Source organism: Rhodococcus sp. 66b (genome assembly GCF_002076325.1).
Classification (GTDB): domain Bacteria; phylum Actinomycetota; class Actinomycetes; order Mycobacteriales; family Mycobacteriaceae; genus Rhodococcus_F; species Rhodococcus_F erythropolis.
Map to the genome: position 1 here is coordinate 1 of NZ_MUZB01000007.1, position 230686 is coordinate 230686.

The following is a 230686-nucleotide window of genomic DNA, read 5'->3' on the forward strand; positions in this document are numbered from 1 at the left end:
CGAAACCAAATACCTGGCAAAACGATTCACCCGAGCATCGAACTCCGCATACGACAGAGACTGCCCCTCGAACGAGAGCGCTACCGCACCCGGAGACGCCGCCACCTGCGCATCGAACCCATCCAACACCGACACGCCCGCAACCTCACGAGCCGTGTCATTCCACCCCTCGAGCACCAACGAACGCTCAACAGAATCCAAAATGTCTATGTCACCAACGCGCACCGAAGGATCGGTGGCTACGGAGGAGAGCAGTCGAAGAACTCTGTCCAGCAACGCAGTTGCGTAGTCGGCATCGAAGAAGTCCGGTAGGTACCGCAGCGTCAAGTGCAACTGCTCGTCGAGTGCGATCAGCAGGGTCAACGGGTAGTTCGTGGAATCGTCCGAGGCGATGTCGTCGATCATCATTCCGTCGAGAACATCCGCCTGTGCGGCGAGGCCCTCACGGTCGACCGGGTACGACTCGAATACAACCAACGTGTCGAACAGTGTTCCGACGTCCGCTGCTTTCTGGACATCGGTCAAACCGAGATAGTGATGATCGAGCATTCTCGCCTGCTCGATCTGAACCCTGGCAACCAATTCTTCGACGGACTCCGCGGCGTCGAGGCGCACCCGCACGGGGAGGGTGTTGATGAACAACCCGACCATCGATTCGACCCCGGTGAGTGCCGGTGGCCGGCCGGACACTGTTGCACCGAAGACAACGTCGTCGGTTCCGGTCAACGCACCGAGCAGGACCGCCCACGCGCTCTGCACGATCGTGTTAGCGGTGACGCCGAGTCGTGCGGCCAGAGCGGTGAGCGCCGCGGTTGTCTCCGACGACATCGACACGTTCAGCTTCTGTGACAGCGCGGTGAATTCCTGTCCGCCTGTGACCTGAGCAAGCAGCGTCGGCTCTTCGACGCCGGAAAGCGCATCCGCCCAGGCTGTGAGTGATCGATCACGATCCTGATCGACAAGCCACGCCAGGTAATTGCGATAGCTACGCACGCGCGGAAGAACCGAGTCGTCACCACGAGTCGCGTACAGCGCCAACAGGTTCTGCAAGAGCAGTGGCACCGACCAACCGTCGAGAATAATGTGGTGATTCGCCACCACCAAGCGATAGTCCCCCTCCGCCATGGTGACGAAGGTGAACCGAATCAACGGCGGTGACGCCATGTCGAAGTGTGTCGCCTGGTCAGCCGTCAAAACTTCGTTCAGAGCTGCCTCACGGTCGACGGCCGCAATATCGCTGAGATCGATGTTCCGCCACGGGACTGCAACGTCTTCGAGGACTATCTGGACCGGCGTTCCGCCGTCGTCGGCCGTGAATGCCGTTCGCAGGTTCGCATAACGGTCGATGATTCCCTGTGCTGCAGTGCGCAATCGGTCGGCATCCACCTTCCCGGACAGAGTGAGAATCATCTGCACCGAGTAGAGGTCGACGCTGGATTCCGCCAACATCGCGTGGAAGAGCAAACCGGACTGCAGCGGTGCCAGGGGCCAGATGTCGGTCACCGTACCGAATCGATTCTCGAACCCGTCGATATCTCGTTGGCTCACGGAGACAAGCGGCACGTCGGACGGTGTGAGTCCTCCGGCTCCGACGGAGCGAGAATGCTCTGCCAGGGCGCTCAGTGCTTCGACCCAAATCTGTGCAAATGCCTCGACACTCTCGCCGTCGATGGCACCGACGGGGTATGCGAAAGAGGCCTCCAGAACAGCACCGTCTGCGCCGTCGTTGACGATCGCATTGATGTCGACGACCTTGTTTGCGGGCATGTCGATGTCTTCGGGTGCGGACACGTTGGTGAAATCGCCGGCCGGCAGCCACCCGAGTCCCTCGACACCTGCCGGAAGATCCTCGGCGACAACTCGTCCCAGGTAGTTGAAGCTGACCTGTCCCCCGGCGAAGCGAGAAAGCACTGCGCGCGTGTCTTCGTTCAGGTAGCGCAGCAGTCCGTACCCGACGCCCTTGTCCGGGATCGCCAGCAGCTGTTCCTTCACTGCTTTGATCGCGCGTCCCGCCGAATCACCTCCGGCGAAAGCGTCACCCAGATCTACCTCGGAAAGATCGAGACTGATCGGGAAGGCAGCGGTGAACCAGCCAACGGTCCTTGACAGATCCGCGCCAGGAATCACGGCTTCTTCGCGACCGTGGCCCTCGAGTTGCAGCAAGGCAGACGTCGAGTCGATTCCGGCTCGGCGACGCCACTCGATCAGCGCGAGTGCCAGTCCAGCGAGCAGGCCGTCGTTGGCGCCGCCGTTGAAAACCTCCGGCAGCGTGGTCAACAGAGTCTCCGTCACCTGAGTGGGGACCGTCACGCTTATCCGCTGAACCGTTGCCGCAACGTCGACGGCAGAGTCGTACGCCCTCTTACCCAGCACCGGGTCCGGTGTCTGCAACACCTTCCGCCACGTATCCAGCTCGGCCACACGCGAATCCCGATGGGCCTCTTCGGACAAAGCATGAGCCCAGCGTCGCATCGACGTACCCGTAGGTTCGAGAGCCACATCCCCCGTCGCTCCGCTCGCCCCGGCCATCTGAGCCGCAGCCGACACCAGATCCGGAACAATGATTCGCCAGGAAACCCCGTCGACGATCAAGTGATGCGCAGCAATGATCAAGCGCCCGGTGCGAGTGGGACCGAAGTCGACCCACACGAACTGAACCATCACGCCGCCTGCCGGATTCAACCGGCCGAGAGCCTCGTCGAGGCCCTTGGAAGCCGTGAGAACAATTGTCGACTCGTCCGAGGACGCATCAACATCCACCCGACTGAGTAGATCCTCGACGTCCACGGTTCCCGGCTCGGAGACCGACATTCCCCAGCCGCGACCGTCGGAGATCAACCGCGATCGGAACATGTCATGGTGGTCGACGACGGCGGCGAGGGTTCGCACGATGTCGGTTCGCTGCGCTCCGAGTGGAAGCTCGAGAGTCATCGTCTGTGTGAATCGGTTGTAGCTGCCACCGCGCTCGACCATGAATCGTTCGATCGGCGTCAACGGCATCCAGCCGACTCCACCGCCCGGCAACTCCTCGAGCACCACCGCGGCCTCGACGTCGGCGGCATACTTCGCCACTTCGGCCAATGCCGCGACAGTCTTGCTCTCGAAGACGTCACGGGGTGCGAATACGACCCCACGTGCCTTCGCCCGCGAGACGAGCTGGATCGACATGATCGAGTCGCCGCCCTGCGCGAAGAACGAGTCGTCCGTTCCGATTCGATCCAGACCGAGAACGTCCGCGAAGATCTCGCTCAGGACTTGTTCCATCTCGGTAACCGGGGCGCGGAATTCCTTGGTCTCGAAGACCGGCGCTGGGAGCGCTTTTCGGTCCAGCTTGCCGGCCGGGCTCAGTGGCATGTCCGAGGAGACCATGATCGAAGCCGGAACCATGTGAGCCGGAAGGGTTCTGGAGACGAATTCGATCAATTCCGCCGAAGTGACCGAAGCGTTCTTTCCGGTGAACACGTACGACACCAGTGCCGGAGCACCCGACGGCAGGGTCGTACCCATCGTCGCAGCGAACTCGACCTCGGGGTGTGCGGTCAATGACGCATCGATCTCACCGAGTTCGATACGGAAACCGCGAATCTTGACCTGGAAATCGTTGCGGCCCACGTATTCCACGGCGTAGGTGGAGGGTGCGGTTCCAGCGACCCAGCGCACCACGTCACCGGTTCGGTACATTCGCTCGCCCGGATTACCGTGCGGGTTTGCCACGAATCGATCGGCGCTCAAGCCCGGGCGACGATGATAGCCGCGGGTCACCTGAGGACCGGACAGATACAGCTCGCCCGAGACTCCGAGTGGTACTGGATTGAGTCGTGTGTCCAGAACGAAAGCGGCCATGTCACCGATCGTGGCGCCGATGTCCATTCGGTCACCCGGCAGAAGCGGAACGCTGACGTTCGTCACGATCGTCGTCTCGGTCGGGCCGTAGACATTCAAGAACGTCCTGGGAGCCGAAGCCGATGCGGTCGAGCCGTCACCTGTCGTCCACTTGCTGATCAGTTCCGGCGAATACGCTTCGCCACCCACGCCTACGACCGTCAGGTCGTCCAGGCCGCTCGGGTCCATCGACGCCAGAGCCGCCGGCGTGATGAACGCATGGGTGACTCGTTCGCTACGGAACACCTCAGCCAGTTCGTCGCCGCCGTACACGCCAGGCGGGACGATGACCATCGTCGCGCCGGTCGCCACCGCGAGGAACAACTCGAGCATCGACGCGTCGAAACTCGGTGACGCGAAGTGCAATGTCCGCGAGGTGGGCTTCACGAGGTAATGCGCGGCCTGAGTGACACTGAAGCTCGCCAGACCAGCGTTGGTGGCGACAACGCCCTTGGGTAGACCGGTCGTGCCGGAGGTGTAGATGACCCAGGCCGGATGAGCAGTCGTCAGTGGACGGACACGTTCCTCGGCATCGATTGGCACTGCGGACACTCCGGCGGTCATCTGTTCGCCGAGCGGTCCGTCCACGACCAACCACTCGACGTCGTCGGTGAGATTCGGACGTTCGACGTCGAGGGTCAGGCCTACCTTCGCACCCGAGTCGCTGAGCATGTGCGCGATACGGTCTGCCGGATAGTGCGGATCGATCGGAACGACCGCTGCCCCGGTCTTCGACACTGCCCAGACCGCGAGTACCGATTCGACGGATCTCGGAATCGACACCGCCACAAGATCTTCAGCCCCGAGACCACGGTTGATCAAGACGCGGGCCAGCTTCGACGACCACTCGTCGACCTCGCGATACGTCATGGACCGACCGGCAGCGGCCTGCGCCGTGCCGGGGTAGCGCAATGCGACGTTGTCCGGGTAGCGCGCTGCAGCGTCGGCAAGAATCTCGGCCAACGGCGCCTGCGCTACTCCTGAAGATGCCCTCTGGCTCGTCAGAACCTCACGCTCGGACTCGTCGAGGATTTCGATGTCACCCACTGAAGTCGCGGGGTCCGTCGCAATTCCGTTCAGGATGCGCATCAATCGTGCGGCGAATTCGCGGACAGTCGATTCGTCGAACAGATCCGTCGCGTACGTGAACGTCGCCGACAGCCCTTCTGATACCTCACTGATCGTGAGCTGCAGATCGAACTTGGCCACGGTCTCGTCGATTGCGAACTCGGCGGCCGTCAGACCCGGCAGAGCCAACGAATTCTGCCCCAGGTTCTGGAATGCCAATGCCACCTGGAACAGCGGGTGGTGTGCCCTCGACCGAACGGGATCCAGCACTTCCACGAGCCGCTCGAAGGGAAGGTCCGAGTGCGCGAACGCCTGAAGATCGGTCTCTCGAGCCGACGACAGAAGTGTGGTAAACGGGGCCGAAGGATCAACCTCGGTACGTAGCACCAAGGTGTTGACGAACATTCCGATCAGATCGTCGAGTTCGGATTCACCTCGTCCTGCCATCGGCGCGCCGATGGTGATGTCCGTTGTTCCCGACAGACGTGCGAGAAGTGATGCCAGCGCCGAATGGACCACCATGAACATCGACGCATTGTGCTCACGACCGACACCGATCAGCCGCTCATGCAGTTCCTGACCGATCGAGAATTCGAATGTTGCTCCCTGACCGGAGAATACCGCCGGCCGGGCCCGATCCCCGGGAAGATTCAACTGTTCGGGCACGCCGTCCAATGCTTGCGCCCAGTAAGTGATCTGCTGCGCGATGATTGACTGCGGATCGTCCTCGGACCCGAGAACCTCACGCTGCCAAAGTGCGTAGTCGGCATACTGCACCGGCAACGGCGTCCAGGTCGGAGCCTGGCCGTTGGTTCTGGCGTAGTAGGCGGTCATGATGTCGCGGGTCAGCGGGCCCATCGAGAAACCGTCGGTCGAGATGTGATGCACCACGAATACGAGAACGTGCTCGTCGGCCTTGGTCTGGAAAAGCCTGGCGCGCAACGGAACCTCGGTTGTCACGTCGAAACCCGTCGCCACGAAGTTCGTTACCTCGGAAACAATCTCTGAATCCGAGACCAAGGTTGCAGCGAGGTTCACGCCGACATCAGCCGGTGCAACGATCTTCTGGTAGCCGATTCCGTCGACCTCGGGGTAGACCGTGCGGAGAACCTCGTGGCGACCGATAACATCGTGAACTGCCGAATTCAGGGCGGCCAGATCGAGCGCACCCGTGAGCCGAACGGCAACAGGGACATTGTTGACAGCCGATGCCGTGTCGAATCGGTTGAGGAACCACATGCGCTGCTGCGCCAACGACAACGGAACCTGCGCCGGACGCACCTGCGCAGTCAACGCCGCACGCGAACCGCCACCAACACGAGAACCGAGTCGGGCAGCAAGCCCTTCAACGGTCGACGCCTCGAACAACTCCCGCACCGACACCGAAGCATCCAACGCCTGACCCAACCGAGACGTCACCTGCGTCGCAATCAGCGAATTACCACCGAGCGCGAAGAAATCATCATCCAAACCAACACGCTCAACGCCCAGAACATCCGCAAACGTCTGCGCCACAACCTCTTCCACCACCGACGTCGGAGCCCGGAACACCGCAACCTGCAACGACGGAACCGGCAACGCCCGACGATCCAACTTCCCGTTCACCGTCAACGGAATCGAATCCAACACCACAAACGCCGACGGCACCATGTACTCCGGCAACAACGAACCCACCGACACCCGAAGATCGTCGACCGAAACGCTCACACCCGCAGCCGAAACCACATACGCCACCAACCGCTGATCACCCGGAGAATCCTCACGAACAACCACCGCCGTCTGCGCCACCGACACATCCGCCAACACCGCAGACTCGATCTCACCGATCTCGATCCGGAACCCACGGATCTTCACCTGATCATCCGCGCGACCCAGATACTCCAAATCACCAGCACTGTTCCACGACGCCACGTCACCCGTGCGGTACAACACCTCACCAGCAGCAAAAGGACTCGCCACAAACCGCGTCGACGTCAACCCCGCCTGACCCAGATAACCCCGAGCCAACTGCACACCCGAGACATACATCTCACCCGCAACACCAACAGGCACCGGAGCCAAACGCGTATCGAGCACAAACACCTGCAGACCCGAAATAGCCTGACCCACAACACTCGCCGACGCATCCGCCGCCAACGCAGCATCCAACACACGATGGCTCACATGCACCGTCGTCTCCGTGATGCCGTACATGTTCACCAACGTCGGCGCAGAGTCACCGCGGCGGCCATACCAGTCCGACAAGCGACGCAGCTCGAGCGCCTCCCCACCGAAAACAACCCACCGCAACGACAACTCGGCAGCCAGACCGGATTCCGACGCCAACCGATCAGCCTCGGCCAACTGATAGAACGCCGACGGCGTCTGATTGAGCACCGTCACCCGCTCAGCAGCAAGCAACTCCAGGAACTGCTCCGGCGACCGCGACGTCACATAATCCACAACCACCAACGTGCCGCCGTACAACAGCGGACCCCACAACTCCCACACCGAGAAGTCGAACGCATAACTGTGGAACATCGTCCACACATCCGACTCGCCGAACCCGTACACACTCTCGGTATTCGCAAACAACTTCGCCACCGTGATGTGCGGAACCTGCACACCCTTCGGGCGACCCGTCGAACCCGACGTGTAAATCACATACGCAACATTCGACGACCGCAACGGCGACACACGATCAGCATCCGAAACCACCGAACCATCGAACTCCGACACATCCACCGCGTCGATATCAACCACCGGCAAACCAGCGGGCAACACCAACTCACGCCCGGACCACGAAATCGCAGCCACCGGAGCAGCATCAGCCAACATGAACTCGACACGATCAGCCGGATACGACGGATCCACCGGCAAATACCCCGCACCGGACTTCACCACCGCCAACAACGCCACCACAAGATCCGCCGACCGCGGCAACGCCACCGCCACCAACGACTCCGGACCACAACCCTGAGCAATCAACCTGCGCGCCAAACGATTCGACCGAACCGACAACTCCGCATACGACAACGACTCGCCACCGAACCGCACCGCGATCCGATCACCAAACCGCGCAGCAGCATCATCGAACCACGCCGACAACGTCGACTCCACACCACTGTCGACACCCGTGTCACTCCACGCCAGAACACGATCCAACTCACCTGAAGTCAGAACATCCACGTCGCCAACGGCAGCAGTCGGATTCGCGACAACGCCACGGAGGACGGACACGAACCGATCAGCGAACTCGGCCGCTGTCGACGCGTCGAACAGATCCGTCGCGTAGGTCAGGGTGCCGGACATACCGGCGTCAGCGGCGTCTTCAAGAGTGAATTGCAGATCGAACTTGGCCAGTGCTGCGTCGAATTCCACAGCAGCGGCGGTGAGTCCGGGCAGTTCGAGAGCACTCTGTCCAAGGTTCTGGAAGGTCAATGCCACCTGGAACAACGGATGACGAGCCTGCGAACGAACCGGATCGAGCGCTTCAACGATCCGCTCGAACGGAACGTCAGCGTGGGCAAACGCCCGCAGATCCGCTTCACGCGCAGAAGCCAACAGATCCGCGAACGACATCGACGGATCAACCTCGGTGCGCAGCACCAAAGTGTTGACGAACATGCCGATCAGATCGTCGAGCTGCGCTTCACCGCGACCGGCGACAGGAGCGCCGATTGCGATGTCGGTTGTCGCGGACAACCGTGCCAGCAGCACGGCCAGCGCGGAGTGGACGACCATGAACGGGGTTGCGCCCGTCGCCTGACCCGTTGCTTCCACATCGGCCCACAGTTGCGGGTCGATGGTGAAGGTGTGGTTCGCTCCTTGTCCCGTTGCGATCTCGGGGCGGGTGCGATCACTGGGAAGGTCCAGCTGCTCGGGCAGGTCGGCCAGGGCGTCAGACCAGTAGTTGATCTGCTGCGCGATGATTGACTGCGGATCGTCCTCGGACCCGAGAACCTCACGCTGCCAAAGTGCGTAGTCGGCATACTGCACCGGCAACGGCGTCCAGGTCGGAGCCTGGCCGTGGGTTCTGGCGTAGTAGGCGGTCATGATGTCGCGGGTCAGCGGGCTCATCGAGAAGCCGTCGGTCGAGATGTGATGCACCACGAATACGAGAACGTGCTCGTCGGCCTTGGTCTGGAAAAGCCTGGCGCGCAACGGAACCTCGGTTGTCACGTCGAAACCCGTCGCCACGAAGTTCGTTACCTCGGAAACAATCTCTGAATCCGAGACCAAGGTTGCAGCGAGGTTCACGCCGACATCAGCCGGTGCAACGATCTTCTGGTAGCCGATTCCGTCGACCTCGGGGTAGACCGTGCGGAGAACCTCGTGGCGACCGATAACATCGTGAACTGCCGAATTCAGGGCGGCCAGATCGAGCGCACCCGTGAGCCGAACGGCAACAGGGACATTGTTGACAGCCGATGCCGTGTCGAATCGGTTGAGGAACCACATGCGCTGCTGCGCCAACGACAACGGAACCTGCGCCGGACGCACCTGCGCAGTCAACGCCGCACGCGAACCGCCACCAACACGAGAACCGAGTCGGGCAGCAAGCCCTTCAACGGTCGACGCCTCGAACAACTCCCGCACCGACACCGAAGCATCCAACGCCTGACCCAACCGAGACGTCACCTGCGTCGCAATCAGCGAATTACCACCGAGCGCGAAGAAATCATCATCCAAACCAACACGCTCAACGCCCAGAACATCCGCAAACGTCTGCGCCACAACCTCTTCCACCACCGACGTCGGAGCCCGGAACACCGCAACCTGCAACGACGGAACCGGCAACGCCCGACGATCCAACTTCCCGTTCACCGTCAACGGAATCGAATCCAACACCACAAACGCCGACGGCACCATGTACTCCGGCAACAACGAACCCACCGACACCCGAAGATCGTCGACCGAAACGCTCACACCCGCAGCCGAAACCACATACGCCACCAACCGCTGATCACCCGGAGAATCCTCACGAACAACCACCGCCGTCTGCGCCACCGACACATCCGCCAACACCGCAGACTCGATCTCACCGATCTCGATCCGGAACCCACGGATCTTCACCTGATCATCCGCGCGACCCAGATACTCCAAATCACCAGCACTGTTCCACGACGCCACGTCACCCGTGCGGTACAACACCTCACCAGCAGCAAAAGGACTCGCCACAAACCGCGTCGACGTCAACCCCGCCTGACCCAGATAACCCCGAGCCAACTGCACACCCGAGACATACATCTCACCCGCAACACCAACAGGCACCGGAGCCAAACGCGTATCGAGCACAAACACCTGCAGACCCGAAATAGCCTGACCCACAACACTCGCCGACGCATCCGCCGCCAACGCAGCATCCAACACACGATGGCTCACATGCACCGTCGTCTCCGTGATGCCGTACATGTTCACCAACGTCGGCGCAGAGTCACCGCGGCGGCCATACCAGTCCGACAAGCGACGCAGCTCGAGCGCCTCCCCACCGAAAACAACCCACCGCAACGACAACTCGGCAGCCAGACCGGATTCCGACGCCAACCGATCAGCCTCGGCCAACTGATAGAACGCCGACGGCGTCTGATTGAGCACCGTCACCCGCTCAGCAGCAAGCAACTCCAGGAACTGCTCCGGCGACCGCGACGTCACATAATCCACAACCACCAACGTGCCGCCGTACAACAGCGGACCCCACAACTCCCACACCGAGAAGTCGAACGCATAACTGTGGAACATCGTCCACACATCCGACTCGCCGAACCCGTACACACTCTCGGTATTCGCAAACAACTTCGCCACCGTGATGTGCGGAACCTGCACACCCTTCGGGCGACCCGTCGAACCCGACGTGTAAATCACATACGCAACATTCGACGACCGCAACGGCGACACACGATCAGCATCCGTCACCACCGAACCATCGAACTCCGACACATCCACCGCGTCGATATCAACCACCGGCAAACCAGCGGGCAACACCAACTCACGCCCGGACCACGAAATCGCAGCCACCGGAGCAGCATCAGCCAACATGAACTCGACACGATCAGCCGGATACGACGGATCCACCGGCAAATACCCCGCACCGGACTTCACCACCGCCAACAACGCCACCACAAGATCCGCCGACCGCGGCAACGCCACCGCCACCAACGACTCCGGACCACAACCCTGAGCAATCAACCTGCGCGCCAAACGATTCGACCGAACCGACAACTCCGCATACGTCAACGACTCGCCACCGAACCGCACCGCGATCCGATCACCAAACCGCGCAGCAGCATCATCGAACCACGCCGACAATGTCGAATCCACACCACGATCGATCTGGCCAGCACTGAAGCGGGAGAGCAGGTTTCGTTCACCATCGACCAAGATGTCAACGTCACCCACCGCTACGGTGGGATCAGCAGTCACCGCACGGAAGGTCCGTACCAGCCGATCACCAAATTCCACAACGGTCGACTCGTCGAACAGATCCGTCGCATACGTCAAGGAGGCGGACATTCCGGCGGGTGCGCCGGCCTCGTCGGTCCGTTCGGTCAGGGTCAACTGGAGGTCGAATTTCGCCAGTGCAAGATCAGCACTTTCGATCGACACTTCGAGGTCGCCCAGTTCGAGCGTTGTCTGTTCGTGGTTCTGGAACGTCAATGCCACCTGGAACAGCGGATGACGAGCCTGCGAACGAACCGGATCGAGAACCTCCACCACACGCTCGAACGGAACATCCGCATGCGCGAACGCCTGTAGATCCACTTCACGCGCCGAAGCCAACAGATCCGTGAACGACATCGACGGATCAACCTCGGTACGCAACACCAAAGTGTTGACGAACATACCGATCAGATCGTCGAGCTGCGCCTCACCGCGACCCGCGATCGGTGTACCGATCGCGATGTCGGTCGTTGCGGACAAACGAGAAAGTACGACGGCGAGCGCTGCGTGAACAACCATGAACGGTGTCGAGTTACTGCTGTGCGCAATCGAATTGACAGCTTCGTGCAGGGTGGCGTCGATATCGAACTCGACCTCGGCTCCGCGCCCTGAAGCGACCTCGGGACGCGGACGATCGGCAGGCAGATCCAACTGCTCCGGAAGATCAGCCAACGCATCCGACCAGAACGCAATCTGCTTCGCGATCACGGACCGCGGATCGTCCTCGGACCCGAGAACCTCACGCTGCCACAACGAGTAATCGGCGTACTGCACCGGCAACGGCGTCCAAGCCGGCACCGACGCTCGTGTACGTGCTTCGTAGGCAACCATCACGTCACGGGTCAACGGACCCATCGAGAAACCGTCGGTCGAGATGTGATGCACGACGAACACCAGAACGTATTCGCTGTCGCCGACTTTGAAGAGCTTGGCGCGCAACGGGACTTCGGAAGTCACGTCGAAGCCGACTGTCGCCAGCTCGGCGACGCCCGCAGCCAGGCGATCTTCCGTGATCGACACTGGGCTGAGATCGACAGCAACGTCTCGAACGTCACGGATTTCCTGATACCCGACGCCGTCGACGTCCGGATACAGCGTCCGCAGTGATTCGTGTCGACCCACGACATCGATCACGGCAGCGTTGAGAGCTGCCACATCGAGGGCGCCCGAAATCCTGATCGCCGCCGGAACGTTGTTCACTGCCGACTCGGGTTCGAACCTGTTCAGGAACCACATGCGCTGCTGCGCCAACGAAAGTGGGATCCGAGCGGGCCGGGACTGCGGGACCAGTGGGGCCGTGGCACCCGAACCGGCGTGCAGCTCGAGCCGGAGGGCGAGTGACTGCACGGTCGACGCTTCGAAGAGCGCACGAACCGGAACGCTTGTGTCAAGCGCCTCCCCCAGCCGTGCGGCGACACGGGTCGCGATCAGCGAGTTGCCTCCGAGCTCGAAGAAGTCGTCGTCGCGGCCAACCTGTGCGACTCCGAGAACTTCGGAGAACACCTGCGCGACAGTCTCTTCGACGGTCGTGATCGGCGCCTGATACACCTTCGACTCGAACACGGGCGATGGCAGAGCTTTGATGTCCGTCTTGCCCGCGGTGGTCAACGGAATCGAATCGAGCACCAGGACCGAGTCGGGAACCATGTAGCCGGTGAGGAACGTCGACACCGACTCGATGACCTGTGCGGGATCCACCTCGGCGCCGGCCTGTGGCACCACGTATGCAACGAGGCGATCGCCGAAGTGATCGTCGGAGCGTACAAGAGCAACAGCTTGCGCAACGCCCGCGCATCGGGTCAGTGCGGCCTCGATTTCGCCGAGTTCGATACGGAACCCACGGATCTTGACCTGGAAGTCGCTGCGGCCCACGTACTCCACCGCGCCACCGTCGATCCACCGGACCACGTCACCCGTGCGGTACAACCGCTCTCCCGGCGCCCCGAACGGGTCTGCGACAAAACGACCCGCCGTCAATGCCGGCTGTCCCAGGTATCCACGAGCGACCTGAACACCCGACACGTACAACTCACCTGCGACACCAACCGGAACGGGCTGCAAGCGGCCGTCCAAGATCCGCGCGGCCATACCTCGAATCGGGCCGCCGATGTTCATACGATCAAACGCGGTCAGCGTATCGCTGATGTTCGAGGCGACTGTCGACTCCGTCGGACCGTACGCATTGAAGAATCCACGCACACCGCCATCCGGAAGCGGCACCGCCCACTTGGCAACGAGAGACCGCGAACTGGCTTCGCCACCGACGACAACCACCCGCAACGCGTCAAGCCCGCTCGGATCCACTGATGCCAGCGCAGCGGGCGTCACGAACGCATGCGTCACGCCCTCCGAGCACAAGATCTCGGCCAGTTCCGCGCCGCCGTACACCGTCGTCGGCGCAATCACCATCGTCGACGCGGAGCCGAATGCCATCAGCAACTCGAGGACAGACGCATCGAAACTCGGCGAGGCGAAATGCAGCGTCCGAGCATCCGCGGTCAGCGCATAGCGCTCGACCTGCTCGGCACAGAAATTCGCCACACCGGCGTTGGTGACCACAACGCCCTTGGGCAGACCTGTGGTGCCGGACGTGTAGATGACGTACGCAGGCTGCCGCTCGTCGATCGCACTACGTCGATCCGAATCACTCACCGGCGCGCAGGATTCTGCCGCGCACGCCGCCACTGTCTTCTCGTCGTCGAGAACAACCCACGTCAACGCCGACGGCAATCCTGCCTCGACGTCACTGAGCGCAAGACCCAGCACCGCACCGGAATCGGAGATCATGTGGGCGATACGGTCAACCGGATACGTCGGGTCGACGGGCACGAACGCAGCACCCGTTTTCGCCACTGCCCACAGAGCGAGAACCGAATCGGCCGAACGCGGAATCGCGATCGCGACCCGATCCTCCGGCCCGACGCCCTTCGCAATCAGAACACGAGCGAGTCGCGACGACCGCTCGTCGAGTTCGCGGTAGCTGATCGACTCACCGTCGAAGCGAATCGCATCCGCCGACGGATCTACAGCGGCCGCCGCTGTGAGAATCTCGACCAGGGTTCCCGAGACCGACTGACCTCCATGAACATCGGCCAGCACACCCCGCTCGGTCGCACCGAGAATATCGATGTCACCGACGACAATCGAAGGAACCGACACGACAGTCTCGAGGATACGAACCAGACGCCGAGCAAACCCCTCGACCGTCGAAACGTCGAACAGATCTGCAGCAAACGTGAATTCGGCCGAGAGCCCTTGCTGGATCCCGTCTTCGCCGATCGACTCGGTTACTGCGAGTTCGAGGTCGAACTTGGCAGTGGTCGTGTCGATTTCGGCGGCCTTGATCGCCAGTCCCGGCAGTTCCAATGCCGTTTGCGCGAGATTCTGCAAGGACAGCACGACCTGGAACAGCGGATGTCTGGCCTGCGACCGGGCGGGAGCCAAGACGTCCACCAACCGCTCGAAGGGCACGTCCGAGTGAGCGAACGCTCCGAGCGCAGAATCACTCGCCGCAGCCAGCAGATCCGTGAATGCCTGGGCCGGGTCGACCTCGGTCCGCAGAACAAGCGTGTTGACGAACATGCCGACGAGATCGTCGAGCGCCTCGTCGCCACGACCGGCAACGGGAGTGCCCACGGCGATGTCCGAGGTTCCGCTCAGTCGGGCCATCAGAACGGCAAGCGCCGAGTGCAACGCCATGAAGAGCGTCGCGTTGTTCTCCCGTGCCAGCGCGTCCAATCGACGGTGCACATCCCCGGAGATCTCGAACGCGAATCGCTCGCCGCGCATCGACGCCACATCAGGCCGAGACCGGTCCGACGGAAGCTCGATCACATCCGGTAGGTCTGCCAGAGTCTCGGTCCAGTACGAGATCTGCTGCGAGATCAGTGATTCCGAGTCGTCTTCCGACCCCAGAACCTCACGCTGCCACAACGAATAGTCGGCGTACTGCACAGTCAACGGCTGCCACGCCGGCGCGGTCCCATCCTTGCGTGCCGAGTAGGCAATCATGACATCGCGTGCCAGGGGCGCCATCGACCAACCGTCAGCGGCGATGTGATGAACCACGATCGCGAGGGTGTGCTCGGTGTCGCTGACCGTCAACAGGCGGACACGGATCGGCACGTCGACGGTGACGTCGATCGCTGAGGATCCGATTGCAGCGACTCGACTTTCGAGCTCATCCTGATCCGAAACCGACTCCACGGTCAGTCCGCCGAACGCCTCCGAAAGCGACAGAATCGACTGCTTCGGTCCGGAAGCCCCGTCCGGATATACCGTTCGGAGCACTTCATGCCGGGCCAGTACGTCCTCGAGCGCAGTTTCCATCGCGGCAGTATCGAGATGGCCAGTCAGGTGCAGAGCAAAAGTGATGTTGTAAGCAGCTGAGTCGGTGTCGAAGCGGTTCAGGAACCACATGCGCTGCTGCGCCAGCGACAACGGAATTTCCGCGGGACGCACCTGTGCGACGAGCGCCTTCTGCCCGCCGCTACCTACGTGCGACTCGATGTGTGCGGCGAGCGCCTCGACGGTGGAAACGTCGAATAGCGTTCGCACCGGCACCGTAGTGTCGAGCGCCCGCCCCAATCGGGAGGTGACCTGAGTAGCCACCAGGGAGTTGCCACCGAGTTCAAAGAAGTCGTCGTCGAGGCCGACTCGTTCCACTCCGAGAACATCCGCAATCACCTGCGCGACAATCTCTTCCACCGGCGTGGTGGGTGCACGAAACTCGCGGACCTCGAAAACAGGCTCCGGCAAAGCCCGGCGATCCAATTTGCCCACCGGGGTCAACGGAACCTCAGCGAGTTCCATGATGACGGACGGAACCATGTAGCTCGGCAGAGCCTCCGCCACGAACGAGGCGAGCACGTCCCGATCGAAACTCGACCCGTCAGCCAGTTCGACGTAGGAAACGAGGGTTGTGACACCCGCCGCGCCTTCGCTTCCGACTGTCACCGCGAAGCGCACAGACTCGTGCGAGGACAGAACTGCGTCGATCTCACCGAGTTCGATACGGAATCCGCGAACCTTGACCTGGAAGTCACTGCGGCCGACGTATTCGAGGACCCCCGCGTCACCGCGCGCGTCTCCGCCGGTCCAGCGCACGACATCGCCGGTCCGGTACATTCGCTCGCCGTCCGGCGAATACGGGTTGGCAACAAACCGTTCCGCAGAAAGACCTCGCCGCTCGTGGTAGCCGCGAGCCAATGCAGCGCCCGCAAAGTAGAGCTCTCCCCTGGTACCGACTGGAACAGGATGCAGACGCTCGTCGAGTACCAGTGCCGACATGCCCTCGACGGGACGCCCGATGTCGATCGATCGGCCGATCGCGAGATCGCCGAACGACGAGATGATCGTGGTCTCAGTCGGACCGTACCCATTGAAGTAGGCGCGCCCTGGGGCCCATTTCGCCAGCAACTCGGGAGTGGTCACGTCACCGCCGACGGAGACGACTCGCAATTCAGGCAGCTCTGCCGGCTCCATGGTCCCGAGTACTGCGGGAGTGATGATCGCGTGTGTGACCTTCTCGGAATGAAGAAGATCCGACAACTCGTGTCCACCGATAATTGTCGAGGGAACGATCACCAAAGTTGCACCCGCAGAGAAGGCGACCATCCATTCCAGTACCGACGGGTCGAAGCTCGGTGAACAGATATGGAGGAAGCGTGAGGACTGTTCTACCTCGTAGCGACGCTGTGCTGCGTCTCTGACCCCACGGAGACCACCGTGAGTGACGCTGACACCCTTCGGTTTTCCCGTGGAACCGGATGTGTAAATGACATATGCAACGTGAGAACTGTGAATCGGAGCGATTCGGTCCTCGTCCGTGACCGGCGCTGAAGATTGCGTCGACAGTTCTCCGTTCAGCGCCTGGCCGTCAAGGACCAACCATTCTGTGACCGCAGGAAGCTGATCTACGAACTGTCCCGACGTGAGTCCGATCGCGGCCGAAGAATCGGCCAGCATGTGCCGGACACGATCTTCCGGATAGCTCGGGTCGACTGGGACGTATGCCGCCCCTGACTTCGCCACCGCCCATACTGCACAGACCATCTCGTACGAGCGAGGAAAGGCGAGAGCAACAATGGTCTCGGGGCCGGCGCCCCGTCCGATCAGAACCCGTGCGAGCTTCGACGACTGCTCATCGAGCTCGCGGTAGGTGATCGATCGACCCTCGAAGCGCACAGCAACCGAATCCGCCTCAGCCGTGCCGGACAGGAAGATGTCGACGAGACTCTGCCGGGGCATCGTGTCATCCGCGGCTACGACCGTCAGATCGGTGCGCTCGGAGCGTGAGAGCAGGTCGATATCGCCGACGATCGTTTCAGGTCGGGTAGCCACGGCATCGAGAATGCGCACGAACCGAGTAGCGAAAGTGTTCACCGTGGCCGGATCGAACAAGTCCGTGGCGTAGGTGAAGGTGGCACTCAAGACATCCGCGTCTTCGGTTCCTTCGGGATTCTCGGACACCATGAGTTCGAGATCGAATTTGGCGACCGGTACTTCCAATTCAGCTGCAACTGCTTTGACACCTGAGAATTCCAGTTCGCGTCGTCCACTGATCTCCGCAGTGAGCGCAACCTGGAACAGCGGGTGACGAGCCTGCGAACGCGCCGGACTCAGGACTTCGACCAACCGCTCGAACGGCACATCGGCATGCCCGTAGGCAGACAAGCCCGATTCCCTTACCCGAGCGAGCAACTCTTCGAATCGTTCGTTCGGATCGACCTCGGTGCGAAGCACCAGGGTGTTCACGAACATGCCGATCACGTCATTGAGCGCTTGATCGCCTCGCCCGCCGATCGGGGCACCGATCGCGATGTCGGAGGTACCACTGAGCCGGCTCAACAGCGTTGCATATGCCGCCTGCAACACCATGAACAGCGAGACGCTCCTCGAGCGCGCCAACTCGTTCAACTTGCGCGTCGTGCGTTCGCTGATCTGAAAATGGTGCTTGGCACCGTGATTGGACGCGATGGCAGGACGAGGTCGGTCGGTCGGCAGATCCAACTGATCCGGCAAATCGGCAAGTGCCCGGCGCCAGAAGTTGATCTGGCGAGACGACTCCGAGCGCGGGTCTTCGTCGGATCCCAGTGCTTCGCGCTGCCACAGGGCGTAGTCGGCGTACTGGATCGGCAGCGGCGTCCACGCCGGCGCAGACTTCTCACTTCGCGCCGAGTATGCGACGAGAAGGTCACGTGCGAGCGGACGGAACGACAGTCCGTCTGCAGCGATGTGATGGAGAACCATCACCAGGACGTAGTCCGTCGGAGACACCTCGAAGAGGGCAACCCGTACCGGGATTTCGAGCGTCACGTCGAAGCCGCGAGACGCCACGTCGAACAGCGCCGCGTCGAGATGCGAATTCCGAATCTTGACCGGATTCAACTCCACCGCGGCCCGGTCGACCGGCAGAACCAGCTGTTGCGCGGTTCCGTCGACATCAGGGTAGATCGTCCGCAAGGACTCGTGTCGCTCGAGAAGATCCATCACCGCGGCATGCAGGGCGGACGGGTCCACCGAACCGGTGAGCCGGACCGTGAACGGAAGGTTGTACGCGGGCGTCGACGGATCGAGACGGTTGATGAACCACATGCGCTGCTGTGCAAGCGAGAGCGGGACAACCTGGGGACGAGGCTTGGCGATCAGCGGGGTGAGCTGCCTGGCGTTACCCGCCACAGACTCGGCGCGGGCCGCCAAGGTAGCGACCGTGGTGGACTCGAAAAGCTCTCGAACGCCGAGTTGCACTCCCAAGGCGGAACCCACGCGGGTCACCAACTGTGTTGCAACCAGCGAGTTTCCACCGAGTTCGAAGAAGTCGTCGTCGATACCGACGCGCTCGACACCGAGAACGTCGGCAAAGACGTCAGCGACAACCCGCTCGATTTCGGTGCGGGGCTCGCGGTACTGCTTCGCACTCGCGAACACCGGCTCGGGCAACCCGGCACGATCCAATTTGCCACTCGTGTTGAGCGGCAACGCATCGAGCACCATCAACGCGGCCGGAACCATGTACGAAGGGAGGCTTCGACCGGCGAACTCACTGAGCACAGCAGCATCGATGTTTCGGCCCGGGCCCGGCACGACGTAGCCGACCAATTGATCACCGGTCGGGGTGACGGTCACCAAGACAACAGCCTGGGAAACGTCGGGGTGTGCCAGAAGGACGGTCTCGATTTCGCCGAGCTCGATGCGCTGTCCACGGAACTTCACCTGGAAGTCGGTACGCCCGATGTAGTCGAGGTTTCCGTCCTCACGGCGGCGGACGAGGTCGCCGGTCCGGTACATACGCTCACCGGCCGTGCCGTACGGATTGGCTACGAACCGATCCGAGCTCAGGTCCGGTCGACCAACGTATCCGCGCGCGAGTTGAACGCCGGCGAGATAGAGCTCACCCGGCTGCCCGATGGGGGTCGGGCGAAGTTGTCCGTCCAGTACGTGCGCCTGAGTGTTCCACTGCGGCATACCGATCGGCACGGAAGTAGTATCCGTGGCCACGGCCTCGTAGTACGTGACCGACACCGCGGCTTCGGTCGGACCGTACAGGTTGTGCAGTCCGGCTCCACAGAGTTCGCGGAAGGCGGAAGACGTCTCGGGCGGGAGCGCCTCGCCGATGACGAACACGTGGCGCAACGAATCACAAGATCCGGCAGGTGCATTCGCAGTGAACAGCGTGAGCATGGATGGCACGAAGTCGGTGATCGTGACGCCGAGCTCCGCGATCTTGTTCGCCACGTAGATCGGGTCTCGATGACCGTCCGGAGTCGCGACGACGAGCGTGGCGCCGACCTGCAACGGCATGAAGAAACCCCACAGCGACACGTCGAACGTCGTAGCGGTCTTCTGCAGGTAGATGTCCGACGCCGAAAGCTCGTACTCGGCGTTCATCCACTGAAGCTGATTGTTGATCGCCGCGTGAGTGACCGCGACACCCTTGGGTCGACCGGTCGAACCTGAGGTGTAGATCACGTACGCAGTGTTCGAGAAATGCAAGGGAGACAGGCGATCTGCGTTGACGATCGGCCTGCTGTCGAGCTGCCCATAGTCCAGTGTGTCGATCTCGATGACCCGTGTGCCCGAGGGCAGATCCACGTCGTCGCGCGCAGTGGTCACAACACACGTGGGCTGCGCCGACTCGAGAATGTAGGCGGTGCGTTCCGCTGGGTGGTCGGGATCCACCGGCACCCAGGCTCCGCCGGCCTTGGCAATCGCGTACAGACCGACCATCAAGTCCAAAGACCTGCGGATCGACAGTCCTACAAGCGATTCGGGCCCAACACCCATGGCGATGAGTTGACGAGCCAAACCATTTGCGCGAGAGTCAAATTCGGCGTATGTGAGGCTGGCGCCTTCGAAAACGACAGCGGTGGCATCGGGAGTTCTCTCGACCTGACGCTCGAATGCTTCGGTGATGGTCTGCGAGGCAACGTGGAAGCCGGTGCGGTTCCACAAGGCAACCTTGTTTCGCTCCTCGTCGGTTGCGACAGGAAGATCCCAGACCTTGCGGCTCGTTTCGGCCGAGACGAACTTCTCGAGAAACTCTACGAACCGCGAGTGATTTCGCTGGGCGTCCGCGGGCGCGTACAGATTGGGATTCGACTCGAAGTCGATGTGTGTGCGGGTATCGCCGACGCTCTGGTACAGGTTGACACCGAGGTCTTCGATCAAACCCGTGGACAGGATGTGAAGCTCGCCGACAAGGGGCCCGAACGCCAACTCGGTGGAAAACATCATGATGTTGATCCACGGGCCGAAGAATCCGCCCCGGCCCGGCCCGTCACCGCCGCGAACCATGTCCTCGTGTCGGTATCGCTGGTGGCGCAGTGCGCCGGACATTTCGTTCCTGACGTCGTCCAGAAGCTCCTGGACAGTGGTGTCCGCAGTGACGGTCAGTCGCAGCGGCACGACGTTGGAGACCATGCCTCCGGATCGACGCAGCACGGCTGTCGTTCGACCGGAAACGGGCAGACTCAGCGACACGTCCTCTCGCCCGGTCATCTGAGCGAGGTACGCCGCAAACGCCGCGACGACAGTGCCGGCAACAGTGGTCTTCTCTACGCGCTCGAGGAACCGCCCGAGCAGCGCCTCGACGTGGTTGGACAGCGCTGCACTGTCGATCCGACTGACTGGAGCAGGCGCGGCACTTCGACCCGCGAGGCTCGAGATCTCGTCGAGATTCTCGATCTTGTCTGCCCAGTACTTGCGATCGGTTTCGAAACGACTCGACTGGCGGTACTTGTTGTCTACCTCGTAGACGTTCCGGAGATCGGAGGCCTCACTCGGCTCCGGATCCCGGCCCTCCACGCGCGCCGAGTACAGCTCCGCCACACGAGTGACGAACGTCGACGCACCGAAACCGTCGAGAATTGTGTGGTGGACCCGCGTGTACCAGTAGTAGCGGTTCTCGCCGAGGCGCAGGATCGTGGCAGAGATCAGTCGGTCCGTAAGCATGTCGATCGGCCGACTGCGATCTGCTCGCATCCACCGCATGGCGGCGTCGTGCGAGTCGTCTTCACTACGAAGATCGACGTAGCCGACTGAATCATCGAGTGTGGGGTCGATGATCTGGTACGGCTGGGCATCGATCTCGAAGATCCGCACGAAGGCCGACCCGATTTCGCGACCGGCATCTGCACAGGCCTGGCGAAGGGCGTCAAGCTCCAGAGCACCACGGAGTTCGACGTACTGGGCGATGTTGACCGGTACTGCGGGATCAAGGTGCTGCGCGAACCACATACCGAGCTGGGCCGCCGAAAGTGGGAATGCGTCTGATCGCTGAACGTCTTCCGGCGAGCTGCCGACCTCCGGCTTGCCGCTCCCCAGTTCTCCGTTACCCAGCGAATTCACGCCCACAGCCTCTCTTCCACACCATTGCGCACCCGTGCGAGCCGAACGTCCGATTCGCAGCAGCTACCGACCTCATCCAACCTCGACGAGCCAGAACCACCCATTGTCTCCGATACATAGGCGACAAGAGAAATCCATACCCCGGTGTATCGACGGTTTTGCTGCAATTCGTTACAAATCGCCCAGCTCATCTACCCCCCGATCGCATTGCCGAAACGCACGGTTCAGACACTGTGCGCGACATCTCCACCCCTGGAACAATCAATTTGCTGCCGACGATCTGCACCCCCATCCACATCAGTCACCTCGGACAATTTACAGGCCCCTCAGCTACTTGGTGCCCGAGCTCGAACCAGATTCGACAGTCGCTGATCGAGACTATCGGTACACGCCGACAGACCGACGAAAGAACGCGCCGACCAGGGTCGGCGCGTTCTTTCGATTGAAGGTACGAAGCTTCAGGAAAAACCCACACCAGTCACACTCTTCAGGTGTTCACTGGTGACGCCTGGAGCGAGCTCCACAAGCTCCAGCCCGTCCGCGGTGACGTCCAGCACTGCCAGGTCGGTGATGATCCGGTGGACGACGCCCTGCCCGGTAAGCGGCAGGGTGCACGCCTCGACGATCTTGGGGTTTCCGTCGCGATCGGTGTGCTCCATCACGACGATGACGCGGCGGGCACCGTGGACCAGGTCCATCGCCCCGCCCATGCCCTTGACCATCTTGCCGGGGACCATCCAGTTGGCGAGGTCACCGGTCTTCGACACCTGCATCCCGCCGAGCACCGCGGTGTCGATGTGGCCGCCGCGGATCATCCCGAACGAGAGGGCCGAGTCGAAGAACGCAGCACCAGGATTGACAGTGACGGTTTCTTTACCTGCATTGATGAGGTCGGCATCGACCTGATCATCGGTCGGATACGGTCCGGTACCGAGGATGCCGTTCTCGCTGTGCAGGACCACCTTGACACCCTCGGGCAAGTAACTGGGGATCAGCGTCGGCAGGCCGATACCGAGGTTGACGTACTCACCCGGCCGCATCTCGGCAGCAGCGCGAGCGGCCATCTCGTGGCGGGTCCAACCGATACGAGTTTCCTCTGCGCTGCTCACTTGGTACCTCCTGAGACGGTCCGCTTCTCGATCCGCTTCTCCTGTGGGCCTGTGTGCACGACCCGCGCGACGAACACACCAGGTAGGTGCACGTGTGCGGGGTCGATGTCGCCCGGCTCGACGAGGTTCTCCACCTGCGCGATGGTGATCCGGCCGGCCATGGCAGCAAGCGGGTTGAAGTTCATCGCCGTCTTGTTGAAGACGAGATTTCCTTCGGTGTCGCCGTAGTCCGCGTGCACGAGCGCGAAGTCAGCGGTGATCGCCTCTTCCAATACATACGTGCGGCCACCGAACACTGCCGTCGCCTTCGGTGGCGACGCCACGGCGATCGAACCGTCCGGGTTGTATCGCCACGGCAAGCCGCCCTCGGCGATCGGTGTGCCGACGCCGGCCGGAGTGTAGAACGCCGGAATGCCCGTACCGCCTGCTCGCAGCCGTTCGGCCAGCGTCCCCTGCGGCGTCAACTCCACTTCGAGCTCACCAGCAAGATACTGGCGGGCGAACTCCTTGTTCTCCCCCACGTACGACGCCGTCACCCTGGCGATCCGGTGCGCGCGGAGCAGAATGCCGAGACCGTAGTCGTCGACACCGCAGTTGTTGGAGAACACCTCGAGATCGGTGGCGTCGCCGTCGGCGATCGCCGCGATCAGTGCGTCGGGAATACCGCACAGCCCGAAGCCGCCCACTGCGAGCCTGGATCCGCTCGCGATGTCGGCAACTGCCTCAGCTGCCGTATTCACGACTTTGCTCATCCGTTAGTTCTCCTTCTGCTGAAAGATTCCGGCTCGGTGAAGAAGCTTCTCGGCGTGACGAAGAACGGGAGCGTCGACCATCTTGCCCTCGAACGCGAACACACCACGTTCAGTAGACACCGCGGCAAGCACTCGTGTGGCCCAGTCGATCTCTTTTTCCGAAGGTGCGAAGGCACCACGGATGACCTCGACCTGACTCGGGTGGATCGCAACCTTCACGTCGAAGCCGACTGCGACAGCATCAGCGGACTCGACGCCCAGGCCGACGAGGTCCTTGATGTCGAGATACACGGAATCGACAGCCAACCGGCCGTAGCTCTTCGCAGCCAGGAGAGACGTCGATCGGACGTGCTTGGCAACGTCGCGGTACGAACCGTTCGGGTGCCTGCTCGAATTACCGCCGAGACCGGCCACAAGATCCTCGGCTCCCCACATGACACCGATGGCGTTCGCAGCAAGCGCGATGTCGGCCACGGCGAGGGCTCCTCGCGGAGACTCGACGAGTGCAACCACGTCCGCCGGTGCGAGCGAGAGGACGTCCTCGGCCGATTCGCACTTGGACAGCATGAGACGCGAATAGTGTGTGCCGTCCAGCGCGATCAGATCGAGTTCGTGATCAGGCGTACCGACCGGATTGACACGCACAATCGTCCGGTCCGGATCGAGAGGAGTGTCGATCAGGGCTGCACGTGCGGCTTCTTTGTCGGCCGGAGCCACCCCGTCTTCGAGATCGAGGATCACGACGTCGGCAACGGCGGCCGCCTTCGCGTAGCGCTCGGGACGATCCGCCGGGCAGAACAACCAGGCCGGCCCCGGTGGCGTCCACGTCATGAGGACACCTCGGCCGGGCGGAGCTGCACCAACGTCTTGCGCGTGGCAAGTGCGACGACATCGCCGTGCTGATTGCGCCCGGTGTGCACGAGCGTCACGATGCCTTCGCCCGGACGGCTCTTCGACTCACGCTTGTCCGCGATGAGCGTCTCGGCGTACAGGGTGTCCCCGTGAAAGAGCGGCTTCGGGAAGCTGATCTCGGAGAAACCGAGGTTCGCGACGATGGTGCCCTGCGTCAACTGCGCGACCGAGAGGCCGACGATGGTCGACAGGGTGAACATCGAATTGACCAGCCGCACACCGAATTGAGTGCCTTCGCTGTACGCAGCATCAAGATGCAGCGCCTGCGTGTTCATCGTCAGAGTCGTGAACAGTACGTTGTCAGCCTCGGTCACCGTTCGGCCTGGGCGATGCTCGTAGATCGCGCCGACCTCGAACTCCTCGAACCAGAGTCCGCGCTGAGTGATCTTCTTGGGGTTCGTCACAACCCTGCCTCACGGGCGATGAGCATCAACTGCACCTCGGTGGTTCCCTCACCGATTTCGAGGATCTTGCTGTCACGGTAGTGGCGCGCGACGGCGTACTCGTTCATGAAGCCGTATCCGCCGTGGATCTGGGTGGCGTCGCGGGCGTTGTCCATGGCAGCTTCGGAGGAGATGAGCTTGGCGATGGACGCCTGCTTCTTGAACGGCTTGCCCGACAACATGAGTGCGGCCGCGTCGTAGTACGCGGTACGTGCGACGTGGGCGCGGGCCTCCATACGCGCGATCTTGAACGCGATGGCCTGGTTGTGTCCGATGGGCCGACCGAACGCCTCGCGCTCCTTCGCGTACTTGATCGACTCGTCGACGCAGCCCTGGGCGGCACCGACGCTCAACGCGGAAATGGCGATGCGGCCTTCGTCGAGGATGCGCAGGAAGTTCGCGTAGCCGCGGCCACGCTCACCGAGCAGATTCTCTTCGGGGACGCGAACATCGGCGAACGTGAGGGGATGGGTGTCGGATGCGTTCCAGCCGACCTTGTTGTACGCGGGCTCGGCCGTGAAGCCGGGGGTCGTTGTCGGTACCAGGATGGTCGAGATCTCCTTCTTGCCACCGTCCTTGACACCCGTGACCGCGGTGACCGTCACGAGCTTGGTGATGTCGGTGCCCGAGTTGGTGATGAACTGCTTGTTGCCGTTGATGATCCACTCACCGCTGTCGAACTTCGCGGTGGTCTTGGTGCCGCCGGCGTCGCTACCCGCCCCCGGCTCGGTCAGGCCGAAAGCAGCCAACGACTTTCCGCTGGTGAGCTGCGGGAGCCACTCTTCCTTCTGTGCCTCGTTGCCGAAACGGTAGATCGGCATGGCGCCGAGGGACACACCAGCTTCGAGAGTGATCGCGACGCTCTGGTCGACCTTGCCCAGCTCTTCGAGCGCCAGGCAGAGTGCGAAGTAGTCGCCGCCCATTCCGCCGTACTCCTCGGGGAACGGCAGGCCGAACAGTCCCATGTCGGCCATCCCGGCCACTACCTCGTACGGGAAGGTGTGGTTGGCGTCGTGCTCGGCAGCAACCGGTGCCACGACGGTCTTCGCGAAATCCGCAACAGTCTTGGCGAGCTGCTGGTATTCGTCCGGAAGCGCTCCGGTGGCAAGGTAATCGGACATCAGGCGTCTTCCTTCTGCGTCGTGTTCTCGGTCTTTTCTTCTGCAGTCTCTTCGTCCGCGACAGGTACCACGCGGGCCAGAACCTGATCCACCATCACCTGATCGCCCTGACGGACAAGCACTTCCACGATCCCGTCGATCGGGGACGTCAAGGAGTGCTCCATCTTCATGGCCTCGACAACGACGAGTGGTTGTCCCGCGCTCACTGCCGCGCCGTTCTCGACGTTGACTGCGATGACGGCACCGGGCATGGGGCTGGCGATTTCGGCGTCACCGGCATGCTTGTCCTCACCGCGAACGCTGACTTCGGCAACCTCGCGCACGTGCCAGGTTCCGCCGCCTGCCAGCCACAGACCACCATCGGTCTCGGCGACGACAAACGTGCGTCGGCGTCCGTCGATCACTACCGCCAGTTCGGATCCTGTCAGGGTCGCGCTGAATGCGCGCGGCTGTGAACCTTCGACCTCGACCTTTGCATCGGCGGGAACGCCGATGATCGCAACGTGCGACGTTCGGGTGCCGGCGGCGAGCCTGATGCTGGTCGGAGCGGGAGTTCCGACGCGCCATCCACTCGGGACGTCCCAGGGATCAACGGATTCCGAAGTCGTCCATCGCGAGAGCCAGCGATACGCCGCGGCAGCAATGAGAACCTCGTCGGAGGCGTCGGCTGCGACAAAGTCTTCGACGCGACGATCGAGCAGACCGGTGTCGAGGTTGCCCGCGATCACATCCGGATCAGCGAGGAGGAATCGTGCGAACTCGATGTTGGTCACGACTCCGAGCACTGCGGTGTCACCGAGTGCGCGATCGAGCTTGCGCAGTGCGCCTGCGCGGTCGGGAGCATGGGCGATGACTTTGCTGAGCATCGGGTCGTAGTCACTGCCGACGACGGTGCCTGCGAGCAGTCCCGAATCGACGCGCACGCCGGAACCTGACGGCTCGACCAGATCGACGACGCGGCCGCCGGTCGGCAGGAACCCACGGCCCGGATCCTCCGCGTAAACACGAGCTTCGATAGCGTGCCCGGTCAGTGTGATGTCGCTCTGGGAGAAGGCCAACTTCTCCCCTGCTGCCACACGAACCTGCCATTCGACCAGATCCAGTCCGGTCACCATTTCGGTGACGGGGTGCTCGACCTGCAGGCGGGTGTTCATCTCCATGAAGAAGAACTCGTCCGGCTTGTCGGCGGAGACGATGAACTCGACAGTGCCGGCGCCGGTGTAATCGACGCTTCGAGCGGTGTTGCAGGCTGCCGCGCCGATCCGGTCGCGGGTCACCTGATCGAGCAGCGGCGACGGAGCCTCTTCGATGACCTTCTGGTGACGCCGCTGCAGGCTGCATTCGCGCTCACCGAGGTGAACGACGTTGCCGTGCTGGTCGGCGAGAACCTGGACCTCGATGTGCCGGGGCCGCAGGACGAATCGCTCGAGGAACAGGGTGTCGTCGCCGAACGACGACGCGGCCTCACGGCGGGCACTGCGAAGAGCCTCGGCCAGATTGGCCGGATCCTCGACCAGACGCATTCCCTTGCCGCCTCCGCCGGCCGAAGGCTTGACCAACACCGGGTAGCCGATGTCCTCGGCCGCTGCGATCAGTTCTTCGTCGGTCAGATTGGGGCGAGCGATACCCGGGACCACCGGTACGTCGAACGCGGCAACGGCGTTCTTCGCAGTGATCTTGTCACCCATCACCTCGATGGCGTGCTCGGAGGGGCCGAGGAAGGCGATTCCGGCAGCCGCACAGGCAGCCGAGAACGCCGAGTTCTCCGACAGGAAGCCGTAACCGGGGTGAATACCCTGAGCACCGGTGGACTTGGCAGCGTCGATGACCTTGTCGATGACGAGGTAGCTTTCACGCGCCGCGGCCGGTCCGATGTTGACGGCAGTGTCGGCCTCGCGGACGTGGCGAGCATTCGCGTCGGCGTCGCTGTAGACGGCGACGCTGCGAATTCCCAACTCACGCAACGTGCGGATCACGCGAACCGCGATCTCACCGCGGTTGGCCACGAGAACAGTATCGATAGTGCGCAACTCAGTCATTTCGCTCACATCCGGAAGACGCCGTAGGAGACCGGCTCGATCGGCGCGTTTGCGCACACCGAAAGGGCCAGGCCGAGAACAGTTCTGGTATCTGCGGGATCGATGACACCGTCATCCCACAGCCGCGCAGTGGAGTAGTACGGATTGCCCTGAGCCTCGTACTGCTCACGGATCGGCGCCTTGAAGGACTCTTCGTCCTCGGCCGACCACGGATTGCCCGCGCTGTCGAGCTGCTCGCTACGAACCGTCGAGAGCACCGAAGCTGCCTGCTCGCCGCCCATGACCGAGATGCGCGCGTTCGGCCACATCCACAGGAAGCGAGGCGAATACGCGCGTCCACACATGGAATAGTTGCCGGCGCCGTACGAGCCGCCGATGACAACTGTCAGCTTGGGGACCCGTGCACACGCAACTGCCGTGACCATCTTGGCGCCGTGCTTGGCGATGCCGCCGGCCTCGTAGTCGCGTCCCACCATGAAGCCCGCGATGTTCTGCAGGAACAGCAGCGGCACACTGCGCTTGTCGCACAGTTCGATGAAATGTGCTCCCTTCATGGCGGATTCGCCGAAGAGCACGCCGTTGTTGGCGATGATGCCGACCGGGTGGCCCTCGATGTGCGCGAAACCGGTGACGAGCGTCTTGCCGTATTCAGCCTTGAACTCCTGGAACGCGCCACCGTCGACGAGCTTGGTGATCACCTCGTGCACGTCGTACGGAGTACGGGGATCGGTCGGGACGACGTCGTACAGCTCGCTCTGATCGGCGACGGACGGAACCGTGGAGATGACGTCCCACGGGCGCTCGGAGCGGGGGCCGAGCGTGGCAATGATGTTGCGCACGATCCGAAGTGCGTCGCGGTCATCCTCGGCCAGGTGATCGGTGACGCCGGAAACCTTGGAGTGCAGGTCGCCGCCGCCGAGCTCTTCGGCCGTCACGATCTCACCGGTGGCAGCCTTCACGAGCGGCGGTCCGCCGAGGAAGATGGTGCCCTGGTTGCGGACGATCACTGCTTCGTCGCTCATCGCGGGCACGTAGGCGCCGCCCGCGGTGCACGAACCGAGAACCGCGGCGATCTGGGGAATCCCCTTGGCGCTCATGGTCGCCTGGTTGAAGAAGATCCGGCCAAAGTGCTCGCGGTCCGGGAAGACCTCGTCCTGGCGCGGCAGGAAGGCGCCACCAGAATCGACGAGGTAGATGCAGGGAAGGTTGTTCTGCAGCGCAACTTCCTGCGCGCGCAGGTGCTTCTTCACCGTCATCGGGTAGTACGTGCCGCCCTTGACCGTTGCGTCGTTGGCAACGATGACGCACTCGCGACCCGACACACGGCCGATACCGGTGATGACGCCGGCGCCCGGGCACTCGTCGTCGTACAGGCCGTTGGCCGCCAGTGGGGACAGCTCGAGGAACGGGCTGCCCTGGTCGAGCAGCGAGTCGACGCGATCTCGCGGCAGCAGTTTCCCTCTGCTCACGTGGCGCTCGCGAGAGCGCTCGTTGCCACCCAGCGCTGCTTGCGCCAGTTTCTTCTTCAGTTCGTCCACCAGAACGGTGTGATCGGACCGGTAGCCCGATCCTTGCGTGATTCCACTGGGAGTCATCCCGCCGCCTTCGCCATGAGTTAATGCTCGATAACTGAAACTAGATTAACTATGATTAACTGAGTTGTCCAGAACACAAGCGAAGAAAGATCGAGAGAATGACCTCTGAGCAGGTAGCAGCTCCGACGCGACGCGATCAGATGAAGGCCGACCGTCGTCGTCAGCTCTTGGATGCCGCCGCACGGTTGATCGCCGAACGCGGATTCGTGAGTGTGCGACTCGAAGACCTCGGCGCGGCCGTCGGTATCAGCGGCCCGGCCGTGTACCGGCATTTCCCCAACAAGGATGCCGTCCTCGTGGAACTTCTCGTCGGCATCAGCACGCGCCTGCACGAAGGCGGTTCTGCGGCAGCGGAGGCAGCGGTCTCACCGAGCGCCGCTCTCGACGCACTGGTGGAGTTCCACCTCGACTTCGCGCTCGGCGAGCCGGACCTGATCCGCATCCAGGACCGCGACCTCGAAAGCCTGCCGGCCGACGCGCGTCGACAGGTACGCCAAACGCAGCGCAAGTACGTCGAGGTGTGGGTCGGGGTCCTCGAGCAACTCGATCCCCAGCTCGATCAGGCGGATGCCCGCATCAAAGCGCATGCCACTTTCGGTCTGATCAACTCGACCCCTCACAGCGCCAACCCAGCTTCGCCGGCACGCGCACGTCGCGTCCTGCGGGATATGACGCTCGCCGCACTGCGCACCCACTGAAACCGGACACGGCACAATCGGTGGCAGACTGGTTACACCAGCTAACAGATGAGGGTGCCGAACGTGGAAGACAGCAGTGGGGTCAGCAGAGCCGATTTCGCCGAACTGCGGACCGAGTTCTCCCGCTTCATGATGTTGTACCAATTCGGAATCTCCGAACTGATGACCAAGGTGAACATCCTCAAGGACGAGTTCACTCACATCAATCAGTACAGCCCCATCGAACACGTGACGTCACGGGTCAAGTCGCCGGACAGCATCCTGCGTAAGGCTCAACGCCTGAACATCCCGCTCACGATCGACGACATCTCGAAGAACATCTTCGACATCGCCGGCGTGCGCATCACCTGCAGCTTCATTTCCGACACGTACCGGATCGCCGAGATGCTCACCAGCCAGACGGACCTTCGGGTGATCGAGCGAGAGGACTACATCGCCGATCCGAAACCCAACGGCTACAAGAGCTTGCACCTGATCGTCGAGGTCCCGGTTTTCATGAGCGATCGCGTCAGGCACGTACCGATCGAACTTCAGATCCGCACCATCGCGATGGATTTCTGGGCGAGCCTCGAGCACAAGATCTATTACAAGTACAACCGCGAGGTTCCCGTCGAGCTTCTCGACGAACTCACCGAGGCTGCTGCCGCGGCACACCGCCTCGACGTCAAGATGGAACGCCTCAACGACGAGTTCGCGAAAATCAAAGCGCTACCGCATCCCGACGACGAAATCCTCGAGCAGGATCTGCCGGCGCAGTTCCTCGAGGCGCTGCATCTTCAGCGACGGGCGCTCTGAATTTACGGCGACCCTCCCCTGAGCGAACGCGCCTTTCGGCGCATCTGAGGCGACGAAAGTGCCGTTCGCTCACAACTGGGGTCGGACAACTAGGGCAAGCCAAAAGTGCGCCCTCCCGAACTTCGGGAGGGCGCACTTCGCGAATTGCGTTGGCTTGCTATTTCTTGCCAGTGACGGCGCTGTAGCCGATCGAGAGCACGGCCGCCGCGGCGATGCTGATGATCCAGCGGATCCAGTCGATTCCACCGGTGTCGCCCTTGTCCGAGATCGCTCCCCAGACCCAGTACCCGATAAGCGCTCCGGCGATACCCAGCACGACGGTCACGATCATGCCGTACTGCTGCTTACCTGGCAGCACGAGACGAGCCAGGATTCCGATGACTGCGCCGAAAATGATGGTTCCGATAATTTGCCCCATGACAGCCCCTCTCACACGTCGTGCATGCACGCGGACGGAAGATCACCGCTCAGGGAAACAATAACCACAGTCACACACAACTGTCGCTTGTTGACCGAATTATTGTCCGAGATGCAACCTCGACGCGTTACATCCACGACATTCGCGAGTTATTTTTTCGCAATCAAGCAGACCTACCGTTCTGATCCATGCCAACTTCCGTAAGACTGCCGAACAGCGAGCTCGCGCGACTCGCCAACAAGCCGCCCTGGTACCGATCACTGTTCGTGCAATTGATCGCCGCTATCGTCATCGGGGTTCTCATCGGCTGGTTGTGGCCGGAATTCGGCGCGAATCTCAAGCCCCTCGCCGACGGCTTCATCAAGCTGATCAAAATGCTGATCGCGCCGATCATCTTCTGCACCGTCGTGATCGGGATTGCTCACGTCGGGGACCTGAAGGCCGTGGGGCGTATCGGCGTCAAAGCACTCATCTACTTCGAGGTCGTGACCACCTTCGCCCTGTTGTTCGGGCTGCTCATCGGAAATCTGATGAAGCCGGGTGCGGGATTCAACATCGATCCGGAGACGCTGGCGAACGGTGCGGACGCCGTGGCCGCCAAGACCGGAAGTGGCGAACTTCCCCACACCGTGGAATTCCTGCTCAATATCATTCCGGTGTCGATAGTTTCGGCCTTCGCCGAGAACGCACTCCTCCAAGTCCTCTTCTTCGCCGTACTGTTCGGGCTCGCCTTGGCCAAGGCAGGTGAGAGTGGACCACCAATCGTGTTCGAACTCGTCGATCGTCTGAGCCATCTGTTCTTCACGATCATCGGCTGGATCATGAGACTGGCGCCGTTGGGCGCTTTGGGCGCGATGGCGTACATCGTCGGCCAGTACGGGATCGCTTCGCTCGGAAGTTACGGAAAGCTGATCGCCGCATGCTATCTTGCGGCCGTCCTGTTCATCCTCATCCTGGCGGCGATAGTCAGGTACTTCACGGGCGTGAATTTGTGGAAGTTCGTCAAGTACATCAAGGACGAACTCTTCCTCGCGTTGGGAACGGCGTCGACCGAAGTAGTTCTGCCCCGAATCATGGTCAAGCTCACCAACGCCGGATGCTCGCGCACTACAACAGGATTGGTGGTGCCTACCGGCTACTCGTTCAATCTCGACGGCGCCACGCTGTACCTGTCGATCTGCATGCTGTTTCTGGCTCAGGCGCTCGGCGTGGACCTGACACTCGGTGAACAGATCACTGCCGTCCTGGTACTGATGCTCACGTCCAAGGGAATGGCCGGCGTGCCGGGATCGTCATTCCTGGCACTGTCCGCCACCGTGGCCGCAATCGGTCACGGCGCAATTCCGGTTGCCGCAGTCGCCCTCCTACTGGGCGCCGATCGAATCATGGATTCGATGCGGGTGTCGGTGAACCTGCTCGGGAACTGTGTCGCAACCTTCGTGGTCGCCAATTGGGAGGGGCAGCTCGACAAGGAGCGCATGCGCCGAGTGCTCGACGGAGAAGACGTTCCACCGCTCGAGGAAGTCGATCCGATCACCGGGAAAACTGTTCCGGCACCGGAGGCCGAAGCACTCAAGACAGTTTCAACGCCGTGATGCGGTCTTCACTGGAACGCAACAGCACCTTGTCCCCCACCCACAGCTCCCGCGGCATCGCCCAGGGGGTGAACTTGTCGTCCCCGTCCTGATCCACCCGAACCTCCCAACTACGTTGGCCTGTACGGACATCCGTTCCGTAGACGTTTCCCTCGTCGATAACGACATCGCCGTGCCAGACAACCGCCCCGGCGCGCTCGGCGTTTGATCGCCACAAGACCTCACCGGTGAAGAGGTCCACGAACTGGACCTCGGGCTCGGAACCGGAACGGGTCACGGCAACCACGTTGCCGATCACCGCCAACGACTGTGCGGTGTCGAAGAGTTCACTGTTGGACCACAATTTCTCGCCGGAAGTCCGGTCGAAACCGCTGTGTCCCAGAATGATCGGAGTCGATCCTCCTGCGGGATTATCTCGGCTGTATCGCCCGCCGTAGTACGAGGACTCCGAGGGCAGTTCGTCCGTCCTGGCGAACTCGCGCCCGTTCTGATCGAGCGCGTACTCACTTGTCGGACGGCCATCGCCTTCGCAACCGCCATCCGACACCAATGTCACGCCGTCCGACGATGTATGCGCGGTCGAACAGGTGGAGTAACCGTGTACCCACCGCTGTTCGCCCGTCTTCAGATCGAATCCCAGAGACTCGTCGAGAGCGATCACACCAAGATCGCCGTGCACCGACATCACCGGATCGACGTATCCGGCTTCCCACGATCCACCGACGTCGAACGCTTTGGACCAGTTCGCTTCCGGATCGTCGACGGTTCCGCTGTGCACGCGAACGTCGTTGCTCTCGATATCACCCTCGAGCGCGAGGACCGTGTCACCCGAGACAACCGCGATGATCGGTGCCCACGGCGTCTTGATGTCTCGACGCTCTCCTGTCTCGATATCGAAAAGTGAGTACGAACCACCGGATACGTACGGCCCGGAGAAACACAGCACCGAACTGCCGAGCAGAGTCTCGGAGCAACCACCGATGTCGACCGCCGACGTGCGCCAACGAACTGTGCCATCTTCGGCGTCCAATCCGACCAATTCTGCGTCGTCCAACGAATACGCCTGACGATCCGGCATACCGATCATCGTGACCACGAGTGATCCGGCGTCGATGAATCCGCCCATGTCCATGTTGAATTCGGTGCCGACAAGTGGGCTCCGAAATATCGCGAACTCGCGCCCGAGAATCTCGGAGGCCTCGACGCTCCATAGCGGCGACGAGATCGCTGTCGGTTCGGAACTCGTCGACGTGACCACCGTGGCGATGGCGGCAGTGACGGTGACTACGGCTGCGGCGGCCGCGATCCGAAGGCGCGATTTCGGGGAGAATCTGGTGGTCATCGAATCTCCAAGCCTTCGGTCGTCGCGAGAAACTCCAACTGCTCGAACGTCATCGGCACGTTCGGGATCGCAGCCGACGACGAAACCGAGACTTGGGTCCCATTCGGGCGGGTGACGACCACCGACCTGCTCGTTTCCTGCGTCGATTCTGCTTTCGAGCCGTCATTTGTCATGGGCACGGTCGCGTAGTTCCGTTCGTCTCGCTCGATCACGGATCCATCCGGTCGCGTCACGACCTCCAAGGGGTGCCCGTCGTAGGAAGGGTCGTATTTGTTGGGCTCCTCGGGGAGTGGTTGTCCGCCGGTAATTGTCATGTTGAGCGTCGACTCGCTGTCTCCCGTCCGGGTGAGAAGTCTCTGACATGCAGTGGACTTGTCATTCTCCGCCACCGTCAGAGTGCCCGGTCCGGTATCAAGAATCGGAAAACCCGGAGGTACAGCGCGCCATCTGACTTCGAGTACCGCGTTGAGACGTTCGATCGTCGCGCGATCGAGTTCGGCCACGTCGCCAGAGTCTCGGGGGATCCCGTGGCACCCGGGCGAAAGCGGTGCCGTACCCGGCGGAGCAGGCGTCGTGATTCGCAGTTGCGGCAGGCTGACCAGAGAAACCAGTTCGTCGATGGTCAGTGGAAGCGCGCCGCTTGCCTGAACCTCGGCGCCGACTCGATCGGTAGTGTCATCGAGATAGGCGTGAACTCGTGTGCCATCGATACCGTAAAGGAACGCCGAACGAGAAAGAGTGCGTTGTCCGTTGATTTCACTCCACGAGTCCTGCACGTCCACTACTGAACCATCCGCGAGTGAGCGACGTTCGACGAGAGAACCGGCAACGCACGGAGGAACCGGCGCCTTACTGCTGTTGACCGAGACCGACAGTCCACCACTGGCCTCGCCTCGAAGTATTGTCGCCGACGCATCAGTGGACGCCAGATCCTCGATCGTCCATCCCTCGGGCAACTCGTCCGAGGTCGACGGTGCCGAGATCGGACCGAACTGGAGTGATCGGCTCGGACTGGCGAACTTGATCTCGACGCCGTCCGGAATCGCATCGGCGACCGCATCCGACATCGATACAGCCTTGGCGCCGGAAAACCACGGAAAACGTGGGTCGTCGTACGCGTCGTCGCCGCCTGTCGATGTGAAGATCGAGATTCCGTGGTCATCGTCCGGCGCTTCGACGCTTTCACAACCCGGAATCGTTGTCGGGTACACCGCGCTCGGCGTGACGTACGAGAATTCAGGCACGTCCTCCGGCGAAATCTCGTCCGGTGTAGACGTCATGGTGATCGAAGATGACGCAGCTACCGAGATGTCATCGGACGGCGAGCTGCTCCACCGATCCACCAGCCCGGCAACCACTGTCCCACCGGCGACCAGGGAGACGACCGTCAGCGCGAAGGTCCACTTCTCGGCCCGCTTCGAATCGGTTTGCTCCTTCGACACGTACCCTCGCAGTCACTGTCACGGCTCGCTCCCGATGCGCGTCGCCTCTGGAAGTCCTGTCGCGATCACAGCGATTTCTGTTACCAACCGGATGGTTTCCTATCGCGCGAGCGCCGCATGAAGACAGAAGAACGGGGTGCCAGTTGCTGTGCAACCGGCACCCCGTCCTGACGACCTGAGTGCTTAAACCCTCACCGGCACCTGATTCGGGTCTGGATCGGAATCCGGATCCTGCTCGATCGGAATCCGCCGAATCGCTTCACCCTCGATGTCGACGTTCGGCAGGATCTTGTCGAGCCACGCGGGCAACTTCCACGCCGAATCACCGAGGATCGACATAACCGCAGGGATCACGATCATGCGGATGATGAAGGCGTCGAAGAAGACTGCCGCCGCGAGACCGAAGCCCATCATCTTGCTTGTCGTCTCCGAGGACAGCATGAATGCGCCGAACACGGAGATCATGATGATGGCCGCCGATGCGACCACGCGAGCACCATGGGTGTAGCCGGAGATGATGGCGTCCTTGGCCGACAATCCGTGCACGTATTCCTCGCGCATTCGCGTCACGAGGAACACTTGATAGTCCATCGCCAACCCGAAGACCACACCGATCATGAAGATCGGCAGGAACGAGATGATGGGTTGTGTGTGCTCGATCAGCCCGAAGTCGCCCAACTGGAAAATGGCCACCGTGGCGCCGAAGGTCGCACAGACGGAAAAGAGGAATCCGAGAGTTGCGGTCAGCGGCACCAAGATCGAGCGGAAGACGACCATCATGATGATGAACGCCAGCCCCACAACCACGATGAGATACGGGATGAGCGCGGAACTGAGCTTCGACGACATGTCTGCAACGATCGCGGTTTGACCCGCTACACCGAGTTCTGCGCCTTCCGACTTCACCGTCGATCCGTAGTCCCGGATCTGATTCATCAGCTCGTGGGTTTCGGGGCCGCTCGGAGACATCTGCGGGGTGACCGCGATGAGCGCAGAGTTTGCGCCCGCCATCGGGTTTGCCGCGTCCGGTCCGTTTCCGACCCACATCAACTGATCCGGCGTTGCGACGTTGTCGAGGCCCTTGATGTGCGCGACAGTGCCTTCGGCAATCGCAGTGATGTCGGTACCGTCGGGCGCGTCGAGCACGACGAACAATTCACCGTTGACGCCTTCACCGAATCCTCGTTGCAGGAGGGCCAGTGCCGGTCGCTCTTCGTCTTGAGTGAACGAGAGTCCGAGTTCGAGCTTCGTCATCGGAATAGCCGCGATCACCAGGAGGACCAGAGCAGCACCCGCGATCGGCCACGGGTACTTGGTGACTATCTTGGCCCAGCGATGTCCGTTGGATTCCATCGTCTCGGGCTCGTCACCGTGGCGAAGCCCGGGAATACGAGGCGAGAACGCAAAGCGGCCGAAGATACCCAGAACGGCTGGGATCAACGTGATTGCGCCGAGTACGGCGATGATGACGGCAACCGCTGCCGAGATTCCCATCTGCGTGATCATCGGGACCCCGACGACCGCCAGGGCTGCCAGCGCAACCACCACTGTCAGGCCTGCGAATACGACCGACGAACCGGCTGTACCTACTGCGCGTCCGGCAGCAGCTTCCCTGGTTCCGCCCAGATTGAGCTCACTGCGGTAGCGCGAGACGATGAACAACGCATAGTCGATCGAGACTGCGATGCCGATCATCGTGACGATTCCCGTGACACCTTCGTTGATGTCGAAGAAGCCCGAGCCGAGTGTGACCGTCAGAGTGGCCAGCGCAATTCCCAAAATTGCAGTGAACAACGGGATGAACGCCGCGATGAGTGCGCCGAACGCCACGATCATCACGATGAACGCCACCGCGAAGCCGAGCATCTCCGACAGACCGCCCGCGGCCTGCACCTGCATCATCGAACCGGTGCCTTCGACTTGCAGGCCACCGGTGCGGAATTTTGCCATCAAATCGAGGAACGCCGTCTTGTTCGCCTGCGTCTGATCCTCGATGCGAATCGACTGATTGAGCTGGATCAGCCCGACCTTGCCGTTGTCGCCGAGAACGGCGGACGCCACCGCCGGATTGGCCTCCGCGAGCGTGACCGGATTGACGATCTTCTCGGGATCGACGATGTCCGGCAACGTCTTCGCCTGTGCGATCAACTGGTCGATCTGATCGCTGTGCGCGGCAAGCCCGTCGTCTGCCGCGATGAGAATGCTGGTCGACGCCTGAGTTTGCTGCTCCGCGGCAGCTGCAAAGTTCTCGTTCATCAACTCGGTCGCACGCTGTGAATCCGTGCCCGGAAGATTGAATTCTTTGGAGAACGTCGGATTTGTGGCGCTGATAGCGCCCCCCACCACCGCGATCACGATAATCCACGCGGCCACCACAAGATACTTGTGGCGGAAAGCGAACTTCCCCAACCTGTAAAGATACGTAGCCAACGTAGGCCTCTCTCGCCGTGGACTGGTCTGTCCGAAGAACACGGAGTCTTTCGGTGCCAAGGTCATACGGTACGGACCGATCGGCCCATTGGCACCCGGTATATCTGCGAAAACGGCATATCCGGCGCGCTCTCCGTCTCCTTTTCAGACCGCTCGGTACCGTGGACACGACACGGGCAGGCGCCTCACCAGAGCAGACGTCGCGTAGTACGAAAGGCAATCCCATGAATCACGGCCAGGCCGTCGATCGCGATCTCCTCCTTGCCGGCCAACAGCGACTCGACGCGCTGGGGCCACGATTGACAGGATCACCGTCACACCACGCTGTGGTGGAAGAAGTCGCGAACGAACTGACCGAACTGGGCCTCGAAGTCCGGCGTGATTCACACACTTTCGAACGCTGGGATCTACCGGACACATCTGAGGGGCTTCGCATCGAATTGCCGACGGGACCGATCAATGTTTCGTCCGCATTCCCCTACTCGGGATTGACCGGGCCTCAGGGAATCTCCGCTCCCCTGGTCTACGTCAGCGCGCGACGCCCCAAGTGGTCCTTGGCCAAGGGCGCGATCGCGGTGATCGAGGTGCCGCACGTCGATCTTCCCCGCAAGCTCCTGGTCAGCGAGTGGGGTCCGATCGCCACCGACGAGACTCTTCGAAATCCGGTTCTCTCCGCAACTCTTCTGGGCCCGAAACTCGACAAGGCCCGCAAGGCCGGAGTGCTCGGCGTGATCGCGGTGTGGCGTGACATTGCTCCGGACAACGCGCTGGGACAATATCTTCCGTTCACGCAGCCGTACCACGACATCCCCGCCGTCTGGGTGGCCGGCGACGAGGGCAGGAAGGTTGTCGCAGCAGCTCGTTCCGGTCAGCGGGCGACTCTGGTTCTGGATGCAACTCTGCATCCGGACACCCGGACCGACACGGTGTGGGCGGTATCCCCGGGGACATCACCGGAAGAGACGATTCTGCTCATCACTCACAGCGACGGAACCAACGGCGTCGAGGAGAACGGGCATCTGGGAATGTTGGCCTTGGCGCGGCACGCCGTCGCGCAGCCGCATCGACGGTCGTACGTTTTTGTGCTGACGACTGGCCACCTGCGAATTCCAGCGGTGTCCAAGCACGGACAGGCAACCTCCACCTGGCTCGAAGCGCACCCCGAGATGTGGAAAGGCGAAGCCGGTCAGGCGCGCGCAGTAGCCGGGATCGCGATCGAACACCTCGGCGCGCTGGGTGATACCGAGGACACCTCGACCGGCAGCTATGCGTTGGTGACCACTCCGGAACCGGAACTGCTCTACGCGACGAGCCGAGAAGTACACGACATCGTTGCACCGCTGTGGCGCGACATCGGGGCAGGCGATCGCCGAATCGTGGCGCCAGGACCGGTCATTCATTTCGGCGAGGGTGAACCACTGTTCGAGCGGAAGATCCCGGCAGTCGCCTTGGTGACGGCGCCGCAGTACCTACTAGCTCTGCGTGATGCCGACGCCGCCACGCACGTCGATCTCGACGCGATGGTCAAACAGGTCGAAAGCTTCCGCGATCTGCTCGACGCGTTCGATGCAACCGACACCGCGGCTTTCGGTCCGGTGGTCTCGCGCTCGGTATTCGCTAAGTTCTCGGCACTACTTCAGTTGATGCAGATTTTGTCGAAAGCCAAGAAATAGTGCTGTGCGCCTTTATTAACCGCCGGCGGTTAATAAAGGCGCACAGCAGTTGTCCTACTTGTCGTGAATGATCACGCCACGGATGTTCTTGCCATCACGCAGATCCTGGTAGCCCTGGTTGACGTCTTCGAGGCTGTAGGTGTTGGTGATCAGTTCGTCGAGCTTGAGCTGACCCGCATCGTAGAGACGAAGCAGTCGCACGATGTCGTACTGCGGGTTCATTGATCCGAACAATGTGCCCTTGATCGTCTTCTGGTTCAGCGTCAGATCGGTTCCCGACACGTGCACGGTCAGCTTGGCCGGATCGGCGAGACCCGTGATCACCACGGTGCCGCCCTTGCCGATCACTGCTGTCGCTGCACTGACCACGTCCTCGTCGACGGTGCCGACAAGGATGAGCGCCGCGTCGGCGCCCTGTCCCCAGGTCAGCTCGTTGACCTTGGCAGCAGCGCTCTCGGCGTCTGCAAAGGCATGGGTTGCACCGAACTTCAGTGCGGTCTCACGCTTGAGAGCAACCGGGTCGACCACCACGACATACTTGCAGCCGGCCGAAACGGCGCCCTGGACGGCGTTGATGCCGAGACCACCGATGCCGTAGATCACAGCGGTGTCACCGGCGCGAAGGTTACCGGCATTTACTGCCGTTCCCCAACCCGAAGGCACGCCGCAGCCGACGACCACCGCTGTCTCCAAGGGAAGCCAATCGTCGATCTTGACCACCGAGTGCTGAGAAATGGTGGCGCGCTCGGAGAATGTTCCGAGCATGCACATTCCGCCGAAATCCATTCCGTTGCCGTGGAAACGGAAGGAACCGTCCGTCATCGAACCTTCGAGGATGGTGGCACCCATGTCACAAAGGTTCTGGCGACCGGTCGAGCAGTAGCGACAGGTGCCGCAGTTGGGGATGAAGCTACACACGACGTGGTCGCCCGGCTTGACCTTCGTGACGCCGGGTCCGACCTCTTCGATGATGCCCGAGCCTTCGTGTCCGCCGACAATCGGGTAACGCGGCGGGAGATCACCGTCGGTCAGATGCAGATCCGAATGGCACAGTCCGGCAGCGGTGTACTTGATCAGTACCTCACCCACCCCTGGTCCGTCGAGGTCGAGTTCCATGATCTCGAAAGGCTTTCCGGGCTCGAGCAGTACAGCAGCTTTGGTCTTCACTGGTGATCTCCTTGATTGTCGGACGAGAGAATGAGCGATGGGGGTCGGTCAGAGGGCGATGTTGACGGCCTTGGTCTGGGTGTAGAGATCGATAGCCGAAGCGCCGAGCTCGCGGCCCCAACCGGACTGCTTGTATCCGCCGAAAGGCATTGCGGTGTCGAAGCCGTTGTACTGGTTGATCCACACCGAGCCAGCCTTGAGACGCTTGGCCGTGCGGTGGGCCTTGGAAATGTCACGGGTCCAGATGCCGGCGGCAAGTCCGTAGATGGAATCGTTTGCGGCAGTGATGGGTCCGTCGTCCGCGTTGAACGGCAGCGCTGCCACGACGGGTCCGAAGATCTCCTCCTGAACGATGGAGAATTCGGGCTTGACGTCGACGAAGACAGTCGGCTCGACGAAGTAGCCCTGATCGCCCCAGCGGTTACCGCCGGTGAGTGCACGTGCGCCGTCGGCGATTCCCTCTCGGAGGTAACCGGTGACCTTGTCGAACTGCTCCTGCGAGACCAGCGGTCCGAGCTGGGTGGTGGGATCGAGGCCGGGTCCGATCTTGACCTGGCTCGCTGCGTGCGCGACGGCCTCGGTGAACTTCTCGAAGATGGTGTCCTCGACGTACAGACGGGTACCCGCAACGCAGCACTGACCGTGGTTGAACAGCCAGGCGTTGAGTGAACCCTCCACCGCGGAATCGAAATCCGCGTCGGCGAATACGATGTTGGGGCTCTTGCCACCGAGCTCGAGCGTAACCTTCTTCAGGTTGCCTTTGGCGGCGTCGACGATCTTCTTACCCACCTCGGTGGAACCGGTGAACGCGACCTTGTCCACGTCGTCGTGGCCGGACAGTGCAGCACCTGCATCGCCGAAGCCGGGAACGATGTTGACGACGCCGGGCGGGAAGCCTGCTTCTTCGAAGACCTCCGCGAGAAGCAGTGCGGTGAGCGGGGTCTGCTCAGCCGGCTTGAGGATCACCGTGTTGCCGGCGGCGAGCGCGGGGGCGAGCTTCCACGACGACATCAGCAGCGGGAAGTTCCACGGCACGATCAGTCCACAGACGCCGATTGCCTCACGCAGGGTGTAGGCGTGGAACTCGCCGCCCGGAGAGAAGGGCATCGACACGTTGACGGTGCTGCCTTCGATCTTGGTGGCCCAACCCGCGTAGTAGCGGAAAACGTCTGCAGCCCAAGCCACGTCGACGGCGGTGGCGATGGCAACGGACTTGCCGTTGTCGAGAGCTTCGAGCTGACCGAATTCCTCGGCACGAGCACTGAGAATGTCTCCGACGCGCCAGATCATCCGCTCGCGCTCGTTTGCCTTCATCCGAGACCAGGGGCCGTCCTCGAAAGCCGTTCGGGCGGCGCGCACCGCGCGGTCGATGTCTTCGGCCTGGCCGTGTGCCACGTCTGCGAGCTTCTGTCCGTCAGCCGGGTTGTACGTCGCGAAGGTCTGACCCGAAGCGGCGTCGACGAATTCGCCGCCGATGTAGAGCTTCTTCGGTCCGTTCAGGAAACCCTGTACCGCGGAACTGATGGTGTGTTCGGCTACTGCCGTCATCGGAAACTCCCCTGAAGTAGTGAGGTGCGAATGTGATGCACGCCATACTTCCGCGCTTCCGGGGGTGCTAACTGTCCGAACTTTGTACAACTCAATTCGGACAGCAAACTACACAGTGATGTCGAGCGCCCGCATCCGTGTGTAGAGAGTGCTTCGGCTGATTCCGAGTTGCGCCGACGCGTGAACCTTGTTGCCGCCGCAGTCTTTCAACGCTCCGATGATCGCCTGGCGCTCGGCCTTCTCCCGCCCTGCCAACCGCGACACCTTGGTCGTGGTGCGATAGTCCTCGGGCAGATCGACGACGTCGATGCGATTGCTCGAGCGTTCACCTGAGGCCCGATTCAACACGACGCGCAATTCGGCCAGGTTGCCCGGCCAACTGGCCGCAGCGAGCGCTTCGGCAGCGCTGGCAGTCAACCTCAACTCGGGCGAGATCCCCTCCAACATCGCCTGAGCCAACTCGGCGATCTCAGCCTGTCGCTCGCGCAGAGGGGTGATGACAACCCTGGAGGCGCATCGTGAAAGCAGCGCCGCGATGGTCGGCGGAAGATCAACTGCCGCCCCGCTGGTCAGTACGATCTTCGGCCCCTCGGCGCTGGCGTCAATCAGGTCTGCGACCAGCGGCAACACCGAACCGGGAAGGAGCTGCACCTGTTCGATCACGACCACGCCCGAACGCTTACGGGCTGCTCGCACAAGATCGGTGATCCACTGCTCACGGCCGTCGAACGCGATCCGCGTGGCATCGTGCCAACTGGCGTCGACGCTCCCGACCACGTCCGATGCTGCCGAAGTTCGACCGGAACCTGCTTCACCCGAGATGGCAACTGCGGACGACGAGGCCCGCGCTCGCATGAGGTCTCGGCGCAGTCGCTCCCCCGGAGATGGTGCCCGCTCGTGGGTTCTGCGGATGGGTGCCCGTTCCCGCTGGAGTGGTTCGACCAGGAAGAGTGCGCCGCCGTCGGCCCCGGAAATCCGGTCGGCTTGAACTCGCGCCAGCGCACCGGACGCCAATTCGACTGTCACAAGCCTCGATTGATCAGGATTGAGATCGGCGATCAAGGACCGGAGTGATACGTGGTCGGCGGTGTCGAGCAGATCCAAGGCCGTTCGGTTGCTCAGCAGGATGTCGTCACCGATGGCCGCGACGGCAATGTGGCGCTGATGTGAAACTCGCTGGAATGCGTCGACCAGCCGCTGCTCCGACGCTTTGGAGCCTTCGAGCAGTCGTTTCTCGATATCCGCCGCAGCACGCGCAAGGAAGGGCGCGAACAGCGGGTTGGCCTGCGAGACAACGCCGGTCATGTCGAGAATACCCTCGACGCGACGTGTGACGGGATGCAGGATCGGCTGGCCGTAGCAGCTCAATCCCTTGAGGCTGTCGAGGAAATGCTCGTCCCCGTGGATCACCACACTTCGACCTACCTCGAGCGGCGTACCGAGTGCATTGGTACCGGCGTGCTCTTCACCGAAGCGTGAACCGTTGACGACGCCCAACCGCTCGATCGTCCGCTCGACGCGGCTGTCGGAGTACACCGAAGCGACCACGCGACATTCTCGATCAGCAAGCAGCACACAGAAACCGGTGCCCGCGATCTGTTGCGACACCTCGTCGAGCACGGGCGCGGCGGCCCGGAGCAGACGAGACTCGCCGTCTTGCTCCTCGGTGTCCACGGCGATTGCCGACGACGGATCGAGGCCACTCAGTCGAGAACGCTTCCAGGAGAGCGCGATCTCGGGGCGTACCGGCTCACGCTCCCCTGGGTTCGCGGACATATGCTCAGGCCTGACCGATCAATTCGATCGCCTGTTCTCGCATCGCGATCTTGCGGACCTTGCCCGTGACTGTCATCGGGAACTCGTCCACGACATGGACGTACCGCGGAATCTTGTAATGCGCGAGCTTGCCGGTGCAGAAGGCACGGACCGAATCGGCGTCCAGATCGTCTGCACCTTCGCGCATCTGGACCCACACCATCAATTCCTCGCCGTACTTTGCGTCAGGCACACCGATGACCTGCGCGTCGAGAATGTCGGGATGGGTGTAAAGGAACTCCTCGATCTCACGCGGATATACGTTCTCACCACCGCGGATGACCATGTCCTTGATGCGTCCCGTGATAGCGACGTATCCGGCCTCGTCCATGACTCCGATATCTCCGGTGTGCATCCACCGGGCAGCGTCGATCGCCTCGGCGGTCTTCTCCGGGTTCTCCCAGTAGCCGAGCATGACCGAGTAACCACGCGTGCACAGTTCGCCCGGCTCGCCGCGCGGCACCGTCAGTCCGGTTGCCGGATCTACGATCTTGATCTCGAGGTGCGGCCCCACCCGACCGACGGTTTCGGTGCGCTGCTCGATCGAATCGTCCGAGCGGGTCTGCAGCGACACCGGCGACGTCTCGGTCATGCCATAGCAGATGGACACCTCTGCCATGCCCATGCGATCGATGACCTGCTTCATCACTTCGACCGGGCAGGGCGAACCCGCCATGATGCCGGTGCGAAGGGACGACAGATCGAAGCTGTCGAAGTCCGGCAGCGCCAATTCTGCAATGAACATCGTCGGAACGCCGTAGAGGGACGTGCACTTTTCGGCCTGGACGGCTTCAAGCGAAGCGCGCGGATCGAATGCCGGGCCCGGAATGACCATGGCAGCACCGTGACTGGTGCACGCAAGGTTGCCCATCACCATGCCGAAGCAGTGATAGAACGGCACCGGGATGCACACCCGATCGACCTCGCTGTAGTGGCACAACTCGCCGACGAAGTAGCCGTTGTTGAGAATGTTGTGGTGGCTGAGCGTCGCGCCCTTCGGGAAACCGGTAGTGCCCGAGGTGTATTGGATGTTGATCGCGTCGTCGGCCGACAGCGCGGCTTGGGCAGCTGCGAGCGGAGCCGGATCGCTTGCCTGGGCCGCCAAGCCGTCTGCAAGCACCGCGTCCCACTCGGGTGAACCGAGCAGGAGCACCGACGTCAGATCCGGGCACTGCGGCCGCACCGTCTCGATCATCGACGCGTAGTCCGAGGTCTTGAAGCTGGCCGCAGACACCAGCGTCGAGATTCCGGCCTGCTCGAGCACGTACTGCAACTCGTGCGAGCGGTACGCCGGATTGATGTTGACCAGGATCGCGCCGATCTTTGCCGTCGCGTATTGCGTGAACGTCCATTCCGGACAGTTGGGAGCCCAGATTCCCACTCGGTCGCCCTTCCCCACACCACGGGAAAGTAGTCCGGCAGCGAGCCCGTTCACCTGCTCGGCGAACTCCCGGTACGTCCATCGTCGACCGCTGGCATGGTCGATCAACGCATCGCGGTCACCGTGTGCGGCAACCGTGCGATCGAGGTTGTCTCCGATGGTGTCGCCCAGCATCGGACCGTCCCATACTCCGGACGTATAGCTGGGCAGCGGCGTACTCATGTGTTCTGTCCTCTCCGGTTACCTGTTCAGGCACCTATGAGAGGGGCCGCCGCAGCGGACCCTCTCATCTACGAATTTACTCGATTCGGTGTGATGCACGACATACTTCCCGGTGCGGGGTGTCCGTAACTGTTCGAAGTCCGGACACCCCACCCGCCTGCTGTGCGCCTTTATTAACCGCCGGCGGTTAATAAAGGCGCACAGTGTTTACAGGGCGTGGTCCTTGGTCTCGACGAGCGCCCAGGTGCAGACCAGACTCACCACGCCGAGGATTGCCAACATGATTCCGATGGCCATACTCCCGTATGCCGAGGCCAGCGGTGCGGCGATCAGCGGCGGCACTGCGCCGCCGAGCACTCCGGCGAGGTTGTAGCCGAGGCCGGCACCGGTGTAGCGGTAGCGGGTCTGGAACATTTCCGGAAGCAGCGCACCGCAGGGGCCGTACGCGATTCCGAAGATCATCAGCGTGCCGAACATTCCGAGGATGAACGCGATCGGTGTTCCGGTGTCCAGGAGCGGGAACAGAATGAGCGCCCACACCACAGCCAGACCACAAGAGATCATGATGACCTTGCGACGCCCGATGCGGTCCGAGTACAAGGCGGAGACGATGATCGCCGCACCGAAGACGAAGGCGGACGCGATACCGACCGACAGGACGAACGGGCGGGAGAAGCCGAGGGTCTTGGTTCCGTAGCTCGTGAGGAACGCCGTGCCCATGTAGAAGAACGCGAACAGGCAAGCGAGGGCGCCGGCCGAGAGCAGGATTTCCTTGGTCTGGAACCGCCAGGCATCCAGGAACGGGAGGGTGCGAGGTGCTTCGTTCTTCTGCTCTGCAACGCGCTCTGCCTGCTCCGCCTTGAAGACCGGGGTCTCCTCGATAGCGAGTCGCATGTAGAGGCCGATGCCGACCAACACGATGGAGAACAAGAACGGGATACGCCAGCCGTAGTCGAGGAAGGCTTGGTTGGTATCGCCGAGAACAGCGCCGGTGATGAGGAATGTACTGCTCGAGAGCACGAAGGCGATTGCGGGGCCGAGCTGCGGGAACATCGCATACAGACCACGTTTGCCCGGTGGGGCGTATTCCGCGGTGAGCAGAGTTGCGCCTGCCCATTCACCACCGACCGCGAAGCCTTGGCCGAATCGCAAGAGCACCAGGATGATCGGAGCCGCAACACCGATGGTTGCCGCACCGGGCAGCAAGCCGATCAGGAGCGTCGAGATACCCATGAGCAGGAGCGTCGAGATCAGAGTCTTCTTGCGACCGATGCGATCACCGAAGTGTCCGAACAGCATTGCGCCGACGGGCCGGGCGATGAATGCGACTGCGAAGGTCGCAAACGATGCGACGGTTCCCGCGGTGGCACCGAGCGCGGGGAAGAATACCGTCGGAAAGACAAGTGCCGCAGCAGTTCCGTAGATGAAGAAGTCGTAGAACTCGATGGTCGTGCCGATGCAGCTCGCGATCGCGACGCGCCGCACACTGGTGGTCTGCGGGGGTTGTGTCGCGCCTGCGGCACTCGCACCCCCGGCGCCGGCGGCGCTGTTGCCGCCTGTGGGAGAGACTGTGGTCACTCGATTCCTCCGTGGTCCCGTGGTGTCGCCCTGTGGGCATCACCGTCGATAGGAGGAAAGGTAGTGATGTGGCTCACCCCTGCACTACCCCCGAAAGGGGGTAGGAGTGATCTCGGTCACGACTTGTATGCAATGGTAACGAGTTTCACCGCTCTCCACATGCCGTGGGCCGTCCGATTCGTTCACACGAATCGGACGGCCCACGCTGAACTGCGTCAGGGTCCAGCTCTACGAATCACGCCTTTCCGGCAGCCCCGAAAAGCTCCTGACGGATCTCTCCCCACACCGTGGCGTAGGAGTCGATGATCGGTTCTGAAATCCACTTGGACTCCCCCGCTTGAACTTTCGCGAGAGCATCCGAGAAGAGATCCTGGTAGCGGGACAACCGCGGAACGAATGCCGACAAATCGTCGAACAGGTTTGCAGCCCGGCGGTCCAGCTCGGCAAGGGAATTCGCGTCCGCGTCGTCGATAAGTGCAACGAACTCCTCGTCCAGCGGAACGAAAGCCTCGTACACCTCGCCGATGGAGTCCTCGTCGATCGAGACCCGCTCAGCGTCCAACTGATCTTCGAGTTCCGCGAGGCCTTTCTCGGTCAGGCTGATGGCACCTTCTGCTTCGGCCGCTTTACCCTGCGCGACAAGTGCGTCGTACGCAGCTTGACCGGACGCTGCGCTGACGCCCAAGTGCTCGGCCAGTACAACCGCTCCGACCCGCTCCTTGAGACGTACTGCTTGGAGCAGTGCCAACTCGTCCACATTGCCAGCGAAGGCCATCGATTTCTCCTACTCACGTGCCGCCTCTGCGGCTCCAGCATCACAGCGGACACCCGTGGGTTTCCGCAGCCCGACAAAGGGCTCGAAAGAATCAGATCACACGCCGATCGATCGTTGTGAAGTCACCGCAGCAAGCCGACTGTCACGCGACGGTATCGGCCTGATCGGGGATCACGCTGCCGTCCGCACGAGTTACGGCGCCTTTGGCCCCGGCCGCGTCGGTGTAGGCATCGGTCGAGCAGTGATAGGGAGCATCCGCCTGTGCTTTCGGTTCGATGAACATGGGGTTGACCAGCCATTTTCCGTCACTGTTGTCGTAGGCATTGCACATCAGTTCGGGATTGTTGCGGTTGATCACCAGGCGCGCACCGGTCGCATCTCCGAGGAACGTCACGTCGGTGACAGAATCACCGGCAGCAAACACCTGACGCCGATCGGCAGGCAACTGCTCGAACGCCGTAGGCCCTTGGACCCCGTAGACAACCTCGTTGACCTGACACCGCTTCCCATCGATGTACGGAATGACCGAGTCGTCACCGTCCGCAACCCCACCACATCCCCGCAGGCGCCCCGTCAGAACGCCGCCCTCGACGATCGGCCGAACTCCCATCACGTGATCGGCATCCAATCCCAGCTGCTCCGACCAGACTCGAACGACCGGTTCGGCCGACGCGGAGATGATCCGCACGTCGAATCCATGAGCGCCGAGGGCTTTCACCAAATCTTCGATTTGCGCGTAGTAACGCACCGAGCCGTCGACTTCCGTGGTACCGACGGTCTGATCGGATCCTTCTGCAGCAGCGAGATTCTCAGCACGCGCTGCGCGGGCGTACTCGGCGATCTCGTCCTCGGTGTGCCCTGCCATCAACTGCACCGCCCACGCGTATGCAGCCTTGGTCCGGCGGTGATCGTAGCCGTCGAATGCAACCTGTCCGTCGCGAGTTTTCTCCTCGAGTACCGCAACGATCTCGTCAGCGCAGTCCAAGTCGGTACTGGTTACCAAGGGTTGACCCGCGGCGGTCTCCGAGCCACACGCGGCGGAAAGTGCGGCAGCGCCGGCTGGAGTCATGAAGCGACTGGTGGTTGCCCAGTCCGCTCCCACGGGCTGTAACACCTTGTTGTTCTTGATCATCCAGAATGCAGTGGCGCTTCCGATGTCGTTCTTGACAACTGTGTTGTCCCAGTCGAAGAGCGCCAACGGAGCGCCGTCATCGACATCACCTGCAGCTCCACACGTTCCGAACTCCGTCATCATGGCATCCAACCTCACACGGTTGTCGCCGTACCACGCCAGACTGGGATCCAACACCGCGCAGGATGAACCACTCTGCGCCGCATCCTCTTTCGTGGCACTCTCGGCCGAACTACATGCAGTTGCACTCAACAGGACACTACCTACGGCCAACGCACACAGGGCGCGGGCATGCAGCGAACGGAACATCGATTCCCTCATTTTCGTCGTGATTCGGGTACGACGGCATACCCGAGTGTCGATCGACCCGGGTATGCCGTGCAGCTGTCAACTAGTCGAGCGTCAGCACTTCTCCCGACGCAACGGCGTCGGCGCGAGAGGTGTCCTTGAGGTCGACGCCGGAGCGGCCCAATTGGCGCGCTCCCGTCACCAACCCAAGGACGACACGAGCAGCCTGCTCGTATCCGAGGCCCTCGGGTGGGTGGACATTGGAAATGCAGTTTCGATCCGCGTCGGTACGACCGACGCGCGGAAGGTGAGTCAGATAGATCCCGACGCTGTCCGCAACGGAGAGCCCTGGACGTTCGCCGATCAGGACGATCGCCGTCTGCACTCCCATCGCGGCGGCGATGTGATCACCCAGTGCCACACGGGCATTCGTGGCGATCACCGGCGGCGCAATCGAGTACCGCTCCCCCAACACCGTGACCAACGCGGACAGTAGTTGCTCGCCGTGGTCCATCAGTGCTCGCGGGGAGAGTCCGTCGGCGAGGATGAACCCGATTTCCTTGTCGGAGCTCTTGATCGCGCTCAGGTCAGCAGGCTGGCGCCCCAGGTCAGGTCTCCGGAGATACTCGCTGCGAGTCGAGACGCTGCTCGCGACCACCACCGGTGCCCCGATACCCACCCCGTCGACCCGACTGGCGAGAGTCTCGGAATCGAGTGGCTCGTGCACTGCGTCGCGGGCTGCGGCGTGTGCTGCCTTGAATTCGAGAACCCGCTTGGTGGGCAACGAATCTCCGGCACGCCCCAGCCCGATACGCGATTGTGTGGTCTTGCGCAGTGGACCCCAGAAATCGAGGATCGGTGCCTGATCTTCGGTCATGAGTTCACCGTCAAAGCCCTCAGCGGCGACATTTCGGCGTCGATCGGAAGAACCCGACCGTTTGCGTCGGTCATCCCCAAGTTGTGGAGCCAGGTCTCGAACTCCGGGGCGGGCTGCAAACCGAGGACCTTACGCACGTACAACGCGTCGTGGAACGCCAGACTTTGATAGCCGAGCATCACGTCGTCGGCGCCGGGCACCGCGATCACGAACGCCGCGCCGGCGACGCCCAGCAAGGTGAGGAGGTTGTCCATGTCGTCTTGATCGGCTTCGGCGTGGTTGGTGTAGCAGACGTCCACTCCCATCGGCAGCCCGAGGAGTTTTCCGCAGAAGTGATCTTCCAAGCCCGCGCGAATGATCTGCTTGCCGTCGTAGAGGTACTCGGGACCGATGAAACCGACCACCGTGTTGACCAGCAGCGGCTCGAGATCTCGGGCCACGGCGTATGCCCTGGTCTCGAGTGTCTGCTGATCGACCGGGGCTCCGCCGGTGCCGTAGTGGGCACCTGAACTGAGGGCGGACCCCTGCCCTGTCTCGAGGTACATGACGTTGTTGCCGACCGTTCCGCGGTTCAAGGAGCGTCCGGCCTCGTTACCCTCGCGCAGTAGCGGAATGTTCACTCCGAAACCGGAATTGGCGCCTTCGGTACCGGCAATCGATTGGAAGACAAGATCGACCGGCACCCCCGATTCGATCAGTCCGATCGTGGTGGTCACGTGAGAGAGCACGCACGACTGAGTCGGGATCTCGAATCGCTGACGGATGTCGTCGAGCAGGTGGAGCAGATCCGAGGTGGCCTGGGGTGAATCCGTCGCAGGGTTGATGCCGATGACGGCGTCGCCACATCCCATCAGGAGACCGTCCAATGTGGCCGCCGCAATGCCGCGTGGATCGTCCGTCGGATGGTTTGGCTGGAGTCGGGTGCTCAGCCGTCCAGGCAGTCCGATGGTGGTGCGGAACCCCGCGGTGACCGTGATGGCCTTGGCGACGGCGATCAGGTCCTGATTGCGCATGATCTTGCTGACCGCGGCAACCATCTCGGGGGTCAGACCGGGACTCACGGCGGACAAGCGTGCTGAAGCTTCCGGCGCCGACGCAGTCTCGAGCAGCCAGTCCCGTAATCCGCCAACAGTCAGGTGGGCCACTGGCGCAAATGCGAGGCGATCGTGGCTGTCGATGATGAGCCGGGTCACCTCGTCGTCCTCGTACGGAACCAACAGATCTTCGAGGAACACCGTCAACGGAAGATCAGCCAGAACCCATTGGGCAGCAGCACGTTCGGCGTCGGAGCTTGCCGCACAACCGGCTAGTTCGTCACCCGACCGCAGTGGTGTCGCTTTTGCCATCAGATCGACGAGACCGTCGAACGAGTAGTTGGTTCCGGATACCTGCTGGTGATACTTGGCCATCCCGCGACTCATCCCAATTCTTCTTCCGCCTGTGCAAGTACAGCAAACTCCTCGTCCGGCGAGTTGGCAACAAGGTGGTGACGACTGTAGAGACCGAAGTACGCCATCAGAACTCCGAAGGCAACCAACGTCAGCAATGCCGCAACGGGATCTACCAGGAAGGTGGCCACCACCGACACTGCCGCGATCACGAGCGCAAACGAGGTGGTGGCGATACCGCCGGGCGTGCGGTACGGGCGCGGCATGTTCGGCTCACGCTTACGAAGAACGATGTGACTCACCATCATCAGGACGTAGCTGACTGCCGCGCCGAACACCGCCATGTTGAGCAACATGGCACCTTCACCGGTGAGTGAGAGCGCGAAGCCGATGATTCCGGGAACGACGAGCGCGAGAGTGGGGGCCTTGCGCTTGTTGGTCACCGACAGGTTCTTCGGCAGGTAGCCGGCGCGGGAGAGCGCAAACGTCTGACGTGAGTAGGCGTACATGATCGAGAAGAAGCTCGCGACCAGACCGGCAAGTCCGATGTAGTTGACGGCCTTTGCCGCTCCGCTGTCCCCCAGCGCCTCGACGAGCGGATTTCCGGAGGTGGACAGGGCGTCGGCGCCGAGCGCACCGGTGGCGAGGAAGAGAACCGTTGCGCCTGTGACGATCAGGATCAACATGCTGATGATGATGCCGCGGGGGACGTTCTTCTCCGGCTCACGTGCTTCCTCGGCGGCCAGCGGTACACCTTCGACGGCAAGGAAGAACCAGATCGCGAAGGGCACGGCGGCCCAGATTCCGAGCAGACCGAATGGCAGGAACGACGACGATCCGACTGCGCTGGTGTCGACGGCGATATCGGTGAGGTTGGACGAATCGAAAAGGCCGACAGCCGAAACCGCGAACACGACCAGGCCGACGAGTGCAATGGCGGTGATGATGAACATCGCCTTGAGTGCCTCACCGGCGCCGGTGAGGTGAATGCCGATGAAGATCGCGTACACCGCGAGGTACACCCACCACCCGTCGGTGATCCCGAACAGGTTCAGGGACTCGACGTACGCACCGATGAAGGTCGCGATCGCTGCGGGTGCTATCGAGTACTCGATGAGAATTGCTGTGCCGGTGGCAAATCCGCCCCAGGGCCCCATGGCCCGTCTGGCAAACGTGTATCCACCACCAGCGGCAGGAAGTGCCGACGACATCTCGGCCATACCGAGCACCATCGCCAGGTACATCCCCGCGATGACGACGGCCGCGATGAGAAGGCCACCGAAACCACCTTCGGCCAGACCGTTGTTCCAGCCGGCGTAGTCACCGGAAATCACATAGCTGACACCCAACCCCGCAAGCAGCACCCACCCTGCTGTTCCCTTTCGGAGTGTTCGTTTCTCCAGATACGAATTGTCTTCCGCATGGAAGTCTGCGCCGTCGTGGTGTGCACCCGCGGCACCGGCGTTTTTGCCGGTTGCGTGGTCGGAAAGAGACATGTCCATCCTCTGAATCGGTCAAGAATGAGACGACGCACGGTGGATGCGTCGCGTGAAATGAACGGTATGTGGGCGATGTACGGAGAAGGTCGCGTGAAGATGACCGTGCTGTTAACTGGCTGTCATGTGAGCGGCCCCGAGTCTGTTCAGATCTTCTTCAGGCGGCCGTTCTCAGGATCGGGCGGCCGCGCCTGGCACCGGGCAGGCGTCGACGGCCTCGGCGACGACCTGGGGAACTGTCGGGGGCGATGGACGCACGCCCGCTTCCCAATCAGCGCCTACGAGAATGCTCGACGCGCCGAGTGCTTCGTTTTCGTCCGGTGTGAATGCCCTTGCTCGACTGAGGAATCTGAATCCTTCAGGAGACTCCAGGCTGAATCCGCTGCCGCGGCCGGGCACGACGTCCAGCACCAACTGGGTGTGCTTCCAGGCTTCGAACTGTGATCCGGAAATCCAGACCTGTACAGCGTCGGTTCCGGTGGGAAGGTCTTCGGGAATCTCTCCGACAGCAAGTCGGAGATCGACGATTCCGAGTAGTACGTCACGGTCCCCGACGATGAATTCGCCTGAGGGATAACACATCGGGGCCGAGCCGTCGCAGCATCCGCCGGATTGATGCATCATCAGTTCGCCGTGCGTCCCGCTGAGGCGGCGTAGCAGGTCAGCCGCCCCAGCGGTGGTCACCAACCGGGGTGGAACGGCGCCGGTATCGGGTGTGTCCGTGGCGCTCATTCCAACCTCCGTGTGTTTGTGCAGGTTTCGCGTGTTGCAGTCTTGCGCACCGGCACCCGCAGCGAGGGGCTCACGGGTGCCGGTGGGTCGATCAGAAGAAGCCCTGAGCCTTCTGGGCGTAGCTGACCAGGAGGTTCTTGGTCTGCTGGTAGTGCGAGAGCATCATCAGGTGGTTCTCGCGGCCGATGCCGGACTGCTTGTATCCACCGAAAGCGGCGTGTGCCGGGTACTGGTGGTACGTGTTGGTCCAGACGCGACCGGCCTGGATGTCGCGGCCTGCTCGGTACGCGACTCCGCCGTCGCGGGACCAGACACCGGCGCCCAAACCGTAGAGCGTGTCGTTGGCGATTTCGATGGCCTCGTCGTAGTCCTTGAACGAGGTGACCGAGACGACGGGTCCGAAGATCTCTTCCTGGAAGATGCGCATCTTGTTGTTGCCGGTGAACACCGTCGGCTGGACGTAGTAGCCGCCGGACAGGTCTCCGCCGAGTTCGGCCCGCTCACCACCGGTGATGACCTTGGCGCCTTCGGCCTTGCCGATCTCGATGTACGAGAGGATCTTCTCGAGCTGATCGTTGCTGGCCTGGGCACCGATCATGGTGTCGGTGTCGAGCGGATCCCCTTGGCGCACAGCCTTGGTGCGAATGGCGGCCATCGCGAGGAACTCGTCGAAGATGTCTTCCTGGATCAGCGAACGTGACGGGCAGGTGCAGACCTCGCCCTGGTTGAGGGCGAACATCGTGAAGCCCTCGAGTGCCTTGTCCTGGTAGTCGTCGTTGGAGGCGAGGACGTCGGAGAAGAAGATGTTGGGGCTCTTGCCACCGAGTTCGAGGGTCACGGGGATGAGGTTCTGCGACGCGTACTGCATGATCAGGCGACCTGTGGTGGTTTCACCGGTGAACGCGATCTTCTTGATACGCGGGCTCGACGCGAGCGGCTTTCCGGCCTCGACGCCGAAGCCGTTGACGATGTTGAGCACACCGGCAGGCAGCAGGTCACCGATGATGCCGATGAGGTGCAGGATCGAGACGGGTGTCTGCTCGGCAGGCTTGAGCACGATGGCATTGCCGGCAGCAAGGGCGGGTGCGAGCTTCCACACGGCCATGAGGATCGGGAAGTTCCACGGAATGATCTGGCCGACTACGCCGAGCGGCTCGTGGAAGTGGTACGCCACGGTGTCGGAGTTGATCTCCGAAAGCGAACCTTCCTGTGCGCGAATAGCTCCCGCGAAGTAACGGAAGTGATCGATGGCGAGCGGAATGTCGGCGTTGAGGGTCTCGCGGATCGGCTTGCCGTTGTCCCACGACTCGGCGAGTGCGATGGATTCGAGGTTCTCCTCCATACGATCAGCGATCTTGTTCAAGATGATCGCGCGCTCGGCGACCGAGGTCTTGCCCCAGGCCGGAGCTGCTGCGTGCGCTGCGTCGAGAGCGAGCTCGATGTCTTCTGCGGTGGAACGAGCCACATCACAGAAATTCTGTCCGGTCACCGGTGTCGGGTTCTCGAAGTACTGACCCTTGACCGGAGCAACCCATTCGTTGCCGATCCAGTTGTCGTATCGAGACTGGAAGGACATGATCGCGTCGGCGGTACCTGGGCGGGCGTACACGGTCATTGCAAGCTCCTATGTAAACGTGATCTTCCTGGGCGCACCCACCAAATCGGTGACTGCAATCCCACCCCCCGGTGGGGTGTGATTCACAACACTAGGAGTTGCAACGTTGCAAGTACGTTGCGTGCGAGAAACGCAGATGATTCTCAGATGCCCAATTGGCGGTCGAGGAGATCAATTCTTGCCTGGACCTGCGAATACAGCGGAGATTGAGGATCCAACGTGGACAGGTAGGCCTCCCACACGACGGAGTCTTCGCGCCCGTGTACGGACGTGGTCCACCGGGCCAGAAGGTTGGCATCACCTCCACGCAGCAGAGCCGCCTGAACCCTGGTGCGTAGTTCCTCCCGCACCTCTTCGATTCCCGGGGAGGCCGAGCCTGCCAGTACCGGGCCCGAATACAGTTTCATCGCCGTCGCCGCGTCTCCGCGATCCAACGCTGCCCGCACGTCGCCGACGTCTGTCGTGAACTCCGTGATGATCCGATAAGGACGCGAAGCCAGCCGGTCGGCGCCGAAAACCTTACGAAGCCGCGACATTTCCGCGCGAATGGTCACTGCGTCGAGCTCCCCCTCGTCGAGCAGGACCGCAAGGTGGTCGGAGCTGAGACCCTCCGGATGTTCGGAGAGCAGAAGGAGAATCTCGGCGTGACGCTGCGAAATCGGGATGCGGTCACCGCCGCGAACCAGCGTCGGCCGGCCGGCACCGAATGTTTCGAGGCGCGGAGCCGTGGCGCTGAGCGGGATAGGCGAGTTCAAGAGGTGGAATCGCAATTCCGATTCGGCGGCCGCAACAGTTGCACGGATCAGCGACAGCACTTCGGGAACCGCGACCCTGGGACCACCGGTGATGTCGATGGCACCAAGGATTTGCCCAGTGGTGGGATCGTGGACGGGTGCGGCCGAACAACTCCAGTCGTGCACGGTTCGGTTGAAATGCTCGGATCCGAAAATCTGTACGGAGTGGTCGAGAGCAAGCGCCGTTCCCGGCGCATTGGTGCCGACACGATCTTCGCTCCAGTCGGCGCCTTCGACGAAGTTCATGGACAACGCTTTGTCCTTGGCCGAGTTGTCACCCTCCACCCAGAGCAGTCGACCGTGTGCGTCGCTGATCGCGATCAGCAATCCGGTCTCGGCAGCATCTTCCACCAGGAGTTTCCGAATCACCGGACGGATCAGTGACATGGGATGCGCGGACCGATATTTTTCGAGTTCCAACCCCTCGAGCATCTCAGGATTGCCGACAACGTCAGGATTTACTCCCTTGTTGCGGCTCCGCATCCAGGACTCGAGCACGACCGAACGGACATGGGAGTCGTCGGTCAGCCCTTGGCCGGGCACGCCGCGGGCATCGATGAACGACTGATGGGCAGTCGAAAGTCGCCGCGCGAGTAACGCGACGTCATCGCCTGGCCTGACCGCCACCCACGGGTTGCCGGACACAGCCTGTTCACGTGCCATATTTTGCGTTCCTCCGCTCCGTGGACCACTGTAACGCCGATCACAGCCCATAGGCGAGAACGACCATTCGGTATGACTGTCGACCTAGCCTGCTGCCCCTCGCGGCCACTCGTCACCGAGCAGGATGGCGCTTGCTCGTTCCGCGACCATCACCGCGGTCGCGTGTGGGCCGCGGGTCGGGATCGTCGGCAGGATTGACGTGTCAACAATACTGAGTCCTGCCGCGCCGATCACACGGCACCGATCATCGACGACTGCGAACAGGTCCGATTCGGCACCCATCACGCAGCTACCGGACATGTGCAAGGACGTACCGAGGCGAGATTCGATCCACTCGTCGGTGTACTCCACGACGGGGCGATCGATCAACCCGGTCTCGGCGATCGACTCGAGAAGGTTCTCGGCGATCTGCATTCCTTCCCGAATGGCTGCTCGATCGTGCGTCGACGCGACGTAGTTGTATCGAATACGCGGTGCCCCAGCGGGATCCCCCGATGCCAGTTCGATGCTCCCACGACTGCGCGGCGCCATGAGGACCACCCCGACGCCGTGATCCATGCGAGGCACACCGGGAACCAAGTCTGTGAAAGATGCGGTGTACGGGCGGATTTCAAGCTCGGCGAGATTGAGTGCAGTCTCCAGCACCGGTGTCTGCGAGCGAATCGCACGAGGCGTCGAAAAATGGTACGGCAGCAGCACTTCCGGATGGTCGACGAAGTTCTGGCCGACGCCAGGTCGATCGAGAATGACGGAAACTCCTTGCTCTGCAAGTTGTTCCGCCGGACCAACACCGGAATTCAAGAGAATGTGCGGCGTCGCCACCGCACCCGAACACACGATCACGTGGTCGGCACGAATGCGTCGGACGTTGCCGTCGTCGAGAACGTCGACGCCGATCGCACGGGTTCCCGAGAATACGATGCGAATGACGTTCACTCCGGATTCCACCCGCAAATTCGGGCGGTGCAACGCCGGCATCAGATACCCGATCGCAGTACTGATCCGACGATGATCCGCCACGTTCAGTGGCACTCGGCCGACGCCGAACGAGTCCGGCGCATTCTTGTCGACGTCGTCGGGAAAACCTGCTCCGAGCGCTGCCGCATGAAACTCACCGCTCAGTGGATGCAGTTGGTCCCACGCTCGACGCTCGACCGGGATCGGACCGGCGGTCCCGTGGAACTCGCCCTCGAAATCACGATCCGTCTCAGACTTCTTGAAGTACGGCAAGACGTCGTCGTATCGCCAAGCACTCGGCCAGTTCTCGAAATCTGCGCGGGTCGCTCGAGTGAAGTACGCACCGTTGACGGCCCCGGACCCACCGAGCGTCCGCCCGCGCGCAATCGTGGACGCCCGACGCGGTGTCAGTTCGACCGGATAGGTCCACGTGTATTCGCTCGCAGGTCCGACCGGCAGTCGGTACGGATCACCCAGGACGTCCGGAAGTTCGAGCGCCGAACGATATCCGCTTCCCGATTCGAGGAGCATCACCGTGGCGGATGGATCTTCACTGAGCCTGGCTGCGACGACGCAGCCACACGTGCCACCACCGACAACCAGGAAATCTGCGTAGTCGGCTTCTGTCACTTGGTGATTCGAGGTTTCAGCGCCGCCCAGTCACGGGCGTCGAACGCGCCCCGCCAGAGTCCGGCTCCATACGCGATGTCATCTGCTCGTTTGAAGAAGACGTACCGAACCGGACCCAGCCCGCCTGGCTCACGGTGGCGATACCAGTCCACCAAACCTTCGGTGACTGCCGCAGCGACGGCCAGTCGCCGAATTCGACGGGAGGCGATCACCGCCAGAAGAGTCACCGGCCAGTAGTGACGACACATCGCCGAGGCGAGTTGCCAGAATCCTCCGACAAACCCCTGCGCAGTGAGGATCGCTGCGATCCGGGTGGGCTGACTCAGCCCGTTGAACATCTTTCGCAGGCGATACACCGTGAAGAGCAGAGCGCCCAGCGCACTCGCAAGACCGGAACGGGTCAGTGTTGCGGCGGCGATGCACGCGAAGAGCGTCGAGAACGACATCGCCATCGGCGGAACCGAACCCTCGTGTCTTGCAGCCAACGGCGCCGCGCCCGTGCCGTAGAACGCTCTCCTGGCGAACCACTTGTCGAACTGAACTCGATGATCGTGGGCGACATGCGCAACCGGTTCGTACCTCAGTCGCCAACCCGCAGCCTGCAGTCGCCAGCAGAAATCAACGTCCTCGGCCACTTCGAGACTCTCGTCGAAACCGTTGCATTCGAGTGCCACGTCGCGCCGGACGATCACGGCCGCGCTGGGAACATAGGCGACCGGACTTCCCGACTTCACCGCAGCTTCTTTGCGTCCGAGGTCGAGAGACGATCGCATGTTCTCGTACCGCGCCAGCGCCGTCCCGTACGGATCGAGGGCGACGATGCGGGGCGCAACAAGGGCAACCCCTGGATCGCTGAAGTGGCCCAACATCAACTCGAGCCAACCGGCACGCGGTATGACGTCGGAGTCGAGGAAAGCTACGAAACGTGTTTGGGCCGAACGCAATCCCGAGTTTCTCGCTGCCGAGGGTCCGCGGGCGCTCTCGTGCCGCACCACTGTGATGGTTCCGGTGCCCGGGCAGGCGCGACGGGGCTCCACCGGCACTTCCGAACCGTCGTCGACAACGATGACGGTCAGATCCTTGAGGACGGGCAGTAGGCGTTCGACGCCGGCCTGGTTGTCCTTGACCGGAATCACGACGGTGACATCTGCAGCAGACGGTGTCGACATCGGACGAGGATTCGCGACGCCTGAATCGAGAAGGTGACGAGCAACCGCAGCGCTCTGCTGGTCGACCACCTCGAGGAAGCCGTCACCGATCATCGCCGCAGCCGTCGGAGCCAGCTTGAGCATCCGTGTCGGAGAGCCGCCGATGAGCACCCGGCCGCCCGAGTACGTGCGCACCTTGGGGTCCAACCGAATGCCGAAACCGTCGGGGAGTCTTGCTGGTCGCATCAGATGATCGTAAGGGACGTAGCCCGTCGTGCTGCAACTCGTCGCAGCCTCGAAAGCCGTCGCAGGTGGACCGTCCGCCCCCACTCGGTCGTGGTCGTCACCGAAGCCTCCCATCTGGACCAGGCTCCCACCGGGCCAGTCCATCCGTCACGCGTCCTACCAACTCACCGAAGATGTATGCGCCGTCTTCGGCGGTAGCCCCGACTGGATTGCCGAGAACGCCGTTTTGCGACACAGCGACCATACCGCCCGAACGCATTCCTGGCATCAGGTCCGCGATAGGAGACAAATTTCCTGTCTCAGCAAGGCTCATGTGCACCAAATCGGGCGAAAGGTGCAGCAATAGGCTCGTTTCAGTGTGCCCCGCGTGCGCATCGGCACCCGCAACAGCGCACGGCACCCAAGCGGCGTCACGTCCCTCGTATCGAAGAAGTGCCACAGCTTTGGCCAGCGCGGGACCGTTTCCGCCGTGGCCGTTGACGAACAGCACCCGCTTCGTCCACCTGAACGCCGACCTTCCGTATTCAACGACGAGGGTTTCCATAGCCTCGGCACCGATCGAAATCGTGCCGGCAAACCCTTCGTGTTCGCCGCTCGCCCCGTATTCGATGGCCGGGGCCACGACAACGTCGGGCAGAGCCTGTGCGACTGCTCTCGCGATCCGAGTGTCGGTATCGAGAGGCAGGTGCGGTCCGTGTTGTTCGAAAGAACCGACCGGGACCACGACGGTGAGCGCAGTGCCTTCGAGCGCAGGACTCGGGATGGCAGCAAGGTCACGCGGAGAACTCATCCCTCGATGGTATTGGTGCCGGCCCCTCCCACCGCAACACAGCATGCGGATACACCGGAGCATGGTTGTGCCCCGGTGTATGAGTTTTCAGTGGTCGCGGTTCACGCCGCTGTGGGTGGACTGTTCCCGCCGATCGGCTGCTGATACGGATCGATCGACATCGGTGGATAGAACACCGTCTTCCGATCCGGGCCGATCTCCACCCGCCACTCCGTGTGGTGCAGTGTCCGATGGTGATGACCGCACAACAAGATCAGATTGTCGAGATCTGTTGGGCCACCATCGTTCCAGTGAACAATATGATGAGCATCGCACCACCCCGACGGCGTCCCGCACCCCGGAAACGCACACCCACCATCACGAACCGCCAACGCCCGCCGCTGCGGCACCGTCGCCGTTCTCGCTTCCTTACCGCACTCGAGCGGAACACCATTCTCGTCCAATAAGATCCGCGTCACGGTGCAGTCGCACGCCAGCATCCGGGCAGTGTCGATACTGATCGGGCCCACCCAATCCGTCCACGCAAACCCGAGTTCCTCAGTGGACGGCAGGAGGTCTTTCAACGCTTGCAGGTCCGTCATGTCTTTCACCGATGCGGTCACCGTGATGTGTGGTTTCACTCCGCCTTCGATCGGACCCAACCCCGCCCCCTCGTACCGGCGCAACAACTCGCAAAACCCGTCCGCACGCCGTAGCGCCGGAGTACGCGTGTCCTTGACACCGTCCTTCTCCGGTGTCGGAGCGGACAGGCTTGACAACAAGGTGATCAACCGGGCCCCGTTCACAGCATCCAGATCACCCTTCACAGACACACGCCCGTACAGGCCTTTCGAGGCGTAGAACTCGTTCCGCTCCGAATCTTCCCCGACCGGGACCCCGTCCTCGCGTTTGCCGTACTGCTTCTCGATCCGCCGAATCGCTGCCCGCGCCGCATCACAATCCGCGATGTTCTTCGACGCCAACCCCAACAAGATCCCGCGGGCCTTGTCCACATCCGCCGGCGTCATGTTCTTCGGCGGATGCTGACAAAACGACGCCACCTGCCGCGCCTTCAACGCATCAACATCACCCCGGTGAAACGCATCCGCCACAACGGGTTCGAGCATCAACAACCGCGCCAACCCGACCAGCAGACTGCACTCACCGATCTCCAGATTCGTCGAACCGTGCAACCACTGCGCGATCGCCCGAAAACCCTTCCCGCCGAGAACCTCTCGGGAAAACATCTCCACGATCAGCAACACCATCCGCGACTGCAACTCGTGCCGGGCGCGCACCAGATCCAGAACCTCACACTTGAGGCCCTCACCATCCAGCTGCCATGCTTCCCGACTGTTCATACCGAAAGCTTAATCGAACATACTTTCGATAACCAGAGACAAAACGGACGACTTATATCGCCAACGCAGCCCGATGCCCCTCGATGACCGCTGCGTGCGAACGTCTCGGGGACAGGGCGTCACCGATGCGAAATATCTCGAAAGAACTTCCCTGCAAGGAGTTCCACAACTCGTCGACAGGTTCCTGCTGTGTCGCGAAGACCACCCAGTCGACCGCGACTTCCTCGACCACACCCGTCGGAAGGTGAACCAAGCTCACGAGCGGCGAGGCTCCAGCGCTCACCGAAGTCACCATCAGATCCGTCCGTTGCACGATCGACTTCTCGAACGCCCGGCGGTTCCACCCCTCGAAATCCAGGGTGACGCTCAGATCTTGGGCAACCACCATGCCGTTGGTCGCGATCGTGACAGCGCAACCTCGATCAGCCAGGAATTCCGCCACCGACGTACCTTGATGGAATCCCAACTCGTCGTATACGAGCACCGTTCCGCTCGGCAGAACCCTGCCGTCGAGAACGTCTCGAACACTTACGACACGCTCTGATCCACCCGCCCACGTTGGGCGCACGGGCCGCGCGCCGGTTGCGATCACGACCACGTCGGGCGCCCGTTCCTCCACAATCGCAAGGTCAGCTCCAACACCCAGCTCGATCGTCACACCGCTTCGGCGACACTCCGATTCGAGATTTCGCACGAGGTCGGCGAGCTCACGGCGAACCGATACCACCGAGGCGGTAAGAATCTGTCCGCCAAGTCTTCGTTCACGCTCGAACAGCGTCACCGCATGACCTCGCTGGGCCGCGGTGGCCGCAGCTTGCAAGCCGGCCGGGCCGCCGCCAACTACAACCACCGTGCGGCCCCGTCGCCGCGGCATCGGCAGTGGGACCGATTCCCGACCGGCGCGCGGATTTTCGGTGCACCCCAACCAACGCCCCAGACCCATCCGCCCGACGCATTCCTGGTTGCAGGACAGGCAGGTTCGCACCTCTGACGATTGACCGGCACGCGCCTTGTTCACAAAATCCGGATCGGCGATCTGCCCGCGAACTACGCCCACCAGATCGCATACACCGTCCTCGAGTGCAGCTTCGGCTTGCTCCGGCGTCTTGAAACGGCCGACTCCGACGACTGGAAGATCGACGACCTCCCTGATCGCAGACGGGACGAACTTGGCGTAGCCGGTGGGTACAGCCATCGATGCTTCGACCAGATGCAGTGTTTCCGTGGCCATTCCGACGGTGGTGTTGATGTAGTCGACGTGACCGTCAGCTTCGATCAGTTGGGCGGTGGTTACCGCGTCGGACAGTTCGATGCCACCCCGCGTTCCTTCGTATCCACTCAGGCGCACACCGAGCACACGATCCGGGCCGATGGCCTTACGCAGTACCCCGAGCACTTCGAGAAGGAAACGCGCACGATTCGCCACGCCCCCGCCGTAGCGATCGGTGCGCAGGTTGGTCGAGGGTGCGAGAAACGCGCGCACGATGGACGACTGCGACGCCTGCAATTCCACCCCGTCGAAGCCACCGGCGACGCAGTTGCGCGCAACAAGGGCGAACCCTGCGAGAATCTCGGCAATGTCCGCGTCATCGACAGCCTTGGGCACCTCTCGGAACAACGGATCCGCAACGGCGCTCGGCGCCAACAGCGGCGATCGCGAATAGGTTCCAGCGCCCTGACCCCCATTGTGGTTGATCTGCGCGAGAATCGACGAACCATGCGCATGAACGGCGTCGGTGATCCGCCGGTATCCCTCGATCGCTTCCGGCCGATAGCCCGCAATCATCTTCTCGTACGGTCGATCCGAAGGATGCGTCGAGTGCTCCTCGGTGATGATCAGACCCGCACCGCCGCGTGCCCGCGCCTCGTAGTAGCTCGCGTGCTGCTCCGTCGGCAACCCGTTCTCCGCGTAATTGGTCAGGTGTGCGGAGAACACGACCCGATTGCGGAGTGTCAGGTTGCCCAGGCGCAGTGGCGCGAAGAGGCGCGGGTACGGCGTCATCAGACCTTGGAGTTTCCTTGATCGAGAGCGATATGACTTGCCGTGACGGTGCGTGAACCGTCACCCGCGAGCCACAGAACGGTATCGGCGATCTCGTCGGGTTCGGCGAACGCGATGTCCGAGAGGATCGGAGTGAAGTTGGGAAGGTACTGCGGAAACTTTGCAAATACCTCGAGCGCGCCCTGGTCGACCCCCATCGGCGTATTTACTCCGTAAGGGTGGATCGAGTTGACCCTGATCTTGTACTCCCCCAGTTCCTTTGCCGCGGCCTGCGTCAGACCGACGAGACCGAACTTGGCGCTCGCGTAGTGCGCCTGTCCGGGCAGCGCCTTGAGTCCGGCCACCGAACTGACCACGATGATCGATCCACCGCGCCCACCTTCGATGATCGCCGGCACCGATGCCTTGAGGGTTTTCCAGACTCCGGTCAGGTTGATGTCGATCAGGGTTTCCCACTGCTCGTCCGACATTTCCCAGAATCGATTCCAGTTACAGACCCCGGCATTGGCGACCACGATGTCAAGGCGTCCGAACTGCTCGACACCATCCTTGACCACCGCGGTGAGCGCTGCGCCGTCACGGACATCGACCTCGCGAGCGAGGATCTTCCCACCCTCCGCTTCGACCAGACGTATCGTCTCGGCAAAATCCTCGGAAGTTGCTGCGTCGTAAGAATTGTCCGACGCCACCGACGCGCACACGTCGACTGCGATGATCGCTGCTCCCTCGCGCGCCATCTTGACCGCGTGCGCACGTCCTTGACCGCGCGCTGCGCCGGTGATGAAAGCAACGCGACCTTCGAGCGAACGAACTGAACCCTGTGTCATGAGATAGCCCTCTCTGCAGAATTGAAACTCGTTCTAGTAGTAAACCCTGCAAAGCGCCCTTCGCGGATGGATTCGAGAACAGTTCTCGGGGCAACCGAGTCACCCACCGGGATGTCGGCCGCTTCCTTCAGCGTTTCGTTCGGCAGACGGGGCGAGCAGTCGATCACCACTTCACACTCGAGCTGTGACCACTCGCCGGTATGAACGTGCTCGACGCAGACGGCCCCTGAGGCGATTTCGATGACACGGGACGCGAGCACCCTGGTGACCCCGGCCTGCTGGATGCGCGTGTTGGCGCCGACCAGATCCCCACTCGCACCGAGCCTCGAACCGACGATGCCGTCCGGAGTCACAATCGAGACGGAGACGCCCTCGGCCGCGAGTGCTTCTGCGAGCGCCACCGCGATCGGTCCACCGAGCGGATCGATCAGCGCGACCGGACCCGGCCCCACGGTGGTCAACTTCCCGAAGGCTTCCGACGCATCCAACCACCGAACCGAGTCGTCGACCGGATACGTCGGCGGCCGCGCAGCACTACCGGTGGCAACCACAACCAGCTCGCCCCGACTACGTGCATCACTCAGGTCCTGCGCGTCGACCGCCGCCCCGGTCCGCATCGTCACGCCGCTACGACGGCATTCGTCCTCGAGCCACTGTGCGAGGAGTGTGAACCGGCTGCGGCCGTCACCTCGCGCAAAAGTTCGGATCATGCCGCCGAACTGCGATGAACTCTCGACGAGTGTGACCGAGTGCCCCGCCACCGCCGAGATCCGCGCGGCTTCCATCCCGGCGGGGCCACCCCCCACGACCAGCACGGCTCCCGGTGTCGAAATCTGCTCTCGCTCATCGGGGTCCACCGTCTCGAAACCCGCGCTCGGATTCCCCACGCACGTCACGACCGGGTTGCGAGGATCACGCACGAGGCACGTCTGATTGCAGAGCACACACGGCCGTGGACGATCACCGCGCGCGGCTTTCACGACCAGGTCCGGGTCCGCGATCTGGGCCCTGGTCATCTCGACGAACTCGGCCACTTCCAGCGCTGCACGAGCGTCGGTGATGTCCACGACGCTCCCCTGCACGACAACCGGAATCGAGACCGCGGCCTTGATCTCACGGCACAGATCGAGGTTGAAGTTCGGCGGACAGTGAAAGTCGGGTCGGTACCCCTCTGACGAATAGAGTCCGCCACGAACGACGACAAGGAGATCGAGTAGTGGCGACAGATCGCGTGCAAAACCGGCGGCGAGATCGGGTGTCAGTCCCGCCCATGGTGCTTCCTCGTCGCAGGACAACCGCAGGGAGACAACGTGGTCCGACCCGACTTCCTCGCGCACTGCCGAGATGATCTCGCGAACAAGGGCAACGCGATCAGTGCCGTATCGGTCTTGCCGAGTGTTGGTCAGACCCGAAAGGAACTGCCGCAGAATGCTTCGAGGACCGGCATCGAGTTCGACTCCGTCCATTCCCGAAGCGATGGCCATTGCCGACGCTTCACGAAAGCCGGCCATCAACTGGTCGATTTCCGGCTGCCCCATTGCCATCGGCAACTCACGCGTCACCGGGTCGGCCACTCTTGACGGTCCCCACAGCACCGATTGGGAGTATGCGCTCGATCCCTGCATGCCGGTATGACCGAGCCCGGCAAGAACCAGCGTCCCGTACGGAGCACATGCGGCCGCGATCGACTGCCACCCCGGGCCGCATTCCGACGCCAGCGGTGCACGCTCGTACGGCCAGTCGTTCTCCAATACCGAGGCCACTTCGGTGACGACGATTCCGGCTCCACCCTCGGCGCGGCGCTGGTAGTACGCACGGTGCCGATCGGAAAGTGATCTTCCCACAGCAAGATTGGTCTCATGCGGACCGAAAACAACCCTGGACCGGACGAAGCGTCCGGCCAGGGTTGTGTGTTCGTCGAGTGTCAACTCACAGCTCTATCGGAACCGCAATCTCAGCTGGCGCCCAGTGAGCGTGTGAAGCCTTCCGGGATCACCAGGTCTGCCGGGCTCAGTTCGGTGATGGACGAGTGGCCAAGGCCCATCAGCCCCGAGTCGATGCCCATCCGCATCAGGTCGAGCACGTTCTCGACACCGGCCTGGCCGTTTGCCGAGAGACCCCACAGGTAGGCGCGCCCGAGCATGACGGCCTTGGCTCCGAGTGCTAGCGCCTTGACGACGTCGCCGCCGCGTCGAATGCCGCCGTCGAGAACAACTTCCACCTGATCGCCCACGGCCTCGGCAATGCCCGGGAGCACGCGGATCGGCGCCGGGGTGCCGTCGAGGTTGTTACCACCGTGGTTGGAGACCGAGATAGCGGAGACACCGGCGTCGACAGCTCGCTTGGCGTCGTCGATGCGCATGATGCCCTTGAGCATGAACGGTCCACCCCACTGCTCACGAAGCCAGGCGATGTCTTCCCACGTCGGAAGCGGCGTCTGCATCCACTCGCCGTACGCGCCGAAGAACGTCGGTGCCGGCTGGCCGGGAGCCGCGAGGTTGGGTGTTGTCAGGTCGGGGATCTTGCCGGTCTTGGCGAACTCCAGCAACCACTTCGGGCGCATGATGCCCTCGGGAGCGAACTGGAACATCGCCTTGAGGTCCATCTTTTCGGGGATGGACGGGCTGCCCCAGTCGCGACCGTACGAGAAGGACCAGTCGGTGGTGATGATCAGGCCCTTGGCACCGGCAGCGCGAGCGCGCTCCATACGCTGCAGGAGCACGTCGCGGCTGCCGACCCAATACATCTGGAAGAAGACCTGCGGGTTGGCCGCGGCAACTTCTTCGATGGACTTGCTGGCGAAAGAACTCAGTCCGATGGCTGTTCCACGTGCTGCAGCCGCACGAGCTACCGCTACCTCACCGTCGGGGTGCACTGCCTGCACACCGGTCGGTGAAATCATGACGGGCAACGAAATGTCCTGGCCCATAATGGTGGTGGACATCTCGCGCTTGTCCGACAGTCCCGCAGCGTGAGGAGCGAAACCCAGTTCGCTGAATGCCGCGACGTTGTCGTCGACCGTCAGCCCTTTCTCGGATCCCGCCACCAACGCCGCGTACACGGACTTGGGCAACCTCTTCTTCGCACGGCGCTGTGCTTCTGCCACCGTCTCGAAGAAAGCATTCTTAGCCATTGAACTGACCTCTCTGGGGTGCAGCTTTCGCCGCACTGTCGGTATCGCGCAGTAGTTACTGCATTCCCGCAAGCGGGTTTTCGTCACAAATCTTGGCGGGCGGACGCATCATCAGTGTCAGTGGCACCGATGCACGTGGGGTCTTACGTTGACCGGAACGGGAGTGGTCGACGCTGGACTTCGGGACCTCTCCCGCCGACGCCAATGCCATTTCACCGTTACCGATGACGCATTCGGGGTCAGGTCCGTCCATCGGCAGTCCGGTGAAGAACTTGGCTGCCATGCAGCCACCCCGGCAGGAGTCGTAGTGATTGCACTTGCTGCAGGCGCCACCGGTCTGCGGCGAGCGCAGCTCCTCGAACAGGTCCGAGTGCTGCCAGACTTCCTGGAATCCACCGTCTTTCACGATGTTTCCGGCGAGGAACTGCTCGTGAATCGCGAACGGGCATGCGTACACGTCACCGACCGGGTCGATCAGGCACACGACGCGGCCCGCGCCACAGAGATTGAGACCGGGCAGTGCATCGCCGAACGCGGAGAGGTGGAAGAACGAGTCGCCCGTCAGGACGCCTTCGCCGTTGGCCACCAACCAGTTGTAGAGCTCACGCTGCTGCTCCGGGCGTGGGTGCAGGTCGTCCCACACATCGGCGCCGCGACCCGAAGGGCGCAGTCGAGTGATGCGCAGGGTCGCGTCGTACTTGTCCGCGAGAGCCTTGAACTCGTCGAGCTGACTGACGTTGTGCCGCGTGACGACCACCGAAATCTTGGCGTCCTTGAAGCCGGCTTCCTTCAGGTTCGCGAGAGCCCGCTCGGCCATTGCGAACGAACCAGGCCCGCGCACAGCGTCATTGACCTCAGCGGTGGCACCGTCGATGGAAATCTGCACGTCGACGTAGTCACTGGCCGCAAGCCGTGCCGCGACCTTCTTGTCGATCTTCACGCCGTTGGTGGAGAACTTCACGCCAACCTGGTGGTCCGTTGCGTAATCGACGAGCTCCCAGAAGTCGGAGCGTACCGTCGGCTCGCCGCCACCGATGTTGACGTAGAAGACCTGCATACGTTGCAGCTCGTCGATGATGGACTTGCACTGTTCGGTGCTCAGCTCGTTGGGGTCACGGCGACCCGACGACGAAAGGCAGTGCACGCAGGACAGGTTGCAGGCGTAGGTGAGTTCCCACGTCAGGCAGATGGGGGCGTCGAGTCCGAGTTCGAACTGATCGACGAGGCGACCCACCTTGGCGGGCGGAGAGGGCTGTTCAAGAACTGAGGTCATGGCTGTGTCCTCGCGAAGAAATGAAGCGGGCGAACGTGCAGAAGGGCTGTTCCGCACGTGGGGGCGAGCGTCTGGCTCAGACAGGCACGATCATGTGCGAATCGGCGAGAGTGCTCAGCGCGCGGGCATATTGGGGAGCCGCGTCATCTTCGATGCCTTGCGCACGTAGTGCGGACCTGACATCAGGATGGTCTGGCAACGCCTTGACCACCGCAACGATGGTCGTGTTCTTCAGGAACGACAGCTTGCGCGTTCCGAAGTGGTAGAGCAACGCCCCGAAAGGTTCGGGGCGAAGCGCTACCTGCGGGTGGAGTTTCCACCCCGCATCGAGATCCAAAGCAGACACGGTCAGTACACGCCGCACATGCCGTCGATGGAAACTTCCTCAACGAGGGACTCCTCGACGAGGTCGTTCTCGAGCGCCTTGTTGTCACGATCTGACATGGATTCCTCCTGCGGTCGCACTCCGTCTGGAAGTCTGTAGATCAGACTTCCAACCTGGGAGTTGGTGGTCACTAGTGGGACTTCACTGTGACTCGGTTCACCACTGTAATGGCATCGAGTGCAGAATGACACACATGGAGCGAAAAAAGTATGCGTAGCCGCAAGAAACCGTCCGCTCGGATAGGTCGTCGCCCCTCCACAACGAGGGAGGGAATCAGCACGATCGGCATCGAACTGTTCTCCACCGTCGGCTTCAACGAGGTGAGCGTCGACCAGATAGCCGACGCCGCCGGCATCGCGCGCCGGACTTTCTTTCGCTACTTTCCGTCCAAGAACGCCGTCCCCTGGGGCGACTTCGACGGACATCTCGACGAGATGCGCGAGCACCTGGATTCACTGCCCGCTGACATACCGTTGGTCGACGCACTCGAATCCGCATTGTTGACGTTCAACACCTTCCCGCCGGAAGAGACTGCGGTACATCGCAAACGGATGGAATTGATCCTCGAAGTTCCGACGCTTCAGGCATACTCTGTGGTGATGTACGAAGGTTGGCGGCAGGTGGTCGCCGACTACGTCGCACGCCGAATGAATCTCGAGCCGACCGATCACGGCCCACGCACGGTCGGCTATCTTCTGCTCGGGGTCGCCATGTCGGCGTACGAACAGTGGCTCACCGACGATTCACTCGAGCTACCGGAACTCTTGAAAACAGGTACGCAGTCCTTGCGGACCGGCATCACCACCTGAGAAAGGCGATCATGTCCACCATCACGAACGAACCGGTCCTGGATTCACTGGCACCGTCGACGCCGGGCTTGTGGTCGTTCGGGCATGTCACCGTCGAACGTGTCGATTCCGGTCCGATCTCGCTCGATCGTCGAGGCGGCAGACTCCACGTCAGGCACTCCCTCACTCCCGCCGATCTGAGCGAGCGACTCGTAGCCGGAGTCACCTCGTCGATCCAGGACGCGGAGTTCGGTCAGGACGAATTCGAGTTGACGATGGTCGGACTGGTTCGGTCCACCGTGGACGGCGCTCTCGAATCCTGGACCACCTACTACCGGAACTCCCTTGCCGAACTACTGGACGGCACTGCAGATTTCGCGCCGATTCACGACAAAGCCGAAGAACTGGTTCGCGGTTCCGTACTCGATCTGGGTTCCTGCTTCGGTTTCCTGCCCCTGCGGCTCGCGCGCGCCGGAATGGACGTGACCGCCACGGACATCCTGCCCGGAACGATGATCCTGCTCGACGCGGTAGCCCCCGAACTCGGCATCACGATCGACACGGTGATCTGCGACGCGGGTGAAGTACCGGCACCGGACAACAGCGCCGACACCGTCACCGCAATTCATCTCCTCGAGCACGTCGACGACTCGGTCGGCGAAGCCGTGATCGCGCAGGCACTCCGAATCGCACGTCAACGGGTCGTCATAGCCGTCCCCTTCGAAGACGAAGCCACCGCGTGCCACGGCCACATCCGTACGTTCGATCTCGAGTCACTGCGTGCGGTCGGCCGGCAGACCGGTGTGCCGTTCGAGGTATTCGAGCATCACGGCGGCTGGTTGGTGCTGGACGCATCGGCCGCCTGAAAAGAACTAACCTTCTTTCAGCGTATGGGCGACAAGTGCATTCGCGTGCCCATGCCCCATCCCGTGCTCCGACTTCAACCAATTCACCAATTCCATGTGCTTGGTGAGGTCTGAGCTTTTGATCAGCTCTTGCCACTCACCGATCGGCCGACCGTATTTCTTCTCGATCGACGGAAAATACGACGCCGGGCCTTTCACGGGTTCAGTCATGACCGGAATCTACCTCCACCGCCCGACAATATTCGCGCACCTGCGGTGCCCGCATGTCCGCACCTGCGGAATCGCTGGGTAGATACGCGACCATCGGATTATGGTCGAAGTACACCCACCCCAGAGCACAGGAGTTTCAGAGATGCGACTGTCCACACGAAATCAACTCACCGGCACCATCACCGAGGTCAACCTCGGCACCGTCATGGCAACGGTCAAGGTGAAGTTGGACGGCGGCAACCAGATCGTGACTTCGTCGATCACCCGCGATGCCGCACTGGATCTCGACCTCGAACCAGGCCAAGCCGCAACGGTATTCGTGAAGTCCACCGAGGTGACGATCGGCGTCGAATAACTGGTGATCGCTGCGATCAGGGCCGGGTGAGATGCGTGGTCATCGTGTAGTTCTTGCTCGGCCCCGTCACGGTCCAGACGACCGCCCAAGCCGATCCATCTACTGCAGTGACGTCGATTCGCCCGCGGTAGGTGTCCGCACCGCACAGGTGCTCGACTTCCTCCCCCGGCGCCCAGTCGTGGAACTCTCTGCCGTCTTCGAATGTCACGGCCCATTCGAGGCCGCGCTTTGCAATGAACAGAGTGCGGAACACTGGCAATTCCAGATCGCCGTCACGCAGAGTGCCACTCTCGTACCAGCGCATCCGACCGTCACCGGCGTCGGAGATAGTGGTCTCGCCGAAGACATGCTTGGTGGAACCGGAAAGGCGGTCGACGATGTCGCGCTCGAAGTGCCACGTTCCTGCCAGCGCCCTCGGCTCGATCTTCGCGTCGTCAACCATGTGACGATTCTAGTGACCCTGGACAAGGACTTGCGAAGGAGCCGAACGCACTGCGTGGAGTATGTTCCGAGTACACCCGGAACACGCAGGAGATTCACACAGACATGAATGATTCGGCCGCCCTTCACCAACGCACAGTGTTCGCCGAAGATCTCGAGATCGGCCAAGTGATCCCATTGGGCTCGTATTCGGTGACCGAAGAGGAGATCGTCGAGTTCGCAACCCAGTGGGATCCCCAGTGGTTTCACATCGACAAGGAAGCCGCCGGGTCCGGGGTCTTCGGCGGGTTGATCGCCAGCGGGCTGCACACCCTGTCGATCTGCCAGAAGTTGGTGGTCGACAGTCTCTACGACCAGTGGAACGTGATCGCCGGAAAGTCCATGCGCGACGTGAGCTTCCTACGTCCACTTCGCCCCGGTGACACCCTGAGCGGAAAGGTCACCGTCGACAACGTCGTGTTCGACAATCGCGCGCGGGGATTGGTCACCATCACAGCGAAATTGGTCGATGCAGACGGCAATCGCGTTCTCGACGTAGTCACTGACGCCTACCTGCACTGTCGCCCGACTCGCGGACAGTGAATTATCGGTAAATTCCGCACCGCATTGTCTGAATTGCCGTACTTTCAGTGACGTTGCGACGCAACAGTACCCATCCCCGCAAACAGGAGTTCCTCACACATGAGCAGCCTCGGCGAGATCAATCCTCTCGGCATTCTTCAGATCCTCATCTACATGCTCTTCGGTGGGTCGTCCAGCACTCCCGAGTAGACCCTAGCTTGCCATAGCCATAGTCAGCATCTAGGGTGCTGACTATGGCAACTAATAGTCAGGCGTCCGCGACGGTAGCGCCGTCGACCGACGCAGCGTGTCATCACACCGAATTCGACTCCAGCTGGCGGAGTTTCGACGGCATTCAGGGCGGACTCGCCGTTGCACGGATGCTGCGAGTGGCTGCCGACGCGTCCGGAGCCGAACCTCTGGCAGTCACGGCGCACCTGGACCGCCCCGTCCCTCCGGGGCCGGCCGAGCTGACTGTCGACGATATGCGGGGCGGGCGGACCGTCAGTTGCCACGTCACGCTGACCGGTTCGGGATCCGCTCTCGTTCGGCTAGCCCGCGACACAGGAGGCACAACGATGTCCGCCCCTGTCGCCGCACCGACTCCGGCCGACCCGTCGACCCTGCCGCCGCTGGAGATCCCGGTGGATTTTGTGCCGTTCTCCCAGCACCTCGACATCCGGCCGATCAATTCCGCGAGGCCGTTCGCCGGTGGCGACTCCCCGGAATTCGACGTCTGGATCCGATTGCTCACAGACCTCGATTTCACGGCCCAAGAGCGCGCCGCGGTCCTTCTCGACGCGCTTCCGCCCGGATTGTTCGCGACACTGACGATGCCCGTGGCTATACCCACTATCGAGTTCACCGCGCATTTCACACCGGAGCACCTCACGGCAGATCCCCAATCACTGTCACCGTGGTATCGCCTACGCCACGGGACCGCCTGGGCGACAGACACTCTCTGTGTTGACGAATCCGAACTATTCGACTCGACCGGACGGCTCGCTGCTCGGGCTCGCCAGCTTCGTCGAATTCTGGGTTGAACTCCCAATTGAGTTCAGCCCTACTACCCCTGGAGGTCGCGACGACGGAACGCAACAAGCGATGCTGTCGAAAGCACTACTGCCACAACGATCATTGCCAGCAGCGGTAGAACTGTCACTGGCTCGGCGGGGGCACCCGGCACGTGGGTGAAGGGTGACAGATCCAGCACTAACTGTGGAAGCTTCAGCAACGTTCCGAGTTGCCCGAGCACGATGCATGCCGCCAAGATTCCCCAGGAGAGCGCCGACGCGTAGGTCGGAAACAGTCCGAAAGCCAACGACACCAACCCCACGACTACAAGCACCGCGGGTAGATAGGCCAAGGCGGCGCCAGTCATCCGGAGTGTGTTGCCGCCGATGTCGTCCGTGACGAGCCCGAAGGCAAATCCGGTGAAGGCACCCATCAAGACGTGCGCGAGGATCACCCCACCCACAACCATACCCAGGTGGGAAAGCATCCACCTCCACCGCGACAAAGAGGTTGCCAGCAACGGTTCGAGCCGTCCCGATGTTTCCTCACCCCGCATCCGGAGAAGACTCTGGACCGAATATGCCGCGATGACAATCGAGGTGAGACCGAGAGCAGTGGCCAAGTACGAATCCACCAGATCCGTACCGCCGCCACCAAGTTTCTCGAACATCTCCGCGGTCTGCTGCGACGATCCCACCATCGCGTCGATCTCGTTGCCCACAGCGCCGTAGGCGAACCCGAGAATGACAACGGCAAAGATCCACCAGAACATCGTCATTCGCTGCATGCGCCACGCCAGGCCCCAAGCCGACGGCAACCACGATGCTGCGGTCGGCGGGCCGGGCCGGGGCTGCACGAGCCCCGCTCCCTGATCGCGATGGCCGATGAGAACAAACGCCACCACCACGTGCACAACCGCAAATCCGATCAGCAACAGCAGGATCCACCAGGCGTCGTCGTCGAAAGGTCTGATCTGTTGCGCCCATCCGATCGGCGAAAGCCACGACAACCAACCGCTCACCACGCGAGTTCCGTCATCGACGACCGTACTGTTCACGTCGCCGATCGCGCGCAGCATGAAGGCAACACCGATCGCGGCACCCGCCAGACCGTTGGCCGTACGAGCACCGTCGGTGATCTGCGCAGTCACCGCCGCCACACCGGCAAACGCGATTCCGGTCCCACCTATCGAAGCACCCAACGCGAGCGAACCAACGACAGGCAAACCGACGGCGATCGATCCCAGGGCAATTCCCAGTGTCAGAACCACGTTCGCACCGACCGTGACAATCAGTGCGGACGTCAGAAGCGCTCGCCGACCCACCACCGCAGCACCGATCATCTCGGCACGGCCGGTCTCCTCGTTCTGTCGTGTATGACGAACCACCGCAAGGGTGCTCATCAATGCCGCCACCAACGCGAACACGAGCACCGACTGACTGGCGACTATCGCGCCCTGCGAATCGCCGGACACGATTCCGTTGGTCGCCAGCGCCACCGGCGATACCGCGGAACTGACTGCGATGTTTCGTAATTCCTCGGGTGTCGAGTACAGCCCGGTCACACTGGCGACGACTAGCAGCATGAACAAGACGATCGAGATGACCCACACCGAAAGCTGAATTCGGTCCCGTCGCAAAGCCAACCGGACCAGTCGGCGTGTGCCGGTGAATTGACTTGCCGAGGCAGGTACCGGTGGAGCGGCCTCGACAACAACGGTCATGGCCGCACACCGGTCTCGGCTCGCAGGTGGACCGAAGTCTCCCTGGCGCGCTCGTCACCGTAATGACGCAAGAAGAGTTCTTCGAGTGTCGGCGGAGTGGAAGTGAGCGCCACGATTCCGAATCCGACCAAGTACGTCATGAGTGGTCCGAGTTGCGCGCTGTCGACTTCGCAGGTGACGTGGTTACCGTCGATCACCGCGTCGTGGACCCCGCCGAGCCCGTCGAGTCCGCCGATCTGGCGCTGTGTCTCCGCCGAGATGGACGTGCGCGTGAGATGCCTGAGTTCGGACAGCGTTCCCTCTTCCACCGTCCGCCCGTCGCGGATGATGCTCACGCGATCGCACAGCGCTTCGACCTCGGCGAGGATGTGGCTCGACAGCAGGACCGTCTTTCCGGCGTGAGCCACCTCCTCGACGCAGTCCTGAAACACCGCTTCCATCAACGGGTCGAGCCCCGATGTCGGTTCGTCGAGTACGTAAAGGTCGACGTCGGACGAAAACGCCGCCACGAGTGCAACCTTCTGCCGATTACCTTTCGAGTACGTCCGCGCCTTCTTGGTCGGGTCAAGTTCGAAGCGATCGAGCAACTCGCTGCGGCATTTTCGGTCCAAGCCACCGCGCAGACCCGCCAACAGATCGATAGCCTCCCCGCCGGTGAGGTTGGGCCACAGATTCACGTCGCCAGGCACGTAAGCGAGACGTCGATGCAAGGTAACAGCGTCTCGCCACGGATCGCCGCCGAGAACAGTTGCGTCTCCGGAGTCCGAGCGGAGCAGGCCGAGGAGCACCCGAATAGTGGTCGACTTTCCAGAGCCGTTCGGTCCCAGGAATCCGTGCACTTCACCTGCTGAGACTTCGAGGTCGAGGCCGTCCAGCGCGCGGGTGGTACCGAAGGTCTTGACGAGGCTTTTCACTGAAATTGCCGCACCCATGAATTTGACCGTACGCCGATTTCACAAATGTGTGAAGATAGAAAAGAAGAAAGATCGAAGGGTTCCGATGACCGACATCAGCCGCACCGTTGCACCGGACGAGAGCCGACATTTTGTCGAGCGACTCTCACTCGTTCTGAGCGACATGGGTTTTCCGCCGATGCCTGCACGCGTCTGGGCCGCGTTGATGACCAGCGAGACACCCTCGTCCACGCCAGGAGATCTCGGATCCCGATTGGGAGTGAGCCCCGCCGCCATTTCCGGAGCAGTCAGATACCTCCAGCAAGTCGGATTGATCGAGCGAGTGGCCGTCCCCGGATCGAGGCGTCAGCACTACTGCGTCAGCGTCGAGATGTGGGCCGACGCGTTTGTCACGAAACAATCGTCCCTCTACCAGGTCTCGGCAGTTGCGGACGAGGGCATTCGGGTCCTCGGTGAAGGCACTACGGCCGGCGATCGTATGGAAGATCTGCGCGACTTCTTCGACTTCATGGCCGCGGAAATGCCGCGCATGCTCGCGGACTGGCGCTCCCAGCGAAAAGACCGGACACCTGGAAGGTAACTTCAGGTTTACCCGCATTTTCGTTGGGGTACCTCAATTCTCGTTCCAGCATGATGAGGTGCGCTGTACCCGAGGAGTTGTTGATGAAGCTGTCGATCAGGGGCGCGAAGACTTCACCGACGCCACCCTCCGCACGAACCGCTTCACCCGAAACCTGTGAACAATCGATTTCCTTGAACCGCAACGCCGCCGGGGCATTCGCCGGCGATCATCACGCACTGTCGAAACTCCTGGCCCGATTGCACCCTCGCGTCGTTCTCTACTATCGCGCCAGGCTTCTCGGGACGCCTGTCGCAACATTCGCCGACGATCTCGCCCATCAATGCACCCTGGACGTCGTCACACGAATGTCCGAAACGATCTCGGCCGACACACGAATCGAGAACTTCGCCTACGAGTTGGCCTCGCAACGGATTGCGTCAATTCCCCAGTCACGCAACATCGACGGACAATTCAAACGCCCACGTCGCCTCACTGACGACCAACGTGAGGTCCTGGTATTGCGAATCGCAGTGGGTCTGACTGCCGAGATGACCGCGTCGACTCTGCTCACAACTCGATCGAGCGTGCTCCTCGTACAGCATCAGGCGCTGCGCGCCTGGGCGGTCTCCGAGCGGAGCTAGATCAGACCTTGCTTACTCGCGGCGTAGACGGCCTCTGCTCGCCGACTCACCTCGAGTTTGCGCATGATGTTGCTGACGTGGAACTTGACCGTGGTCGGCGAGATGAACAGTCGCTCACCGATCTTGATGTTGGACAAGCCGTTTGCGAGCAGTCTCAGTACTTCGAGTTCACGATCGGTCAATCGTTCTTTGGATGACGACTGCCCGTTGAGCGATCGGACGACAGCCGATGCGCTGCGAGAATCGAACGCACTCTCACCCCGCGAGACCGCCCTGATCGCACGTACCAATTCGGTGGTGTCGACGTCTTTGACGACATAGCCGCGAGCACCCGCGTGTACCGCTCGCACCACCAGTTGATCGTCGAGAAAGGTGGTGAGAACCAACAGTCCGAGCCCGGGATGCGCCGTAGACAACTGGCCACAAAGGGTCAGTCCCTCGTAGTCGGAACTGGCGGAGAGTTTCAGATCCATCAAGACGATGTCCGGGCCCACCTTGTCGACCACGGCAAGCGCCTCGGCGAGAGACGAAGCCTCCCCCACGATCTCGAGGTCGCTTTCGCGCTCGAGAACCGAGCGGAGCCCTTGCCGCAAAATTGCATGGTCGTCGACCAGGACGATTCGAACCAATCCCTGAACCGGCGATGCTCCGCGGGTGATGACGGGACGCGCAGTGGTCATGATTCCTCGCTCTCGATTTCAGTGATGGAGCAAAGATTGTCGACATCCGCCTGGAGCGGAAGTGCCTGTGGCAGTGGTAGTGGCAGTCGCACGAGAATCTGAATTCCACCGATCCGCGCGCGCCGAACTTCGAGCGCACCACCCAACTCGAGAGTTCGTGTCTGCATGTTCGCCAGTCCGCGATGACGGCCGTCGACGTCGTTGGTGGCTGCGAGCTTGAGGATCAGACGCATCCGCGCAGGGTCGCCGTCACCGTCGTCGGAAACCGACAGCAGCACCGTATCCGCTCGATAGGTCAACCGCAGGACCGCTCGACTCGCATGGGCATGCACCGCAACATTGAACAGCGCCTCCCCCGCGATCCGCAGAAGAGCGTGTTCGGCATCGCCTGGAAGCTCGGTCGGGGTGCCGCCGACGCGAACGCTGACCGCCAACTCGTCCGGCATGTGAACCACGCCGAGCTGCTCGAGCATCTCGGGCAGCGACGTCCGGTCCGCGTCCGAGGAATGATTGAGCGCGTAGATCGCCGAGCGAAGCTGCTCGACCGCCCGCCTGGTCAAATCCTTTGCCAAGTCCAGTCTTTCACTGCGTTCTGCCTCCGGGATGTCGCTCCGGCAGACCTCGATCTGCATGCCGGCCGACAACACAGCCTGTGTCACGCTGTCGTGAAGTTCGCGGGCGATCCGGTGCCGTTCGTCGTCGACCACCTGGTGCCGGTGAGCCACTCCGAGTTGACGCTGCGTGGACTCCAATTCGCTGTTGCGCACCGCGAGGTCGGCTGCAGTGCGATTGGCCTCCGCATATGCGTCTTCGGCTCGTTCGAGCAGTAGTTGTCCGCGCTGGTAGAGCGCCGAGTTCTGCAGGGCCACAGCAGTCTGGCTGGCCAGAATGCTGAGCACGGCTCCGTCCGTCGTATCGAGTGTCCGGTTGGCCGGAGTCCAGGCCGCAAAGGCGCCGACCACACCGCCGCCGAGCACGATCGGCACAAACGCGTAGTGAGCGTCGATCACCGAGTTGGATTCGATTCTTCCGCAGCGGATGTCGTCGAGGCATTCGACGACATCCTCCGGAAGTGGTGGCCCCTCCACGTTGTCGACCAGAAATGGGGTGGCGTCCGGGCCGAGAACCAATCGCCGTGGTCCGGCGTCGGGCAATGTTCCGTCGGCCAAGGCGAAGACTATCCAGTTGGCACTCAGATGAGCACGGGCAGCTTCCGCGACCGCGCAGACGAGGGTTTCCGGCCCCTCGACGGTCCGCACCAAAGCCCGCGAGATCAATTCCAACGCATGTACGACGCGTTCGAGACGCTCGGCAGCGCCGCGGTACTGCGGATAAAACGAACTCTTACCCGAACGTAATCCGGTGAGCCGCGACAGGTCCGCGGTCATCGTCTGCACCGCTTCACCCTGCACCGCATCACCCTGCACCGCATCACACTGTCCCTCTTCACAACGCACCTCGGAACAACGCCACCATCTGCTCCTGCGTCGCTTCCCTGGGATTGGTGGACATGCAGGCGTCGAGCAACGCGAAGCTGGCAAGTCGACTGAGGTCTTCCTCGCGAACACCCAACTCCCCCAGCCCCTTCGGGACCCCAACCTCCCGGGCGAGACGCTCGACCCGGTCGGCCACCGCCAGCGCTGCTTCCTCCGGGGTGCCGTGCTGTTCAGGAAGGCTCAGCGCCGCAGCGATGGCAACAAAGGGGGCAGCGTCCGTCGTGGAATTGAATCGGATGACGTGGGGCAACAGAATTCCGTTGATGACGCCATGTGGCAGATCAAGCATGCCGCCCACCTGATGGCTCATGGCGTGCGCGGCTCCGAGTATCGCGTTGGTGAACGCCAACCCGGCCTCGAGACTCGCCTGCGCCATCACCGATCGAGCTTCCATCTCCATCGGGTCCTGGATCGTGTTCACCAGATTCTCCGTCACGAGGCCGACCGCACGGAGCGCGTGATGATCGGTCAACGGATTGTGCGCCAGTGAGACGAAGGCTTCGATTCCGTGCGTCAGTGCATCCAATCCCGTTGCTGCATTGAGCCACTCGGGCATCGTCGTGAGCAACCGCGGATCGATGACCGTCACATCTGGCACCAGGGCACGGCCGATGATGGTGATCTTGGTGCCGCGGGTCGTGTCCGTGACGATGCAGAACTGCGACACGTCAGCGCCCGTTCCGGACGTGGTGGGGACCATCACCAACGGCGGGATCGGTTTTGTCGCCTGATCGACACCCTCGTAGTCGAGTATGTTGCCGCCGTTGGCAGCGAGGACGGCTACACCTTTTGCCGCGTCGATGACGGAACCGCCACCGAGCGCGATGATGACGTCGCACTCGCCTTCCTGGTACACCTCGAATCCGGCCGCGATCTCGAAGTCCTTGGGGTTGGGCGTCAGCCCTGACCACACTGTCGCGGTCAAGCCCTGCTCCGTGAGATGGTCCTCGAGTTCGCTGACCCATCCCGCGTCGATCAAGCCTGGATCGGTGACCAGAAACGGGCGGAACCCGCCGAACCGCAGAGTCGCGTGTGCTGCCTCGACCAGGGAACCGATACCGAAGACGATCTCGGGGGCGTGAAATTTGACCAGTCGAGCAGCAGTGCCGCGGCGATGAACACCGTGGTTCACAGCATCCGGATATGCCACGGACACGACCCCACTCTCCTCTCGCGCGGCACCGAGATCACCGCTTCGCGAATTCCCAGCTCGCTCGCCCGAGCACCAACTGGTGTGATCCACCTTACAAGTGCTGGCCCCGAGCCTACGCGGACAGCAGTCGGGGCACACCCACCGAAGGAGAGGCACTTACCTACCCGTTCGGGCAGGTAGTCGTCGCCGGAAAATAGATGGCGCGGCAATCAGGTCCCGTTGTACTTTCGGTTCTGGCCAGAGCGGCCCGTAGTACCGATCCAGAAGGTGTTTATGACCCAGCCCGCGCCGAGCGCGCCTCTCGTCCCTGCACTGCCGGCAACCTCGAGGGTCACTTGCTGATCCCCGAAACGACGGACTGACAGCCGCGAGGCCACTCGGCCTGCTCCTACCTGCTTTGTTCACTCAGCTAGGAGTTCTCCAGTGCCTCAATCACACAATTCCATCTCGAAAACCGACACCTTCTCGTGCATTCAGTGCGGACTCACCGTCATGACCTACGACCCCGATGGTGATCGCCGAAACCACTGCCCCAGTTGCCTGCATTCCCGACACCTGTTCGACCAGGTGGAAGGTGGACCGTCGGACTGCGGAATGCGGATGGCCCCCATTTCGATCGCGGTGCTGCGAAGCGGCGATTGGATGATCATCCACCGCTGCGCACAGTGCCTCGAACTCACCTCCAACCCCGTAAGCCGTGACGACAACCAGTTGTTGTTGATGAGGATGGCGGTGCGGCCGCTCGCACAACCACCCTTCCCGCTCGAAGCCTTCGGCGACTTGTGAGGGGTGAGAAAGCAGATGCCACGTAGGAATCCCAGCACCCGCGCGCGGCGGGCACCGCAACGGACCAAGCACGTATTGCACGGAATCGGCGGAGAACAAGGATCGAGCTTCCGTTGTCTCGCATGCCGTTTGGACATCTCCATTGCGGCACCGGGTACCGCTCATCGGAACCACTGCCCGAACTGTCTGGCAAGCCGCCACGTCGATGGTCGCGTTCCGGGCGACCGAGCACAACAGTGCAGAGGTGCCATGGCGGCGCTGTCCCTGTCGGTACGGCAGGACGGTGAGTGGATGCTCGTTCACCAGTGCATCGAGTGCAATACGTTGAAAGTCAACAGGATCGCCGGCGACGACAACGCCCTGGTCTTGCTGCGGTTGGCGCTACGCCCCTTGGCGGATCCTCGACTGGGCTCGCGCGCGTTGCTAGCGCTCTGATCGATCGTCCGGCGTAATCGCGCGGTCCTGCGCGCGATTACGCCGGACGAACACCACGAACACGATCCCGGCAAGCAAGCCGACCGCCGTCGGTCCGAGGACCAGTCCCGAATACAGCCACGGAGCAGGTTCTGCCGGAAAGAGGTCCATGAATATGGGCCCGGTGTATGTCGGCTCGGCAAACGGCTCCCGATAGGACCCGCCGGTGAGAATATGAGGTGATGCCAACGAGTTCCACCACCACTGAAACACGCCGAGCGCCACCAACCCACACACGGCGCCGAGCACTGTCAGCGCCGCGATCGGCCGCCAGATCGATCCCCTGATTTCGGACATGAGATCAAACTAGTTCACGACGGATCGCGCAGTGACATCGGTGAAGTGCAGTGACATCAGCGAAGTGCGTGCCCCAGTTCAGCGGCCTTTGCCATCAGTTGCGCGGCATCTCGGGCAACAACAACCTCGTCGCAGATCTCCGAATACTCCGGCATCGCGCACGATGCCTGGTTCCAGTAACGCTGAGGTTCAGGCGTGATCCAGGCCAGACGGTGAACCTTTCGGCGGAGTTCCTCGAGCTTGTCCACCTGTGGGGGCAACCCGTTGCACCGACCGTCGCCCACGATGATGACGGACGTCCGTGAGTTCAAGCTGTTTCCGTGCTCGTCCAACAATTCTGTGAGCACTCGACCGTAATCGCTGCTGGCTTCCAGATCCAGACCCGGGTGCGCAAGTACCGCAGCCAGTGCGCCGTCACCGCTACTGGCGAGAAGGGTGTCGGTCACGTCGACCGGACGATCGACGAATGCGAGGACTTCACAACGATCTGCCCGGCGATGCATTGCCTGAGCCAACCGCAGAGTGAACGCGGTGATCGGGCGCACGGACAGCGACACGTCTGCGATGAGAAGTAGTCGAACACGATCGGGGCGAGGAGCTTTCACGACCAGATGGAAGGGAATTCCGTCGGTGCGCAGACTCGAACGCACCGTGCGTCGCATGTCGAGATGCCCTCGAGAGCGCTCCCGAGGACGAGGCCTGGACGGTCCTCTCATCCGCCGAAGCACCTCGTGGCACGCGAGTTCGATGTCGTTGTGCGTTGCGCCCGCAGCAGATTCGCTGTCGGGCGCATCGGGAGCGCTTTCGGCGAGTGCAGCGGCCGAGAGTGCTTGCACGAACGCTTCGACCGCCTCGACGAGCCGGTTCAGTTGCGCCTGCGTCAGCGGCCCGTCGTCGGAGACGTCCGCATACGCTTTGCTCGGGTCGTATGCATCCAGCCAGGCGAGGATCGACGTCGGATCGTCCCAGGACAACGAACCGATCACTGCTGCAGCAACACTGGTGCTCAGGTCGCCGACCACTGCCGACGCGGCACGGTCCACGTCGACCGTGTAGCTGACTCCCCGTCGACCGGTCTCCGAACCGGTATCCACCGACAGTTCCGCATCGCTGGACGTCATCGACACATCGTCGTCGTCCTTGTGCGGGTTGAACCCCTTCTCCGCTTCCGGAGTGTCGAAGTAGTCGCCGACCTCGGCTGCACGCTCGTTGTACTCGGCATACCGGCCTACTTCTTGATCCTCGTCGATCCCCAGCGCGGTGGGCAGACCGTCCGCCACCTCGGCGCGCGAAGCCATCCGCTCGGCGTGCGCTTTGCCTGCGGCAGGCCGGAACAGCGCGTCGAACGCCCGATCGAAACCGGCCTGTTCGTGAGAATACTTGGCGCACACAGCCCGAAGACATGCGCGCAACGTCTCACGATCCGAAGCTCCGACCATCGCGAGTACACGCCGAACCTCGATGACCTCGGCCGGTGACGCGGAAACTCCGGCTGCCCTCAGCAATCGGCCGAAACTCGCGGACACCACGTCGAGAACAAACGACGGTTGCCACACGGCGAGGCCACCGAGCGTCGTCATCGCGTCGAACGGATTCCGCTGCCGCCGCGGATTCCCTGTTGATGAGGGTCACGTCCACCCGTGCCCCGGAACACGGCCGTCGTCGTGTTGGCGGGTTTGCTTGCCACCGTGGATCGCTCGATCGGCTCGCCACCGTCACGCGACGGTGATTCGAGACGCTTTCCGTCGAATCGTTCTTTGGCCAGCGTCACATCTGACGAGTACTTGAGCAACGCCGTGAGCAGGATGTCGCGCACCTTGGCGTCGGAAGCGGTGTCGAATCCGCTGGCGGCGAGCACTGTCGCCGCTCTGGCCGCGTCGATGACCTCCGAGATGGACGGGCTCTTGCGCAGCGGGAGATCACGCAAGATGCGAGCCAATTCGACAACCTCGGTGGCCGTAGCCGCATCCACCTCCGGCGCTCGGGCCGTGACGATCTCGCGTTCACGCTCCGACGTCGGATAGCCGAGATGGTAATGCAGACAACGACGCTTGAGCGCGGGTGAGAGCTCGCGGGTGTCGTTGGACGTCAGGATGACCCAGGGCTGCGAGCGGGCAACGAACGTACCGACCTCGGGAATGGTGATCTGCTGTTCGGCGAGAATCTCCAGGAGCAGTGCTTCCATCGATTCCTCGGTGCGGTCCACCTCGTCGACCAGAAGCACTACCGGATCGGGTGAGAGGATCGCTTCGAGCAGCGGACGGACGGACAGGAAGTTCTCGGAGTACAACCCGAAATCCTGATCGGCCAGAAACTTCGACGCTTCGGCGACGCTGTCGAATTCGGAAACCTGATCACTGATCCGGTCGCGAAGCATCTGCACGTGCAGGAGTTGCTTCGCGTAGTCCCATTCGTACAGGGCCCGATTGTCGTCGAGCCCTTCGTAGCACTGCAATCGCACCAGTTTGCGGTCGCCGATCGCAGCCAGAGACTTCGCCAGTTCCGTCTTGCCGACACCGGCCGGCCCTTCGAGCAGGAGCGGACGCCCCAGCGCCGTCGCCAGATGAACGACTACCGCGAACTCGTCATCGGCAATGTAGTCCTGCTCTCGCAGAGCATCTTTCACTTCGATTCCGCTGGAGAAACTGCGACCGGACATGGAATACCTTTCGATAGGGGCACAGCCCCTGTGCGCGCTCGAGGAGTCTCTGGACTCCTTAAGCGCGCACGGGGCCGGAGGCCCTGCTAGAAGTACGACTTGTTGATCGCGTGATCGACAACCGGGATCATCGACTCCACAGTGACCTCACGAGGGTTACCCGGGGTGCACCAGTCGTCCTGAATGTGCTCGGAGATGGCGCGCACAGTCTTCTCGTCACCCTTGATGACATCACCGCGACCCTCGTACTTCTTGGTGTTCATCTGGTTCTTCGCGTACGAGTCTGTGCGAACCTGCCCGAAGTTGTCGGGGATACCGACGTCCTTGGCCAGACGGATGGCAGCCTCGACGGCAGCATCCGCGGCCTGAACCGTGGTGAGGTTGCGAGTGTCGACACCGAGTGCGCCGGCCAACTGGGCGTAGCGCTCGTAACGCGAAGGCAGGTTGTACTCCCACACACGCGGCAAGGCGATGGCGTTGTTCAAACCGTGGTGGCTGTCGAAGAATGCACTGACCGCGTGCGAGATCGAGTGAACGATGCCGAGGCCACCGGAGTTGAAGGCCTGTCCGGCAATGTACTGCGCGTTCATCATTCCCTCGCGGGCCTTGAGGTTACGCGGCTCGAAGACAGCCTCCCGCAGGTTCTTCGCGACCAACTCGACCGAGTAGATCGCATTACCGAGCGAAGGCGCGAAATCGAGACGAGAAACGAAAGGCTCACTGCCGTGTGCGAGTACGTCGAAGCCGCAGTACGCGGTGAAATGCTGAGGGCAGGTGTAGTAGAGCAGCGGATCGTCGATCGCCAACGTGACGATGGTCGCCTCGTCGAAGCCCACCCACTTGTGCGGGTTGTTCATGTCCGAGGTGTCAGTGATGACGTATGCCCACGACGTCTCGGATCCCGTTCCAGCCGTGGTGGATACGGCGATGTGCGGCGGGTTCTCCTTGTTGGTGGACTTGGCGAAGCCCTCGAACTCGTTGATGTTGCGACCGTCGTGTGCGATCACGACGCGAGCACCCTTGGCGGCGTCGTGGCTCGAACCACCGCCGATCGAGATGATCGAGTCGCACTTCTCCTTCTGATAGAGAGCCGCGGCCTCCATGACGTTGTAGTCCTTGGGATTCGACTCGACCTTGTCGTAGAGCACGACCTCGACACCCTGGTACTCGATCTTGCCGACGAGTTCCTCGATGATGCCCGAACCGCGCAGACCGGTCGTCATCAGAAGGGTGCGCTTGAAGCCGAGATTCTTGGCCTCCACACCGATGATGTCGTGAGCGCCCACACCCATCAGGGCGCGCGGGAAGGGGTGGAACTCCTTGATCGGAAAGTCCCAGATCTGGTTGAGCTCGATAGCCATCGGTATCTCCTCATGGATGTGCACGAATGTGACTGCGGGAGGGATTCGAGCCGATTCTTTGTGACCGGCGTCTCACCTGGTTCCCACTGTGTACCGACAAACACCCCGTGCACAGACTTCGGCAGCTCAACCGCCCGGACGCCGCCCGCGAACCGCCCGTTCGGGCAGGTCGTCGCCACCCCGGACCGCCAGGAAGGCCGGATCAGACTGCCGTGGTTCCCGCTGATCGGGAACGTGTTGCTCGGCGACTACGATCCCCAGTAGCTTTTCATCACTGCTAACATTGAACTAGAACACGTTCTAGATGTTGCACTTCACTGACCTGCGCTTTACCCAGCTTCACGAGAGGACTAGCTTCGCGATGACGACAGTCGAGGTACCGCACAGCTCGCGATCGGCGGTACTCACCGTGTCCGGAGTCATCGAAGAGACTTCCGACGCCCGGTCGCTGGTGTTCGAAATTCCCGCAGAACTGAAGGACAAGTTCGACTACAAACCAGGTCAATTCCTGACCCTGCGCATCCCGAGTGATCAGACCGGCTCGGTCGCACGCTGCTACTCCCTGGCCAGTTCACCCTTCACCGACGACGCCCCCAAGGTGACCGTCAAGCGAACCGTCGACGGCTACGGCTCCAACTGGTTGTGCGACAAGCTCCAGGTCGGCGACACCATCGAAGTGCTGCCGCCGTCAGGTGTCTTCACGCCCAAGTCGCTCGATCACGACTTCCTGCTCTTCGGTGCAGGCAGCGGAATCACTCCGGTGATCTCGATTCTCAAGTCCGCCCTCACGCAGGGCAGCGGCAACGTCGTGCTGATCTACGCGAATCGCGACGAGAAGTCCGTCATCTTCGGCGCCGAACTTCGCGAGTTGGCAGCGCAACACCCCGGCCGCCTCACCGTGGTCCACTGGATCGAAACCGTGCAGGGACTCCCCGCCGTCTCACAGTTGGCGACACTGGCCAAGCCATTTGTCGCGTACGAGGCCTTCATGTGCGGTCCAGGCCCCTTCATGGACGCCGTCCACAAGGCACTGGCAGAAGCGGGCATGCCCCGCACGCAGGTTCACGCCGAGGTCTTCAATTCACTCGCCGGGGACCCGTTCCGTGACGTCGAGGTAGCCGAAGTCTCCGACGAGGAAGCTGCCGACGCCGCAACCGTCGAGGTCGAACTGGACGGTGAAACCCACACCCTCGTCTGGCCGCGCAAGCAGACGCTCGTCGACATCATGCTCGCCAAGGGTCTCGACGTTCCGTACTCCTGCCAGGAAGGTGAGTGCGGGTCGTGTGCCTGCACCGTCACCGAAGGCGAAGTTCAGATGGACAACTCCGAAATCCTCGACGCCGAGGACGTGGCGAACGGCTACATCCTCGGTTGCCAGGCGAAGCCGATCACCGATCGCCTGAAGATCGAGTTCTGAACCCTGCTTCGATGCATGACGGCCCCTGATTCCCTGCGGAATCGGGGGCTTTGTCATCTTCTGAGCCATCATCCGCGCCATCTTCCGAGTCCCGCCCCGTAATCCACTCCGGCGCCGTTGTGGGCAACCGCCACAGCGCAAGGATCAGCACCAGGGTCACGATCAGGAAGCCCTCACGAAGGACCAACCCCAGCGGCAGCAGGAGCGGCGACGTCTCGATGAACTGCTGCCCCATGCTCGGCCCGCAATAGACGACGGCCAACCCCACAGCGGCCGCACCGAACTGCAGCGGCGATCGAAGCCGAAAGAGAACCGTGACGGCAGCAGGCACGAGATACACCCAGTGATGAATCCAGCTGATCGGCGAAAGGATCGGCGCACTCAAACCGATCACCAACGCCGCATCGACCCCACGACCGACGCGATGTACATCTCGGGCGACCCAGAGCGCTACCGCCGCGCACAGCACGGTCAACGGCATCGCCAGAGACGCCGTCCATGTGCCCAGTGCCGCAAGTCCGCCGTGCAGTGAACTGTTACCGGCACTCGCGATCGCCTGCCCGCTCAAGTCCACCCGGTCACTGAGGTTCCAGACGACGTCCGACCAGAAGGTCCAGCTGACGGCCGGGTCCACCATTGCTGCGACGGCGGTCGCCGCGGCAAATCCGATCGAACTCCAGATCGCGAGTCGCCACTGCTTCGTGACGACGAAGTAGACGATGAACAGCGCCGGCGTCAGCTTGATCGCGGCTGCGACGCCGATCAAAAGTCCTCGTGGAAACCACCGGCCGAATCTCGAATCGCCTCTGCGGGTCACGTCGAGCAGTACGAGCACCATCAGCACCAGGTTCACCTGGCCGAAGGAGATGTGCGCGCTGACGATGGGTGTCACCGACACGGCCAGGACCAATGCCGCCATGACGAGCGGTCGCTTGGGGACGCGAGCGGGAGTGAACTTGGCGACTGTCCACACCACCGCCGCGATGCACAACGCCGACCACAGCAGATAGGCCGTCCACCAGTCGAAGAGAACAGTCGGCCAGAGGAAGATCACCGCGAACGGGGTGTAGGTGAACGGCATGCCCTCGTCGACGATCAACGGGCCGACAAGGTTGCTCTCGTAGATGTTCGAGCCTGCGGCAAATGCCTGGGCAGCGTAGCGGTAGACGAGAAAATCAACGGGTTCGACGGCCCGAACGGAGTACACGAGATAACACAGAGCTGCGACGCCGGCAGCGATCAGTGAACCGATCGTCACAATTCGAGACGCCTCGACACGGGTGGCGGGCATACCGAGAATCGTCCCACAACCTACCGAGCGGTACTTCGCTAGCGGGCCGCCCGGAAGTGCGCTCGCTCGTCTGCGGTCAGGTGTTCGCACGCGTAGCTCAGCGCCGTGCGTCCCATGTCTGCTGCATTCTCAGTAAGGAAGCCGGTCAACAAATCCCGATCCACCCGCTTGCCCACCTCGCGGAGCATCCAGCCCATCGCTTTCTGGGTCAGGTCTCGTCGATCACCCAGCACCTGCGCGGCAAGCTCGAGCGTGGTCGACGCGTCGCCGCGAGTGATGAATCCGTACGTCGTCAGCAGCGCCACCCGTCGTCGCCACAGGTCACCCGAATCGGAAAGCTCGAAGATCAGCCGGCGATCTCGGTCGTACAGCCAGCCGCCGAGGATCTGTCCGGCGGACGAATCCACCAGATCCCAATTGTTGACCCGCCCGTCCTCGACAGCGGTCAGATAGAAGCCTGCGATGCGAGCGCGGCCCTCGTCGTCGAAAAATTTTGGGCGACTGACTTTTTCGAATTGAGCGACCAGGATCAGCAGCCCGGCCAATCGGTGCTCGTGAACGTCACTGTCGAGAAGGAGACGTATCTGAGGCAACGCGAGTCCGACGTGCTTCTTCACCACCGATCGCGTCTTCGGTACTCGCACGCCGATGAATACGTCACCCTCGCCGTACTCCCCCGGCGCTGTCTTGAAGAACCGCTGCAAGTGGACGGCATCCGCGGGATCCGCGAGGTCGGCCAACTGCTCGATCACGTCCGGGGCACTCGATTGCGTCACCCCAGAACCTTCTCACGGGTCGTCTGTGCGGACTCTTCGATTCTCTCAGCGTCCTCACACCGTGTGCCCTGCTCGGCCACAGGTCGGCAGACGACACTCGAGGACAGTCAGTGAAAGGACCACCCATGATCACCGCCGCTATCGCATTCACCACTCTCACCCTCATGGCACTCTCGGGACATATCGCGGCAAGCGCGCCGCGCGGGCTCGTGGCCATCCGGACGAATGGTCACAAATCTTGATATTCGAGCCTCCGCATCGCCTCTAACTGCAACGCGAATGCAATTGGCGGAGAGTTGATCTCGATCTTCCGCGGGCGTGTACTACAGGTGGACACACTCTCGTCTTTGGAGGTCTCGTCATGAAGTCGTGGAATCGAATGCAAGATGCCGTCGCGGTGGTTCTCGGCGTCTTTGCGGCTCTCTCGCCGATGTGGCTCGACACCACCGATCGGGCAATGTGGTCACTCGTCGTCCTGGGTGTCCTGGTTGCACTGTCGGGTCTGGCGCACATGGCACGTCCGGACATGTCCATGGCGGATTACGCGATGGGTGTTTTCGGCGTCTTGATGTTCATTTCACCCTGGGTGATGAACTTCGACGCTCTGCGCGGTGCGTCGTGGACGGCCTGGGTGGTCGGGGTTCTGACCGTTGTGGTCGCGGTGAGTGCGATGCCGGTGATGAGTGCGCGGATGCATCACGGGGGTCACGGCGGCGTAGCCGCCCATTGACGGAGCGGCGTAGCTGCCCATTGACAGAGCGGTTTGATCAGGCTTTGATCGCGCCCAACAACCGCCCGGCGTCGAAGGCTTCGGCGCTGGGCGGTAGTGCGCCCGGACGACCGCTCACGAACACCTCGACGGTTCCCGATCCTTCGCCCACGGCACCGAGCCCGTCGATCCGCCGCAGAGTCTGTCGTGCAACGGCTTCGGCGCTGTCGAAGAGTGTGACGCCGGCGGGTAGCCGCGCTGCGATCTCGTCGGCGAGCAGTGGGTAGTGGGTGCACCCGAGGACAACGCCGCTGACGTCGTCCGGCGTCCGGGCAACCGCGGAATCGATGGCAGCAAGTGCGGCTGCGCGATCACCGAGGTCTATCGAATCGGCCAGGCCGTGGCACGGCACTCCGACGACCTTGGCGCCGTTGCCGAACTGCTCGATCAGATCGGCTTGGTACCGGCTGGCCGTCGTCGCGGCTGTAGCCCAGATCGCCACTGAATCGCACGCGGCAGCGGCGGGTTTGATCGCGGGCACCGTTCCGATGACCGGTACTTCCGGCCCGACCAGTTCTCGCACGTGTGGCAGCGCGGTGACGCTGGCGGTATTGCATGGAAGAACGATGACCTGAGCCCCACGATCGAGGCTCCGCCGCACCGCACCGAGTACCCGGTCGACGACCCACGGCTCAGGCTTGGGGCCCCAGGGGGCGCCGTCCGGATCCAGGGAGAGCACCAGATCGAGATCCGGGCGCAGGCGTCTGAGCCACGCAGAGGTAGGGAGCAGGCCCAGTCCCGAGTCGATGAGTGCAACGATCACCGCACAAATCTATCGCCTCGGAACCGGTCCTGCCTCATCCGTTCAGGCCGGTGTGGACTCCAACACGTCAGAGATGGGCGTGCCGGCTGCGATCTTGGCGCGCATCTTCATCACCGCTCCCGCGCTACCTCCGCCGACGACAGCTGCCAGCACACCGTCGCGCTCGTAGTAGGCGACGAACTTTCGGCCGTCGTCCTTGACGATGTGAACGGTGTCCGTGGGTGCGACGGTCCCCAACGCCTGGATCTTGACGTCGTACTGATCGCTCCAGAAGTAGGGAACCTGCGCCGGCGCATCGGGATCACCCGTTCCGGTGAGCGCTCCCGCCAGGATCTTGGCCTGGTCGCCCGCATTGGTCCAGTGTTCGACGCGCTTGCGTCGATCACCGATCTGCCAGGACGCGACGTCGCCGACGGCCCAGACGTGGTCGGTACTGGTGCGGCCGACGCCGTCGCAGAGCACTCCGTTGTCGAGTTCGATTCCCGAACCATCGAGCCATCCCGTGACCGGCACCGAACCGACTCCGATCGCCACCACGTCGACCGGGATCTCCGAACCGTCGCTCAAGGTCGCAGTGGCAACCGCTCCGTCGCCGGACAACGAGGTCAAGCCGGTGCCGACGCGGACATCGACGCCCTCGTTCCGATGCAGACGTTCGACGAGGGCGCCAACGGTGGGGCCGAGCACCGACGCCAGCGGTGTCGGCTGAGGTTCGAGCAACACGACGTCGACGCCGTGAGACTTCATGCTGGCGGCCAGTTCGCAGCCGATGAAGCCGGCCCCGACGATCAGCGCACGCTTGCCGGGAGCCAGCTCGGCGCGAAGGGCCAGCGCCTCCTCGATGGAGCGCAGAACGTGCACTCCGGACAGCTCCGGAAGGCCGGCAATGCGACGCGGAGTCAGTCCGGTCGCGATGACCAACTCGTCGTAGTCGAGGGTGGATCCGTCCGCGAACGCCACCGACTTTGCGGCAGTGTCCACCGAGGTCGCGGGCGAACCGAGCTTGAGATCCACCTTGTTCTCGACGTAGAACTCTGCCGGACGCAGCGTCGTCTCGTCCTTGTCGCCGCGGATCACTTCCTTCGACAGCGGCGGCCGGTCGTAGGGCAGATGTGTTTCCCCACCGGCGAGCGTCAATTCACCCTCGAAGCCTGCTCGTCGCAGTTCCTCGACGGTCCGCAGCCCCGACAACCCCGCACCCACGATCACTATCCGTGCCACCACGTACCACCCTGTCCGACCCACGTCACTAGCAGCGCTCACTATGAACGCCGTCACTATTTGCCCCCGACTCTGCCATACCAAATGCCGGAGTAGGTGTGGTGCATCCCGCATGGCCACCTACCAGTCACTACAGTTGGAGGTACTTCAGACGCACGCACTGACACATGAGCAGGGAGCCCCCATGACCAGCGATTCCAGTGAAAAGAACAGCGTCCGATTCGGCGCCGACGGTGGCGCGGAACTAGTCAGCACCCAGGGCAAGACGATCATCGCCGACGCCGTGGTCGCCAAGATCGCCGGTATCGCGACCCGCGAGATCAACGGCGTGTACGACGTCGGTGGGGGCACCGCCCGCGCGGTGGGGGCACTTCGCGACCGTATTCCGGGCGCCCGCGTCAACCATGCCCAGGGCGTCGCGGTGGAAGTGGGCGAGAAACAAGCCGCCATCGACATCGGCATTGTCGCCGAATACGGCGTCGCACTCCACGAATTGGCGGTAGGTATCCGCCGAAACGTTATTGCCGCAGTCGAAAGCATGACGGGTCTCGAGGTCACCGAGGTCAACATCACCGTCTTCGACGTCATGCTCTTCGAGGATGCAGAGAGCGGCGGCAGTACCGATCCGGAAGCCAAGCCGAGGGTTCAGTGAGTACCGCCGACGCCGGCCGCGAGATCGACGCGGCCGAGATCGTCGCCGACGCAGTTCTTGCGATCCCGGAAGTGGCAGATCTGCACGGCGGGCAATTCGGTGAGGTGGGAACCTACCTCCCCGGACGCCGAGTCACCGGCGTCGTCGTCGACGAAAACTCTTGTGCGGTACACATTTCCGTTCACTATCCGGCCGACGTTCGCGGCGTCGCCGAACGCGTCCGAGCGGTGGTGGCACGGTTGGTCGACGTACCGGTGAACGTGACCGTCGGAGACTTGTCCACAGCTGGATATCCACCCGAAAATTCCGAAGATGCAGTCACCGAGCTTTCCACCGTCACCGAGATCGCACCGAACATTCGAGAAGGGAACTGACATGAACAGCACTACCGTCGGACTGCTGGTCGGTCTGCTCCTCGCGCTCGCCGGAATCATGGGCGGATTCAGCGGATTCGTCTTCGCCGTCCTGCTCGGCGCCGCCGGTATGGCGATCGGAGCACACCGCGACGGACATCTCGATCTCGGCGCGATCCTCCGAAGCCGTGGCCGTGGCTGAGCCGACCACTCCGAACGCGGCAGACGATCCCGGCCTACGAGGTTCACTGGTCATCAAGGACCGGGCGATGGCCAAGATAGCCACTGCCGCAGCGGTGAACGTCCCGGGGGTGGTCCGCCAGTCCGGTGGCTTGACCCGCCTGACCGGGCGCGACCTTCCGCGAGCCGACATCTCGATGGGCAGCGACGCCGTGGCCATCAATCTGTTCCTCGCTGTGTCCTGGCCATGTTCGGTCACCGAACTGACCGGTCGCGTGCGGGCAGAAGTCGGACGCAGCGTCGAGTCGCTGACCGGCCTGCCCCTCCACGACATGAACGTCATGATCGCGGCAACCGAGGGTTCTGACGAATCCTGTGTTTCCGGCGTCGAAATCGCGGAAGGCCCCGCACAGGAGGCACTCTCGGATCCGATTCCACCCCGAGTTCCCTCCGCGAACCCCGCCGCCGCGGTGTCAGCCGTCGTCATCGCGTGCGGTCTACTCGCACTCGCTTTCGTGGTCTCGCGCGAATGGTTCATCAACCGCGGAACCTTCGATTCGGCGCCCTGGATCCGAAACTCCGTGGAGTGGACGTCGCGTCTGCACTGGCAACCGTGGCTGCTTCCGGTGGCCATCGCTGCCGTCGTCGCGGGCGTTGTCCTGATCATGTCCGCCCTCAAACGCCGGGCGAAAACCCATGTGCCGTTGGGTAACCCGAGCGCATCGACGGTATGGATGCGGCCGACGGACATTGCACGTCTGTGCAGTAGCCACGCAGCGGTCGTTCCCGGCGTCGACTCGGCCCACACCAGCGTCGACCGCAAACACATCAAGGTCCACATCGAATCCACCGGCGGCGATCGAACCGAACTTGCCGCGGCCGTCGACGCGGCAGTTCGGCCTCATCTCGCGATACTCCAGCAGCCACTGCACCTTTCGATAGTCGTGAGAGAAGCGCCAGTACGACGAAAGGACGCCTCGTGAACCGTTGGATCTCCGCGGTCGATCGGACCATCGTCCTCATCGTCGGAATCGCACTCCTCGCGGCGGGCGCATACGCCATCGCGTGGGACGCGGGTGCCTCACTGATCAGGACCTGGGTGTCACGACTCGATCGTGAGGTCCTCTTCGGTCTTCCGGAGGAGCCTTGGTGGCACTGGGTGCTGTCGGGCACCTTTGTCCTCTGCGTCTTCGCCGGTTTCGGGCTGTTGTACCTGAACCTTCGTCGACGCCGAACGAGCGCAGTCACATTGCGGCACAACGAGTCCGGCACAGACGTCAGCGTGGATCTGGGACCGGTCGCCGACGGCGTAGCGGCAGAACTCGCCCAACTGAGCGGCGTGCGCAGCACCAGAAGCAAAGCGACGATCGATCGCGGACTGCCAACGCTGTCGATTGTCGTCACCGCAGACCCGGCGATCGATGTCGTCGGCTTCACCACTTCGGCCGAACACATCGCCCGTGCAACCAGGCGAAGCCTCGACGGCTCACCTGTCGCGGTACAGGTTCTGTTGCATCTCGACCGGGTAGAAGCCTCCAAGTAGAAGCACCCCGAACAACCGATCGCAGACCACCTGGCCATAGACACAGAAAAGGCGCTCACTCCCCGAAGGGAATGAGCGCCTTTCCTAGTGCTGCGAATCAGCTAGCGAGACAAGAGTCTCACTTGATGATCTTGGCAACCTTGCCGGCGCCGACCGTACGGCCGCCTTCGCGAATTGCGAAGCGCAGGCCCTCGTCCATGGCGACAGGCTGGATGAGCTTGACGGACATCTCGGTGTTGTCACCGGGCATGACCATCTCGGTGCCCTCAGGCAGCGTCACGACGCCCGTAACGTCCGTGGTACGGAAGTAGAACTGCGGGCGGTAGTTGTTGAAGAACGGGGTGTGGCGGCCGCCCTCGTCCTTCGACAGGATGTATGCCTGGCCCTCGAACTCCGTGTGGGGAGTCGTGGTGCCCGGCTTGACGACAACCTGTCCACGCTCGACATCTTCGCGCTTGATGCCACGAACGAGCAGTCCGACGTTGTCGCCGGCCTGGCCCGAGTCGAGCAGCTTGCGGAACATCTCGATACCCGTGACGGTGGTCTTGGTGGAGGTCTCCTTGATGCCGACGATCTCCACCTCCTCGTTCACGTTGACCGAGCCACGCTCGATACGACCGGTGACAACCGTGCCACGGCCGGTGATCGTGAAGACATCCTCGACGGGCATGAGGAAGGGCTTGTCCGTCTCGCGGACCGGGTCCGGGATGGACTCGTCGACTGCAGCCATCAGGTCGAGGATGGACTGCGTCCACTTCGGGTCACCCTCGAGTGCCTTGAGTGCCGAGATCGGAATGACGGGGGCTTCCTCGTCGAATTCCTGAGCGGCCAGCAGTTCGCGGACCTCCATCTCGACGAGCTCGAGGATCTCGTCATCGTCAACCATGTCGGCCTTGTTCAGGGCGACGAGGATGTAAGGAACGCCAACCTGGCGAGCGAGCAGGACATGCTCGCGCGTCTGGGGCATCGGGCCGTCGGTAGCTGCGACGACGAGGATAGCGCCGTCCATCTGAGCTGCGCCGGTGATCATGTTCTTGATGTAGTCGGCGTGACCCGGTGCATCGACGTGCGCGTAGTGGCGCTTTTCCGTCTGGTACTCAACATGCGAGATGTTGATCGTGATGCCACGAGCCTTTTCCTCGGGAGCCTTGTCGATCTGATCGAAGGCCGAAGCCTCGTTCAGGTCGGGGAATGCATCCGCGAGAACCTTGGTGATGGCCGCCGTCGTCGTGGTCTTGCCGTGGTCGACGTGACCAATGGTGCCGATGTTCACGTGCGGCTTCGTCCGCTCGAACTTCGCCTTCGCCACTTTGTGTCCTCCTGGACTGTTGTTGCTTGCCGTATGCAGCAGTGCGGTTGGTTGTTACTTGGTCGTGCTTCGTGCCGGAAGCAACCGAGGTCACTTGCCGGCGCGGGCTGGGGAGCTCGCTGTGCTTACTCGCCCGTCGCCTTGGCGATGATTTCCTTCGAGACGTTCGCGGGAACCTCTGCGTAGGAATCGAACACCATGGAGAAGTTCGCACGGCCCTGGGTCTTCGACCGCAGGTCACCGATGTAACCGAACATCTCCGAGAGCGGAACCAGCGCCTTCACGACACGGGCACCACTGCGTTCCTCCATGGCCTGGATCTGGCCACGGCGGGAGTTGAGGTCGCCGATCACGTCGCCCATGTACTCCTCGGGCGTTGTGACCTCGACAGCCATGAGCGGCTCGAGAATGACGGGGCCGGCCTTGCGGGCGGCTTCCTTCAGTGCCTGCGAACCGGCAACCTTGAACGCCATTTCCGAGGAGTCGACGTCGTGGTAAGCACCATCGAGCAGCGACAGCTTCAGGTTCACGAGCGGGTAGCCGGCGAGAACACCGTACTGCATCGCGTCCTGCGCGCCGGCATCCACGGAGGGAATGTACTCGCGCGGGATACGTCCGCCGGAGACTTTGTTCTCGAACTCGTAGGTAGCACCGTCTTCGCCCACGAAAGGCTCCAGAGCGATGATGACCTTTGCGAACTGGCCCGAGCCACCCGTCTGCTTCTTGTGGGTGTAGTCGTGCTTCTCGACCTTCTTGGTGATGGTCTCGCGGTACGCAACCTGCGGCTTACCGACGTTCGCCTCGACCTTGAACTCGCGACGCATGCGGTCGACGAGGATGTCGAGGTGGAGCTCGCCCATACCGCCGATGACGGTCTGACCGGTCTCTTCGTCGAGTTCGACCGAGAAGGTCGGATCCTCTTCGGCCAGCTTCTGGATCGCGACGCCCAGCTTTTCCTGGTCGGACTTGGTCTTGGGCTCGATGGAGACCTGGATGACCGGCGCGGGGAACGACATCGACTCGAGGACGATGGGGCTCGCCTGATCGCACAAGGTGTCACCGGTGGTGGTGTCCTTGAGGCCGATCATTGCGTAGATGTGGCCGGCTACGGCCTCGTCTACCGGGTTCTCCTTGTTGGCGTGCATCTGGAAGAGCTTTCCGATGCGCTCCTTCTTGCCCTTGGTTGCGTTGAGCACCTGAGCGCCCGGATCGATACGACCCGAGTACACGCGGACGAAGGTCAGCTTGCCGAAGAACGGGTGAGCAGCGATCTTGAAGGCGAGAGCCGAGAACGGCTCTTCCTTGCTCGGCTTGCGAGTGATCTCTACTTCTTCGTCACCGAGCTTGTGGCCGACGACCTCGCCGATGTCCAGCGGGTTCGGCAGGTAATCGATGACTGCGTCGAGCATGGGCTGAACGCCCTTGTTCTTGAACGCGGAGCCACAGATGACCGGGTACAGCTCGGAAGCGACCGTCATCTTGCGGATGGCGCCCTTGATTTCCTCGACCGTGAGCTCTTCGCCGCCGAAGTACTTCTCCATGAGAGCTTCGTCGGACTCGGCAACGGTTTCGAGCAGCTTCTCGCGGTACTCTGCAGCCTTCTCGACGAGGTCCGCGGGGATCTCTTCGATGGTCGGCAGTGCACCGGTCGGAACTACGCCGCGCCAGGTGATGGCACGCATCTCGACCAGGTCGACGACGCCGTCGAAGTCGTCCTCAGCGCCGATGGGCAGCTGGAGAACGAGCGGCTTCGCGCCGAGACGGTCGATGATGGTCTGGACTGTGAAGTAGAAGTCCGCGCCCATCTTGTCCATCTTGTTGACGAAGCAGATGCGCGGAACGTCGTACTTGGCAGCCTGACGCCAAACCTGCTCGGACTGCGGCTCGACACCTTCCTTACCGTCGAAGACAGCAACTGCGCCGTCGAGCACGCGCAGCGACCGCTCCACCTCGACCGTGAAGTCGACGTGGCCGGGGGTGTCGATGATGTTGATCTGGTTGTTGTTCCAGAAGCAAGTCACGGCGGCAGACGTGATCGTGATGCCGCGTTCCTTCTCCTGCTCCATCCAGTCCGTCGTCGACGCACCGTCGTGCGTCTCACCGATCTTGTAATTGACACCGGTGTAGAACAGGATGCGCTCGGTGGTGGTGGTCTTGCCGGCATCGATGTGCGCCATGATGCCGATGTTGCGGACCTTGTTCAGGTCAGTCAGCACTTCCTGTGCCACAGGTTTCTTCCCCGCTCGTTGCTTGGTTTTCGGGTGTCGGCCGTATCCGGTGTGTTCCACCGTCAAGGCCATGGTCTTTCAATTATGTCTCTGCCGAGGCGAACCTGGCCACCTGCGTCCGGAAACCGGCGAGATGATCAGGTCGCCAACGGCGACAAGCGTCGGAGCCCCACCCGATGGCAGTTGCTCCGACGCTTTACATCACCAGCGGTAGTGGGCGAATGCCTTGTTGGCTTCGGCCATCTTGTGAGTGTCTTCGCGACGCTTCACAGCTGCACCGAGGCCATTGCTGGCATCGAGGAGCTCGTTGGCGAGACGCTCGACCATGGTCTTCTCACGACGTGCACGCGAGAAGGTGACCAGCCAGCGCAGTGCCAGCGTGGTGGAACGACCGGGACGAACCTCGACCGGCACCTGGTAGGTAGCGCCACCGACGCGGCGGCTACGAACCTCGAGTGCAGGCTTGACGTTGTCCAGGGCGCGCTTGAGAGTGACGACCGGATCGGTGCCGGTCTTCTCGCGTGCCTGCTCGAGAGCCTGGTACACGATTCGCTCTGCGGTGGACTTCTTGCCGTCCAGCAGGATCTTGTTGACGAGCTGCGTCACCAACGGGGAACCGTAAACCGGGTCGTTGATGAGCGGGCGCTTCGGAGCGGGGCCCTTACGTGGCATTAGCTCTTCTCCTTCTTGGCGCCGTAGCGGCTGCGTGCCTGCTTGCGACCCTTGACACCCTGGGTGTCCAGGGAGCCGCGGATGATCTTGTAACGGACACCCGGGAGGTCCTTCACACGACCGCCACGGACGAGCACCATGGAGTGCTCCTGAAGGTTGTGACCTTCACCGGGGATGTACGCGGTGACCTCGACCGAAGTCGTGAGGCGAACACGTGCGACCTTACGGAGCGCGGAGTTCGGCTTCTTGGGGGTGGTGGTGTACACGCGAGTGCACACGCCACGACGCTGCGGGCTGCCCTTGAGGGCTGCCGTCTTGACCTTGGCGGTCTTGTCGCGGCGACCCTTGCGGACCAGCTGGTTGATGGTTGGCATTTACCGGCTTTCTTGTGACGAACAGACTGCTCGAGCGAACTCGGGCCGTTCGAAAACGTGGCTGTTCTGAAATTAGGGATCTAGCAGTTGGAGCAAGAGAGCTGCTGCTCCTCACCCACCTCAGAGTCTGTACTCAGCACTTTCATGCCGCGCACTGCCCCCGAGGTCGGGCGTGTCGCATACCCCCACACAGGCAGCCGGATGCTCGTTCATCAGCAGTTTCTGCTCGAACGCGCGCACGGCAATACCTAGCTAGGCACACAGATCGGCCCGGGCATGCCGGACACGACCCATAACGATACCTGTCGGCGCGCCACGAGGTCAAAGCGAGGCCACGGTGATAGTGACCTCACGCTCTGACCAGACACTCTGGCTGCAAACTCAGACCACGCAGCCGGACCGGTCACGATCAGATGCTGCGGTTCAACGTCAACGCGCCGAGCTTTGCCGCAGCCTCGCAGGGGTCCGCGCCGCCCTGCGGCTCGGTGACCCACCACCCGAACACTCCCCCGGCCGGTGCGCTCGCGCTCACGCCGCAACTCTGCGGATCGGCCGGCTGGCGAACCTCGTAACCGCCACTGCCGTTGATGTCGATTTTCGCCACCACGTATCCCAGATGTTCGAAAGCAGCGCGCTCGTGATCGAGGGTGCCCGTCTCGAACCAGTTGAAGGTGATCTTGATCGGACCCGCGGCCCCGATGCCGTCCCAACGGCAGATGGCGCCGAAGAACCCACGCCCGACGGCGTCGGCACCCACGGCACCGGCGATCTGCTCGTCGGTGACGGCCTCGCATTCTTGGAGGACGTTCGCGAATTCCTGGCTGTCACTACCGCCGTAGCTGCCCTCCGCACGGGGAGTCCCGGTGACCACGGAGCCGCACCCCGTGAGTAGAACCAGCGACCCAGCCAGGGCGAGCCCGATCCGTACGCGCTTCACGGCGCCCTCGAACTTCACTGTGCCCTCGAAACTGTTTTTTCCATCAGATCCCGCGCCACCGTGCATGGATCCGCGGTCGGTGGCAGCAAGCCGTAGGTGATCGACCAGTGCACGAAGTCTCCGCCGAACGCGATACCCAACTCGCACAACGAACCTGCCGTGGACGCGATGAAGCCTTGATGACCGCCGATCGTGATGTCGTCGGCAGGACGTCCGAGCAGGTCGGACCCGGCCCGTTCGCGGCCGATCGGGCTCCCGCGGTACCAGGAGAAACTGACGCTCGGACCGCTCGAACCAGCGACCTCCCACTGGCAACCGACACCGTTGCGCGTCGTCGTCGCAAAAGTGCCGAGGTTGAAGGCATTGACAACTTCTTCGTCGGTCACCGAGCCGCATTCGGCGAACATCGGACCGGGATCGGTGGGTGCGAGTGCCTGCGAACCCGCGCCGTCGCCCGGCTGATCGACGGCCCCGTCGTCGGAGCTGCAGCCGACCACCGCCGAAAGCACGGCAGCCGAGACCAATACCGAAGTCCCGATCGAAGTGAGGGTGCGTGCGGCCATGGAGCCGACTGTACTTCTCGGTGGCCCCCGACACACGCCACGTACGCACCTCGCTCATCGGTCGCCGCCACGCCGCTACCGATTCAGGGAGTTGGGACCGGTACCCGAACCAGCGTGGAATCCAATTGCGCCGCCCATTGTTTGACCACCTCGGTGCGTCGACGCGAGTCGTCGGTCAAGACGTCTGCCAGCCCCAGCCCGCGGGCCAGGTCCAGGGTCGCCTGTACCAAACGGTGCGTCACCGGATCGGAGTCGTCGACGCCCAGACTCTCGACGGCCATGCGGTGCGCGATGCGCCCGAACCGTTCCTCGAGGGGCAACACGCGGGCCCGCAGGTCGGGGTCGGAGGCAGCGGCCGTCCACACCTGCAGTGCTGCTTTGAACAGAGTCCCGGTGTAGTACTCGACCAACCGCGAAATGACCGCCTCGGTTCGTCCGGCACCCACCGGAAGGTCGGTCGATTCCTTTCGTGCCTGATCCATCCTGGCGTCGAACATCACCTCGAGCGCCGCGGTGATGAGGTCCTCGCGGGTCGGGAAGTGATGCTGCATCGCACCGCGGGACACCCCGGCACGCTGGGCGACGACGCTCATCGTCGTTGCGCTCCATCCGAGTTCGGCGAGACACTCCACAGTCACTTCGAGCAGGTGGGAGCGCGTGACTCGACTTCGGTCCTGCTTGGGTTCTCGAGTCATCGCGCCGCCATCCTTTCTACCGCTGTGTTCCAGTGCGCAGTTCTACTGCGCCCAGGCTGCTGGACGCTTCTGCAAGAAAGACATCATGCCCTCACGAGCCTCGTCAGAGGAAAACAGCCGGGCCGACTGCGCGATCATCTCCTCGCCGTCACGGTCGAATCCGGCCAGGACCGAACGCGTCGTGATCCACTTCGATTCGGCAAGTCCCTGCGGTGAACATTGGCGCAAGGTGCCGAGCAGTTCGGTGATCGACTCCCCCGTGTCCTGCGACGCGGCGGTGACGAGTCCGATGGATTCGGCCTCGTGCTGGCCGAACTTCTCTCCGGTGAGCAGGTATCGGCTCGCAGATCGCTGGTCGAGCCTCGGTAGGACCGTGAGCGAAATGATGGACGCTGCCAAACCCAACCGTGATTCCGTCACCGCGAAGGTGCTCGCCGGTCCGGCGACGACAATGTCGCACGCCCCGACAAGACCCATACCCCCGGCCCGGACGTGACCGTCGATGCGCCCGATCACCGGCTTGGGAAGCTCGAGAATGCTGCGCAAGAGCGTCAGCATTCCCCGCCCTCGTTCTTTGACGGCCTCTTCCGGTGACGCGGACGATCCGGAAGCCTCGCTGAGATCGGCTCCCGCACAGAATGTTCCACCGGTGTGGGTGAGCACCACCGCTCGAACTGCCGGATCGGCGGCCGCTGACGTCAACCCGGCCTGTAATTCCGTGACCAACCGCGTCGAAATCGCGTTGCGGTTGTGGGGTGAGTCGAGAGTGATCGTGGCAGCACCGCCCGATACTTCGTACCGTACGTATGGCTTGTCCTGATCCGTCATGAATCTCCTCTTCAATAGGACCGTTTAGTACGACCGCGGCAGACCGAGAGAGTGCTGCGAGACGAAGTTGAGGATCATCTCGCGGCTCACCGGCGCGACACGGGCGATACGGGCCGCACCGAGCATGGCGGCCAACCCGTATTCCTTCGTCAGGCCTGCGCCGCCGTGCGTCTGGATCGCCTGATCGAGCGCCTTGATGCTGGCTTCGGCGGCGGCGTACTTTGCCATGTTCGCGGCTTCGGCAGCACCGAAATCGTCGCCGCTGTCGTAGAGTACCGCGGCCTTCTGCATCATCAGCTTGGCGAGCTCGAGTTCGATCTTCACCTGCGCGAGTGGATGCGAAATACCTTGGTGCGCACCGATCGGCGTCTTCCACACCGTGCGCTCGTTGGCGAACTTCACCGCAGCGTTCAGGGCGTAACGGCCCATGCCGATGGCCATCGACGCACCCAGGATGCGCTCGGGGTTGAGGCCGGCGAACAACTGCATCAGGGCGGCATCGGCTTCGCCGACCAGAGCGTCGGCCGGCAGACGGACGTCGTCGAGGAACAAGATGAACTGGTGGTCCGGCTCGATGATGTCCATCTCCATCTGCGTCTTCACGAATCCGGGAGAATCCGTGGGGACGATGAACAGAGCGGGCTTGAGCTTGCCGGTCTTGGAGTCCTCGGTGCGCGCGACGATGAGGACCGCGTCAGCCTGATCGACACCCGAGATGTAGATCTTGTTGCCGCTCAGGATCCAGTCGTCGCCATCCCTGCGTGCCGTCGTGGTGATCTGATGAGAGTTGGAACCGGCGTCGGCCTCGGTGATTCCGAACGCCATGATCTTGGAGCCGTCGGCGAGGCTGGGTAGCCACTGCTGCTTCTGCTCCGCCGTGCCGTACTTGCCGATGATGGTGCCGCAGATGGCCGGGGATACGACAACCAGGAGCAGACCGGCACCCTGCGCCGCCAATTCCTCCTGCACCAGCGCGAGTTCGTAGATACCGGCACCGCCGCCGCCGTATTCCTCCGGCAGGTTGACGCCCAGGAATCCGAGTTTGCCCGCCTCGTTCCACAATTCGGTGAGCGCCTCACCCTTGCGCGCCTTGGGCAGCACGTAGTCGACGTAGTTGAAGCGCTCACCCAGTTTGGAAACGGATGCCCGCAGTTCCTTCTGCTCTTCGGTTTCGATGAAACTCATCATGCTTCCTCTTCTGTAGCGGGTTCTTCCACACGTGCGAGTACCGATCCGACTTCGACCTGCTGGCCGACGGCGACCGGAAGTTCTACCAGGACACCGGAAGTCGGCGCGGTGACGGTGTGTTCCATCTTCATGGCCTCTAGCCACAGAATCGGCTGGCCGGCAGTGACGGTGTCACCGAGTGCGGCGCCGAGGCGGATAACCGATCCCGGCATCGGAGCGAGCAACGAACCGGCGGCGACTTCCGCCGACGGATCCACGAAGCGCGGTGCTGCGGTCAACGCGACGGGCCCCAGCGAGGAGTCGACAAAAATCTCACTCCCGTATGCCGCCACGTCGAACGAACGCCGTACTCCGCTTTGCTCGAGCACGACCCGTGCAGCAGTTGCCGATACCAGGCTCACGTCGTCGAAGCCTTCTGCGTTCAACACGCCGCTTCGGCTCAGGGAGTAGCGGACGTCGTAGTCGCCCGACGCAGTGGAGTAGCTCTTGCTCTGCGGCTGCGACGGCAGGTTGCGCCACCCGCTGGGCAAGCGGCCGATGACGCGCGCCGACGCCCGGTTGTGCGCGGCATCGGCAAGTGCCGCCGCCAGCGCCGAAAGCCTTTCGGCGTCGGTGTCGGCCAGAGGCGTTGACAACTTCTCGAGGTCATGGGTCTCGAAGAACGCCGTATCGGTGTCCCCGGCAATGAAGGCGGGGTGAGCCAGGACATTGACGAGCAGATCGCGGTTGGTGCGCAGGCCGTGAATCCTGGTGCGCGCCAGCGTCGACGCGAGCAGCCGGGCAGCTGCGGTCCGCGTCGGCGCGTACGAGATGATCTTGGCCAACATCGGGTCGTAGTGGACGCCGACAACACTGCCGTCGACGACGCCGGAGTCGAGGCGAACGCCCTGCTCACGCAGAACACTGAATTCTTGTGGGTCACCGGGCAACTCGATGTGGTGAACGGTTCCGCTCTGCGGTTGCCAGTTTTTGGCGGGGTCCTCGGCGTACAGGCGCACCTCGATGGAATGTCCGCGAATCTCCGGCTGCTCGTCCGGAAGCGCTTCACCTGAAGCGACCTGCAATTGCAGTTCCACCAGATCGAGTCCGGTCGTGCACTCGGTGACGGGATGCTCTACCTGCAGGCGAGTGTTCATTTCCAGGAAGAAGAAGTCGCCTTTTTCGTCTGCCAGGAATTCAACGGTTCCTGCTCCTTCGTAACCGATGGCGTTGGCTGCGAGCCGCGAGGCGTCGAAGAGCTTGTCGCGCATGGCGGGGATGCGCTGCACGAGCGGCGACGGTGCCTCTTCGACCACCTTCTGATGCCGCCGCTGGATCGAGCACTCGCGCTCCCCCACCGCCCACACCCCACCGTGGCGGTCGGCCATGACCTGGACCTCGATGTGCCGACCGGTCTCGAGGTAGCGCTCGCAGAAGACAGTCGGGTCGCCGAAGGCGGACTGCGCCTCACGCCGCGCCGCTTCCAGTTCGCCTTCCAGCGCCGACAATTCACGAACGACACGCATTCCGCGTCCGCCGCCGCCCGCCGACGCCTTGATCAGCACTGGCAGATGAGCGTCGGTCACCGCAGCGGGATCGAGTTCGGACAGCACCGGAACTCCGGCCGCGTCCATGATCTTCTTGGACTCGACCTTCGATCCCATGAGCTCGATGGATTCGACGGGCGGACCGATCCATGTCAGTCCGGCATCGATGACGCTGCGCGCGAACTCCGCGTTCTCGGAGAGGAATCCGTAGCCGGGGTGAATCGCGTCGGCGCCCGAAGCCTTGGCGGCGGCGATGATGAGCTCGCCCCGCAGGTAGGTCTCGGCAGGCGTGTTACCCGGCAGGCGAACCGAGGCGTCGGCTTCGGCGACGTGCGGGCTGTCGGCATCCGCGTCGGAAAAGACCGCGACCGTCCCGATTCCGTTCTTGCGGCATGTTGCAAAGACACGGCGGGCGATTTCGCCACGATTGGCGACCAGTACTGAAGTGATTGTCACGGCGTGCCTCACATACGGAAGACGCCGAAGTTCTCGGTGCCTTCGATCGGGGCGGTGGCAATGGCCGACAGGCACATTCCCACCACGGTGCGGGTGTCTCGGGGATCGATGACGCCGTCGTCGTACAGACGCCCGGACAGGAACATCGGAAGTGACTCGGCCTCGATCTGGTTCTCGATCATCGCGCGCATGCCGGCATCAGCCTGCTCGTCGAAAACCTGGCCGCGGGCCTCGGCAGCAGCGCGTCCCACGATGGAGATGACGCCGGCGAGCTGCGCACCGCCCATGACGGCGGACTTGGAACTGGGCCAGGCAAAGAGGAATCGCGGATCGAATGCCCGTCCGCACATGCCGTAGTGACCGGCGCCGTACGACGCTCCGAGCAGGATCGAGATGTGCGGAACCCTGGAGTTGGCTACCGCATTGATCATCATCGATCCGTGCTTGATCATGCCGCCCTCCTCGTATTCCTTACCCACCATGTAGCCGGTGGTGTTGTGCAGGAACAGCAACGGCGTGTTGGAGCGGTTGGCAAGCTGGATGAACTGCGTTGCCTTCTGGGACTCTTCGCTGAAGAGCACTCCACGTGCGTTGGCCAGGATGCCGATCGGGTAACCGTTGAGTTCGGCCCAGCCGGTCACGAGGGAGGAACCGTAGAGCGGCTTGAACTCGTCGAAGTCGGAACCGTCGACGATACGGGCGATGACCTCACGCGGATCGAACGGAATCTTCAGGTCGGCCGGAACGATGCCGAGCAACTCTTCCGGATCCTCGAGCGGTTCGATGATCTCCGCGCGAGGCGCCGGCCCCTTCTTGGTCCAGTTGAGTCGCTTGACGATCGAGCGACCGATGCGGATCGCGTCCTGCTCGTCGGCTGCGAAGTAGTCGGCCAACCCGGACTTGCGAGCGTGCATTTCGGCGCCGCCGAGTGCCTCGTCGTCGGATTCCTCACCGGTGGCCATCTTGACCAGCGGCGGGCCTGCGAGGAACACCTTGGAGCGTTCCTTGATCATCACGACGTGGTCGGACATGCCCGGGATGTACGCGCCGCCGGCAGTCGAGTTACCGAAGACCAGTGCAATGGTGGGGATTCCGGCTGCGGAAAGCTGTGTGAGGTCACGGAACATACGCCCGCCCGGGATGAACACCTCTTTCTGCGTCGGCAAGTCTGCGCCACCGGACTCTACGAGGGAGATCACCGGGAGGCGGTTCTGCATGGCGATGTCGTTGGCGCGGAATCCCTTACGCAGCGTCCACGGATTGCTGGTGCCGCCGCGCACGGTGGGATCGTTGGCGACGATCAGGCATTCGACACCTTCGACGACGCCGATACCGACCACGGTGCTGGCGCCGACCGGGAAGTCACTCCCCCACGCAGCGAGGGGACACAGTTCGAGGAACGGTGAATCCTGATCGAGCAGGAGTTCGATCCGCTCGCGTGCCAGGAGCTTTCCCCGCTTGTGGTGCCGCTCGGTGTACTTCTCGCCGCCACCGGCAAGCGCCTTGGCGTGCTCGACCTCGATCTCGGCGAGCTTGGTGTTCATGGTCGATGTTGCGGTCTGATACACCTCGGAATTGGTGTCCAGTGTTGACCGGATGACACTCATGACTGATACCCCAATCGCTTGGCCGCGAGGCCGGTGAGGATTTCGGTGGTTCCGCCACCGATTCCCAGAATTCGCATGTCCCGGTACTGCCTCTCCACTTCACTTTCCTGCATGTATCCGAGGCCGCCGAACAGCTGAACGGCTTGGTTCGCAACCCATTCGCCCGTCTCGACTGCCGTGTTCTTCGCGAAGCACACCTCGGCGATCAGGTCGCCGTCACCGGCCATGTACCGCTCGATCACCGAGTGGGTGTACACCTTGGCGACGTCGATCTTGCGGGCCATCTCGGTGACGGTGTTCTGCACGGCCTGCCGACTGATGAGGGGCCGACCGAAAGTTTCGCGGGCGCGGCACCATTCGAGGGTCAGCTCCAGGCAACGTTCTGCACTGGCATACGCCTGCGCGGCGAGCGCGACACGTTCGGAAACAAATGCCTGGGCGATCTGCGCGAAGCCGCTGTTCTCTGCGCCGACCAGATTCTCCACCGGAACCCGGGCATCGACAAAGGACAGTTCCGCGGTATCGGATGCGCGCCAGCCCATCTTCTCGAGTTTGCGCGAGACGGTGAATCCCGGTGTGCCCTTCTCGATCACGAGCAGTGAGACACCACCCGCGCCGGGACCACCGGTGCGCACCGCTGTGACGACGAAGTCGGCTCGAACGCCGGAGGTGATGAACGTCTTGGCGCCGTTCACGACGTAATGATCGCCGTCGCGCTTGGCTGTGGTTGTCAGGTGCCCGACGTCGCTGCCTCCGCCGGGCTCGGTGATGGCGAGCGAGCCGATCTTGTCGCCGCGCAGGGTCGGCTTGACCCACTTCTCGATCTGCGCCTCGTCGCCGGCCGCGATCAGGTGCGGCACCGCGATGCCGCAGGTGAAGAGCGATGCGAACAGCCCGCCCGACGCACCTGCCTGATGCATCTCCTCACAGATCACGATGGAGTCGACGGCGTCGCCGCCCTCACCGCCGGCCGATTCGGGTGCACTGGCCCCGAGGAGACCGAGAGCGCCTGCCTTGCGGTGCAATTCGCGCGGAATCTCGCCGTCGCGCTCCCACTGCGTCAGATGCGGCAGAATCTCCTGGTTCACGAATCCGCGTACGGTCTCGCGAAGCGCAAGCCTTTCCGGTGTGGTCCACACGGTCACCGTGAATCCTCTTTCTCGTCAGTTACGGGGAGTAGCGAAATCGGGATGTCGATGTGGCGCGAACGCAGCCATTCACCAATTCCCTTGGCCTGCGGATCGAACCGTGCCTGTGAGGCAACACCCTGGCCGAGGATTCCCTCGATCACGAAGTTGACGGCACGAAGGTGCGGAAGCTGGTAGCGAGTGACGTTCAGGTCTGCTGCTTCCGGTAGCAGTTCCTTGAGCATTTCGACGGTCAGTGTGTGCGCCAACCACTTCCACTGATCGTCCGTGCGAACCCAGACGCCGACGTTGGCATTTCCACCCTTGTCGCCACTACGGGCACCGGCGATCGTGCCGAGTGGTACCGAAAGCGAAGACTGTGGCGGCAACGGCTCCGGACGCTCAGGTTCGTCGACGGCTTCGAGGTCCTGCGTCAGCGTCGACGGAGCGATGTCCACGCGAGTGCCGTCGGGCAGTACGGCCATGTGAGGCACCGATCCGGCGTCGACGTAGCCGGGGGTGAACACTCCGTACGGTTGTCCGTTGCTCGGCGGCGCGGTCAGCGAGAAGCCTGGGTAACTGGCGAGTGCCATTTCCACCGCAACCGCAGAGAAGGGACGACCGATCACCTTGGGATCGGAATCGCGAACCACGCAGCGCAGCAACGCACTCGCGGTTTCCTCGGTGTCGGAATCCGGGTGATCCGTGCGAGCGAGAGTCCAGACCAGTTCGGCGGGCTTCTTCGTCAGCCAGGATTCGAGTTGAGTCTTCGCCAGATCCGCTTTGGCCTCGATGTCGAGACCGGTGAGGATGAACGTGGCCTCGTTGCGGAACCCGGCCAGCGTGTTGAGTGAGACCTTGTACTGCGGCGGCGGGGCCTCGCCCGTGACTCCGCTGATCAGCACCCGATCCGGGCCTTCCTGGGTGAGCACCGCGTTGTCGATGCGGGTGGTCACGTCCGGGCCTGCGTAGCGTCCACCCGTGATCTCGTACAGCAGCTGCGCCGTCACGGTGCCGACGCTCACCTCGCCGTCCGTTCCGGCATGCTTGGTGATGACCGAAGATCCGTCCGCGTTGATCTCGGCGATCGGGAATCCAGGACGGCCCAGATTCGGAATCTCGGTGAAGAACGCGTAGTTGCCGCCGGTGGCCTGGGTTCCGCACTCGATGACGTGGCCCGCCGCGACAGCACCGGCCAGCTGATCGAAATCATCTCGCTTCCAACCGAAATGGTGAGCGACGGGACCGACGATCACCGAAGCGTCGGTGACACGTCCGGTGACCACGACATCGGCGTCGGCTGACAATGCTTCGACGATGCCCCAGGCGCCGAGGTACGCGTTGGCCGTCAGCGGGGAGCCGAGTCCGAGTTCGTCTGCCCGAGAGACCAGATCGTCGCCCTCGACGTGGGCGATCTTCGCGTTCAACCCCAGCCTGGTGTTGACCTCGCGCAGCGCGTCGGCCAGTCCAGCCGGGTTGAGACCGCCGGCATTCGCGACGATCTTCACGCCCTTGTCGAGCGCAAGTCCGAGGGTGTCTTCCACCTGTCGCAGGAACGTCTTCGCGTAGCCGAGCGACGGGTCCTTCATCCGGTCCCGTCCGAGGATCAACATCGTCAGTTCGGCCAGGTAGTCGCCGGTCAGGTAGTCGAGGTCGCCGCCCTCGAGCATCTCGCGCATCGCCGAGACGCGGTCGCCGTAGAAACCGGAGCAGTTACCGATCCGTACCGAACTCATTTATCCACCTTCGCTTCTCGTGCGGCTCGTCCCTCGCCGCTGGGTCCGGCAAATGCCTGCGCGAACCCCAGCCACTCGTCTGCGTCGGCGCCAACGGCGACCAGATCGAGATCGGCGCGATTGGCACGCTGGGTGACCAGCAGGCAGAAGTCCAACGCCGGCCCGGTCACCTTCTGCGGTGCATCTTCCGGCCCCCAGGTCCAGAGCGAACCGTCCGGCGCCGTCAACTCAACCCGGAAATCGTCGGCGGGCGGCGTCTTCTCGTTGACCGAGTACGCGAAGTTTCGCGTCCGCACACCCAGGTGAGCGATGTTCTTGATGCGCGCCGTCGGGGCTCGTTCGACGCCGAGTGCGTCGGCAACGTCCTGCCCGTGCGCCCACGTCTCCATCAGTCGCGCGGTAGCCATGGAGACACCGCCCATGGGCGGGCCATACCAAGGAAACTTGGTACCGGACGGGGCGGCGGTGAGAGCCTCGACGAGAGCGGTGCGCCCCGCTCGCCAATCGGCGAGCAACTCCGCCGGCGGGCGGGCCGCCTGCTCGGCAGCACCGTCGTCGACAAATCCCGCCGGATTCACGAACGCCGCCTTCAACTGCTCCGCAAACCCGTCCGGGTCGGTGATCGCCAGGATCGCAGCACTGTCCGTCCAGTGCAGGTGCCCGATCTGATGCGCGACGCTCCACCCTTCCGCCGGCGTCATTGTCGCCCACTTCTCCTCGGGCAGATCCGCAACCAGGGCGTCGAGGCTCTCGCCTTCGGCCCGCAAGTCATCGATGAACGTCTGAAGTTCGGCCATGCGACCAGCATCACACCCGGGTCCATAAAAATCAAGCACGAATGATTGTTATTGAGAAATCTTGTGGTGAGAGACTGAGCTCAACTGCCATCGACTACCAGGAGCACCCATGAGCGACGCCGTACTGATCTCGCGAACCGGCGATGTGGTCACGTGGACCCTCAATCGCCCGGACACCCGCAACGCGATCTCCGAGATCGACATGATCGAGGCCCTCGAAGACGCGGTCACCGCAGTCAACCGAGATCAGAGTGTGCGAGCGGTCATCCTCACGGGGGCCGGGTCGGCTTTCTCCTCCGGCGGCAACGTCAAACACATGCGAGACAAGGAAGGCATGTTCGGTGGTGCTCCCGGCGAGATCCGCCAGGGCTACCGGCACGGCATCCAGCGCATTCCGCTCGCGCTGTACACATGTGAGGTGCCGACCATCGCAGCCGTCAACGGCCCGGCCATCGGAGCGGGCTGCGACCTCTCCCTCATGTGTGACCTCCGCATCGCCTCGACCGCCGCAGTCTTCGCCGAGAGCTTCGTCAAGGTGGGACTCATCCCCGGCGACGGCGGAGCCTGGCTGCTCCCCCGCGCGATCGGCAACGCCCGCGCCGCCGAGATGGCGTTCACCGGCGAACCCATCGATGCTGCGAAGGCACTCGACTGGGGTCTGGTCTCGCAGATCACCGAACCCGAGGAATTGCTTTCCGCAGCGCACGCTTTGGCAGCTCGAGTAGCCGCCAATCCCCCGCAGGTACTCCGCATGACCAAGAAACTCCTCCGCGAAGGCCAGCACCAGAGCCTCGAGAGCCTGCTCGAACTCTCGGCCGCCATGCAGTCGATCGCCCACCACACCCGAGATCACCACGAAGCCGTCGCCGCGATGCTCGAGCGTCGAAGTCCCGAGTTCACCGGAGAATGAAGGCGGGCAGTCAGCTACTGCCGGTCGGCGCGGTCCTCACCTCGATACTGTCGCTCCAGTTCGGAGCGGCATTCGCGACGACATTGTTCTCGCAGATCGGGCCCGCCGGAGCCACGACGCTGCGGCTGACGATCGCTGCGATCATCCTCGGCGTCATCGTCCGTCCGCGATGGAGCAGGTGGTCGAACCGGCAACGCAAAGGCATCTTCGCGCTGGGCATCGCCCTCGCCGTGATGAACGGCGCCTTCTACCTCGCCCTCGACACGGTGCCCATCGGCACCGCCGTCACCATCGAGTTCCTCGGACCGCTCACCCTGGCCGCAGTTCTGTCTCGTCGGTGGGCCGACGGAGCGTGGGTACTGCTCGCCTTCGGCGGAGTGTTGCTGCTCGGGTTAGGCGATCACGGCGAATCCGGATTGGACCCGATCGGGGTGATGTTCGCGTTGATCGCCGCGACTGCGTGGGCCGGCTACATCGTGGCCGGTTCCCACCTGGCCGCGACGCTCCCGAGCGCCGACGGGTTGGCAGGCGCAAGCATCGTCGCAGCCGTATTGACGCTCCCCTTCGGCGTTGTCTCGGGCGGAAGCGAACTGCTGGATCCGAAGATGCTCGCCGCAGGCGCCGCCGTCGCCATCCTCTCGTCCGTCATCCCGTACAGCTTGGAAATGTGGGCGCTGCGCTCCTTGGCCAAGAAGGTCTTCGCGGTCCTCATCGCGCTCGAACCGGCAGCGGCCGCACTGGCCGGAGTCCTCGTGATCGGGCAAACGCTCGACGCTTTCACACTCGTCGCCATCGGACTGGTGGTGACCGCGGGTGTCGGGACGGTAGTCATGAATCGAAAGTCCACACCGAAATAGTCCAGGTACCGTCAGAGCACGTCATTCCAACGCACAGGAGAACCATGACCAACCCGATCATCGCCACCGTTCTCGGTAACACCCCGCAGATCGACGAAAGTGCATTCATCGCACCCAACGCCACCGTTGTCGGCGCTGTGACCATCGCTGCGGGAGCCAGCATCTGGTACGGCGCGGTTATCCGCGGCGACGCCGAATCGATCTCCATCGGCGCTGACACCAACATTCAGGACAACTGCACCGTGCACGCCGACCCGACGTTCCCCGCAGTGCTGGGCGAGCGAATCTCGGTCGGCCACAACGCAGTGCTGCACGGGTGCACCGTCGAAGACGACGTTCTCGTCGGTATGGGTGCCGTGGTGCTCAACGGCGCACACATCGGTTCGGGATCACTGATTGCAGCCGGTGCGGTCGTGTCTCAGGGGATGCAAATTCCGCCTGGATCACTGGTCGCCGGCGTGCCCGCCAAGGTCAAACGTGAACTCTCCGAAGGCGAAAAGGCCGGTATCACCGCCAACGGCGCCGGCTACATCATGCTCGCGAAGGCTCACCAGGACATCGAACAGGCCTGATCGAGACGATGCTCGCGGCTGGCAGCAGCAACAGCAGCGACTAGCCTCGGGGCCGCAACGTACTGTTCGGCAACTCGGGTGCCGGGAGCGCCGGGCCGTCGTATCCCGGCACGACGCCGAAACGCTGGTCCGGGACGCTGCCGTCGAATCCGGAGGCCAGCTCGGCCTGCCACTTGCGTCGATACTCGACGATCTCTTCGTGGGTACGACCCATGAAGTTCCACCACATGATGACCTGCTCGCCCAACGGTTTCCCGCCGAGCAGTAGCAGTCGAGCCGGTTCGGATCCCGGATTGCGCAAAGTCAGTTTTCCGAAACCTGGTGCTTGATAACCCAACTCGGCCCAGCCGACGGTGGTACCACGCAGAACAACCGATCCTTGATCGACGATCACGCCGTGCTCATGTGAACGATCGACATCGAGGGCGATCTCGGCCCCAGGATCGAGAATCACCTCGGCACCGAGTAATTCGGTGAAGGTAGACACCGGAGACGTTTCACCGGCGAGCGAGCCGAGGAACACACTGAGCGTGACACCATCGGTGGTCACCGGCTCCGGTCGATAGTGAACGAACGCGGGTGCGGTATCGCGCGCCGCATCCGGCAGCGCCACCCACAACTGCATCCCGTGCAGAACCTTCGTATTCGGCGTCGACACCTCGGAGTGCGCGATCCCACTCCCGGCCGTCATCAAATTCAGTTCACCCGGCCGCACCATCGCATGGGAACCGATGCTGTCACGGTGCTCGATCTCTCCGGTGAACAGCCAACTCACCGTTTGCAATCCGGTATGCGGATGCGGCGGCACATGCATGCCCGGTCCTGAGCCGACGTCATCCGGACCGTAATGATCGGCAAAACACCATGCCCCGATCAGCGAACGCTCGCGTTGCGGAAGGGTGCGACGCACTCGCATCGCCCGCGGGCCACCGAGCGGTACGTCGCGCGGGGTGAGAATCTGAATCTCGCTCTCCGCCGGATGGCCTTCGCATTCCTGCTCGACGGGCTGCGCTTCGAGGTTGCTCATATCGTCCATCCTGCCTCTAGTCATGACTGCGCGAGACGCAGACGCGTGCACAATTCGGCCAACAGTCGAAGTTCATCCGCGTCCAGGGCCGGTCCGACGTGGCGACGAATGCTCGCCGCATGACGGCGACCCACTGATTTCTGCAGCGCTGCACCCGCTTCGGTGAGTTGCACGATCGTCCCGCGGCGATCCTGTGGATCAACACTTCTCGATACCAGACCTTCACCCTCCAACCGTTCTACCAGGCGGCTGAGTGACGGCTGGCTCAACAGGATCTCGCGATTCAGGTCATGCAGGCGAAGTGAACTACTCGGTGTGAGGCTCAATGTGAACAGCACGTCGTACTCTCGCATCGACACCTGATCCCAGACGTCGTCGGCAGCCAACCGCCGCAGCACCGACACCTGGGCGCGAAACAAGGCTTCCCAGGCGTCGGTGGCGAGTTCGGTGGTGCTGACCGGAACCTCAGGCGGTTGCTCGTCAGGCAGTGACACTGCTTGCCTCACGAGCCGCCTTCATCGACGCGTGAGTGGGCGGGTTGTCCGGCACATGTGCGGGCCGCCTGGCCGCGAACTCACGGCGCAGAACCGGAACAACTTCCTCACCGAGCAGATCGAGCTGCTCGAGCACCGTCTTGAGCGGCAGCCCGGCGTGATCCATCAGGAACAGCTGGCGCTGGTAGTCGCCGAAGAAATCGGCAAACGCCAACGTCTTCTCGATGACCTGCTCAGGGGAACCGACGGTCAGCGGCGTCTGCTCGGTAAACTCTTCGAGTGAGGGCCCGTGGCCGTACACCGGAGCATTGTCGAAATACGGACGGAATTCCTTGACCGCGTCCTGACTGTTCTTGCGCATGAAGACCTGACCACCGAGACCGACAATCGCCTGATCCGCGGAGCCGTGGCCGTAATGCTCGTAACGCTGGCGGTAGAGATCGATCAGCTCGATGTAGTGCTCTTTCGGCCAGAAGATGTTGTTCGCGAAGAATCCGTCGCCGTGATACGCCGCGATCTCCGCGATCTCGGGGCTGCGGATCGAACCGTGCCACACGAACGGCGCGACGCCGTCCAGCGGGCGCGGGGTGGACGTGAATCCCTGCAGCGGTGTGCGGTACTCCCCTTGCCAGTTCACGACCTCCTCGTCCCAGAGCCGGCGAAGAAGTTGATAGTTCTCGAGCGCCAACGGGATACCGGCGCGAATGTCCTTGCCGAACCACGGGTACACCGGCGCGGTGTTTCCGCGTCCCATCATCAGATCGACACGCCCCTCAGCGAGGTGTTGAAGCATCGCGTAGTCCTCGGCGATCTTCACCGGGTCGTTGGTGGTGATCAGCGTCGTGGACGTGGAGAGCGTGATCTTCTCGGTCTGGGCCGCGATGTATCCGAGCATCGTGGTCGGAGATGACGGCACGAACGGCTTGTTGTGGTGCTCGCCGGTCGCGAAGACGTCGAGACCGACTTCCTCGGCGTGCTTGGCGATGGTCGTCATGGCCTTGATGCGCTCGTGCTCTGTCGGGGTCTTACCCGTCGTGGGATCAGTGGTGACGTCACCGACCGTGAAGATTCCGAACTGCATGGTTGCTCCTCCGCGAACTAGATCCATGCGTTTGCATGTAACTGATCAAACATTCAACCATCCAGCTGTATTCCACGGCAAAAAGATGAGGGCGGCACACAAGATGTGTGCCGCCCTCATCTGGACAAACGATCTACCGAAAAGCGGTCAGTGCATAACGATCGGCGTTGCCGTCTCGCCCTCGGCCACCGGCCTGGTGGTCTTGCTCCGCGGCAGGAAGAACGCCGGGATGAGGGTCAGGACGATCAGCACAGTGGCAACGAGGAAGGTGTTGCCGAAAGCGTCCGACGCCGCACTGAGAATCGAATTCGCAGCAGACTCCTGCGGACTTCCCGGCTCGGTCGGAATGTGCGACGCCGCACCGACCATCGTCGTATCGAGGCCACGATCGAGAAGCTGGTTGGTCAAGACCACCGACATCACGGCGGTACCGATCGAACCTGCGGTCTGCTGAACGATGTTCATCAGAGTGGAGCCGCGAGCGATCTGCTCGTTGGAGAGCGTCACGATAGCTGCGGTCATCAGCGGCATCATGGTGCAACCCATACCGAGGCCCATGACGAACAAGGCGCCCATCAGCAGCCACGTCGGGGAATCCGAGGCAACCTGTGTGAACACACCCAAACCGATGAGAATCAGCGGCAAACCGGTCAGGACGATCTTGCCCGGGCCGATCTTGTCGACCAGTCGACCAGCGATCGGCATGGTGACCATAGCGCCCAGACCCTGTGGAGCCATCAACAATCCGGCCGCGAGCGTGGTGTGCCCGCCGACCTGAATGAAGTAGCTCGGGAACAGCAACCCGGCGCCCATGAACGCGACGATGAACAGCGACGTCGTGATGACGGCGGTGGTCAACTGACGGTTCTTGAACAGGTGCAGGTCGATCAGCGGGTGATCCTTGTTGAGCGCGTGGAACACGAAGGCGATGATCAGTGCCAGACCGATACCGGCCGACACCAGAACCCGAGCGGACGCAACGGTTCCCACCTCAGGGATGGACGACACACCGAACAGGAACAGCGCCAGGCCGGGCGACAGCAGGATCATGCCGAGGAAGTCGAAGGACTCCGAAGGCTTTGCCTTGTCGGACGGCAGAATGATGAACGCAGCAGCCAGAGCGATGATGCCGATCGGCAAGTTGATCAGGAAGATCCAGTGCCAGCTCGCGGCCTCGATCAGCCAACCACCGAGAATCGGGCCGCCGATAGGACCGAGCAGCATCGGGATACCGAGAACTGCCATGACACGACCGACACGGTCCGGACCGGCGGCCCGGGTCATGATCGTCATACCGAGCGGCATCAACATGCCGCCGCCGAGACCCTGGAGCACGCGGAAGCCGATGAGCGAGGTGATGTCCCACGCCATCGCACAAGCGACCGAACCGAGCACGAACAGCACCAGGGCCGTCATGTACAGGCGCTTGGTGCCGAAACGGTCGGCAGCCCAACCGGTAACCGGAATGACCGTCGCCAAGGCGAGCGTGTAGGCCGTCATCGTCCACGCGACGGTGGCGTACGAAGTTTCGAAGTCCTCGGCAAAAGTGGTGAGCGCGACGCTCACCACGGTTACGTCGAGAATCGACATGATGGCGCCGAGCACCACCACGGAAGCGATCTTGAGGACCGCCCCGTCAAGTTTGTCGGACGCCGGTGCCGGCGCGTTCGGCGATGTCATCGCGAAGTCTCCTGGTTAAGTGCTCGCAGATAGTCACCCGCGAGAATGGGCTTGAGAGCCTCGAACAAACGAATCCGCTCTGGCTCAGGAACACGCGACGCGAATTCGCGAAGCTGGCCGCGCTTGCACTCGATGTGGTTGGTCGTCACCTTACGACCGGCCTCCGACAAGGAAACCCGCTTGACGCGTCGGTCCCGCTCGTCTTCACGGCGATCGACCAGACCCATGTTCACGAGCTGATCGATGTTCCGCCCCGTAGCTGCCACCGAGAGCCGAAGCTCGTCGGCAACCTCGTTGATCGGGATCGCCGCATCACGTTGTGCAAGTACGAACAGCACACGCACCTGAGAGAACGAGAGATCCAGTTCGATCAACGCATCGATCGACTCCGAATCACCGGCGCTCATCAGGCGAGTGAACAACTCGTCGAGTGCTCCATACAGGTCATCAGAATCGGAAGCGATCACCTGGCAAATGGTAGTGCGGTTGCAACTATTGCCCAAATGAAAACATGTTGCAACTTATTATTTGGTGAGCACCATCACGTTGCGAAGAATCATTCCTGCAGCAAGATGGCCTTTCCGAGAACTTTGCCGCTTTCTAGATCAGCCAGGGCAACTGCTGCGTCGGCAAGCGGATACCGTGCCTTGACCAGCGGACGCAAGCCGTTCCGGACGTGTTCTACCAGCGATGCATGCACCTCGGCTACCGCTTCGGGATTGGTGCGCGTGAACTCGCCCCACGCCGCGCCGACAATGCTGATGTTGCGGAAGAGCACCCGGTTCACCTTGACCTGAGGGATGCCGCCGCCGGCAAATCCGATAACCACAAGACGCCCCTCCGGCGCCAGAACCCGGACCGCGTCGTCGAACGCATCCCCGCCTACCGGATCTACCACGATCTGAGCGCCGACGCCGTCGGTCAGTTCCCGAATCCGCTCTCCCCATCCCGGAGCCAGCGCGACAACCTCGTCGGCACCGAGCTCACGCAAGAAGTCCTCGACGCCTTCGCGTCGCACTACGGCAATCACCCGAGCCCCGTGTGCCTTGGCCAGCTGGATGGTTGCCGTTCCGACTCCGCCCGCAGCGCCGAGCACGACGACCGTCTCCCCCGCGACGATCTTCGCGCGACGAGCCAGCGCGAACTCCATCGTCTGATAGTTGATGATCAGAGAGGCCGCCTCGTCGAAGGCGAGTCCGTCCGGAATTCGGAGTACCTGCGCCGGGTTGACGGCAATCCGCTCTGCATAGCCGCCCAGATACGCGGCCGCGAGAACACGATCGCCCGGAGCGAAACCCGACCCTTCCGGCGCGGAGACCACGACGCCCGAGATCTCCGCGCCGGGAATGAACGGCGGTTCCGGGCGGATCTGATACTTGCCGTAGGTGATGAGTAGGTCCGGAAAGCAGACGCCACTGGCCTTCACATCGATGAGAACAAGACCTTCGGCTGCGGGCTCGGGAACCTCCTGCGCGACAATTCCTTCGGGACCGGACAGTTCCGTAACCACCATGGCGCGCACAGAAAGCTCCTCTTCGGGACATCTGAAGTCTGGACCGGTAACCCGGTTTTCTCGACTTTAACCCGGTACTCACGTCAGATCATCGTTCGCTCCCGATGTGCAGACGTTCGAGTCCGTCGAGAATCAGATCAAGACCGAAAGCGAATTCGGCGGCGTAGCTGTATCCCGGAGCTAGGACGTGCTCGGTGGTCAGCTCGGCCAGGTGCGGATACTGACCGCTCTCGAACGAGCCCATGATCGCCTTCGCCAGTTCCGTCGTTTCCTGCGCTGTTTCGAACGGCAAGCTCACCTCTTGCAGCACGAAGCCGTAGATGTACGCATCCATGATCGAAAAGGCATGCGCAGCAAGGGCGACCGGAAAGTCGGCAGCGCGTAGTGTTCCGATGACGGCGTCGTGGTGGCGCAGGGTCGCGGGACCAGGCGTCGTTCGAGACTCCATCAACGGAGTTGCCCACGGGTGCCTCCCCAGCACCTCCCGAGTCGATACCGCTCGCGCGTGAACTTCCGTTCGCCACGGCAGTCCCGGCGTCGGAAGATCGATCTCCGCAAAGACCGCGTCGACCATTCCGTCGAGCAGATCCCCCTTGTCCGAAACATGGTTGTACAGAGACATCGCCTCGACGCCCAGTTCGGTCCCCAGCTTCCGCATGGTCATCGAATCGATTCCGACGGAATCTGCAAGCGCCACGGCAGCGCGTACAACGTGATCTCGGGTCAATCTTGTGCGCTTCTCCACATTGACAGAACTTACACCGTAAGTGCAATACTTACGGTGTAAGCATTCGACGAACGGAGACTCGCATGCCGCAGGAACTGATGACCGCCGTCGTACAGGATCGGTACGGCGAAGCCGACGTTCTCTACCTCGACCACATTCCGCGCCCCACTGTCGCCGACAACGAAGTGCTGATTCGCGTCGAGGCCGCGTCCGTCGACCGCGGGGCATGGCATCTCATGGCCGGACTGCCATATCCGTTGCGCCTCGCGGGATTTGGACTGCGCAGACCTGAGAACCGGGTCCGCGGACTGGACGTGTCCGGCCGAGTCGAGGCCGTCGGCAGTTCGGTGACCCGCGTGGCAGTCGGCCAGGAGGTATACGGGATCGCGGTCGGTTCGTTCGGAGTACGCGTGCGCACTCGAGACGAAGATTGCTGCAAAACCTGCTCGGTTGTCGTTCGCACAAGCAGCAGCGGTGCCGGTCTCCGGCCTCACAGCGCTGCAAGCCGTGCGCGACCACGGCCGCGTGCAGGCCGGGCAATCCGTCCTCGTTCTCGGTGCATCCGGTGGCGTCGGGATCTACGCGGTGCAGGTGGCGAAAGCCATGGGCGCGCTCGTCACCGGCGTATGCAGCACCTCGAAAACCGATACCGTCCGCTCCCTCGGTGCCGACGAGGTTCTCGACTACCGCGTCGACGACGCCACCGACGGATCGCATCGGTACGACGTCATCATCGACACCGGCGGCAACCGCCGACTGCGAGATCTTCGACGGGCGCTCACACGCACCGGAAGGCTCGTGATCGTGGGCGGCGAGAACGGCGGACGGTGGCTCGGCGGAATCGATCGCCAAATCCGCGCACTGTGCTTGTCTCCGTTCGTATCTCAGAAGCTCGGGTCTTTGATGGCTTCGGAGAACGCCGAGGATCTGGAGGTGCTGACCGCAATGATCGACGCAGGTGTCATCACCCCGGTGATCGACTCCGTTCATCCCCTTGCCGACACCGCCGTCGCCGTGGCACGAATGGTCGACGGTTCCGGCTGCGGAAAGCAGATAATCGCCACTCGCTGAAAAGCCTGACAGAATCGGCTCACTCCAGCGAACAGGAATCTCACGTGAACCCAGATCTCACGCTCGCGCCGCAGCCAGACAGAGGACCGATCTTCGTCAAGTCCCGCCCGGTCCGTACCGGCGACATCGACGTCGCCAAGCAGGTCAGGCTCGACGCCGTCGCCCGTTATCTGCAGGACATCGGCAACGACAACATCGAAGCCGCCGGCGCCATCGACACTCATCCGCTCTGGATAGTGCGTCGTACGGTCGTCGATGTCGTACGCCCGGCGATCTGGCCGGAAGAGTTGACGATGACTCGCTGGTGCTCCGGCTTCTCCACGAGATGGGCGAACATGCGCGTGCGCTTCGACGGCAGCAACGGCGCGCTGATGGAAACCGAAGGCTTCTGGATCAACATCAGCGCCGAGTCGGGCATGCCCACGCGGATGAGTGACGACTTCATGCGGCCGTTGGAAGAATCCACCGACGAGCATCGCCTGAAGTGGAAGCGTGTCCTCGCCGAGAACGCACCGGAGGCGGATGACGCGGGTGTTCTGGACACGCCGTTCGCTCTGCGCGCCACGGATATCGACCCGTTCGACCACGTCAACAACGCCGTCTACTGGCAGGCAGTCGAAGAGGTCCTCAGCGCGCGCACCGAACTGCGTACAGTTCCGCATCGAGCACTGATCGAGTACCTCTCCCCCATCGTCTCCAGTGACGACGTCGTCCTGCGCAGCCGCGTCGACGACAAGACCGTCACGGTCTGGTTCCTGGTCGGCGAAGCGCTCCGCACAGTTGCGCAGGTGAGCGCCCTCTAACGCAGTTTCTGGGTCGCGACAGCCGCGACACCGAACACCAACGCAAGAAGAATCGCGGCCCAGAAACCGAAGAGCCACCACACCACGCCGAACACGACCACTGCCGGGGCAACGGTGATGAAAGCGATGGTGGGGCTTTCGCGTACCACCTCGAGTGCAGTTCGGGCATTAGTTCGATCGAGCTTCTTACCGGCCATCGAAAACCTCCTTCAAGGTCCTGACCATCCAGAGTAACCGGACTGACGGGCACAAAGCGGATACCGTGAACGCATGGCCGACCACCGCACCCTCGTCCTCATGCGACACGGCAAGTCCAGCTACCCCGAGGGCATCCGTGATCACGAGCGTCCGCTCGCCGAACGGGGCCTGCGCGAGGCCCGCATCGGCGGCGAATGGATCCGCGAAAACGTCCCGCCCGTAGACGCCGTTCTGTGCTCCACCTCCCGGCGGACCGTCGAAACCCTTGCCTCGACGGGAATCGAAGCTCCCGCCGGATTCGAGAAGTCCATCTACGGCGGCTCACCCGCAGACGTCATTGCAGCTGCGCGAACCACGTCCGACCACGTCAAGACGCTCCTGATCGTCGGACACGAACCCGGAATTCCCTGGACTGCACTCGATCTCGCATCAAACGAAAACTCCGAAGCAGCCCAACGTATCCGCGACAAGTTCCCGACTTCGGCGATCGCCGTCCTCTCCGTACCGGTGCCGTGGACCGAACTCGACGACTCCGTCGCCACTTTGCTCGAGTTTCACGTGCCCCGTTAGATCGACCACACCGCTAAAGCACCTCACGTAGAAGGCGGTCCGAAAGTGCAAGCGCGTCACGGTCGTACGTCGACGTCGACGCCAGCACTTCGTCGGCACCGGTCCGCTCGGCGAGATCGTGAAGCTGTTGTTTCACCTCGACAGGTGTGCCGTGCAGCGCCGACGCCATGAACGACTCGATACGCCTGGCATTTCGATCACTGCGCGGGGCGCGCCTGATCTCGTCCGGCGACGCGAGCGGAGGAAACTCCCCCGTCCGTGACGATTCTGCGAGCGCGTATGCCTCCGGGATCAGCAACTCACGCGCCGCGTCGGTGGTATCGGCAACCGCCACTTCGAGAGAAACCACCACATAGGGTTCGGGATGAGCGTCGGTGGCCCGGAAAGCTCGGCGGTACTCGTCCAATGCATCCACCCGGTCGGTGCTCCCGGTTCCGAGTATCGGCCCACCCACGACCACCGGAAGCCCCAGTTGCGCTGCCACTTTCAAACCTGTACGCGTCGCGAGTACGAAGATCGGCACCCCGGTCTCCGACGCCGGCCGTGCCGTCACTGCCGCGGATCCGTCCAGGTAGCGCCTCACCTCTTCGAGATCTGACGCAAACGTGTCCGGAGCATCCTTGCTGCGTCGTAGTGCCTGACGAACAGGCTCCGTGAATCCCAGCGATCGGCCGAGGCCGAGATCGATTCGCCCCGGGTACAGAGCCTCCAGCATCAAGAACTGCTCGGCGACGATCAGCGGTTGGTGATTCGGCAGCATGACCCCACCGCTCCCGAGTCTGATATCGCGCGTATGCGCGCCGATCGCGGCAAGCAGTACTGCCGGCGACCCGCTCCCGATCCCGGGCACCGCGTGATGCTCGGCCACCCAGAACCGGTGGTAGCCGAGAGCGTCGGCGTGCGCGGCGCGTTCGACGGAATGCGTCAGAGCTGCGGAGTCGGGGTATCCGCTCCTGGTTCGGGATCGGTCGAGAAGTGAGAGAAGCACTCTCGGAGCAACAAGGAATTCGGAAAGTTTCATCCGGACGCCTAATGAGGACCGTTTCTGACCGCAATCCCCGCAACACTGGACCTGTCGCCGGAATCCACCATCACATGAAGGGCACGTCATGGACATCAAGCTCGAACTGGTCGCCATTCCCGTCACCGACATCGACCGCGCCAAGGACTTCTACGTCCGCCTCGGCTTCAACGCCGACCACGATCACACGGTCAGCGAGGACCTGCGCTTCGTCCAGCTGACCCCACCCGGTTCGGCCTGCTCGATCTGCATCGGCAAGGGAATCACCGACGCCGAGCCCGGTTCCGTCGTCGGCATGCAGGTAGTGGTCAAGGACATCGAAGAGGCTGAGCGCGAGTTCAAGAGCCGCGGCATCGACATCAGCCCGATCGACGACCAGGCTTGGGGCCGATTCATCTACTTCGCCGACCCCGACGGCAACAAGTGGGCAGTCCAGGAGATCGTCATCCCGGACCTCAGCGGCAGCAACTCCTGAAGCGAGCGAGATGAAAAATCCCCCCACCTCTTTCGAGGTGGGGGGATTTTCTACGAACTAACGCTTAGCGGTAGTCGTCACATACGACTACCCGACTAGCGGTAGTCGTTGCTGAAGCCGTAGTCGTCCAGCGGAACTGCAGCACCGGTGTTCTGGCCGAAGCCGTCCGGGCTGTAGTACTGGTCGTCGTACGACGGCACTGCGTAAGCAGCGGCGCGTGCCTCTTCGGTGGGCTGAACCTGGATGTTGCGGTAACGGTTGATACCGGTACCGGCAGGGATCAGCTTACCGATGATGACATTTTCCTTCAGACCGATCAGCTTGTCCGAGCGGCAGTTGATAGCCGCGTCGGTCAAGACACGAGTGGTCTCCTGGAACGATGCCGCGGACAGCCACGAATCCGTCGCGAGCGACGCCTTCGTGATACCCATGAGCACCGGACGGCCGGCTGCGGGCTCGCCACCCTCGGCGACAACGCGGCGGTTTGCCGACTCGAACTCGGCGCGCTCGGTGAGCGAACCGGGCAGGAACTCGGTGGCACCGGAATCGATGATCGTCACGCGACGAAGCATCTGGCGCACGATGACCTCGATGTGCTTGTCGTGGATCGACACACCCTGGCTCCGGTACACCTCCTGGACCTCGTTGACCAAGTGGATCTGAACCTGACGCGGACCCATGACTCGCAGGACCTCGTGGGGATCGGCAGCACCTTCCATGAGCTGCTGTCCGACCTCGACGTGGTCACCGTCAGCCAAGAGGCTTTCGCGACCGTCGGCATGCTTGAAGACGCGCAGACGCTGACGCTTGCTGAGCTTGTCGTAGACAACCTCTTCGCCGCCGTCGTCCGGAACGATGGTGATCTTGTAGAAACGATCGCCGTCTTCGAGCTGTACCCGACCGGTGACGTCCGCGATAGGAGCCTTGCCCTTGGGCACACGTGCCTCGAACAGCTCCTGGACACGCGGCAGACCGCCGGTGATGTCATCTCCTGCGACACCACCCTGGTGGAAGGTACGCATGGTCAGCTGGGTACCGGGCTCACCGATCGACTGAGCGGCGACGATACCGACAGCCTCACCGATGTCGACCAGCTTGCCTGTGGCCATCGAGCGGCCGTAGCAAGTGGCGCAAACGCCGGTGCCGGTGGTGCAGGTCAGGACCGAGCGGACCTTGACCGTCGTGATGCCGGCTTCGAGCAGAGCATCGATCGCGGGGTCACCGAGATCGTGGCCACGCTCGACGATGACGGTGCCGTTCGCGTCGACTGCATCGGCCGCCAAGGTACGGGCGTACGTGCTGGTCTCCACGTGAGCATCGCGGATCATCGTGCCGTCGGCCTGCTTCTCGGCGATCGTGGTGACGATGCCGCGCTCTGTTCCACAGTCGACCTCACGGACGATGACGTCCTGCGAAACGTCCACCAGACGACGGGTCAGGTAACCCGAGTCGGCGGTGCGGAGTGCGGTATCGGCCAGACCCTTACGAGCACCGTGCGTGTTGATGAAGTACTCGAGAACGGTCAGGCCTTCCTTGAAGGAAGACTTGATCGGACGCGGGATGAACTCACCCTTCGGGTTTGTCACCAGACCCTTCATACCGGCGAGCGAGCGAACCTGAGTCATGTTGCCGGCTGCGCCGGACTTCACGATCATCGGGATCGGGTTGCTGTCGGGGAAGTGAGCCTCCATGGCCTTGCCGACCTTGTCGGTCGCTTCCTGCCAAATGGTGACCAGAGCGCTGTTGCGCTCCTTCTTGTCCAGAGCACCACGCTGGTACTGCTTCTCGATCTTGTCGGCCTGAGCCTCGAAGTCCTCGATGATGGCAGGCTTCTCCGGCGGCACGAGCACGTCGGAAATCGAGACCGTGACACCCGAACGGGTGGCCCAGTAGAACCCGACGTCCTTGAGCTTGTCGACGGTCTGAGCAACCACGATCATCGGGTACCGCTCGGCGAGATCGTTGATGATCGTCGCCTGGCGCTTCTTCGGCATCTGCTCGTTGACGAACGGGTAGTCCGCCGGAAGCAGCTCGTTGAAGAGCACACGGCCGAGTGTCGTGGTGGCGGTCCAGCCGTCACCGTATTTCCAGCCCTCGGGGAACAGTTCGTTCTCGAGGTCGCGCGGCGGACGCTGCTGCGTCAGACGCACCTTGATCTGAGCCTGAACCGAGAGCGCGCCGCGGTCGACTGCCATCTGAGCCTCGGCGGGCGAGGAGTACACGCCCTGCTCTGCCTCGTCGTTGGTCGGAGCAACGAGCTCACCGGTGACACCCTCGTCGAGACGGGTCAGGTGGAACAGACCCGTGACCATGTCCAGACGCGGCATGGCGAGCGGGCGACCCGAAGCAGGCGAGAGGATGTTGTTCGAGGACAGCATCAGGATGCGGGCCTCGGCCTGAGCCTCTGCCGACAGCGGGAGGTGAACAGCCATCTGGTCACCGTCGAAGTCGGCGTTGAAGGCCTCACACACCAGCGGGTGGAGCTGAATGGCCTTGCCCTCGACGAGCTGCGGCTCGAATGCCTGGATACCCAGACGGTGCAGCGTAGGTGCACGGTTGAGCAGCACGGGGTGCTCGGCGATGACCTCTTCGAGGACGTCCCAAACCTGGACGCGCTTGCGCTCGACCATGCGCTTGGCCGACTTGATGTTCTGCGCGTGGTTGAGATCGACCAGACGCTTCATCACGAACGGCTTGAACAGCTCGAGAGCCATCAGCTTGGGCAGACCACACTGGTGCAGCTTGAGCTGAGGACCGACGACGATCACGGAACGACCCGAGTAGTCGACGCGCTTACCGAGCAGGTTCTGACGGAAACGACCCTGCTTGCCCTTGAGCAGATCGCTCAGGGACTTCAGCGGGCGGTTACCCGGTCCGGTGACCGGACGTCCACGACGACCGTTGTCGAACAGGGCGTCGACCGACTCCTGCAGCATCCGCTTCTCGTTGTTGACGATGATCTCGGGAGCACCGAGGTCGATCAGTCGCTTGAGGCGGTTGTTGCGGTTGATGACGCGGCGGTACAGGTCGTTGAGGTCGGACGTCGCGAAACGTCCACCGTCGAGCTGAACCATCGGGCGAAGCTCCGGCGGGATCACCGGAACAGCGTTGAGGACCATGCCCATCGGCGAGTTGCCGTTGGTCTGGAATGCCGCAACCACCTTGAGGCGCTTGAGTGCACGCAGCTTCTTCTGGCCCTTGCCGCTGCGGATGGTCTCGCGGAGAGACTCCGCCTCGGCGTCGAGGTCGAAGTTCTGCATCAGGATCTGGATGGACTCTGCGCCCATCGCACCCGTGAAGTACTCGCCGTAACGGTCGACCAGCTCGCGGTACAGGAGCTCGTCGATGATGAGCTGCTTGACGCTCAGCTTGGTGAAGGTGGTCCAGATCTCGTCGAGACGATCCAGCTCACGCTGCGCGCGGTCACGGAGCTGACGCATTTCGCGCTCGCCGCCGTCCTTGACCTTGCGGCGGACATCGGACTTCGCGCCCTCTGCCTCGAGCTCGGCGATGTCGGCTTCGAGCTTCTGCGCACGTGCCTCGAGATCGGCGTCGCGCTGATCTGCGACGGTCTTCTTCTCGACCTGCATCTCGGCTTCGAGGGTGGACAGCTCGTTGTGACGGAGCTCCTCGTCGACGCCGACGATGACGTAGGCAGCGAAGTAGATGATCTTTTCGAGATCCTTCGGAGCCAGGTCGAGCAGGTAACCGAGACGGCTCGGAACACCCTTGAAGTACCAGATGTGCGTGACCGGTGCGGCCAGTTCGATGTGACCCATACGCTCACGACGAACCTTGGCGCGAGTGACCTCGACGCCACAGCGCTCACAGATGATGCCCTTGAAGCGGACACGCTTGTACTTACCGCAGTAGCACTCCCAGTCCCGGGTGGGGCCGAAGATCTTCTCGCAGAAGAGGCCGTCCTTCTCGGGCTTGAGCGTGCGGTAGTTGATGGTCTCCGGCTTCTTGACCTCGCCGTAGGACCAATTGCGGATGTCCTCTGCACTGGCCAAGCCAATGCGGAGTTCATCGAAGAAGTTGACGTCGAGCACGTAACTTCCTTTCCCCGTTGGGGTTACGGTTGCCGGTCACCCGGCAACCTGACTGCCAATTCAAATGTGAACTACGCCCCCGGGCCGCTCTTTCAAGAGCAACCCGGGGACCGAAACCTAGTTCGCGAGGTCGTCGACCGTCGCAGCTTCGTTCCTGGACAGGTTGATGCCCAGGTTCGCTGCGGCCCGCTCCAAGTCCTCGTCGTCGCCGTCCGCCATCGTGATGGCCGCGCCGTCCGAGGACAGCACCTCCACGTTGAGGCAGAGCGACTGGAGCTCCTTGAGGAGCACCTTGAACGACTCGGGGATGCCGGGTTCGGGGATGTTCTCGCCCTTGACGATGGCTTCGTACACCTTGACTCGACCGACCACGTCGTCCGACTTGATGGTCAGCAGTTCCTGCAGCGTGTAAGCCGCGCCGTAGGCCTGCATCGCCCAGCACTCCATCTCACCGAAGCGCTGGCCACCGAACTGGGCCTTACCACCGAGAGGCTGCTGCGTGATCATCGAGTACGGACCGGTCGAACGAGCGTGGATCTTGTCGTCGACCAAGTGGTGCAGCTTGATGATGTACATGTAACCGACCGAGACCGGGTACGGGAACGGCTCGCCGGAGCGGCCGTCGAACAAGGTGGCCTTTCCGTCGGGTCCGACCATCTGCTCGCCGTCACGGTTCGGCAGCGTCGCGCCGAGGAGACCGGTGAGCTCGTCTTCCTTCGCACCGTCGAACACCGGGGTGGCGATGTTCGAGTCGGCCGGAGCGGACAGCATCTCTTCCGGCAGGGTCGCAGCCCAGTCGGGACGAGTGCCGTCGGACGCGATCTGAATGTTCCAGCCGGTCTTGCCGATCCACCCGAGGTGGGTCTCCAAGACCTGACCGATGTTCATACGACGCGGGACACCGTGCGTGTTCAAGATGATGTCGACAGGCGTGCCGTCCGAGAGGAACGGCATGTCTTCCTGCGGCAGGATCTTGCCGATGACGCCCTTGTTACCGTGGCGGCCGGCGAGCTTGTCGCCGTCCTGGATCTTGCGCTTCTGTGCCACGTAGACGCGGACCAACTCGTTGACACCGGGAGGCAGATCGTCGTCTTCGTCACGTGAGAACACGCGGATTCCGATGACCTTGCCGGTCTCACCGTGAGGAACCTTGAGGGACGTGTCACGAACCTCGCGAGCCTTCTCACCGAAGATGGCGCGAAGGAGGCGCTCTTCGGGGGTCAGCTCGGTCTCGCCCTTCGGCGTGACCTTTCCGACCAGCACGTCGCCGTCACGAACCTCGGCACCGATACGGATGATGCCGCGCTCGTCGAGGTCGGCAAGGACCTCGTCGGAGACGTTCGGGATGTCGCGAGTGATTTCCTCGGCACCGAGCTTGGTGTCGCGGGCATCGATCTCGTGCTCCTCGATGTGAATCGAGGTCAGGACGTCCTCTTCCACGAGACGCTGCGACAGAATGATCGCGTCCTCGTAGTTGTGGCCTTCCCACGGCATGATCGCGACGAGCAAGTTCTTGCCCAGCGCCATCTCACCGTTCTCGGTGCAAGGGCCGTCGGCCAGAACCTGGCCGGCCTCGACACGCTGTCCCTCGTCCACGATCGGACGCTGGTTGGCGCACGTGCCCTGGTTGGAACGCGCGAACTTGCGCATCCGGTACGTCTTGCGACTTCCGTCGTCAGCCATCACCGTGACGTAGTCCGCGGAGATCTCCTCCACGACACCGGTCTTCTCGGTGATGATGACGTCGCCGGCATCCACAGCTGCACGCAGCTCCATGCCGGTTCCGACGAGAGGTGCCTCGCTGCGAACCAGCGGGACAGCCTGACGCTGCATGTTCGCGCCCATCAGGGCACGGTTTGCATCGTCGTGCTCGAGGAACGGAATCATCGCGGTTGCGACGGACACCATCTGACGCGGCGAAACGTCCATGTAGTCGATGTCGGAGGACGCGACGAACTCGACCTCGCCACCCTTACGGCGGACGAGAATCTTCGAGTCGGTGAAGCGACCCTCGCGGTCGATGGCCGAGTTGGCCTGCGCGACTACGTGGCGGTCTTCTTCGTCAGCGGTCAGGTAGTCGACCTCGTCGGTCACCTGTCCGTCGACGACGCGACGGTACGGGGTCTCGATGAAACCGAACGGGTTGACGCGGGCGTAGACCGACAGCGAACCGATCAGGCCGATGTTCGGGCCTTCCGGGGTCTCGATCGGGCACATGCGGCCGTAGTGCGACGGGTGAACGTCGCGAACCTCGAGGCCGGCGCGCTCACGGGACAGACCACCCGGGCCGAGGGCGGACAGACGACGCTTGTGCGTCAGCCCCGACAGCGGGTTGTTCTGGTCCATGAACTGCGACAGCTGGGAGGTTCCGAAGAACTCCCTGATCGCAGCGACGACGGGACGGATGTTGATCAGCGTCTGAGGCGTGATTGCCTCGACGTCCTGCGTGGTCATGCGCTCACGAACCACACGCTCCATGCGGGACAGGCCCACGCGGATCTGGTTCTGAATGAGCTCGCCGACGGTACGCAGACGACGGTTGCCGAAGTGGTCGATGTCGTCGACCTCGACGGGAACCTCGACGCCGCCCGGAGCCGTCATCGAGGTGTCACCTGCGTGCAGACGCACGAGGTACTCGACGGTGGCGACGATGTCTTCTTCGGTGAGAGTGGATGCAACGATCGGCTGACCCGCGTTCAGGCCGAGCTTCTTGTTGATCTTGTAACGACCCACGCGAGCGAGGTCGTAGCGCTTGTCCTTGAAGAACAGGTTCTCCAGCAGGGTCTGCGCGCTCTCCTTGGTGGGGGGCTCGCCCGGACGCAGCTTGCGGTAGATGTCGAGCAACGCCTCATCGGTGCCGGCGGTGTTGTCCTTCTCCAGCGTGGCCATGAGGATCTCGGAGAAGCCGAAGCGCTCCGTGATCTGCTCGGTGGTCCAGCCGAGTGCCTTGAGCAGGACGGTGACAGGCTGACGACGCTTGCGGTCGATACGGACACCAACGGTGTCGCGCTTGTCGACGTCGAACTCGAGCCATGCGCCGCGACCCGGGATCACCTTGACGCTGTGCAGATCCTTCTCGGTGCTCTTGTCGACGCTCATGTCGAAGTACACACCGGGGGAACGCACGAGCTGCGAGACGACCACACGCTCGGTGCCGTTGATGATGAAGGTGCCCTTGTCGGTCATCATCGGGAAATCTCCCATGAAGACCGTCTGGCTCTTGATCTCACCAGTGTTGTTGTTGATGAACTCCGCGGTGACGAACAACGGCGCCGCGTAGGTCATGTCCTTGTCTTTGCACTCGTCCGTCGAGGCCTTGACCTCGTCGAATCGAGGGTCGGAGAAGGACAGCGACATAGTGCCGTTGAAATCCTCGATCGGAGAAAGCTCCGCGAGGATGTCCTCGAGACCACCGGACACTGCATTGTCGCCGAGTGCCGCTGCTCGTTCACGCCAACTCTGCGCGCCGATCAGCCACTCGAACGAATCTGTCTGTACGTCAAGAAGCCCGGGAACTTCGAGGGGTTCGCGAACTTTCGCGAACGAAACCCTCTTCGGGGCTCCGGGGATTCCGGAAACTGCCTTGGTCTGGCTAGAGACTGCCAAGATGCGTCCTTCCAGCACCTCACGCGGGCCGCTCCGTGCTGTTGCGACCGCCGCTGTATCTGCTTCGAATTTCGCTGGTTACAACCCGAACGAAACCCGTCGCAGAAAGCAAGAAGTACTTGACTTCGCAGCGGTTGAGACGAGGGGTGGACAGGAGGCAGCCAGCGCAACGTCCAAAAGTACACCCTTACTCTGGAAATGTCGAGTCGGGTGTAACTGAGGGTCGAATTCAGATACTGACGTGAGACTGCCGATCACTCGTCCGTGCATGTTCACCGATCAGAGTGGACCTTGCGGACCGCTCCGTCAAGGGCGAGAGCGCGTGTCGCAGCATTCGAACATTCGTGACGCGCATTCGAACACTGCCACCGGAAGTGTAGCCAGCAACGGCGTCACATACGAAAAATCTGGACCGACATCGTGCGTCGGTCCAGATCTTCGCGCTGGTACTGGTCGCGAATCTCCGAGCTACTGGTCGCGAATCTCCGAGATCAGCCAGTTTCCGTCCTGCTTCTCCAGACTCACGATGACCATTCCGGAGCGAGAGTCTGCCGCCACGCCGTTCTGCGTCGAGCTGACGTTCAGTTGGGCGAGCAACTGTGCCCGGTCCTTCTCGAGTCGTGTGATCCCGATCAGCGGGACATCAGCGGTCGTTGCCGTCTGAGTTTGTTCGACGCCGGCCTTCTGCGTGTCCTTGTACTGGGTCAGCTGATCGCGCATCGACTGGTTCAGGCCCTGGACACCCTTGTCGAAATCGGCGTCGAACGTGTCGGGAGAGAACGTGAAGACTGCAGCCAACGCCGACGGCGTCACACGAAGAACCTCAGCCGTGGCGCCTTCGTCCACCCAGGCGATGTCGTCCGTCTTCGCGCCGACTTTGAAGAAGGCGATGCCGGCGAGGATCGCGACGATGACCGCTGCGGCCCCCAGGATCGCGACCAGGCGCCAACCGGCCTTGGATTGTGTAGGTGTTGTCGCCGACTCCCCCGCGCCCGTCTCCGGGGTAGCAGGGGCCTTGGGCTCGTCTGCGACGGTTTTCGCCGGTTTGGTCAGATCGGGGCCTGGTGTGGATTCCGGAGCGTCGGTTTCCGTCTTCGACGGCTCGATGTCTCCGGACTCGGCCTTCGTGAGCGTCGGCTTCACAGCCTCCGGCTTCACAGCCTCCTGTGTCTCTTCTTCCGGCTGTTCGATCGTGGGCTCGACCGGGTCCGAGTCGGACGTCCCCGCGGGGACGTTGAGCGAACGAGCGCTTCCAGCGATCTTCGGCCGACGGTTCTGAGGGGAGGACGGTCCGCCGGTACGACGTTTGGGTGGCATTACGCGCTTCTCCTTCGAGGGATGTCGGTGTGCAGGTTCGACGAACTACTGGCCACCGGAATCACCACCCTCGGTTGTCGGTGCAGGAGCACCGGATGCAGGTGCTTCGGTCCCCGAACCGGGTGCGGGCGTTGCGTCAGGAGCAGGCGTGGAGCCGTCGGCAGCCGGCAGAGTGCCCGAGCCGAGATCGAGCCGCGATCCGATCGGATCAGCGGACTGCGCCTTCCAGACCCCGTCGACCTCGACCATGCCCAGCCGCATGCCGAGCTGATTCTTGACGAACTGGTTGCCCTGGGTCGTGGTGACTCGAACGACGACCAGTGCCGTGGCGGTCCGGTCATCGGTATTGAGCTCGGTCAGCGCGGACTGCACAACTTCGGTGTCAGCCTTCGAACCCGAGTTACGCAACTCGTCGGTGATGGAATCCTGAACGGTCTGCAGGTACGTCGTCATCTCGTCACCGGTCACCGAAGAACGCATGTTCTCGATCGACTGGTCGAGATTCGCCGAATCCGCGTTGTTGAGGTTGATCGCGACTTGCTGCGCACCGATCAGCGCGTCGTCACGCATCTCGGCTGTGGTGCGGTCGGTGGTGAGCGCCCGAACGTACGGGACGCCGAACACACCGAGCGCAACCACTGCCGCCAGAAGCAAGACACCGACCGCAATCAGAGACGCTGTCAGCCCCTTCGGTCTACCGGTTGTCGGCGCTCCCGATTCGACTTGCTCGGGCCCGCCGGACTGCGGGGAACTGTTTCTCTGAATCACACTCACTACCCTACTTACCTGTTTTGCCCAGCCTCTGGCCGCGAATCGTCAACTGCCACAACTCAGTAGCCTGAACTGCACAAACTCGACCACATTCGGATCGGTCTACTTCGGTGTCACTCCGAGCAACGGTGCCAACTGCGTCGCGATCGGGTTGAGGTTCAACTTGTCCGGATCGACCTTCGGCTTGAAGTCCCAAGGCTGGATCGTGTCGGGATCGGCGTACACCACGCGGTTGGCACTGCGGACGCCCGTCTCGCTGCCCAGCGGCGTCTCACACGACGCCGCGGTGTTGAGCGGGAAATCCTGCTGGGTGTCGTCGAAATTGGGATTCTGACGCTTCATCTCGTCCAGGATCGCCATGGTGCCTTCGTAACCCACCGTGCACGAGAGCGGATTGTTGGTCTCGAGCACCAAGCCCTGATGGACCGTTCCGTCGCCGGGAGCAACCGTCGGTGCGGCAGCGGCCAGGCCGGGAAGGAAGATCAGGAACGGTTGCAGCGCGATCGTTCGGGGTGCAAGCGTCTTGGTGGTCGCGGCAAGATTGGTCAGGTCAGTCGTCAGGCTCGGGCCCGCCTCGTTGATGAGGGCACCGATCTGATCGCTGGCCGGGATGCCGTTGTCGATCAAGCGACGGATGTCCGGATCGCTGGTCCGCAACTGCGCCGTGACAGCATCGAGATCGGTACTGAACTGCTTGATCGCGGAGGACTGATCCGACTGCGTCGTCAGTACCGTCTCACTGTTCCGAATCAGCGCGAGCGTCTGAGGCAGAGTGTCGAGCCCGGACTGCGAGAGACCGGACAGCGAATCGGCCAGGACCTGAATGTCCTCGCCCTTGCCGTTGAATGCGGCACCGAGTTCGACGGCGACGGTGTGGAGCGCGTCGACCGGCACGGACTTGACCAAGCCGTTGGCACTGGTCAGCACATCCTCGATCGGGATCGGAGTTGTGGTGTCCCCCACCGCGATCACCGAGCCGTCCGCGAGGAACGGTCCCTGATCGGTATCGGGCTGAAGGTCGACGTACTGCTCACCGATGGCGGAGCGGTTGGCCACGACTGCACGGGCCGACGCGGGAATCTCCGGAGCACTGTTGTCGATCTTCAGGTCGACCTGAATTCCGTCGTCGGTCAACGACATGTCGCCCACTCGACCGACCGGCACACCGCGATACGTCACTTCGGCGTTGGTGAAAATTCCACCGGACGTGGCCAATTCGGTCTTGACCGTGTACTGACCGAACCCCATGAGGTTGTCCAGACGCACGTACTTGGCGCCGACGTAGATGAGACCCAGAAGCGCGACCACCACGAAGCCGACGAGCTGCCATCTGACCAGAGCTGATCTCACTGTCCATCACCACCGATTCCGAACTGTTCCAGCATTCCCTGGATGGGGTTGAGTGGGTCCGCTGCCGGAGCCGGTGTTGCCGGGTCACCGGCCGTGGTGGCGGGTAGACCGGCGACGACGGGGATCTGCGGCAGGATCGGAGCGATCGGCAGCAGCGACACCGTCGGCCAACCCGGCCGCGGTCCGTTTCCGTTGTAGTACGGGTTGGACGGATCGACTACCGGCTTGGGATTGCCGAACTTCGGCTGACGGTATTCCGGTTCACCCTGTCCGACACCGAGACCCGAGAGAGTGTTGCCGATCTGCAAGTCGACGCTCAGGAAGAGGTTCACGGAACCACCCTGCGCAATCTTCTCGACACCGTCCGGGAACGGGAACGTCGGAAGGAAAGGAAGTGCCCCGACGAAGTCGTCACCGGAGTCTGCGAGCGCCTGAAGCGTTGGACGCAGAGCCTGAAGATCAGCGATCAGATCGTCCTTGGACTGCGTGAGGACGTCGGTTCCCACTGTTCCGAGTCGATCCACCTGAGCAAGCATCTGCGTCAGCTGCGGGCGCTGCTCGTTGAGAACCTGTGTCGCAACGGGGAGTTCCTCGAGAATCTTCCCGATCTTCTCGTTCTGATCGTTGACGCGGGTCGAGAGCACATCCAGGCCGTCGAGCGCGCGGGTGATGTCGTCACGCTGTTCGTTGAGTCCACCGATGAGTGTGTTCGCCTGCTCCAGAAGACTTCTCGTCTTGCCCTCGCGACCGTCGAATGCGGCCCCGAGTTCTTCGACGATGGGTTGCAACTGGCCCACACCGCCGCCGTTGAGCAGCAGCGACAATGCGCCGAGAACCTGCTCGATCTCCGTGGCGTGGCGAGTGCGATCGAGCGGAATCAGGTCTCCGTCGGCCAGCTTCGCAGAGTCCGGTCCGGACGGCGGGGCCGACAACTGGATGAACTTCTCGCCGAGCAGGTTGGTCTGCTCGACCGCGGCAATTGCGTTGGCGGGTAGATCAACCGACGAGTCGAGGATGATTCCGACGTCCGCGGTCCATCCGTCCGGTCCGACCGACACGTCGTCGACTCGACCGACCGGAACACCGTCGACCTTCACAGCGGACTGCGGAACAAGGTCCAAGACATCGTCGAACTGAATGGTCAAGTGCATCGGATCGGAACCCACATCGGGACCGCCGGGAAGCGGAACCGCGTAGATTCCCTCGGACGAGCAGGCTGTTGCCGAGATCAGGACGGCGCACAGTCCGGCGCCGACTATCAATGAACGCTTCACTCGCCCTCCCCGTTTCCACTGGTCAGTCGCGGTGACACGACGCCGGGCACAGTGCCCGGAACTACCTGCATCTGCCGTTCGGAACCGGCAAGGATGCCGAAGGGAAGGTTCAGGCCTGCAGCCTGATTGGCTGCGTCGGTCATCGCAGCGACGTTTGCACACTGGTCGATAGCCGGTTGCATCTGCCTTCCCAATGCCTCGAACCGCGGATCACCGGGCAACAGCTTGCCGAGGTCCATCAACTTGCAGAGCACGCCGGCCGGGTTCTGCAGATCAGGGAACGCCAGACGTGAAGCCAGCACACCTGATTCGGCGTCGTACGAGTTGACCAAGTTGGAGATCGCCAGCGGAAGCATGGTGAGCGTGTTGGCCAGTGCTTCCTTGTTGTTCGCCAATGTCTGTGTCGGTTCGACGAGACCCTCGGTTGTCTGGACCAACTGATCGCGGTTGTCGGCCACGAACTTCGCGACGTCGCCGAGAGCAATCGAGAGCTGGTTCAGAGCGGCACCGAGATCGTCGCGCTCACCTGCCAAGAATCCGGTCAGGTCCGACAGCTGGGTGTTGAACTGACGCACCTGCTGATCGTTGGCCGCGAGAGCGCCCACGAAAGTATCCAGGTTCTTGATGGTGAGCGAGATGTTGTCACGCGAATCATTCAGCGTCCGTGCGGCATCCGAGAGGTTGGTGATGCTGTCTCCCAACGCTTCACCGTTGCCCTCGAGGTTGGCCGCACCCGTCTCGACGAAATCGGACAGCGCGCCGTTCTTGTTGGCACCTTCGGGACCGAGCGCCGACGCGAGTTCGTCGATGCTGGAGTACAACTGGTCGACCTCGACGGGCGTCGCAGTCTTCTCGATCGGAATGACTGCACCGCTGGCCATCTTGTCGCCGCCGGTGAAGACCGGTGTCAGCTGGATGTAGCGGTCGGCAACCACCGAAGGCGTGATCTGAGCGGCGCTGGCGCCGGCGGGGATGTCGATCCCACGATCGACGCGCAACTCGACCTTGACCTGATCTCCCTGAGGTTCGACGGATTCGACGGTGCCGACCTTGACACCGAGAACACGAACGTCGGAACCGTCGTAGATACCCACCGACTTGTCGAAGTAGGCGGTGATCTTGGTGGTACCGGCGCGAGTGAACACCCACCACAGCGCGCCACCGAGTACGAGTAACCCGATCAGAACAGCGGCGATGATCGCGACCGAGCGCTTCTTGGAGCCGCTTCCGGCTTCGGCAGTATCAGCCATCAGTTGCCTCCCAACGTACGAACGGGGTCACGGTAGCCCGGAATATCCGGCAGACCCGGCGGAAGGAGGTTCACGACGACCTGGTCGAACCAACGGCCGTTGCCGACCACGTTGGCGTACAAGCGAATGAAGGGTTCGTAGAGCTTCAGTGCCTTGTCCAAGTTCTCGTTGTTGGCCTTCAAGATGTCGATGACGCCGTTGAGCTGCGTCAGCGCCGGCCCGATTGCCGCCTCGTTGTCACGAACGAGACCGGTGAGCTGCTGAGAGACGCGCTGAGTTCCGGTGAGCAGCTGCGAAATCGCTTGCTGGCGATTGTTGAGCTCCTGCACCAGAAGTCCGCCGTCACGGATCAGCTGGGTGAACTCCTTGTTGCGATCCGCAAGAATCTGCGACGTCTTCCCGGTGGCGGCGAAGAGCTTCTGCAAGTCCTGATCGCGGCTCGCGATCGTCTGCGACAGCCGACTGACACCGTCGAGCGAAGCGCGGACATCGCCAGGTGTCTCGGAGAATGCCTGGGACAACGTCTCCATGCTCTTCGCCAACTGGTCGGTGTCGATGTCGCCGACGGTGTCCGCCGCGGCCGAGAAGGCCTGAACGACGTCGTACGGAGAGGTGGTGCGCTCGAGCGGAATCCGGTCCTTGGGATCGAGGTTGTCGGTTCCGCGCGGATCGAGTGCGAGGTACTTCTGTCCCAGAATCGTCTTGATCTGAATGGACGCAGAGGTTTGATCTCCCACCCACGCGTCACTGACCTTGAAGTCGACGAGAACACGGTCACCGTCGAGATCGACGGAAGTGACCTTGCCGACCTTCACGCCGGCGATACGAACCTCGTTACCAGGCTTGAGACCCGCAGCTTCGGAGAACTCGGCGGAGTAGGACGAGCCTGCTCCCACGAACGGAAGCGAATCGAGGAAGAACGCGGACAAAGTGGCCAACAGCACCACGAAGATACCGATGGCTCCGGCCATTGCCGGACTGCGACGTTTACTCATCGACCTTGCAACTCCCTCATACCGTCTTGAGTGCATCGCGTGGCCGCGTTGGTGTAAATCGGCTGATTGACCGTCGGCAGGCCGGTGGGCAGATTCAGCGAGGCAGACTGTCCTGGACCGGCAACGATGTCGATTCCGCACAGGTAGAACTGGAACCAGGAACCGTAACTCGCTACGCGAGCGAGCTTGTCGAGCTTGACCGGCAAGGTCTCGAGCACCGCGTTCACGTCGTCACTACGACGGTTGAGCGTGGTCGCCAGCGTGTTGAGCGCCGTGATCGAGCCCTGAATCGACGGCCGCGTCGGCTCGAGCAGATCTGCAGTGGCATCGGTCAACCCGGCGAGTGAGGTGACGGCCGAACCGACGACACCGCGCTCGTTGGCCAACCCGGTGACGAGTTGCTGGGTATTGACGATCAGCGAATCGAGGTTCTTGTCGTTCGCGTTGACGGTGTCGAGAACGTCGTTGAGGTTCTTGATCACCGCCCCGATGACGGCGTCCTTGTCCGCGACGGTGTTGGTCAAACTCGCTGTGTTGCGGACGAGTTCGCTGATGGTGCCGGACTCCCCCTGGAAGACCTGGATGATCTGGTAGGACAGCTTGTTGACGTCGTCAGCGCTCAGAGTGGTGAACAGCGGCTTGAAGCCGTTGAACAGCGTCGTGAGATTTACTGCCGGGCGAGTCTGCGCCAACGGCAGGGTGTCGCCGCCGGTGATCTTCTGCCCCTGGCTGCCTTCACCTTGCGAGAGCGAAATGTATCGCTGCCCGACCAGGTTGCGGAACCGGATCGTGGCGATGGAACTGGCAGGCAACCAATCACGGTCGGACACCGAGAACTGCACCTCGGCCTGGTTGTCGTTGACGATCGCGATCTTCTCGACCTGTCCGACACGAACACCGGCGATGCGCACCTCGTCACCCTCGTTCAACGAGGTGACGTCGGAGAACACTGCGTTGAACTTGGTGCCTCCGCCGCCGCCGAGGTTGGCGATGCTGGCGGCCAGCAATCCTGTCGCCAGGACGGTGACCACCACGAAGATGATGAGCTTTGTCAGTGGAGCTGCGAGTCCTCTCATTGGACGCTCACCTCCGCACCGGAAAATGCCGGAGCACTGACCATCGTGGTCCACGCCGGAACATCGTCCGGCGCAACACCGTTGGCCTGTCCGTAGATCACCTTCAACGTATCCTCTTCGAGTTTCGAGCCCGCGTAGCCGGCCTGCTGAGCAGGACCGCTGTTGTTGGTCGAGAACAACTGAGGTCCTGAGCCCTCGGGTGCAGGCAGGAATTCCATGGTGGCGGGACCGGGATTGCGGGAAGGAACCTGGTAGGAACCGTCACCGTACGAACCACCGGGGTACTGCGGGAACGGACGACCTGGCTCGGTGACGTTGTCGTAGCAAACCGGGCCGCGGTTGTCGACGAGCCGTGGCTCGTCCTGGTTGGGCAGGTAGCGCCCCTTGGGGTTCACGATCTGAATACTCGCACGCACACCAGGATTGGGCGCGTCGGTGGACAGGATCTTGGCAGCTTCCGGGGCGGTGTCCGAGAAGCCCTTGAACGTGCACCCGAACGTCGGTGAGTACTGAGCCAGAAGCTGGAGAGCTTCCTTCGAATCCGCAGCGAGCGTGATGATCGAGGACGAGTTCGCTTCGAGGAAGGCTGCGGTGTCCGACGATGTCACGGTGAGCGACGCCAGCAGAGTCCGCAACTGGTCCTGCTTCTGCACCACCGTGTTACCGGTCGTCCGCAGATTGTCGAGAGCGTTGATCAGATCGGGCGCAGCGTCCGAGTATGTCTGGGAGAAGTCCGCGAACTTGCGCAGATCCTCTTGCACCGCGGGCAGCTCGGTGTTGACGCCGCGGAAGATCTCCTCGAGACGATCGACCGTCAGACCGAGCTCAGCGCCGCGTCCCGTCAGACCCTGCGCGAGAGAACCGAGAGTGTTCGCCAGATCCTGCGGCGGAATCGCCTGCAGAAGTGGGAGAAGTCCGTCCAGAACGTCGCCGACCTCGACAGCATTTCCGCTCTTGTCCTGCTGGATCACCGTTCCCGCGGAAATCGGCGCAGCGGTGGTTCCCTCCGGAATGATCAGGGAGACGTAGCGCTCACCGAAAAGCGTCTTCGGGAGCAGACGTGCCGTCACGTTCGACGGAATCAGATCAGCCTTGTCCGGTTCGATCGCGAGGACCGAGGTGACCTGACCGTCTTTTGTCGACGCGGATCGCACCTCGCCGACCAGCAGACCCCGAACCTTGACGTCCGCGTTGGGTGGCAATGCATTTCCGACGGTGTCGGTGACGAGGTCGATCTTCACGACGTCCTTGAACGTCTTGTTGAAGGTTCCGATGGTGAAGGCCAGGAACAGTGCCAACACCACGAAGAACACGAGTCCGAGCACACGGCGGCGCAGGACTGACGGAGCCTCGATCATCCGGCCACCCTCACTGTCGTCGTGGTGCCCCAGATTGCGAGGCTGAGGAAGAAGTCGAGAACGGCGATCGTGACGATTGCGGCGCGAACAGCACGGCCGACGGCCACGCCGACGCCTGCGGGACCACCCGAGGCATGGAACCCGTAGTAGCAGTGGATCAGAATCAGCACGAAGGCGAAGACCAGGACTTTCGCAAACGAATACAGCACGTCCTGCGGTGGCAGGAACAGATTGAAGTAGTGGTCGTACGAGCCCGTCGACTGCCCGTTGAACACGGTACTGATCACTCGCGACGCGAGGTACGCCGCAAGCAGACCCACGATGTACAGCGGGATGACGGCGACGAAGCCGGCGATCATGCGGGTCGTGACCAGGAACGGCACTGACGGAACTGCCATGACCTCCAGTGCATCGATCTCTTCGGAGATTCGCATAGCGCCGAGTTGAGCGGTGAAACCACAACCCACCGTGGCCGAGAGCGCAAGAGCCGCAACGATCGGAGCGATCTCACGGGTGTTGACGTATGCGGACAGGAAGCCGGTCAGGACCGAGCTACCCAACTGCTCCAGAGCGGCGAAGCCCTGCAGACCGACGACGACACCGGTGAATCCCGACATCATCGCGATGACACCGATCGTTCCGCCGATGACTGCGAGCGCACCGCTACCGAAGGTCACTTCGGCGAGCAGCCGAAGCGTCTCCTTCCGGTACCGATGCAGGGTGCGCGGGGTCCATGCGATGGCGCGCGCGTAGAACGACATCTGCTCGCCCGCGCGGTCCAACGCGTTCACTGGAATTCTGGCAACTTTGCGGCTCTTCAGCAGGAACTGATCGCCGCGGCCTCGTGCGATGGTCATTTAGGTCAAGATCCCTTCGCCGGCACGATCTGGAGGTACACCATCGTCAGAATCAGATTGGCGAAGAACAACAGCAGGAACGTGATGACGACGGCCTGGTTCACCGCCTCACCGACGCCCTTCGGGCCACCGGATGGGTGGAGTCCCTTGTACGCGGAGATCACACCGGCGATGACACCGAACACCGCGGCTTTGATCTCACCGCTCCAAATGTCCGGTAGCTGCGCAAAAGCTGAGAACGACGAGATGTAGGCACCGGGGTTACCGCCCTGCAGGATCACGTTGAAGAAGTAACCACCCGCGATACCGACGACGGACACCAGTCCGTTGAGCAGCACAGCGATCAGCACCATCGCGAGTACACGCGGAACCACCAGGCGCTGAATCGGATTGATTCCGAGGACTTCCATCGCGTCGATCTCTTCGCGAATGGTTCGAGAACCGAGGTCGGCCGTCACGGCCGATCCGGCCGCACCGGCGACCAACAATGCTGTCACCAGAGGGCTACCCTGCTGGATCACCGCCAGGACGCTGGCAGCGCCGGTGAACGATTCTGCACCCAACTGCTTGATCAGCGAACCGGTCTGCAGTGAGACGACGGCGCCGAAAGGAATGGCTACCAATGCCGTCGGCAAAATTGTCACGCTGGCGATGAACCAGGCCTGCTCGATGAACTCACGGAACTGAAATGGACGCCGGAACGTATTCCTGACGACGTCGACAAACAGTTCGACGATGTTTCCGGCCTGAGTTAATGCTCCGTTGACCGGACTCAGAACCGAGTTGCGGGTAACCCCCATCCGATATGCCTACCCTTGCCCGTGTGTCGTGTTTCCGTAGGGATCGCCCTCGTATGCAGGAATGACCTGCGTGTCTTGCGAATTGTCGTTCCACTCCCCCTGATAGCCGCTCGCGTCGGCGTACTGGGGAGCGTACTGCCCAGTTCCGTCAACCTCGTCGAGGCTGTCCTGAATTGCCGCCTGAGCGTTAGCTGGGAGGGTGTGCATGATCTGGCGGACGCGCTCCTGGCGACGACGAACAGCCTGACGCTCCGGGTTTCCGGGGGTGGCCTTCATCTGCGGCACGATGCCCTCGACGTCGTCGACACCACCGGCGTGGTGACCGGCGTCGACGAGCGCCTGCTCGTGCGCCATCTGAGCCTCGTCCTTTTCCTCCGACATACCGATCGGACCGATCATCGTTCCGTTGAGGAACTGCTTGACGACGGGCTCGTCAGAGGTGAGCAGCACCTCACGAGGACCGAACATCACCAACTGACGACGGAAGAGCATGCCGATGTTGTCCGGCACCGTGCGTGCGAGGTTGATGTTGTGCGAGACGATCAGAATCGTCGCGTCCGACTGGGCGTTGATGTCGATCAGCGTCTGGCTGATGTACGTCGTACGCACCGGATCCAGACCGGAGTCAGGCTCGTCGACGAGGATGATCTCGGGATCGAGAACGAGTGCACGCGCAAGACCGGCACGCTTGCGCATACCGCCGGAGATCTCACCGGGAAGCTTGTCCTCGGCGCCGACCAGACCCGTGAGATCGAGCTTCTCCATCACGATCTTGCGGATATCGGATTCCGACTTCTTGGTGTGCTCACGAAGCGGGAATGCGATGTTGTCGTACAAGTTCATCGAGCCGAACAGTGCGCCGTCCTGGAACAGAACGCCGAACAGCTTGCGGATCTCGTAGAGCTCCTTGGAGGAGCACTGCAGGATGTCCGTGCCGTCGATGACAATGGAGCCTTGTTCAGGGCGGAGCAGTCCGATCAGGGACTTCAGGAACACCGACTTACCGGTACCCGAAGGCCCGAGCAGTGCGCTGACCTCACCCGCGGGAAGTGTCAACGACACGTCCTGCCAAATCCTCTGCGACCCGAAAGACTTTGTCAGTCCTTGTACCGCTACCTCGACTCCCACCATTACCTCCGCGACGTCCGTTGCATGCATGCACCCGTGTGGGTTGGGTCACTCTATCGCATGGGAGTGGTACCCGTGACTGCGAATACTACTAACGAGTAGGGAAGAAGCATAATTCAGATCACAGCCTAGTTCGGGCACCCCTCCCACCTGCATGGATTCCGACATATCACCCGCGAAAAAAGTTCAAAAAAAGAGGGCCACTCCCCGTGGGGAGTGGCCCTCTTCGTTACTACTCGCGAAGAGCAGCGGGAAAACCGTCTTACTTGATGACGATCTTTGCGCCGGCAGCTTCGAGCTTTTCCTTGGCAGCCTCTGCGGCGTCCTTGGCAACCTTCTCGAGGATGGCCTTCGGAGCGCTCTCGACGAGGTCCTTGGCTTCCTTCAGGCCGAGGCCGGAAACGACCTCACGGACGACCTTGATGACCTGGATCTTCTTGTCGCCAGCCGACTCGAGGACGACGTCGAACTCGTCCTGCTCTTCAGCAGCTTCTGCGCCGGCAGCCGGTGCGCCTGCAGCGGCGACGGCGACGGGAGCAGCAGCGGTGACCTCGAAGGTCTCCTCGAATGCCTTAACGAACTCCGAGAGCTCGAGGAGGGTGAGCTCCTTGAACTGGTCCAACAACTCTTCGGTGCTGAGCTTCGCCATTGTGGCGGTCCTTCCTGTAAGTCCCATGTCGCTGATCCGCGACCGGGCGGGGTTATAGCAGTGATGCGCGGGTGCGGATCAGCTTTCGGCTTCGGCCTCGGCCGGAGCCTCGGTGGCAGCCTCTGCGGGGGCCTCTGCGGCTCCGCCTTCTGCGGCCTTCTTCTCCTGCAGGGCAGCGGCCAAACGGGCCATCTGCGAAGCGGGAGCATTGAACAGGCCTGCGGCCTTTGCCAAGTTGCCCTTCATCGCGCCGGCAAGCTTTGCCAACAGGATTTCGCGGGATTCGAGATCCGCGATCTTGTTGACCTCTTCCACGGACAGCGCAGCGCCGTCCATGTAGCCGCCCTTGATGATGAGCGCCTTGTTGTCCTTAGCGAAGTTCTTCAGAGCCTTCGCAGCGTCGACCGGTTCGCCCTTGATGAATGCAATGGCGGTCGGACCAACGAACAGGTCATCAAGGCCCTCGATGCCAGCCTCTGCGGCGGCACGCTTGACCAGGGTGTTCTTGGCGACGGAGTAGGTGGCACCTTCTCCGAGAGCGCGTCGCAGTGTCGTGATGTTGCCAACCGAAAGGCCACGGTATTCCGTGACCACAGCGGCGGTCGAACCCTTGAACTGCTCGGTGATTTCCGCAACTGCGGAAACCTTCTCAGGCTTTGCCATACTTCGCCTCCTCTCGTGACAGTCGTTGTCCCACTCAGGAACCGCTGCACCTCATCGGGTGAACCCGAGAAGACACAGTCCGCGACATGCAAAACGCCCCGGCGCAAGCGCACGGGGCGTACAGAGGAAACATGAAGAAGAGGCTTACGAATCAGCGTAACGATGCAACGCAAAGCAGTGCATAACCAGGCAAACTGTAGAACCACTACATCAAGCTATCCCCCTACCTCGTTCACCTACGTGGGCCGCCGGGCACTCCCGGACTTTCAACCACACTCATTACTGAGTGCAATCACCAACGGTCTTGGGTAGAACATGATTTTGGGGTGAAGTTCATATCCAGCACTGAACTCCGCGTCGAAGACTACCTGACTGCTCGCTGCATAACCAAATCGGGTTCGTCACGCAGCTGGTTTCTTCACGCACCCGGTTTCTTCAAGCACCGATAGCCCTGGCGATCTTGTGTTCGATCTCTGCCCGAGCTCGGTCCGGCAGCACCAGCAGCCCGTCGAGTTCCTTGTGAGCCTTCCGATACGCACTCTGACGTTCCTGCGGCGTCGCGCCATCGTCCATGGCCAGGCGCAGCAGACGTTGCGCCCGTACCAGGCGCTCTTGTTCATCGAGGGTGAATCCGCTCCGTCGGCGACGCTTCGCCTCCGCTTCCGCGATCTCGAAGGCGATCGAGTAAGCGTGCACCGCCTCGCGGTACTCGGTTTGCGCCTGCTGGTTACCGATCATCGTCTCCGAATTTCCTGGACGGAGCAGATCGGCCCGATATTTGGCTCGATGAAAATCGGCCGTCAAAGGCTCACGCATGTCCGTCATCATCGGAGTGTCGAGCAGTGTGACCGGATCGAGCTCGTACGAGAACCATCGGGCGTCGACCGCATCGTGCTGCTCGATGACCTTGCCCAGCTCTCGGCGCTGCGTTTCTTCGTCGGCGTGATGTTGTGCGTTGGCCTGCGCGATGGCGACCTTGGTCTGCTGTTTGAGCCGGAAGCGCTCTTGCCGGCGCTCGATCCGCCGTTCGTTGGCAACCGCGACACCTTTCAGCGCCCCACCGATGGTGCCGCCGAAAACGAAGATCAGCCACCAAAAGTTTCCGAGGAATTGGAACGCTTCGTGCATACCCCGATGATGCCACCGTTAGATCGATACCACCGTTGGACCGATACCACCGGCAGGGATCACCCTCTCCCGAAACAGACAAGAAGGCCGGCAGGGAGTGATCCCTGCCGGCCTTCTTGTTCGTATGCGGACTGCTTACGCGTCTGCAGCATCCTCGAGGAGGTTGCGAGTACGGTTCGGATCCACCGGGATGCCCGGACCGGTGGTGGTCGAGACCGTGATCTTCTTCACGTAGCGACCCTTGGCCGACGAGGGCTTCGCACGCAGGATCTCGTCCAGGGCTGCGCCGTAGTTCTCCACCAGCTTCTCATCGTCGAACGATGCCTTGCCGATGACGAAGTGCAGGTTGGCCTGCTTGTCGACGCGGAAGTTGATCTTTCCGCCCTTGATGTCGTTGACAGCCTTGGTGACATCCGCCGTGACGGTGCCCGTCTTGGGGTTCGGCATCAGGCCACGCGGTCCGAGGACACGGGCGATGCGGCCGACCTTGGCCATCTGATCAGGAGTCGCGATTGCGGCGTCGAAATCGACCCATCCACCCTGGATGCGCTCGATCAGGTCTTCTGCACCGACTACGTCAGCGCCTGCAGCCTCGGCTTCTGCTGCCTTCTCGCCAACAGCGAACACGATGACGCGAGCGGTCTTACCGGTGCCGTGGGGCAGGTTGACCGTTCCGCGGACCATCTGGTCAGCCTTACGGGGGTCGACGCCCAGACGAACTGCAACCTCAACGGTTGCATCCATCTTGGTGGACGACGTCTCCTTGGCGAGCTTTGCAGCCTGAAGCGGGCTGTAGAGCTTGTCTGCGTCGATCTTCTCAGCGGCGGCGAGGTACGCCTTGCTGCGCTTTGCCATTTGTTCTGTCCTTACTTATCACTGCAGCGAATTACCTGTGCAGTGGTGAATGGTTCAGTTGTGGTCGGGGCCTGGCCGGCCCTCCCACGTAATGCTGTGGAGCGGACTATTAGCCCTGGACCGTGATGCCCATGGAACGAGCGGTGCCGGCGATGATCTTCGCGGCCTGCTCGATGTCATTGGCATTGAGGTCTTCAGCCTTGGTCTTCGCGATTTCGCGCACCTGATCCATGGTCACCGAGGCAACCTTGGTCTTGTGCGGTTCGCCGGAGCCCTTGGCGACGCCGGCTGCCTTGAGGAGCAGCTTGGCGGCGGGAGGGGTCTTCAGCTTGAAATCGAAGGTCCGGTCTTCGTAGACCGAGATCTCGACCGGCACAACGTTGCCGCGCTGGGACTCAGTCGCCGCGTTGTAGGCCTTGCAGAACTCCATGATGTTCACGCCGTGCTGACCGAGCGCGGGACCCACGGGAGGTGCAGGGTTAGCCTGACCTGCCTGGATCTGCAGCTTGATGAGCCCGGCGAGCTTCTTCTTCTTTGGGGGCATCTCTAGTTCCTAGTTTCTAGCTTGGGTGTGTGTCTTGCGTCGAACAAATTGCAAGTTTTGGGGTGGTCAGATCTTCGCGACCTGGTTGAAGTTGAGCTCAACCGGGGTTTCACGACCGAAGATCGACACGAGAACCTTGAGCTTCTGCTGCTCGCCGTTGACCTCGCTGATGCTGGCCGGAAGGGTTGCGAACGGGCCGTCCATGACGGTGACCGACTCGCCGACCTCGAAGTCGACCTCGATGAGGGGCTTGCCGAAGGACTCGGACGGTGCCTCGCCTGCTGCGACGGCGGCCGCTGCAGCCTGCTGCTTCTTCTGCTCCTGCTGCGGGAGCAGGAACTTGACGACCTCGTTGAGGGTCAGCGGCGAGGGACGCGACGTGGCACCGACAAAACCGGTGACGCCAGGCGTGTTGCGCACTGCGCCCCACGACTCGTCGTTGAGCTCCATGCGAACGAGGATGTATCCGGGCAGAACCTTGCGATTGACCTGCTTGCGCTGGCCGTTCTTGATCTCGGTGACCTCTTCGGTGGGAACTTCCACCTGGAAGATGTAGTCACCGACGTCGAGGTTCTGAACGCGAGTCTCGAGGTTGGTCTTGACCTTGTTCTCGTAACCGGCGTACGAGTGGATGACGTACCAGTCACCCGGGGCGCGACGCAGCGCAGCCTTGAGTTCGGCAACGGGATCCTCGACCTCGAGCTCGGCGGCGGGAGCGGCCTCGTCGGAGTTCTCGGCATCGTCGGAGATGACGTCCTCGGTCGCTGCAGCGTCTGCATCAGTGCCTTCGGCAACGTCTGCATCGGTGCCTTCGGCAACCACGACGTCTACTTCGGCTGCCGCCTCGGCAGAAACACGCTCTTCGGCCAAAGCCTCATTCGTGTCGTTCTCGGGGGTGCTCACTGGGGCACTCGCTTCCTCTCGTTACTCGGACCCGGGTCGGGTCTTGTCGCGCTCGCAGGCAAAGACGCCCGACTGCTACGGCGATCAGCCGAACAGCCAGGTGACACCCTTGATCACAGCGATATCGACGCCGCTGATGAAAGCGACCATGAAGACCACGAACGTCAGCACGACGCTGGTGTAGGTGATCATCTGCTTGCGGTTCGGCCAGATGACCTTACGGAGTTCTGCGATGACCTCGCGGAAGAATTTGCGCAGGCGCTTGAAGATGTTGTCCTTCTTCGCCTTGGGCTTCTTGCCGGGGTTCGTTGCAGTCGGCTTGGCCGAAGATGTCCGGGATGCCGTCCGGGCCGGAGTCTTCACGGTGGACGCACTGACCGAGGCGCCGCGTGCAGCGCGCTTGCCGGTCGGCTTGTTGGAAACCCCACTGGATGCGGAGGGAGCCTTCTCGGCACCGTCCTTGTCCAACGACAGATCGGAACGCGTAGTCGCGTCAGCTGCAGTGTCGTCGACACCGGTCGAATCGGCAGACGTTGAAGTCTCCGCATCCGAAGTGTCGGCGTCGCGCTTGGCGCGCTCCTCGCTCACGTCGTTCCTCTCAGTCGCTGGCATCCGGGGGCAGGGGCGACAGGACTTGAACCTGCAACCTGCGGTTTTGGAGACCGCTGCTCTGCCAGTTGAGCTACGCCCCTTTGGTTGACATCGACAGGTGGACCCTGCCTGAATCAACCGTTCTGCGATCACACAACATACGCGCTACCCGAGGTGAATGTCTTGCAACATTCAGGGCAGCGCGCAGCGCTGAGGAATCCCAGAAATCTCAGTGTACTTCAAAGCCCCGGAACAAACACAATCCGCCCTGCGATCAGGCTAGACGGACCGTGGCGGTGGCACGACCGAAGATCTTCTTACCTTCGGACTTGGCCACGATTGCCAGTACTGCGGTCTTGCTTTCTTCGTCGATCGACTTCACCTTGGCGGTGAACTCGATCTCGGCAGCCTTGTCGGCTGCCACGATCACCGGGCTCGTGAACCGTACGTTGTACTCGGTCACTGCACCCGGATCCCCCAGCCATTCGGTGACGTAGCCGGCACCGATGCCCATGGAGAGCATGCCGTGCGCGACGACGTCCGGCAAGCCGGCAAGTCGTGCGACCTCGTCACTGAAGTGAATCGGATTGGGATCTCCCGAAACACCCGCGTAGTTGGCGAGGTTTCCACGCGTCAGGGTGACGGACTTCTCGGGGAGAAGTTCGCCGACACTCACGTCGGAAAATTTACGAAGCGACATGCATCATCACGTCCTTGACTGCGTGGGCGATGTTCTCGTCCACTTCCCCACCCGTTCGAGCAACGAGCGTTGTCCACGTGGTGACAACTGCTTCGTCGTTCTGATCGGTGATGATGTTCTTGGTCACGATGATGTCGCTACCTGCGGCCTGCCTGAACGAATCCAGGAAAACGTCGCAGAAGAGTCGGTCACCGACCTGCATGGGCTTGTGCAGCACCAGTCGCTGATCGGTCTGAAGAATCTGACTCAAGTCGTAGCCTGTGACGATCTCTTCGAACAGACGTCGCTGAGCAATGGCACCTACGATGGCGACGAACGTAATGGGAGCAATCAGGCCGTCGTATCCGAGGCCTTTGGCTGCCGATTCGTCGTAGTGCGCAGGATGCGCGTCCTGGACGGCGCGAGCGAACTCGCGCACCTTCTCGCGTCCGACCTCGTAGAAGTCTTCGACACGATAGTGGTGACCGACCATCTGGACGGCATGAGCGGCCGGGTCCGTAGGGACCTCGGCCGCTGCCTGGTTCTCTTGCAAATCTGTCACGCGGTGAGACTCTCTTCTAGCTAGGACCCGAAGACGCAGGCCCAGAGAGGGTCTTCCGCGAAAATCGTCGTCCTGTTAAGGACTTACTACTTCGACTCGCGATGCGACTGATGGGTTCCGCAGTTGGGGCAGAACTTCTTGAGCTCCAGGCGATCGGGGTCGTTGCGCCGATTCTTCTTGGTGATGTAGTTGCGATGCTTGCATACCTCGCAGGCCAAGGTGATCTTGGGCCGAACGTCGGTCGAGGAGGCCACGGGATGCCTTCTTTCGGGTGTATCTGATTACGAGCAATCAGGGTGGATCATGCATATTGTGTAGCGGTGACCGGACTTGAACCGGCGACGCAACGATTATGAGTCGTTTGCTCTACCAACTGAGCTACACCGCCTCGGTGTCGAGTGTCGCGCGGAAAGCACGGCACCACAATCCAGCGAGCCCCCTAACGGAATCGAACCGTTGACCTTTTCCTTACCATGGAAACGCTCTACCGACTGAGCTAAGGGGGCGTGGCTCAGGAGTGCGTTGCCGCTCTCTTGAAGCCTCCGAAAGATTACACACGAACGAGCGCCAGCACCAAATCCGCTGGTCATCGGGGCAAAAATGGTGCCGGAGCCCATTGTTGCACCGATCGGGGCCGCTGGCGAGGGCTTTGCGGGAACCAACTTGACCCCGCACTCCCCCGAAGCCATCCCAAGAAGCACTCCCGAGACCCCTGAGCCGCAGCCGACGCCGGCGTCACCAACGCGCACCCGACCTCGGAACAAGCACAAAAAAGTCAGCCCCGACTCTCGAAAAGAGAATCGGGGCTGACTTGGTGTGGCAGATGTAGGATTCGAACCTACGTAGGCATAAGCCGACGGATTTACAGTCCGCTCCCATTGGCCGCTCGGGCAATCTGCCGTGCTTGCACCAGGCTTCGATCCGGCGCATTCGCAAGTATATCGCGACGTGCGGCGGCCGAAAACGGCTTCCTCGGTGCGGTGAGAAGAATACAACGAACACACCCCCATTTTGCAAACCGGGTGGTAACGGGCGGTGCCGACCCGATAACGTCGAGGTGTCCACCGGTATGGAAGGTGGGCAGAACTCGATGTTCGTGAACTACCGGAAAGCGGGAGTGTGAAGTGGCTGATTCGTCCTTCGACGTGGTGAGCAAGGTTGACCGTCAAGAGGTGGACAACGCCCTGCATCAGGCTGCCAAGGAGTTGACCACGCGTTTCGACTTCCGAAACACGGGAGCGTCGATCGAGTGGTCTGGTGAAGAGACGATCACGTTGAACGCCGACACCGAGGAGCGACTGCTTGCCGCCCTCGACGTGTTCAAGGAGAAGTTGATCCGTCGTGACATCTCGCTGAAGGCATTCGATGCCGGCGAGCCGGCGCAGTCCGGAAAGATCTACAAGCTGTCCGGAACCTTGGTCCAGGGCATCAGCAGCGAGAACGCGAAGAAGATCACCAAGAAGATTCGCGACGAGGGCCCCAAGGGCGTCAAGGCGCAGATCCAGGGTGAGGAACTTCGTGTGAGCAGCAAGAAGCGCGACGACCTCCAGGGCGTCATCTCCCTGCTCAAGGGTGAGGACTTCGGGATCGCCCTGCAGTTCGTGAACTACCGGTAGTAGGGGCTGCGCCCCTGTGCGCGGTTAAGGAGTCCTGGGACTACCTAACCGCGCACAGGGGCCGAAGGCCCTACATCCCGGCCATCTTCTCCAAACGCTCGATACGATCCGCCATGGGCGGATGTGTCGAGAACAGCTTGCTCACCTTGTCCCCCGCTCTGAAGGGGTTGGCAATCATCAGGTGGGACTGCGCCGCGAGCTTGGGCTCAGGCGGCAACGGCGCGGCTGCCACGCCCGACTCGAGCTTGCGCAGCGCCGACGCCAACGCCAATGGGTCACCGGTGAGCTCGGCTCCCGATTGATCAGCCTGATACTCGCGAGAGCGCGAGACGGCCAGCTTGACCACGGTTGCCGCGATCGGTCCCAGTAGGGAGACGAGCAGCAAGGCGATCGGATTACTTCCCTGCCCGTTCCCTCGGCCACCGAAGATGCTCGCGTACATCGCGAAGTTGGCCAGGCCCGAGATGACGCTGGCCATCGCGCCGGCCACGGACGAGATCAAAATGTCCCGGTTGTAGACGTGAGAGAGTTCGTGCCCGAGTACGGCGCGCAGTTCGCGTTCGTTCAGGATCTGCATGATGCCGCTGGTCACGCACACCGCGGCGTGCCGAGGGCTACGACCGGTGGCAAACGCGTTCGGGGCGTTCGTGGGGCTGATGTACAGCCTGGGCATCGGTTGGTGCGCCGTCGTGGCGAGTTCGCGCACGATCCGGTAGATCGCCGGTGCCTCGACCTCGGTGATGGGCTGGGCGCGCATCGATCGAAGCGCCAGCTTGTCGCTGTTGAAGTACACGTAGGCATTCATGCCGACGGCAAACAGAACGGATCCCCACAGAAGGAACGGGCTGTTGAACAGCGAGCCGATGAAGACGATCAGCGCCGACATCCCCACCAACAACCCGAATGTCTTCGCACCGTTCGCGTAGCCGTGCAAACTGCTCACCTCTTGCCTCGCTGGAGCCGAAGGCTCACCCGAACTCCCGGCGTATGCACCGGTTCTGTTCAGTCAACGAAGGACAGGGTCATCAGGGTTCCCACCCAGGGTCGTCAGGGTTTCACCCCAGGTGTGTCAGCCGACTCGTTCGATCGTGTAGTCCACGAGGCGCACAAGCGCTTCGTTCGCCGGTCCCTGCGGGAGCTCAGCCAACTGGGCCTTTGCCGAGACTGCGTACTCGCCCAGCTTTGCCTTCGCCTTGACCATGCCCGGCGAACGCTCGAGCAGTTCGAGAGCTTCTTCTACCAGTGCGTCTTCGGTGACCGGGCCCGCGAGCAGCTCCCGCAGGCGATCTGCGTCGGCTCCCTCTTCGCGGAACGCGTACAGGACGGGCAGGGTGTGGACACCCTCGCGCAGGTCGGTGCCCGGAGTCTTGCCGGACTGCGCCGATACGGAGGAGATGTCGATGATGTCGTCGGAGATCTGGAACGCGGTGCCGACGGCGTCACCCAGGCGCTCGAGACGCTCGATGTGAGCTGCGTCGGCGCCGGAGAAGGTGCCGCCGAATCGTCCGGATGCAGCGATGAGCGAACCGGTCTTCTCCCACACGACCTTGAGGTAATGCTCGACCGGATCCTGTTCCTTCTTGACGCCGATCGTCTCGCGCATCTGGCCGGTGACCAGTTCGGCGAAGGTTTCGGCGATGATCCGAACGGCTTCAGGTCCGAGCGTCGATACCAGGCGTGATGCGTGCGCGAACAGATAGTCGCCGGCCAGGATCGCCACGCTGTTTCCCCAGCGGGCGTTGGCGCTGGGTGCTCCGCGCCGCATGGACGCCTCGTCCATGACGTCGTCGTGATAGAGCGTCGCCAGGTGAACGAGTTCGGTGACAGTCGCTGCGGTGATGATCGACGGATCGTTCGGCACCGGTCCGAGTTGCGCGGTCAGGATCGTGAACAACGGACGGAAGCGCTTTCCCCCGGCTCGCGCGAGATGCAGCGCGGCCTCGGTGAGGAAGTCTTCGCCGTCGGACAGCTCGCTGACCAACAACTCCTCGACATCGGAGAGTCCACCACGCACTACTGCGGCGAGCTGTTCGTCGCCCAGGTCGATGCCTGCAACGACGGTGCTCGATGCGGTTGCGTCGGCAGCAGTCTTTTCGGTGCTCACGATGTCAGTACCCATTCCTGTCGTCAGTGACGGCTCGGTTCCCACGGTAGTGAACCTAGCGGTTCGCACTCGGGACGGCCTCGCCACGGTGGCGATCGCGAGCCTGGGAAGATGTGAGTGTGTCCGTAGAAGAGCAGTCCCCCGTCGTCGATTCGCTTCCGACCGAAACCGACATTGTGGTCATCGGCGCAGGTCCCGCGGGTTCTTCGGCCGCGGCTTGGGCCGCCCGCAGCGGCCGAGACGTCGTGCTGGTGGACGCTGCCGTGTTCCCGCGAGACAAGACCTGTGGTGATGGACTCACTCCGCGCGCCGTGGCCGAACTGGATCTCCTCGGCCTCGGCGAGTGGGTTCGGTCACATACGACGAACAAGGGCCTGCGGTTGTCCGGCTTCGGACAAGAACTCGAACTCGAGTGGCCAGGGACGTCGTTCCCGCCGATCGGCAGTGCGATCCCCCGGACCGAACTCGACGACGCCATTCGCCGGTGCGCCGTCGAATCCGGCGCGGTCATGGTCGAGGGCACCAAGGCCGTCGACGTCGAACTCGACGGTGATCGAGTAGCCGCCGTCGTACTCGCCGGCCCCTCGGGACGCAGCACTCTTCGTTGCCGGACGCTGATCATCGCCGACGGCGTTCGCTCGACGCTCGGCAAGAAGCTGGGACGGCAGTGGCATCGGGACACCGCGTACGGCGTCGCGGCACGCGCTTACGTCGCGACGCCGCGCAGCGCCGACCCGTGGATCACCTCGCATCTGGAACTGCGGGACGCCGAGGGCACGTTGCAGGCGGGGTACGGCTGGATCTTCCCGCTCGGCACCGGCGAGGTGAACATCGGCGTCGGGACACTGGCGACGTCCAAGCGTCCGGCGCCGGGTGCTCTGCGTCCCTTGCTCGACTTGTACACCGACCAGCGCCGAACCGAGTGGCAGTGGAGCAGCGAAATTCATTCCGTCGCTTCGGCTTTGCTACCCATGGGCGGCGCCGTCTCCAACATCGCCGGACGCAACTGGGCCGTGATCGGCGACGCCGCAGCGTGCGTGAACCCGCTCAACGGTGAGGGCATCGACTACGGCCTCGAAGGCGGACGTCTGGTGGTCGAACAGCTCGGCGCCGACGACCTCACGGAGCTGTGGCCGACCGTGCTTCGGGAGCATTACGGGCAGGCGTTCTCGGTCGCGCGCCGGCTCGCAGGCCTGCTGACGGTTCCGCAATTCCTGCCCGCCTCGGGCCCGATCGCGATGCGCTCACGGGCACTGATGACGGTCGCCGTTCGGGTGATGGGGAACCTCGTCACCGACGCCGACGCCGATCTGACGGCGAAGGCATGGCGTGCGTCGGGGGCCGCGTCGAGAAAGATCGACTCCCGACCGCTGTTCGGTTGAGCAAGTGCTGTGCGCCTTTATTAACCGCCCGCGGTTAATAAAGGCGCACAGCAGTTCAGGCAGTGGCGTAATGCAGCGCCACGATGCCGCCGGTGAGGTTGCGCCACTTGACGTTCTTCCACCCGGCAGCCTCGATCTTGCGTGCCAGCTCTTCCTGGGTCGGCCAGGCGCGGATCGATTCGGCGAGGTAGACGTAGGCGTCGGGGTTGCTGCTGACGGTGCGTGCGACCTGCGGGAGCGCCTTCATGAGGTACTCCATGTAGACCGTGCGGAAGGGCCCGAAGACGGGCGTCGAGAACTCGCTGACGACGAGACGTCCGCCCGGCTTGGTGACGCGGGCGATCTCGCGCAGTCCGGCTTCGAAGTCGGAGACGTTGCGCAGGCCGAAGGAAATCGTCGCGGCATCGAACACGTTGTCGGCATAGGGCAGGTACATCGCGTCACCTGCGACCATCGGAACTTTGCGCGAGATTCCGGCCTTGAGCATTCCCTTGGAGAAATCGGTGGCGACGCACCAGGCACCGGAGCGCCCCAGTTCGACGGTCGAGACTCCGGTGCCGGCGGCGAGGTCGAGTACCTTCTCTCCCGGCTTGAGGTCGAGGGCTTCGCGGGTGGCCTTGCGCCAACCCTTGTCCTGGCCGAAGGACAGCACGGTGTTGGTGAGGTCGTATCGCTCCGCGACGTCGTCGAACATCGACGCGACTTCGTGCGGTTGCTTCTCGAGAGTTGCTCGGGTTCCGTGTGTAGTGGCCACACCCGAAACGCTACCAACCCTCGGGCAGCGAGGGCGTTCAGGCTGCTCTGGCACCCGTTCGCCGCCCGAGGCCCTGCACGTCCTCGTAGTGACGGAGCAACTCTTCGCAGATTGCCGGCCAGGTCCGGTGCAGCACCGAGCGCCTCGCTGCGGAGCCGAACTGCACCCGCAGATCACGCTGACGAAGTGCGTCGACTGCGCTTGGCAGGAGTTCGGTGAACCTGTCCGTCGGCAGGAGGTAGCCGTTGCGGCAATGCGAGATCAGGTCACGCGGGCCACCGGCGTCCGGTCCGACGACAGGTACACCGCTCGCGAGGGCTTCCTGAACCGCCTGGCAGAAGGTTTCGTGCTCGCCGGGGTGAACGAATACGTCCAGGCTCGCATAGGCGTCGGCCAGCGCGGTACCGCCGAGTTGTCCGGTGAAGATCGCATTCGGCATCAGTCGTCGTAGGTTCTCGCGATCCGGACCGTCTCCGACGATCACGATCTGCACGCTGGGATCGGCGGCCAGCACGGCCAGTCGCTCGACGTGCTTTTCGGGCGCGAGGCGACCGACGAAGCCGACCACCAACCTGTCGCTGTCGCCGATCCAGGACTGCCGCAACGCCGAGCTACGACGCGAAGGCGCGAATCGTTGTGCGTCGACGCCGCGGGCCCATCGGTGCACGCGCGGAATGCCGTGCTCTTCGAGGGCGTCGACTGCCGACGTGGATGGCGCAAGGGTCCTGTTGCAGCTCTTGTGGATTCGACGGGTCCACGCCCACGCGGCGCGACTGGTGACGCCGAGACCGTAGCTTTCGGCAAATCCGGCGACGTCGGTCTGGTAAACCGCGACGGTGGGTATCGCGAGCCGCTTGGCGACGGCCACTCCCCCGGCGCCGAGCAGGAACGGCGACGCCAGATGGACGACGTCGGGCGCGAAGGTCCGCACGGCCGTCGTCAGACGCGGTTGTGGCAGGCCGACGGGGAGTGAACTGACTTTGGGCACCATGACGGCGGGCACCCGAACCACCTGAACACCTTCGTGTTCGGTGGCGGCAGAGGTGTCGGATCCGACAGTGTCCGGCGCAATGACCATGGCGTCGTGGCCAGTGCGATCGAGGTGTTCGAGCACGCGTAGTACCGAGTTGGTGACGCCGTTCATGTTGGGCAGGAATGACTCCGCAACGATGGCTACTCTCACACCGAGAACGGTGACAGGGCCAGGAAAAGTCCACGTCATGTTCGTGTGAAGTTCCGGCGAAGCGCGAACTAACTCGAAGCGACCGACGCCGATCCCGGAGCTCCCGCTTCCCGCTTGCGCAGGTACCAGATCGACGGTCCAGCCAGGAGCCACGTCACGACGATCACCGATCCTGCCGGGATCAGCGCCACCGTCGCGTTGCGTCCCGCTACCCGGACCAAATCAGGGTCGGCTTTGGAGTACTCCACCTCGATGCGTTGTCCCACAGTCAGATTGGTGGGGTAGAGCACGCCGAGTTCAGGGTTGTGATTCGCGCCGTCTGGTGTCACGAAGCTGATCGCCGAACGTAGCGAGCCTGCCGAGAGCACCTCGGCGGTTGCGGTCCCCATGTTCGATTCGATGGTCCGATCGTTGCGCCAGGCACCGAGAACCAGGATCACCGCGAGCACCGAAATGCCGACCGCAACCACGAGTACGCCGATGCGGAAGCGCCGCAGAACCGTTTGCGTCACAACTGTGCTCGCACGGAAGCGTGGAGTTCGCGCAGTCCACTGCGATCTGTCGCGACTTCGAGCACACGAATGCCGTTTGCGGGTTGCGCCAGCGTCGTTGCCAGGGCGTCGACGGTGACGGCTGCGTGCGGCACGCGGTAGGCCGCGCACAGCGCAGCGAGGTCCATGCCGTGCGGTGTTCCGAACACTCGCTCGAAGACGCCGGCATACTGCGGGTCGCCTTGTTCGAGGAGTTCGAAGATGCCGCCGCCGTCGTCGTTGGCCACGACGATGGTGAGGTCGCTCGGCCTCGGCTCACCGGTCCCGATCAGCAGCCCGGACGCGTCGTGCAGGAAGGTCAGGTCGCCCATGAGAGCGACGGTCCGGCCGCCCTCGTATGCCAGTGCGGCACCGACCGCCGCCGAGACGGTGCCGTCGATACCTGCGACGCCGCGATTGGACAGCACCCGGACAGTGGGCTTGGGATAGCTCACGAGGGCCGCGTCGCGAACGGGGTTGGAGGCGCCGAGCAGAAGCTGGTCGCCGTCCGCGAGTGCATCCATCACGGCAGCTGCCACGTGCAGGCCGGTGGCCTTGGGGTGGGCGTCGAGTTGCTTGCGGACGGCAGTTTCGGCGTGTTCGGTCAGCGCGGCGCATCGAGCGATCCAGGCGGGATCGGGAGTCCCGGTGACCACTGCTCTGGTTCCGGTGGCGAGTACGTTGCCGGATACGTCCGGCCAGCGCGGCCCGGTAGTCAGCGCGTAGACGTCGACGCTCGGATCGGCCAAAACCTTCGAGACCTGACGATGCAACGTCGGGCGGCCGGTGATGATCGCCTGCTTGGGCTTGAGTTGTGAGAGCGCGAGTGGATGCAGTGCGATCCCGTGCATCGGAGCCGTCGGCTCGGCCACCGTCGGCATGCCGGCCAGCTCAGGCCGAAGTGCGCTGCCGTGTCCGGAAATGACCACCGTATCGGCGGTGAGGTCCAGATCGACCGGAACATCGAGCGTCGCGTTCTGCGTGGTGGTCCAGGCTGCACCGCCTGGACGGCCCTCCGGAACCGGGCCATGGACGTGCACGTCCGGCACCAGCGGCTCTCGGAGCGGGATGTCGAAATGCACCGGACCCGCGTTTCCGGATCTGGTTCCGCGGGCAGCGGCGAGGACCCGGCAGACCGCCGAGCGCCACTGGCTGTTCTGCGTCGAATCGTCCTCGGCCAAGCCCAGGCTGATGGTTGCGCGAACCTGACTGCCGAAGAGCCCGAGTTGCTCGACGGTCTGGTTGGCGCCGGTGCCGAGCATCTCGTAAGGCCGGTTGGCGCTCAGGACCACCAGCGGCACTCGCGCGTAGTTGGCCTCGAGGACAGCAGGTCCGAGATTCGCGACGGCGGTCCCGGAGGTCATCACGATGGGGACCGGTCGTTTCCCGGCGATTGCCAGTCCGAGTGCCAGAAAGCCTGCTGTCCGCTCGTCGATCCGCATGTGCAGACGCAACCGGCCGTCGAGATCGGCGGCCTGGAGGGCAAATGCGAGGGGCGCGTTGCGAGAGCCTGGACACAGCACGACTTCACGCACGCCACCACGAACCAGTTCGTCGACGACGGCTGTGGCTTGTGCAGTGGACGGATTCACGCCTTCAAGAGTGTCAGATGTTCGGGTGCAAGCATGCCCAGGGGCGGGGACAGCGGCATTATGTGTGGGTGCGCACACTCTTCGATCCAGCCGAGCTCGAACCCCGCCGGTTCTATCAGTTACTCACCGCTTCGGTGGTCCCCCGGCCGATTGCCTGGGTGTCCACCCTGTCGGCGGACGGCGTCGGCAATCTGGCTCCGTACAGCTTTTTCACCGTGGCAAGTTCGGCGCCGCCGATCGTGCAGTTCACGTCGGTCGGACGCAAGGACAGTCTGCGCAACATCGAAGCGACCGGCGAATTCGTGATCAACCTGGCGACCGCCACGCTCGCAGACGTGGTGAACAAGAGTTCGGCCTTCTACGACGCCGAGGCCGACGAGTTTCTCGAGTTGAACATCCGTAGCGAACCGAGCGAGCGGGTTCGCCCCGTCCGGGTCGCCGACTCCCCGATCGCCATCGAATGCACGCTTCACCAGGTCATCGAGGTCGGTAATTCATTTGTCGTGATGGGAAATGTGGTCGCGGTCGCAGTACGTCCCGAGGCTGTCGCCGACGACGGGTTACCGGACTTCGCGGCAATCGCACCGATGAGCCGACTTGGCCGAGCGCAGTGGGGTCTTCCTCCCGAAGTCGTCGAAAAGGACAGACCCACCACTCCACACCGGCCGTAAATCAGGTTAGGGTTACCTGATTAGGTACGAGTAACAGCTAATCAGGGAGCAACCAGTCATGGCCAAGCGCGCCAAGTTCGTGAAACCGGCCTCACGCAGTATCGTGTCGGCGCAGGTCGTGGCGAACAAACGAATCAGCCCGAGCTTCATCCGAGTGACCATTGCCGGCGAAGAGCTGTCCACCATCGCACCGATGGGTGCCGATCAGTGGTTCCGCATGTTCATCCCGCAGGTCGGCCAGAGCGAACTCCGGTTGCCGAGCGCGGCAAGCAATCTCTGGTACGCGCAGTACCTGTTGATGTCCAAGGACACGCGACCGGTCGTGCGCAACTACACGATTCGCGCCTACCGTGCTGCCGGATCCGGTCTCTTCGGTGAGACCACGGAGATCGACATCGACTTCGCCTATCACGGCGACATCGGCCCGGCATCCGCGTGGGCGGACATCGCGTCGACCGGCGACAATGTCGCACTCTTGGACGAAGGCTGCATCTACAACCCCACACCCGAAGCCAAGTGGCAACTGCTCGTCGGCGACGAGAGCGCACTTCCGGCGATCATCGGCATTCTGGAAACCGCGCCGGCAGACCTGCGTGCCGAGGTCTTCGTCGAGATTCCGAACATCGAAGACAAGCAAGACATTCCGGAGTTGGCGAACGTCAACGTGCATTGGCTCGTTCGCGAGGACGAACACGCAACGCCGGGTGTTCTGACCCTCGAGACCGTCCGCGCCGCCGAACTGCCCGAGGGGCCGTCCTACACGTTTGTCGCCGGCGAACAGGCACTCACCACCGGGCTGCGTCGGCATCTCGTGAACGACCGAAAGTTCGCCAAGACCGACATCACCTTCACCGGCTTCTGGCGCCACGGACATTCGGCTCACTGACAAACGAATGCAAAAAACGAGCGGCCCGGGAGAATCTCCCGGGCCGCTCGTTGTCTACGTTCGCTTATGCAGCGTGCTTCTGGATCACATCGCCCAGACGCGGCAGAGCTGCAGTCACATGCTTCTTGGCCGAACCGCGCAGCTTCGAGTACATCGACTTGACGACGGCCTTGTCGCTACCTTCGATACGCTCGTCCGTCACCTCGAGGAGGGAATCGGCAACCGCGTCACCGCGGGCGCTGATGAAATCGGCGAAGCTGCCTTCACCGGAAGCCGAGAATTCCTGCCAGTACGGCTCGAGCTTTGCCACGAAAGCCGGCAGAAGCGCGGTGACGGCGTCCGGCACGATGGACGGGCTCACCTTCTTGACCGCGCCGTAGCCACCCTTGAGAGCCAGCCCTGAGGCCCCCGACTTATCCGAAACCTCTGCGTCGATCAAGGTCTGCACGTCCGCGACGACCGCGGGAACCCGTGATTCCTCGAGCAGGGTTTCGTTCAGAGCTGCAACCACTTTCGATCCCTTCATTCTTCACTGATGTTCATCAGGTCGCGCCCGAGACTATACGAAATTCGGCAGGTCTCTACTGCCGAGTATCCGATGGCAGCGCCTGGCCCTCTCCAACCACCAGTCGCGCCGGTCCGCGGGCGCGGCCAGCGTCTCGAGCAGAACCGGATCAGGCTCGACGGCACCAACGGACAAAGCGCCGTCGACGGCTGCTCCGGTGACCGCGACATCCCGGACGAACAGGCCGCCCGTGCCGAGGCCGCAGGCAAACGGAAGCCTGGGCAAGGCTGCCGCGGCCGCCAGTCCCGCGGACATCCCCACAGCCGTGTCCAGCGCACTCGAGACCACCACCGGCACCCCGTAGTCCGCCAGCTGCGCCGACAGCGCCACCACAGCACGCATTCCGCCCAGCGGGGGCACCTTCACGACGGCTACGTCCGCTCCCCCGGCTCGTACGACGCGCAACGGGTCCTCGGCACGGCGAATGCTCTCGTCGGCGGCGATCCGCACACCGGTCCCCGCGGCGCGGACGCTGACCAGTTCCTCGACGCTTGCACACGGCTGCTCCGCGTATTCGAGTTCACCGTCTTCGGTGATCGCTCGCAAAGCCGTGATCGCCTCGTCCACACTCCAACCGCCGTTGGCGTCGACGCGCACGTTCGGGATGTGCCGACGCACCTCGTTCACCCGGGCGACGTCCTGCGCCAACGACTGCCCCTTCTCGGCGACCTTGACCTTGGCGGTCCGGGCCCCGGGGAAGCGCTCCAACAATTGCGGAACGGCAGAGGCGTCGATCGCCGGCACGGTGGCGTTGACGGGAACGGCGTGACGAAGCGCAGGCGGCGGACCCAGCCACGCCGCCTCGATCCCGGCGAGCAACCACTGCGACGCCTCGTCGTCGTCGTACTCGACGAACGGTGCGAATTCTCCCCACCCGGCCGGGCCACGAACGAGCAGAGCCTCACGAGTCGTGATGCCGCGAAAGCGAACTCGCATCGGCAGCGCGAGCACCACGGCGTCCGAGATCAGATCGTCGAACGAGGGGAACATCTCAGGGCTGTCCTGGAAGCAGTTCGATCATGAGCGCCTCACCGTCGGCGAGGAGCTTGCCGTCGAGGTCGGTCAGGCGTGCGCTGACAAAGGTCTTGCGACCCTCGACCCGATCCACCTTCCCTTCGATCACCAGTTGCGTGTTGAGCGGAGTGATCGCACGGTAGTTGATGTGGAGGTAGCCGGTCCGGGAAATCGGACGACCACCCGCGTGGACCGTCATCCCGAAGACGTCGTCGAACAGCAAGGGCAGGACGCCGCCGTGAGCGGCACCGTTGCCGCCCAGGTGGTAGCGGCGGAAGACGCCGGTACTGCGGACTCCTTCGGTGTCGAACTTCTCGACCATCCACGGGAGCATGAGGAGGCTGCCGCGTCCGGGCAGTTGGATGTTCGAGCCCGCGGGCGACTTGCCCTCCGGCACCTCGTACGGAGTCAACCGATCGGCAAGCTCCTCGGCCTGCGTAGCGATGTCAGCGAGTACGTCGTCGGGAACATTGGTCGAGACGGCAAGGTCCTGCAACCTGCGCATCGCTTCGACGAAGCGGCCGAAGTCCGGACCTGCAGGAGTGTGCCGGAACCGTGGAAATCCGCCCCGCTTCTCACCGTCTGTGACGATCTCCGTGCCGTCTGCGGTTTGTTCGCTCATGACCTGCACGTTAGCGCGCCCGGGAACGTGTTCTACCTCAGGCATCCGTTAGACACGCGAGGCGTGCCTCTATCGTGACTGAGGTGACCTTCAACCCGCAGCTCTGGCGCCCTGTTCCCGGATTCGAGAACCTCACCGACATCACGTACCACCGGCACGTCAGTCAAGGCACCGTTCGCGTCGCCTTCGACCGACCGGAAGTACGTAATGCGTTCCGCCCGCACACCGTCGACGAGTTGTACCGCGCGCTCGATCACGCCCGTATGACCTCCGACGTGGGAGCGGTCCTGCTCACCGGCAACGGACCGAGCGAGAAGGACGGCGGCTGGGCGTTCTGCTCGGGCGGAGACCAGCGCATCCGTGGCCGCAGTGGCTACCAGTACGCCGAAGGTGAAACGGCGGACACCGTCGACAAAGCACGCGCCGGACGCCTTCACATCCTCGAGGTCCAGCGCCTGATCCGCTTCATGCCGAAGGTCGTGATCTGCCTGGTCAACGGTTGGGCTGCGGGCGGCGGTCACAGCCTGCACGTGGTGTGCGACCTGACGCTCGCCAGCCGCGAGCACGCACGGTTCAAGCAGACCGACGCCGACGTCGGAAGCTTCGACGGCGGCTACGGCAGCGCCTATCTGGCAAAGATGGTGGGCCAGAAGTTCGCTCGCGAGATCTTCTTCCTGGGTGAGACGTACACCGCCGAGGAAATGCATCAGATGGGCGCGGTCAACAAGGTTGTCGACCACGCGGAACTCGAAAACGTCGCGATCGACTGGGCCGGCAAGATCAACGGCAAGTCGCCGCAGGCACAGCGGATGCTCAAGTACGCGTTCAACCTGCAGGACGACGGGTTGGTCGGCCAGCAGCTGTTCGCCGGTGAGGCAACACGTTTGGCGTACATGACCGACGAGGCCGTCGAGGGTCGCGACTCGTTCCTCGAAAAGCGTGATCCCGATTGGTCACCATATCCCTGGTACTTCTGAGACAGTAGGTGCGAGAGGGAGGTCGGACGTGGAGATTCTGAGTAGCCGTACGATATTGCGCCCGAGCGAGTACGAACGAACGCTGAGCTTCTACCGAGACACCCTCGGTCTGGCGATCGCTCGTGAATATCCCGGCGGCACAGTCTTCTTCGCCGGCCAAGGGCTGATCGAAGTCGCAGCGCACGGCGGCACCGGCGAAGGTGGCTTTCGCGGCGCGATCTGGCTGCAGGTCCGTGACCTCACTGCCGCTCAGACCGAACTGGTTCTCGCCGGAGTCAAGATCGCCCGCGAGGCCAGGCAAGAACCGTGGGGCCTGCACGAGATGTGGATCGCCGACCCGGACGGGACACCGATCGTGATGGTGCAGATCCCGGAGGACCATCCCATCCGACGCGATTCCCGGCCACCGTCCGCGTAGTCGAGACACCGCTGTAGCCGAGCAATGACAGATGCCCGCCACGAACTTCCGTAGCGGGCATCTGTCGGTTCTTCGCAGAGATCAGTTGCGCGTGCTCAGCGCCTGAGAGATCTGATCTGTCTGGGCCTGACCCTCGAGCAGTTGGCGAACCAACCACAGCCGCAGCACCTTTGCCACCGATGCGGCCAGGAAGAGTGCGGCACCGACCACTGTCAGGGCGAGGAAAACCACGGTGAGGATCTGGTACGACACCAGATCCCGCAGGTCCGAGAGCGTCAGCGAAGAGATGTAGACGACGAAGGCGCCGACGACTCCGACGACCATGAGCACCAGGCCGGCGATGCGCGTCGCCGCGTCGCCGCCTGCCTGCTTCTTGTCCAGCTTCAACTCTGCGATGTTCTTCTTGAATTCCTCACGGCGATCTTCGGCGAGAGTAGTCATCGTCATCCTCCTAGATAACTGGTAGAAAGTTCGTTTTCGATGTCGAGGGGATCGCCGGTCTTCACGACGCGTCCCTGCAACATCAGTGCGGCCGAGGTCGCGATGGGCAGCACCGCTCGTGCGAACTGCTCGGCGACGAGAATGGAAATGCCTTCGGCTGCAAGCGAGCCGACGACGTCGTACATCTGCGAGACGATTCGCGGTGCGAGACCCATCGACAGCTCGTCGAGCAGGAGCACCGTCGGGTGAGTGCCGAGCGCCCGTGACAGCGCCAGCATCTGCTGCTCGCCGCCGGACATCGATCCGGCCAACTGCCCGCGCCGCTCCCCCAGGATCGGGAACCTGCTGTACGCAACCTCTTCGAGTTCGGCCAACCCGACGCCCGTTCCCGTGGCGATCCACAGATTTTCGCGCACGGTCAGGTTTGCGAAGATCCCGCGTCCCTCGGGGATGGAGCAGACGCCCAGCCTCGCCAACTCCGAAGGCTCGACGCCGTTCACGACCTGGCCCGCGAGCCGGAACTCGCCGCGGGTGACCGGCAGGACGCCTGAGCAGATCTTGAGCGTCGACGTCTTGCCACCACCGTTGGGTCCGAGCAGCGCCACCACTGCGCCCGGTTCGAGTACCAGATCCACCCCGTGCAGAACCTCGATGGATCCGTAACCGGCACGGACACCGGACAGTTCGAGCAACGGTTCGGCGCGGTCGGGGCTGCGTATGCCCTCGTCGATTTTCGCCTCGCCAATTTTCGCTGAAGTCATACCGCCTCCTCCTCGGTCCCGATGTAGGCCGCGATCACTTCCGGATCCGTCCGGATCTTCTCCGGATCACCCGAGGCGAGGACTGCGCCGTAGTCGAGCACGTGAATGGTCGAGCACACCTTCATCACCAGCGGAATGTCGTGCTCCACCAGACAGATTCCGAGTCCACCCGCCGCCAGCTCGGTGAGCATCTCGGCAAAGACCTCGGTTTCCTGCTCGGTCTGGCCCGAGGCCGGTTCGTCGAGCAGCAGCACTCGCGGGTCGGTCATGAGCGCCCGTGCAACTTCGACGACGCGGGCGCGTCCGGTGGGGATGTCCGCGACGTCCTTGTCCGCGACATCCGTCAGCCCGGTCAGCTCCAGCAGACGATCCGTCTCGCTGTCCACGTCGATCTTGTTGCGGCCGTTCGCCTTGTGGATGTCTCCCGCGACACGCAGGTTGTCACGCACCGACAGCGAGACGAACAGTTCGAGCCGCTGGAAGGTACGCGCAAGCCCGCGACCTGCCCGCTTGTGCGGCGGCAGCTTCGTCACGTCGACGCCGCCGAGGAACACCTGACCGGACGTGGGTTTCTGCAGCCCGGTGATGGTGTTGAAGAGCGTCGTCTTGCCCGCACCATTCGGTCCGATCAGTCCCGTCACGGTTCCGGGTTGCACGGTGAGCGAAACGTCCTTGACCGCGACGTGCCCACCGAAACGAACGCTCACACCGCGTGTTTCGAGAAGAGGTGCATCAGACATGGGCGGTCAACTCCTTCGGCGAGCCGCCCTGGTACTGAGGAATCCCCAGTTCGCGGTCGATCTCGTCACGGATCTCGGGGCTGTACGGGACGTCGATCCCGACGTCTTCGGGAACGACTGTCGCCTTGGCTGCCAATTCTTCCGGAGTGAGAACCGCACGGGGCATGACCATCTCGCCGATCACGGGCAGCATGAACACCACCGCGATCGTGATGGATGCGAACCACCAGTTGCCGAGTACGCCGGTCAGAGCAAGGACGTAGGTCAGCAGAACGACTGCGGCGCCGCCGATCAGAACCGGCCTGGCATCGGTGAGCCGACGGTAGCCCTCGATCACGCTGTGCACGGTGCCACTGGGGTTCGCGCCGACACCGATGCCGATCAGGGCCGGGCTGACGGCCGCGATGTTGCCCAGCAGCAGCCACATTCCCTCCAACTCCGGTTGCGCCGAAGCCAGATTGGTGAACGAGACCATGATGACGGCAAAGCCGATTCCGGCCATGAGTCCACCGAACAGCGCGCCGGTGACGTATCCGATGCCCGCGACGACGGTCAGCATGAGCAGCGAGAGGCTGACCATGATGGCAAAGCTCTCGCCCGAGACGGAACCCATCGCGCTCGACATCAGAATGCCGCCGAGACCGGCGATCCCTGAAGAGATCATGAAGACGCTCAGCTTGAGCCGAACCAGGCTCTGGCCGAGCATGGCCGAACCGGCCGGGCTGTCCTTCATCGCAGCGAGACGGCGCCCGTAGCCGCTGTTACGCAACGCGATGACGCCGACGCCGAGTACCGAGAACAGCGCGGTCACGGTCATCAGGAACACCGTTTCGTTGCTCAGATCGAGCGGGCCGATCTTCAGCGGCGGGAGGGCGATGTTGCCGTCTTTGAACAGCGAATACTTCATGCCGAACATCTCGTGTTCGGTGGTGTCGCGAAGGACCATGTTGGAGAGGAACACTCCGAATGCCATGGTCGCAAGCGCGAGATACAGCCCTCTGAGCCGCAGCGCCGGCAGGGCGACGAGGCCACCGATCACTGCGGTGACGAGGACTCCGACGACGATGCCCCACAGGTTGAGGTGCGCAGCCAACCCGGAACCTGAGATCCCGAAGTGGAAGGCCACGATGGTCGCGATAGCGCCGAAAGATACCGGCGCCAAGTTCAATTCACCCGCGTAGCCGGTGAGGAGTGTGAGCGAGAGTGCGATGATCGCGAAAGTCATTCCGATGGTCAGTGTCGTGACCGCCGACGTCACCATCAGCAGACGGATCAGGTACACGATGACGATCAGTGCCACGCCCCAGACGACGGCCTTGCGCACGCTCGGAACGTGGTACCGCTCACGAGTACGAGTGACCGCGCCGCGCAGGCGGTCCTGAGGTAGGACGATGAGTACGACGAACAGCGCGATCATCGGTAGGGAGACACGGAAATTCGACGTCCAACTCCAACTGGTCGGAAAGTACGCCAATACGTACGTACCGGCAAGCCCGAGAACCACGGCGCCGACGAACGTGCGTGGGATGCTGCGCAACCGACCGAACATGGCCGCGGCAAACGCGTCGATCACCAAGAGCGTCAACATGTTCGCCTCGAGTGTGCCGCCACTGATCGGGGTGATCAGGATGCCGGCCAGGACTGCGAGCGTCGAACCCATCGCCCAGGACAGTGCCGCGAGACGCTCCGGATTGTGGCCGTTGAGGCGCAGTAGTTCCGGATCGTCGACGACACCGCGCATCGCAACACCGGCACGGGTGCGCGTGAAAAGAATACGCAGGCCGACGGCGATCGCGATCGCGACGAGGATGCAGATCAGCTCGTGGTAGCGGATGCTCGCGCCGAACACCGTGATCTTGGACTGGTCACCGAAGAACATCTGCATCGTTCGGGCGGTCTCGGGATGCCAGAACCAGTGCGAGATCGAGAGCATTCCGAGCAGGATCGATACCGTCACAACGATTTTGGTGACCTCGGCGGTATCGCGTAGCCCCTTCATGATCAGGACGTAGAGGCCGAGACCCATCAGCGGACCGACCAGGACCAACGAGATCAGCAAGGCGACAACCGTGGGAAGTTCCCAGCCGTAGCGCAACTGCCAGTAGATGAACGCACCGAGCATTGCCTGTGCACCGTGCGCGAAGTTGAAGATGCCTGACGTGTTGTACGTGAGCACCAGCCCGGAGGCAGCGATCGCGTACACCGACCCCAGGACCAGGCCCAGGATCGTGAAAGTGACAAAAGTGTTCATGGCTGAACCCTCGTTAGGGACTCGGGCGGCGGTTGGCGCTCGCCGCCCGAGTCGGAAGAATCAGGACTGCGGCTTGATGACGTTGGCGTTCTGGTACTTCGTCGAAACGCGGTCAGCGCCGAGCTCGGTTCCCCAGGTGCTCTTGTCGGTCGCGACGAGGTACTTGGGGTCGCACTTGAATTCGCCCGCGGTGGACGGGAAGGCCTGCGAGTAGGTACTGCCCTTCAGCGAGGTCATGAGTCCGCAGGTGGCCGGCATGTTCTTGCCAGGATCGGTGGCGGCATGCAATCCGCCGCCGTCCCACTCGTGAATGTTCGAGAGTTCGTCGACCATGCACTGACGCGTCAGATCGCTGCCGCACTCGTCCGCGGCGGCCGCCCACAGCAGGAACGACGACGCCGCCTGCATACCGAGAAGCGCAGTCTTGCCACCCTGCTCGGAAACCAGATCCACGTACTTCTTCACTGCGGGCACCTTGTCCGCGTTCTCGAGCATCTGGAAGGTCATGCCCGCGTTGAGGTTGTCGAGCAGTCCGGTGTCCTTGTTCCAATCGGAGACGGTCGCGCCGTACCAGGTGGCTTCACCGAAGAAGATGGGATCGATCCCGACCTGGTCGAGGGCCTTCACGAAGTTCAGCTCCGACGGGCTTGCCGATCGTGACGTCCAGATACCCTTCGCACCGCACTCCTTGTACTTCTCGGCAAACGGCACGTAGCTCGATTCGCCCTCGTAGTTGAGTGTGACGCCGCAATCCTTGAGCTTGAAGCCCGCTGCCTCGGCGATCGAACGAATCTTCGTGGTGGAGCTGATGATCGTGGGCATCGTGCTGTTGACGACGTCGAAGTCGTTCACCAGATCGGGATGCATCTCGGCCATCTGGAACCACTGCGAACCGTTCGCGTAGTCGACGGGGAACGGAACTCCCTGGAACGTCATGGGTCCGTTCGCGGCGTCCGGCGAGACGGTGAAGCCTGGCACGGACACCAGGTTGCACGCGACACGCGTCTGCTCCGCGGTCTGATCCATCGCGAAGCCGTAGCCGACCATCATGAACTGACTCGCGCACGCTTCCTGCATGACCGAGTTGGCCTGCGTCATCGCGGCGTCGTAGTCGGTACCGACGACCTTGCGGCCGTTGATACCGCCTTGATCGTTGCACCACGAGATGAGCGCGTTCACCGCATCGCTCATTTCCTTGTTCAGCCCGGGAGACTTCACGTACCCGCGGTCGTCACCGAACCCGATCTTGATCTCGGTGTCGCTGACGCCTTGATCGGTTGCGCCGGTGGCATCGCCTTCGCCACACGGCGAATCGAGGGTGCCGAACTTCGCGTCGGATGTGCTCGACGCAAGATCGGCGCTGACGCCTGATCCGCCGACAGCGACGGCGTAGGGATCGTCACCACGATTCGATGCGCAGGCTGATGCCAGAACGGCGGTCGCTGCGAGTGCCACGATCAGCTTCGTGGACTTGTTGGGCTTCACGGTCGGAGCTCTCCTTCTCACTGACAGACACCGAGATACAGAGGTGAAACCCCTGTTCCGGTGCGCTCGGTGCCCGTAGGTAATCAGCGTTTAAAACGGTCCGAATGTGCCTTCCCGGTGAGTGAGACCAAAAAGTGAGGTCCCACACAGGGTTCGGATTTCGTGGCGCTGAACACATCGCGAACGGCAGCGCCGCAGCCCACGCGCGGGGACGTACTCCACGGAGGCCCTGTTCGCATCCCGTTCGCTGTACTTTTACGCGTTCGATACGCACAATTCACGTTGTGACCGCAGAGCTCGTAATCCTCCTGGTGGTAGTTGTCACCGCCCTCGCGTTCGATTTCACGAATGGTTTTCACGACACGGGTAACGCAATGGCCACCTCCATCGCGACCGGTGCACTCAAGCCCAAAGTTGCGGTCACACTTTCCGCGATCCTGAACCTGGTCGGTGCGTTCCTGTCCGTCGAGGTCGCCGCGACGGTAGCCAAAGGTGTCGTCAACCTCGGCGCGGTCAGTGGGCAGGATCTGCTGCTGATCGTGTTCGCCGGTCTTGTCGGCGGAATCATCTGGAACCTGGCGACCTGGCTTCTCGGATTGCCGTCGAGCTCCTCGCACGCGCTGTTCGGCGGATTGATCGGCGCCGCGATCGCCTCCATCGGTATGGGCGGAGTCGAGTGGGGCGGAGTGCTGACCAAGGTCGTCGTCCCCGCGATCCTCGCGCCGGTCGTCGCTGCTCTGGTCGCGGGCGTCGGCACCAAGCTCGTGTACCGCATCACCGCATCCGTCAAGGAAGACGAGCGCGAGCGCGGTTTCCGTTTCGGCCAGATCGGCACCGCCTCCCTGATCTCACTTGCACACGGCACCAACGACGCCCAGAAGACGATGGGCGTCATCTTTTTGGCCCTGGTCGCTCACGGCACCATCACCGCCGAGACCGAGATGCCGTTCTGGGTGAAGTTCACCTGTGCCGTCGCGATCGCCCTCGGCACCTACCTCGGTGGTTGGCGCATCATCCGCACCCTGGGCAAGGGTCTTGTCGAGATTGCCGCGCCGCAGGGTCTGGCAGCCGAAGCGTCGTCCGCAGCCATCATCCTCACGTCGAGCCACCTGGGACTCCCCCTCTCGACCACCCACGTCGCCACCGGCTCGATCCTCGGTACGGGTATCGGTCGCAAGGGCGCCGAGGTCCGTTGGGGTGTCGCCGGCCGGATGGCCGCAGCCTGGCTGATCACATTGCCGTCGGCTGCCGTCGTCGGAGCTATCTGCTGGGCTCTTGCACATCTGGTCGGCGGACTCGCCGGCGTGCTCGTCGTCTTCGCCGCGCTCATCGCCTTCGCGATCTTCATGTACATACGCTCGCGTAAGGAACCCGTGGACGCGGCGAACGTCACCGCCGAATGGGACGAGAATTCAGATGCGGCAATTGCCGAGATCCCGGCAGCCGAACCTACTCCGTCCACCGAAGCCACCCGCAACTCCTGAAAGGGGCGCAAGAGAATGCATCTACTCACCGATACCCTCGATTCGCTCTGGCAGGTAGTGGCAGTAGGACTGCTCTTCGGAGCGGGACTGCCGGCGATCTTCGCATTCGGCCTCAAGTCGCTGAGCCTGCCGAATCCCGACGGCACCGAAGGACCGACCACCCTGGGTAAAATGGGTGCGTACCTCTGTTTTGCGATCGTGCTCGTCACGATCTTCGCCGGAATTCTGTTGTTGATGAAGAACTTCTTGGCCAGCACGTTCGGAATCCACGTCTTCTGAGTGGTCGTCGCGGCACACCACTGAAACCACCGAAACGAAAATGAGGCCGAGGATTTGAGCAAGTATTCATTGCGCAGCGTGCTCGACTGGCTACGCGCCGGGTACCCCGAGGGCATCCCGGACAAGGATCATTTCGCCCTGCTCGCGGTTCTCCGTCGACGTCTGACCGACGAGGAGATCGAGCAGGTCGTTTCGATGTCCATCGAGTCCGCGCACGAGGTACCGGACCGCCACGTCGACTACGACACGATTCGCGCCATCATCGAGGGGATCCTCAACGAGGAGCCGTCCGAGGACGACGTCGATCGTGTCACCGAAAGACTGCGCGCAGGTGGGTGGCCGGTTATCGAAGACGTGGACGCCGACAACGAAGTTCGAGATGTGAGCTGACGTCATGGCTCTTCCGCCCTTCCTCACGTCGATAGTCGGCTGGTTGCGGGCCGGCTATCCCAATGGCGTCCCCGAACAGGACTACATCCCGCTCTTCGCACTCCTCACTCGCAGACTCTCCGAGGCCGAGGTCGACGCCGTCGCCGACGCGTTGATCGAGGACGGCGATCTGCCCATCGAGAAGACCGACATCCAGGTCCTCATCACGAAGATCACCAACGAGATGCCTCTCGAAACCGACGTCGACCGCGTGCGAAGCCATCTGGCTGACGGCGGTTGGCCCCTTGCCGGGCCGGACATCCGGTGAACGTTCTTCGCACACTCGCGGTTCCGCAGGGCGAGGCGGCTTTCGAGGTATTACCTGCCGTCGCGCAGATCCTGGGCGGCGAGCACGACGCCGTACTCCCCGTCCCGGCTGCCGACGCACGCGAGACGGCCCGACTGAGCGACGCTCTGCACCCCGATCAGCCCATCGACGACGGCGTCTCGCTGGTAGTCGCCACGTCGGGAACCACGGGAACGCCGAAGGGCGCGATGCTCGGTGCTGATGCCCTGCGTGCCAGCGGCGACGCGACCCACGAACGCCTCGGCGGCACAGGATCCTGGTTGCTCGTTCTCCCTCCGCACCACATCGCCGGTATGCAGGTTCTGCTGCGCAGTGTTCTCGCCGGAACGCAACCGGTGATCGTCGACGTCAGTGCGGGTTTCGACCCGGCAGCGCTTCCGGGCGCCGTCGCCGCGATGAGCGGACCGCGCCGCTACACCTCCTTGGTGCCGACGCAGTTGGTCAAGGCGCTCGGTGATCGCGCCGCGGTCGAGGCGCTGGCGTCACTCGACGCGGTTCTGCTCGGCGGCGCTGCGACTCCCGCGCCGGTACTCGCGCAGGCCACCGAAGCGGGCATCACCGTCGTCCGCACCTACGGGATGAGTGAAACCTCCGGCGGTTGCGTCTACGACGGAATCCCGTTGTCCGGAGCGCAGATTCGTATCGACGACGGGCGAGTACTGCTGGGCGGACCGATGCTCGCGTCCGGGTACCGCGGGCTTCCCGACCACCCCGCTTTCGCCGAACCCGGTTGGTTCCGGACCGACGACGCCGGAGCGGTGGTCGACGGAGTCCTGCGCATCAGCGGCCGGTTGGACGAGGCAATCTCCACCGGCGGGCTGACCGTCGTACCGCAGGTGGTCGAGGCCGCGCTGGCCGATCACCCCGCCGTTCGCGAGTGCGCGGTGATCGGCGTCGAGGACCAGCGGCTGGGGCAGCGGGTGGTGGCCGTGGTCGTACCCGAGGGCAAAGCTCCGACGCTCGACGAACTACGCACACATGCTCAGCGGACACTCGACGTGACCGCGGCGCCGCGCGAGCTGTTCGTCGTGGACGCACTGCCGCTCCGGGGGCCGGGCAAGCTCGACCGCGCCGCCCTGGTGGCTCGGTTCAGCTAGCAGCCGCAGCCCGATTGTTCAGCCGCAGGCCTGATCAGCGCCGCGGCTGCACAATCAGCGCGCGGCTCCGCGGAGGCAAGTCCGCTCGAACCTTTCGCGGACGCGTTCGAAGTCGCGAAGATCCGCCCATACCCACCGGAACACCTCGAACCCCGCGTCCCGGATCGCGTCCTCCCGCAGTTTCTCGCGCTCTACCGCCCTACCCGGATTGTCGCCGCGGTACTTGACCATCCCGTCGAACTCGCCCACCACACCGTGCTCTTTCCAGAAGAAGTCGACTCGTCCGATGAACCTGCCACCGTGACGGATCTCGTGCTGCAGCGTCGGCATCGGCCAACCGTCGTCGCGCATGCGTACCCGGCTGATGGACTCCCCCGGACTCTCGGCACCTGGTTCGATGAACGTCGCCGCCACTCGAGCGCGACTCATCCCCAGCCGTCCGCGCGCATGATCGAGCGAAGCGTCGACGTTCTCACGCCTCATCCCACGTCGCAGGGCGCAATCACCGATCACCACGGCGGTCTCGAACGGCGTCGTCCGTGCGAGGTCGACGAACATTCGCGCAAGCGACGTGGTTGCGACGCCGTCGATCAGCACGACCTCCTCGGCTGGGACCACTGCCGGATGAAGATGCAAGGTTTGACTCTTCCGCCCACCCGAGCACCGGTTACGCGTCATGTGCACGGTGCCCAATCGCAATCCGCCGCAATCCAATCCGTGCATGACCGCTGCCGAAGCGTGGCTCACGATTGCGCCTGGTCCACAGCTTTCGGCGGCTACCATGACAGCGCAGCGGTGGCGTGCTCTCGCATCGAGTTCGCGGAAGTGATCGGCGCGCATGTAGATCCCCGCTGCGATTCGGTGCAGCTCACCGCGCCTGACCGCTCGCTGCAACTGCGCGTCGCTGGTGCCGTCGCGGTGAGCCTGTGCCCGCGTGAGAATCTCCATGCAGCGAGCGTGATGCCGCCGCGCCCGCACACCGACAAGCAAGATCCGTCTGGGGATTGTTCGCCGGTTGTGGAGCACCGACCTCGCGCGCTGTGCAAGTAACCGCAAGTTCCACGCAAGGTCCATGCAAGATCGATCTGCCAAGCTTCATCCCATGAACCACACAGCTTCGCCTCTTGCCATCGAGGCCGACGGACTCGTCAAGAAGTTCGGCGAGCACCGCGCGGTCGACGGCGTCAGCCTCACCGTCCCCACCGGCTCGGTGTTCGGCGTCCTCGGGCCGAACGGCGCCGGCAAGACCACCACTGTCCGCATGCTCGCCACCCTCCTTCGCCCCGACGGCGGTGAGGCGCGCATCTTCGGTCACGACGTCAGCCGTGAACCCACCGCGGTCCGCTCCCTGATCGGCGTCACCGGGCAGTACGCCTCCGTCGACGAGGATCTGACCGCGACCGAGAACCTCGTGATCTTCTCCCGGTTGCTCGGCCTGAGCCGCCGCGATGCGCGCACCAAGTCCCTCGAACTCCTCGAGGAGTTCGACCTGGTCGAGGCCGCAACCAAACCGCTGAAGAACTTCTCCGGCGGTATGCGTCGGCGCCTGGATCTGGCGGCCAGCCTGATCGCCCGCCCGCCGCTGCTGTTCCTCGACGAACCCACCACCGGCCTGGATCCGCGCACCCGCGCCCAGATGTGGGTGACCATTCGGCGACTCGTCGCCGAGGGCTCGACGGTGTTGCTCACCACGCAGTACCTCGACGAGGCCGATCAGTTGGCCGATCGCATCGCGGTGATCGACCGCGGTCGCGTGATCGCCAACGGCACCGCCGACGAACTCAAGGCTTCGGTAGGGATCTCCTCCCTCCAGCTCAAGTTGGTCGACCGTGACCGAACCGAGGAAGCTCGCTCGCTCATTGCGGCTGCGCTCAGCGTCGAGGTGGGAGTCACCCCCGAAGTCGGTCGGATCACCGCACCGCTCAGCGACCCGTCGATCACAGCGGACCTGTTGATCCGTCTGCGTGAGCAAGGAATTGCCGTCGACGAGATCAACGTACAGAAACCCAGCCTGGACGAAGTGTTCCTGACCATTACCGGGCACCAGCCCGAAGACGGTGGACGCAACGACGCCCAGTCCGACAACGACTCCGATCGGAGCGTCGCATGACAACCACCCTCACCAAACCCCGGTCGCCGATAGCCCAGCCGGACGCCGCACCCCGCCGCATCAGCCTGCAGCAGAGCTTCGCGAACACGTTCACGATGGCGTACCGCGGAATTCTCAAGATCAAGCACAACCCCGAGCAACTGTTCGACGTCGTCATCCAGCCGATCATCTTCACGTTGATGTTCACGTACATCTTCGGCGGCGCGATCGCCGGTGACGTGACGGCATATCTGCCGACGATCATCCCCGGCATCCTCGTCCAGACCGTCATCACCGGTTCCATCGTCACGGGCACTCAGCTTCGTGAGGACATGGACAAGGGCGTGTTCGACCGCTTCAAATCCCTTCCCATCGCTCGTATCGCCCCGCTGTCCGGCGCATTGCTCGCCGACGTCGTGCGCTACGGCATCGCCACGACCATCACGTTCATCGTCGGTTTCGCGATGGGATACCGCCCCGCAGGCGGCGTGGTCGGCATTCTGTCTGCCGCGATCCTGGTCATGGTGTGCGCGTTCTCCATCAGCTGGATCTTCGCCCTCATGGGCGTGCTGATGAACAAAGCGTCTACGGTGCAGGGTGTTTCGATGCTCGTGCTGTTCCCGCTGACGTTCCTGTCGAATGCGTTCGTCGATCCTGCCACCATGCCGAGTTGGCTTCAGAAGTTCGTGAACGTCAATCCGGTCTCACACTTGGTGACCGCGGTTCGCGAGCTGGCCAACGACGGTCACTTCGGTATCCACGTCGTGTGGTCGTTGGTCGGCGCCGCGGTGATCGTTGCCGTCATGGCGCCCCTGACCGTGCGGATGTACATGCGCAAGACATAAGTCCCGCAACATCGTCCAGCTCTAATCCAGCACCGGTCCGCGAAGCGCAGCCAACACTGCTTCGCGGACCGCTCTGCGTGAGTAACCCGATACCTTCTCGGTTTCCACAGACCACTTGTCGGCTCCGACTACACCAACCGCGAATTCGGAGAGGCGCGCATGGTGGAGCGAGACGAAGTCCTGTCTCCCCGGCATTTTCAACGACAGAGCCATCAGTTCGACCCCTCGATCGATGTTGCCCGTGACAAGATCGAACGACCCGATCGCCGACGCCAAGGAACCCGCGAGCGGCAGGTCCGCATAACCCTTGGGATCGAACTTGAGAGCACTCGAATCCTTCATCTGCAGAACACGATTTGCCACGAGTTCATGTCGGCCGTGAACGACGTGAGCACACACTGCCGCAGCACCGAGCAGAACGACGAAGGGATCACCGAAGATGTTCTCGATCGCAGAGCCCAACAACTCCAGTGCTTCTCGATACCTGGCCAACCCTTCGTCGATTCGGCCGTCGGCGAGATCCGCCTCGGCGATGCTCGCTATGAGCGCCGCGCGCCGTTGATCGGTTTCGATGGCACCGGTCCCACCCGAGTGCGCCAAGGCCGGGCGTGCCCGATCGAGAAGTGTTCGCCCGCCGGCGGTGTCACCGGATGCGATCATTGCTCCGGCTTGAAAGCAGATGAGCTGCATCGCCTCGTCACGTGCACCGAGGCGTTCCATCGACGCCGCCGCAATCGCGTAGAACTCGATGGCCTCGCCATATCGCGCGGATTGGCTGTGGACCGACCCGACATGCTGGGCCGCCATCGCAAGGCCCCACTCGTCACCGGCATTGGTCGCGTAGTCGAACAACGCTTCCCCGTCCAGCAAAGCGCCCCGCAGATCCCCGATGTTCTCGCGCATATTCGAACGCGCGGACAGCGCAGCCATTCGGGTCTCGGGGTCGGAACTGCGAACGCCTTCCGCAACCAAACGCGCAAGTCTGTGGTTGGCGATCCCACTCGTGGTCAGCTTGATCAGAAATGCGAACAACGGACCGAGATCATCGCGCTCACGCAACAGCTTTCGAAGACGAACCCGCGCGCGGGCATGGTTTCGATCGGTCTCCGCGAAAAACAGATGCATCGCCACCAGAATGAACGTCGCGCCCACCAATTCTGCATTTACATCGCGTAGATCGTTGTCCGCGGTCGCCCCGACGATCTTCGACGCCCAGTTCGAGACTTCCGAATTCGATCCTCGTACGGCCCACAGAATCGCGAGGACGGGAAAGACATTGGCTACGGTGACCGCGTCGCCGCGCTCCACGGCCCAGCGAAGAACCGCGAGAAGGTTGTCGTGCTCGGCGTCGAGGTCGGCAATCAGGCGCAGCTGATCCGTGCGTGCACGCACGACGGCGTCCTCGGCGATCGCGATTGCCCAGTCATCCAGGCGCCGGATGACTTCCGGCCCCTCTCCGGACGCGGCGAGTCGCTCCTCGCCGTATTCACGGACCGTCTCGAGCATGTAGTACCGAAGCTCACCCTGCCCGTCGCTGACGGAAAGAAGTGACTGATTGACCAGCGCTTCGACGGCGCCGGCCACATCGGTCAACTCGCCCCACCCGGCAACGGCCTGCGCCGAGGAAAGCGTGAAACCTGCCGGGAATCGGCACAATCGACGCAGCGCAATCTGATCCCCGCTGCCCAACAGATTCCAGCTCCAGTCGATCACCGCGTGCAGGGTGCGATGCCGATCCGGAGACGTCGGATCATCGGAGCGCAACAACGCAAACCGATCTCGAAGTCTCGAACCGATCTCGTCGACGCTCATCGTGCGCACCCGGGCAGCCGCGAGCTCGATCGCCAACGGGAGTCCGTCGAGCGTCGTACACAGCTTGACGACCGCATCGACGTCCAGATGAACGGACGGCCGCACCGCACGTGCTCTCGCCGAGAAGAGTTCGACTGCCGAGCCGGTTCCGTCGTCGATCGCCAACGGCGGCAACGGGTACACCGCCTCGGCACTGATCATGAGCGGCGAACGACTGGTGGTCAGTACCGTCAGCTGACGACCGGCCGCGATCATCTCGGCCACTATCTCCGAACACGCGCCGATCACGTGCTCGCAATTGTCGAGGATGAGCAACATCGGACCGGCGGACAACGCCTCTTTGAGTCGCTCTCGCGCCGAATGCGTCCGGCCGACGGTCAATTTGCCTGGCGCCAGATCGGATTCGCTGATTCCGAGGGTGCCGCCGATGGCCGCGATGACATCTTCACTGCTGCGCAACGACGCCAACTCCACGAGTACCACCGCGACGCCAGGCTGGTTCACGGATCCGCGCAGGCCCAATTCGTGTGCGAGACGGGTTTTTCCGGCGCCACCGGGTCCGAGAATGGTGACCACACGTGAGCGAGCCAGCAAGGATTCGATCTGGTCGATGTCGCTGTCGCGACCGAGCAAGGTGTTGGGGGCAGCGCGTAGACCGATCGCCCGCGCAGCTCGCGGTGTTGCCGCAGGTGCCCCGAGAAGTTCCGCGTTCAGAGCCACCAGTGCGGGTGACGGATCAGCGCCCAGGCGATTGGCGAGGTGGTTGCGGAACTCCGCGAATACTTCGAGTGCCTCGTTGACTCGGCCGGCTCCGGCGAGCGCACGCATCAACGCTTCGGCCGCTGTGTCGTCGAACGGGCTCGACAGATGGCGTCCGCGCACCAGTGGAATGGCGGCCGCGTACTCCCCCAACGTGAGCAACGCGTCGATCTGCGCGGACTCCAGTTCGTCGTACACGCGGCCTGCGTCGAGCGCCAGACGATCTGCGACGTCGCCGACCACGTCGCTCCCGGGGGTACCGCGCCACAGGCGCAGCGCCGCGGTCGTGAGGGCGAGTGCCTCGGACGCGTCGGCGCCGCCGGCGCGCAGACGACGGGCGGCGTCCGCTGCCCGGGCCAGGTCGACACGCTCCCGAGCGAGAGTGAGCCGGTATCCGGCCGCCGTGACTTCGAGCGACCCGTCCGGAAGTGCAGATCGCAGGCGCGAGACCTGAGTGTGGAGGGCGTTCATCGGTGAGCGCGGCGGCTCCAGCCCCCAGACGTCGTCGATCAGGCTCTGCGCGGTACGTGGCTCACCCGGATTGCGAGCCAGCGCAACCAGCAGAGTTCGAGCTCGCGGACCCGGCAACGGAACCAGACGATCGCCCACTTTGGTCGAAATGGGTCCGAGCAAGGCAATGTCTGCCGGGTCTTCGCCCGACTGCGCGTACCTGGCGCGCTCACTCACGTCTCGAGTCATGTGCTGATCCACCGCGTTCGATCGTATTGCACAGTGCAAAGATCGTTGTATGGCAACAGCTGCTCAATGGATCGAAGGCGCGAGGCCGCGCACACTCCCGAACGCGATTGCGCCCGTGCTGGTCGGCACCGGAGCCGCGGCGTCCCTGGACCTCGCAGTGTGGTGGAAGGCGCTCCTGGCACTGATCGTCTCCTTGGCCTTGATCGTCGGGGTGAATTTCGCGAACGACTACTCCGACGGAATCCGCGGAACGGACGACGACCGCGTCGGGCCACTGCGCTTGGTCGGATCGAAGTTGGTCAGTCCCGGAGCTGTGAAGGCCGCAGCGATCAGCTGCTTCACCGTTGCCGCGGTAGCCGGGTTCGTTCTGGCGGCGACCACAGCCTGGTGGCTGGTTGCGGTCGGCGTGTTCTGCATCATCGGCGCCTGGTTCTACACCGGCGGCAAGAAGCCGTACGGATACAGCGGGTTCGGCGAGATCGCCGTGTTCATCTTCTTCGGGCTGATCGCAGTGCTGGGAACTCAATTCGTACAGGCCGAACGGGTGGATCTGGCCGGGCTGGCCGGCGCGATCGCCATCGGTTCATTCTCGAGCGCGGTGCTCGTTGCCAACAATCTTCGAGACATCCCGACCGACACCGAGTCCGGAAAGATCACTCTCGCAGTCCGGCTCGGCGACGCGAAGACCCGCACGCTGCACGTGATCCTGCTGGCCGTCCCGTTCGTCGCGACCCTGCTGCTGATCCTGCGTACTCCGTGGGCCCTGCTCGGATTGTTGGCGTTGCCTCTGGCAATCCGAGCCAACGCCCCACTGCGTTCAGGCGGTCAGGGTATGGCCCTGATTCCCGCGTTGCGCGACACCGGACTCGCCATGCTCGTCTGGGGTGCCGCGACCGCAGTTGCGCTCAGTCTCGCCTGAACGTCGACGTACTCAACGATTGTCGGGGACGAACGCGCTGAGCAGAAAGTTCACGATCGAGATGATCAGCGCGCCCCAGACTGCCGTCCAGAAGCCGTCGACCGTCAAGCCGTAGGACGTACCGGACGAGATCCACGCCGTCAGCATCAGCATCAGGGCGTTGATCACCAGAGTGAACAGTCCGAGGGTCAGGATGAGCAGCGGTAGCGAGAGAAGCTGCACTACCGGCTTGATGAAGGCGTTGACCACCGTGAAGATCAAAGCGATCACCGCGATCACGAGAACCGTGCCCCAGGTGCCGTTGTCGTGGTTGGCGATCGTGATGCCGGTGACCCACGCCGACGCCAGCCAGATGGCTATGCCGTTGATGATGAGACGTGCCAGAAATGTCATGTCTGAATGCTGGCACATCCCGCCCCGTGCATGCGGAGCCGTGCCGAATCTAGGCGGCGCGATTCATCTTCGCTTCCAAGCGCTCACGGATCACCGACATCGTGACCTGCGTTTCGAGGGCCTGACGGGTAGGCCCGTCGGCGACACGCAGGATGCCGAGCAGGATGTGTTCGGCACCGATTCGATTGTCCTTGTGCGCGAGCGCTTCACGAAGCGAGAGTTCCAACACCTTCTTGGAGTCCTTCTCGAATCGTGAACGAGGGAACCCAAATCGACTCTTGCGAGAAGTGTCGACGCCGTCCGGCACAGGAGTCTCGTCCAGCACACCTTCGCCGAAGGACTGCTCGAGACTCTCCCGAACCGCATCGAGATCGATGCCGATCGACTTGAGTATCTCGGCGTCGTCGTCGAAATTGTTCGAGCTACCTTCGTTCGATCCGGCGCCGGCGTGGTGGATCACGTCGAGGGAGACACCGGACTCGGTGAGCACCTCGGTGGCGATGCCCCGATCAGAGGTGAGCAGCGCGGTCAGAAGTTCCATCGGCGTGACCGGACCGGATCCGGCGACAGCATCGACAACGACGCCACGAGCCTGTGCGGAGAACCTTTCGAACATGGCAATTACCTGCCCTTCTCGCGCAGTGAACGCAGCATCGATTCCGACTGCGCGGACGCGTATTTCTTGTGGACGGCTTGACGGCTGACCTCGAGAGCTTCCGCGATCGCCTGCCAGGACCATCCGTGGCGGCGCGCATTGGCGACCTGAATGGCCTCGAGTTTTTCGAGTAGACGACGCAGCGCTCGAACAGCACGCAATCCCTCGGTGGGATCCGGGCTACCGGCGGCAGCAGCGAGAGAGGTTGCTTCGGTCATGTTGTCAATTTAGGTTGACAACCGGAATTTGTCAACCAAAATTGACAGGCGCGCCTAGTACCCGGCGACGGCCCCGTCCACTGCCACCTGCAAGTCGGCCTGCACAGTTCGGGCGATATCCATCGGCTTGTCCGGAAGTTCGGTCACCGGCATTCCGACAAAGACACTCGCAGCCTTGACGTCGCCGGCCACCGGACCGTAATTGATGCCGATCGACACCAGGGCCGGTGAGCATCCCAACTTCTCGGCGCGCGCGACGATGTGGCCGATTCCGCTGTTGACGTGCTGCAGCCGCGTCGGATCTTCGGTGTTGCACGTCCCTTCCGGGAAAATCGCCAGACAATCCCCGTTGCCCAGCCGCTCGGCCGCGACGTCCATCATCACTCGGCCGGCATCCGAAACTGCACGGAGGCCGTAGTTCTTGCTGCGAAAAACCGGGATGCTGCCCATCATGTCGACCTTCTTGCGCTGTGAAGGATCAACGAAGAGTTCGTCTTTGGCGAGGACCCGGGTCCGTCCGATCACTCGACGCAACGGAGTACGCCACGCGGTCGCCGCGAGCGTGAACTGGTCGCTCTCGGTCAGATGATTGACTGCCACGACCAACTGCGTCTTTCGTTCCAGCAGAGTCTTCAGCGCCGCTTCCGCACCCGGCGCGTACCTCACTCGCGGGCGGTACTTCAGCGCCAATGCGGCATAAGCGAGCTTCGCCACAAATCGGTTCTGCTGATGACTGCGGTAGTACTCGTACACAGCCTCGTAATTGTCGAGTGAAACTTCAGGATTGCCCATGATCCGCCCTCGCTGGAGAAGTGCCCCTTGACCAAACGATACACAACCTACGGTTGCGTAGGTTTGCGTTACAGAAGGCGTAGCGCTGGGAGAAACTCCACTCTCGAGGTAAAACGGTTTCTGTGATCCGCTCGGCCATATCCACCGACCTACCCGCACTGCAACAGATCGAGATCGCCGCGGGCGAACCGTTCCGAGACATCGGGATGGACGCCATCGCAGACGATCCACCGCCGACGCTCGACGAGTTGAACGATTTTCTCGCAGCCGAGCACATCTGGGTTCAGACCGACGCAAACGACGTACCCGTTGCGTACGCGCTCGTCGAGATCGTGGACGGCGGTGCACATATCGAACAAGTTTCCGTTCACCCCGATCATGCCCGCAAAGGCCTCGGAGCTCAGCTGATCGACGCCGTCACCGAATGGGCGGCGGACCATCACCACGATCTCGTGACTCTGACGACGTTCGTCGACGTTCCGTGGAACGCGCCGTACTACGAGCGACTCGGGTTCGTGCGTCTGGCCGAGAACACGCTCTCTCCCGGCCTGATACGCATCAGAACGGACGAGCAGTCGTCCGGGCTGGACGCCTGGCCGCGGGTGACGATGAGCCGCCCGTCACACGGTCCGGCGCCGGCGATTCAGGAACTGGCCGTCCACGCACCCGAACGTACGAACTCGTCCAGCACTGCCGTCGGACCGAGCAGGTCGATCCCTTCCGACGCCACCCATTCGTCGTTGTAGTACGTCCCCGAGTAACGCTCTCCGCCGTCACACAGCAGCGTGACGACGCTGCCGCTGCGCCCGGCTGCCATCATCTCGGCAATCAACGCAAAAGCTCCCCACAGGTTCGTCCCTGTCGAGCCACCTACTTTGCGCCCCAGGGCTGTGCTGGCGTGCCGGGCGGCCGCGATCGAGCCTGCGTCCGGCACCTTGATCATTCGGTCGACCACCTGACCGACAAACGACGGTTCGACGCGCGGACGGCCGATGCCCTCGATCCGGGAACCCCGTGTACCGACGATCGACGGATCGCTCGCTCGCCACGCGTCGAAGAACACGGAGTGCTCCGGATCTACCACGCACAGCCCCGTGTCGAATTTCCGATAGCGAAGAAAGCGGCCGATCGTGGCGCCGGTTCCGCCCGTCCCGGCTCCGACGACCACCCAGTCGGGAATCGGATGTTCCTCGTGCTCGAGCTGAGTGAAGATCGATTCGGCGATGTTGTTGTTTCCACGCCAGTCCGTCGCGCGCTCGGCGTGGGTGAACTGGTCCATGTAGTGACCGTTCAACTCACTCGCGAGCCGATGCGATTCCGAGTAGATCGAGGACGGATCGCTCACGAAATGACAACGTCCGCCCTGCGCCTCGATCAGTGCGATCTTGGCGGGACTCGTGCTCGCGGGCATCACCGCGACAAAATCCAGGCCGAGCAACTTCGCGAAATACGCCTCGCTGACAGCCGTCGAACCTGACGACGCTTCGATGACGGTGGTCTCTTCGGTAACCCAGCCGTTGCAGATCGCGTAGAGGAAAAGCGACCGTGCGAGTCGATGCTTGAGACTTCCCGTGATGTGGGTCGACTCGTCCTTCAGATAGAGCTGGACGGTCCAGTTACTCGGCAGCGGATAGCGCAGTAGGTGAGTGTCCGCGCTGCGTTGCGCGTCGGCTTCGATCAGCCGCACCGCGTTGTCGACCCACTGGCGCGAGGTCCGACGGTCGACGTCGAGCGACTCCGTGGTCACCGCCCGTCTCCGCGCAGCTTGGAGCGAAGATCGTCACGATCGGACCGACGCTGGGCGTCGACCGCCGCGATGCCCGCATTGACACGCTTGCGCAGTTTCGCGAAGAGCAGCAGCGACAGCGGCAGCGCGATCAGAACTGCGAACAGTGCCGCGACGATCAGGGGAACGTCGGTGCCGGCGAGCTTTCCGCCACCGATGATGACGGCACCGATCACGACGACAAGCAGCAGCCGAGCGACCGAGTACAGCACCACGTCGCGGGCCAGTTGACCCTTGGTCACCGGCCCGGCAGCCGACTTTGCTTGCCCAGAGTTTGCGGAGGGTTTACTGGCCTTGACCGGCTCAGAAGGAACATTTTCGGGGTTTTCAGACAACTGACTCACCCTCTCAGGTTACCCATTCCGAATACGGGTGGGACTGAGCCCGCTATATCCATTTTGTCCTTTACTTAAACATTACTTTACCTTGAAAGATCGACTACCCGGCTATATCTGTGCAAACATTGCGCTACCACTCAGAAAACGGTCGAATGTGAGCGAAGGACTTCGAAACAAACTCGACGCAGGTTTTTGGCAACTGGTCGACACAACGGTTCGGAACCAAAGTTCGGAATCACTGCTCGGTTCGGAATCACTGTTCGTCAAACGTTCGACATCAACATGGAGGACCTCACAATGAGCGCACCAACCTTCAATACCGCCGCAGACGCACTCATGACGCCCGGACAGGTAGCGGCATTGTTTCATGTCGATCCCAAGACCGTGACCCGCTGGGCACACGCAGGACGACTGGGCTCGCTTCGCACACCAGGAGGACATCGTCGATTCCGTGAGACCGAGGTCATGCAGCTTCTGCGCTCGCTGACCACCGAAGCGGACAACAACTGAGCAACTTTCGCTCACGTCGAAGTACTTGTAGTACCCGACAGATCTTGCAGTACCCGACAGATACAGCACTAGCGCACTGAGCCGAAACGCTTGTCCGCACCACTTCTGGTGAAGCGGGCCGGAGACTGAGTAGGCTCGACTTCAGTTCCCTGAGGAGGTGCGCCGTGTTGTATCTGTTGGCGTTGGTGGGTTTGGTGACATTGATCGTTCTGATGTGGAAGGCGTTCGGGCCCGATCCGTCGACGCGTACCCCGGTGAGCGGCGTACGCGGGCCGGACGACGATCCCGAATTCCTGTGGAATGTGAACCAGCAAACACGACGCAAGCGCACGGAAGGGCCGGACGTACCGCCGACTGACACGTCGACGTAGCGTCCGGGCTCACCCGGCTATCCGATTACCGCCCCGGCAACGCGAACGGGGAGGCCGGAAAGTCCTGCGCAACCACCGCAGCCAACTCCAGCACCGCTTCCCGAGTACCTGGACGCAGCCGGTCCAGATCGATTTCGGCGCCCTCTTCCAAATGCGGATCGAACGGAATCAGTCTCACCGCTCGACAGCGCTGCTCGAAATGCTCGACGACCCGGGGCAGATCAACCTTGCCCGAGCGAGGCCGTACCGCGTTGATGACGGCTACGGACGTGGCGACCAGCCTGCTGTAACCGTGAGCGTCGAGCCAATCAAGTGTCGCGGAGGCGCTACGTGCACCGTCGACAGATCCGGAACTGACGACGATCAACGAATCTGCACCTTCGAGAATGGCCTGCATCGCCGAGTGCATCAATCCGGTGCCGCAGTCGGTCAGAACTATGCTGTAGAACTTCTCGAGCATGTCGACCGTGCGCGTGTAGTCCCCACCGCTGAAGGCCTCTGAAACTGCTGGATCGCTGTCGGAGGCAAGCACTTCGAGCCGGTGGCGATTCTGCGATGTGTAGCCACGGACGTCGCTGTACTTCTCGATGCTGTTCTCGTCGCGCAGCAGGTTTCGCACTGTTGCCGGAGTTTCGAGCGGGATCTTCTGGCTCAGCGTTCCCCGGTCGGGGTTTGCATCGACAGCGACGACGCGATCGCCGCGGATCGAGCCGAACATCGACCCCAGTGTCGCAGTGGTCGTGGTCTTTCCGACGCCGCCTTTGAGACTGAGCACTGCAACCTTGTAGCAGCCCTGCAGCGGCTGGTTGATCTGGCGCGTCAACTCGACGAGGTGCTGCTCCTTTGCACCGTTTCCGAGGTTCACCGATCGGCCGGACAACGTGTACAGCGCCTTACGCCAGCCACCCACCGGGGCAGGCCGGACAGGCCGCTTGACGAGGAGCGCAGCCGAGAGATCTTGCGCAGTCATCGGGAGAGCCGACTCGAAGCGACTGTCCGGAGCCGAGTTGAATCCGGTCTGCGGCATCGGAGCGCGAGTAGGTGGCGCTGTCGGCGGGGCCATCGGCATGGCCAACCCATTCGGCACGGCCTGACCATTTTGCAGGGCGTGGCCGTTCTGCACCGGCGCAGCGCCGGGGTGCCCGAACTGCCGAATCACGGGATTGGGCGGATGCACGCCGGGCGCAAAAGGCGCCTGCGGGTGCTGGAGCGGTCTCGCGGATCCATGCGCGGTCGGACTGGGCTGCGAATTCTGGACAGGCTGCGGATTCTGGACAGGCAGCGGATTCTGGACAGGCTGCGAATTCTGGGCAGGCTGCGGAGCTCCAGTTCGCGAATCCGGAACCGACCCTGCACGATTCGTAGGTTCGTAGGTCTGCATCGGCATCGCGGGCGAGGTCGAGAACTGGCCGTTGATCGGGCCGGGCTGTGCTGCCGGATACTGGATGACCGGCGTCTTGGGACCTGGTACCGGCGCCGCTGGGGTCGTCGTCGGCGGCGGAGCGGCGGGTGCACTGGGCGCCTGGCCGGCGACTTGCTGGAGCGGGCCGGAGTCGACCGGGGCCACGAAGAGACTGCGAACATCACTGGGAACCGAGTCGGATGACGGCTCGGGCGCGGATGTGCGCAGCTCGCGCCGCGTCGGCTCGGCAGGACGCACCGGCTCCCACAATCCTGCTCCGGCGTCTTCGATCTTGTCGGCCATCTCGCAGTTCCCCCTCGTCGATCCCGCAGCTACCAGACAGCTAGTAGTTCACCAAGCTGCATCGTAGCTGGCGCCGCCCCTGACTTACCCACCGGTAATACCTACAGACCGGTCGGCAGCCACCCACGGTACCTCGAGAGGATCAGTTGAGTCCCGCGTAGGAGTGCAAGCCGGACACGACCATGTTGATGATGAAGAGATTGAACAGCATCGCAACGAATCCGGCGATGTTGATCCAGGCAGCCTTCGTCTCCCGCCAACCAGACGTTGCCCTCGCATGCAGGTAGGCCGCGTAGATCACCCAGGCGATGAAGGACATCGTCTCTTTGGGGTCCCAACCCCAGAAGCGTCCCCATGCAGCTTCCGCCCAGATCGCACCGAGGATCACACCTGCGCCGAACAGCGGAAATGCGATGATCGTGCTCTTGTATGCCAAGCGGTCGAGCGTCTGGGCGTCCGGCAGTCGCTCCGCGATCCGGCCGCCGATGCTCGTGCCTTCGTCACCGGGCGGGAACTTCAGTCGCAACAGGAACAGGAGGCTGGCGATACCGCCGATCATGAAGATGCCGGAGCCGACGCTGACGATCGTCACGTGAATCGGCAGCCAGTACGAGCGCAGCGCCGGAACCACGGGAGCCGCGTCGGCGTAGAGAACCGTGCCGGCGAGGAACATCAAGATCAGAACCGGTACCAGCAGGAAGACCCACATCGGACGGTACGCCGGCTTGATCAGCAGGACGTGCCCGACCAGCAACGACGCCGCACACGCCATCGCCACGAATTCGTACATGTTGCCGAGTGGGAATCGTTCCGTCGCAAATCCGCGGAGCACGATCGACGCGAAGATCAGTACTGTTCCGACAACCAAGACAGCTCGGCCCATTCCGCCGAATCGCTCCGAGAGCGACTTGGTCGGAGTCTCCGCGACCCGGCCAGGCACGGACGCGTCGACTCCACCGGCAGAGACCAGTTCCTTGTCCTGAACCGCCTTGGCTCTGGCCGACGCGTACTGCACGATGAGCAGCACAAACGCCAGCACAAGCACGGTGAAGGCGGACTTGAAGGCCCAGTCGCTGTACTGCGCGAGTGTCTCGTTGGTTGTCATCGGGCGTTCTCCTGCGCGTGCGGTTGGTTCACCGCGGTGGTCGGATTGCTTTTCAGCAAGCGGTCGGCGAGGCGGTCGAACTCGTCGCCCCAGCCTGCGTGGTCGGTGCGGGCAAGCCCACCAAGTTCTACTACAGTACGTCGTTCGTCATCTGGATAGATACGTGCCCAGACGCGGCGACGCTTGATCACGAGCGAGACGAGTAGCCCCGCCATCATCGTCAACGCTGAAACCAGTACCCACACCTGAGCGGGATCGTGGGAGACCTGCAGGTTGACGAAGTCGACGGCACCATCGAATCGCACCTGAGTTCCGTCGGCAAGCGTCGCGCTCTCACCCGGGAACAGATTGACTCGGTCCTGCTTGACCAGCCGGCCCTGATTGATCAGTTCGGTGTTGAGCTCGAACAGCGATTGCGGGTTACCGGTATCGAGTCCGGTATCACCTTTGTAGATGTCGATGGCGACTGCCGGATCGTTCATCGCCGGGTAACTCGACGACAGCAGGTTGCCGTGGAACAGCGCTGTGGGCGCGAACAATCCTTCGATGGCAATCTGGTTCTTCCGGCGCTCGTCCGTATCGGGATACATGCCGCCCGGCGGGTCGAAACGCATAGCGCCACTACTCAGGAACGTCGTGGCGTCGTCCGGACGCCACTGGAGCGTCTCGGTGCGGGTCTCACCGTTCGGGAACGTGACGGTGAATGTCGGCGCGTATCCGTGTCCCTGCAGGTACACACGATCGCCGGCGATCCGCAGCGGGTGGTTCACCTGGATGGTCGTGTCCCGCCAGGTATCGGACTCGAGGTCGTCGCCTGCCTGGTACGAGATGTCCGAGGTGAACATCTCGGCCTGACCGGTCTCGAGGTAGTCGGCCTGGAAATTCTTCACACGGACACACAGCGGAGTCATGCCGGTGCCGTCGAGGCTCAGACCGGCGACGAAGGAATCGAACACTGCCGGCGAAGTCGTGCAGAATCCGGGGCCGTCGTTAGCGATGACGATGCGGTTGCCCTCGTAGCCGAACAACTTGCCCGCGGCGATCGCGATCAACAATCCGACCAGCGACAGGTGGAACACGAGGTTGCCGAATTCGCGGAGGTATCCCTTCTCCGCCGAGATGGTGATCTCGCCTTCGCGTCGTGATTTCGTATCGCCGCGACGCGTTTCGACGCGCCACCCACGCAGTTCTTTCGACACCCGGGCAGCAAGTTCGTCGGGAGTCTCGCCGTCGACGACGCTCTTGGTGTGGTGCGGCAGGCGAGCAAGATTGCGCGGCGCATTCACCGGACGGGTGCGCAGCGCCTTCGCGTGCTCCACGCAACGCGGCAGGATGCAGCCGACCAGCGAGATGAAGAGCAAAGCGTAGATCGCGGTGAACCAGAAGCTGCTGAACACGTCGAACAGTTCGAGGCGGTCCATCCACGGACCGAGCGTCGGACGCGCGGCGATGTAGTCGGCGACCTTGCCCTCGTTGAGGGTTCGTTGTGGCAGCAGGGCGCCGGGGATCGCCGCGAGTGCGAGGAGGAACAGCAGAACCAGCGCGGTCCGCATCGAGGTCAGGCCGCGCCAGGTGTTGCGCCCGAGTGCAACGACTCGACCGATCACCGACTGCTTCGGCAGCACGGGTGTCGGGTTGTCGTTATTGTCGTCAGCTGTCATATCGGCAGCGTCACCTCCGAGATAAATGCGTCGCGAACCCAGCCGACGAACTGGTCCCACGCGCCTGTGACGAGGGCGATTCCCACTGCCACCAACATGATTCCGCCGAAAATTTGAATGGTGCGTGCATTACGACGCAACCAGCCGACGCCGGTCAGCGCACGCGCCGACCCCAGCGCCAAGATGATGAACGGCAGGCCGAGTCCGATGCAGTACGCGACGATCAAGGTGACACCGCGCGCGGCGGTCATCCCGTCGGTTCCCGCGGCTACGGACATCACGCCTGCCAATGTCGGCCCGAGGCATGGCGTCCACCCCAGCGCGAACACTCCCCCGAGCAGCGGCGCCCCCACCAGCGACGACACACGACGCGGTTCGAAACGGACGTCTTTCTGCAGCGCCGGGATCAGTCCGATGAACACCAGACCCATCGCGATCGTGACCACACCGCCCACGCGCATCAGGACCTCGCGGTTGACGAGCAGAGTCGAGATCACGCCGAACACCGACGCGGTCGCGAGAACGAAGACGACGGTGAAGCCGGCGACGAACAGTCCGGCCGCACCGGCCACCCTCAGGCGGCTGCTCCGGGTGATCGTCCGGGTCCTCGCCTCGTCCGCGGTGATCGCGGGGGCGTCGGCGCCGACGACGCCGGCCAGGTAGGACAGGTAGCCGGGAACGAGCGGCACGACGCACGGTGAAGCGAACGACACCAGACCGGCGAGCACACAGGCGCCGAGGGCCAGCAGAAGCGGACCGGACGACGCCGCGTTCTGAAACGCTTCGCCCACACCGGCACTCAGTGTGTCGCTGCCGGCCAGCAGCGTGGTGGTCGTGGTTGTCATCTTTACTGCGCGTCTTCCTGAGCTACTCGCTGGACGACGGGCAGCAAATCCTCGGCGAGAAGTTCTTGGAGGAACACCGCGGCAACGCGATGCTGGCGGTCCAGGACGATCGTCGTCGGAATGACCGACGTGGGGTAGCCGTCACCGAGGGCGATCAGCGAACGCATCGACGGGTCGTAGATCGACGGGTACGAGACCTTGTTGTCGACCACGAAGTCCTGCGCTTTGTTCTTGGTGTCGTCGCGGACGTTGATGCCGAGGAACTGCACGCCCGAATCCTTGGTCTGCTCGTAGACCTGTTCCAGGTCGTCGGCTTCGGCGCGGCACGGCCCGCACCACTGACCCCAGACGTTGAGGACGACGACCTTGCCCTCGAAGTCGTCGACGCCGACCTTCTGACCTTCGTTCATCAGATCGGGCCCGGAGAGCTTGCCGATGGTGCCTCGGTCGGACGGTGGATCGTAGAAGATCTTGGTCTGCCCGCCCGGTGAGACGAAGTCGAAAGTTCCGCCCTGTGCGACGGCGTCGTCGCCGGTCGCGCAGGACGAGAGAAGAAGCATCGCCGACGCAGCGGCTGCGAATGCTGCGGCGATGCGGCGCGAAATCATGCTCCTGTCACTCTCGGGTCGGAGGCACCGGCAGGTTCGGAGTAGACGATGTCGACCAGGGTGTCGCCTTCGTAGACCAGTGAGGTCAACGAGGCCAGTCCACACTGACGGTGACGGGGATCGTGCCAGAGACGCTCGCCCTGCAGGAATCGACGCAGTGTCCAGACCGGAAGCTGATGGCTGACGACGACGGCTTCGTGTCCGACTGCCGCGACGCGTGCGGCGTTGACGGCTGCGAGCATGCGATGAGCGATCTGCAGGTAGGGCTCGCCCCAGGACGGGGTGAACGGGTCACGCAATTTCCACCAGTGACGCGGACGTGAGAGCGCACCGTCCCCGACGGCAACCTTGAGACCCTCGAACTCGTTGCCTGCCTCGATGAGGTTTTCGTCGGTGACGATGTCGAGCTTGTGTGCCTCGGCGATCGGCGTCGCGGTCTCTTGTGCGCGCTGCAGCGGCGACGCGACCACGTGGGTGATGTCGTGATCGGCGAGCACCGACGCGACCGCACGAGCCTGGGCTTCGCCCGCCACCGACAACCGGAAGCCCGGGAGCCGTCCGTAGAGGATCCCGCGCGGGTTGTGAACTTCGCCGTGGCGAAGGACGTGGACGATGGTGCGGGTGGACGTGTGGTCGGGGTGATCGGCGTCGGTCACAGTCGAGGGTCCTCGCTGAAGAAGATGGATGTCGGAAGCGTGCGGTTGTTGCTCGAGCTTGAACGTGTCAGGGCTTGACGGCAGCAGCTGCGGCCTTGGCGGCGTGCGGCATGGCGTCGGCGATGATCGAGAATGCTCGATCGTCGAGTGCAGCGGAGACGAACCACGCTTCGAACGCGCTCGGCGGCGGGTACACGCCGCGGGAGAGCAACGCGTGGAAGAAGGCGGGGAATCGCCAGGTCTGCGCGGCTTTGGCTTCGTCGTAGTTGGTCACCGTGTTCTCGGTGAAGAACACGCTCACCAAGGTTCCGGCGTACTGCACACGGTGTTCGACGCCTTCGGCGGTGAGGGCTTGGGTCATGAGGTCGCCGAGGGCGGTCGCGTTCCGGCCGAGCTTGGCGTACACCTCGGCGTCGGCGGCGCGCAGACTCGCGAGTCCGGCGGCGACGGCCACGGGGTTACCCGAGAGGGTGCCGGCCTGGTAGACGGGACCGTCCGGCGCGAGGTGACCCATGATGTCGCCGCGGCCGCCGAATGCTGCGGCAGGCAGGCCGCCGCTCATGACCTTGCCGAAGGTGTAGAGGTCGCCTGCGACGTTGTCGATGCCGTACCAACCCGAGGCGCTGACGCGGAATCCCGTCATCACCTCGTCCATGATCAGGAGTGCGCCGTGCTCACGGGTGAGACGACGCAGACCCTCGTTGAAACCGGGAAGCGGTGCGACGGCGCCCATGTTTCCGGCGGCAGCTTCGGTGATGACGCACGCGATGGCGCCGGGGTTGGCGGCGAACGCCGCGGCGACTGCGTCGAGATCGTTGTAGCGGACGACGATGGTGTCTTCGGCTTGAGCGCCGGTCACGCCGGGCGAGGTCGGCAGCCCGAACGTCGCGAGGCCCGATCCGGCGTCGGCGAGAAGGGCATCGACGTGGCCGTGGTAGCAACCGGAGAACTTGATGATCTTGGTGCGGCCGGTGAATCCGCGGGCGAGGCGGACTGCGCTCATCGTGGCTTCGGTTCCGGAGTTGACCAGACGAACCTTTTCCACGGGCGCGACGCGGGCGACGATTTCCTCGGCGAGAGCAACTTCGCCTTCGGTCGGCGCACCGAAGGAGAGACCTCCGAGGGCTGCTTCGCGAACGGCTTCGACGACTGCCGGGTGAGCGTGCCCGAGAATCATCGGACCCCAGGACGACACCAGGTCGACGTAGTTGTTTCCGTCGACGTCGGTGAGGGTGTAGCCGGATGCTTCGCGAATGAATCGCGGTGTTCCGCCGACCGAACCGAACGCGCGGACGGGCGAGTTGACGCCACCCGGAATCACGTTGCCGGCACGTTCGAAGAGCCGAGCGGAGTTCGTTGCATGCACGTCGGGATCACCGGAAGACACAGTCACGGCTTCCAGTGTCCCAGTTCTGTCGAATCTGACAACGACAGGGTGTAGGACTTCGGTGCTCGAGGCGAGTTTTCCGGTCGAACCGGGCCCCACGTGAGACGATTCCGAGCATGAAGCGACTGTTGACGACGCTGATGGTCTCGGCTGCGATTCTTCTCACATCGTGTGGTTCGGACGCTTCGAACGACGACAAGGCGACAGTTTCGTCGCCGCCGAGCGCCACAGACTCGGCTCGAACCACCGCGACAACGAGCACCGACCCGGCGTTTCTCGGCGGGTGTTCGGCAGTGTCCGTCTACGTTCAGCAGCGTGTTCAGAGCGGCGACACGTCGACACAGACAGCGGGCGCCGACTTCCTGAAGATCGTCGAGAACGACCCTTCGTACCAGGCTATGTCCGAGAGCGAGAAGGAACTCTTCCGCCAAGGAATCGAAGCGGGTGCCGCGGGCTCCTGCTGAATGTGAGGTTGGGATCGAACCGGGTTGCCCGCGGTGCGCTACGCGCTATCGTCGGTTCCATGGCCACCACAGCGGACCACCTCAGGACAACACTCGACGGACGCTGGCGGGAGGTGCGTGAGCGCGTTCGCGGCGAATTGAACGACGAACGTTTTGCTCCGCACTACACACCCAACACCGCCATTGCGCGCTCCAAGGCTCTCGAACAGATGCGGGTCCTCGCCGATCTCGGCTACGCCGCAAACGGTTTCGCGGTCTCTCACGGCGGAACGGGCGACGCGGGTGGCGCCGTCACCAGCATCGAGATGCTCGCGATGTCCGACCTCTCACTGATGGTCAAGGCCGGCGTGCAGTGGGGACTGTTCGGCGGCGCCATCGAAAACCTCGGCACCGAGCGTCACCACCAGGCGTACGTCAAGCCGCTGATCGACCTGGACCTGCTCGGTTGCTTTGCGATGACCGAGACCGGTCACGGCAGCGACGTCCAGGAACTCGAAACCACGGCAACCTACGACGTCGAGACGGGCGAGTTCGTCGTCAACTCCCCCACCCCGTCTTCTCGCAAGGACTACATCGGCGGCGCTGCCCAGCACGCCACTGTCGCGGCAGTGTTCGCACAGCTGATCACCGGAGGCGAAAGCCAGGGCGTCCACTGCTTTGTCGTGCCGATTCGTGACGACGCCGGCAACGACCTCCCCGGAGTGACGACGTCCGACTGCGGGCTCAAGGGTGGACTGCCCGGAGTCGACAACGGCCGCATCGTCTTCGACCAGGTCCGCATCCCGCGGGAGAACCTGCTCAACCGTTACGCCGACGTCGCCGAGGACGGCACGTACAGCTCGGCGATCGAGAACCCGAACCGTCGGTTCTTCACGATGGTCGGCACATTGGTTCGTGGACGTGTCACCGTCGGTGGTTCGGCGGCAGCGGCCGCCCGCGTGGGATTGGCCATTGCCGGTCGATATGCCCTGCAGCGCAGGCAGTTCAGTGCTCCGAAGAGTGACGACGAGGTCCTGATCATGGACTACCTCGTCCATCAGAAGCGTCTGCTGCCGTTGATCGCCCGCTCGTACGCTCTGCAGTTCGCACAGAACGAACTGGTCGCCGCGATGCACGACATTCAGAGCAGCGACGACCCGGACCCGCAGGAGCAGCGCGAACTCGAGGGTCGTGCCGCCGGACTCAAGGCCGCCAACACGTGGCATGCCACTCGGGCAATCCAGGAAGCACGCGAAGCCTGTGGTGGCGCAGGCTATCTCGCCGAGAACCGCCTCACCGCGCTCAAGGCTGACACTGACGTCTTCACCACGTTCGAGGGTGACAACCACGTTCTGACGCAGTTGGTCGCAAAAGAACTCCTCACCTCGTACGCCGACGAAGTCCGCGGCATGAGCCCGGTCGACTGGATGCGCTTCGCGGCAACGACGGTCTCCGACGTGGTCAAGAAGCGCACGGCAGCGCAGCAGATCCTGCAGACGATCGTCGACACTCGCCAGGACAACGAAGAGGACGGCAGCCTCTTCAACCGCGGCACCCAGATGAAGATGTTCGAGGACCGCGAGGAGTACCTACTCGCCACTGCGGCAAGGCGATTGCAGGCAGCGCAGAAACGCGAGGAGAACCCGTTCGACGCGTTCAACTTCGTGCAGGACCACGTACTCAAAGCCGCTCAGGCGCACATCGAGCGTGTCATCCTGGAAGCATTCGTCGCCGGCATCGACTCGTGTGAGGACGAGACCGCAAAGGAACTCTTCGGCGAGGTGTGCGATCTCTACGCACTGTCCGTGATCGAAGAGGACAAGGCCTGGTTCATGGAGCACCGGCATCTGTCGGTGGAGCGTTCGAAGGCCGTGACGCGCGGGATCAACGAGCGTTGCCGCACCCTGCGCCCCCACGTCGAGACACTGATCGACGGGTTCGGCATTCCGGACATCCTGCTGGGGTCCGCGATGCTCGACGGACCGGGCACGGACGCCGTACGGCTGAAGTAGACAGTTCGGGTGGGGTCGGCAATCGCCGGCCCCACCACATTTATTGCGCTGCCGTCTTTTTCGACTGCCGAGAGGCAAGCAGTCCGGTCAGGCCGAGTGCCGCGACCAGCCAGATCCCCAGAACGAGCAGGTGCGGTCCGGCGCCGTTCCCATCGAAGTAGATGACGGAGCGGATGGGCTCCATGGCCGCTGATCCGAGCCAGAACGAATGGATGTGCTGCCAGAATCCGGGCAGGAACGACACCGGGATCGCACCACCCGAACTCGGGAAGTTGATGAAAACGAGCACCGTCAGCACCGCGAAGATCGCGGCTTGGCCGAGCAGTCGATTGAGCAGGATGCTCACCGCACCGACGGTGAACGTGTAGAGCATCGAGATCCCCAGCAATTGCAGGATCTGACCGACCGACGCCCCGAAGGCGTGCATGAAGATGCTGGTGATGCCGAAGGCTATGAGCGGGGTGAGTATCGCCGCACCGGCCAGGATCGAATACTGCTCTCGCAGCCGCATTCTCGGCGCAACCTGACTGAGCACCGTGATGGTCAGGTAGCCACCGAGGGTGCAGACGATCAGGAAGTAGAAGAGCCCGACGGTAGAGGAGTCGCGCGCCGTGACGGGCGCCGAGTCGATCACCGTGACCTGCTGCCCCGTCTGCTCCGCGACGGAATGCGCCAAGCTGCTCACCACGGAAACCGTCGAGGCACCCGCACCGGTGGCGATATGGGCGGTCACGGTGTCACCGATCTCGACGGCGCCGATAGCGTCACGGTTGTCGATGCGCGAGATCGCGTCAGCCGAGTTCTCTGTGGCGACGAAGTCGAATTTGTCGCCAGACGTGGCTTCGATTCCCTCGATCAACGACGCCGTCACAGATGCTGGACCAACCACCACGATCGGTGCCTGGTTCGGCAACGGCGAGTGGAACGCGCTGACGTAACACAGGCAGAACATGATGACGAAGAACAGCGGAAACGCGAGTCCACTGCCCACCATCTTCCAGTTGGTCGGCGGATCGACAACCTCTTCACTGGGAACGCGGACATCGGTATCTGTCATATTTCACACTCTCTTCACTAACCGCATCTAGCTGTCAACACCGTTGACAGACTCAACAGTCAACACTGTTGACACGTTAGAGTCAACGCCGTTGACAACGAGGTCGGCGAGCGAGCACAGAGGTCGATGTCGTGACATCCACGAGGTACACACCAGAGCAGGAACAGCCCTCGACGTCCGAGGCGATTCGCGCCGCAGCGTTCCAACTATTCGGTGAGCACGGGTTCGGCGGCACGTCAGTTCGCGCCATCGCCAAAGTTGCCGGAATCGATCCGGCCCTGGTCATCCGGCATTTCGGGTCGAAGGAAGCGCTGTTCCTGGAAACCACTCCGGTTGCGGACTACTTCGAAGGTCAGTTCGACGGCCCACTCGACACCCTCGGTGAGCGGATCGCAGCCTTCGTCCTGGGCAAGGCCGACGCCCGGATGCTGTCGGTGTACACAGCGCTCATGCGAGCGTCGGACAGTCCACGCATCCGGGAGCGACTGCGCGAGATGACAGGCACGTTTGCCACCAATCTCGCCGCTCGCCTCGACGGTGAAGACGCGTACACCCGCGCACTCCTGGTCTCCGCCCAGGTGTCCGGCCTGTTGAGCGTCCTCAGCGACGAGAGCATCCCCCAGTCCGCAGATCGCGACGAGTTGGCAAAACTCTACGGCCGGGCGATGCAGACGCTGATCGATCAGTACTGAGTGATGACCTCCTCGGCAAACCGTCGAATGGAGTCGAGTCGCCCCTGACGATCACCGGCGTCAACTCCGTAGCGATACCAGGGCAACACTCTGATTTCCGTGACTCCGAGAGTCTCGAGTTCGCGATATCCGTCCAGATCACGAACATCCGTCGGCGAGACGTTGACGCCGAAAGGAACATCGGCACGACCGTACTCGACCCGCAATTCCGTGAGGCGATCGATGGCGGAGGCCAATTCGGCATTGGTCGCGTTCACCGACATCCAACCGTCAGCCAGCCTGGCTGCACGACGCAACCCCGGTTCGCTGTGCCCACCGATGTAGATCAGAACCGGAATCTCCGGAGCCGGACTGATCATCAGAGCGTCGAAATCGTAGTGCTTGCCGTGGTATTCGACCCATTCCGGCCCACGTCCCGCACACACCGCCTTGATGATCTCGATGGCTTCGTCGGTACGCGCACCGCGGGTGCGCATCTCGGTACCGGTGAAGGTGAATTCCTCGGGAATCCAGGACAAACCGACGCCGAGGGCGACGCGGTTCCTCGACATCACGGCCATGGTCGCGACCTGCTTGGCTGTCAACAGCGGATCGCGCAGTGGAAGTTTGAACACGTTGGTGTAGAACTGAATTCGCGATGTGATGGCCGCCATCGCCGCCATGGCAATGAACGGATCAGGCATCGGCGTCTCGGGCGCCCACATCCGCTTCCCGTCAGCAGTGTACGGGTACGGCGCCGACACCTGCTCGGGATAGAACACGGAATCCGGCATCGCGATTCCGTCGAACCCCACCTCTTCGGCGACCTGCGCCAACTCGCACAGTTCCAGGGCGTCGATCATCGCACCCGCCAAGGACCACTTCATCGTTCCACCGTTTCGCCGTTGGGCGAGATCCAAGCGCCGCCCAAGAACATGATGTCGGTGATGTTGCGTACGACGCCGTGAACATTGCCGTCCCATGCGGTCAACACCGACGCCGGCCCCCAGATCACGTAAGGCACAGTCGCGTTGGCGTACTCCTGCACCTTGCTGATCGCCTCACGGACAGCATCGTCCGTCGATGCCGTCTGCACAGCTGTGATCATCGCGTCCATCTCCGGGTCCGCGAAGCCGGACGGGTTGTTCTTCGAATCACTGGCCATACTGTTGTACAAGTTGAGGTACGGCGCTTCTTCTCCGACCGGAGCGCCACCTCTGGTCATGTCGAAATCGTGGTCCTTGTATACCCGTCGAACCAGATCGGTCACATCGGTCGCGTAGTCGATGGTGACGTCGAAACCGATCGCGTTCAGCGACGCCTGAACCGTCAGTGCCGTCGCCTGTTGGCTGGGCTCCGGGGTGGTGAGGTAGCGGAGTTTCCCGTCGTACCCGTCGGACTTCGCTTGATCGAGCAGCGCCTTTGCCTTCACCTGATCGAACGGAATGCCTGCTGTGTTGTTGAACCAACGTGACGTCTGCGGGACCAGATCGGAACTGGCGGTGCCCAATCCGTTGTTCGCACGAGTATTGACCGCCTCCGGATCCACCCCGTAGGCGATCGCCTGACGGACGCGTACATCGGCCCCGGGCTTGCCCTCGCGATTGTTGATCGTGCCGATCCCGTTCTGTCCGGTCGGACTGAGGTAACCCGAGTATCCGTCGTCGAGAGCTTGTTCGATCACGGCCTCGTCGCGGAGGATGTACGTCATGTCGATCTGGCCGCTCTTCAACGATTCGTACTGAGAGTGCGCACCCGACGTGGGAACAAACCGCACTGTGTCCAGTGGCGGTTTACCGCCCTGATAATCCGTGCGTGCGGCGAGTACCAGTTCTTCGTGCGGGGCGAACTTGGCCAAGGTGAACGGACCCGCCCCGATCGGTGTGAACGCTCCCTCCCCGGTTCCTGAAACCGAACCTGCCTTTCCCCCTGAACTTCGCGCAACGATCATTCCGGGGCCGAGCGACAACAGCGCCGGGAATTGACGCCAGGGCCGCTCGAGCACGAATTCGACTGTGGTGGCGTCGGGCGTCTCGATCCGATCCACGATGTTGAGCCAGGTCTGCGATACATCACCTTTGCCTGCCACGAATCGATCGATACTCCACTTCACCGCTTCCGCGTCGAGCGGGCTTCCGTCGCTGAAGGTGAGGCCATCAGCCAAAGTGACGGTGTACGAAGTGAAGTCGCTGTTGTTCGACAGTGTCTTCGCGAGTTGTGGCACGAAGCTCCCGTTTGTGGAGTCGCTGCGTACCAGCGTGTCGTAAATCGCGGCCATTTCGGTTCCGCCGGTCGAACCGGCGGCTTGCGTTCTCGTGGGGTCCAACGAGGAAGGGAACGAATAGGACCCGAAGGTGAGAACACCGCCGTCGATCCGCTCCCCCACATCTGGGGCGCCCACAAAACCAGCTGCGCCACTACTGCTCGGTGAAGCCGATCCCGAGTTGTCCCCACTGCTCGACGCGCAGCCGGCCAACATCAATGCACCGGCAAGCCCGAGCGCGACAAAGCGAGGGCCGAACCTAATCTTCCTGGTGTACATACGTTCCCAATCTCCAGCAGCGGGTCAGATCTTGACTACCTTCGACGTCGGGATCGGGTGCGAGTCCGCCTTGATCCAGCGCAGCGCCCATGTCCCCTCGGCATGCGAATCGGTGTCGATCCAGTTGCCGTAACCCGGATCCTTCGCCGCCACGACGATTGTCATGGTGCCGTCGTCGTTGAGCTTCGCGGTGTGATTGTTGATGTAGATGTTCGTGCGGTTGTAGTCGAGAGACTCGACCCAGAAGTTCTGCAGCACGAAGTTGAAGTACTCGCAGTTCGGAACCTCGGTCTCGATGACCCACGCCTCGTCCTCGGCGAGCTTCCAGTAACCGTGGAAGTAGAAAATCGTCGGATCGCCGCCGGCGTCCTGGAAGTAGTCCTGTCCCCAGTCGAAGATCTCGTTGGTGTGCGGCTGGAATTTGCGCGACCACTCCAGGAAGGTCTCCGCCATCCCCTTCACGATCCCGACGGACTTGGTGAGGCGTTCGCCGATCTCTTCCGGACTCAGCGGGACGAACTCGCCGTCCGGGTTCAGGCATTCGATGGTCAGATCACCGATGACCTCGTTGCGCCGATCCTGGTGAGTTTGCCGAACGGAGATGAGGTTGCTGTCGGGCGCCAAAGGCAGCCAAGCGCCCTCAGCGGGCTTGTCGACGCTCGCGATGAACTCGAAACGGCCGTTCTCGTCGACCTCGAGGTCGTGGATATGCAGATCTCCGGTCTGCAGCATGGTGCCGTCGATGTGGTACCGATTGACGCGCGAGCCGAAGGTGATCAGCGGGACGGTGCCTCGGGTGCCGATGATCCGGTAGTTGTACTTACCGGAAATGTTGGCGCGCATGTAGACGTTGTCCGGATTGTCGGCACCGATCTTCGTCATCATGTTCGGGTTCGGAGCCGACGAGAACTGCGGCCACCGTGGATCGGTGTACTCGACACAGTTGATCGTGCCGTACCGAAGCAACCGACTCAGGTAGCGGATGCCCTCGGCTTGAGTCAGCGGATCCTGAGGGACGATCTCGTCCTCCAGGACCTTTCCGACATCGAGCAGATCTGCGCAGAACTTTTCCCAAACAGCATTCATGTGAATCTCCTTGTTTCGGTTGGGGCTTCGCCCTGTGCGCCTTTTTGGTAGTCGGCACTACCAAAAAGGCGCACAGGGCCGGAGGGCTTCAGGGTGTGGTCGCGAACTTCGCTTCGACGTCGGCGGCGCTCACGCCAAACTCCTCGAGCGAATAGCGATGCGACGGACGGCGGTGCTCGGCCAGGCTCGCCTGATGCGACGCCTCCACCGCTGCGCGAGCCTCGTCAGTGAAGGGCAGGTCGAACTGCGCGTAGATCTTCTCGACGGTGCCGACCGCATCGGCGATGAAGTCCTTGTAGTCGACGTCGATGAACTGATCGGGGTTGTAACGGCTACGGGCATTGTTGAAGTTCGCATTCCCTCGCGCCCACAACTCCAGTTGCGTGCGCCCGATGGCCGGACGATCGAAGGCCCTCGACATGTCGTGTCCGCCCTGCTCTACGAGGCTGAAGGTGGACGCCATCGATGTCAACGGGTCCCGGAAGGTCCGAACGAACAGTGCATCCGGATAGACCGACATGATCTCGTCGATCGCGAAGACATGGCTCGGGCTTTTGAGCACCCACCGTCTGTCCTGGTCGTGCAGCCCGATCAACTGCAGGTTCTTCTTGTGCCGCGCATAGGTTTCGGTCCAATCCTGCTCCGCCAGCCACTGCGTGTAACTCGGCACGTACGCCACCGTCTCGAACGCGGTCGAGAGCATCGTCTGCTGCAGCAGCCGCCAGCATTCCTCGACCTCCTCCGCCCCCATGAAATGAACCTTCATCAGGTCTGCCTCGTTACGCTGGCGAGCACGGTAGAAGGCGTCGGAGCGAACGTAATCTTCGTTCTCCGACCACGTGTCGCGCTCGGGGCGCGGCTGCGGCGTCTCGGCGAGCCACATCTCGGCGCCCTGATGCGCCGGGTCGGCACCGAGCAAGCGGTGCAGCGCGGTGCTGCCGGTGCGAGTCAACCCGACCACGAAGATCGCGCGTTCGATCGGAACGTCTACGTGCTCTGGATATTTCGCGAATCCGGCCTCACTGGTCAGGCGACCCGCGAGCGCTCCGACGATCATCTTGCGAGCGATCACCTTGCCGTGAGGAGTGAGGTCGGCCTCGTTCTGGAACGACTCGAGGAGAACTCGAAGTCCTTCGAGATAGCTGTCGCTGCCGAAGTTTTTGTACCCGGCCGCCTTGCACGCAGCCTGGTGCAAGTCGTCGATGGAACCGATGCCGTCGTAATCCTGTGTCATCTGTAAGTCCTTGTATGAGTTGATCAGTGGTGCGTGTGACCGCAGTTGACGTCGAGACATTGCCCTGTGATGGCCCTGGCTGAATCGGACAGGAGGAAGACGACAGCGTTTGCGATGTCATCTGGCTCCGGCAATCGGCGCAGATCGGCGCCCGCTGCGATCTCGTCGTAGATCACCTTGGGGTCGACTCCTGCCGCCGCCGCCTTCTTCTCGAACATGTTCTTGACCGAGTCCGCCCAGATATAGCCGGGAGCAACCGAATTGACTCGAACGCCCTTGGGACCGAGATCGATCGACAAACTGCGTGCCATTGCCAGGAGCCCGGATTTCATGATGCGGTAGGCCCCGAACCCGGGAAGTTGGTTGCGCAACACCATGGACGTGACCATCACGACGGACCCGTGCGACTCGATCAATGCCGGAGCAAATTCTCTGGTGACGTTCAACGCCGCGAGCAAGTTGATGTCGATGCCCGACTGGATGGACACCACGTCGGCGTCCAGGAGCGGGACCTGCGCGGGTTGAACAAATGCGTTGTTCACCAAGCAATGCACCGCACCGAACTCAGCGACAGTTGTCTCCGCCAACGAAGCGATCGAATCGACGTCGGTGAGGTTCGTCGGGACGGCCAACGCGATTCCGCCGCGGTCTCGAATCTCCGTTGCCACCGATTCCAAGCGCTCGGGTGTGCGGGCAGCCAGAACAACCTTCGCTCCGGCCGCCGCACTCTGCAGCGCAATCGAACGACCCAGCGCCGGGCCCACTCCCGAGACGACGACAACCTTGCCTGCCAGCAGGCCCTGATGGGTCAGCACAGCGCCTGCGGATCGAGAACAACACTCAGAGAAACGATCTTGCCGTTCTCGTCGAACTCGAACACATCGGTGGCAGCGAAGTCAGGGATACCGGCGCGCTGCACCCGAAGCTGCATGGCTGCGTACTTTCCCGTCACCGAAATCGGACCGAGCAGGCTGACTGTGAAATCGACCTGCGCGTTCGCGGTATCGAATTCGCGAATCTCGTCGATGCCGCGGTAGGTCTGGACCCCCAGCGGTTCGTGTTGAACTGCGTCGGGCGCAAACAGCGCAACCAGGCCGTCGACGTCGTGACTTCCGAGACACTTGACGTAATCTTCTACGGCAGAAACTATTTCAGCCCTGTCAGGCATGGATGCTCCTCGTGTTCAGGCGGATCAAGAAATGGTTCCGCGCGCGCGGAGATGGTCGACGATCGCGATCGCAGCGTCCTCGGTCGTCGTGACACTGGTGTCGATGTGAATGTCAGGGTTCTGCGGCGGTTCGTACGGCGAATCGATTCCGGTGAAGTTCACCAACTCGCCACGTCGAGCCTTCTTGTACAGCCCCTTGGGATCTCGCTCCTCTGCGACGGCAAGAGCGGTGTCGACGAAGATTTCGACGAACTGTTCGTCGCCGATCAATTCACGGGCGGCATGACGCTCCGCCTCGAACGGTGAAATGAAGGACGCGAGCACGATCAGACCGGCGTCCGCCATCAGTCGGGTGACCTCGGTGACGCGACGGATGTTCTCGACGCGGTCTGCTTCGGTGAATCCGAGGTCTCGATTCAGCCCGTGACGGACGTTGTCTCCGTCGAGGAGGTAGGTGTGTGCGCCGAGTGCGTGCAGTTGACGCTCGACATCGTTCGCGATGGTCGACTTTCCCGAACCGGAGAGACCGCTGAACCACAGAACTGCGGGTTGGTGTCCCTTGAGCCTGGTGTGCGCGGCCTCGTCGACGTCGACGGATTGCCAGTGAATGTTGTCCGATCGACGCAGCGAGTGCGTGATCATGCCCGCACCGACAGTGCCGTTGGTAAGGCGGTCGATGAGGATGAAGCTACCGGTGTCACGGTTGCCGACGTACGGGTCGAACGGGACCGGTCGATCGAAACTGAGGTTGCAGACACCGATTTCGTTGAGCGCGAGAGTAGTCGTTGCGGTCTTCTCGAGAGTGTTGACGTTGATCTTGTGTTTCGGTTTGGTGATGCGCGCAGTGACTGTCACGGTACCGATCTGGCACAGGAACGGCCGTTCGGGCAGCATGGGAGCCTCACCCATCCAGACGATGCAGGCCTCGAACTGATCGGCGACGGCCGGCGGATTGTCGGCGATGGACAGCACATCACCGCGACTGATGTCGATCTCGTCGGCGAGCGTGATGGTGACCGAGCGGCCCGCACCGGCAACGTCGAGGTCGCCACCCATGGTCACGATGCGCTCGACTGTGGACGTCTTTCCACTGGGGAGCACGCGGATGGGATCTCCGGGAGATACGGTGCCGGAAACGATCTGGCCGGAGAATCCGCGGAAGTCGAGGTCCGGCCGGTTGACCCACTGCACCGGCATCCGGAACGGAGCAGCGGCGGCAGCATCGTCGATGTCCACGCTTTCGAGATGCTCGATCAGGCTTGGTCCGGAATACCACGGGGTATTCGCACTGCGCTCGGTGAGATTGTCACCCATGTATGCCGACATCGGGATGGCGACGAACCCGTCCAGGCCGATCTCGTGAGCGAACTCTGCGTAATCCGCGGTAATGGCATCGAAGACCTCTTGCGAGTAGTCGACGAGGTCGAGCTTGTTCACGGCAAGCACCACGTGCTTGATCCCCAGCAACGACACCAGATACGAGTGCCGGCGGGTCTGAGTCAGTATCCCCTTGCGGGAATCGACAAGGATCACAGCAAGATCGGCGGTCGACGCGCCCGTCACCATGTTTCGGGTGTACTGCTCGTGCCCCGGAGTATCGGCGACGACGAACTTGCGTCGCTCGGTCGTGAAGTAGCGGTAGGCGACGTCGATCGTGATGCCCTGCTCACGTTCGGCGGCGAGACCGTCGACCAGGAGCGCGAAATCGAGCCCCTCCCCCTGGGTTCCGCTCTTGCGCGAATCGGCTTCGAGCGCCGTCAGCTGGTCGTCGAAGACGAGTTTCGATTCGTAGAGCAGACGGCCGATCAAGGTGCTCTTGCCGTCGTCGACGCTGCCGCAGGTGATGAATCGCAGCATGCTCTTGTTTGCATGACGTTCGAGGTACGCCTCGATGTCGTCAGCGATCAAATCCGAGGAAACAGTCATCAGAAGTACCCCTCTTGCTTCTTCTTTTCCATCGACGCGCTGGAGTCGTGGTCGATGACCCGTCCCTGGCGTTCGGAAGTGGTGGTGAGCAACATTTCCGAGATGATCTCGGTCAGGCTCGTTGCGGTCGATTCGACGGCTCCGGTCAGCGGGTAGCAGCCGAGGGTACGGAAACGAACGCTCTTGAGTTCCGGAGTCTCTCCCGGCAGCAACGGCATCCGGTCGTCGTCGACCATGATCAGCGCACCGTCCCGCTCGACGACGGGCCGCTTGTCGGCAAAATACAGCGGAACGATCGGAATCTCTTCCTGGCGTATGTATTCCCACACATCCAGCTCGGTCCAGTTCGAGAGAGGGAAGACGCGCAGGCTCTCGCCCGGCGCTTTGCGGACGTTGTACATCCGCCACAGTTCCGGTCGCTGCTGCTTGGGATCCCAACGGTGCGCAGCTGATCGGATCGAGAAGATGCGTTCCTTGGCGCGGGATTTTTCTTCGTCACGGCGGGCGCCGCCGAATGCAGCGTCGAACTTGTAGTGATCGAGGGCTTGTTTGAGGCCTTCGGTCTTCCACATATCGGTATGGACAGCGCTGCCGTGAGTGAACGGGTTGATCCCCTGCTTCACGCAGTCCGGGTTGGTGTGGACGATCAGATCGAGATCGCCTGCAGCAGCGGTACTGTCACGAAGTTTGTACATTTCACGGAACTTCCACGTGGTATCGACGTGCAGAAGCGGAAACGGCAGCTTCGACGGATAGAAGGCCTTGCGCGCCAGATGCAGCATCACAGCGGAGTCCTTGCCCACCGAGTACAACATCACCGGGTTCTCGCTCTGGGCAACAGCTTCACGCATGATGTGAATGCTCTCGGCTTCGAGTCGTTCGAGGTGCGTCAGTGTCGCGGTCATCAGCCCAGTTCCTCCAGTGCTTTCGGGGCGAGTTCAGGTCGGCAGATCAGCAGATCCGGCAACCACGGGTTTTCCTGGTTGTAGCGCAGTTCGCTGCCATCGATACGCGAAACATGCAGTCCCGCAGCGCGTGCGACGGCAACGGGCGCCGCCGAATCCCACTCGTACTGTCCTCCCGCATGTGCATAGATGTCTGCTTCTCCGGATACAACCGCCATCGCTTTGGCGCCGGCAGAGCCCATCTCGATCAACTCCGCGCCCATCGCGTCGGCCATGCGCATGACCGGTTCTGGACGACGCGTCCGCGATACGACGACTCGAACCGGCGTCGCGGCATCCCGTTCGGTTCGATCATCGCTGCTCGAATAGGTGACGCCAAGGGCAGGCATTGCGACCGCACCTGTTGTGAGGACACCGTTTTCGGTCAGCGCAACATGAACGGCCCAGTCCGATCGTCCGGCCTCGCCGTACTCACGGGTGCCGTCGAGAGGGTCGACGATCCACACCCGATCCGCCTTCAGCCTCGCGAGGTCGTCAGCCCCTTCCTCCGACAGCACTGCATCCGCAGGAAAGCGTCGGGCAAGTTCGGCGACGATGAATTCGTGACTGAGCCGATCGGACGCGTTCTTGAAAGTCGCGACATCACCGTCGTTTTCGCCGAGGGATTTCCGATGGTCGAGCAGAAGTTCTCCCGCCGCAGCGGCGATGTCGATCGCCGCGCGTTCATCGTTAGTGCGTGTCATAGGTACTCCACAACTGTGTAGACCTCCCGATCGATACGGGAAGAAAGGTCAGGCCGACCGCAGAGTGTCCAGCGCTTTGCACTGGCCTCGATGTGGTCTGCGCCATACCGTAACACCAGAATGAACAATGTTCATTCTATTTCGAACAATGTTCATTCTATGATCTACATCACTTTGGATTTTGGGTGGCGTTCAACAACGAACAGCGTTCGATGTAAATTGAGGATGCCGAGCCGCCCGACTACGGTGGTCAAATGAGCAGTGCCAGCAGCAAGTCGATCTACGGTGACGCCGAAGTGCGTCGGCGCCGAACACTCGACGCGGCGATCTCGCTTCTGGACGAGGGAGGCTACTCCGCGCTCACCATCCGCGCGGTCGCTAAACGAGCCGGCACCAGCACCGGACTGATCTACCAGTACTTCGTCGACAAGCAGGACATCTTCGCCGCACTCCTCAGCGAAAGTCAGCTGGAAATGGCGGACTTCGTGAACTCGCTCCCCCGCGAGCAGGGACTGAGCGCCTTACTCGAGTCCATGATTTCCGAGTTTGCTCGGCACTGGGCACGGGTGGGTCGACTCACCACCACTTGGCGCGACATCGAAGGCATGGCCGGGTCCGACCGAGAAAGCATGCGGGAACTTCACGCATCCGTAGCGGTCTACAACTCGGCATTGATTCGAGCGCTCACCGAATCTGCTGCAGCCGAAGGGAGCCGGTTGATCGACGACCCCGCGTTGATCCATCTCGTGCTCTCCGGACTCAAAGGCCTGTCGGACACCATCGTCATCAACATCGCCAAAGAAGTCACACCCGAGTACTTCGTGAGCTTCTCCGCCCGGGCGCTCGCGCGGTCCATCACGGAGTGACGGACCGACACCTTACGAACGAACGAGGCGAGCGATGGCCGCCTGAGCTTCCTTGATCTTGACGTCTGCTTCCGGACCACCCTGCTTGGCAGCTTCGACGACGCAGCCCGCAAGGTGGGCGTCGAGAAGCTTCAGGGATACGGACTGCAACGCGCTCGTCGCGGCGGACACCTGGGTGAGCACGTCGATGCAGTACCGGTCGTCTGCAACCATGCGCGAGATTCCGGCTACCTGACCTTCGATACGACGAAGGCGCTTGAGCAGATCATCCTGCTCGGGGCTGTAACTACTCATACCGCAACTATACCCCCTACCCGTATGAGGGCTACTGCGATGCGACGAAGCCCACCCGGACGCGGCGCACGACATCGATGGCCATCAGCCCCGCAACCAGAATCGACAACCCGGCGCCCGAGATCCAGAGACCGTCGTAGTGCGTGCTCTCGAACGGCGGAGCGCCCTCCAATATCGGTCCGAAGTCGGACGTCGTCGTACCCGCTCGCCAGCACACGACCGCCAGAATCGTGGCGGCGACGATACCGAGTACACCGATCCACGTCTTCACGTCGACACGCGGGGATGGCTGTGGCTCAGTCATCGGCAGACCCGTCCGGTTCCACACCGACCGTGACAACCTGGCTCAACGCCTCGCGAAGTGCCCGATCGTCTTTCGCCCACGCTCGCACCAATCCCCCGGTGGTCAGACGCAAGCCGATACCGTGCCGACGCCGGGGCACTCCGGACAGCTCACCCAGCGCGCGTGCCGTTTCCCACGGCTCCATTTCGTCTTCATAGGCGGCGTCGTCGGACTCCGGGAACACCTCGGCGATCTCGGTGATCGGTACCTCTTCGGTTCCCTGACGCAACGTGGTCGCGGTCAGAAGCACGCTCGCATGCCGGCGCGCGGCAATCACCTGCACGTACACCAATCCGGTGAGGATCACGGCGAACATCGCCAGACCGAACCAATGCACCACCGGGCCGGTGAACAGCTCGATGACCAAGGCGATCAGGCAGAAGATCGGACCGAACGCAATGGCCCACCACCGAGATCCCGGTTCGTAGTACAGAACGTCCGGGCCGATTTCAGGAGCACGGTCAGCCACGGGCGAACCAACTTCGGGTGGTGTCGCGGTAGATCGCGACGCAGGCACAGATCAGCATGACGGGAACAACCAGCGCGAGCACGGTACTGATCCCGGCAACGACCAGCGCGATCTGCAGCACCGCGAACACCCCGGACACGATCACCAGGATCCGTCGGCAGAGAGGTTTTCCGGCGCGAGTGGGACCGGCGAGGCCGCCGATCGCGAGGCCGGTCAACAGCAGAACCAGCCCGGACACCCGCACGAAGGTGACGTAGATGTCGATGTTTCCGGCCGATACGCCTTGATCGGTGAATTGCTCACGCAGCGAATACGAGGCGCTGGTGACATTGATCAGGCCGAAGAGTATGAGTAGGAACGCGCTGGCGATCCACAGCCAGAATGCTGCCTCGACGGCCGTCGGGCGCCGGACCTTCGTAGAGATACTCACGGGTTCAAGTGTGCGCTATCCGCTGACGATGCCCGGAATCATGAGCACCAGGAGTGTCACCAGAACAGAGGCTCCAAGGATCGCGAACAAGATCACTTCGGTCCGTGAACCACGTTGGCGCAGTGGAGCGTCGTGGGTGCTTTCCGTGCGCAGGGCTTCCTGAGAACTCATTGTCTACGACCTCTCCCCTACTACTGCAGTGACCCGTTTCACAGTACCCCGAGCTACCTATCGGTTCCCCGCCGGGGGGAAACGAAGAAAGTACGGATTGGACTCTTTTCGGTGCATCATCACGATGGCCCCGACAGCAGCAACTGCCTGCAGGATTTCCGCTCCGCCGAACAGCAGAGTGGCCGCGCCGCCGTCGCCGCCGAGCCCGAAGATCACAGGGATCGCAGAGACCAACATGAAGACTCCACAGAACGTCAGCAACATTCGAGCCCAGTTCTTGCCACGACTCATCGAGCGCACGAACAAAAGGAACACCGCGGTGACGATCACCACCAGGACAGCGGAGAACACGATGACCAGTGGGAACATGCCCTCAACGTCGGAGCGTGTCAGACCGGCATCGACAGCCGCCTGGTTCCTGAGCATCTCGTCGACGAACATCGACTTCTGCCCGAGCAGCATCCAGATCATCGCGCCGCCCTGGACCAATCCCAGCGCCGTCACAGCCCACCACAACTGAATCGCAGTCACGACGTCCGTCGGCGGCTCGGGTTTCGGCTGGGGGCCCGGGTATCCGTTGTAACCGGGGCCGTATCCCGGGATCTGACCCGTCGGCATCGGTCCGAGTTCGCGGTACGGCTGATTCTCGAACGGCTGGTTCTCGTAGGGAGGTTCCCGGCGGGGCGGTTCCTGGCGCGACGGCGGCCACTGCTCGGTCATGACACCAGCGTATCGGTCGATACCGGTGCAGCCACCATGTGTGACTCCGTCACAGCCATCCGGCAACTTCCGACGCCCAGTACGTGAGGACCACGTCGGCACCGGCGCGGCGAATGCTGGTGAGCGATTCGAGAATCGCCGCGTCCCGGTCGATCCACCCGTTCTGCGCGGCGGCCGTGATCATCGAGTACTCACCCGAGATCTGGTACGCCGCGACCGGAACCGGAGACCGGTCGGCGGTCTCACGCAGAATGTCGAGGTAGGACATTGCAGGCTTGACCATCACCATGTCGGCGCCCTCGGCGATGTCGAGGTCTACCTCGCGCATCGACTCGCGGCGGTTGGCGCCGTCCTGCTGATAAGTACGACGGTCGCCTTGCAGTGAGGATCCGACGGCTTCACGGAACGGTCCGTAGAACGCTGACGCATATTTCGCGGCATAGGCGAGCTGACCGACCTCGACATACCCGGATGCATCGAGCGCGCCGCGGATCGCAGCCACCTGACCGTCCATCATGCCGCTGGGGCCGAGCAGGTGCGCACCCGATTCAGCTTGCGCGAGAGCCATTTCGACGTACCGGATCAAGGTTGCGTCGTTGTCGACGGCGCCGGTGGCGTTAAGCACGCCGCAGTGGCCGTGATCGGTGAACTCGTCGAGGCAGGTATCGGCCATGATGACCGTCGAATCACCGAGTTCTTCTGCCAGAGCGCGCAATCCGACGTTGAGGATGCCGTCGAGATCGGAGGCACCGGAGCCCTGAGGGTCCTTGTCCTCCGCCTTGGGGACGCCGAAGAGCATCAGACCACCGACGCCGGCTTCCACTGCTTCCACCGCGGCGGACCGCAGCGAATCGAGCGTGTGCTGGAAAACGCCTGGCATGGAACTGATCTCACGCGGCGTATCGATGCCGTCTGCAACGAACATCGGCAACACGAGGTGCCGGGGTTCGAGCGAGGTCTCTGCCACGAGTCGCCGGAGCGCTGAGGTGCGCCGGAGCCGGCGAGGGCGATGAGTGGGAAACACGAGAAGTAGCCCTCCTTCGTCGGAACCTGTGAGTGGTTGAGGAGTCCGCAGACTCCTCAACCACTCACGGGTGCGCTAGCGCCTGCGGGACTTCTTGCGCGGGGGCGGCAAAGCACCTTCGGCGCGCAGCCGAGCAGCATGCTCGGCGAGAGCCTCCACCAGCGGTCCCACCTGCGAGGTCTCGGGCTGCACGTCGACGCGCAGACCGAACTCGATAGCAGTTTCGGCCGTCTTCGGGCCGATGCACGCGACCAACGTGCGGGCGTGCGGCTTGCCGGCGATGCCGACGAGGTTGCGCACGGTCGAGGACGAGGTGAAGCAGACGGCGTCGAATCCACCGGTCTTGATCATCTCGCGGGTCTCGGCCGGCGGCGGCGCCGCCCGGACGGTGCGGTAGGCGGTGACGTCGTCGATCTCCCAACCGCGTTCGCGCAGGCCCTCGGCGAGGGTTTCGGTTGCAATGTCCGCGCGCGGCAACAGAACCCGGTTGACCGGATCAAAAACGTCGTCGTACGGGGCGAATTCGGCCAGCAGGCCTTCGCTGGACTGCTCACCGGTCGGGATCAGCTCGGGGTTGATGCCGAACGAGCGGACCTTGGCTGCGGTTGCTTCGCCGATACAGGCGATCTTCACGCCGGAGAAGGCGCGAGCGTCGAGACCGAACTCCTCGAACTTCTCCCACACTGCGCGAACCGCATTGGTGGAAGTGAAGACCACCCACTGGTAACGACCGTCGACGAGGCCCTTGACCGAACGCTCCATCTGAGCCGGGCTGCGAGGCGGCTCGACGGCGATGGTCGGAACCTCGATCGGGATCGCTCCGTGAGTGACCAGACGGTCGCTCATCTCGCCGGCCTGATCCTTGGTGCGCGGCACGAGGACAGTCCAGCCGTACAGAGCGCGCGATTCCCACCACGACATCTTGTTGCGCTGCGCGACAACCTTGCCGACGGTGACGATGAGCGAGCCCACCAGTTCGGATCCGGCTTCGTTGAGCGTCGCGAGAGTTGCCTCGACGGTTCGCTGCTGACGAGTGGTGCCGCGGACGGTGATGGCAGCAGGCGTCTGCGGAGCCAAGCCGTTCTCGACCAGCGCGCTGGCGGTCTCGGCGAGATGTCCCGACGTCGCGTGCAGAACAAGCGGTCCCGGTGCAGCGGCCAGAGCAGCCCAGTCGACTTCACCGCGAACGTCGGCCTCGGTGTGACCCGAGCCGAGCGCCATACCGGCGTAGCTCGGCACAGCCGAACCCGAAGGCAGACCCGGGAGAACCTCGAACTGAACCTGCGTGCGGGCGACTGCCGTGACCTCTGCGATCACGGAATCCGTGGTCAGCGGATCACCGGAGACCAGACGCACGACGTCGTGGCCGTTCTTGGCCTCGTGCACTAATGTCTTTGCAACCTCGGCAGGCTCACCGAGTGCCGGACGCACGTCCGCGATCAGCTCGCCGGTCTCCTCGTCGCGGCCCATGTCGATGCCGACGAGCGCGACGACGCCCTTGTCGACGTCCGGATCCGTGAATGCCATTGCGGCGCCGGTGAGGACGTCACGTGCGCGAACGGTGAGCAGGGCGGGGTCGCCCGGTCCCGATCCCACGAACAGGATCCGTCCGGGAGTGTTCTTTCGGACTCGGGTCATCGGTGATTCTCCAGTGCGCTGTATCGAAATGGGAACTTGGTGCAAGTGCAAAGTGGGGCGTCAAACATCGGCTGCCTCGCCTGTAGTCACGTTCATCAACTCTCGGGCGCCGAGTTCGAGTAACTCGCGCGCTACCGCTCGGCCGAGTTCCTCGGCCTTGTCCGGCGCACCGACTGCGCCGGTACGGATGACGTCCGAACCGTCGATGGCGGCTGCGCAGCCGCGTACCGACAGTTCGTCGAAGATTCTGCCGTCGTCGTCGAGGGATTCGACGATCTCCGCGATCGCTCCGACCGGAGCGGTGCAGCCCGCTTCCAGCTCGGCGAGAAGTGCACGCTCGGCAGTGACTGCCGCCCTGGTACCGGCGTCATCGTGCTCAGCCAGGATCGCCGCCAATTCCGCATTGACAGAAAGGCATTCGACGGCCAGAGCGCCCTGCGCCGGAGCGGGGAGCATCTGCACGGGCTCGATGTTCTCGGTGATGAGATCGAGCAGACCGATTCGGGACAAGCCGGCGCGAGCGAGGATCACGGCGTCGAGTTCACCGGATTCGACCTTGCCGAGACGGCGTTGCAGGTTGCCCCGCAACGGCACGATGTCGAGGCCGAGCCCGAGTGCCTTGAGCTGCGAAACGCGGCGCGGCGCGGAGGTTCCCACCTTGGAACCGGCCGGAAGCTCCCCGAGGACCAGACCGTCGCGGGCGACGAGCGCGTCACGCGGATCTTCGCGTGGCGGAATCGCCGCGATGACGAAACGCGGATCCTGCGCGGTCGGTAAGTCCTTGTAGGAATGCACAGCAACGTCGACGCGGTTGTCCAGCAAAGCTTCTCGAAGCTCTGCGGTGAACACTCCGACGCCGATCTTCTGGACGGGATCGGTGGACTGGTCGCCCTTGGTCTTGATGATGACCAACTCGGCGGGATGCCCCGCTGCAATGAGGGCATCGCGCACGGTACCGGCCTGCGTGGTCGCGAGAAGACTTCCGCGAGTGCCGATCCGCAGCGGGCTCCCCGATCGAGGGGTGGTGACGCTCATGCCTGCAGGTCCCTTCCAGTGCGGTCGCCGTCCACCAGGTCGGTGGGTGTGGCCACGGCCGCGGGAGATCCGGGGCTGAGTTCGAAGAGTTCGCGCAGCGCTGCTGCGTAGGAGTCGCCGCCGGGGGCCGACGCCAGTTGCTTGACGCGCACGGTCGGGGCGTGGAGAAGCTTGTCCACGACGCGTCGCACGGTGCGTGCAACCTCGTCGCGCTGCGGATCGTCCAGGCCGGGCAGACGCGAATCGAGCCGCATCAGTTCGGCTTCGACGACGTCGGCGGCGCGCTGACGCAAAGCCGTCACGGTCGGAGTGACCTCGGCGAGGCGCTGTCCGGCAAGGTAGGTCGCAAGTTCGCCGGCGACGATGGTGCGTGCGGCTTCTGCGTCGGAAGCGGCTGCGCCTGCCGCCGGATCACGCTGCAGCGTCTCCATGTCGAGAACGGTGACACCCGGCAGGCCGGCGACGGCGGGATCGATGTCGCGCGGCAGCCCGAGGTCGCAGATGACCAGGTGCTTGGTGTTGTCGCGATCGGGCTCGGCGAGTGCGCGGTGCACATCCGCCAGGGTGACCACTGCCCCGACCGCGCCGGTACAGGTGACCATGACATCTGCCTGCGCCATCGCGGCCGAAAGCTGATCGAAGGCAACACCGTCGGCGTCGACGCCGTTGGAGCGTGCCGTCTCTGCCAGGTGCTCGGCGCGTTCCTGTGTCCGGTTGACGACGACGATGCGTTCGATTCCGGCGCGAGTGAGATGCGCAACCGACAGACCGCCCATCGAGCCTGCTCCGACAACCACGGCAGTGCGGCCGACGAGGCCGCCCTCACCGATGATGCCCGCTGCACGATCAAGAGCCACGGATACGACTGATGCTCCCGCTGAGTCGATTCCGGTTTCGGAATGCACTCGCTTGCCGACGCGCAGTGCCTGCTGAGCCAGTTCGTGGACGACGCGTCCGGCTGCCTGCTGCGCATCCGAAGATGCGTAGGCCGAACGGATCTGGCCGAGAATCTGCTGTTCGCCGATCACCATCGAATCGAGGCCACTGGCCACGGCGAAGAGATGTTCGACCGCTGCTTCGCTGTAGCGGACGTAGGCGTGAGCGTGCAGCGCCGTCAGGTCGAGACCTGAATGGTCGGCGAGGATTTCACCGACCTCGGTGAGCGCACCGTGGAACGCGTCCACCACCGCGTAGACCTCCACCCGGTTACAGGTGGAGACGATCATCGCTTCGGAGATGTGCGAAGACGCCAGAAGCTTGTCGATCAGCTTCGGACGATCGGTGTCGGTGACAGCTACTCGCTCGAGCACCGGGACGGGCGCGGTTCGATGCGAGACCCCGACAAGCAGAACACTCACGGCGCGATCACTGATCCGTTTCTTGTCGAACCTGCTCCGACCGGAGCGGGTGAACTGGTGGATGGGACTGACGAAGCGGATGCGGCGTGAGCCACTCGTACTCGCGGCGCACTGGATGCCTGATCGGCGTTGCGCGCACTGTTGAAGGAGAGAACCTGCATCTCGACGGCTAGATCGACGCGTCGCAGTTCCACGTGGTCGGGAACGTCGAGGGCGATCGGCGAGAAACTCATGATGCAGCGCAGTCCGGCGCTGACGAACTGGTCGCACACGCCCTGCGCGGCCTCGTCCGGTGTGGAGATGACGCCGATGGTCGCGTTCAATTCGCGGCAGGCGACGGTCAGTTCCTCGGTGCTGCGCACCACGAGGTCGCCGACTGTGCTTCCGATTCGATCTGCGTCACTGTCGAAGAGTCCGACCATCTCGAAACCGCGGCGGCTGAATCCGCCGTAGCCGACCAGCGCCTTGCCGAGGTTTCCGACTCCGACGAGAACGACCTTGTGCCCACGATCGAGTCCGAGTGCACGCTCGATGCGGATGCGGAGCCTGTTGACGTCGTATCCGACGCCGCGGACGCCGTTGGGTCCGAGGAATGACAGATCCTTGCGCAACTTCGCTGATCCGACACCGGACGCCTGGGCAAGTTCCTCGCTCGAGACGATGGAGGTACCCCGGTCGGACATCACTCCGAGGACCCGCAGGTATGCGGCCAAGCGCGTCACCGTAGCCTGGGGGATGACGCGATCCTGAGCGATCGAGTCGGTGACAGAAGAGCCCGCAGCGCCGGTGACGCGCTGAGCCACAGGCTCATGCGTCTGGTGCGGTTCGGTCACGTCGCTGGCTCCTCGTCCGGTCGACACGACTGTCGACCTCCACGATGCTCCGGGGGAATGTTCACACCACGGTAACCGCTTGTGAACCCATGCACAAAGTTGCTCGAGACGGGTTCGATGTGCCGTTCACCTGCAAAGCGGCTCCGCGGACAACTTTGAGGGTTGCCTTACTTGCGTAAATCGTCACGAAGGCGCTCTTCGTCAACTTCCCAGTAACCGTGCTCGCGTCCGTCGAGAAGAATGACCGGCAATCTGTCTCCGTACTCCGCTCTCAGCTCTGGATCCGTCGCGGCAGCTTCGTCTACGTCAATGCACGTCAATTCCAGCTCGAACTCGGAACAGACCCGTCGTAGGACCTCCGCCGCGCCGACACAGGACGCGCATCCTGCGCGTGTCAACAGGGTCACTTCATGCGTAGCTGCAGTCATCGACGCATACCTTTCTTCTACTGGGACGCCATCTACTTGATCGGTCGAGTGTGCCTCCGGAGCCCCACTCGGTACCAAATCGGCGGAGAGGAACGTCACACACCACAGGGAAGGTCACCATCCAACCCATCGGGCCTCATCGCGGAGGATAGGCTGACTCGAAGAGTTCTCTGCTCGAGAATGCAACACGGGAGGTGCGGGTGCCTGCGCGATCACTACCGAACGGCTCCGGATTCGGATCAGGGCTTGCCGGGGTCATTCTCCCCGGACGTCGCCATGTGAAGAATCCGCTGGGCCCGAGTGAGTCGGAAGTTCGAGCCAATCTCGCCGGCGAGGCGAGCGCTGATGCAGCTCTGGCATTGCACGAAGCTGCCAACCCCACAGAACCGGAAACCGGCGAAGAGCCCCCGGCCGTTCCGCGCGACCTCACGGCCGCCGCATTCTTCGACGTCGACAACACCATGGTGCAGGGTGCATCGATCATCCACTTCGCCCGTGGTCTCGCTGCACGCAAGTATCTCAAGACCTCGGATCTGGTGGATTTCGCGTGGAAGCAGATCAAATTCCGAGTCACCGGCCGAGAAAGTAGTGACGACGTCGCGGAAGGCCGCGAGAAAGCACTGTCCTTCGTGGCCGGTCGATCCACCGCCGAACTCGCCCGCCTCGGCGAGGAGATCTACGACGAGGTCATCGCCGACAAGATCTGGCCAGGCACGAGGGCGTTGGCCCAGATGCACCTCGACGCCGGACAACAGGTGTGGTTGGTGACGGCAACTCCGGTCGAACTGGCCCAGGTCATCGCCGAGAAACTGGGATTGACCGGCGCCTTGGGCACTGTCGCCGAGAGTGAGGACGGAGTCTTCACCGGCCGACTCGTCGGCGACATCCTGCACGGAATGGGCAAGGCTCACGCCGTACGGACGCTGGCGGTGCGTGAAGGCCTCAATCTCAAGCGCTGTTCCGCCTACTCCGACAGCCACAACGACGTACCGATGCTCTCGTTGGTGGGGACACCGGTGGCGATCAATCCCGACGCAGACCTTCGTGAACTCGCGAAGAACCGCGGTTGGGAAGTTCGTGATTTCCGCACCGGACGAAAGGCCGCCAAGATCGGCGTTCCCACAGCGCTGGTGCTCGGAGCGGTCGGCGGTGCGCTCGCGGCGATTCTCGCCAGGCGCAAAGAACAAAACGCCTGAGCGGGTTCGGTCCGGATCGAGAAGCGATCCGGACCGAACTCAGCCGAGAAAGACGTTGCGACGCTTGGCCAACAACCGATAAAGCGTCTGCTGAATCGTTTCTCGGACGTGGTCCGTGACCTCGAACAGGACCATCGGATCGTCGGCTGCACCGCTCTCGAAGGTGTCGGTGACGATCGGCTTTCCGAACTCGATGTACCACTTCGACGGCAATGGAACCAGGCCGAGCGGCCCGAGGTGCGGAAACAAAGGTGTGACCGGGAAATACGGCAAACCGAGAACGCGTGCGAGTGTGGTGAGATCACCGATCTTCGGATAGATCTCCTCCGAGCCCACGATCGAGCACGGGATGATCGGAACACCGGTTCGCATTGCGGCCGACACGAAGCCACCGCGCCCGAACCGCTGCAACTTGTACCGCTCACTAAACGGTTTCCCGATGCCCTTGAATCCTTCCGGGAACACGGCCGCGACTTCACCGTCGTTGAGCAGACGCTCGGCGTCGGGGTTGCACGCCAACGTATGGCCGGCTTTGCGCGCCAGTCCACCCACCACCGGCATTTCGAAAGCCATGTCCGCAGCCAACATTCGCAGTGGACGATGCGCCGGATGATGATCGTGCACGGCAACCGACGTCATCAGCCCGTCGAGTGGGATGACACCGGCGTGATTGGCAACCACCAACGCTCCCCCGGTGAGGGGAATGTTCTCGATCCCACTGACCTCGACGCGGAACCATTTCTCGAACAACGGCCGCAGCACGGGCATGACGACGTTGTCCGCAAAATGCGGGTCGAATCCGAACTCGTCGACCTCGTAGTCGCCGGACACCCGACGTCGGAAAAATTCTGCTGCCGAGGCGATCTGGTCGACGATCGCCGACCTGGCCGCATCGACGAACGTGCTCTCACCACCATGGTCGGCCGCCGACGGCACTCCGGACGGATGCCGACGCTCACTTTGTTCACGGATGTCACGCTCCGCGCCGGTGACGGACTCACGCGAACGGGAAGTTGCCGACTTTCCGGCGTGAGTTGCGCTGGGCCGCAGGGGAATTACCTTCGCCACGTCAGTCACCCCTTCACCGCACTTCGTCCCGACAGCGGCATGTGCATCACGTCTGCACTTGCGCTCGCCTCGGCGGTGTCACCGCCGAGGATGGTGGTCAACGCATTCTCTGCCCGATCGATCCACTCGGACTTGATGATCCGGCGCGTCTGCATCGCACGCATGAAATCGTCGAGTGCCTGCATGGTGGTCCATCGCGGCTCGAACCCCAACTCGCTGCGCATGCGAGTGGTGTCGAGTCCGCAGCCGAACCGGAAGTACTCGAGTTGCTCGTCGGTGTAGAGCCTCATGGACGACCCCACCAACGCGCTCCCGACACTGCGGAACAGAGCGAGCGGCATCGGAACTTCCACCCTGCCTGCCCGGCGGATCGCCTGCGACATCATCACCACTCCGTCGCCGGCGATGTTGTACGTACCCGAGGCGCGGCCGATGGTCGCCTTCTCCAACGCTGCGAGCGCATCCTCGACGTGGAGCAATTGCAGACGCGCGTTGCGCCCGACGATGGTCGGCACGAGCGGGGCGGTGACGTAGTGCCCGACAGTTGCAGTCAGCTGAGGTCCGATCAACGGCGCCAACCGCAGGATCCCGACCGAGATGTCGGGACGCCGACGCCCCATTCCGCGAAGATACCCCTCGATCTCGAGGCTGTCGCGGGCATATCCGCCCGGCGGCCGGCGGCGCGCACTCATTTCTTCGGTGAACTGAGCGGGATCCTTCGCACTGCACCCGTAGACGACCGAAGCCGAGCGCAGGACCACCTTGCGAACCGTCGGAGCTTTCTGGCAGACCGCGAACAGTTGCATGGCGCCGATGACGTTCATGTCCTTCATCGCGGCGCGACTGCCGGCTTTGGGGGCTTTCTGAAGCGTCGACGCGTGCACGACGGTGTCGACCTCGGCGTTTCGGATCACTTTGCCGATCAGCGGATTGCGGATGTCTGCTCGCACGAATTCCGCGCGGCCCATTCTGCGCATCATGTCCTTGCTCGGACTGACGGCGTCGACGGCGATGACACGCTCGATCGACGGATTCTGCGCAAGCCTGGTCACCAGGTAGCCGCCGAGGAATCTGCTCGCCCCGGTCACCAGTACGACGCGAGGCGTCGTGCCCCCTGAAGTGTTGTCACCTTCAACCACCAAGTACCCCCATATCCAGTAGAAACGCGCTCTGCCGAAGCGTCCCTCCCGCGATTTTCCCCCACTTTACGGGCAGAGGGGGTCCCGCGCTGACTACCCAAAATTCGGCCATTCAAGACAAACCGCCCAGACAATGAGACGGCCGACACATCTCTCCCCTGAGATACGTCGCCCCTCCCCTGAAATACATCGATGCCCGCCACCCCGGAAGGGGCGGCGGGCATCAACAGGTACTGCTTATTTACCGAGTTTCCTGCGCTGTACTCGGGTACGACGAAGCAGCTTGCGGTGCTTCTTCTTCGACATGCGCTTGCGACGCTTCTTGATCACTGAACCCATAGCGGGTGTCCCTCACGTTCTTCTCTAGCGTTCCTGCGCACGCCGGTCACGTACGCCTGCGCCAAGCAATTGGCGCCTGGCCCTCGTTTTAACTAGCTCAGCGCCTTACGACACCAGCTTGCTGGTACGACAGTGACTCATCGTACCGGTGTGGTCTCACTCGGCATAAACCGAGCCTCCGGCACAGCAACCGCTGTGCCCGCGACTCGGCTCACGCCGAGGTCATCCTCTTCGAACCGGCTGGTCAGCCGGCATCGAAGTACGAGGTTTCGAGGTAATCGTGTACCGCCTTCGCGTGTACACGGAACGAACGGCCCACTCGTACAGCGGGCAATTCGCCACTGTGTACCAACCGGTACACAGTCATTTTCGACACCCTCATCAAAGTTGCTACCTCAGCAACAGTGAGGAATTGCGTGCCGGCCACTGCCGGCTTTCCGTCGTGGGACGAACCCATGGACGGCTTGTTTGCAGACACCATTAATCCACATACCTCCAGCACGACTCGCGCCGCCGGCTTCCCCTCCGGCGGAACAGACACGTACGTACTAAGTCGAGCTTAGCTGTACTGGTGGGGTTAAAGCGACGGGTGTGGCTAAACGGACGACTATTCCGCAGCTGAACCCATCGCGGCCGAGCGCGACTTGGCGGCATCCAAGGCATCGAAGAACGCCGTCCGCAGGCCGCCCGCTTCGAGCTGACGCAGTGCCGCAGCCGTCGTTCCACCCGGTGACGTCACCGCGGCGCGAAGATCCGTCGCGCTGTCGCCGGTGCGATCGAGCATCGCTGCGGAGCCGACCATCGTCTGCACCACCAATTCGGTAGCGACCGGGCGCGTCAGGCCGAGACCGACTCCCGCATCGATCATCGCTTCGGCAACCAAGAAGAAGTAGGCCGGGCCGGAACCGGAGACAGCAGTGACCGCGTCGATCTGCGATTCGGGAACCGTGACCACCTTGCCGACGCTGCCGAGGATGCCGCGTACGAGCTCGAGATGCTCGGCCTTGACGTGCCGTCCGGGCGAGAGAACGCTCACGCCCTCCCCGACCAGCATGGGGGTGTTCGGCATGACGCGGATGACCGGGAACCCTGCGGGCAGACGCGTTTCGAAGAACCCGGTCGGGATACCCGCCGCAAGGGAAACGATCAATTGCTCGAGGTCGCCGTCCAGATCGACCTTCGTCAACGCGGTGAGCGCTGATTCGACGTCGCCGGGCTTGACCGCGATGACGATGACGTCTGCGCCCTCGGCGGCGTCGGCGATCGTGCTGACGCGGATGGAGTATTCGGCGATCAATTCGTCTGCGCGAGGTTGATACTGCTCGGCGACAACCAGATCCTTGATGGCGTGGCCGGCCTGCAACAGCCCGGAGATCAGCGCCTCGCCGATCTTGCCGCCACCGATAATCGCAATTCTTGTCATGGCGAACAGCCTGCCACGGCCGCAGCGATCGACCCTAGCGGGGCATCATCGCCAATTGTCGGCTCTGTACGACGACTGCGCCCGTCGAATCGAGAACAGCATGATCCTCTTCGAACCACGTGCTGCCCAGAACATCCGAGCTTGCCCGCACGCGAAGCCATCCCGGCGTCGGCAGTCGGCGCAGGTACGTCGTCAACTGCACGGTCGGCGCCCACCCGAACAGGCCGCGGTTCATCGTCACGGGCGCGCTGATGTCGCCCGCCATGATCGCGAACAGCACAGCGGTGTCGATGTCGTTCTCGTCCTCGGGTCGAGGACGAACCCACATCCTGACCTCGGCCTCGCCTTGACTGCCGGTCAGGAAGTGCGCCGAGGTGGTGTCGATTCGCATGTCGCAGCCCTGCCCGACGTGCACGACCTGCGCCATCGGGTGATCGCCGATGACGGCCACCGCACTCTCCGGCGGTTCCGGTGACATGTCGTCGATCGACGAGGCAGTGACGAAGGTGGGGTCGCCGTCATCGGGGAATCCGAGCGTGACCGCCGCACGAACAGCGCTGCGTCCCGCCTGGCTCAACTCGACGTCGAACAACGCGACCTGGCGTCCCTGCTTTCGGACGATCACCTCCAATTCGACTTCACCGGGGTCGGGGGCGGACAGATAGTTGGCGCTCACCGCGAGTGGCTGCATCTTCAGAAGCGAGTCGTTCTCACCTGCGCCGTCTCGCAGACATTGACGCGCGGCAGCGGCGCACACAGCCATCATGGAGCCGCCGTGCACTTTCGGCCCGATGGTCCAGATCGGATCGATCGTTGCGGTGTATCGCCCGTCGCCGAGCGAGGTGAGGCGATTGAGATCTTGAAAGGGACTGGTGCTCATCGATTTTCCTGTTCGGTGCTTTCTCGGTGTTGCGGGAAATGTCGTGCGGCCAAGTCCTGGTGCGCCAAGCGTCGCAATGCTGTCAGGACAGGTTCGTACATGGCGGTTCCGAGGACTGCATAGCGAATGCCGTCCTCGGTCGAAGCGGCATGGCGAACGCCCTCCTTCGTCGTACTGGTGGGCATCAGCTCGATTTCCACTTCGGCAATTCCTCGGATGTGGTCGCCGTAGGCGCGCAATCGCTCGTCCGAGAGGCTCAGTCCGGCATCCTCGAGACCGATCAGTGCACGCTCGAGGTGAGCAACCGCCACGTACCTCGGCTCGTAGACCTGACCGAGAAACTCCAGAACCTTGCGAGCTCTGGGGAACTGTTGATCCGGCACCGGATCGACGTAGGGCGGTAGTTGCGCGATCGCGCGACCGAAAGTCTCGAATTCGGATCGATCGTCACTGTCCACCAATTCGAGCACCGCACGAATCCGTGGAATCGCGAGTCCCGCCCCGGCCAGCGCCCTGATCAACGCGAGTCGCCGGACGTGCTGTTCGCCGTACCTCGCTCCCGTCGCGCTGGTCGGTTCACCAGGCATCAGCAGACCTTCACGGAGGTAGTACTTGATCGTGGCCAATGCAACGCCGGACTGTGCGGCCAATTCGGAAACCTTCACCGCTCCTCCGTCCAACTCGCTCGGGCCACCACTGGATAGTGATGCTATCCAATGGTGGCCGAGCATCGGTAGGCAGGACACGCCTTGCGCTAGGGTTGAACCTTCTCTGCGCACACCACGAGAAATTTCCGAACGGAGCGAACAGGCGGAATGACGGATTTGCAGTCGGGGGCTCAACCCGACGAACAGTGGCGCATCGTCGAACCACTGACGCTGACTCCCCTGCTCACCGCCGCACTCGAGGTGTTCCACGAACTCGGTTACCACGGAGCGTCGGTTCGTGACATCGCAAAACGTGCCGGTGTCACCGTGCCGACGCTGTACTACCACCACGGCAACAAACAAGGCATCCTCGTCGCGCTGATGGAACCGGGCATCGAGAACGTCACCGCACGCGCGAGCGCTGCGGTCGACGCTGCCGGACCGTCGCCGACGGCACAGTTCGGCAATCTCGTCGAGGCGTGTGTTCTGCACATGACCAGTCGCTCCGACATCGCGTTCCTCGATTCCGAACTGCGGTACCTCGAGGACGCCGAACGAAAGAGCTACGCCGCCAAACGAAAGAAGCTCGAGAATCTACTCGTCGACGTTTTGACGGCAGGCGTCGACAGCGGTGAGTTCACGGTCCCGGACATCACCGGAACGGGCCGCGCACTGCTGGGCATGTGTCAGTCCGTCGTCCTCTGGTATCGACTCGACGGACCGCAGACTCCGCGCGAAGTCAGTGTTCTCTACCGCGAGATAGCTCTGAAAGCCGTCGGCGTCACCTCGTGAACGCTGGTCGAATTTCCAGGCATGTCCGATTAGCCCTTAACTGACGAACGTCACACCTGTCGGCTGACACCGAAACCGGGACGCGCCCACTGTCACGGGTCCACACTTAGAAGCAGAGATGCGCGGGGTGGATCCGCAGACCGAGGGAGTTCTTGACGTATGGCCAACAGCAATCCATTTGTTCCTCCGAGCGCGGTCGACGTCGACCTTTCCGCGGTTGCCTGGGGGGCAAACCGCACGATGTCCGACTTCGAGACGGGCATGTGGCGGATGGAAGAGGCGCAGCCGCAACTGCGCTCACCGATCGTTGCGGTAGAGGTTCTCGATCGAGCTCCGGATTGGGATCGACTTCTCGACGCAGTCGAGTGGGCATCGCACGTGGTTCCGCGTATTCGTATGCGCGCGGTGGAACCGGCGATGCAACTGGGCAATCCGGTGTGGTCGGTTGATCCCGAGTTCGACATCGGCTACCACCTACGACGCGTCCGCTTGCCCGCACCAGCGGACTTCGATCACGCACTGCGCATGTGTCGTCACCTTGCGACCGAACCTTTCGACAAGGCTCGGCCGCCGTGGAGCGCGCTGCTCATCGAGGGTCTCGACGACGGTCGTGCCGTGTTCGTGGTCAAGACTCACCACTCCATCACCGACGGCATGGGCGGCATCCAGATGATGACGCTGCTGCACAGCAGGCGCCCGGATCCCACTCCGAACAAGCCAGACCGCACACCGCCGGCTCCGGAGCACCTGTCGTCGGTAGGTGCATTCGGCGAGGAGGTCGTCAGCGAGATCCGGCGTGCGCCATCCCGTATCGCCAAGCTGGTTCGCGGCGCCACCAATGTTGCGACCACGGCGATCTCGAGTCCGTTCAGCACGGCTTCCGAGGTCCTCGGGTACGCCAATTCACTCCGCAAGATCGTCACTCCCCCAGCTCGTTCCGGTTCCCCCCTGCTCCACGATCGTGGTCTCGGACGGTGGTTCGGAACTCTCGAAGTGGGTGTTCCCGAGCTCAAGGCCGGAGCAAAAGCTGCCGGCGGCTCACTCAACGACGCTTACGTCGCCGCTTTGCTCGGCGGCTTCCATCGCTACCACGAAGCCTTCGGACAATCCGTCGAGAGCATCCCGATGGGTATGCCGATCAGCATGCGCACCGGCGCGGATGCCAACGGCGGCAACCGGTTTGCAGCCGTTCGCTTCAACGGCCCGGTCGCCGAAACGGATCCGGCCAAACGCATCAGGCAGGTGCGAGAAATCGTTCTGGGTCTGCGTGAGGAACCCGCGTTGGACGCTATCGACGTCGCCGCCCCGATCCTCGCTCGCCTGCCGAATTATCTACTCGCGAACTGGTATCTGTCCCAGTCGACAGGACTGGACCTGCAGGCTAGCAACGTCGCCGGCGTACCGGTACCGGTCTATCTCGCCGGAGCGAAGATCGAGCGGATGTTCCCATTCGGCCCGGCGCCCGGTTGCGCGGCGATGGCGACACTGGTCTCCCACGTCGGGGTGTGCTGCATCGGAATCAATCTCGACACCGCCGCGATCACGAAGCCCGCGCTGCTGATGCAGTGCTTGCAGGAGAGCCTGGACGAGATCGTGGCTCTCGGAGTCACAACGGAAGGTGCGTGAGTCATGAGCGAGAACACGACCAACCCGCGCGTGTACCTCACCGAAACCATGACAGAGGCCGAAGCCGGCGTGCTGCGAAAGTGGCTTGCCGACAAGGCAACCTCATCCGAAACTCGGCCGGTCACCGTGAACATCACCGACAAGACCCTGGCAGAACTGGCGGCACGGACCGACGACCCGATGCTCGCACCGCTTCGCGTGGTATGGATTCCGGACACCCATACCAAACACAATGTCGCGGTGCGACTGCGTGATGCGCTGGCACCACGCGATCCCCTCCACCCCGGACGCGGTGCGCAACGCAGAACCCTGCGCACCGACCCCTCACGGTGCCAGGTCATCGAAGGTGAACCAGCACCACTGAGCGATCTCGAGCGTCGCCTCGAAAAGAGCGGTGGCGGTTCACTACCCGAGTTCATCCGACGGCAGGCCGCCCTCGCACTCGAGCGCGCCGAATTGGGCCTTCTGGGTGGCCAGTACAAGGTGTCGCGGTTCGTCGTCGACGAGATCACCGACACCCGCCGGTTCACCACCGAGGTGATGGCTTTGGCCGACCGGTTGAACATCGCCGTCGCCGAAGTCGACCGCCGCGCCCGTGAAGCTCTCGAAGAAATGGTTGCCACCCAGAGTCGCCAAGCCATCGCGGTGTGGGATCGCCTGGGCCGCTACTTCGCTCGCGCCTACAAGCTGGACGTGGACACGAGCCGCTTCGAGGAACTCCGTGAGCTGAACAAGGAACACTCACTGGTCTTCCTCCCGAGTCACCGTTCGTACCTCGATCCCCTCGTCCTGCGTCCGGCGTTGATCGCGAACGGCTTGCCGCTCAATCACGTCATGGGCGGCCTCAACATCAGCTTCTGGCCCATGGGCTCGATCCTCAAGCGCAGCGGCACCGTTTTCATTCGTCGAAGCATCGGCAACGACGAGGTCTACAAGTGGTCGATGCACGAGTACATGCGCTACCTGCTCACCAAACGCTTCAATCTGGAGTGGTACATCGAAGGTGGACGCGGGCGTACCGGCAAACTACGCCCACCGCGCTTCGGTCTCCTGACCTACCTGACCAAGGCCTTTCAGGTCAGCGGCGCATCCGACGTGTACCTCGTCCCCGTCGCGCTGAGCTACGACCAGCTCTACGAGGTCGGGGCAATGGCTGCCGAGGCACTCGGCGCCGAGAAGACACCGGAAGGCCTGCGCTGGATGGTGGGTTACGTACGCGCACAGGGAAAACGCAACGGCGTCGCGCACGTGACCATCGGACGGCCGCTCTCACTCGCGGATGCACTCAGCCAGGAAACCGATCAGCGCCTCGCCATTCAAAAGGCCGGCATCGAGGTGTGTCACCGCATCAACGAGGTCACACCGGTGACCGTGTCTTCACTGGCGATGTTGGCGTTCCTCGGAATCGAAGACCGGGCGTTGACAGTTCGTGAACTCACCGCGATTCTCACGCCGCTGTTCGGATACATCACCGCGCGAAATCTTCCGATCGCCGGCGACGTCGAACTGTCCGATCCGCGTGTCATCGAGAAGGCGCTGCAGACACACGTCGATTCCGGTGTGCTCGAGCGCTTCGATCGCGGCGGCGAGCAGGTCTTCTACCTCGGCAAGGACCAGCACCTTGTTGCTGCCTTCTACCGCAACAACACAATTCACTTTCTCGTCGTGCGTGCCATCACCGAACTCGTGCTCCAGGCAGCCGTCGAAGAGCGGTTCGAGGATCCCGTCGGAGACGGTTGGGCCGAGGCCAAGCGCATCCGCGACCTGATGAAGTTCGAGTTCTTCTTCAGCGACCGGGACACGTTCGAGCAGGAGATGCGAACCGAGCTGACCCTGATCGATCCCGAGTGGGAAACCGTCATGGCCGCCGACAAACGAACCGAGCACATGATCGAGACGGTGCGGCCGTACCTCGCGCACCGAGTGCTGCAACCGTTCCTCGAGGCGTACCAGGTTGTCGCCGATCAGCTTGTGCTCGCGCCGATTTCGACGTCGTTCGACGAAAAGTCCTTCATCAGCAACTGCATCGACGTCGCACATCAGCGTCGCCTGCGGCAGCAGATCGCCAGCAACGAATCGGTCTCCGGTGAGTTGTTCGCCACTGCACTGAATTTGGCGCGCAACCGTAACTTGATCGAAGTCGACGACGACGGAGTCCGGGCCAGGCGCCTGGCGTTTGCCGCGGAGATCAAGGTCCAGGTCGAACGTCTGCGCCATATCCGAGCACTCGCGCATGCACGGCTCGATCAGGTGGCAATG

General features: G+C 62.7%; 206 protein-coding genes, 4 tRNA genes and 1 pseudogene (1 of these 211 cut by a window edge). 52 read left to right on the plus strand and 159 right to left on the minus strand.

The window, feature by feature from the left end:
- The 8 genes from B0E55_RS14315 to B0E55_RS14350 form a co-directional block, all read right to left on the minus strand.
- Positions 1-22224 (minus strand): non-ribosomal peptide synthase/polyketide synthase (locus B0E55_RS14315; protein WP_133053422.1); only part of this gene is annotated, 22224 nt, incomplete at its 3' end.
- A 452-nt stretch (positions 22225-22676) separates the two neighbouring features.
- On the minus strand, positions 22677-23282 hold the full coding sequence (locus B0E55_RS14320) for a 3-oxoacid CoA-transferase subunit B (RefSeq protein WP_174531772.1): 606 nt from the start codon (positions 23280-23282) through the stop codon (positions 22677-22679).
- A 41-nt stretch (positions 23283-23323) separates the two neighbouring features.
- Positions 23324-24079 carry a CoA transferase subunit A gene (locus tag B0E55_RS14325; protein ID WP_080909943.1) on the minus strand — a complete coding sequence of 252 codons (756 nt, stop codon included), beginning with the start codon at positions 24077-24079 and terminating at the stop codon, positions 23324-23326.
- Positions 24080-24082: 3 nt separating this feature from the next.
- The gene (locus B0E55_RS14330) at positions 24083-24910 is read right to left on the minus strand and encodes an HpcH/HpaI aldolase/citrate lyase family protein (RefSeq protein WP_020906880.1); all 828 of its coding nucleotides are present in this window, start codon (positions 24908-24910) and stop codon (positions 24083-24085) included.
- Positions 24907-25395, minus strand: coding sequence for a MaoC family dehydratase (locus B0E55_RS14335; RefSeq protein ID WP_020969025.1), 489 nt, complete (start codon positions 25393-25395; stop codon positions 24907-24909). Before B0E55_RS14335 ends, B0E55_RS14330 begins: the two co-directional genes overlap by 4 nt.
- Entirely contained in the window at positions 25392-26555 is a 1164-nt protein-coding gene (locus B0E55_RS14340; protein WP_020906879.1) for an acyl-CoA dehydrogenase family protein, read from the minus strand. The genes B0E55_RS14335 and B0E55_RS14340 overlap by 4 nt, the downstream gene beginning before the upstream one ends.
- Positions 26555-28594 (minus strand): acetyl-CoA carboxylase biotin carboxylase subunit, encoded by a 2040-nt coding sequence (locus tag B0E55_RS14345; protein WP_080910021.1) that lies wholly within the window; start codon positions 28592-28594, stop codon positions 26555-26557. The genes B0E55_RS14340 and B0E55_RS14345 overlap by 1 nt, the downstream gene beginning before the upstream one ends.
- A gap of 5 nt (positions 28595-28599) precedes the next feature.
- Complete coding sequence (locus B0E55_RS14350; RefSeq protein ID WP_080909944.1) at positions 28600-30189, minus strand: carboxyl transferase domain-containing protein; 1590 nt, start codon at positions 30187-30189, stop codon at positions 28600-28602.
- A gap of 98 nt (positions 30190-30287) precedes the next feature.
- Here B0E55_RS14350 and B0E55_RS14355 point away from each other — a divergent pair, with 98 nt between their 5' ends.
- A complete protein-coding gene (locus B0E55_RS14355) occupies positions 30288-30887 on the plus strand; it encodes an SACE_7040 family transcriptional regulator (protein ID WP_080909945.1) in 600 nt (199 codons plus the stop codon).
- Between the two features lie 48 nt (positions 30888-30935).
- Positions 30936-31682, plus strand: a complete 747-nt coding sequence (locus B0E55_RS14360; protein ID WP_019744227.1) for a GTP pyrophosphokinase — start codon at positions 30936-30938, stop codon at positions 31680-31682.
- A gap of 157 nt (positions 31683-31839) precedes the next feature.
- On the opposite strand, the gene B0E55_RS14365 is transcribed toward B0E55_RS14360, so the two are convergent.
- Positions 31840-32100, minus strand: coding sequence for a GlsB/YeaQ/YmgE family stress response membrane protein (locus B0E55_RS14365; RefSeq protein WP_003942027.1), 261 nt, complete (start codon positions 32098-32100; stop codon positions 31840-31842).
- Positions 32101-32288: 188 nt separating this feature from the next.
- Here B0E55_RS14365 and dctA point away from each other — a divergent pair, with 188 nt between their 5' ends.
- A complete protein-coding gene (gene dctA, locus B0E55_RS14370) occupies positions 32289-33695 on the plus strand; it encodes a C4-dicarboxylate transporter DctA (protein ID WP_080909946.1) in 1407 nt (468 codons plus the stop codon).
- On the opposite strand, the gene B0E55_RS14375 is transcribed toward dctA, so the two are convergent.
- The 3 genes from B0E55_RS14375 to B0E55_RS14385 all read right to left on the minus strand — a co-directional run bounded on the left by B0E55_RS14375 (position 33673) and on the right by B0E55_RS14385 (position 38909).
- Positions 33673-35037, minus strand: a complete 1365-nt coding sequence (locus tag B0E55_RS14375) for an outer membrane protein assembly factor BamB family protein (RefSeq protein ID WP_080909947.1) — start codon at positions 35035-35037, stop codon at positions 33673-33675. The genes dctA and B0E55_RS14375 overlap by 23 nt on opposite strands.
- The gene (locus B0E55_RS14380) at positions 35034-36479 is read right to left on the minus strand and encodes a hypothetical protein (RefSeq protein ID WP_080909948.1); all 1446 of its coding nucleotides are present in this window, start codon (positions 36477-36479) and stop codon (positions 35034-35036) included. Before B0E55_RS14380 ends, B0E55_RS14375 begins: the two co-directional genes overlap by 4 nt.
- 183 nt (positions 36480-36662) lie before the next feature.
- Positions 36663-38909 carry an MMPL family transporter gene (locus B0E55_RS14385; protein ID WP_070387076.1) on the minus strand — a complete coding sequence of 749 codons (2247 nt, stop codon included), beginning with the start codon at positions 38907-38909 and terminating at the stop codon, positions 36663-36665.
- Between the two features lie 224 nt (positions 38910-39133).
- On the opposite strand from B0E55_RS14385, the gene B0E55_RS14390 reads away from it, so the two are divergent.
- Positions 39134-40582: a hypothetical protein gene (locus tag B0E55_RS14390; RefSeq protein WP_070797557.1), complete on the plus strand. Its 1449-nt coding sequence runs from the start codon at positions 39134-39136 to the stop codon at positions 40580-40582.
- A gap of 54 nt (positions 40583-40636) precedes the next feature.
- Here B0E55_RS14390 and B0E55_RS14395 read toward each other — a convergent pair whose 3' ends face one another.
- From B0E55_RS14395 to mftA, 24 genes are all read right to left on the minus strand, one after another.
- The gene (locus tag B0E55_RS14395; protein ID WP_019744235.1) at positions 40637-41749 is read right to left on the minus strand and encodes an NDMA-dependent alcohol dehydrogenase; all 1113 of its coding nucleotides are present in this window, start codon (positions 41747-41749) and stop codon (positions 40637-40639) included.
- Positions 41750-41797: 48 nt separating this feature from the next.
- On the minus strand, positions 41798-43297 hold the full coding sequence (locus B0E55_RS14400; RefSeq protein WP_019744236.1) for an aldehyde dehydrogenase family protein: 1500 nt from the start codon (positions 43295-43297) through the stop codon (positions 41798-41800).
- Positions 43298-43405: 108 nt separating this feature from the next.
- Positions 43406-45073 carry a sigma-54-dependent Fis family transcriptional regulator gene (locus tag B0E55_RS14405; RefSeq protein ID WP_030535447.1) on the minus strand — a complete coding sequence of 556 codons (1668 nt, stop codon included), beginning with the start codon at positions 45071-45073 and terminating at the stop codon, positions 43406-43408.
- Positions 45074-45077: 4 nt separating this feature from the next.
- Positions 45078-46715 (minus strand): AMP-binding protein, encoded by a 1638-nt coding sequence (locus B0E55_RS14410; RefSeq protein WP_080909949.1) that lies wholly within the window; start codon positions 46713-46715, stop codon positions 45078-45080.
- 207 nt (positions 46716-46922) lie between these two features.
- Entirely contained in the window at positions 46923-48293 is a 1371-nt protein-coding gene (locus tag B0E55_RS14415; protein ID WP_019744239.1) for an MFS transporter, read from the minus strand.
- Positions 48294-48528: 235 nt separating this feature from the next.
- The gene (locus B0E55_RS14420) at positions 48529-49068 is read right to left on the minus strand and encodes a hypothetical protein (protein ID WP_019744240.1); all 540 of its coding nucleotides are present in this window, start codon (positions 49066-49068) and stop codon (positions 48529-48531) included.
- 142 nt (positions 49069-49210) lie between these two features.
- Entirely contained in the window at positions 49211-50509 is a 1299-nt protein-coding gene (locus B0E55_RS14425) for an HAD-IB family phosphatase (RefSeq protein ID WP_080909950.1), read from the minus strand.
- Between the two features lie 82 nt (positions 50510-50591).
- Positions 50592-51365, minus strand: coding sequence for an ethanolamine ammonia-lyase subunit EutC (gene eutC, locus B0E55_RS14430; RefSeq protein ID WP_019744242.1), 774 nt, complete (start codon positions 51363-51365; stop codon positions 50592-50594).
- Complete coding sequence (locus B0E55_RS14435) at positions 51362-52786, minus strand: ethanolamine ammonia-lyase subunit EutB (protein ID WP_019744243.1); 1425 nt, start codon at positions 52784-52786, stop codon at positions 51362-51364. The genes eutC and B0E55_RS14435 overlap by 4 nt, the downstream gene beginning before the upstream one ends.
- Positions 52783-54255 carry an ethanolamine permease gene (gene eat / locus B0E55_RS14440; RefSeq protein ID WP_003941913.1) on the minus strand — a complete coding sequence of 491 codons (1473 nt, stop codon included), beginning with the start codon at positions 54253-54255 and terminating at the stop codon, positions 52783-52785. The genes B0E55_RS14435 and eat overlap by 4 nt, the downstream gene beginning before the upstream one ends.
- A 165-nt stretch (positions 54256-54420) precedes the next feature.
- Complete coding sequence (locus tag B0E55_RS14445; RefSeq protein WP_019744244.1) at positions 54421-54981, minus strand: DUF779 domain-containing protein; 561 nt, start codon at positions 54979-54981, stop codon at positions 54421-54423.
- Positions 54982-55072: 91 nt separating this feature from the next.
- Complete coding sequence (adh, locus tag B0E55_RS14450) at positions 55073-56596, minus strand: aldehyde dehydrogenase (protein ID WP_007730158.1); 1524 nt, start codon at positions 56594-56596, stop codon at positions 55073-55075.
- Between the two features lie 143 nt (positions 56597-56739).
- On the minus strand, positions 56740-58053 hold the full coding sequence (locus B0E55_RS14455; RefSeq protein ID WP_080909951.1) for a helix-turn-helix domain-containing protein: 1314 nt from the start codon (positions 58051-58053) through the stop codon (positions 56740-56742).
- An 84-nt stretch (positions 58054-58137) separates the two neighbouring features.
- A complete protein-coding gene (mftG, locus tag B0E55_RS14460) occupies positions 58138-59640 on the minus strand; it encodes a mycofactocin dehydrogenase MftG (RefSeq protein ID WP_030535453.1) in 1503 nt (500 codons plus the stop codon).
- Positions 59637-61034, minus strand: a complete 1398-nt coding sequence (gene mftF, locus B0E55_RS14465; protein ID WP_020906864.1) for a mycofactocin biosynthesis glycosyltransferase MftF — start codon at positions 61032-61034, stop codon at positions 59637-59639. The genes mftG and mftF overlap by 4 nt, the downstream gene beginning before the upstream one ends.
- 97 nt (positions 61035-61131) lie before the next feature.
- Positions 61132-61824: a mycofactocin biosynthesis peptidyl-dipeptidase MftE gene (gene mftE, locus B0E55_RS14470; protein WP_019744248.1), complete on the minus strand. Its 693-nt coding sequence runs from the start codon at positions 61822-61824 to the stop codon at positions 61132-61134.
- A 101-nt stretch (positions 61825-61925) separates the two neighbouring features.
- The gene (locus tag B0E55_RS14475; protein WP_080909952.1) at positions 61926-63164 is read right to left on the minus strand and encodes an HNH endonuclease signature motif containing protein; all 1239 of its coding nucleotides are present in this window, start codon (positions 63162-63164) and stop codon (positions 61926-61928) included.
- A 52-nt stretch (positions 63165-63216) separates the two neighbouring features.
- Entirely contained in the window at positions 63217-65166 is a 1950-nt protein-coding gene (locus B0E55_RS14480; protein ID WP_046378241.1) for a mycofactocin system FadH/OYE family oxidoreductase 2, read from the minus strand.
- Positions 65166-65993 (minus strand): mycofactocin-coupled SDR family oxidoreductase, encoded by an 828-nt coding sequence (locus B0E55_RS14485; RefSeq protein WP_003941966.1) that lies wholly within the window; start codon positions 65991-65993, stop codon positions 65166-65168. Before B0E55_RS14485 ends, B0E55_RS14480 begins: the two co-directional genes overlap by 1 nt.
- Positions 65990-67921, minus strand: coding sequence for a mycofactocin system FadH/OYE family oxidoreductase 1 (locus B0E55_RS14490; RefSeq protein WP_080909953.1), 1932 nt, complete (start codon positions 67919-67921; stop codon positions 65990-65992). The genes B0E55_RS14485 and B0E55_RS14490 overlap by 4 nt, the downstream gene beginning before the upstream one ends.
- A 26-nt stretch (positions 67922-67947) precedes the next feature.
- Complete coding sequence (gene mftD / locus B0E55_RS14495) at positions 67948-69126, minus strand: pre-mycofactocin synthase MftD (protein ID WP_020906858.1); 1179 nt, start codon at positions 69124-69126, stop codon at positions 67948-67950.
- Between the two features lie 55 nt (positions 69127-69181).
- Entirely contained in the window at positions 69182-70399 is a 1218-nt protein-coding gene (gene mftC, locus B0E55_RS14500) for a mycofactocin radical SAM maturase (protein ID WP_003942089.1), read from the minus strand.
- A gap of 76 nt (positions 70400-70475) precedes the next feature.
- Entirely contained in the window at positions 70476-70763 is a 288-nt protein-coding gene (mftB, locus tag B0E55_RS14505) for a mycofactocin biosynthesis chaperone MftB (RefSeq protein WP_007728309.1), read from the minus strand.
- Entirely contained in the window at positions 70748-70843 is a 96-nt protein-coding gene (gene mftA, locus B0E55_RS14510; RefSeq protein WP_063836238.1) for a mycofactocin precursor MftA, read from the minus strand. Before mftA ends, mftB begins: the two co-directional genes overlap by 16 nt.
- A gap of 150 nt (positions 70844-70993) precedes the next feature.
- Here mftA and mftR point away from each other — a divergent pair, with 150 nt between their 5' ends.
- Both mftR and mftM read left to right on the plus strand, forming a co-directional pair.
- Positions 70994-71593 (plus strand): mycofactocin system transcriptional regulator, encoded by a 600-nt coding sequence (gene mftR / locus B0E55_RS14515; RefSeq protein ID WP_019744253.1) that lies wholly within the window; start codon positions 70994-70996, stop codon positions 71591-71593.
- 11 nt (positions 71594-71604) lie between these two features.
- Positions 71605-72438 carry a mycofactocin oligosaccharide methyltransferase MftM gene (gene mftM, locus B0E55_RS14520; protein ID WP_019744254.1) on the plus strand — a complete coding sequence of 278 codons (834 nt, stop codon included), beginning with the start codon at positions 71605-71607 and terminating at the stop codon, positions 72436-72438.
- Positions 72439-72444: 6 nt separating this feature from the next.
- On the opposite strand, the gene B0E55_RS14525 is transcribed toward mftM, so the two are convergent.
- Positions 72445-72648: a DUF4287 domain-containing protein gene (locus B0E55_RS14525; RefSeq protein ID WP_019744255.1), complete on the minus strand. Its 204-nt coding sequence runs from the start codon at positions 72646-72648 to the stop codon at positions 72445-72447.
- Positions 72649-72790: 142 nt separating this feature from the next.
- On the opposite strand from B0E55_RS14525, the gene B0E55_RS14530 reads away from it, so the two are divergent.
- Entirely contained in the window at positions 72791-73003 is a 213-nt protein-coding gene (locus B0E55_RS14530; RefSeq protein WP_003942061.1) for a TOBE domain-containing protein, read from the plus strand.
- A 16-nt stretch (positions 73004-73019) separates the two neighbouring features.
- Here the strand turns inward: B0E55_RS14530 and B0E55_RS14535 are convergent, their stop codons facing one another.
- Positions 73020-73445, minus strand: a complete 426-nt coding sequence (locus B0E55_RS14535; protein WP_019744256.1) for a DUF6314 family protein — start codon at positions 73443-73445, stop codon at positions 73020-73022.
- Positions 73446-73549: 104 nt separating this feature from the next.
- Here B0E55_RS14535 and B0E55_RS14540 point away from each other — a divergent pair, with 104 nt between their 5' ends.
- Both B0E55_RS14540 and B0E55_RS14545 read left to right on the plus strand, forming a co-directional pair.
- A complete protein-coding gene (locus B0E55_RS14540; RefSeq protein WP_019744257.1) occupies positions 73550-74026 on the plus strand; it encodes a MaoC/PaaZ C-terminal domain-containing protein in 477 nt (158 codons plus the stop codon).
- A gap of 233 nt (positions 74027-74259) precedes the next feature.
- Positions 74260-75048, plus strand: a complete 789-nt coding sequence (locus B0E55_RS14545; RefSeq protein ID WP_019744259.1) for a thioesterase family protein — start codon at positions 74260-74262, stop codon at positions 75046-75048.
- A 23-nt stretch (positions 75049-75071) separates the two neighbouring features.
- Here the strand turns inward: B0E55_RS14545 and B0E55_RS14550 are convergent, their stop codons facing one another.
- Both B0E55_RS14550 and B0E55_RS14555 read right to left on the minus strand, forming a co-directional pair.
- Entirely contained in the window at positions 75072-76742 is a 1671-nt protein-coding gene (locus tag B0E55_RS14550; RefSeq protein WP_020968999.1) for an ABC transporter permease, read from the minus strand.
- A complete protein-coding gene (locus tag B0E55_RS14555) occupies positions 76739-77674 on the minus strand; it encodes an ABC transporter ATP-binding protein (RefSeq protein WP_080909954.1) in 936 nt (311 codons plus the stop codon). Before B0E55_RS14555 ends, B0E55_RS14550 begins: the two co-directional genes overlap by 4 nt.
- Before the next feature lie 67 nt (positions 77675-77741).
- On the opposite strand from B0E55_RS14555, the gene B0E55_RS14560 reads away from it, so the two are divergent.
- Together B0E55_RS14560 and B0E55_RS14565 are read left to right on the plus strand one after the other, a co-directional pair.
- Positions 77742-78236, plus strand: coding sequence for a GbsR/MarR family transcriptional regulator (locus B0E55_RS14560; protein WP_020968997.1), 495 nt, complete (start codon positions 77742-77744; stop codon positions 78234-78236).
- 83 nt (positions 78237-78319) lie between these two features.
- Positions 78320-78859 carry an RNA polymerase subunit sigma gene (locus B0E55_RS14565; RefSeq protein WP_029536730.1) on the plus strand — a complete coding sequence of 180 codons (540 nt, stop codon included), beginning with the start codon at positions 78320-78322 and terminating at the stop codon, positions 78857-78859.
- On the opposite strand, the gene B0E55_RS14570 is transcribed toward B0E55_RS14565, so the two are convergent.
- Genes B0E55_RS14570 through B0E55_RS14580 form a run of 3 tightly spaced genes read right to left on the minus strand, consistent with a single transcriptional unit; the run spans position 78856 to position 82191 of the window.
- Positions 78856-79539, minus strand: coding sequence for a MadR family response regulator transcription factor (locus B0E55_RS14570; protein ID WP_019744264.1), 684 nt, complete (start codon positions 79537-79539; stop codon positions 78856-78858). The two genes, B0E55_RS14565 and B0E55_RS14570, sit on opposite strands and share 4 nt — an antisense overlap.
- Positions 79536-80927, minus strand: a complete 1392-nt coding sequence (locus B0E55_RS14575) for a MadS family sensor histidine kinase (RefSeq protein WP_080910023.1) — start codon at positions 80925-80927, stop codon at positions 79536-79538. The genes B0E55_RS14570 and B0E55_RS14575 overlap by 4 nt, the downstream gene beginning before the upstream one ends.
- Positions 80928-80985: 58 nt before the next feature.
- Positions 80986-82191: an iron-containing alcohol dehydrogenase gene (locus B0E55_RS14580; protein WP_080910022.1), complete on the minus strand. Its 1206-nt coding sequence runs from the start codon at positions 82189-82191 to the stop codon at positions 80986-80988.
- A gap of 420 nt (positions 82192-82611) precedes the next feature.
- On the opposite strand from B0E55_RS14580, the gene B0E55_RS14585 reads away from it, so the two are divergent.
- The gene (locus B0E55_RS14585) at positions 82612-82974 is read left to right on the plus strand and encodes an RNHCP domain-containing protein (RefSeq protein WP_020906849.1); all 363 of its coding nucleotides are present in this window, start codon (positions 82612-82614) and stop codon (positions 82972-82974) included.
- A 15-nt stretch (positions 82975-82989) separates the two neighbouring features.
- A complete protein-coding gene (locus B0E55_RS14590) occupies positions 82990-83409 on the plus strand; it encodes an RNHCP domain-containing protein (RefSeq protein WP_080909955.1) in 420 nt (139 codons plus the stop codon).
- Here the strand turns inward: B0E55_RS14590 and B0E55_RS14595 are convergent.
- From B0E55_RS14595 to mdo, 4 genes are all read right to left on the minus strand, one after another.
- Positions 83398-83745, minus strand: coding sequence for a hypothetical protein (locus B0E55_RS14595; protein ID WP_020968992.1), 348 nt, complete (start codon positions 83743-83745; stop codon positions 83398-83400). The genes B0E55_RS14590 and B0E55_RS14595 overlap by 12 nt on opposite strands.
- A gap of 56 nt (positions 83746-83801) precedes the next feature.
- The gene (gene madC / locus B0E55_RS14600) at positions 83802-85325 is read right to left on the minus strand and encodes a MadC family VWA domain-containing protein (RefSeq protein WP_019744269.1); all 1524 of its coding nucleotides are present in this window, start codon (positions 85323-85325) and stop codon (positions 83802-83804) included.
- Positions 85322-86404, minus strand: coding sequence for a MadB family AAA-type ATPase (locus B0E55_RS14605; RefSeq protein ID WP_080909956.1), 1083 nt, complete (start codon positions 86402-86404; stop codon positions 85322-85324). The genes madC and B0E55_RS14605 overlap by 4 nt, the downstream gene beginning before the upstream one ends.
- Positions 86405-86490: 86 nt before the next feature.
- Positions 86491-87765 (minus strand): NDMA-dependent methanol dehydrogenase, encoded by a 1275-nt coding sequence (gene mdo / locus B0E55_RS14610; RefSeq protein ID WP_003942095.1) that lies wholly within the window; start codon positions 87763-87765, stop codon positions 86491-86493.
- A 361-nt stretch (positions 87766-88126) separates the two neighbouring features.
- Here mdo and B0E55_RS14620 point away from each other — a divergent pair, with 361 nt between their 5' ends.
- The gene (locus B0E55_RS14620) at positions 88127-89182 is read left to right on the plus strand and encodes a ferredoxin--NADP reductase (RefSeq protein WP_020906844.1); all 1056 of its coding nucleotides are present in this window, start codon (positions 88127-88129) and stop codon (positions 89180-89182) included.
- Here B0E55_RS14620 and B0E55_RS14625 read toward each other — a convergent pair.
- A complete protein-coding gene (locus tag B0E55_RS14625; protein WP_080909957.1) occupies positions 89154-90473 on the minus strand; it encodes a glycosyltransferase 87 family protein in 1320 nt (439 codons plus the stop codon). The genes B0E55_RS14620 and B0E55_RS14625 overlap by 29 nt on opposite strands.
- A gap of 38 nt (positions 90474-90511) precedes the next feature.
- Complete coding sequence (locus B0E55_RS14630) at positions 90512-91249, minus strand: DNA alkylation repair protein (RefSeq protein WP_019744275.1); 738 nt, start codon at positions 91247-91249, stop codon at positions 90512-90514.
- Between the two features lie 361 nt (positions 91250-91610).
- Between B0E55_RS14630 and B0E55_RS14635 the strand changes: the two genes are divergently transcribed.
- Complete coding sequence (locus tag B0E55_RS14635; RefSeq protein ID WP_080909958.1) at positions 91611-91979, plus strand: SPW repeat domain-containing protein; 369 nt, start codon at positions 91611-91613, stop codon at positions 91977-91979.
- 37 nt (positions 91980-92016) lie between these two features.
- Here B0E55_RS14635 and B0E55_RS14640 read toward each other — a convergent pair whose 3' ends face one another.
- Both B0E55_RS14640 and B0E55_RS14645 read right to left on the minus strand, forming a co-directional pair.
- Positions 92017-92781, minus strand: a complete 765-nt coding sequence (locus tag B0E55_RS14640; RefSeq protein WP_029254872.1) for a glutamate racemase — start codon at positions 92779-92781, stop codon at positions 92017-92019.
- A gap of 42 nt (positions 92782-92823) precedes the next feature.
- Positions 92824-94002, minus strand: a complete 1179-nt coding sequence (locus B0E55_RS14645; RefSeq protein ID WP_223257985.1) for an NAD(P)/FAD-dependent oxidoreductase — start codon at positions 94000-94002, stop codon at positions 92824-92826.
- A 184-nt stretch (positions 94003-94186) separates the two neighbouring features.
- Between B0E55_RS14645 and B0E55_RS14650 the strand changes: the two genes are divergently transcribed.
- From B0E55_RS14650 to B0E55_RS14670, 5 genes are read left to right on the plus strand one after another with little or no spacing between them, the layout of a single operon-like run.
- On the plus strand, positions 94187-94654 hold the full coding sequence (locus B0E55_RS14650; RefSeq protein WP_003941912.1) for an Asp23/Gls24 family envelope stress response protein: 468 nt from the start codon (positions 94187-94189) through the stop codon (positions 94652-94654).
- Positions 94651-95028, plus strand: a complete 378-nt coding sequence (locus B0E55_RS14655) for a hypothetical protein (RefSeq protein WP_020968986.1) — start codon at positions 94651-94653, stop codon at positions 95026-95028. The genes B0E55_RS14650 and B0E55_RS14655 overlap by 4 nt, the downstream gene beginning before the upstream one ends.
- Before the next feature lies 1 nt (position 95029).
- Positions 95030-95209, plus strand: coding sequence for a hypothetical protein (locus B0E55_RS14660; protein WP_003942043.1), 180 nt, complete (start codon positions 95030-95032; stop codon positions 95207-95209).
- Positions 95196-96170 carry a DUF6286 domain-containing Asp23/Gls24 family envelope stress response protein gene (locus B0E55_RS14665; protein ID WP_080909959.1) on the plus strand — a complete coding sequence of 325 codons (975 nt, stop codon included), beginning with the start codon at positions 95196-95198 and terminating at the stop codon, positions 96168-96170. Before B0E55_RS14660 ends, B0E55_RS14665 begins: the two co-directional genes overlap by 14 nt.
- Positions 96167-96730 (plus strand): hypothetical protein, encoded by a 564-nt coding sequence (locus tag B0E55_RS14670; RefSeq protein ID WP_069146250.1) that lies wholly within the window; start codon positions 96167-96169, stop codon positions 96728-96730. The genes B0E55_RS14665 and B0E55_RS14670 overlap by 4 nt, the downstream gene beginning before the upstream one ends.
- Positions 96731-96848: 118 nt before the next feature.
- Here the strand turns inward: B0E55_RS14670 and tuf are convergent, their stop codons facing one another.
- The 14 genes from tuf to B0E55_RS14740 form a co-directional block, all read right to left on the minus strand.
- Positions 96849-98039, minus strand: a complete 1191-nt coding sequence (gene tuf / locus B0E55_RS14675; RefSeq protein ID WP_019744283.1) for an elongation factor Tu — start codon at positions 98037-98039, stop codon at positions 96849-96851.
- A 125-nt stretch (positions 98040-98164) separates the two neighbouring features.
- Positions 98165-100267: an elongation factor G gene (gene fusA, locus B0E55_RS14680; protein WP_003942073.1), complete on the minus strand. Its 2103-nt coding sequence runs from the start codon at positions 100265-100267 to the stop codon at positions 98165-98167.
- Between the two features lie 201 nt (positions 100268-100468).
- Complete coding sequence (gene rpsG, locus B0E55_RS14685; RefSeq protein WP_003941856.1) at positions 100469-100939, minus strand: 30S ribosomal protein S7; 471 nt, start codon at positions 100937-100939, stop codon at positions 100469-100471.
- On the minus strand, positions 100939-101313 hold the full coding sequence (gene rpsL, locus B0E55_RS14690) for a 30S ribosomal protein S12 (RefSeq protein ID WP_003941908.1): 375 nt from the start codon (positions 101311-101313) through the stop codon (positions 100939-100941). Before rpsL ends, rpsG begins: the two co-directional genes overlap by 1 nt.
- A 409-nt stretch (positions 101314-101722) precedes the next feature.
- Entirely contained in the window at positions 101723-102268 is a 546-nt protein-coding gene (locus tag B0E55_RS14695) for a DUF3558 domain-containing protein (protein ID WP_019744285.1), read from the minus strand.
- Positions 102265-102813, minus strand: coding sequence for a DUF3558 domain-containing protein (locus B0E55_RS14700; protein WP_021334054.1), 549 nt, complete (start codon positions 102811-102813; stop codon positions 102265-102267). Before B0E55_RS14700 ends, B0E55_RS14695 begins: the two co-directional genes overlap by 4 nt.
- A gap of 83 nt (positions 102814-102896) precedes the next feature.
- Positions 102897-103508, minus strand: coding sequence for a TetR/AcrR family transcriptional regulator (locus B0E55_RS14705; protein ID WP_019744287.1), 612 nt, complete (start codon positions 103506-103508; stop codon positions 102897-102899).
- A gap of 42 nt (positions 103509-103550) precedes the next feature.
- On the minus strand, positions 103551-104336 hold the full coding sequence (locus B0E55_RS14710) for an enoyl-CoA hydratase family protein (protein ID WP_020906835.1): 786 nt from the start codon (positions 104334-104336) through the stop codon (positions 103551-103553).
- Positions 104337-104360: 24 nt separating this feature from the next.
- Positions 104361-105521: an acyl-CoA dehydrogenase family protein gene (locus B0E55_RS14715; RefSeq protein WP_080910024.1), complete on the minus strand. Its 1161-nt coding sequence runs from the start codon at positions 105519-105521 to the stop codon at positions 104361-104363.
- Positions 105521-107506 (minus strand): ATP-binding protein, encoded by a 1986-nt coding sequence (locus B0E55_RS14720; protein ID WP_080910025.1) that lies wholly within the window; start codon positions 107504-107506, stop codon positions 105521-105523. The genes B0E55_RS14715 and B0E55_RS14720 overlap by 1 nt, the downstream gene beginning before the upstream one ends.
- A gap of 8 nt (positions 107507-107514) precedes the next feature.
- Entirely contained in the window at positions 107515-109113 is a 1599-nt protein-coding gene (locus B0E55_RS14725) for an acyl-CoA carboxylase subunit beta (protein WP_080909960.1), read from the minus strand.
- Positions 109110-110258: an acyl-CoA dehydrogenase family protein gene (locus tag B0E55_RS14730; protein ID WP_007728404.1), complete on the minus strand. Its 1149-nt coding sequence runs from the start codon at positions 110256-110258 to the stop codon at positions 109110-109112. Before B0E55_RS14730 ends, B0E55_RS14725 begins: the two co-directional genes overlap by 4 nt.
- Positions 110255-111976 carry an acyclic terpene utilization AtuA family protein gene (locus B0E55_RS14735; protein WP_080909961.1) on the minus strand — a complete coding sequence of 574 codons (1722 nt, stop codon included), beginning with the start codon at positions 111974-111976 and terminating at the stop codon, positions 110255-110257. Before B0E55_RS14735 ends, B0E55_RS14730 begins: the two co-directional genes overlap by 4 nt.
- Entirely contained in the window at positions 111973-112773 is an 801-nt protein-coding gene (locus tag B0E55_RS14740; protein ID WP_020968976.1) for a TIGR03084 family metal-binding protein, read from the minus strand. The genes B0E55_RS14735 and B0E55_RS14740 overlap by 4 nt, the downstream gene beginning before the upstream one ends.
- A 109-nt stretch (positions 112774-112882) precedes the next feature.
- On the opposite strand from B0E55_RS14740, the gene B0E55_RS14745 reads away from it, so the two are divergent.
- The 3 genes from B0E55_RS14745 to B0E55_RS14755 are packed head-to-tail and all read left to right on the plus strand — an operon-like array spanning position 112883 to position 115112.
- Positions 112883-113683 carry a crotonase/enoyl-CoA hydratase family protein gene (locus B0E55_RS14745; RefSeq protein WP_020906831.1) on the plus strand — a complete coding sequence of 267 codons (801 nt, stop codon included), beginning with the start codon at positions 112883-112885 and terminating at the stop codon, positions 113681-113683.
- Positions 113680-114540 carry an EamA family transporter gene (locus tag B0E55_RS14750; protein ID WP_020906830.1) on the plus strand — a complete coding sequence of 287 codons (861 nt, stop codon included), beginning with the start codon at positions 113680-113682 and terminating at the stop codon, positions 114538-114540. The genes B0E55_RS14745 and B0E55_RS14750 overlap by 4 nt, the downstream gene beginning before the upstream one ends.
- A 44-nt stretch (positions 114541-114584) precedes the next feature.
- Positions 114585-115112, plus strand: a complete 528-nt coding sequence (locus B0E55_RS14755) for a gamma carbonic anhydrase family protein (protein ID WP_003941993.1) — start codon at positions 114585-114587, stop codon at positions 115110-115112.
- A gap of 40 nt (positions 115113-115152) precedes the next feature.
- Here B0E55_RS14755 and B0E55_RS14760 read toward each other — a convergent pair whose 3' ends face one another.
- From B0E55_RS14760 to B0E55_RS14790, 7 genes are all read right to left on the minus strand, one after another.
- On the minus strand, positions 115153-116139 hold the full coding sequence (locus B0E55_RS14760) for a pirin family protein (protein ID WP_070385008.1): 987 nt from the start codon (positions 116137-116139) through the stop codon (positions 115153-115155).
- 20 nt (positions 116140-116159) lie between these two features.
- The gene (locus B0E55_RS14765; RefSeq protein WP_069146244.1) at positions 116160-116633 is read right to left on the minus strand and encodes a MarR family winged helix-turn-helix transcriptional regulator; all 474 of its coding nucleotides are present in this window, start codon (positions 116631-116633) and stop codon (positions 116160-116162) included.
- Positions 116620-117714 (minus strand): LLM class flavin-dependent oxidoreductase, encoded by a 1095-nt coding sequence (locus B0E55_RS14770; RefSeq protein WP_080910026.1) that lies wholly within the window; start codon positions 117712-117714, stop codon positions 116620-116622. The genes B0E55_RS14765 and B0E55_RS14770 overlap by 14 nt, the downstream gene beginning before the upstream one ends.
- A 147-nt stretch (positions 117715-117861) precedes the next feature.
- Positions 117862-119394: a DHA2 family efflux MFS transporter permease subunit gene (locus tag B0E55_RS14775; RefSeq protein ID WP_003942006.1), complete on the minus strand. Its 1533-nt coding sequence runs from the start codon at positions 119392-119394 to the stop codon at positions 117862-117864.
- Positions 119391-119861, minus strand: coding sequence for a MarR family winged helix-turn-helix transcriptional regulator (locus B0E55_RS14780; RefSeq protein WP_003941890.1), 471 nt, complete (start codon positions 119859-119861; stop codon positions 119391-119393). Before B0E55_RS14780 ends, B0E55_RS14775 begins: the two co-directional genes overlap by 4 nt.
- A gap of 89 nt (positions 119862-119950) precedes the next feature.
- A complete protein-coding gene (locus tag B0E55_RS14785) occupies positions 119951-120916 on the minus strand; it encodes an NADPH:quinone oxidoreductase family protein (RefSeq protein WP_019744299.1) in 966 nt (321 codons plus the stop codon).
- A gap of 79 nt (positions 120917-120995) precedes the next feature.
- Positions 120996-121652 carry a TetR/AcrR family transcriptional regulator gene (locus B0E55_RS14790; RefSeq protein ID WP_019744300.1) on the minus strand — a complete coding sequence of 219 codons (657 nt, stop codon included), beginning with the start codon at positions 121650-121652 and terminating at the stop codon, positions 120996-120998.
- 65 nt (positions 121653-121717) lie between these two features.
- On the opposite strand from B0E55_RS14790, the pseudogene B0E55_RS32640 reads away from it, so the two are divergent.
- Together B0E55_RS32640 and B0E55_RS14800 are read left to right on the plus strand one after the other, a co-directional pair.
- A pseudogene (locus B0E55_RS32640) lies at positions 121718-122705 on the plus strand (NAD(P)-dependent alcohol dehydrogenase).
- Positions 122706-122749: 44 nt separating this feature from the next.
- The gene (locus tag B0E55_RS14800) at positions 122750-123508 is read left to right on the plus strand and encodes an acyl-[acyl-carrier-protein] thioesterase (RefSeq protein WP_080909963.1); all 759 of its coding nucleotides are present in this window, start codon (positions 122750-122752) and stop codon (positions 123506-123508) included.
- Here B0E55_RS14800 and B0E55_RS14805 read toward each other — a convergent pair.
- Positions 123505-123705 (minus strand): hypothetical protein, encoded by a 201-nt coding sequence (locus B0E55_RS14805; protein ID WP_003941897.1) that lies wholly within the window; start codon positions 123703-123705, stop codon positions 123505-123507. The two genes, B0E55_RS14800 and B0E55_RS14805, sit on opposite strands and share 4 nt — an antisense overlap.
- 73 nt (positions 123706-123778) lie before the next feature.
- On the opposite strand from B0E55_RS14805, the gene B0E55_RS14810 reads away from it, so the two are divergent.
- Complete coding sequence (locus B0E55_RS14810) at positions 123779-124276, plus strand: SixA phosphatase family protein (RefSeq protein ID WP_007728426.1); 498 nt, start codon at positions 123779-123781, stop codon at positions 124274-124276.
- A 13-nt stretch (positions 124277-124289) separates the two neighbouring features.
- Here B0E55_RS14810 and B0E55_RS14815 read toward each other — a convergent pair whose 3' ends face one another.
- Positions 124290-125297: an LLM class flavin-dependent oxidoreductase gene (locus B0E55_RS14815; RefSeq protein ID WP_020968971.1), complete on the minus strand. Its 1008-nt coding sequence runs from the start codon at positions 125295-125297 to the stop codon at positions 124290-124292.
- Positions 125298-125385: 88 nt separating this feature from the next.
- On the opposite strand from B0E55_RS14815, the gene B0E55_RS14820 reads away from it, so the two are divergent.
- Complete coding sequence (locus B0E55_RS14820) at positions 125386-125772, plus strand: glyoxalase superfamily protein (RefSeq protein WP_003942070.1); 387 nt, start codon at positions 125386-125388, stop codon at positions 125770-125772.
- Positions 125773-125867: 95 nt separating this feature from the next.
- On the opposite strand, the gene B0E55_RS14825 is transcribed toward B0E55_RS14820, so the two are convergent.
- The 27 genes from B0E55_RS14825 to B0E55_RS14955 form a co-directional block, all read right to left on the minus strand.
- A complete protein-coding gene (locus B0E55_RS14825) occupies positions 125868-129824 on the minus strand; it encodes a DNA-directed RNA polymerase subunit beta' (protein ID WP_019744304.1) in 3957 nt (1318 codons plus the stop codon).
- A gap of 117 nt (positions 129825-129941) precedes the next feature.
- A complete protein-coding gene (rpoB, locus tag B0E55_RS14830; RefSeq protein ID WP_019744305.1) occupies positions 129942-133448 on the minus strand; it encodes a DNA-directed RNA polymerase subunit beta in 3507 nt (1168 codons plus the stop codon).
- Between the two features lie 450 nt (positions 133449-133898).
- Positions 133899-134747: a hypothetical protein gene (locus B0E55_RS14835; RefSeq protein ID WP_080909964.1), complete on the minus strand. Its 849-nt coding sequence runs from the start codon at positions 134745-134747 to the stop codon at positions 133899-133901.
- A gap of 45 nt (positions 134748-134792) precedes the next feature.
- Positions 134793-135521, minus strand: coding sequence for a hypothetical protein (locus B0E55_RS14840; protein ID WP_019744307.1), 729 nt, complete (start codon positions 135519-135521; stop codon positions 134793-134795).
- A 99-nt stretch (positions 135522-135620) separates the two neighbouring features.
- Positions 135621-136868, minus strand: coding sequence for an MCE family protein (locus B0E55_RS14845; protein ID WP_021334066.1), 1248 nt, complete (start codon positions 136866-136868; stop codon positions 135621-135623).
- Entirely contained in the window at positions 136865-138142 is a 1278-nt protein-coding gene (locus B0E55_RS14850) for an MCE family protein (RefSeq protein ID WP_020906821.1), read from the minus strand. The genes B0E55_RS14845 and B0E55_RS14850 overlap by 4 nt, the downstream gene beginning before the upstream one ends.
- On the minus strand, positions 138139-139392 hold the full coding sequence (locus tag B0E55_RS14855; RefSeq protein ID WP_021343467.1) for an MCE family protein: 1254 nt from the start codon (positions 139390-139392) through the stop codon (positions 138139-138141). Before B0E55_RS14855 ends, B0E55_RS14850 begins: the two co-directional genes overlap by 4 nt.
- On the minus strand, positions 139392-140387 hold the full coding sequence (locus B0E55_RS14860) for an MCE family protein (protein ID WP_003942053.1): 996 nt from the start codon (positions 140385-140387) through the stop codon (positions 139392-139394). The genes B0E55_RS14855 and B0E55_RS14860 overlap by 1 nt, the downstream gene beginning before the upstream one ends.
- On the minus strand, positions 140384-141463 hold the full coding sequence (locus tag B0E55_RS14865; protein ID WP_019744310.1) for an MCE family protein: 1080 nt from the start codon (positions 141461-141463) through the stop codon (positions 140384-140386). Before B0E55_RS14865 ends, B0E55_RS14860 begins: the two co-directional genes overlap by 4 nt.
- Positions 141460-142821: an MCE family protein gene (locus B0E55_RS14870; protein WP_019744311.1), complete on the minus strand. Its 1362-nt coding sequence runs from the start codon at positions 142819-142821 to the stop codon at positions 141460-141462. Before B0E55_RS14870 ends, B0E55_RS14865 begins: the two co-directional genes overlap by 4 nt.
- Complete coding sequence (locus B0E55_RS14875; protein ID WP_003941894.1) at positions 142818-143678, minus strand: MlaE family ABC transporter permease; 861 nt, start codon at positions 143676-143678, stop codon at positions 142818-142820. The genes B0E55_RS14870 and B0E55_RS14875 overlap by 4 nt, the downstream gene beginning before the upstream one ends.
- 5 nt (positions 143679-143683) lie before the next feature.
- A complete protein-coding gene (locus tag B0E55_RS14880; RefSeq protein ID WP_003942038.1) occupies positions 143684-144478 on the minus strand; it encodes an MlaE family ABC transporter permease in 795 nt (264 codons plus the stop codon).
- A 9-nt stretch (positions 144479-144487) separates the two neighbouring features.
- Complete coding sequence (locus B0E55_RS14885; RefSeq protein WP_024487305.1) at positions 144488-145609, minus strand: ABC transporter ATP-binding protein; 1122 nt, start codon at positions 145607-145609, stop codon at positions 144488-144490.
- Between the two features lie 259 nt (positions 145610-145868).
- Positions 145869-146255: a 50S ribosomal protein L7/L12 gene (gene rplL / locus B0E55_RS14890; RefSeq protein ID WP_003941857.1), complete on the minus strand. Its 387-nt coding sequence runs from the start codon at positions 146253-146255 to the stop codon at positions 145869-145871.
- Positions 146256-146333: 78 nt separating this feature from the next.
- Positions 146334-146918: a 50S ribosomal protein L10 gene (gene rplJ / locus B0E55_RS14895; protein WP_003942074.1), complete on the minus strand. Its 585-nt coding sequence runs from the start codon at positions 146916-146918 to the stop codon at positions 146334-146336.
- A 435-nt stretch (positions 146919-147353) separates the two neighbouring features.
- Positions 147354-148046 carry a hypothetical protein gene (locus B0E55_RS14900; protein WP_069146239.1) on the minus strand — a complete coding sequence of 231 codons (693 nt, stop codon included), beginning with the start codon at positions 148044-148046 and terminating at the stop codon, positions 147354-147356.
- A gap of 135 nt (positions 148047-148181) precedes the next feature.
- The gene (gene rplA / locus B0E55_RS14905) at positions 148182-148901 is read right to left on the minus strand and encodes a 50S ribosomal protein L1 (RefSeq protein ID WP_003941982.1); all 720 of its coding nucleotides are present in this window, start codon (positions 148899-148901) and stop codon (positions 148182-148184) included.
- A gap of 109 nt (positions 148902-149010) precedes the next feature.
- The gene (gene rplK, locus B0E55_RS14910) at positions 149011-149445 is read right to left on the minus strand and encodes a 50S ribosomal protein L11 (protein WP_003941896.1); all 435 of its coding nucleotides are present in this window, start codon (positions 149443-149445) and stop codon (positions 149011-149013) included.
- A gap of 66 nt (positions 149446-149511) precedes the next feature.
- On the minus strand, positions 149512-150348 hold the full coding sequence (gene nusG / locus B0E55_RS14915) for a transcription termination/antitermination protein NusG (protein ID WP_003942049.1): 837 nt from the start codon (positions 150346-150348) through the stop codon (positions 149512-149514).
- An 84-nt stretch (positions 150349-150432) separates the two neighbouring features.
- On the minus strand, positions 150433-150936 hold the full coding sequence (gene secE / locus B0E55_RS14920; protein ID WP_020968963.1) for a preprotein translocase subunit SecE: 504 nt from the start codon (positions 150934-150936) through the stop codon (positions 150433-150435).
- Between the two features lie 31 nt (positions 150937-150967).
- Positions 150968-151040, minus strand: a tRNA-Trp gene (locus B0E55_RS14925).
- Positions 151041-151213: 173 nt separating this feature from the next.
- The gene (gene hadB / locus B0E55_RS14930) at positions 151214-151639 is read right to left on the minus strand and encodes a (3R)-hydroxyacyl-ACP dehydratase subunit HadB (protein ID WP_003941909.1); all 426 of its coding nucleotides are present in this window, start codon (positions 151637-151639) and stop codon (positions 151214-151216) included.
- Positions 151626-152180, minus strand: a complete 555-nt coding sequence (hadA, locus tag B0E55_RS14935) for a (3R)-hydroxyacyl-ACP dehydratase subunit HadA (RefSeq protein WP_019744315.1) — start codon at positions 152178-152180, stop codon at positions 151626-151628. The genes hadB and hadA overlap by 14 nt, the downstream gene beginning before the upstream one ends.
- 86 nt (positions 152181-152266) lie before the next feature.
- Positions 152267-152434: a 50S ribosomal protein L33 gene (gene rpmG / locus B0E55_RS14940; RefSeq protein WP_003941903.1), complete on the minus strand. Its 168-nt coding sequence runs from the start codon at positions 152432-152434 to the stop codon at positions 152267-152269.
- Between the two features lie 61 nt (positions 152435-152495).
- Positions 152496-152568, minus strand: a tRNA-Met gene (locus B0E55_RS14945).
- Positions 152569-152613: 45 nt separating this feature from the next.
- Positions 152614-152686: transfer RNA gene (locus B0E55_RS14950), tRNA-Thr, on the minus strand.
- A gap of 311 nt (positions 152687-152997) precedes the next feature.
- Positions 152998-153080: transfer RNA gene (locus B0E55_RS14955), tRNA-Tyr, on the minus strand.
- Between the two features lie 224 nt (positions 153081-153304).
- Between B0E55_RS14955 and B0E55_RS14960 the strand changes: the two genes are divergently transcribed.
- A complete protein-coding gene (locus B0E55_RS14960) occupies positions 153305-153796 on the plus strand; it encodes a YajQ family cyclic di-GMP-binding protein (protein WP_003941854.1) in 492 nt (163 codons plus the stop codon).
- A 70-nt stretch (positions 153797-153866) separates the two neighbouring features.
- Here B0E55_RS14960 and htpX read toward each other — a convergent pair whose 3' ends face one another.
- Both htpX and B0E55_RS14970 read right to left on the minus strand, forming a co-directional pair.
- Positions 153867-154730: a zinc metalloprotease HtpX gene (htpX, locus tag B0E55_RS14965; RefSeq protein WP_029254860.1), complete on the minus strand. Its 864-nt coding sequence runs from the start codon at positions 154728-154730 to the stop codon at positions 153867-153869.
- A gap of 135 nt (positions 154731-154865) precedes the next feature.
- Positions 154866-155915: a polyprenyl synthetase family protein gene (locus tag B0E55_RS14970; protein WP_020906817.1), complete on the minus strand. Its 1050-nt coding sequence runs from the start codon at positions 155913-155915 to the stop codon at positions 154866-154868.
- Positions 155916-156019: 104 nt separating this feature from the next.
- Here B0E55_RS14970 and B0E55_RS14975 point away from each other — a divergent pair, with 104 nt between their 5' ends.
- The gene (locus B0E55_RS14975) at positions 156020-157282 is read left to right on the plus strand and encodes a geranylgeranyl reductase family protein (protein ID WP_370627643.1); all 1263 of its coding nucleotides are present in this window, start codon (positions 156020-156022) and stop codon (positions 157280-157282) included.
- A 55-nt stretch (positions 157283-157337) separates the two neighbouring features.
- Here the strand turns inward: B0E55_RS14975 and B0E55_RS14980 are convergent, their stop codons facing one another.
- The 4 genes from B0E55_RS14980 to menD all read right to left on the minus strand — a co-directional run bounded on the left by B0E55_RS14980 (position 157338) and on the right by menD (position 161341).
- On the minus strand, positions 157338-158036 hold the full coding sequence (locus B0E55_RS14980) for a demethylmenaquinone methyltransferase (protein ID WP_003941879.1): 699 nt from the start codon (positions 158034-158036) through the stop codon (positions 157338-157340).
- Between the two features lie 37 nt (positions 158037-158073).
- Entirely contained in the window at positions 158074-159219 is a 1146-nt protein-coding gene (locus B0E55_RS14985) for a glycosyltransferase family 4 protein (protein ID WP_198538421.1), read from the minus strand.
- A 68-nt stretch (positions 159220-159287) separates the two neighbouring features.
- Positions 159288-159731: a DUF3592 domain-containing protein gene (locus tag B0E55_RS14990; RefSeq protein ID WP_019744321.1), complete on the minus strand. Its 444-nt coding sequence runs from the start codon at positions 159729-159731 to the stop codon at positions 159288-159290.
- Complete coding sequence (menD, locus tag B0E55_RS14995; protein ID WP_080909966.1) at positions 159728-161341, minus strand: 2-succinyl-5-enolpyruvyl-6-hydroxy-3-cyclohexene-1-carboxylic-acid synthase; 1614 nt, start codon at positions 161339-161341, stop codon at positions 159728-159730. Before menD ends, B0E55_RS14990 begins: the two co-directional genes overlap by 4 nt.
- A 68-nt stretch (positions 161342-161409) precedes the next feature.
- Between menD and B0E55_RS15000 the strand changes: the two genes are divergently transcribed.
- Both B0E55_RS15000 and B0E55_RS15005 read left to right on the plus strand, forming a co-directional pair.
- Positions 161410-162012: a flavin reductase family protein gene (locus B0E55_RS15000; RefSeq protein WP_021343457.1), complete on the plus strand. Its 603-nt coding sequence runs from the start codon at positions 161410-161412 to the stop codon at positions 162010-162012.
- 58 nt (positions 162013-162070) lie between these two features.
- A complete protein-coding gene (locus tag B0E55_RS15005) occupies positions 162071-162898 on the plus strand; it encodes a siderophore-interacting protein (RefSeq protein WP_080909967.1) in 828 nt (275 codons plus the stop codon).
- A 64-nt stretch (positions 162899-162962) separates the two neighbouring features.
- Here the strand turns inward: B0E55_RS15005 and B0E55_RS15010 are convergent, their stop codons facing one another.
- From B0E55_RS15010 to B0E55_RS15020, 3 genes are read right to left on the minus strand one after another with little or no spacing between them, the layout of a single operon-like run.
- Complete coding sequence (locus B0E55_RS15010) at positions 162963-163409, minus strand: DUF6918 family protein (RefSeq protein ID WP_003941973.1); 447 nt, start codon at positions 163407-163409, stop codon at positions 162963-162965.
- 48 nt (positions 163410-163457) lie between these two features.
- A complete protein-coding gene (locus B0E55_RS15015) occupies positions 163458-164453 on the minus strand; it encodes an o-succinylbenzoate synthase (protein ID WP_080909968.1) in 996 nt (331 codons plus the stop codon).
- A gap of 1 nt (position 164454) precedes the next feature.
- A complete protein-coding gene (locus B0E55_RS15020; protein WP_024487302.1) occupies positions 164455-165099 on the minus strand; it encodes a PaaI family thioesterase in 645 nt (214 codons plus the stop codon).
- 83 nt (positions 165100-165182) lie between these two features.
- Between B0E55_RS15020 and B0E55_RS15025 the strand changes: the two genes are divergently transcribed.
- On the plus strand, positions 165183-166076 hold the full coding sequence (locus B0E55_RS15025) for a 1,4-dihydroxy-2-naphthoyl-CoA synthase (RefSeq protein ID WP_024487301.1): 894 nt from the start codon (positions 165183-165185) through the stop codon (positions 166074-166076).
- Positions 166077-166104: 28 nt separating this feature from the next.
- Positions 166105-166494, plus strand: a complete 390-nt coding sequence (locus tag B0E55_RS15030; protein ID WP_019744328.1) for a VOC family protein — start codon at positions 166105-166107, stop codon at positions 166492-166494.
- A gap of 81 nt (positions 166495-166575) precedes the next feature.
- Here the strand turns inward: B0E55_RS15030 and B0E55_RS15035 are convergent, their stop codons facing one another.
- Genes B0E55_RS15035 through B0E55_RS15055 form a run of 5 tightly spaced genes read right to left on the minus strand, consistent with a single transcriptional unit; the run spans position 166576 to position 172172 of the window.
- Positions 166576-166935 (minus strand): hypothetical protein, encoded by a 360-nt coding sequence (locus B0E55_RS15035; RefSeq protein WP_003942018.1) that lies wholly within the window; start codon positions 166933-166935, stop codon positions 166576-166578.
- 2 nt (positions 166936-166937) lie between these two features.
- Complete coding sequence (locus B0E55_RS15040; RefSeq protein WP_019744330.1) at positions 166938-167696, minus strand: ABC transporter ATP-binding protein; 759 nt, start codon at positions 167694-167696, stop codon at positions 166938-166940.
- Complete coding sequence (locus B0E55_RS15045) at positions 167693-168436, minus strand: ABC transporter ATP-binding protein (RefSeq protein WP_020968954.1); 744 nt, start codon at positions 168434-168436, stop codon at positions 167693-167695. Before B0E55_RS15045 ends, B0E55_RS15040 begins: the two co-directional genes overlap by 4 nt.
- Positions 168429-170687 carry an ABC transporter permease gene (locus B0E55_RS15050; protein ID WP_019744331.1) on the minus strand — a complete coding sequence of 753 codons (2259 nt, stop codon included), beginning with the start codon at positions 170685-170687 and terminating at the stop codon, positions 168429-168431. The genes B0E55_RS15045 and B0E55_RS15050 overlap by 8 nt, the downstream gene beginning before the upstream one ends.
- A gap of 60 nt (positions 170688-170747) precedes the next feature.
- Positions 170748-172172, minus strand: a complete 1425-nt coding sequence (locus B0E55_RS15055) for an ABC transporter substrate-binding protein (protein ID WP_021343451.1) — start codon at positions 172170-172172, stop codon at positions 170748-170750.
- A gap of 284 nt (positions 172173-172456) precedes the next feature.
- Between B0E55_RS15055 and B0E55_RS15060 the strand changes: the two genes are divergently transcribed.
- Genes B0E55_RS15060 through menE form a run of 5 tightly spaced genes read left to right on the plus strand, consistent with a single transcriptional unit; the run spans position 172457 to position 175768 of the window.
- Positions 172457-173656 (plus strand): inorganic phosphate transporter, encoded by a 1200-nt coding sequence (locus tag B0E55_RS15060; RefSeq protein WP_019744333.1) that lies wholly within the window; start codon positions 172457-172459, stop codon positions 173654-173656.
- Between the two features lie 15 nt (positions 173657-173671).
- Positions 173672-173935 (plus strand): membrane protein, encoded by a 264-nt coding sequence (locus tag B0E55_RS15065; protein WP_019744334.1) that lies wholly within the window; start codon positions 173672-173674, stop codon positions 173933-173935.
- A 54-nt stretch (positions 173936-173989) separates the two neighbouring features.
- Positions 173990-174325: a DUF3349 domain-containing protein gene (locus B0E55_RS15070; RefSeq protein ID WP_019744335.1), complete on the plus strand. Its 336-nt coding sequence runs from the start codon at positions 173990-173992 to the stop codon at positions 174323-174325.
- Between the two features lie 4 nt (positions 174326-174329).
- Positions 174330-174632 (plus strand): DUF3349 domain-containing protein, encoded by a 303-nt coding sequence (locus B0E55_RS15075; protein WP_019744336.1) that lies wholly within the window; start codon positions 174330-174332, stop codon positions 174630-174632.
- Positions 174629-175768, plus strand: a complete 1140-nt coding sequence (gene menE, locus B0E55_RS15080) for an o-succinylbenzoate--CoA ligase (protein ID WP_020723596.1) — start codon at positions 174629-174631, stop codon at positions 175766-175768. The genes B0E55_RS15075 and menE overlap by 4 nt, the downstream gene beginning before the upstream one ends.
- A gap of 54 nt (positions 175769-175822) precedes the next feature.
- Here the strand turns inward: menE and B0E55_RS15085 are convergent, their stop codons facing one another.
- A complete protein-coding gene (locus B0E55_RS15085; RefSeq protein WP_241896074.1) occupies positions 175823-176716 on the minus strand; it encodes a type IV toxin-antitoxin system AbiEi family antitoxin domain-containing protein in 894 nt (297 codons plus the stop codon).
- Positions 176717-176870: 154 nt separating this feature from the next.
- Here B0E55_RS15085 and B0E55_RS15090 point away from each other — a divergent pair, with 154 nt between their 5' ends.
- Together B0E55_RS15090 and B0E55_RS15095 are read left to right on the plus strand one after the other, a co-directional pair.
- Complete coding sequence (locus tag B0E55_RS15090) at positions 176871-177878, plus strand: daunorubicin resistance protein DrrA family ABC transporter ATP-binding protein (protein WP_003941960.1); 1008 nt, start codon at positions 176871-176873, stop codon at positions 177876-177878.
- Positions 177875-178702 (plus strand): ABC transporter permease, encoded by an 828-nt coding sequence (locus tag B0E55_RS15095; RefSeq protein ID WP_003941848.1) that lies wholly within the window; start codon positions 177875-177877, stop codon positions 178700-178702. The genes B0E55_RS15090 and B0E55_RS15095 overlap by 4 nt, the downstream gene beginning before the upstream one ends.
- A gap of 21 nt (positions 178703-178723) precedes the next feature.
- On the opposite strand, the gene B0E55_RS15100 is transcribed toward B0E55_RS15095, so the two are convergent.
- Entirely contained in the window at positions 178724-181972 is a 3249-nt protein-coding gene (locus B0E55_RS15100) for a BTAD domain-containing putative transcriptional regulator (protein ID WP_080910027.1), read from the minus strand.
- A 49-nt stretch (positions 181973-182021) separates the two neighbouring features.
- Here B0E55_RS15100 and B0E55_RS15105 point away from each other — a divergent pair, with 49 nt between their 5' ends.
- On the plus strand, positions 182022-182891 hold the full coding sequence (locus tag B0E55_RS15105; protein WP_019744341.1) for a 1,4-dihydroxy-2-naphthoate polyprenyltransferase: 870 nt from the start codon (positions 182022-182024) through the stop codon (positions 182889-182891).
- Between the two features lie 12 nt (positions 182892-182903).
- Here the strand turns inward: B0E55_RS15105 and B0E55_RS15110 are convergent, their stop codons facing one another.
- Genes B0E55_RS15110 through B0E55_RS15125 form a run of 4 tightly spaced genes read right to left on the minus strand, consistent with a single transcriptional unit; the run spans position 182904 to position 184949 of the window.
- Positions 182904-183284 (minus strand): phage holin family protein, encoded by a 381-nt coding sequence (locus tag B0E55_RS15110; RefSeq protein ID WP_003941998.1) that lies wholly within the window; start codon positions 183282-183284, stop codon positions 182904-182906.
- Positions 183285-183333: 49 nt separating this feature from the next.
- Complete coding sequence (locus tag B0E55_RS15115; protein ID WP_020906798.1) at positions 183334-183900, minus strand: Clp protease N-terminal domain-containing protein; 567 nt, start codon at positions 183898-183900, stop codon at positions 183334-183336.
- A gap of 5 nt (positions 183901-183905) precedes the next feature.
- Entirely contained in the window at positions 183906-184157 is a 252-nt protein-coding gene (locus B0E55_RS15120) for an HTH domain-containing protein (RefSeq protein WP_003941869.1), read from the minus strand.
- Between the two features lie 54 nt (positions 184158-184211).
- Positions 184212-184949, minus strand: a complete 738-nt coding sequence (locus B0E55_RS15125) for a lysophospholipid acyltransferase family protein (protein ID WP_007728504.1) — start codon at positions 184947-184949, stop codon at positions 184212-184214.
- Positions 184950-185071: 122 nt separating this feature from the next.
- On the opposite strand from B0E55_RS15125, the gene B0E55_RS15130 reads away from it, so the two are divergent.
- Positions 185072-185695, plus strand: a complete 624-nt coding sequence (locus tag B0E55_RS15130) for a GNAT family N-acetyltransferase (RefSeq protein WP_063314764.1) — start codon at positions 185072-185074, stop codon at positions 185693-185695.
- Here the strand turns inward: B0E55_RS15130 and B0E55_RS15135 are convergent.
- Both B0E55_RS15135 and B0E55_RS15140 read right to left on the minus strand, forming a co-directional pair.
- Positions 185593-186696 carry a PLP-dependent cysteine synthase family protein gene (locus B0E55_RS15135; RefSeq protein ID WP_019744346.1) on the minus strand — a complete coding sequence of 368 codons (1104 nt, stop codon included), beginning with the start codon at positions 186694-186696 and terminating at the stop codon, positions 185593-185595. The genes B0E55_RS15130 and B0E55_RS15135 overlap by 103 nt on opposite strands.
- Positions 186693-187079, minus strand: a complete 387-nt coding sequence (locus B0E55_RS15140) for a DUF4229 domain-containing protein (RefSeq protein WP_019744347.1) — start codon at positions 187077-187079, stop codon at positions 186693-186695. Before B0E55_RS15140 ends, B0E55_RS15135 begins: the two co-directional genes overlap by 4 nt.
- Positions 187080-187370: 291 nt before the next feature.
- Between B0E55_RS15140 and B0E55_RS15145 the strand changes: the two genes are divergently transcribed.
- Positions 187371-187583: a BldC family transcriptional regulator gene (locus B0E55_RS15145; RefSeq protein ID WP_003942029.1), complete on the plus strand. Its 213-nt coding sequence runs from the start codon at positions 187371-187373 to the stop codon at positions 187581-187583.
- 164 nt (positions 187584-187747) lie between these two features.
- Positions 187748-187954: a hypothetical protein gene (locus tag B0E55_RS15150; RefSeq protein ID WP_019744349.1), complete on the plus strand. Its 207-nt coding sequence runs from the start codon at positions 187748-187750 to the stop codon at positions 187952-187954.
- 25 nt (positions 187955-187979) lie between these two features.
- On the opposite strand, the gene B0E55_RS15155 is transcribed toward B0E55_RS15150, so the two are convergent.
- From B0E55_RS15155 to hemL, 7 genes are all read right to left on the minus strand, one after another.
- The gene (locus tag B0E55_RS15155) at positions 187980-189659 is read right to left on the minus strand and encodes a MinD/ParA family ATP-binding protein (RefSeq protein ID WP_080909970.1); all 1680 of its coding nucleotides are present in this window, start codon (positions 189657-189659) and stop codon (positions 187980-187982) included.
- 142 nt (positions 189660-189801) lie between these two features.
- The gene (gene ccsB, locus B0E55_RS15160) at positions 189802-190764 is read right to left on the minus strand and encodes a c-type cytochrome biogenesis protein CcsB (RefSeq protein ID WP_021333940.1); all 963 of its coding nucleotides are present in this window, start codon (positions 190762-190764) and stop codon (positions 189802-189804) included.
- Entirely contained in the window at positions 190761-192425 is a 1665-nt protein-coding gene (gene resB, locus B0E55_RS15165; protein ID WP_021333939.1) for a cytochrome c biogenesis protein ResB, read from the minus strand. The genes ccsB and resB overlap by 4 nt, the downstream gene beginning before the upstream one ends.
- A complete protein-coding gene (locus B0E55_RS15170) occupies positions 192422-193270 on the minus strand; it encodes a cytochrome c biogenesis CcdA family protein (RefSeq protein WP_003941906.1) in 849 nt (282 codons plus the stop codon). The genes resB and B0E55_RS15170 overlap by 4 nt, the downstream gene beginning before the upstream one ends.
- A gap of 2 nt (positions 193271-193272) precedes the next feature.
- Complete coding sequence (locus B0E55_RS15175; protein WP_003942071.1) at positions 193273-193878, minus strand: TlpA disulfide reductase family protein; 606 nt, start codon at positions 193876-193878, stop codon at positions 193273-193275.
- Positions 193875-194534 carry a histidine phosphatase family protein gene (locus B0E55_RS15180; RefSeq protein ID WP_003941868.1) on the minus strand — a complete coding sequence of 220 codons (660 nt, stop codon included), beginning with the start codon at positions 194532-194534 and terminating at the stop codon, positions 193875-193877. Before B0E55_RS15180 ends, B0E55_RS15175 begins: the two co-directional genes overlap by 4 nt.
- 67 nt (positions 194535-194601) lie before the next feature.
- Positions 194602-195927, minus strand: a complete 1326-nt coding sequence (gene hemL, locus B0E55_RS15185) for a glutamate-1-semialdehyde 2,1-aminomutase (protein WP_080910028.1) — start codon at positions 195925-195927, stop codon at positions 194602-194604.
- A 110-nt stretch (positions 195928-196037) separates the two neighbouring features.
- Between hemL and B0E55_RS15190 the strand changes: the two genes are divergently transcribed.
- Together B0E55_RS15190 and B0E55_RS15195 are read left to right on the plus strand one after the other, a co-directional pair.
- Positions 196038-196385 carry a hypothetical protein gene (locus B0E55_RS15190; RefSeq protein ID WP_029254849.1) on the plus strand — a complete coding sequence of 116 codons (348 nt, stop codon included), beginning with the start codon at positions 196038-196040 and terminating at the stop codon, positions 196383-196385.
- A gap of 59 nt (positions 196386-196444) precedes the next feature.
- The gene (locus tag B0E55_RS15195; RefSeq protein WP_024487810.1) at positions 196445-198376 is read left to right on the plus strand and encodes an acyl-CoA dehydrogenase family protein; all 1932 of its coding nucleotides are present in this window, start codon (positions 196445-196447) and stop codon (positions 198374-198376) included.
- 40 nt (positions 198377-198416) lie between these two features.
- Here the strand turns inward: B0E55_RS15195 and B0E55_RS15200 are convergent, their stop codons facing one another.
- The gene (locus B0E55_RS15200) at positions 198417-199433 is read right to left on the minus strand and encodes an ABC transporter permease (RefSeq protein WP_019744356.1); all 1017 of its coding nucleotides are present in this window, start codon (positions 199431-199433) and stop codon (positions 198417-198419) included.
- A gap of 131 nt (positions 199434-199564) precedes the next feature.
- Between B0E55_RS15200 and B0E55_RS15205 the strand changes: the two genes are divergently transcribed.
- Positions 199565-200125, plus strand: coding sequence for a TetR/AcrR family transcriptional regulator (locus tag B0E55_RS15205; RefSeq protein WP_080909971.1), 561 nt, complete (start codon positions 199565-199567; stop codon positions 200123-200125).
- Here the strand turns inward: B0E55_RS15205 and B0E55_RS15210 are convergent.
- The 9 genes from B0E55_RS15210 to B0E55_RS15250 all read right to left on the minus strand — a co-directional run bounded on the left by B0E55_RS15210 (position 200116) and on the right by B0E55_RS15250 (position 209708).
- Complete coding sequence (locus tag B0E55_RS15210; protein ID WP_080909972.1) at positions 200116-200991, minus strand: TIGR03619 family F420-dependent LLM class oxidoreductase; 876 nt, start codon at positions 200989-200991, stop codon at positions 200116-200118. The two genes, B0E55_RS15205 and B0E55_RS15210, sit on opposite strands and share 10 nt — an antisense overlap.
- Entirely contained in the window at positions 200988-202646 is a 1659-nt protein-coding gene (locus B0E55_RS15215; protein ID WP_080909973.1) for an ABC transporter substrate-binding protein, read from the minus strand. The genes B0E55_RS15210 and B0E55_RS15215 overlap by 4 nt, the downstream gene beginning before the upstream one ends.
- A gap of 24 nt (positions 202647-202670) precedes the next feature.
- Entirely contained in the window at positions 202671-203732 is a 1062-nt protein-coding gene (locus B0E55_RS15220; RefSeq protein ID WP_020906785.1) for a DUF1214 domain-containing protein, read from the minus strand.
- 88 nt (positions 203733-203820) lie between these two features.
- On the minus strand, positions 203821-204966 hold the full coding sequence (locus B0E55_RS15225; protein ID WP_080909974.1) for a sulfotransferase family protein: 1146 nt from the start codon (positions 204964-204966) through the stop codon (positions 203821-203823).
- Between the two features lie 23 nt (positions 204967-204989).
- Positions 204990-205781: an SDR family oxidoreductase gene (locus B0E55_RS15230; RefSeq protein WP_080909975.1), complete on the minus strand. Its 792-nt coding sequence runs from the start codon at positions 205779-205781 to the stop codon at positions 204990-204992.
- Complete coding sequence (locus B0E55_RS15235) at positions 205775-206134, minus strand: nuclear transport factor 2 family protein (RefSeq protein ID WP_080909976.1); 360 nt, start codon at positions 206132-206134, stop codon at positions 205775-205777. The genes B0E55_RS15230 and B0E55_RS15235 overlap by 7 nt, the downstream gene beginning before the upstream one ends.
- A gap of 24 nt (positions 206135-206158) precedes the next feature.
- Entirely contained in the window at positions 206159-208060 is a 1902-nt protein-coding gene (gene cysN / locus B0E55_RS15240) for a sulfate adenylyltransferase subunit CysN (protein WP_080909977.1), read from the minus strand.
- Complete coding sequence (gene cysD / locus B0E55_RS15245; protein ID WP_019744365.1) at positions 208060-208965, minus strand: sulfate adenylyltransferase subunit CysD; 906 nt, start codon at positions 208963-208965, stop codon at positions 208060-208062. Before cysD ends, cysN begins: the two co-directional genes overlap by 1 nt.
- Complete coding sequence (locus B0E55_RS15250) at positions 208965-209708, minus strand: 3'(2'),5'-bisphosphate nucleotidase CysQ (protein ID WP_080909978.1); 744 nt, start codon at positions 209706-209708, stop codon at positions 208965-208967. The genes cysD and B0E55_RS15250 overlap by 1 nt, the downstream gene beginning before the upstream one ends.
- Before the next feature lie 254 nt (positions 209709-209962).
- On the opposite strand from B0E55_RS15250, the gene B0E55_RS15255 reads away from it, so the two are divergent.
- Positions 209963-210574 (plus strand): TetR/AcrR family transcriptional regulator, encoded by a 612-nt coding sequence (locus B0E55_RS15255; protein WP_030535503.1) that lies wholly within the window; start codon positions 209963-209965, stop codon positions 210572-210574.
- Positions 210575-210586: 12 nt separating this feature from the next.
- Here the strand turns inward: B0E55_RS15255 and B0E55_RS15260 are convergent, their stop codons facing one another.
- From B0E55_RS15260 to B0E55_RS15310, 12 genes are all read right to left on the minus strand, one after another.
- A complete protein-coding gene (locus B0E55_RS15260; RefSeq protein ID WP_003942012.1) occupies positions 210587-210868 on the minus strand; it encodes a metal-sensitive transcriptional regulator in 282 nt (93 codons plus the stop codon).
- 31 nt (positions 210869-210899) lie between these two features.
- Positions 210900-211172, minus strand: a complete 273-nt coding sequence (locus tag B0E55_RS15265; protein WP_007735305.1) for a hypothetical protein — start codon at positions 211170-211172, stop codon at positions 210900-210902.
- The gene (locus tag B0E55_RS15270; protein WP_019744369.1) at positions 211165-211680 is read right to left on the minus strand and encodes a hypothetical protein; all 516 of its coding nucleotides are present in this window, start codon (positions 211678-211680) and stop codon (positions 211165-211167) included. The genes B0E55_RS15265 and B0E55_RS15270 overlap by 8 nt, the downstream gene beginning before the upstream one ends.
- On the minus strand, positions 211673-212110 hold the full coding sequence (locus B0E55_RS15275) for a hypothetical protein (RefSeq protein ID WP_019744370.1): 438 nt from the start codon (positions 212108-212110) through the stop codon (positions 211673-211675). Before B0E55_RS15275 ends, B0E55_RS15270 begins: the two co-directional genes overlap by 8 nt.
- Positions 212111-212125: 15 nt before the next feature.
- Complete coding sequence (locus tag B0E55_RS31905; protein WP_019744371.1) at positions 212126-212281, minus strand: hypothetical protein; 156 nt, start codon at positions 212279-212281, stop codon at positions 212126-212128.
- 57 nt (positions 212282-212338) lie between these two features.
- Positions 212339-213001, minus strand: coding sequence for a hypothetical protein (locus B0E55_RS15280; protein ID WP_019744372.1), 663 nt, complete (start codon positions 212999-213001; stop codon positions 212339-212341).
- 49 nt (positions 213002-213050) lie between these two features.
- The gene (gene hemB / locus B0E55_RS15285) at positions 213051-214025 is read right to left on the minus strand and encodes a porphobilinogen synthase (RefSeq protein WP_080909979.1); all 975 of its coding nucleotides are present in this window, start codon (positions 214023-214025) and stop codon (positions 213051-213053) included.
- Between the two features lie 75 nt (positions 214026-214100).
- Complete coding sequence (locus B0E55_RS15290) at positions 214101-215663, minus strand: uroporphyrinogen-III synthase (protein ID WP_003941969.1); 1563 nt, start codon at positions 215661-215663, stop codon at positions 214101-214103.
- A 60-nt stretch (positions 215664-215723) separates the two neighbouring features.
- A complete protein-coding gene (gene hemC / locus B0E55_RS15295; RefSeq protein ID WP_029254842.1) occupies positions 215724-216698 on the minus strand; it encodes a hydroxymethylbilane synthase in 975 nt (324 codons plus the stop codon).
- On the minus strand, positions 216695-218056 hold the full coding sequence (locus B0E55_RS15300) for a glutamyl-tRNA reductase (RefSeq protein WP_020968933.1): 1362 nt from the start codon (positions 218054-218056) through the stop codon (positions 216695-216697). Before B0E55_RS15300 ends, hemC begins: the two co-directional genes overlap by 4 nt.
- Positions 218053-218916: a redox-sensing transcriptional repressor Rex gene (locus B0E55_RS15305; RefSeq protein ID WP_019744376.1), complete on the minus strand. Its 864-nt coding sequence runs from the start codon at positions 218914-218916 to the stop codon at positions 218053-218055. Before B0E55_RS15305 ends, B0E55_RS15300 begins: the two co-directional genes overlap by 4 nt.
- 140 nt (positions 218917-219056) lie before the next feature.
- Positions 219057-219317 (minus strand): glutaredoxin family protein, encoded by a 261-nt coding sequence (locus tag B0E55_RS15310; RefSeq protein WP_003941953.1) that lies wholly within the window; start codon positions 219315-219317, stop codon positions 219057-219059.
- 200 nt (positions 219318-219517) lie between these two features.
- On the opposite strand from B0E55_RS15310, the gene B0E55_RS15315 reads away from it, so the two are divergent.
- Entirely contained in the window at positions 219518-220513 is a 996-nt protein-coding gene (locus B0E55_RS15315) for an HAD family hydrolase (protein WP_020968932.1), read from the plus strand.
- 39 nt (positions 220514-220552) lie between these two features.
- On the opposite strand, the gene B0E55_RS15320 is transcribed toward B0E55_RS15315, so the two are convergent.
- The 7 genes from B0E55_RS15320 to B0E55_RS15350 all read right to left on the minus strand — a co-directional run bounded on the left by B0E55_RS15320 (position 220553) and on the right by B0E55_RS15350 (position 226027).
- Positions 220553-221590 carry a lysophospholipid acyltransferase family protein gene (locus tag B0E55_RS15320; protein WP_080909980.1) on the minus strand — a complete coding sequence of 346 codons (1038 nt, stop codon included), beginning with the start codon at positions 221588-221590 and terminating at the stop codon, positions 220553-220555.
- Positions 221587-222720, minus strand: a complete 1134-nt coding sequence (locus tag B0E55_RS15325; protein ID WP_080909981.1) for an NAD-dependent epimerase/dehydratase family protein — start codon at positions 222718-222720, stop codon at positions 221587-221589. The genes B0E55_RS15320 and B0E55_RS15325 overlap by 4 nt, the downstream gene beginning before the upstream one ends.
- A gap of 237 nt (positions 222721-222957) precedes the next feature.
- Complete coding sequence (locus B0E55_RS15330; RefSeq protein WP_003402602.1) at positions 222958-223059, minus strand: 30S ribosomal protein bS22; 102 nt, start codon at positions 223057-223059, stop codon at positions 222958-222960.
- A gap of 244 nt (positions 223060-223303) precedes the next feature.
- Positions 223304-223540 carry a helix-turn-helix domain-containing protein gene (locus B0E55_RS15335; RefSeq protein WP_003941845.1) on the minus strand — a complete coding sequence of 79 codons (237 nt, stop codon included), beginning with the start codon at positions 223538-223540 and terminating at the stop codon, positions 223304-223306.
- Between the two features lie 126 nt (positions 223541-223666).
- Entirely contained in the window at positions 223667-224482 is an 816-nt protein-coding gene (proC, locus tag B0E55_RS15340) for a pyrroline-5-carboxylate reductase (RefSeq protein ID WP_019744381.1), read from the minus strand.
- 34 nt (positions 224483-224516) lie between these two features.
- Positions 224517-225362 carry a thioesterase family protein gene (locus B0E55_RS15345; RefSeq protein WP_020906772.1) on the minus strand — a complete coding sequence of 282 codons (846 nt, stop codon included), beginning with the start codon at positions 225360-225362 and terminating at the stop codon, positions 224517-224519.
- Positions 225359-226027 (minus strand): MerR family transcriptional regulator, encoded by a 669-nt coding sequence (locus tag B0E55_RS15350; RefSeq protein ID WP_080909982.1) that lies wholly within the window; start codon positions 226025-226027, stop codon positions 225359-225361. The genes B0E55_RS15345 and B0E55_RS15350 overlap by 4 nt, the downstream gene beginning before the upstream one ends.
- Before the next feature lie 150 nt (positions 226028-226177).
- Between B0E55_RS15350 and B0E55_RS15355 the strand changes: the two genes are divergently transcribed.
- From B0E55_RS15355 to B0E55_RS15365, 3 genes are all read left to right on the plus strand, one after another.
- Positions 226178-226801, plus strand: a complete 624-nt coding sequence (locus B0E55_RS15355) for a TetR/AcrR family transcriptional regulator (RefSeq protein WP_019744384.1) — start codon at positions 226178-226180, stop codon at positions 226799-226801.
- Positions 226802-226960: 159 nt separating this feature from the next.
- Positions 226961-228427 carry a wax ester/triacylglycerol synthase domain-containing protein gene (locus B0E55_RS15360; protein WP_080909983.1) on the plus strand — a complete coding sequence of 489 codons (1467 nt, stop codon included), beginning with the start codon at positions 226961-226963 and terminating at the stop codon, positions 228425-228427.
- A 3-nt stretch (positions 228428-228430) separates the two neighbouring features.
- On the plus strand, positions 228431-230686 hold the 5' portion of the coding sequence (locus B0E55_RS15365) for a glycerol-3-phosphate 1-O-acyltransferase (RefSeq protein WP_080909984.1). Its footprint extends 81 nt past the window's final position; 2256 of the gene's 2337 nt are visible here — the first part of the coding sequence; its start codon is at positions 228431-228433; the stop codon falls past the right edge of the window.

Excerpts from the sequence above, each read along its gene's own strand:
- B0E55_RS14320 (WP_174531772.1), bottom strand. The coding sequence starts at position 23,282 with ATGGCCGCTCGCGCTGCTGCCGAGATGCGGCCGGGTGAGTACGTCAAC.
- B0E55_RS14325 (WP_080909943.1), bottom strand. The coding sequence starts at position 24,079 with ATGAGCAAAGTCGTGAATACGGCAGCTGAGGCAGTTGCCGACATCGCG.
- B0E55_RS14330 (WP_020906880.1), bottom strand. The coding sequence starts at position 24,910 with ATGACGTGGACGCCACCGGGGCCGGCCTGGTTGTTCTGCCCGGCGGAT.
- B0E55_RS14340 (WP_020906879.1), bottom strand. The coding sequence starts at position 26,555 with ATGTCCGATTACCTTGCCACCGGAGCGCTTCCGGACGAATACCAGCAG.
- B0E55_RS14345 (WP_080910021.1), bottom strand. The coding sequence starts at position 28,594 with ATGACTGAGTTGCGCACTATCGATACTGTTCTCGTGGCCAACCGCGGT.
- B0E55_RS14350 (WP_080909944.1), bottom strand. The coding sequence starts at position 30,189 with ATGACTCCCAGTGGAATCACGCAAGGATCGGGCTACCGGTCCGATCAC.
- B0E55_RS14355 (WP_080909945.1), top strand. The coding sequence starts at position 30,288 with ATGACCTCTGAGCAGGTAGCAGCTCCGACGCGACGCGATCAGATGAAG.
- B0E55_RS14360 (WP_019744227.1), top strand. The coding sequence starts at position 30,936 with ATGAGGGTGCCGAACGTGGAAGACAGCAGTGGGGTCAGCAGAGCCGAT.
- B0E55_RS14365 (WP_003942027.1), bottom strand. The coding sequence starts at position 32,100 with ATGGGGCAAATTATCGGAACCATCATTTTCGGCGCAGTCATCGGAATC.
- dctA (WP_080909946.1), top strand. The coding sequence starts at position 32,289 with ATGCCAACTTCCGTAAGACTGCCGAACAGCGAGCTCGCGCGACTCGCC.
- B0E55_RS14375 (WP_080909947.1), bottom strand. The coding sequence starts at position 35,037 with ATGACCACCAGATTCTCCCCGAAATCGCGCCTTCGGATCGCGGCCGCC.
- B0E55_RS14390 (WP_070797557.1), top strand. The coding sequence starts at position 39,134 with ATGAATCACGGCCAGGCCGTCGATCGCGATCTCCTCCTTGCCGGCCAA.
- B0E55_RS14400 (WP_019744236.1), bottom strand. The coding sequence starts at position 43,297 with ATGACGGCAGTAGCCGAACACACCATCAGTTCCGCGGTACAGGGTTTC.
- B0E55_RS14405 (WP_030535447.1), bottom strand. The coding sequence starts at position 45,073 with ATGTCCGCGAACCCAGGGGAGCGTGAGCCGGTACGCCCCGAGATCGCG.
- B0E55_RS14410 (WP_080909949.1), bottom strand. The coding sequence starts at position 46,715 with ATGAGTACGCCGCTGCCCAGCTATACGTCCGGAGTATGGGACGGTCCG.
- B0E55_RS14420 (WP_019744240.1), bottom strand. The coding sequence starts at position 49,068 with ATGGCCTTCGCTGGCAATGTGGACGAGTTGGCACTGCTCCAAGCAGTA.
- B0E55_RS14425 (WP_080909950.1), bottom strand. The coding sequence starts at position 50,509 with ATGTTCCGTTCGCTGCATGCCCGCGCCCTGTGTGCGTTGGCCGTAGGT.
- eutC (WP_019744242.1), bottom strand. The coding sequence starts at position 51,365 with ATGACCGAAGATCAGGCACCGATCCTCGATTTCTGGGGTCCACTGCGC.
- B0E55_RS14435 (WP_019744243.1), bottom strand. The coding sequence starts at position 52,786 with ATGAGTCGCGGGATGGCCAAGTATCACCAGCAGGTATCCGGAACCAAC.
- eat (WP_003941913.1), bottom strand. The coding sequence starts at position 54,255 with ATGGACATGTCTCTTTCCGACCACGCAACCGGCAAAAACGCCGGTGCC.
- B0E55_RS14445 (WP_019744244.1), bottom strand. The coding sequence starts at position 54,981 with ATGAGCGCCACGGACACACCCGATACCGGCGCCGTTCCACCCCGGTTG.
- adh (WP_007730158.1), bottom strand. The coding sequence starts at position 56,596 with ATGACCGTGTACGCCCGCCCAGGTACCGCCGACGCGATCATGTCCTTC.
- B0E55_RS14455 (WP_080909951.1), bottom strand. The coding sequence starts at position 58,053 with ATGGCACGTGAACAGGCTGTGTCCGGCAACCCGTGGGTGGCGGTCAGG.
- mftF (WP_020906864.1), bottom strand. The coding sequence starts at position 61,034 with ATGCGACCAGCAAGACTCCCCGACGGTTTCGGCATTCGGTTGGACCCC.
- mftE (WP_019744248.1), bottom strand. The coding sequence starts at position 61,824 with ATGAGTTCTCCGCGTGACCTTGCTGCCATCCCGAGTCCTGCGCTCGAA.
- B0E55_RS14475 (WP_080909952.1), bottom strand. The coding sequence starts at position 63,164 with ATGAACAGTCGGGAAGCATGGCAGCTGGATGGTGAGGGCCTCAAGTGT.
- B0E55_RS14480 (WP_046378241.1), bottom strand. The coding sequence starts at position 65,166 with ATGACGCCGTACCCGCGCCTCTTCGCGCCACTGCGCCTGGGCAACCTG.
- B0E55_RS14485 (WP_003941966.1), bottom strand. The coding sequence starts at position 65,993 with ATGACACAGGGTTCAGTTCGTTCGCTCGAAGGTCGCGTTGCTTTCATC.
- mftD (WP_020906858.1), bottom strand. The coding sequence starts at position 69,126 with ATGGCTAAGAATGCTTTCTTCGAGACGGTGGCAGAAGCACAGCGCCGT.
- mftC (WP_003942089.1), bottom strand. The coding sequence starts at position 70,399 with ATGACCTCAGTTCTTGAACAGCCCTCTCCGCCCGCCAAGGTGGGTCGC.
- mftA (WP_063836238.1), bottom strand. The coding sequence starts at position 70,843 with ATGTCAGATCGTGACAACAAGGCGCTCGAGAACGACCTCGTCGAGGAG.
- mftR (WP_019744253.1), top strand. The coding sequence starts at position 70,994 with ATGCGTAGCCGCAAGAAACCGTCCGCTCGGATAGGTCGTCGCCCCTCC.
- mftM (WP_019744254.1), top strand. The coding sequence starts at position 71,605 with ATGTCCACCATCACGAACGAACCGGTCCTGGATTCACTGGCACCGTCG.
- B0E55_RS14525 (WP_019744255.1), bottom strand. The coding sequence starts at position 72,648 with ATGACTGAACCCGTGAAAGGCCCGGCGTCGTATTTTCCGTCGATCGAG.
- B0E55_RS14530 (WP_003942061.1), top strand. The coding sequence starts at position 72,791 with ATGCGACTGTCCACACGAAATCAACTCACCGGCACCATCACCGAGGTC.
- B0E55_RS14535 (WP_019744256.1), bottom strand. The coding sequence starts at position 73,445 with ATGGTTGACGACGCGAAGATCGAGCCGAGGGCGCTGGCAGGAACGTGG.
- B0E55_RS14540 (WP_019744257.1), top strand. The coding sequence starts at position 73,550 with ATGAATGATTCGGCCGCCCTTCACCAACGCACAGTGTTCGCCGAAGAT.
- B0E55_RS14545 (WP_019744259.1), top strand. The coding sequence starts at position 74,260 with ATGGCAACTAATAGTCAGGCGTCCGCGACGGTAGCGCCGTCGACCGAC.
- B0E55_RS14550 (WP_020968999.1), bottom strand. The coding sequence starts at position 76,742 with ATGACCGTTGTTGTCGAGGCCGCTCCACCGGTACCTGCCTCGGCAAGT.
- B0E55_RS14555 (WP_080909954.1), bottom strand. The coding sequence starts at position 77,674 with ATGGGTGCGGCAATTTCAGTGAAAAGCCTCGTCAAGACCTTCGGTACC.
- B0E55_RS14560 (WP_020968997.1), top strand. The coding sequence starts at position 77,742 with ATGACCGACATCAGCCGCACCGTTGCACCGGACGAGAGCCGACATTTT.
- B0E55_RS14565 (WP_029536730.1), top strand. The coding sequence starts at position 78,320 with ATGAAGCTGTCGATCAGGGGCGCGAAGACTTCACCGACGCCACCCTCC.
- B0E55_RS14570 (WP_019744264.1), bottom strand. The coding sequence starts at position 79,539 with ATGACCACTGCGCGTCCCGTCATCACCCGCGGAGCATCGCCGGTTCAG.
- B0E55_RS14575 (WP_080910023.1), bottom strand. The coding sequence starts at position 80,927 with ATGACCGCGGACCTGTCGCGGCTCACCGGATTACGTTCGGGTAAGAGT.
- B0E55_RS14590 (WP_080909955.1), top strand. The coding sequence starts at position 82,990 with ATGCCACGTAGGAATCCCAGCACCCGCGCGCGGCGGGCACCGCAACGG.
- B0E55_RS14595 (WP_020968992.1), bottom strand. The coding sequence starts at position 83,745 with ATGTCCGAAATCAGGGGATCGATCTGGCGGCCGATCGCGGCGCTGACA.
- madC (WP_019744269.1), bottom strand. The coding sequence starts at position 85,325 with ATGACGACGCTCGGTGGCCTCGCCGTGTGGCAACCGTCGTTTGTTCTC.
- B0E55_RS14605 (WP_080909956.1), bottom strand. The coding sequence starts at position 86,404 with ATGTCCGGTCGCAGTTTCTCCAGCGGAATCGAAGTGAAAGATGCTCTG.
- mdo (WP_003942095.1), bottom strand. The coding sequence starts at position 87,765 with ATGGCTATCGAGCTCAACCAGATCTGGGACTTTCCGATCAAGGAGTTC.
- B0E55_RS14620 (WP_020906844.1), top strand. The coding sequence starts at position 88,127 with ATGACGACAGTCGAGGTACCGCACAGCTCGCGATCGGCGGTACTCACC.
- B0E55_RS14625 (WP_080909957.1), bottom strand. The coding sequence starts at position 90,473 with ATGCCCGCCACCCGTGTCGAGGCGTCTCGAATTGTGACGATCGGTTCA.
- B0E55_RS14635 (WP_080909958.1), top strand. The coding sequence starts at position 91,611 with ATGAAGTCGTGGAATCGAATGCAAGATGCCGTCGCGGTGGTTCTCGGC.
- B0E55_RS14650 (WP_003941912.1), top strand. The coding sequence starts at position 94,187 with ATGACCAGCGATTCCAGTGAAAAGAACAGCGTCCGATTCGGCGCCGAC.
- B0E55_RS14660 (WP_003942043.1), top strand. The coding sequence starts at position 95,030 with ATGAACAGCACTACCGTCGGACTGCTGGTCGGTCTGCTCCTCGCGCTC.
- rpsG (WP_003941856.1), bottom strand. The coding sequence starts at position 100,939 with ATGCCACGTAAGGGCCCCGCTCCGAAGCGCCCGCTCATCAACGACCCG.
- rpsL (WP_003941908.1), bottom strand. The coding sequence starts at position 101,313 with ATGCCAACCATCAACCAGCTGGTCCGCAAGGGTCGCCGCGACAAGACC.
- B0E55_RS14700 (WP_021334054.1), bottom strand. The coding sequence starts at position 102,813 with ATGGCCGCACGCACCCTCACTTCGATCGGGACTTCGGTATTGGTCTCG.
- B0E55_RS14705 (WP_019744287.1), bottom strand. The coding sequence starts at position 103,508 with ATGACTCGAGAACCCAAGCAGGACCGAAGTCGAGTCACGCGCTCCCAC.
- B0E55_RS14710 (WP_020906835.1), bottom strand. The coding sequence starts at position 104,336 with ATGACGGATCAGGACAAGCCATACGTACGGTACGAAGTATCGGGCGGT.
- B0E55_RS14715 (WP_080910024.1), bottom strand. The coding sequence starts at position 105,521 with ATGAGTTTCATCGAAACCGAAGAGCAGAAGGAACTGCGGGCATCCGTT.
- B0E55_RS14725 (WP_080909960.1), bottom strand. The coding sequence starts at position 109,113 with ATGAGTGTCATCCGGTCAACACTGGACACCAATTCCGAGGTGTATCAG.
- B0E55_RS14735 (WP_080909961.1), bottom strand. The coding sequence starts at position 111,976 with ATGAGTTCGGTACGGATCGGTAACTGCTCCGGTTTCTACGGCGACCGC.
- B0E55_RS14740 (WP_020968976.1), bottom strand. The coding sequence starts at position 112,773 with ATGGCCGAACTTCAGACGTTCATCGATGACTTGCGGGCCGAAGGCGAG.
- B0E55_RS14745 (WP_020906831.1), top strand. The coding sequence starts at position 112,883 with ATGAGCGACGCCGTACTGATCTCGCGAACCGGCGATGTGGTCACGTGG.
- B0E55_RS14750 (WP_020906830.1), top strand. The coding sequence starts at position 113,680 with ATGAAGGCGGGCAGTCAGCTACTGCCGGTCGGCGCGGTCCTCACCTCG.
- B0E55_RS14755 (WP_003941993.1), top strand. The coding sequence starts at position 114,585 with ATGACCAACCCGATCATCGCCACCGTTCTCGGTAACACCCCGCAGATC.
- B0E55_RS14760 (WP_070385008.1), bottom strand. The coding sequence starts at position 116,139 with ATGAGCAACCTCGAAGCGCAGCCCGTCGAGCAGGAATGCGAAGGCCAT.
- B0E55_RS14770 (WP_080910026.1), bottom strand. The coding sequence starts at position 117,714 with ATGCAGTTCGGAATCTTCACGGTCGGTGACGTCACCACTGATCCCACG.
- B0E55_RS14775 (WP_003942006.1), bottom strand. The coding sequence starts at position 119,394 with ATGACATCGCCGAACGCGCCGGCACCGGCGTCCGACAAACTTGACGGG.
- B0E55_RS14805 (WP_003941897.1), bottom strand. The coding sequence starts at position 123,705 with ATGGCCGGTAAGAAGCTCGATCGAACTAATGCCCGAACTGCACTCGAG.
- B0E55_RS14810 (WP_007728426.1), top strand. The coding sequence starts at position 123,779 with ATGGCCGACCACCGCACCCTCGTCCTCATGCGACACGGCAAGTCCAGC.
- B0E55_RS14815 (WP_020968971.1), bottom strand. The coding sequence starts at position 125,297 with ATGAAACTTTCCGAATTCCTTGTTGCTCCGAGAGTGCTTCTCTCACTT.
- B0E55_RS14820 (WP_003942070.1), top strand. The coding sequence starts at position 125,386 with ATGGACATCAAGCTCGAACTGGTCGCCATTCCCGTCACCGACATCGAC.
- B0E55_RS14835 (WP_080909964.1), bottom strand. The coding sequence starts at position 134,747 with ATGCCACCCAAACGTCGTACCGGCGGACCGTCCTCCCCTCAGAACCGT.
- B0E55_RS14855 (WP_021343467.1), bottom strand. The coding sequence starts at position 139,392 with ATGGCTGATACTGCCGAAGCCGGAAGCGGCTCCAAGAAGCGCTCGGTC.
- B0E55_RS14860 (WP_003942053.1), bottom strand. The coding sequence starts at position 140,387 with ATGAGTAAACGTCGCAGTCCGGCAATGGCCGGAGCCATCGGTATCTTC.
- B0E55_RS14865 (WP_019744310.1), bottom strand. The coding sequence starts at position 141,463 with ATGAGAGGACTCGCAGCTCCACTGACAAAGCTCATCATCTTCGTGGTG.
- B0E55_RS14870 (WP_019744311.1), bottom strand. The coding sequence starts at position 142,821 with ATGATCGAGGCTCCGTCAGTCCTGCGCCGCCGTGTGCTCGGACTCGTG.
- B0E55_RS14875 (WP_003941894.1), bottom strand. The coding sequence starts at position 143,678 with ATGACCATCGCACGAGGCCGCGGCGATCAGTTCCTGCTGAAGAGCCGC.
- B0E55_RS14880 (WP_003942038.1), bottom strand. The coding sequence starts at position 144,478 with ATGGGGGTTACCCGCAACTCGGTTCTGAGTCCGGTCAACGGAGCATTA.
- B0E55_RS14885 (WP_024487305.1), bottom strand. The coding sequence starts at position 145,609 with ATGGTGGGAGTCGAGGTAGCGGTACAAGGACTGACAAAGTCTTTCGGG.
- rplL (WP_003941857.1), bottom strand. The coding sequence starts at position 146,255 with ATGGCGAAGCTCAGCACCGAAGAGTTGTTGGACCAGTTCAAGGAGCTC.
- rplJ (WP_003942074.1), bottom strand. The coding sequence starts at position 146,918 with ATGGCAAAGCCTGAGAAGGTTTCCGCAGTTGCGGAAATCACCGAGCAG.
- B0E55_RS14900 (WP_069146239.1), bottom strand. The coding sequence starts at position 148,046 with ATGCACGAAGCGTTCCAATTCCTCGGAAACTTTTGGTGGCTGATCTTC.
- rplA (WP_003941982.1), bottom strand. The coding sequence starts at position 148,901 with ATGGCAAAGCGCAGCAAGGCGTACCTCGCCGCCGCTGAGAAGATCGAC.
- rplK (WP_003941896.1), bottom strand. The coding sequence starts at position 149,445 with ATGCCCCCAAAGAAGAAGAAGCTCGCCGGGCTCATCAAGCTGCAGATC.
- hadB (WP_003941909.1), bottom strand. The coding sequence starts at position 151,639 with ATGTCGCTTCGTAAATTTTCCGACGTGAGTGTCGGCGAACTTCTCCCC.
- B0E55_RS14970 (WP_020906817.1), bottom strand. The coding sequence starts at position 155,915 with ATGGGTACTGACATCGTGAGCACCGAAAAGACTGCTGCCGACGCAACC.
- B0E55_RS15005 (WP_080909967.1), top strand. The coding sequence starts at position 162,071 with ATGGCCAAGCGCGCCAAGTTCGTGAAACCGGCCTCACGCAGTATCGTG.
- B0E55_RS15015 (WP_080909968.1), bottom strand. The coding sequence starts at position 164,453 with ATGTTCCCCTCGTTCGACGATCTGATCTCGGACGCCGTGGTGCTCGCG.
- B0E55_RS15020 (WP_024487302.1), bottom strand. The coding sequence starts at position 165,099 with ATGAGCGAACAAACCGCAGACGGCACGGAGATCGTCACAGACGGTGAG.
- B0E55_RS15035 (WP_003942018.1), bottom strand. The coding sequence starts at position 166,935 with ATGACTACTCTCGCCGAAGATCGCCGTGAGGAATTCAAGAAGAACATC.
- B0E55_RS15040 (WP_019744330.1), bottom strand. The coding sequence starts at position 167,696 with ATGACTTCAGCGAAAATTGGCGAGGCGAAAATCGACGAGGGCATACGC.
- B0E55_RS15045 (WP_020968954.1), bottom strand. The coding sequence starts at position 168,436 with ATGTCTGATGCACCTCTTCTCGAAACACGCGGTGTGAGCGTTCGTTTC.
- B0E55_RS15050 (WP_019744331.1), bottom strand. The coding sequence starts at position 170,687 with ATGAACACTTTTGTCACTTTCACGATCCTGGGCCTGGTCCTGGGGTCG.
- B0E55_RS15065 (WP_019744334.1), top strand. The coding sequence starts at position 173,672 with ATGCATCTACTCACCGATACCCTCGATTCGCTCTGGCAGGTAGTGGCA.
- B0E55_RS15075 (WP_019744336.1), top strand. The coding sequence starts at position 174,330 with ATGGCTCTTCCGCCCTTCCTCACGTCGATAGTCGGCTGGTTGCGGGCC.
- B0E55_RS15085 (WP_241896074.1), bottom strand. The coding sequence starts at position 176,716 with ATGGAGATTCTCACGCGGGCACAGGCTCACCGCGACGGCACCAGCGAC.
- B0E55_RS15090 (WP_003941960.1), top strand. The coding sequence starts at position 176,871 with ATGAACCACACAGCTTCGCCTCTTGCCATCGAGGCCGACGGACTCGTC.
- B0E55_RS15095 (WP_003941848.1), top strand. The coding sequence starts at position 177,875 with ATGACAACCACCCTCACCAAACCCCGGTCGCCGATAGCCCAGCCGGAC.
- B0E55_RS15100 (WP_080910027.1), bottom strand. The coding sequence starts at position 181,972 with ATGACTCGAGACGTGAGTGAGCGCGCCAGGTACGCGCAGTCGGGCGAA.
- B0E55_RS15105 (WP_019744341.1), top strand. The coding sequence starts at position 182,022 with ATGGCAACAGCTGCTCAATGGATCGAAGGCGCGAGGCCGCGCACACTC.
- B0E55_RS15110 (WP_003941998.1), bottom strand. The coding sequence starts at position 183,284 with ATGACATTTCTGGCACGTCTCATCATCAACGGCATAGCCATCTGGCTG.
- B0E55_RS15115 (WP_020906798.1), bottom strand. The coding sequence starts at position 183,900 with ATGTTCGAAAGGTTCTCCGCACAGGCTCGTGGCGTCGTTGTCGATGCT.
- B0E55_RS15120 (WP_003941869.1), bottom strand. The coding sequence starts at position 184,157 with ATGACCGAAGCAACCTCTCTCGCTGCTGCCGCCGGTAGCCCGGATCCC.
- B0E55_RS15125 (WP_007728504.1), bottom strand. The coding sequence starts at position 184,949 with ATGGGCAATCCTGAAGTTTCACTCGACAATTACGAGGCTGTGTACGAG.
- B0E55_RS15145 (WP_003942029.1), top strand. The coding sequence starts at position 187,371 with ATGAGCGCACCAACCTTCAATACCGCCGCAGACGCACTCATGACGCCC.
- B0E55_RS15155 (WP_080909970.1), bottom strand. The coding sequence starts at position 189,659 with ATGGCCGACAAGATCGAAGACGCCGGAGCAGGATTGTGGGAGCCGGTG.
- ccsB (WP_021333940.1), bottom strand. The coding sequence starts at position 190,764 with ATGACAACCAACGAGACACTCGCGCAGTACAGCGACTGGGCCTTCAAG.
- resB (WP_021333939.1), bottom strand. The coding sequence starts at position 192,425 with ATGACAGCTGACGACAATAACGACAACCCGACACCCGTGCTGCCGAAG.
- B0E55_RS15170 (WP_003941906.1), bottom strand. The coding sequence starts at position 193,270 with ATGACAACCACGACCACCACGCTGCTGGCCGGCAGCGACACACTGAGT.
- B0E55_RS15175 (WP_003942071.1), bottom strand. The coding sequence starts at position 193,878 with ATGATTTCGCGCCGCATCGCCGCAGCATTCGCAGCCGCTGCGTCGGCG.
- B0E55_RS15190 (WP_029254849.1), top strand. The coding sequence starts at position 196,038 with ATGAAGCGACTGTTGACGACGCTGATGGTCTCGGCTGCGATTCTTCTC.
- B0E55_RS15195 (WP_024487810.1), top strand. The coding sequence starts at position 196,445 with ATGGCCACCACAGCGGACCACCTCAGGACAACACTCGACGGACGCTGG.
- B0E55_RS15200 (WP_019744356.1), bottom strand. The coding sequence starts at position 199,433 with ATGACAGATACCGATGTCCGCGTTCCCAGTGAAGAGGTTGTCGATCCG.
- B0E55_RS15210 (WP_080909972.1), bottom strand. The coding sequence starts at position 200,991 with ATGAAGTGGTCCTTGGCGGGTGCGATGATCGACGCCCTGGAACTGTGC.
- B0E55_RS15215 (WP_080909973.1), bottom strand. The coding sequence starts at position 202,646 with ATGTACACCAGGAAGATTAGGTTCGGCCCTCGCTTTGTCGCGCTCGGG.
- B0E55_RS15220 (WP_020906785.1), bottom strand. The coding sequence starts at position 203,732 with ATGAATGCTGTTTGGGAAAAGTTCTGCGCAGATCTGCTCGATGTCGGA.
- B0E55_RS15225 (WP_080909974.1), bottom strand. The coding sequence starts at position 204,966 with ATGACACAGGATTACGACGGCATCGGTTCCATCGACGACTTGCACCAG.
- B0E55_RS15235 (WP_080909976.1), bottom strand. The coding sequence starts at position 206,134 with ATGCCTGACAGGGCTGAAATAGTTTCTGCCGTAGAAGATTACGTCAAG.
- cysN (WP_080909977.1), bottom strand. The coding sequence starts at position 208,060 with ATGACTGTTTCCTCGGATTTGATCGCTGACGACATCGAGGCGTACCTC.
- cysD (WP_019744365.1), bottom strand. The coding sequence starts at position 208,965 with ATGACCGCGACACTGACGCACCTCGAACGACTCGAAGCCGAGAGCATT.
- B0E55_RS15250 (WP_080909978.1), bottom strand. The coding sequence starts at position 209,708 with ATGACACGCACTAACGATGAACGCGCGGCGATCGACATCGCCGCTGCG.
- B0E55_RS15255 (WP_030535503.1), top strand. The coding sequence starts at position 209,963 with ATGAGCAGTGCCAGCAGCAAGTCGATCTACGGTGACGCCGAAGTGCGT.
- B0E55_RS15260 (WP_003942012.1), bottom strand. The coding sequence starts at position 210,868 with ATGAGTAGTTACAGCCCCGAGCAGGATGATCTGCTCAAGCGCCTTCGT.
- B0E55_RS15265 (WP_007735305.1), bottom strand. The coding sequence starts at position 211,172 with ATGACTGAGCCACAGCCATCCCCGCGTGTCGACGTGAAGACGTGGATC.
- B0E55_RS31905 (WP_019744371.1), bottom strand. The coding sequence starts at position 212,281 with ATGAGTTCTCAGGAAGCCCTGCGCACGGAAAGCACCCACGACGCTCCA.
- B0E55_RS15280 (WP_019744372.1), bottom strand. The coding sequence starts at position 213,001 with ATGACCGAGCAGTGGCCGCCGTCGCGCCAGGAACCGCCCCGCCGGGAA.
- B0E55_RS15290 (WP_003941969.1), bottom strand. The coding sequence starts at position 215,663 with ATGACCCGAGTCCGAAAGAACACTCCCGGACGGATCCTGTTCGTGGGA.
- hemC (WP_029254842.1), bottom strand. The coding sequence starts at position 216,698 with ATGAGCGTCACCACCCCTCGATCGGGGAGCCCGCTGCGGATCGGCACT.
- B0E55_RS15310 (WP_003941953.1), bottom strand. The coding sequence starts at position 219,317 with ATGACTGCAGCTACGCATGAAGTGACCCTGTTGACACGCGCAGGATGC.
- B0E55_RS15330 (WP_003402602.1), bottom strand. The coding sequence starts at position 223,059 with ATGGGTTCAGTGATCAAGAAGCGTCGCAAGCGCATGTCGAAGAAGAAG.
- B0E55_RS15335 (WP_003941845.1), bottom strand. The coding sequence starts at position 223,540 with ATGGTGTCTGCAAACAAGCCGTCCATGGGTTCGTCCCACGACGGAAAG.
- proC (WP_019744381.1), bottom strand. The coding sequence starts at position 224,482 with ATGACAAGAATTGCGATTATCGGTGGCGGCAAGATCGGCGAGGCGCTG.
- B0E55_RS15345 (WP_020906772.1), bottom strand. The coding sequence starts at position 225,362 with ATGAGCACCAGTCCCTTTCAAGATCTCAATCGCCTCACCTCGCTCGGC.
- B0E55_RS15355 (WP_019744384.1), top strand. The coding sequence starts at position 226,178 with ATGACGGATTTGCAGTCGGGGGCTCAACCCGACGAACAGTGGCGCATC.
- B0E55_RS15360 (WP_080909983.1), top strand. The coding sequence starts at position 226,961 with ATGGCCAACAGCAATCCATTTGTTCCTCCGAGCGCGGTCGACGTCGAC.